Source organism: Mycobacterium sp. SMC-18, from assembly GCF_045310895.1.
In the GTDB taxonomy this organism is placed as follows: Bacteria; Actinomycetota; Actinomycetes; order Mycobacteriales; family Mycobacteriaceae; genus Mycobacterium.
The window spans coordinates 1-218060 of record NZ_JBJIAL010000006.1 but is presented as its reverse complement, the minus strand read 5'-3'; the positions used below and the strand labels follow the sequence as shown (position 1 = coordinate 218060).

Here is a 218060-nt window from a genome sequence, read left to right as displayed (position 1 = left end):
CGACAACAGAACCTGGCAGCCCAACACGCCTCAGATCACCACTGCGGCGGCTTGACAGGCTCATTGAGAGTCCTTTCTTGCTGCATTCACCATGTACGAACAGCACCTATAACGTCCAATAGCCAGTTTTCACCGTTCCCATAGACAACATCTATAGTTGGCTCCATGGCTGGACTCGAGCTCCGTCACCTGCGGTATCTCCTCGCCGTCGCCGAACACGGCAACTTTTCCCGCGCCGCCGAGGAGCTATATGTGTCGCAACCCACGCTCTCGCAGCAGATCAAACAGCTGGAAACGACGCTCGGCGTGCAACTCGTCGACCGCGGCGGCCGCACGGTCCGGCTGACGGATGCCGGCGCCGCTTTCGCCGAGCGCGCCCGAAGCGCGCTCCGCGAACTGGCCGCCGCCGAACGGGCCATCGAGGACGTCCAAGATCTCTCCCGCGGGCACCTGCGCCTGGGCATCACCCCGACGTTCATCACCTATCTCATCGGCCCGCTGACGGCCGAGCTGTACGCCCGCCATCCCGGGATCACCCTGACCGTGGTCGAGATGTCCCAGGACAGCATCGAAGCGGGCCTGCTCGCCGACGATCTCGACGTGGGCATCGCGTTCGTCGGCGCTCCCGTCCCCGGCATCGAGTTCGCCGCGCTGTTCACCGAGCACCTCGGCCTCGTGGTCGGCGGGCCGCGGGCCACCGGTCTGGCGGTCCCGCTGCCGGTCCGCGCGCTGGACGATGTCCAGCTGGCGCTGCTCAGCAGCGACTTCCTCACCCGGACCCACATCGACACCTATTTCGCGGCACACCATGTGGCCCCGCGGATCATCATCGAGGCCAACTCCGTCCAGGCCCTCACCGAGATCGTGCAGCGCACGCCGCTGGCGACGGTGCTGCCGGACGCCGTCACCCACGACCATCCGCACCTCACGCCGGTGCCACTGGACCCGCCCATTCCGACCCGGACCGTCGCGATCCTGCGCCGTGACGGCGGCTACCACAGCGCGGCGGCATCCGCGTTCGTGCGGCTCACGCACGAACTCGTCGCAGATCGCGGCTATGCACCGCCGGGGTGATCGTCAGAAGAAAGCCGTGTCGCGCAAAGCAATTCACGTGCCGGCCGCACGGGGGAACTCAAACGTGAACGTTCCTCCCACTCTCAATTTATGGCACACCCCGGGGCTTGCGGCAAGACCCCGGTGGTGCCGCACAATCGTCCGGCCAGCCGGTACGACGAATGGGGGATGTCATGACGAACACGCCGAAGCCTTTTGAAGTGCATGAGTCGGGCGCGCTGCTGCACGGCACCAAAGCCGACCTCGCGGCGGGTGATCTGCTGCAGCCCGGGTGGGAATCGAACTACGAGACCGGCCGCGTCTCGAACCACGTCTACGTCACGCGGACACTGGACGCCGCGGCCTGGGGGGCCGAACTCGCCGCCGGCGACGGTCGCTGCCGCATCTACATCGTCGAGCCGCTGGGCGAGCTGGAGGACGACCCCAACGTGACGGACAAGAAACTGCCGGGCAACCCGACGCACTCCTACCGCACCCGCGAGCCGGTCCGCATCGTCGGCGAACTCACCGATTGGGTCGGGCATTCACCGGAGCAGATTCAGGCGATGCGCGAGGGCCTGGCCGACCTGCAACGCCGGGGCCTTGCCGTCATCTACGACTGACGGGTGCCGCGTCTCGAGCGGTGTGTGTCTCGTACATGCGCCCAGCGACGATCAGCGCGGACACCGCGGTGATTCCGGCGGCCACCCAGATCGCGGCGCGCAGCCCCCACAGGTCGGCCGCGATTCCGCCGACGACCGCTCCGGCCGCATATCCGCTGTCGCGCCACAGGCGATAGATGCCGACGGCACGTGCCCGCCACAGCGGGTGCGCCACGTCGCCGATGGCGGCCAGCAGAGTCGGGTAGACCATGGCTGTGCCCGCGCCGAGCAGCGCCGCGGCCGCAGCCCACCACCCGAACTTGTCGACGGTGGCGATCAAAGCGAGCGCGAGCGCCTGGGCGAACATGCCCGCGGTGATCAGATGCTTGCGACCCCACCGGTCCGACAGGGCGCCCGTGAGCATCTGACCGACGCCCCACACCGCCGGATAGACAGCGACCAGCACCCCGATGCGGTCGACGGGCAGACCGTGCCGCGCAAACAGAATCGGGAACAGTCCCCAGGACAGCCCGAAGTTGAGATTGTTGACCAGGCCGGCCTGGCTGGCCGACGACAGTGCGGGCTCGGTGAAGCTGGTGCGGACGAAGATCTCCCGGTTCGACGGTCCGACATGGTCGTCGTGGTGAGCACCGGCTTCGAGGTGGGCGTGCCCGCGGGTCTCCCTGACAAACGCGACGCTCAGACCCAGTCCGATCACCGCGTAGCACAGGCCGAGGAGGAACGGCGCCGGGCGCAGTCCGTGGTCGGCGGCCAGGTGACCGGCAAGGACCGCGGTGAGCGCGACGGCGCTGTACCCGGCGGCTTCGTTGAACCCCATCGCCAGCCCGCGCTGGTAGGGGCCGACCAGGTCGATCTTCATCACGACGGTCGTCGACCACGTGAGTCCCTGGTTGATGCCGAGCAGCACGTTCGCGACGATCACCCAGCCCCACGCCGGCGCCCACATCAGTAGCAGTGGAACCGGAACCGCGAAGAGCCAGCCGAGGATCAGCACCGGCTTGCGGCCGAACCGGTCTGACCACGTCCCGGCGAAATAGTTGGTTGCCGCCTTGGTGATGCCGAAGGCCAGGACGTAGGTGAACAGAAAGGTGTAACCGGTCAGGTGGAACTGCTGCTCGGCGAGCAGCGGCAGCACCGTCTGTTCTTGGCCCACCATGCCGCCGACGAGGGCATTGACCATGACCAACAGGGAGAACTGGGCGAGGTTGGCGCGCAGGCCGAGTCGGGGACCGGTGGGCCTCATGCGCCGGTCACGAGCTTGCCGCCGGTGGCGTGCACCCAGTCATGCGGCCCGCCGTCGAGCACCGTGAGGTCACCGAGCCCGGCCGCCGCGAGCAGGCTGGCAGCACCCATGGCGCGTTCGCCGTGGCCGCACATCACGACGGTCGGCTTGTCGGGCAATTCGCCGGCCCGCGCGGCGACGTCGCCGAGCTCGATGTGAACGGCCCCAGGCAGGTGCCCGGCCAGGTACTCCGCGCGCTGGCGAATGTCGAGCACCTGACGCCCCAGGACGTCGCCCGCCGACACGAGCGGGATGCCGGTAACGTCATGGCCCGCCGACACCCAGGCATCGATTCCGCCGTCGAGTTCGCCGACGACGGTGTCGAAGCCGATCTTCGCCGCCTGCCACGCGATGTCGGCGGCGTCCTGGTCGGCATCCCGCACCACGATCACGGCGCGGTCGGCAGGGATCAGCCAGCCGAGCCAGCTCGCGAACACCGGACGCAGCGGGATCGAGACGGCACCGCGGATGTGTGCGTCGGCGAAGCGGTCGAGCGGCCGGGCGTCAACGAGCACGGCCCCGTCGGCCAGGTGCGCGCGCACGGTATCGACCGTCAGCTTGCGCAGCGCCGGGTCCGCGTCGAGCACGGGTGGACCGAGCCGGTTGATCTCTCCCAGACGCTGGAAGTAGGGCGGGTAGCTGCCGAGAGAGCCGAGAAGCTGTGAGACGAACGTGTCTTCGTCAGGCAGCTGGAGCAGCGGGTTGGTCGCCAACTCGGTGGCGATGGTGCTGGTGCGCTCGGTACCCGGCGGCGCGGAACAGAACGAGCCCGCGCCGTGCGTCGGCCAGACCCGGACGTCGCCCGGCAAGGTGGCGAGTCGGTGCAGCGAGGCGAACTGGGCGCGGGCCAGTTCTTCGGTCCGGTCCTCGGCCACCAGGTCGGTGCGGGCAGCCGACCCGACGATCAGCGATCCGCCGGTGAAGACGCCGACTTCCGCTGCGCCGTCGAGTAACAGGAAAACCATGTGTTCGTGGGTATGGCCGGGTGTCAGCATGGCGCGCAGCCGCAGCCCGCCGAGGTCGACCTCGTCGCCGTCATGCAGACCGGTATGCGCGAATTCGCGGTGCCCGGCAGCCGATGCGAGGACGCGCGCCCGCCCTTTGGTCGCGAGTTGGTGTGCGCCCGAAAGGAAGTCGGCGTGCAGGTGGGTGTCGGCGGCGAAGGCGACCGTCAGCCCGCGTTTGGCTGCGGCCTCGTGCACGGCACGCAGATCGCGGCTCACGTCGACGACGAGTGCGCGCCCATCGCCGAGGTCGACAAGATAGGCGGAGTTTCCAAGGCCCTCGTCGACGAGGGGAACCAGGTCGACGGACATGTCAGGCTTCCTTCGGGACAACGCTGTCGCTGATCACGTGCGCACTTCGGCGGTGCAGGCCCGGGATCAACATCGCGACCCGGCCTTGGTAGTCGAGGTACTGGCGGCCGAGGGCAGCCCGGAGATCGTGCTCCTCGAATTGGATCGCGATCAGGATGTAGCCCGTCGTGGCGATCGCGAAGAGCAGATGACCGGCGGTCATCGTGGGAATGGCCCAGAAGGCGACGATGAAGCCGAACATGATCGGATGCCGTACGACGCGGTACAGCAGCGTGGTGCGAAACTCCAAGTCGCGGTACGGAGTTCCGCGCCATGCGAGGTACACCTGCCGCAGCCCGAACAGGTCGAAGTGATTGATCATGAAGGTCGACAGCAGCACGATCAGCCACCCCGCCGCGAACACCGCCCACAGCACCGCGCGGCCCGGCATCCAGGTCACGTCCCACACGATGGCCGGCATGGTGCGCCACTGCCAGAACATGAGGATGAGCGCCAAGCTCGACAGCAGGACGTAGGTGCTCCGCTCAATTGCCTTGGGCACCAATCGGGTCCACCAGCGTTTGAACGCCGGTCGCGCCATCAGGCTGTGCTGTACCGCGAACACGCCGAGCAGCACCACGTTGACGACCACCGCCTCACCGGCCGAGGCGGCAATGCCGTTGTCGACGGTGCGCGGCACGACGAGGTTGCCGACGAAGCCGATCGAATAGAGGAATGCCGCGAGGAACACGACGTAACAGACGGCTCCGTACGCGATCGCAAGGTTGCGGACCATGTCTCCTCCTCAGTTGGTTGCCCGGTGCACCGAGCGCACCGCCCGACCCGCCAGCCACCATTCGGGGTAGCCATCGGAGAGTCGTTGCGCCCGAAGGCCTTTCGCCCGCAGCATCGTCACGGCCTCGTCGGCGTACACGCAGTAAGGTCCCCGGCAATATGCGACATACTCCTTGTCACGCGGGAGTTCTCCGAGCCGGCAGGACAGGTCGGCGACCGGCATGGACAGCGCGCCGTCGATGTGCCCGGCCGCATACTCGCGCTCGGGCCGCACATCGAGAACCACGACTTCGTCACCGGCCATGCGACGCGCCAATTCCTCCGGCGTGACCGGCTCGAAGCCGTCGCGGTCACCGAAGAAGTCGCCCACTACCCGGTCGACTTCAGCGAGGTGTTGCTCGGCGGCGTGCCGCAGCGCCAGGACGAGGCCGACGACTTCGGCTCCACTGATCCGGTAGTGCACGAACAACCCATCCCGGCGGGCGATGACGAGTTGCGCCTGACGCAGCTGCTGCAGGTGCCGGGACGTGTTCGCGACCGACAGCCCGGTTTCGGAGGCGATCGATTCCACGGTGCGCTCACCCTGCGCCAGCAGGTCGAGGATCTCGAGCCGGTGCGGGTTGGCGATCGCCTTGCCGATCCGGGCGAACTCGCCGTAGAGCCGGTCCTTGAACTTCCGCTTCGCGCCAGCATCACTAATCACCTATTCAAGGTAATCCTTGAATAGGTGATTAGGAAGGGTTTTCCAGACCCCTTCTCAAACCACCATACGTAAGCCTAAACTTACCGTTAGTGACTACTTACGAAACCGCCGATCCATGGGGTGCTCTCGCCGACCGCACCCGGCGGACGATCTTCAAACGATTGGCCGCCGGGCCGCTCGCGGTCGGCGAGCTCGCCGAGGGACTGCCGGTCAGCCGGCCGGCGGTGTCCCAGCACCTCAAGGTGCTGCGCTGCGCCGGCCTGGTGACCGACCGACAGGTCGGCACCCGGCGCATCTACCAAGTCGACCCCCGTGGCGTCGCGGCCCTGCGGGCCGAACTCGACGTGTTCTGGGACAAGACCTTGACGGCGTTCAAACAGCTGGCCGACGACGAAGGGAAACATTCATGACCGAGGTGGCACCGATCCGCAAGAGCGTCGTCGTCGAGGCGCCGGTCGACAGGGCGTTCGCGTTGTTCGTCGACCGCTTCGACGCCATCAAACCCCGCGATCACAACCTGCTGGCGGTCCCCGTCGCGGAGACGGTCTTCGAAACCCATGTGGGCGGCCACCTCTACGACGTGGGCACCGACGGCAGCACGTGCCGGTGGGCGCGCGTGCTGGCCTACGAGCCGCCCAAGCTCGTGGTCTTCTCGTGGGACATCGGGCCGACATGGCAGGTCGAATCCGATCCCGGCAAGACCAGCGAGGTCGAGGTGCGGTTCACCGCCGAAGCCGACGGGCGAACGCGCGTCGACCTGGAGCACCGGAACCTGGAACGCCACGGCGCCGGCTGGCGGTCGGTGGCCGACGGGGTCGACGGCGAGGCCGGCTGGCCGCTGTACCTGAACCGGTACCACGACATCGTCGCCGCGGAGGCGTGACCATGTCGTCGCAGCGTTCCATGCTGGACCTCGCGTACGAGGAGCGTCGCGACCTCGCCGCCTATCTGCGGACGCTGTCCGACGCCGACTGGCGGGCCCCTACGTTGTGCACCAAGTGGTCGGTGAAAGACGTTGTCGCACATGTCGTGAGCTACGAAGAGCTCAGCGTCTTCGGCCTGTTGCAGCGCTTCGTCCGGGGGCGGATCGTGCGCGCCAACGAGGTCGGCGTGCGGGACTTCGCGAGCTACACCCCCGCGCAGTTGATGGATTTCCTCGAGGCCCACCTGCGGCCGCAGGGGCTCACGTCCGGGTTCGGCGGGATGATCGGACTGGTCGACGGGACCGTCCATCACCAGGACATCCGCCGGGCGCTCGGCCATCCGCGCACCATCCCGGCCGAACGCCTCGAACGCATCCTCCCGGCAGTCCCGGGCAACCCGCGACTGGGCGCAGGAAAGCGAATCCGGGGGCTGCGGCTGCGGGCCACCGACGTCGACTGGCAGCACGGCGCGGGGCCCGAGGTGCTTGGCACGGGCGAGGCATTGCTGATGGCGATGACCGGACGCCCAGCGGCCGTCGACGAACTGGGCGGCCCGGGTCAGCCGATTCTCGCGGCGAGATTGCGGTAATCGCACAACCGCGAGAAATCAGCCGTTTGTACTGCAGACAGACGGCGCCTCATGCGGTATTCCCATTAGAGGGACATATGTCCCTCTTTCGGGCCGCGCGAGAGGACCGACCATGAACAACGCCACGTACGTCGGACGGGTCGGGGGGCTGGCAGTGGCACTCGGGGTCGGTTTCGCGATCGCGAGCACACCGGGCACGGCGTGGGCCGACGATGCCGCGAATCCGGGAGCCACCTCAGCGCCGGCACAGAACGCCGCGCCGGAGACGGCCGGCGCCACGAAGCCCGCCGCGAAGGCAGGCAAGAACAAGCGCCTGCCGGGCAAGGCGAGCAGCGAGAAGCAGCGCGCCACCAAACCCGCACCGACGGCGGAAGACAGTCCCGCGAAGACGCAGGCGACCGCGAAGACCGTCACCGGGTCCACGAAGAAGCCCACGCCGCGCGCCATCCAGGCCGACGTGGAAACCGTATCGGCCCCGGCACCGCGGGCGGTGGCCGCAACGGTCGTCGCGACATCGGCGGTGACGCCGTCGGTCACGTCCACCCCGACGCAGGCGAACGGCGCCGTCAGTGTCATGTCGGCGTCGAGCCTCGAGTCGTCGGCGAACGGTGGTCCCGTCACCCCGGACTTCTCGCCGGTGGCCGCCGTGCTGGCGGCCTGGGGCACCCGCACCCGGATCGAGGCCCAGACGAAACCCGCCGCGGTCACCTCGACGAGTCAGCCCGTGGCCGCCACCGCGGCGCAACCTGTGGTCGCCACCGCCGCGCAGCCGGTCCCCACCGCCGCGACGACGAACGTCCCGCCACCCTGGCTGAACTATTCGAAGTCGATTTCGGTGGGCACCAATCCCGGCGCGGAGGTGATGGGTGCCGACGGCCGGCTGTACATCGCCAACACCGGCAGCAACACGGTCTCGGTCATCAACACCACCACCGGAAAGCGGATCGACGCCAACCCGAGCTGGTTCTCGCAGGACATCTCGGTCGGTACCGCGCCGAGCGCACTGGCGCTGAGCCCTGACGGCACCCGGTTGTACGTCGCCAACAGCGGCAGCGGCACGGTGTCGGTCATCAACACCGTCGGCTACAAGCGCATCGACGCCAACCCGAGCACGTCGTCGAAGGACATCACGGTGGGCACCACGCCGAGCGCCTTGACGGTCGGCGCGGACGGCCGAATCTATGTGGCCAACAAGGGCAGCGGCACCGTGTCGGTCGTCGACCCCACCACCTACACCGTCACCGACACCATCGGCGTCGGCAGCCAACCGACCGCTATCGCGCTCGGCACCGGGAAGGTGTACGTCGCCGATCAGGGCAGTAATACCGTCTCGGTGATCGACACCAGCACCCTCGGCGTCACCGGCATCGCGGTCGGCACCTCACCCACCGCGCTCGCGTTGGGCACCGGCGGCAAGCTCTATGTGGCGGGCCAGAACAGCACGCTGTCCACCATCGACACCGTCACCGACACCGTGCTGCCCGGCGCGGTCGCGGTGGGTCCCGCCCCCAGCTCGGTGGCCGTCAGCGCCGACGGCAGCATCGCCTACGTCGCCAACGGCAACGACACCGTCTCGGTGATCAACACCGCCACCTCGGCCGTCGTCAGCACCGTCCGGTTCGACACCGACGCCGCCGGTGGCCACGCCGTCGCCGTCGCCCCGGGCGGCGCCGTCTACGTCACCGACGCGACCGACCGCACCGTGCGCGTACTCGTGCCGCCCTCACTCATCGCCACGTCGGTGACGAAGATCGGGAGCGTCGGCGTCTCGGGCGTCGGCTCGACCCTGTTGAGCACCGACGGCACTCGCGCGCTGGTCATCACCGGCCCCTCGCCCATCTCGACGACCAGCACCACCCGCGTCGCGGTGATCGACACCGCGACCGGCAAGCAGGTCGGTAGCACGGTGTCCATCGCCGGCAAGCCCGGCGTCCCGGCATTCAGCGCCGACGGCACGCGGGCCGTGATCACCGCCGCGGGCACCACGACGACGCAGCTGGCGGTGATCGACCTCGCGACCGGCAAGCAGACCGGAACGACCCTCACCCTGCCGGGCGCGGTCGGCGTGCAGCTGCTGTCGGCCGACGGCAGCCGTGCGCTGACCACCACCTACGGCTCGGGCACCACGCAGGTCGCGGTGATCAACACGCTCACCGGCGCCCAGACCGGCACCACTGTCTCCGTCACCGGCAGCAGTCTGGAGGCGCCCGTCCTGACCGCCGATCGCACGCGCGCCCTGATCACCACCAGCCGCCCGATCTGGGAGGCCCCGGACACCACGCGGGTGGCGGTGCTCGACACCACCACGGGCACCCAACTCGGCGCCACCGTCGAGATCGCCGGCAACGAGCTGGCCCCGCCGGTCCTCAACGCCGACGGCAGCCGGGCCGCGATCACCAATCAGACCGGGGATTTAGCCTCGGGCTACACCACGCAGGCGACGGTGATCAACGTCGCGACCGGCGCGCAGGTCGGCGCCACCGCGGACCTCGACGGTGAGGGCATCTCGTACGGCGCACCGGTGTTCAACGCCGCGGGCAACCGCGTCGTCTTCATGGCCCGCACCGAGGGCCCGGTCAACACGTTCACCACCCGGCTGGCGGTCCTGGACGCCGCCACCGGCGCCCCGGTCGGCACCGGACTGGTCGTCGCCGGCGACGGGGCCCGCGAGCTCAGCGCCGACCGGACCCGCATGGTGATCACCGCGACGTCGACCGACCCGGCCACTCAGGTGACGACCACCAAGCTCGCGACCGTCGACCTCGCCACCGGCAACCAGATCGGCGACGTCACCCTGCCCGGCACCTGGCACTCGCTGCTGATGACGCCCGACGGCAGCCGCGCCGTCACCATCGCCGGCGACAACGCCGGGACGCACGTGGCCGTGATCGATACGCTCACCGGCGCCCAGACCGGCACCACTCTCAACCTCGCGGGCGAGGAATTCGGCTCCCGTCTCATCAGCGTCGACGGCAGCCGGGCGCTGATCACCACGTCCGTCTACAACGGGGCCACGAGCGTCAACAGCGAGCGGTTGACGGTGCTCGACACGACGACCGGCGCGCAGATCGGCAACACCGTGACGCTCATCGGTTTCCTCAACGGCGGGGTGCAGTACAGCGCCGACACCGGGCGTGCGGTGGCGATGACCATCAGCAGCAATTTCAACACCACCGGCGTCCCCACGTCGCAGGTGGCGGTGATCGATACGACCACCGGCTTCCAGCTGGGCAGCACCCTCACGCTCAAGCCCGACAACGGCTACCTCGTCCTCAGTGGCGGCGGCACCCGCGCCGTCGTCAGCACCGGGAGCCAGCTCGTGGTCATCAACACCGCCAACGGCGCACAGGTGGGCAGCGCCCTCACCGGGGTGGGCAGCAATCCGCTGTTGACGGCCGACGGTAGCCGCGCGCTGACCACCGGGATCTCCTACAACGCCTGGACCCGCACGTACACGACGACGGCACGGGTGCTGAAGATCGTCTAGTGGTGGTCGTGGCCGGCGTGGTGCTCGTGGCTGCCCTCATGTCCCGCGTCGGGTGAGCCGCCCATCATGCGCAGCATCGGGATGCCGCCGGTGCGGACGAATCGCAGCACCAGGCCCGCGGCCAGCAGCAGGAAGACGATGTTGAGCCACGTGGTGTAGTTCCAGGAGATGCCGCTCTCCATCACCATGGCGTTGCGCTGCGTGGGGATGAGACCCGTTGCGCCGAACAGCAATTCGACGAGGTAGCCCGCCGCGACCATGGACACGTAGAAGGTGGCCAGCAGCGTCAGCATCATCCGGGTGCCGTAGTACTTCCGGTAGATGTTGAGGATCGGCAGGATCAGCAGGTCGGCGAAGATGAACGCGACCACGCCGCCGAAGCTGATGCCGCCGTTCCACAGCACAGCCGCCAGGGGCACGTTCCCGATGGAGCAGACGAACGACACGATCGCCACGACCGGCCCGACGATCGGTCCCCAGATCGCCGACCACGTCGGATCGTCGGCGAGAAAGAAGTTCTCCCAGAACGTATTCGGCACCCACGCGGCGATGGCACCGGCGATCAGCAGGCCGATGATCAGGTCCCGCAGGATCGCCGCCCACTCCATGACGAAGACGTGCGAGACGGACGTGAAGCCGGGTCCCGAGAACAGGCGCTTGGCGAACGAGCCCTCGCCCTGCACCGACATGTCCATGGCGGCATGCCCTTCCATCGAACCGGCGATGCCCTGGTCCGCCTGCACGCGGGCCGCGTCGATGAGGCGGCTGCGCACGAACAGGCGGAACAGCACCGCCAGAACGACGATCATGATCGGGCCACCGATGAACTCCGCGGCGGTGAACTGCCAGCCCATCAGCAGGGCCAGGATGATGCCGAGTTCGACGACGAGGTTGGTGGAGCCGATCTCGAAGGCCATCGCCGCGGTGAAGTTGGCGCCTTTGCGAAACAGCGAGCGCGCCAACGCCACTGCCGCGTACGAGCACGACGACGATGCGGCGCCGAGTCCGGCGGCCACGGCGAGGGTCTTGGGCTGGTCGTCGCCGAGGAGGCGGACGATCGTCGATTTCCGGACGACGGCCTGCACGACGGCCGACAGCGCGAACCCGAGGATCAGCGCCCAGAGAATCTCCCACGTCATCGAACCGGCCAGGGCCAGTGCGTGACCGATCGCAGCGATCGCGGCGTCCATCAGGTGACGTTAACCCGCCAGCGGCGTTCCGAATCGTCGAGCGTGGGGGTTCACGCGGGAAATCGGCCGGATCTCCACGTCATCCCCCACGCTCGACGGTGATCAGGCCGGGCTGCCGATGAACTCGATGCCGGCGTTGATCGCCGGGCGGTGCCGCAGCATGCGATAGTGCGCGAGCTTGCCGAGACCCTTGGTGGTGAGCAGCTCGGAGCCGGGCCACGCGGCGGCGAGCTTCACGCTCGACGAGTACGGGCTGTCGGGGTCGTCGGGGTCGTGGATGAGCAGCAGCGGCGGGTGGCCCGCGCGGGCCGCGAGGTTGACCATGTTGGTCTCTTCCAGCGACATGCCGATCCGGCGGACCAGGCGCTTCTGCAGGCCCGCACGGATCCGGGGGCCGAAGTTGTGGCGCGCGGCGAACAGGTCCAGGTACATCGGGTAGTCGCCCATCGGCGCGAGCAGCACCAGCCGGCCGACCTTCGCGCCGTTCACCGCGGCGGCCATGGTGGTCGCGTTGGCCCCGAGCGAGTGCGCGACGACGGCGTGCGCCGGCCCGTGGTCGCGGATGACGGCCGCGACGGCGTCGGCGCATTCGATTGCGGTGGTGCGTCCCGGCGCGAGCGCGCCCGGGTCGGACTCGTTGTGGCTGGGCAGGTCGAACGCGATGACACGATAGCCGGCGGTCACCAGCGGTTTGATGAACATGCCCAGGTGCGGCCGGCGGCCGCCCCAGCCGTGCACGAGGTACACCGGCGGCCCGTCGCCCCAGGATTCCCCGGCGATCCGGTGGCCGTCCCAGTGCGCTTCCAGCGGTGCGCCGGGCTGGACACCGGGCGGCATGCGCAGGCTCTGCTCGATGATCGGCGGGGTGCACCACAGCTCGGTGGCCCAGCGGGATCCGATGGGCGGCGCGAACCGTTCGAGCAAGGCGAACTGTTTGCGGATCTTGGGATCGACCGGCGGTTGCACACCGGAGCCCTCGACGTCGAGCACGACGTCACGGTCCGAAGACGACTCGACCATGTGTCGAATCCTAACGACCGCCCGGAATCCGGCTGCGGACGCTTTGCGGGCAACGGCCGCAGAAACACGTCAGGCCCCCTCGAAAGGGGGCCTGATCAGTGTGGCAGGTACAGGATTCGAACCTGTGTAGGCTTCCGCCGACGGATTTACAGTCCGCTCCCATTGGCCGCTCGGGCAACCTGCCGGGTTCGTCGCCTCCCGGTGACCCCGGGTTTGGCGCGAGTAGCAGAGTACAACGAAGATGTACCGAACACGAAAACGGGACCCCGACCAGGGGCGCAGATACGGAGGGCAATCCAATGGCGGATTCATCGTTCGACATCGTCAGCAAGGTCGACCGGCAGGAAGTCGACAATGCGCTGAACCAAGCCGCCAAGGAGCTGTCCACCCGCTTCGACTTCCGCGGCACGGACACCACCATCGCCTGGAAGGGTGACGAGGTCATCGAACTGGTCTCCTCGACCGAGGAACGTGTGAAGGCCGCCGTCGACGTGTTCAAGGAGAAGCTGGTCCGCCGCGACATCTCGATGAAGGCGTTCGACGCCGGCGATCCGCAGCCCAGCGGCAAGACCTACCGGGTGTCGGGGACGCTGCAGCAGGGCATCAGCAGCGAACAGGCCAGGAAGATCACCAAGATCATCCGCGACGAGGGCCCCAAGGGCGTCAAGTCGCAGATTCAGGGCGACGAGATCCGGGTGTCCAGCAAGAAGCGCGACGACCTGCAGGCCGTCATCGCCCTGCTCAAGGGCGCCGACCTGGACGTGGCGCTGCAGTTCGTCAACTACCGCTGACGCTCAGCCGTCGCTGTTCAGCTCCTTGTCCAGGTGGGTGCCGACGTTCTTGCTGTCCCCGTGATGGTTGGTCATGTTGCGGCACTCGCCGTAGAGCTTGAACGCGAGCCGGCTTTCGCCCTGGTAGTACTCGATGTTGATCGCGACGCCGTTCCGGTTGATGGTGCCGCCGTAGTTGTGCTGGGTGGGTAGCTTGTCCGACCAGCCCGCGGCCAGCATGGCCTTCTTGACCTGTTCGGCGTAGTCGTGACCGCTGACGCCGGGAGGCAGTTGCGCGCTCATCTCGATGTACCCCCGGTTCGGCGGAGCGCCGTCGTCATTGCAGGAGGCGAGATAGCCGCCGCCGGTAACGTCTTGCAGCCCAGCCACTTTCCGCAATTGCCGGCCGGCGTCGAGGACTTGCGCCATGGACTCTTCATCGGTCATCGGGTGCGCTGGACGATCACTGTGCGGAAACAAGCCACATCCTCCTAACAACAGGGCACAGGCGACAGCCGCTGTACCGACGCGATATCGACTACTTGTACTCATGGTCGTTCTTCACCGTCTCACCTGGGCGATTGGATTCGGGATCCGAATATGCCGGGGTCCCGGGGATGGGGATGTCGACGTGCGGTACCGGGACGTCGATGCCGAACGGCAGGTCGATGTGGTCGGGTGTCGAGATGGTCGGCCGGTGCCGGTCCGCGGCCAGGAGTCCGTCGGTCGCGAGGCGTTCACTGTGTCCGCTGGCGATGTCGGTCATCGCCCGCAACGACTCACTGCCCATGTCGTAGTACTTCGAGTGATCGTGGAAGCTCCAGCCGGTTTCGCCGGCCACCTCGGCCCGGAACCGGGTGGCGCCGAATCCCTCTGCCGACGGATCGGTCCCCAGACCGGCGACGGGCCCCAGCGGATTACCGAGCTCGGTGTTCAGCCATTGGGCCGCCCCCGGACCGCCCATGCCCAGTCGGGCGACGGGATCGGTCGATGCCGCCCCGACATACACCTGGCCACCGTTGACGTGGAAGTCCGCGGCACTATGCGCCAAATCTGTTCCAGGACAACCGATCAACACGACATCATTGACTTTCATACCGCTGCCCGCGCACGCATCGGCAACCGTGGTGGACCCGTACGAGTGACCCATCACCGTGACGTGCGACGAACCCTGATGCGTCGCAGCCAGCCCGTTGACGTCGGCGGCCAGTAGGTCGCCACCCTGCCTGGCCAGGGTCGGGTTCGCGATGCGCGGATCGGTGAAGCTGTCGGGCGCGTCGTAGCCCATCCACATCATCACCGCGGTGGAGCGGTTCGGGTCGGCCAGCCTCGCCTGGTCGTACACGTGAATCGCATCGTCGTGGCCGTCGGCCAGCCAGCCGTCGTGGACGCTGCTGCCGGTGCCGGGCACGATCACCGTCGTATTGTCCGCGGTGTCGGGGTTCCCGAGGCAGATGGCCGCCCGCCCCTGTCCGCCATCCGCCTCCGGTTGATAAGCCCACAGCATGACGGGACGTTCCCGCTTCGAGTCGGTGCCGGACCCGCGCTGGTGCGCGAGACCTTCACTGGTGCGCCGGGCGTTGTAGAACCGCGTGGCGTCGGTCTCCGTCAGCCCGTACCGGGCGGGGTCCTTGAGGACGTCGTCCTCTGACACGTGATTGCGGCCCGCGACGTCGCGGACCCGGTTCAGGTCGTCGTTCATCACCTGCTGATTGACGGCGTCCCGGGCACTGGCCGGGACACCGTTGAGGTTGCCCAATTCCGGCGGATGCCGGGCGATCAGCTGCTGTTGCTGCTCCGGCGTCAGTGCGTTCCACCACTTGTTGACGTCCTCGGGGTTGGTCCCCGGCGGCGGAATCTGGATGTCCTGCCCGCCGATGTTGACGGGCGCGGAGGGTTTCTGGCCTTGTACTGCCTGGTCGATCGCCGTGGCGGTGAGCGTGTCAGTGGTCTCGAAGGCCTTCAGCTGCTCCTGAATGGAGTCGGTGAAGAACTCGGCTGTTTTCTTGAGGGGCCCCAAGTCGCCGATCAGCCACTGCTGCGGGGTGACCACGCCGTCATCGCTGACCGAGAACCCCAGCATGAGGGCGGTGTCGACAAATTCGAGCAGGGTGCTGCGCAGCGAGGTGAGCTGATTGCCGCCGTCGGTGAGCGCCTTGGCCAGCTTGTCCAGCCGGGCCCGGTAAGCCTCCTGCTCATCGATCAGCTGCTGTGCCTTGGCGATTGCGGCGTCGCTCGCCTGCCCCTGCCAGTTCGCTTTCAAGTTGGCCAGCTGGCCGCGCTCCACGCCGATCACGATCTCCAGCGCGGCCGACGTGGTCCGCACGTCATCGGCGGCGTCGAGCATCGCCCCGGGCTTGGCCGCGCGTACGCGCGACACCGTCACCGTCACTACTGCCGCACCCCCTCGGCGATCGCTCCTCCGATCGTCGCACAGCGTGGGGGTACCAACCGACACAACATGCAATTCGCACCATCGACCGGACAGTCCGCCAATCCCGTCGCTCCGCTCGCCCGGGCGACATAACCTGTCGCCATGGCATCAGCGCAGCGCGTACCGACCGTCGTCGTCCTCGGTGGCGGGTCGTGGGGCACCACGGTGGCCTCGATCTGTGCGCGGCGCGGCCCGACGCTGCAGTGGGTGCGGTCGGCGGAAACCGCCGCCGATATCAACGAAAAGCATTGCAACAGCCGCTATCTGGGCGACGGGGTGGCCCTTCCCGAATCGCTGCGGGCGACCACCGACTTTTCCGAGGCCGCCAATTGCGCCGACGTCATCGTGATGGGCGTCCCGTCGCACGGCTTCCGCAACGTGCTGGGCGAGCTGGCCAAGGAATTGCGGCCGTGGGTCCCGGTGGTGTCGTTGGTCAAGGGCCTGGAGCAGGGCACCAATATGCGCATGAGCCAGATCGTCGACGAGGTGCTGCCCGGGCACCCGGCCGGAATCCTGGCCGGACCCAACATCGCCCGCGAGGTCGCCGAGGGATACGCCGCCGCCGCGGTCCTCGCGATGCCGGACCAGCACCTCGCCGCGAATCTCGCGGGCCTGTTCCGCACCCGGCGTTTTCGAACCTACACAACCGACGACGTGATCGGTGTCGAGATGGCCGGGGCGCTCAAGAACGTGTACGCCATCTCCGTCGGCATGGGCTACTCCCTGGGCATCGGCGAGAACACCCGCGCGATGGTGATGGCGCGTGCCGTGGCCGAGATGTCCAAGCTCGGCGTGGCGATGGGCGGCAATCGTGACACCTTCGCGGGCCTGGCCGGCATGGGCGACCTGATCGTCACCTGTACCAGTCAGCGCAGCCGTAACCGGCACGTCGGCGAGCAGCTGGGCCAGGGCAAGACCGTCGACGAGATCATCGCCTCGATGAACCAGGTCGCCGAGGGCGTCAAGGCTGCCAGCGTGATCATGGAGTTCGCCGAGACGCACGGGCTGAGTATGCCGATCGCCCGCGAGGTGGACCGGGTGATCAACCACGGCTGCACGGTCGAGGACGCCTACGCCGGCCTCATGCTCGAGAAGCCCGGGCACGAAGTCCACGGCGCGGGGTTCTGACCTCGACGGTCAGTTGAAGTAAGGGTTGCGGTCTTTCGGCCTGTCCAGCAACGGATTCGACTCGTTGACGATGAAGCTGCCGGACGGGCTGACCACGAAACCGGACTGGTCGAAGCTGTTGACGCACGCCGTCATGGTGCCGTCGGTACCGCACGTGATGTTGCGGTAGGTGATCCGGGAACCGCCAGGCAGCGTCTGCACCGCGCCCGGCATCTCGCCGACGTACTTCGGCCCGTTCAGGGTGTTGAACGCCGGCGCGCCGACCTGCTGGCCGACGACCACGTTGGTGCCCTCCGGGGCGCCCGGCATCGAGCCGCTACAGCCGTACTCGCCTTCGTTGCGGCGCATGATGCACGTCAGACCGCCGGGGGCCTGGAACATGTAGAACGTGCCGTCCTTGCTGGCGTAGGTCGACGGGGTGACAGGCTTGAATCCGTTGAGGTTCGGCGCGGCGGGTCCCGGTGGCGGGGGCACCGGCTCCGGCGGCGGAGCTGCCGCGGCAACACCCGGAACCAACGAGATCGCCCCAGCGGCCACGACCGCACCGATCAGGATTCTGCTCAACACCCGCTCAGCGTAGAACCCAATGACCACGCCTCGCAGCGTCAGCCGCAAATCACTTGCAGCCGAGGTCGACGTAAACCGTGGTGTTCTGACCGCGCAGCTTGCCCTCCTGGCTCGACAGCTCGCGCCCGTGCCGGACGGCGGTGACGGTGCAGTTGTCGATGGATCCGCTGCCGACGCGCGACTCGATGACCCGGAAGCCCTCGGTCTGCAGCCGGTGAATCGTCTGCGAGGCAGACTCCCCCGGCGCCGGCGGCACCACTGGCTGCGCCGCGGCCGGGGCGGCCGCCGCGACCAGCAGGGCCAGGACGATTCCGGGTCCGGCCGAGATCTTGGTGGAACTCTTCATGGTTTTTCCCTTTCCGCATCCAGCGCCGACAGCGCTGGATCAATAACTTCGACGGTAGTCGCGAAAAAGGGAGAGAAACACATTCTCAGGCCGAACCCATACGGATATCCGCATGAATCATGTCGAATTCAGGCGAAATTCAAACAGTCGACTCAGATACGTGCGGGTTGTGCGACTCACTCACCGTCACGTACTCCCCGACTTCCCGGTCCATCGGCAACCGCACCCGGAAAACCGTTCCCGCAGTGTTTGATTCGACCTCCACGCGACCACCGTGCGCTTTGACGATCGTCGACACGATCGCCAGGCCCAGCCCCGTGCTACCGAGCACGCGAGAACGCGATTTGTCGGCGACCACAAATCTGTCGAACAAATTCGGCAACAATTCTTCCGGAATTCCCGGGCCGTCATCGGCGACCGCCAATTCCACATATCCGGGACCCGGTGTCAGGCTGGTCGTGACCGAAACTCCGGCCGGCGTGTGGACACGCGCGTTGGCCAACAGGTTGCCGATCACCTGATGCAACCGGGCCGGGTCCCCGCGGACCCACACCGGCACATCGGGCAGACGCGAGCGCCAGCGGTGCGCGGGCGACGACACCGCGGCGTCGTTGACGGCATTGATCACCACGTCGCACAACTCGACGTCGTCGGTTTCGAGGTCCTGATGCTCCTCGAGACGCGAGATCAGCAGCAGGTCCTCCACCAGGCCGGACATCCGCTGCGCCTCGGCCTCGATACGGGCCAGCGCGTATTCGGTGGTCTCGGGCAGTGCAGCGCTGTCCTGGCGGGTCAGTTCGGCGTACCCGCGGATGGCGGCCAGCGGTGTCCGCAACTCGTGGCTGGCGTCGGTGAGGAACTGCCGCGTGCGACGGTGCGACGCGGCGAGCTCGGCCAGCGCGCTGTCGACGTTGTCCAGCAGCTTGTTGAGCGTGTCCCCCACGATGCCGACCTCGGTGCGCGGGTCGGTGTCCTCCGGCCGGACCCGTTCGGTGATGCGGTGGTCCTCGCTGCCGAACTGGCGGGTCGCCACCTTCGCCGCCGTCGAGGCCACGCGGCTCAGCGGCCGCAGCGCATAGTTCACCACCGCGATGGTGCCGACCGCGGTCAGCGCGATGGCCAGCAGCGTCATGACCGCGACCGCGACGGTCTTGCGCGCCACCACACTGTTGGCGTCTTCCATGGACACGCCCGAGACCAGCACGTCACCGCCACCGGCGTCCTGTCCCGCCATGCGGTACCAGCCGAGTCGCGGCAGCTTCACCGTCCGCGGCCCGAGGTTGGTCCACTGCTGCCCGCTGACGGCCTTGACGACGTCGGGCTGGACGGGCTTCGGTTCGCCGTCGGGGAACACCGCCGACTGCACGACGACGCCCTTGTGCAGTACCGCGATCAGGTTTCCGGGCGCCTGGCCACCGAAGGCCGTCAGGCCGTCTTCTCCGGCATCGATCGGGTGGGCCGGATCGCCGCGCTTGATCTCCAACCGGTCATAGGAGTGGCCGAGGGCGTCCAGCGAGCGCTCGAGTTCCGCGTCGCTCATCGCCGACACGTAGCTGTGCAGGCTGTACACCGACAGCACGCCGACCGCCAGCAGCACGACGGTGACCAGGGACGTGACGCCGAACACGAGCCGCCGGCGCAGGGTGCGCGGACGCCACCACGGCGCCCGAACCGGGGTACGGGCAGGTACTCGGGTCGGCACCCGGGTCACACGCGTCACCTCGGGCAGGTTAGTCCTCCGCGTCGGCAGGGCGCAGCATGTAGCCCACGCCACGCACTGTGTGGATCATCGGCTCGCGATCGGTGTCGATCTTCTTGCGCAGATACGAGATGTAGAGGTCGACGATGCTCGACTTGCCGCCGAATCCGTAGTTCCACACCCGGTCGAGGATCTCCGCGCGGGCGATGGCCCGCCGCGGGTTACGCATCAGGTACCGGAGCAGCTCGAACTCGGTGACGGTCAACGCGATCGGCTCGCCGGCCCGGGTCACCTCCCGGCTGGCGCCGTTGAGGACCATGTCGCCGACCTTGAGCACCTCGTCGGACGCCGGCGCGAGCTGACTGGACCGGCGCAGCAGTCCACGCAGCCGGGCCACCAGCTCTTCGAGGCTGAACGGCTTGGTCATGTAGTCGTCGGCGCCGGCGGTCAGCCCCGTGACGCGGTCCATCACGGAGTCGCGCGCGGTGAGGAAGAGCGTCGGGGTGTAGCCCTCGGCCGCACGGACCCGCTGCAGCAACTGCAGGCCGTCGGTGTCGGGCAGCATGATGTCCAGCACGACGAGATCCGGTTCCATCTCGCCGAACTTGGTCACCGCGTCGCGGCCGTTGTGCGCAACCTCGACGACCCAGCCCTCGTAGTGCAGCGCCATCTTGACCAGGTTGGTCAGCGCCGGCTCGTCGTCGACCAGCAACACCCGGATGGGGGATCCGTCGGCACGTTCCATGCGCGGCAGCTGGCCGAGCACGGCGGCCCGGGGGTGACCCTCTCGTGGTGGTACCGACATCGTTGTCATTCTTCCATTGTGTTGAGAACACAGAAAATTGTCACTGCGTTCATACCGAGTTCAAATATTAGTCCCTGGATATGACTCACGTCACTTACCTGAGCCGATGTGATGCGCGAGAATCGTTGCAATACAGTGATCTTGACTGGTCGGACCCCCAATCACGAGCATACCGACCGGATCGATTCAAGCCGGTATCCCAGGTCGCCCAATCGATCAACCCTCTGGCCCACGGAGAAGATTTGCGTTCTCTATGGGAACTCTTCCTCGCCTTGCGACCCTGTCTGGCGATAAATACTCTCGCACTTAGCAATTGACGTCGCTTATCGTCGGCGACCGTCGAACAGTTCTGAAACATGTTGTCTCGCAACATGTTTAATCGACAATGGTGTCGGCGGGTGTGCGGACCGAAACTCGCGCAGCGCATCTGCACATGTGTCCATCGGACAACAATCGGAGAACGGAAACCTAGGCATGCTAGAAACCGCCCCGCCGGCAAAGGGTCTACGCGCCATACTGCGCTACGACCTGCCTGCGTCACTTGTCGTATTCCTGGTGGCACTCCCACTGTCGCTCGGCATCGCCGTCGCGTCCAACGCGCCCATCCTGGCCGGCATCATCGCCGCCATCGTCGGCGGCATCGTCGCCGGCGCGCTCGGCGGCTCGCCGCTGCAGGTGAGCGGACCGGCCGCCGGCCTGACCGTCGTCGTCGCCGGATTGATCGCCCAATTCGGCTGGGGCGTGACGTGCGCCATCACCGTCGGCGCCGGCATCCTCCAGATTCTGTTCGGCCTGAGCCGCGTGGCCCGGGCCGCGCTGGCCATCCCGCCGGTCGTCGTCCACGCCATGCTCGCGGGCATCGGCATCACCATCGCGCTGCAGCAGCTGCACGTGCTGCTGGGTGGCAAGTCCAACAGCAGCGCCTGGGAGAACATCCACGAGCTGCCGGCACAGCTGATGAACGTCCACGGCCCCGGGTTCCTGCTCGGCATGCTGGTCATCGTCACGCTGGTGGCATGGCGCTGGGTGCCGGCGCCCGTCAACCGGATTCCCGGCCCGCTCGTCGCCATCGTCGGTGTGACGGCGCTGTCCGTCGCGCTGCCGTTCGACGTCAAGCGCATCCAGATCAACGGCTCGCTGCTGGACTCGCTGTCGTTGCCCACCCTGCCCAACGGACAGTGGGCCGCCGTCTTCGCGGGCGTCCTGACCGTCGCCCTCATCGCCAGCGTCGAGAGCCTGCTGTCGGCCGTCTCGGTCGACCGCATGCACAACGGCCCGCGCACCAACTTCGACCGTGAGCTGATCGGCCAGGGCGCGGCCAACACCATCTCCGGCGCCATCGGCGGCCTGCCCGTCACCGGAGTCATCGTGCGCAGCTCGACCAACGTCGCCGCGGGCGCCAAGACCCGGGCTTCGGCCATCCTGCACGGGTTCTGGATCCTGCTGTTCGCGGTGCCGTTCGCCGGCCTGGCCCAGCTGATCCCGACGTCGGCGCTCGCCGGCCTGCTGATCGTCATCGGCTGCCAGCTGGTCAAGAAGGTGCACATCGAAACCGCCCGTCGCACAGGCGATATCGCGGTCTACGCCATCACGGTGCTCGGCGTCGTCTTCCTCAACCTGCTCGAGGGCGTCCTGATCGGCCTCGCACTCGCGGTGGCCCTGACCGTGTGGCGCGTGATCCGCGCCAAGATCGTCACCGAGCACATCGCGGGCAACGACTGGCGCATCGTGATCGAGGGCTCCGTCAGCTTCCTGTCGCTGCCGCGCCTGACCTCGGCGCTGGCGTCGGTGCCGACCGGTTCGGACGTCACCGTCGAGCTGTCGGTGGACTTCATCGACCACGCCGCCCACGAGACCATCGATGAGTGGAAGCGCCAGCACATCGCCGGCGGCGGCTCCGTCGAGATTCACGAGCACGGCACCGCCGAGCTGCACAGCGCGGCCGCCGGTCCGCCGACCCGCACGTTCACGCCGTTCGACAAGCGTTCGGGTGTCGTCCCGTGGAAGTCGCAGCCGCAGACCTCGTCTGTGATGGAGGGTCTGGAGACCTACCACCGCCGCACCGCACCCGTGCTGCGTCCGCACATGGAGGACCTGGCCCACGCCCAGAAGCCGGAGACGCTGTTCATCACCTGCGTCGACTCGCGGGTCGTGCCCAACGTCATCACCAGCAGTGGCCCCGGTGACCTCCTGACCGTCCGCAACGTCGGCAATCTGATCCCGGAGGGACGCGCCGACGCCTCGGTCGAGGCCGCCATCGCCTTCGCCGTCGAGGTCCTGGAGGTCCGGTCGATCGTGGTGTGCGGCCACTCCAGCTGCGGTGCCATGACCGCGCTTCTGGGCGGCGACCAGGGTCACGACGAGCACCTGCACACCTGGTTGGAGCACGGTGACGCGACGTTGCGCGCCTTCGACGAGGGCCGCCACCCCGTGGCCGTCGCGGCGGCCGAGGAAGGCTTCGGCGTCGTCGACCAGCTGTCGATGGTCAACGTCGCGCTCCAGGCGCAGACGCTCGCCGCCCATCCCCTGGTCCGGGCCCGGCACCTCGCCGGCGATCTCGAGGTGATCGGGCTGTTCTATGACATCGGCACCGCGGCCGCCCTCCGGGTGACGCCGGTCAGCGTGGACCGTCTGGTCGAGGTTGCCGAGTAGTACCTGATTGATCCTGCGCCCAGGGCCGTACCCCGCGAGAGCGGCAGGCCCTGGGCGCAGTGTCATTTCCGGGTCCTGTTCAGCTCAGCCGCAGCAGCATCCGCCGGACGCCTGCGCGCCGGACGGCAGCTCGACGTCCGGCGGTTCGCCGTCGGGCCGCCAGTCGAACGGGAAGTGCTTGCTGGAGGCGCCGAGGTACTCGTGGGAGAAGTCGAAACCGACGGCGTCGGCCTTCTTGACCACGCCCCACGTCGCCACCTGTCCCGGCCCGACTTCCGCGCCCGGGGCGTTGACGGTGGTGACGCGACGGTTCGGATCGGCCGTCGGCCCCGTCAGCGCGTCGACGCGGACGTCGACCTTGCCCGGAATCTCCGCCCGCCAGTAGGCGAGGTCGTCGGCTGCGGCGAAGTTGATCGGCGCGTACTCGATGCCACGCAGCTCGCTGATCAGGCTGCCGAACTCTCCCGGCCAGCCGCCCTCGTCGCCGCGGAAAATCCGCTCGAGCGCCGCGCGCTGATCGGCGTCGGCCTTCTCGTCGATGTAGAACATCAGCTTCATGGTGGCGTCCGGGTCGCCGATCCACATGTTGCCGGCGAACTCGCCCAGGGCCACCACCCCGAGACCGCTGAGATCGGTTGTGCCGTAATGCCCTTCGTGCACCTGCCAGACGAGGGTGAACAGGCAGTCGCCGTGCGTGGGCTCCTGCGCGAAGCTGCACGGGCAGGGCAGCTTGCAGCTGCACACATCGAACCACTCGCCGCGTAGATGCCAATCGGCCTTCGGGGTTGCCGCCACCGTCATCGCTGAATCCCTTCTCGTGTGCATACCCCCTGGGGGTACCTGACGTGGACGACGTTACGCAGCGATCCGAGGGTTGGTCAAGTACCCCCTGGGGGTATCTCTTGGTGAGTTTGGTATGCGGGGTCGGTGCTGCGTTGGCTCTGCGCTGCGGGCGGGATAGTGCGAGTAGGCAAGGCCCTCGTCGCAGGATCAACCGCGGGGTCCGTTCACCCTGAAACCACGGCGCAAAAGTGCGAGTAGGCAAGGCCCTCAACGCAGAGCCAACGTGCGAAACCCAGGAACTACCGCCCGGCCATGCGCTCCAGTCGCGCGATGCGGTCCTCGATGGGCGGGTGGGTCGAGAACAGCTTGCCGATCTTCTCGCCGGCCCGGAACGGGTTGGCGATCATCAGGTGGGCCTGGTCGGCCAGCTGCGGCTCCGGCGGCAGCGGGGCCTGTTGCACGCCGGCGCTGATCTTGCGCAGCGCGCTCGCCAGCGCCAGCGGGTCACCCGTCAGCTCGGCGCCCGACTGGTCGGCCTGGTACTCGCGCGAGCGCGACACCGCCAGCCGGATGACGGTCGCGGCCAGCGGTCCTACGATCGAAAGCACCAGCAGGACAAAGGGATTGGGCCGGTCGTCGCGGTCGCCGCCGAACATGCCGATGAAGTACGCGACGTTGACCAGAGCCGTGATCACCGACGCCATGGCGCCCGCGACACAGGAGATCAGAATGTCGCGGTTGTAGACATGCGACAGCTCATGCCCCAGCACGGCGCGCAGCTCGCGCTCGGTGAGGATGTTCAGGATGCCCGTGGTGCAGCACACCGCGGCATTGCGGGGGTTGCGCCCCGTGGCGAACGCATTGGGGGCGGCGGTGTCGCTGATGTACAGCTGCGGCATGGGCTGGCGCGCCGTGGTGGCGAGCTCGCGGACGATGCGGTACATCGCCGGCGCCTGCATCTCGCTGACCGGCTGCGCATGCATGGCCCGCAGCGCCATCTTGGCGCTGTTGAAGTAGACGTAGGCGTTCATGCCGATGGCGAACAGCACCGCCAGGTACATGATGTTCTTGCCGAACAGCGACCCGATCAGCACGATGAGCGTCGAGAAGCCCGCCAGCAGCGCGAACGTCTTTGCGGTGTTCGCGTGCGGATTCCACGTCATCGGCTACCTCCTCCAGCGCAGTCAAACTCACTGAATTGAACGCTCGGCAACTGGTGCCTGGTTCCAGGGTGTCCCGTTGGGAGGTCAGCCGTGGCGGTCAGCGGTGTACTCGACCAGGTTGAGCAGCGCCAACCGGCCGGGCAGGTCCGGCAGGTTGTTCAGCTCGGCGCGAGCGTCCGCGGCGAAGCGCTGCACGGTGCGCTTGGCCTCGACCATGCCCTGCGACGCGCGCAGCAACGCCAGCGCCTCGGCGAGGTCGGCGTCGTTGTCGATGGGCTTGGCCAGCAACACCCGCAGCCGGTCGGCGTCAGGCCCGGTTTCCTTCAGCGCGTACAGCACCGGCAGGGTGTGGACACCTTCGCGCAGATCGGTACCCGGCACCTTGCCCGACTCGTCGGGATCACTGTCGATGTCGATGATGTCGTCGGAGATCTGGAAGATGGTGCCGACGATGCCGCCCAGCCGGCTCAGCCGCTCGATCTGCTCCTCATCGGAGCCGGAGAACGTCGCACCGAACCGTCCGGACGCCTCGATCAGGCACGAGGTCTTCTCGTACACGACCTTCAGGTAGTGCTCGACAGGGTCGGCGCCTTCGAGGGCGCCGCGGGTCTCGCGCATCTGGCCCGTCACCAACTGGGCGAAGGTATCGGCGATGACGCGCACCGCGTCCGGCCCCAGCCGGGACACCAGCCGCGAGGCGGTGGCGAACAGGTAGTCGCCGGCCAGGATCGCGATGTTGTTGCCCCAGCGGGCGTTGGCACTGTCCGCGCCGCGTCGCACCTGCGCCTCGTCCATGACGTCGTCGTGGTACAGCGTCGCCAGGTGCACCAGCTCGATCACGGCCCCGGCGATCGCGACATCGTTGTTGTCGGGGTCGGGCCCCAGCGACGCCGACAGCACGGTGAACAGCGGACGGAACCGCTTGCCACCGGCCTGGAACAGGTGCTGGACCGCCTCGGCCATCAGCTCGTCGGCTTTGCCCAGCTCGGTCGACATCAGGTCTTCGATGCGCGCGACCGCGTCACGAACCTGCGCGGCGAAGGCGGCGTCACCAAAGTCCACGCCCGCGACCACTGTCGCTGGTGTCTTCATGGGTCCAACATACTGGGCGGCATGGTCGTGCACGCAGATGTGGTCGTGGTCGGAGCCGGGCCGGCAGGTTCCGCCGCTGCCGCCTGGGCAGCGCGTCGGGGCCGCGACGTCCTGGTGATCGACTCCGCGCAGTTTCCCCGGGACAAGGCCTGCGGCGACGGGCTGACGCCGCGGGCCATCGCCGAACTGCGTGAGCTGGGGCTCGGCGCGTGGCTCGACGGCCGCGTCAGCCATCACGGACTGCGCCTGGCCGGCTTCGGCGCGCAGCGCGAGGTGCGCTGGCCCGGACCGTCATTCCCGGCCACCAGCAGCGCCGTGCCGCGCACCGAGCTCGACGACCGGATCCGTCAGGTCGCGGCCGACTCCGGCGCGAAGATGTTGTTGGGCGTCAAGGCCGTCGGCGTCACGCACGACGCCACCGGCCGCGTCCGCACGCTGACGCTCGACGACGGACAAGAGGTCAGCTGCACCGAACTGATCGTCGCCGACGGCGCCCGCTCGACGCTGGGCCGTGTCCTGGGACGGCAATGGCATCAGGAGACCGTGTACGGGGTCGCGATCCGCGCCTACATCGAGACGCCACGGCATGCCGAGCCGTGGATCACGTCGCACTTGGAGCTGCGCTCCCCCGAAGGGGAGGTGCTGCCCGGGTACGGCTGGATTTTCCCGCTGGGCAACGGCGACGTGAACATCGGCGTGGGTGCGCTGGCCACCGAGAAGCGTCCGGCCGACGCCGCGCTGCGCCCGCTGCTCGCCCACTACACCGACCTGCGCCGCGACGAATGGGGCTTCGAGGGTCAGCCGCGGCTGGCCAAGTCGGCGCTGCTGCCGATGGGCGGCGCCGTGTCCGGGGTCGCGGGACCGAACTGGATGCTGGTCGGTGATGCGGCGGCATGCGTCAACCCGCTCAACGGCGAGGGCATCGACTACGGCCTGGAAACCGGCCGGCTGGCTGCTGACCTGCTCGGCTCGGGCGACCTGAGCGCGGCCTGGCCCGCACTGCTGCAACAGCACTATGCCGCCGGGTTCTCCGTGGCCCGCCGACTGGCGATCCTGCTGACGCTGCCGAGGTTCCTGCCGCTGACGGGGCCTGTCGCGATGCGGTCGCAGTACCTGATGACGATCGCGGTGCGGGCCATGGGCAACCTGGTGACCGAGGAGGACACCGACATGATCGCCCGCCTCTGGCGCCGCGCCGGACGCGGCTCACGCCGGCTGGATCAGCGCAAGCCGTTCAGCTGAGCGACCGCGCGAACCCGACGATGTCGCGCACGGTGGCAGCGAAGACGTCGGGCATGGCACCGGCAAGCAGGATGTCGCCCGCGTGGCAGGTGCCGGCGACGATCCGGCCGACGACGCTGACGCCCGCGGCGGCGAGCCTGCGGTAGTAGATCAGCCCCTCGTCGCGCAGCGGGTCGAGTTCGTTCACCGAAATGACATGTGGCGGAAGGCCTTCCAGCTCAAGATCGGTGGCCTCCGCGGCCCAGCAGGTGCCGTCCTGCGCGTGCTGCTGGTCGGGGTCATAGATGGAACCCAACAGGGCCAGTTGCAGGCGGCTGATGAAGTACTGGTCGTTCTCCCGCAGCGACGGCAGCTCGTCGCAGTCCTCGAGCCACCGGTTGGAGATGTACGGACACTGCGCGTAGACGCCGGCGATCTCGCCGATCCAGCCTTCTCGCTTGGCCTTCAGCGCGACCGTCAGCGTCAGGTTCCCGCCGCCGGACTCCCCCGACACGATGAGGTGGCTGATCCCGAGCTCGTCCTGGTGCGCCGCGGTCCACCGCACGGCCGCGGCGCAGTCGCCCAGACCGGCCGGGAACGGGTGCGGGCCGAGTGCACCGCCGGAGTTACGGAACTCGACGCCGACGACGACAAGGCCTGCGACCGCGAGGTTTTCGCGCAGCCGGACGTACTGGATGTCTGCGGCACTGCAGATCGCCATGCCGCCGCCGTGCAGGTGCACGAGGCCGGGCAGCGGGCCGTCGACGTCGGTCGGCCGGCTGATGAACAGCGTGATCTCGTTGCCGTCGGTGCCGGTGATGGTGGTGGTCGAGGTGGTGACGCCCGCTGCGGCCGGGGCCTGCTCGCCGAACATCTTGAGCACGGCGCCGGTCCCCTGCTCGGCGAAGTTCGAGAACTCCACGCGCTGCGCCAGCGGAGCGTCGACGGTCAGGGGCGCTTCCGGCAGTCGGCCGTCCATGCCGAACGCGGCGAGCGCCTTGACCATGCGCGGGTCGGCGCGCGGGTCGGTGCCGATGGTGCAGTCAGGGTCAGCCAGGTGTCCGTAGGGCATGGCCCCATCATGGTGCCGAAAATGAACTTGGTCGCGACTTTGCGAAAAGTCGCGACCAAGTTCACCGTGGGCGGAAAGTTACCGGTATTCGCAGAGGTACGCGGTCTCGACTTCGACGCGGACACCGAACTTGCTGTCGGCCGGCACCGTGAATTGCGTTCCCGCGGCGAAGGTTTCCCACTCGTCGCTGCCGGGCAGCTTGACGGTCAGGGCGCCGGACACCACGTGCATGATCTCGAGGCTCGAGGTGCCGAATTCGTATTCGCCGACGGCCATGACGCCGACGGTCGCGGGGCCCTCGGCGGGCGCGAACGCGATCGATGCGACCTTGCCATCGAAGTACTCATTGACCTTGAACAACACATCTCCTCGAACTCAGGTGAGGGGTCAGGATAGCTGGCGCGACTGCCGGCGTTGACTGCGAACCCACGCACACTCGCACTCGATCTCTTACGACGTCAGTTCGCGGTCAACGTCGATCTCGCGCTCGCGGCTACTGCACCACGTACTTGTGGACCCCGAGGATCGCGTTCTCGTCGGCCGGTTCGGTGGTGCACTCGTGCAGCGCCGACCGCACTTTCTCAGTGTCCATGCCGGTGCCGATGCACACCAGTTGCGTGCCGGTGCCGCGACGCTTCTGCAGCCGCAGCGAGCCGCCCACCAACTGCAGCAGGTACCGGTGTCCGCCGCCGAAGTCGACGAAACCCTTTGCCCGGTAAAGCCCTTCGGGCCGGTCACGCAGCAGGGCCAGCAAGCGGCGGGGGTTCAGGACGTCGCCGGTGGCGTATTCGACGGACTGGTAGACGGGATGGTCGTGGTCGTGGTCGTCGTGCAGCAGCTCGTCGAACGACAGCTGGGCCTGCGGGGCGCGCTCGGGGATGTCGATGAGCAGCGTCGGGTCGATTCGCGCGAAATCGGTGGGCTGCACCGGAACTCGCGGATTCTGCGCGCGAATGCGGGCCACCACGTCATCGATGTCGGTGGCCTCGGAGGCCCGGTTCAGCACCACCAGGTCGGCGACCGGCAGCCCGTGCCCGAACTCCGGCTCGCATCCGTTGACCACCAGGATCAGGCCGGCGTAATGGAAGTCATCCGAATCGGCCGTCATGATGGTGCGCGCCACCGCGGGCGGCTCGGCGACGCCGCTGGCCTCCACCACGATCAGATCCAGGGCCGGGCGGACGGCGGCCAGCTTGCCGAGCATCTCGGCCACCTCACCGTCCTCCGCGACGCAGCAGATGCACCCGTTGGACAGTGACGCCATGGCGTCGACCTGACCCGCGACCAGCATCGCGTCGATGTTGACGGACCCGAAGTCGTTGACCAGCACGCCGATTCGCGCGCCACGGCCGCCCCGCAGCAGGTGGTTGAGCAGCGTGGTCTTGCCCGCGCCGAGGAAGCCGGCTACGGCGAGGACGGGAATCACGGATTGACGACTGAGCCCATTGGCGGTTTCACCGCCGCGTGCAGCGCGACGATCCCTCCGGTCAGGTTGCGCCAGCGCACCTGCGACCAGCCGGCCGCCTCGATCTTGCGGGCCAGGTCGTCCTGATCAGGCCAGGCCCGGATGGACTCGGCGAGGTAGACGTACGCCTCGGGGTTGGACGACACCGCGGTGGCCATCGTCGGGAGTGCCTTCATCAGGTACTCCTTGTAGGCCGTCGCGAACAGGCGGTTGGTGGGCGTGGAGAACTCGCACACCACCAGACGACCGCCGGGCCGGGTCACCCGGGCCATCTCGCGCAGGCCGGCGCTGAAGTCGACGACGTTGCGCAGCCCGAAGCTGATGGTCACCGCGTCGAAGACGCCGTCGTCGAACGGCAGCCTGGTGGCGTCACCGGCCACCTTCGGGACGTTCCGCGCCGCACCGGCGGCGAGCATGCCGACCGAGAAGTCGCAGGCCACACACCAGGCGCCCGACGTCGCGAGCTCAACGGTCGACACCGCCGTCCCGGCAGCGAGGTCCAAAACCTTGTCACCTGGGCCGATGCCCAGCGCGGCGCGCGTCTGCCGCCGCCAGAACCGGTCCTGTCCCAGGGACAGCACGGTGTTGGTGATGTCATAGCGGCGGGCCACGCCGTCGAACATCGACGCGACCTCGTGCGGATCCTTCTCCAATGACGCGCGACTCACAGATATGACGCTACCGGCTGGTCTTGTGCCCCGCGTCTGCGGCGGCCCGGGAATGGAACGGCCACCGCGGGAGCTGTAAGCCGCATGGGTGCAAAAGTCTGGTTCATCACGGGGACATCGCGCGGGTTCGGACGCGAGTGGACGGCGGCGGCGCTGGAGCGCGGCGACAAGGTGGCTGCGACGGCGCGGGACGTGTCGACGCTCGACGACCTCGTCGCCAGGTACGGCGACGCGCTGCTGCCCATCGCGCTCGACGTCACCGACCGCGACGCCGACTTCGCCGCCGTGAAGACGGCACACGAGCACTTCGGCCGGCTGGATGTCGTCGTGAACAACGCCGGCTACGGCCAGTTCGGCTTCATCGAGGAACTGTCGGAGGCCGAGGCGCGGGACCAGATCGAAACCAACGTCTTCGGCGCGCTGTGGATCACGCAGGCGGCGCTGCCGTACCTGCGGGGGCAGGGCAGCGGGCACATCATCCAGGTGTCCTCGATCGGCGGCATCAGCGCGTTCGCGGGTCTCGGCGCGTACCACGCGTCCAAGTGGGCGCTCGAGGGTTTCTCGCAGTCGCTGGCCGCCGAGGTGGAGCGGTTCGGTATTCACGTCACTTTGATCGAGCCAGGTGGTTTCGCGACCGACTGGGGCGGCGCGTCGGCGAAGCGGACCACGGAACTGCCGGAGTACGACGGACTTCGGGCAGACGTCGCGCGCTGGCGCGGCGAGCGCAATGCGGTACCGGGCAACCCGGAGGCCTCGGCGGCTGCGGTGCTCAAGATCGTCGACGCCGAAAAGCCGCCGCTGCGAGTATTTTTCGGCAGCGCACCGCTGCAGATCGCGAAGACCGACTACGAAAACCGGTTGCGCACCTGGGAAGAGTGGCAGCCGGTGTCCGAGCTGGCGCAGGGCTGAACGAAGGAACTCCGATGGCGGGATTGAAATTCGTCCGACGGGACGACGGGTTGACGTATGAGTTCACCGAAGACGGCGAGGCGCACGGGTTTCCGTCGTACAAGCGGGTCGATCTGGACATCTGGTGCCGGCGGCTGCCGCACTTCGGGTGGGTGGTGTGCACGGAGCGGAGCGCGGTGTCGAGTCGCCCGTTCGACCACGCGGGGTTCGGTTACCTGCCACCCGAGGGTACGTGGGTGAGCCGTAAAGACGACCGGTCATACGTGTACGACCTCGTCCACGTGAGCTGAACTCCCGCCGAGCGTGCATGTCTGCGCACGGCACGCCGGTCGACACGTGCAGATTCGTCACTCTCGGCAGCCACGAGCGCGACATTCATGCACACCAAATACGGCGTGTCGCAGGCAAACACGCACGCTCGCGGGAGAGTGGGGCCGCGGCGGCGCGGCTCGCGGGAGATCAGGCTGCGAGGGCGCGACGCTCGCCGAGGACGGCGGCGTAGTGGCCGAGCAGTTCGTCGCACACGGCGGGCCAGGTGCGGCCGAGCACGCTGCGGCGGGCGGCGAGCGAGTAGCGGGACCGCTCGGCCAGCAGGTGGTCGACCGCGGCCGGCAGCGACCCCTCGAAATCCGCCACCGGCAAGAGCAATCCGGTGTGCATGGGTGTCACCAGATCACGCGGGCCACCCGCATCCGGCGCGATGACCGGCAGACCTGACGCCATGGCCTCCTGCACCGCCTGACAGAACGTCTCGTGCTCCCCCGGGTGCACGAACACGTCCATGCTGGCGTATGCCGTGGCCAGTTCCCGCCCGTACAGCGCGCCGGTGAAAACCGCTGTCGGCAGCAGCTTTTCGAGCTTGGGTTGATCGATACCCTCGCCGACGACCACGAGCTGCAGATCGTCGCGGCCGGCCAGCGCGGCCAGCCGTTCGACGTGCTTCTCCGGCGCCAGCCGGCCGACGAAACCCACCACCGGCTTGCCCTCGGGCGACCACTGCGCCCGCAGCGCGGCACTGCGCGCCGACGGTGCGAAACCGGTGACGTCGACGCCGCGGCCCCACTTGTACACGCGCGGAATCCGATGGGTGACAAGGTCTTCCATCGTCGCGCTGGACGGCGCGAGGGTCCGGTCGGCGCGCGAGTGCAGGTGCCGGTTCCAGGCCCACGCGGTCTTCGTCATCATGCCGACGCCGTAGCTCTGCGCGAAACCGGCGATATCGGTCTGGAACACCGCGACGGTCGGGATGTCGAGGAAGCGCGCGGCGTGCAGGCCGCCGTAGCCCAGCAGCGCCGGCGACGCCAGGTGCACGACGTCGGGCCGAAAGTCGCGCAGTACCCGCACCATTCGCGGCCGCGGCACACCCAGCGGCAACGACGTCACCTTCGGGAACATGCGGGACGGGATGCGATGCACGGGCACATCGCCGTGAAAAGTGTCTGCGGGCTTTTCGCCCCGCGGTGTGTCCGGCGCGATCACCAGCGCCTCGTGGCCGTTCCGGTGGAGGTGCTCCAGCACCCGGAGCACCGAATTGGTGACGCCGTTGACATTCGGGAGAAAGGACTCCGCCACGATCGCAACTCGCACACCTGCAGGCTGGCAGCGCAGCCTGACCGTCAGGTGACCGTCAGGGGTACGCGACGCGAAGACACGCACAACTCGGGTACCACCGGTATCGTCTGTCGCACCGGGGTGAGAAAGGGGCCGGCATGCGTCTACCTCGGCTGATCCTCGCTTCGGCCACCGCGCTGGTCCTCCTCGCCGGGTCAACCGGCTGCGGCCGTACCGTCACCGGATCGGCACTCCGGGACCCGGATCTGCCGGGCGTCGCGCTCACCGCGGACGGCTTCGGCATCATCGCCGGCCGCCCCGACGCCCCGGCGCAGATCGAGGTGTACACCGAGCCGCAGTGCACCCACTGCGCCCACCTGCAGGACACCGACGGTCCGGAGCTGAAGAGCCTGATCGCCCTCGGCCTGCTGACCGTCACCTACCGCCCGGTGACGTTCCTGGACACCGAGTACGGCTATTCGGCCAAGGTGGCCAACGCGATGTTCCTGGCCGCCGCGCACGGCACGTCGGCGCCCGCGCTGCAGGCGTACGTCGCGACGCTGTGGGGCCACCAGAATCCGGGAGGGTCGGCGCCATCGGACGGTCAGCTCGCGGGCTGGGCCGCCGATGCCGGCGTCAGCGCCGAGGCCGTGGCCACCATCCAGTTCGGTGAACACGCCGTCGACACCGACGAAATGACGATCACCAACGAGACCCGGCTGCAGGAAATCCGCGACGGCGACGCCGGCACCCCGACGGTGTACGACCTCACCGGCAACACCGTGGTGGACATCCAGGAAGACGGGTGGCTGGCCAAGCTGACCGCCGGCCGGCAGACCTAACCCAGCCGGCGCTGCACGAGCGTCACGATCCAGAGCAGCGCACCGGCGACCAACCAGCCCACCACGGCGATCGACCCGGCCGGGATGACGGCCAGCGACGCGTTGCGGTTCTGCACCCGGACCAGGTCCGGGTTGCTGCGGTCGTACTCGACGTAGATGCGCATCCCGGTCTCCAGCTCGGACGGGTACAGCACCCCCAGCTCGGGCCGGTAGGTGACGCGGTCGGGCGTCACGAACTCGATGGTGGAGCGTCGCGGACCCGCCGAGAGCACCTCCGCGGCCGCCGTGCCCATGTTGTGCTCGATCTGCTGGTCGTTGCGCCACGCGCCGAGCACCAGCAGCACCGACTGCAGGGTCACCAGGCAGCCCATGATCACGATCCCGATCCGGATCCGGCGGATGACGCGCTGCGACCGGGTCTCCTTGCCGTCACCGAAGACCCGCAGAATCAGGTTGTCCCACAACGTGTTCAACCTGCAGCGCAGGGGTTCGGGGATCACGGCGCGGCCTTGATCGCCGCCCGTATCGATGCGTGCAGCGCCCGCAGGGTGGACCGGTCGGCCTTGACCTCCAGCACGCGCATCCCCTCGAACGGTTCGCGCAGCGCGGTGGCCAGCCCGTCGGCCTCCACCTGCCGGCACTCGACGTGGTACGCCCGGCACAGGGCCGCGACGTCGACGTCGTGCGGGGTGCCGAAGATGCGCGACGACACGTCGGAGAAGCGGGGATCGCCCTGCTCCAGCAGCTCGAAGATGCCGCCGCCGTTGTCGTTGGAGACCACGATGGTCAGCGCCTTGGGCATCGGCTCGGTGGGGCCGATCAGCAGGCCCGAGCTGTCGTGGACGAAGGTCAGGTCACCGATGAGCGCGACGGTCCGGCCCGACGTGTGGGCGAGCGCGGCGCCGATCGCCGTCGACACCGTGCCGTCGATGCCGGCGACGCCGCGGTTGGACCGCACCGAGATGCCGTGCGAATTCAGCCCGACGAGCGCGGCGTCACGCACCGGGTTGGAGGCGCCGAGCACCAGCTGGTCGCCGGACTGCAGCCCGTCGGCGACGGCGGCCGCGACGTGCAGGCCCGTGGTCAGTTCGTAGGCCGCCAGCTGGTCCCGCACCGCGTGCTCGGCGCGGGTGTTGGCCTCGGCACACTTCGCGAGCCAGGCCGGATCGGGAGTGCCCGACGTGATGGCCCGCGTGCCGGTGGCCTGCGAATTGCCGGACACGTCGGGCCAGCGCGGGCCGGTGGTCAGGGCATAGACGGGCACCGACGGGTCGGCCAGCAGCGCCGACACCGGCCGGTGCAGTGTGGGCCGGCCCAGCATGATCACCTGCTGCGGCCGGACCAGTGACAACGCCAGCGGATGCAGTGGGTTGTCGGCCGGCGGCGCGGTCGGTTCGGCGACGGTCGGCAGGTGCGCGAGGTTCTCGTGCCGGCCCGCGCCGTGGCCGGCGATGACGACGGTGTCGGGCGTCAGGTCGATCTCGAGGGGCTGGTCGAACGTGACGGGCGGGGTGTACGTCCACGGCCGGCCGTCGGGGCGCCCCTCCGGGCAATAAGAGGAGCCGTCGACCGTTCCCTCTTTGGCGTCCGGGACCAGCGGCTCCCGCAGCGGAATGTCGAACTGCACGGGTCCGGCGTTGGCCGAGCGAGAACCCTTGGCGGCCACCAGGACCCGGCACGTCGCCGACCGCCACTGCGCGTTGGCCGCGGCGACGTCGGCCGTCGGCTCGGCCAGGCCGAGGCTGATCGTGGCCCGCACCTGGTTGCCGAAGTAACCGAGCTGCTCCATGGTCTGGTTGGCGCCGGTGCCCAGCAGTTCATAGGGCCGGTTGGCGCTCAGCACGATCAGCGGCACGCGGGCGTAGTTGGCCTCGATCACCGCCGGACCGAGGTTCGCCACGGCGGTGCCCGACGTCATCGCGATGCACACAGGTGAGCCGGCCGACACCGCGAGGCCGACGGCCAGGTACCCGGCGGTGCGCTCGTCGATGCGGACATGCAGGCGCAAGCGGCCGGCGCGGTCGGCGTCTGCCAGCGCGAACGCCAGCGGCGCGTTACGCGAACCAGGGCACAGCACCACATCGCGGACGCCGCCGCGAATCAGCTCGTCGACCACGACCCGCGCCTGAATCGTCGACGGGTTCATTGCTACAGCGTGTCACACCGGGTTGGCAGCGAAGAATTCCAACATCGCGGCGTTCACCGCATCGGGACGCTCGATGAAGCCGAGGTGCCCGGCGTCGGGGATTTCCAGGTAGCGGCCCAGCGGAATCGCGTCGGCCACCTCTTTCGACAGGTGCGGCGGCAGCACGACGTCGTCGGCGAACCCGATCACCTGCACGGGCACCGCGATCTGCTGGTAGGCCGGCAGCCGGTTGGTCTCGGGCGCGACGGCCAATTGCGCGCGCAGTCCCGGAGTGGGCTTCGTCGGCCACATGGTGAACATCTCGATCCAGTCCTGGACGGCGCGGTCGTCGTTCAGGGTCTTGGGTGAAAAGTTCTCCAGCAGACGGTTTTTCGCGTCCACCTCAGGCGGCAGCTCGATGCCGGCGGCGAGCAGCGCCCGCTCGGCCTCGCGGAAGAATTTGCGGGCCCGGTCCTCGCGGCCGCGCGTGGCCATCAGCACCGCGGAGGACACCAGCTCGGGGCGGGCGACCATGAGTTCCTGCGCGATGAACGACCCCATCGACACCCCGACGACGCGCACCGGGCCGCCGACGACCTTGTTGATCAACGACGCCGTGTCCGCGACCGCCTGGTCGGTGGAAAAGCCGATGGCGTTCTCCGTGGCGCCGATACCGCGGTTGTCGAACGTGATGCAGCGGAAGCCGGCCCGCTGGAACGCCGGTACCTGGTGCAGGTGCCACGTGCGGCCCGCGCCGCCGCGGCCCGCGATGAACAGCACCGGCTCGCCATTACCGCGCTCGTCATATGCCAGATTCACCCGGCCGAGGTTACTGGACCCGGGATTTGTGCACGATTTTCCGCGGTCGGCGCGGAAAATCGTGCACAAATCCCTAGGTCAGCGGCGGGTTCGGACCTTCTTGAGGGCCTGGTCCCACAGCAGCGCCGTGGTGGCCTTGAGGGCCGTCGGCTTGAGCAGCTCGCGGGACATCAGGGCCGTCGCACTGGCCTTGGTGGCGGCCGAGGCCTTCGACATGTGCCCGGAGTCGAACGGGGGCTGCGGGTCGTATTCCATGGACAGCTGGATGGCCTTGGCCTTGTCCTCGCCGCCGATCTGCGCGGCCAGCCACAGACCGAGATCGATGCCGGCCGAGACACCCGCGCAGGTGACGATGCGGTCGGCCGACTGCACGATGCGCTCGTCGGTGACGGGTTCGACGCCGAACGTGCGCAGCAGTTGCACGGCGGCCCAGTGCGACGTCGCGCGCTTGCCCTTCAGCAGTCCGGAGGCGCCCAGGATCACCGAGCCCGAGCACACCGACGCCGTCCACGTGGTGGTCTCGTGGGCCCGCCGCAGCCACTCCAGCAGCTTCTCGTCGCGCGCGTGCTCCATGGTGCTGAACCCGCCCGGGATGAGGACGATGTCGGGCGACGGGGTCTCGTCGAACGAGTGGGTGGCGCCCACCAGCAGCACCCCGGAGTCGGCGACGATCGGGCCCGGCTCGTGCCAGACGAAGCGGACCTCGGTATCGGGCAGCCAGCGCAACGACTCGTACGGCCCGATGAAGTCGAGGGCCGTGAACCCCGGGTACAGGACGATGGCAACTTGCATTATTGCTCCCTAGCTCGCATTTTCTCTGGTCCTCGCGTGCGCGAAAGTTCTGCGGTACTGGTCGGGTGAAACCCCGACGCGCCGAATGAAACTGCGGCGCAACGTTTCCGCGCTGCCGAAGCCGCAGCGGGCGGCGATGGCGGTGACGGTGTCGTCGGTCTCGGTGAGTTGCCGGCGGGCCGCGTCGGTGCGGACGCGCTCGACGTAGGCCGCGGGCGGCTCCCCCACCTCGGCGGTGAAGGTGCGGGTGAAGTGCCGCGGGCTCATCGCGGCGGCGCGCGCCAGCTCCGGGACACTGTGCGCGCCGCCGGGTTCGGCTTCGATGCGCTCCTGCACGTCGCGGATCGGTTCGCGCTTGGCGCGCGGCATCCAGACCGGCGGCGCGAACTGCGTCTGCCCGCCGGGCCGGCGCAGGTACAGCACCAGCCAGCGAGCGACGTCCTGGGCGACGTCGGTGCCGTAGTCGTCCTCGACGAGGGCCAGCGCCAGGTCGATGCCCGCGGTGACGCCGGCCGCCGTCCACACCTGCTCGGAGCTGCGGACGAAGATCGGATCGGGATCGACGGTGATGCAGGGGAATTCACTGGCGAGCTTGTCCGCCGAGGCCCAGTGGGTCGTGGCCGAGCAGCCGTCGAGCAGGCCGGACTCCGCCGCCAGGAAGGCGCCGTTGCAGACGCTGACGATGCGGCGCGCGTGGGGTGCGGCGGTGCGAATCCAGTCGATGACGGCCGGGTTGGCCCGGGCCTCGTCGACGCCCATGCCGCCGGGCAGCACGATGGTGTCGATGGGCTCGTTGGGGTCAGGCGGCGGCTTGGCGACGAATTCGAGCCCGGTCAGCGTGGTGACGGGACCGCCGTCGGCCGCGGCCAGGACCGGCGCGTAGCCCTCGTCAGCCCGCCCCATCGCGGCCAGCTGCAGCGTGGCTCCCGTGAACACGTCGAAGGGGCCGACCACATCGAGGGCCTGCACCCCGCGGAAGCCGAGCAGCACCACAGATCGCGTCACGCTTCTATCGTGCGACGCCGAGGTCCATGGCGTCTACGCCACGGACCCCACAAATCAGGACATGCCGGCCGGCATTACGCCCGGCCGAACAGGCCGCCCACGAGCCGCTGCAGCGGACCCGGTGCCGAGCTGTCCACCGCGGGCGCGTCGGCACGCGGTGCGGCGCCGTAGCCCACTGCCACCACGGCGTCGCACAGATCAGCAGGGCTGACGTCACGGTCGGTCTCGACGGTGGCGGTCTTGGTGGCGAAGCTGACCGATGCGTGCACGCCGTCGATCTTGTTGAGTGCCTTCTGCACCCGCCGGGAACACATGCCGCACGACATTCCGGTGATGTCGAGATAGACGGCACCGGTGGTCGGTGCCCCGGGCCGGGGTTCGGTCACATCCGTCAAGGTCATTTCCTCACAATCTGATCGGCGCCGAAGACAGTGTCGAGCGGCTGCGGCGTACTGGTGCACTCCGCGATGGATTCGAAATCGATATCGACAGTGGGATATTCGGCGAGGTACTCGGCATACGTGCGGCCGCGCAACCTCGCCCCCAACCCGACCCACGCGTCGAGTACCGCCCAGCGCTGCGGATTTCGGGCGGCCCACACGCTGCGGTCCAGCCGGTCCTTCCACTCCGGGAGATCGATGGCCGGGAACCCGAGGCCGTTGAGAAACGCTGTATAGGGCAGCTTTTCACCGCGTAGCACGGTCATACCGCGACCCAGCTCCACCGCCGGTGACAGCCCGGGAAGCAGCCCGAGAATGCTGTGCGCGGCGGCCACGCCGGTGGTGACCTCTTCCGTCACCGGCACCACGGGACACGCCCCCAGCGCGGCGCAGGCATCGACCATCGCCACCAGGATGTCCGACGACCGCGCGACTTGACGAGCGTCACCGAGCACCCTGGGCAGGCGCACCACCGAGAAGTCCAGGCCGGCCGCGGCACGGGACACGGCCATCTCCGCCAACGACTTCGACGCGGCATAGGGGTACGGCGCATGACGCGGGTCGGTCACGCGCGACGCCGTCACGTCGGCGTTCACCACGAAGGTCGACAGGTGCACCAACCCGGCGCCGCGCCGCGCACACGCCTCGGCGATCGATGCCACCGCGGAAACGTTGGCCGCCCGCAGCCGGCGGTAGGGCACCAACACATTGGTGTTGCCGACGCAGTTCACCACGGTGCCGGCGCCGACGCCGGCGAGAAGGGCATCGAGTGCTGCGGGGCTCAGGCGCTCGGGTACCCGCACGATGTCGACGCCGTCCACGCGGTGCAGGCCCGCCCACGGGTCACCTTCGGGCAGTGGCGATCTCGTGGCGAACACCACATCGGGACAGTCGAGCCCGGCCCGGGCGCGGTCGAGGATCGCCCGCGCGAACCCGGTGCCCAGAATGCCCGAGGCGCCCAGAATCACGATGGTCGATGCGCCGCCACCGGGCCCGCTGGTGGCCGGAAGGCAGCCCCTCCGTGCTGCCGCCAGGTCGTCTGCGATCTCGGCCGCGGTCTCCTCGTCCATCCAGGTGTCGACGTCAGGTTTGCGGCCGACGATGTTGGTGGCGGAGTCCGCGCCGATCAGATCGAGAATCGACAGCTGCCAGTCCAGGAACCGTCGGGTCTCCGGCAGGATGCGGATCAGGTCCAGTGAACCGATGCCCTCGTCCAGCAGGGACGCGTCCGGCCCGATCGGCCGACCGAGCCGGCGACTCCACATCTCGGAGAGGACGGTTGCGCGCGGGTCCGCCTCGGTGCCGTCGCGCGGAACCTCCTTCTCCACAACCAGTTTCGCGCGGTCGACCTTCCCATTGGGCCGGCGTGGGATGCTCGGGACGCCGACAACGTGAAATGCCGGTGCCCCTTGTGCTCTCGCCAGGTCCTGAATCCTGGCGCGCGCGGCCGGGTCGTCGTTCCCGGTGCGGGTCTGTGGGGTTTGGAACCAGATACCCAGGCCATCGCCCGCCACTTCCACTGCCGCGTCGGATATCTCGGGTACCGACGACAACCGGCGCAGCAGTTCGGCGATGTCGAACCGCTTGCCGGCGATCTTGACCACGGCGTCCCGTCGTCCGGCCAGCATGGGGTAGCCCGCGGCGTCTGTCGTCACCCGGTCGCCGGTGGCGAAGGCCCGATACCGGGAGCCATCGGGCGCCTGGACCGTGCCGAAGCTCGTGCCGTCCAGCCCGAGGTAACCGGCCGACACCAGCTCCCCGACGACGACCACTTCCCCGAATCCGACGAACACCGAGCCCGGCACCAGCGGGCGGCCCAGCCTGGCCGTGGTCCGCGCCGGTTCACCCGCACCGATCGGCAGCTGCGTGACGACCACCGTCGTCTCGGTCGGGCCGTACGTCGAGACCAGGGAAATGCGCTCGGCGGCAAGCACATCCCACCACTTGTCGACCGCGGCGGGACGGACGGCCTCGCCGCCGATGATCACCTGGCGCAGCGCCGAGCCGCCCAGCGCTGCCAGTGCCGCGTCGTCCTCGCACAACAGATGCCAGACCGCGGTGGGCAGGTCGAGCACGGTGGCGAGGTGCGCCGCGACATCGCGCGTCAGCGCGGGCAGGTCACCGGCGCGCATCGCGACCGACCGGACGACCCGCGCGCCACACGACAGCGCGCCGAACACCTCCTCCACGCTGATGTCCGACGTCAGCGGAGCGCACTGCAGGATGGTGTCGGCCGGCCCCCAGCCGTAGGCATCCCGCACCGCGGCGCAGAAGATAGCCAGCGAACCATGCGTCACCGGAACAAGTTTGGGTTGCCCTGTCGAGCCCGACGTGGGCATCACATACGCGAGCCGGGAGCCCAGGCCCTGGTCGCGCATGACCTGGCCGATGCGGTCGTCCACGAGTTGTCCTGTCGTGCCGTCCACCTCGGCAACCGGTGTGGTGAGGTCGACGGCGTGCGCACGGGTGCCGCAATGCTCGGCAATGACGCTGACCCGCGACTCCACCTCGCCGGGTGTCGCGCAGACGCTGTAACCGCAGCCCGCCAGGTGGCACGCGATCAGCAGCTCCACCGCGCGCTGGGAATCGTCGTCGACGAAGACCAGCACATCGCCGGGATCGACACCGCGGCGGATGATCTCGGCGATCCACTGGTCGACGCCCGGGCTGCGGCACTGGCCGGGATCGGCGTCCAGGAACCAGGCGCGCGCACCGGCGAGTGGCGGCGCGGGTACGCCGGAGCCCGCTTCGAGACGGCCATCGGCGTCGAGCGCCGACCAGTCACCGACGGTCAACGCCATCGGCCGGTCCCAGTGCGCGTCCATCGATCGCAGTGCCGCGACGATGCGGCCGGCGACGGCGACAGGTTCAGGGTGATCGTGCCGGGTCCAGATGGCGAAGTCGATGGTGCGCCGCGCCTCGTCGTGGACGCAGGAGACCGTGATCCCTTCCACCGGGCCGATATCGGTGACCACCGGGGGTTCGGACAGGTACGGGCCGAGCTCCGGGGCGGACCGGCCGCGCATGTAGTTGATCGTCAGCGCGTCGACGGGTGCGCCGCTGGTGATCGCGAGATGCATGCGGCGGTACCGCTCTTCCCGAAACCACCGGCGCCGCAGCGCTTTGACATAGCCGCGGTCGATCGCGGTGACGACGTCCCGGACCGCGGCGAAGGGTGCGAACCGAACCGGGTGGGCGACCGAATTCACCAGACAGGTGGCGACATTCAGCTCCGGCGCACCGAAGCGGTTGTCCACCGGGTGCACCAGGAGGGCCTCGGTGCTCTGGCGCAGGCTCGCGCGTACCGCCGCCGCGGCGGCCGCGACCAGGATGTTCAGCGGCACCTGCCGGGCCTCGGCGAGCGCCACGATCTCGTCATAGGCCCGGTCGGCGACTCGGCACGATTCCCGCAGCACGCCGCGGCCTGCGGTACCGAGGCCCGCTTCGACAGTGCCCGGCGCGGAACCGCCGCGCAGTGCGTCTTCGGTCAGTTCGCGGCGCACCGCGGCAACGTGGCGTTCGGTCGCTTCCGCCACTTTCGCGCGTTCGCTGCGGTGTGCTGCGGCGAGTGCCGCCAAACCTGCTGTGGTGCTGGGCTTCTGGCCGGCGTCACCGAGATGCCGGGCCAGGTCGGCTTCGATGATTGCGGTCGCAGCGCCGTCGAGCAGGATGTGGTGGGTCTGCGCGTCCATGCCCACCACCTGGCCGTCGACGTCGGTGTGCACGACGTAACGCACCAGCGGGGTTTCGAGAATGCCGTCCGCCCATGCCTTTTCCAACGTCTCGCCGACGGGGTCGGTCTGCGCTCGCACACTGACGACGTCCGCAACCTGGAGGCGGGCAACAAGAGCCGGGTAGCCGTCGCCGGCTGCCGGCGGCTCCAGGACACACAGCTGAATGGGGTTGTCCCGCACCGTCGCTTCCAGCGCGGACAGGAACCTCGCCGGCGCCAGCGGCCGGAATCGGTAGCGCTTGCCGATCAGATACAGCGCGGGATCGGGGTCCTGCAGCACCCCGTGGTAGATGTTCTGCTGAGAGATGCTCAGCGGAATCCGTCCGTGGTCAGACGCCGCCACGGATGCCCGCCAATTCCCGGACCCAGCCTTCGATCGTCAGCTCCTGCGCCAGCCGCTTCAGCAGGTCCGATTCCCGGTCCACCCCAAGGCGTTTCATGAGCAGGACGAACCGCACCGAGTCCAGCCCGAGTTCGCGCAGATCGGTGGCGTCGCCGTCGAACAGGTCGGATTCGTCGATGTAGAGCACGTCGGCGACGGCGGCCAGGACGCGTTCGCGGAGCCCGTCAGCCATGGACCGCCGCTGCCAGTGCGGCGCGAATGACCTTGCCGGACTGCGTCCTGGGTATCTCGGTCACCAGCGTGATGGTCGACGGCCTGGCCATCGATTCCGACTCCGCCCGATAGCGCGCCGCGATGGCCCGCTTGAGCTTGCGGGCCTGACCTTCGTCGAGTTCGCCCGACGGGATCACCGCCAGACCGATCAGGGCACCGAATTCGGTATCGGGGATCTCGAAGCAGGCCGCCGCACCGACGCCGGGGACGCTCTCGGCGATGCGGTCCACCTCGTCGGGTGCGACGTTGACGCCGCCGGAGATGATCATCTCCGATGACCGGCCCTTGATGTAGAAGTACCCGTCCACACCGCGCTCGAAGATGTCGCCGGTGTTCACCCAGCCGTCGACCAGGATGTCAGCGGTGCGCTCGGGATTGTTCCAGTACCCCAGCATGTTTGCCGGTGATTTGATCCACAGGGTGCCCGACTCGGCGCCGTCGCCGTCTAGCCGGACCTCGACTCCCGGGTACGGCCGCCCCACGGCGCCCGCCTCGATCCGGGCGATCGATCCCTCCGATGTCGGCAGACACAGGGCGGTACAACCGGTTTCGCTCAGGCCGAAGACCTGGGCCGTGTGAACGCCTGCCGCTTCGACGAACTGCACATCGGCCGCGATGGCACGCGATCCGCCGTAGCCGATCATGCGCAGTGGCGGCAGCGCCGCCCCGGCCCTGACCTCCGACACCAGTCGCGTCAGCAGGGTGGGCACCAGACAGGTCGAGGCGATCTGGTTGACGTTGAGAATCTCGGCCAGCGAGGCGGAATTCTCACCGCCGGTGACACATTCACTGCCGTGCATCAGGCAGTTCAGGATCCACCACAGTCCGCCGATGTGGCTGGCGGGCAGCGGCGAGTAGGTGGCTTCGCCGGCAACCCAGCTGATCCAGGTCAGGTTCTCGCGCGCCAGGATGTCGGCGACGGCGAAGAACGTTCGGTTGGCCAGCAGCACGGCTTTCGGTTCACCAGTGGTCCCGCTGGTGAAGATCATCGCCAGCGGATCATCGGCGCCCAGTTCCGGCGGTGCGACGGCGGGCGCGGCGTCGCCGTGCCCGGCGACCTCGTTGGCGTCGACGGCGATCACCGGGATGGCGCTCAGCGTGTTTGGCAGCGCCGCCGGGTCGGCTCCCGGGGTCAGCAGCACCGCACCGGGGCCGGTGATCTCACCGAAGCGTGCGACCGTCGCGGCCGGGACAGCACGGTCCACCAGCACGGCGACGGCACCGAGCTGCGCGCAGGCCAGCACCGCGACATAGGTCTCGGGACCGTTGTCGGACATCACGAATACCCGGTGGCCGCGAGAAACCCCGCGCTCCCGCAGCTCGCCCGCCAGCCGGTTCACCACGGCGGGGAGTTGGCCGTAGGTGACGGCGCTCGTCCCGTCGCAGCGCCGCAACGCGATGGCCTGCGGGTGCTGCCGCGCCTGCGCGAGCACCCGTCCCAGTACGGTGCTCACGGGATGTTGAGGACCGCGAGTTCGAACTCGCCGAATGCCGATCCGCCGTGGTCATCGTGGAACTCGATGGCGCACGGGACTTTCAGATACCGCCAGGTCCGCTCGACGACCTCGATGCCTTCGCACGTCAGCCGCGCGGAGAACTTGCGCGCATCGATCTGCCGCTTGTAGCGCGACGCCGTCGACCGGATCAGCATGCTGGACAACTGGTTCTCGAAATAGTCGTCGAGCGACCACCCCCGGAACCCGTCGATCTCGCCGTGGCGGACGGCCGGCGCGAACGCGGAGTAGGCGAGCTGGTTGAAGCACAGCACCAGTTCGACGGCGTTGAAATGCCCGGTGCTCCGGATGTAGACCGACTCCGGGATGCTGAAGTTCCCCGTCGCGAACATCGAGTCGCCGGTGGCCCGGTACGTCGCGTCGGTGAGATACCGGCAGCCCTTGTAGGAATAGGGCTCCAGGACTCTGGCCAGCAGCTCCTCCGGAATCTGCTCGGTATCAACCCATTCGGCGACGGGCGCGGTCAACTCGGTGGCGCTCATGCCGCGAACCCCGGCGTCGCCAGGCCGTCGAGCATCGTCAGCCGATACGTCGTCAGCGTCCCTGTCGCGGTGCCGTGCTTCGCCCGGTGGATCAGGGCCCTGTTGTCCCACAGGATGATGTCGCCGACCTCGTAGTGCTGCGTATGGATGAACGGGGACGCGAAGTCGGCGTCGAGCTGGCCGGTGGCGGCGAGCAGTTCCTGCAGCACCGAGGGGTCCAGTACCTCGCCGTCGGCGTCTTCGATCTTGCTGGTGCCGGTGGAGCAGATGTAGAGGATTTCCTGGCCGGTGTGCGGGTGCCGGATCACCGTGGGCCACTTGATCGGTGGCGTGGCGCGGTTGATCTCGTCCCACACCTCACCGATCGGCTTGTAGACGTCGCTGGGCCGAATCTTGATGTGGCGCCGCGGATCATGCGTGCTGAACGTCCCGCGTACCGGCTCTTGCTGCGCCGGCGGCAGGGAATCCCACACCTTGTTGAGATCGATGAAGTACGTGCCGCGGTCGGCGCCCGGCACCGTCAGCGGCATCACCATGGAGAACGCGAACGGCTCCGGCATGAACATGTAATCGATGTGCCAGAACGCACCCGTGCGCGGCACGCCCTGCCCCTCCTCCGTGGAAGAGACGAAGATCTCCGGGTGCTCGTTGTGGTGGTACACGGGCTCGTAGTACGTGACGATCTCACCGAGAATGCGGCCGAGCTCGATGAACTGCGCGGGCGAAGGTTTGACGCCCTTGAGGACGACAAGCTTGTTCTCGTAGACGATTTCGCGGAGCTCGTCGGTGGAGATGTTGCTCAGATTGTCCGGATCGATTCCGACGACCTGGGCTCCGAGCCCGTGTCCCTGCACATTGAGCGTCATCGACGCTGCCTCCCCAAGTTTGCTGCACCGCATCGCGGGGATGTCGAAATCCGTTGCTCCGCAATGCAGAAAGTCGTTCAGTTGTTGTCTTCAATTGATGTAGTCGTCGGAGCATCGAGAAAAGTTCCGCGCCGCTTCACAATTCGCGTCAGCGCTGCGGAGACCCGTCCGCCGCGCCGGAAGCCCAGGTGCCCGGAAGCAGGGGCGCCGGCGGGTTCGCATCGGCCGGCATCCGCTCCACCATCCCGCTGGGTGCGGTGCTCGCTGTGGTCACCACACCGGTGAACCCGACCGGCCCGGCACCGTGCGCATTGGCGGAGATGACGGCCGCACTCGGCGAATTGCCGCCGGCACCAGGCAGATCGGCTTTCAGCTCGGGAAGCTCATCGCGATAGCCACGTGCCCCGCGCCGGCTTCGACGCACTCGTTTGGCCCGGTCACGGGCGCCGGCCACGGCCCGGGCGGCCGCTGCCGCGCCGACGGTGTCGGTGGTGATATCGGGCGATTCGCTGCCGGGCTCCGGTCCCGGGCCCGACCCGGCGCGCGCCAGCCCGGGCACGGCGTAGACCAGGTTGGACACCGGGGCGGCACCGCCGGCCCCGGCGGTCGTCGACGCCGGCGTGGACGGCCCGGAAGCCTGCGGCACACCGACCTGGATGCCGGGGACAACCGGGACGGCCTCAGCGCGTGGTGCAGCGGCCGCAGGCTGCCCGACAGCAGCCTCGGCAGGCACCGGTGTCATGTCCATCGCCGGTGGCAGTGGCGATTTCACCAGCGCCAGCGCCGCGAGCGCACTGAGTGCCGGCGCGAAGAACGGGGTCAGCAGCAGTCCATAGGAGGCGTAGTACGGGTACCAGAGCATGTCGTAGAGCGTCAACGCCACCAGAGCCAACACCGCGGACGTGGCGGGGTTGAAGCCCAGCTGCTCGAAGAAGCGTGTGAAGTTCTCGAGCATCTGGTCGATCTGACCGGGCGTACCCAGTTGCGAGAGGAATTGCCAGAGGTCGCGCAGCGGCTGGCTCGGCGCGGCGGACAGGTTCGACATCGGCTGCCGGGCTTCACCACCGGGCGCGACGATGGACGGCGCCGGCTGTGTGGGCGGGACCGCGGCCGTGGCCGATTCACTCACCGCCTGGTAGACGATCATGGTGTCGGCCGCCTGCACCCACATGCGCGCGTAGTCGGCTTCGTTGAGCGCGATGGGAATCGTGTTGATACCGAAGAAGTTCGTCGCCACCAGGGCGGCATTGGTCACATGGTTGGCAGCCAGTTCGACCAGTGTCGGCATGGTCGCGACAGCGGTGCCGTAGGCAGCGGCCACGGTCTCGTGCTGCGCCGCCGCGGCGGCCGAGGCCAGTGCGGACTCCTCCAACCAGGCCAGGTAGGGCACGTGCGCTGCGACGTACTGGACGGCGCTCGGCCCCTCCCAACTACTCCCCTGCACGTCGGTCAAGATGGCCGACAGCTCGGCGGCCGCCTGCCCGTACGCCACGCTCAGCTGTTGCCACTGCGCGGCGGCAGCCAGCAGCGAGCCTGGCCCCGGCCCGGCTGCCAGGAGCGCCGAATGCACTTCCGGCGGTAGCGCCAGCCAAATCGGTGCGGTCACTGTCAGCTAGTCGGGCGGAGCGTCGAGAAAGTTCCCGGCCACCGAAAACTCCTATGCCGCAGCCGGATATCGCCACACGACGGAAATGCCGTTCCTGGGGCCGGTGCCACCGACGTGATCGGCAGACGTACGGTGGGCCCATGTCAGTCCTCGACGCCCGCCATCTCGACGGGGTATCCGAAACCGCGCTCCTCACCTTGCACCAGCGCGCCACCGAGGCCGCCCGGCCCGACGGCATCATCGACGACCCGATGGCGATCACGCTGCGGGACAGCCTCGATTACGACTACCAGGATTTCGGCCGTACCCATCAGGCCACCGCCCTGCGGGCCCTGGTGTTCGACGCGGCCACCCGCGATTATCTGACCGTCCACCCGCGCGCGACCGTCGTGGCGCTGGCAGAGGGTCTGCAGACCAGCTTCTGGCGCGTGGACAACAGCGAGATGACCTGGCTGTCAGTGGATTTGGCACCGATCATCGCGCTCCGGCAGCAGCTGCTCCCGACGTCCGGCCGGCTGGGGTATCGCGCGCAGTCCGCGCTCGACCACTCGTGGATGGACGCCGTCGACGCTGCCGACGGCGTGCTGATCACCGCCGAAGGCCTCTTCCAGTATCTGACCGAGGACGTCGTCTTCGCTCTCATCGCCGCCTGCGCCGACCGTTTTCCCCACGGGCAGTTGGTCTTTGACAGCGTGCCGCGGTTCCTGAGCGCCTATTCGCAGCGCCGCGGCTTCCGGCTCAGCGCGGACTACACCGTGCCCCCGATGCCGTTCTGGTTCACCGCCGACCAGTACCCGCGGTTGCAGGCCATCCCCGGCGTCCGTGCGGTGCGTGAACTGCGCTATCCGGCCGGCCGCGGCAAGCTCGTGCCGTGGGTCACCCGGCAGTCCTACCGCCGGCCGGCGTTGGCGCGCTTCCGCGCACCGGTGACGCTCGTCGAATTCAGTTGACGGACAACGTCCCCAGCAGCGGATAGCACGCGCGGACACGCTCGATCCACCAGTCCCGGCGCGCCGGGTCGGCCGCCAGGGCCGTCAGCCGGGCCGGGTCCGGCGCCACCGGGCCGACGGGCAGGAACCCGTCGGCCGGCGGTGCCACGTCCGCGACATCGTGCACGAACAAACCGCCGGTGCCCAGGCCGCAGGCGTGGTGCAGCGTCGGCAGGCAGCCGGCCGCGAGGAGCCCGCGCGTCATCCCGACCGCGGAATCCAGCGCACTCGACACCACGATCGGGATGTCGATCTGTGCGGCCACGTCCAACAACCGAGCCACCCCGCCCAGCGGCGCGACCTTGACCACCGCGACGTCGGCCGCGCGCTCGCGGACGACACGCAGCGGGTCCGACGCCTTGCGGATGGACTCGTCGGCCGCCACCGGCACGTCGACCAGCCGCCGCAGTGCGGCCAGTTCGGGCACCGTCGCGCACGGCTGTTCCAGGTACTCGAGGGGCCCCGACGCGGTCAGCGCCCGCGCCGCGGCCGCCGCCTCCGCGACGGTCCAGCCGCCGTTGGCGTCGACCCGCACCACCGGCACCAGGGCGCGGACGGCCTCGACGCGGGCCACGTCGTCGGCCAGCGTCTGTCCCGGTTCGGCCACCTTCACCTTGGCGGTGCGGGCACCCGGGAAGCGGGCCACTACCTCGGGCACCCGCGCCGCGTCGACGGCGGGCACGGTGGCATTGATGGGGATACGGTCACGCACCGGAGCCGGCGAGGGCCGGTAGGCCGCCTCGATGCCGGACGCGAGCCAGTGCGCCGCCTCGGCCGCGCCGTACTCGACGAACGCGCCGAATTCACCCCAGCCGCACGGTCCTTCGATCAGTGCGACTTCGCGAACGTCGATGCCACGGAACCGGACCCGCATCGGCAGCGAGACGACGTAAAGGCGCTCGAGCAGTTCGTCGAGTGTGGGCATGGCGGGCGGCACCCCTCCATCGTGCCTCACACGGTGGCGCGGTCCCGACCCTCCCAGTACGGCTTGCGGAGCTCCTTCTTGAGGATCTTGCCGGTGGGGTTGCGCGGCATGTCGTCGACGAAGTCGATGGTCTTCGGACACTTGTAGGCGGCGAGGCGTTCCCGGGCAAAGGCGATGAGGTCGGCATCCGATACCCCTTCTCCCGAACCCTCGAGCGTCACAACGGCTTTCACCGACTCGCCCCACTTCTCGTCGGGCACGCCGATGATCGCGACCTCGGACACCGCCGGGTGCTCGGCGAGCACCCGCTCCACCTCGATGGAGTAGATGTTCTCGCCGCCGGAGATGATCATGTCCTTGAGCCGGTCCTCGACGAAGATGTAGCCGTCGGCGTCGACGCGGCCGATGTCGCCGGTGCGGAACCAGCCGTCGGAGGTGATCGCCTCGGCCGTGGCGTCCGGACGGTTCAGGTATTCCTTCATCAATGTCGGTGTGCGGAACCACAATTCGCCCTGTTCGCCGGCGGGCGCGTCTTCCAGGGTCTCCGGGTTGACCACACGGACCTCGGCTTGGGGAATCAGCACGCCGGCGCTGACCAGGCGCTCCTCGTTGTCGGCGCGGTGGTCCTCGGGCATCAGCCGGCTGACGACGCCGCAGACCTCGGTCAGGCCGTACACCTGGATGAACTCGGTGTCGGGCCACGCCGCCAGGGCCTGGCGCAGCAGCGGAAGCGGCATCGGTGAGGCGCCGTACGCGTACGTCTTCAGCGCGCTGAACAACTTCACCGCGTCCGGGCCGGACTCGAGCACCTTGGCCAGCACGGCCGGCACGAGGAACGTGCGGTTGGCACCGTTGAGGATGCCGCCGGCGAGCGACGCGCCGTCGGCGTCGCGCGTCATGTAGCTCGGCACCCCGTTGTGCAGCCCGTACTGCATGTACGACGAGCCACCGACGTGGAACAGCGGCATCGCCACCAGGTTCTTGTCACCGGCCTCGGCCGTCCAGCCCTCGAAGGCATTGATGGTGTGCGCGATCATGTTGGCCTGCGTGAGCGCGACGCCCTTCGGGCGGCCCGTCGTGCCGGAGGAGTACATGATGATGCAGACGTCGTCGGGCTGGACGTCGGGCGACCGATCCACCGGGGCCGCGCCGGCCAGCAGCGCCTCGTACTCGTCGCCGTCACCACCCTCGGGCGTCACGCTGACGATGTGCTCGACGGCCGTCAGCTTGTCGGTGATGGCATCGACCGCCGGCCGCAGCTCGGCGCCCACGATGAGAACCTTTGCGCCGCAGTCGTTCAGCACGAAATCCAGCTCGTCAGCGGCGAGCCGGAAATTGATGATGGCGTTGGCGGCGCCCAGCGACGCCGCGGCCAGCGTCAGCTCGACGCACGCCGGATGGTTCTTGTCCAGGAACGCCACGACGTCGCCGCGTTTGATGCCCCAGGCCTGCAGCGCACCGGCGAGGCGGCGGACCCGGTCGTTCCACTGCGACCACGTCCACGTCCGGCCGAGGTAGGTGATCGCTTCTTCGTCTGGCTTGGTCGCGGCCCAGTGGGCAACACGTTCATCGAGGAATCGGGGTGCCGACAGTTCAGTCATGTGCTGAGCCTGCCACGTCTGCCGCGCGCTCAGTCGGCTTTGGCGTGAACCTGTTGTCCTGCCAGGTAAGTCGCGAGGACTTCCAGGTCAGCGACGTCTTCCGGCGGCACCGTGTGCGGATCGGCGGACAGCACCACCAGATCGGCGTACTTGCCGACTTCCAGCGAACCGATGACGTCGTCGGAGAACAACTGCCAGGCCGCGTCGATGGTCTGCGCCCGGATCGCCTGGTCGACGGTGAGCCGTTCCTGCGGCGCCAGCACGCGGCCGCTCGGGGCGGTCCGGGTGGCCGCGACACTGATGTTGCGCAGCGGCTCCTCGGGCGTCACGGGTGGGTCGTTGTGCAGCGAGATCCGCATGCCGGTCGCGACGGCGGAGCCGGCCGGCATCCACACGTCGCCCTTCTCCGGGCCGAAGAGACCGTCGACGATGACGTCGCCCCAGTAATGGATGTGGTCGACGAACACGCTGCACGTGACGCCGAGATCGTGGGCGCGCTGCAGCTGCGCCGGCGTGATGGCGCCGACGTGCTCGAGCCGCAGCCGGTGATCGTCGCGCGGCCAGCGCTGCAGCGCTTCTTCATACACGTCGAGGATGGTGTCGACGCCGTGGTCGCCGTGCACGTGACAGGCCATCTGCCAGCCCTGCGGGAAGAAGGTGCCGACGATCTCGGCGAGCTGCTCGCGCGTGTAGTTGGCGTGGCCGCACGACCCGGGCACGACACCGATGGTGCGCGTGGCCTCGGTGTCCAGGTACGGGAACGTCAGGTCGATGTTGCCGACCCACGGGGAACCGTCGACCCAGATCTTGATGCCGGCCTGCCGGACCATGTCGTCGCCGTTGTCGGGCGACGCATCGGTGTGCAGCGCCGCGGTGGACATCTCATAGGTGCGCAGCCGCACCGTGAGCTTGTCGCGCATCTGCTCCAGGACCGGCCGGAACATCGGATCGAACGCCATCTCCGAGCACGTCGTCAGACCGGCGCGGTTCAGCCGGGCACATTCGGCGAGCAGCAACGCCGGATAGTCGGCCGGCGACAGCACGCCCGTCACCAGCGGGAAGACGGCGGCGGTCTCCAGCGCGGTGCCGTCGAGTTCGCCGTCGGCGTCGCGGCCGTACTTGGCGCCGTGCGGGTCCGGGGTGTCGCGCGTCAGACCGGCGTTCGCCGCGGCCGCCGAGTTGAAGTACGCCTTGTGTCCCGAGTTGTGCACGATCACCAGCGGGGTGTCGGGCGCCGCCGCGTTCAGCCAGGCCAGCGTCAGCTCGGGCAGCCCTTTCTGCAGCAGCGGGTCCCAGCCGTTCAGGTAGGCGCCCTCGGCGCCGCGGGCGGCGACCTCGGCGTGGATCGCGGCGACGACGTCGGCCGCGTTCGGCATCGTGACCGGCCGGATGTCGACCATGCGGCCACCGAGCACCACGGCCTCCATCAGCGGGTGGCCGTGCGCCTCGACGAAGCCCGGCAGCACGCAGCCGTCGATCTCACGTACCTCGGTGTCGGCACCGATCCACGGCTGCACGTCGGCACGCGCTCCGACGGCGACGATCCGGCCATCGGTGACGGCGAGCGCCTCGGCGGTGGGCCGGCCGGGGTCGACGGTCAGGATGTTTCCGACGATGACGAGGTCCGCAGCGCTGGCCATGAGGTGGATGCTAGACCGCAGGGCTTGACCTACGGACTAGAACACGTTCTAGTCTTAGGTCATGAGTGACGAGCTGCTGCGCCATCCCCTGCATTCCGGGCACTTGACCGTCGGCGCCCTCAAGCGCAACAAAGACAAGCCGGTCCTGTTCCTCGGCGACACCACGCTGACCGGCGGCCAGCTCGCCGACCGCATCAGCCAGTACATTCAGGCGTTCGAGGCGCTCGGCGCCGGTTCCGGCGCCAGCAGCGGCCTGCTGTCCCTCAACCGGCCCGAGGTGCTGATGATCATCGGCGCCAGCCAGACGCAGGGCTACCGCCGCACCGCACTACACCCTCTCGGTTCTCTGGACGATCACGCCTACGTCCTGACCGACGCCGGCGTCACGACCCTGATCATCGACCCGACCGACGCCTTCGTGGAACGGGCCATCGGGCTGCTCGAGAAGGTCCCGTCGCTCCAGCAGATCCTGACCATCGGGCCGGTGCCGGACGCCCTGATCGGTTCAGCCATCGACCTGGCCGCCGAAGCCGCGAAGTACGAGCCGCAGCCGCTGAAGGCCGCCGACCTGGCACCTGACCACGTCGGCGGACTGACCTACACCGGCGGCACCACCGGCAAGCCGAAGGGCGTCATCGGCACGACGCAGTCCATCAGCACCATGACGACCATCCAGCTGGCCGAATGGGAGTGGCCCGAGCACCCCCGCTTCCTGATGTGCACGCCGCTGTCGCATGCCGGCGCCGCGTTCTTCACCCCGACCATCGTCAAGGGCGGCGAGCTGGTCGTGCTCAAGAAGTTCGACCCCGCCGAGGTGCTGCGGGTCATCGAGGAGCAGAAGATCACCGCGACCATGCTCGTGCCGTCGATGATCTACGCACTGATGGACCACCCCGACTCGCACACGCGGGACCTGTCGTCGCTCGAGACCGTCTACTACGGCGCCTCCGCCATGAACCCGGTGCGCCTCGCCGAGGCCATCCGCCGGTTCGGCCCGATCTTCGCGCAGTACTACGGCCAGTCCGAGGCCCCGATGGTCATCACGTACCTGGCCAAGGGCGAGCACGACGAGAAGCGGCTGACGTCGTGCGGCCGGCCGACGCTGTTCGCGCGGACCGCGCTGCTCGGCGACGACGGCAAGCCCGTCAAGCAGGGCGAGGTCGGCGAGATCTGCGTGTCCGGGCCGCTGCTGTCGGGTGGCTACTGGAACCTGCCGGAGGCCACCGCCGACACGTTCAAAGACGGCTGGATGCACACCGGCGACCTGGCCCGCGAGGACGAGGACGGGTTCTGGTTCATCGTCGACCGGACCAAGGACATGATCGTCACCGGCGGCTTCAACGTGTTCCCGCGCGAGGTGGAAGACGTTGTCGCCGAACATCCTTCGATCGCCCAGGTCTGCGTCGTCGGCACCCCGGACGAGAAGTGGGGCGAGGCGGTGACGGCCGTCGTCGTGCTGCGTCCGGAGGCCGATCGTTCCGAGGATGCCATCGCGAAGATGACGGCCGAGATTCAGGCCGCGGTCAAGGACCGCAAGGGCTCGGTGCAGTCGCCGAAGCAGGTCGTCATCGCCGACTCCGTGCCGGTGACGGCCCTCGGCAAGCCCGACAAGAAGGCCGTCCGGGCGCAGTTCTGGGCCGGCTCGGAGCGCTCCGTGGGCTGAGGCCTTTCCGCGAGCAGACGCAAAACTGTCGTTTTCGGCCTGAAAACGACAGTTTTACGTCTGCTCGCGAGTGGATCGCAACCCGGCGAGCAGGCGGTCGAAGAGCACGGCTGCCGCGGCGGCCGCGCCGTCCGGGTCGGCTGCCACGATGCGGTCGAGCAACCGGTGATGGTCTTCGAACTCGGTCTCGACGGGCGTCTCGTTCATGACCGACACGCTCGCGGTGATGACCTCGATGAGACCGAGGTAGAGGTCGATCAACATCGCGTTGCCCGATGCCCGCACGACGGCGCAGTGGAATTCGGTGTCGGCGTGGACGAATTCGTCGTGATGCCCGGCGCGCTGTTCGTCGTCGCGGCCGTCCAGGAGCCGGCGCAGGGTGACGATGTCGTCGTCGGTCCGGTTGGTGGCGGCCAGGCGCGCGCCCTCCACTTCCAGCCCGCGGCGCACCTGCAGCACATCACGCAGCTCGTCGCTGCACAGCCGGCGCAGCGCGCCGGACACCTCACTGGTGGCGCGGACGTACGTGCCGTCGCCCTGCCGCACCTCGAACAGCCCGGCGTGCGCCAGGGCGCGCACGGCCTCGCGCACGGTGTTGCGGCCGACCCCGAGGGCTTCGACTAGATCGGTCTCGTTCGGGATGCGGTGCCCGACGGGCCATTCCCCGTCTGCGACCGAGCCCCGGAGCTGTTCGATGACCTGCTCGACCAAGCCGGTCCGGCGGGCTGTGTTCAGCGCCACGCAATCATCCTTTCAACCAATCATAGGATGTATGGCATCCTAGCAGGATGAGTGCTGCCGTGAACGGAACCCCACACGCCCGTTACGAAGATGAATTGGCACTCGAGCTCGACGGCGCCATCGAGATCACCGACATCCCGGCGAGCCCGAACACGCGCCTCGCCAGCGGCATCCTGCTGGCCCTCGCCGTCGTCGTCACCGCGCTGAACCTGCGGCCGTCGGTCACCAGCGTCGCTCCCCTGCTCGGCGAGATGCGCACCGCTCTCGGGGTGTCATCGGTCTGGGCCGGCATCCTGACCACCCTGCCCGTGCTGTGCTTCTCGGCCGCCGGCGCCACCGCGCCATTGCTGTCCAAACGACTCGGCCTGGGCCGGACCGTCACGCTCGCACTGCTGGCGCTGGCCGTCGGGCTGATCGTGCGGCCGTACGGCGACGGCGGCCTCATGCTCGGCGCCACCCTGCTCGCCTCGTCGGGCATCGCGCTGGCGAACGTGCTGATCCCGGTGGTCATCAAGAGCTCGTTCCCCGCCCGCGTCGGCCTGATGACGGGCATCTACACCAGCGCGCTGCAGGCCGGCGGCGCGTTCGGTGCCGCGGTCACCCCGGCCGTGGAACAGAGCGTCGGCGGCTGGCGTCCGTCACTGGCCATCTGGGCCGCCCTCGCGCTGGCCGCGCTACTCCTCTGGGTCCCCGCGGCCCGGCGCCACCGCACCGACTGGGCCGCCACCGCGGCCCAGGCCACCAAGCGCCGCTCGCTGTTGCGCAACCCGCTCGCGTGGACCGTGACGGTCTACATGGGCAGCCAGTCGTTCCTGGCCTACGTCATGATGGGTTGGCTCCCACAGATTTTCATCGACAACGGCATGGATAAGACCAGTGCCGGCGTAATGTCCGGGGTGATGTCCCTGATCGGCGTCCCGATCGCGCTGCTGATCTCGCCGCTGGCCGCCCGCACGACACACCAGAGCCTGTGGAACGTCGGCCTCGGTGTGCTGGGCGTGTCCGGCACCATCGGCCTGCTGATCGCGCCGATGGCGGCGCCGGTGCTGTGGAGCACGATGATCGGCATCGGGTTGAGCGCGTTCTCGCTGGCGCTGACCATCATTGCGCTGCGCGCCCGCAACGCCGAGGACACCGCACAGCTCTCCGGCATGGCGCAGGGCTTCGGCTACCTGTTCGCCAGCACCGGCCCGTTCCTGTTCGGGCTGCTGCACGACATGTCCGGCGACTGGCACGTCCCGTTCGTGTTGTTCTTCACCGTCTACGCGGTGCAGTTGACGGCCGGCTGGTTCGCCGGACGCAACCGCTACGTCTAGTACTGCGGCGGATAACCCGGATAGCCGACGGGAGCGGCGGGCGCCGCCTGCCCGCTCTTCCACCGGCACCACTGCTGCGTCGAATTCAGCGCGGCCAGCACGCCGGTGGCGAGCGCGAACACGATCGGCACCGCGGCGGACATCACCGACAGGCCCGCCATGCTCTGCATGCCGTCGTAGCTGCCGCCGAGCGTGCTGTCGAGCCGCTTGAGGATGGTGAGCGAGGCGAACAGCCCGATCACGTTCGCCAGCACCACGGCGGTGCAGCCGCCGATGACGACCCAGCGGCCCACCCCGCGCCCGAGCACCAGCAATACGCCACCGACGAGAAGGGCGATCGCCACGACCGTCTGCACGACGGCCATGCCGCTGCTCAGACCCATCAGGCTGGATTTGGTGTCACTCGCGTAGGAACTGGTCAACGCGCCGATCGTGGCGACCGCGTACCAGCTGGAGAACGCCTGGAATGCCGTCGACAGGGCGCCGAGAATGCTGAGCACCGCGGCGATGATCGCCGTCACGCCCGACGGTCCCGCCGGCCCGGGCGGTGTGGGCACGCCGTAACCCGCGGGCTGCGGGTACTGCGGCTGCGGGTACTGCGGATAGGGCACGTTCGGCGGCATACCGGGTGCGCCGTACGGGTTGGGCCCATACGGTTGACCCGGTGGTTGACCGGGTCCGAACTGCCCAGGCCCGAATTGCCCGGGGGGCCACTGATTCGACATCGAAACCCCACTTTCAGCTGGGCGAACATAGCACGCCAGCGCGGTTTCGGCGCCTCGTCTAGCCTCGGGTCATGGCCTCGGACAGCGACGCGAATCTCAAGCCACCCTGGTGGCTCAAGCCCATGAACAAGGTGATGATGGCGGTCATGCGCGTGGTGCCGATCAAGGGCCCCGTGGTGCTGACCGTGCCCGGCCGCAAGTCCGGTGAACCGCGGTCGACGCCCATCACCCCGTTCGAGGTCGACGGCCACCGCTACGTGGTGGGCGGGTTCCCGAATGCCGACTGGGTGCGCAACGCGCGCGCCGCGGCCACTGCCACCGTCACGCAGGGGCGTCATCGCGAAGAGGTCCGGCTGTTCGAGGTACCCGCCGACGAGGCCCGGCCGCTGTTGCGGCAGTTCCCGATCCTGGTGCCGACGGGCGTCGGCTTCATGAAGAACGCGGGCCTGGTGACCGGACCCAACCCCGACGAATTCGAAGCACTCGCCGGCCGGTGCGCGGTGTTCCGGTTCGACCCCGTCTAGACACCGACGAGCGTGGGGGCTGACGAGAAATCCGGTCCGGATTTCCGCGTCAACCCCCACGCTCGGTAGTCGGCTAGATGTGCGGCGCGTTCTTGATCGGGGCGTCCTGCTGGCCGACGGTCTGACACCACGCGAGTGCCGACGCGCGCGTCCCCGACACCTCGAGGGACGACGGATCGGCGCCCTTGCGGTCCTTGATCATCTTGTTGACCGCTTCGTTCTGCGTCTTCTCGTCGGCGCCGACGAAGTCCTTGCACTTGGTGTCGCCGCCCTGCACGGCCGGCGAGCATCCGACCAGCATCAGTCCGGCAATGACACTCGACACCACCACGCCTGCTGACCGCTTCATCAAGGTCCTCCTGTATTCGGGCCGCGAACGGCCGCTGATTGTGTCCGATCTAGTACCCCTGGGTGGCGCGGACCAAACACCGTCGGCTCTAAGGTCGAGGCGTGAACGCAGACAATCCGTTTGACCCGCAGCTCTGGCAGCCGGTGACCGAACTCGGTGAACTCACCGACATCACCTACCACCGCCACGTGCGCGACGGTAAGCCGCAGCCGACGGTCCGGATCGCCTTCGACCGGCCCGACGTGCGCAACGCCTTCCGGCCCCACACCGTCGACGAGCTCTACCGCGCCCTCGACCATGCCCGGATGAGCCCCGACGTCGGCGTCATCCTGCTCACCGGCAACGGACCGTCGTCCAAGGACGGCGGCTGGGCCTTCTGCTCCGGTGGCGATCAGCGCATCCGCGGCCGCAGCGGCTACCAGTACGCGTCCGGCGAGACCGCCGAGTCCGTCGACCCGGCCCGCGCCGGGCGGCTGCACATCCTCGAGGTGCAGCGGCTGATTCGGTTCATGCCCAAGCCCGTGATCTGCCTCGTCAACGGCTGGGCGGCCGGCGGCGGCCACAGCCTGCACGTGGTCTGCGACCTGACCCTGGCCAGCCGCGAACACGCGCGGTTCAAGCAGACCGACGCCGACGTCGGCAGCTTCGACGGCGGCTATGGCTCCGCGTACCTGGCGCGGCAGACCGGGCAGAAGTTCGCCCGCGAGATCTTCTTCCTGGGCCGCGCTTACGACGCCGAGACCATGCACAAGATGGGCGCCGTCAACGAGGTCGTGGACCACAAGGACCTGGAAACCGTTGCGCTGCAATGGGCGGCCGAGATCAACGGCAAGTCGCCACAGGCCATCCGGATGCTGAAGTTCGCGTTCAACCTGCTCGACGACGGCCTGGTGGGTCAGCAGATCTTCGCCGGCGAGGCCACCCGTCTGGCCTACATGACCGACGAAGCCGTCGAGGGCCGGGACGCGTTCCTGCAGAAGCGCGACCCGGACTGGAGCGAGTTCCCCCGCTACTTCTGAGGTTCGGCGGGGCCCTGTCCGTCATCTGGACGACAGCCCGCTGTGTGCTTTCCCATGAGTGCGCTGTGTATCCGCTTAGGCGCGCGCCGATGGTGGACACCTCGCGTCACACTTGGCACGTGGACGTCGGGACGCGAGCGCGAATCGGCCAGTGGGCGCTGGGGGCCGAGGGTTTCGCGCTGGGCGTCTTCGGCGGCACCGGCCTGGCGTGGTCCATGGCGAACCCGCATTTCGGCGCCGCCGGGGCGCCCCTCATGTGGCTGCGGGTCACGCCGCTGCACTGCGCGCTGCTGCTCGTGGTCGGCGTGGTGACCGTCTTCGCCGCGTTCGGCCGCGGCGCGGCGCGGTTCAACCGCGTCGCCGCCGTCGGCTGGTTCATCGTGACGGCGGTGTGCGTGGCGGCAACCTCGAGTCACAGCCCGGGACCTCTGGGTTTCGACTCGCGTGACACCGTCCTGTACGCGATCCTCACCGGCTACAACGTGACCCTGGCAGCGTGGTTCGCCTTCCCCCACCGGACCACGCCCGCAGGGCAGCCAACCCGCCGTTTCCACCGGCGTCACTCAGACGCGATCGGATCCCGCTGATCCCTGTTAGCCTCCCTCCGGTGAGCGAGCCGAGTTACTCCGACGCCGAACGCGCAGCCGTCTACCGCGTCATGTCCGAGCGTCGGGACATGCGGCACTTCACGCCGAATTCCACGGTGCCCGAAGAGGTTCTGCGCCGCATCCTGGAGGCCGCGCACATGGCGCCGAGTGTCGGGCTGATGCAGCCCTGGCGCTTCCTGCGCATCACCGACCCGGCCGTCCGGACGGCGATCAAGAAGCTCGTCGACGCCGAGCGCATCCAGACGGGCGAGGCCCTCGGGCCGCGCGAGGCGGAGTTCCTGGCGCTGAAGGTCGAAGGCATCGGCGACTGCGCCGAGCTGTTCGTGGTGGCCCTCGGTGACGATCGCGAGCGTCACATCTTCGGCCGCCGGACCATGCCCCACATGGACCTGGCGTCGGTGTCGTGCGCCATCCAGAACATGTGGCTGGCCGCCCGCGCGGAAGGCCTTGGGCTGGGCTGGGTTTCGCTGTTCGACCCGGCCGAGCTGGCCGCCCTCCTCGGCATGCCCGAGGGCGCCGAACCGATCGCGGTGCTGTGTGTCGGCCCGGTACCGGAGTTCCCGGACCGCCCCGAACTCGAGATCGTCGGCTGGACGACGGCGCGCCCGCTCGACGAACTCGTGTACACCAACGTCTGGCCTGTCACCGGAGCGAGCTGACGCCGCGGCCCTAAGCTCAGGGGGTGAGCAAGAGTCCCCTACGGCGCGTCTCCGAGAGCCTGCTGCTCGCCGGCATGCGACCGCCCCTGATCGAACGGTTGTCGGGCCACGGCGAGGTCGACCTGGCCGGCAAACGCATCGTGCTGACGGGAGCGTCGTCGGGCATCGGCGAGGCGGCCGCCGCCAAGTTCGCGCACCTCGGGGCGACCGTCGTCATCGTCGCCCGCCGGGCCGAACTACTGGACAAGGTGGCCGCCCGGATCACCCACAGCGGCGGTGACGCCATCGCGCGGCCGTGCGACCTGTCCGACATGGACGCCATCGACAAGCTGGTGGCGGACGTGGAAGCCGAGCTGGGCGGCGTCGACATCCTGATCAACAACGCCGGCCGGTCCATCCGCCGGCCGCTGGCCGAGTCCCTGGACCGCTGGCACGACCTCGAACGCACCATGACGCTGAACTACTATTCGCCGCTGCGCCTGGTGCGCGGCTTCGCCCCCGGCATGCTCGAGCGCGGCGACGGGCACATCATCAACGTGTCGACGTGGGGTGTGATGAACGAGTCGTCGCCGCTGTTCTCGGTGTACAACGCGTCCAAGTCGGCACTGACCGCGGTGAGCCGGGTCATCGAAACCGAGTGGGGCGCAAGCGGAGTGCACTCCTCGACACTGTTCTATCCGCTGGTGAAGACGCCGATGATCGCGCCGACCCGCGCCTTCGACGGTATGCCCGGCCTGTCGGCCGACGAAGCCGCCGACTGGATGGTCACCGCGGCCAAGACCCGCCCGGTGCGCATCGCGCCCCGGATCGCGGTGACGTCGCACGCGCTCAACAGTTTCGTGCCCGGCCTGGTCGACCAGATGATGAAACGCCGACGCGCGCAGTCGATCGGGTGACGCGATGGAGATCCTCGCCAGCCGCATCCTGATCCGGCCCGTCGACTACGCGAAGTCGGTGGCGTTCTACCGCGACGCCATCGGCCTGGCCATCGCCCGCGAATACGGTGCCGGCACAGTGTTTTACGCCGGGCAGTCGCTCATCGAACTCGCCGGCCACGGCCGTGACGACGACGGCCCGACGGTTCCGTTCCCGGGCGCGCTGTGGCTGCAGGTGCGCGACGTCTACCAGACCCAGGCCGAGCTCGAGGCCCGCGGGGTGGCGATCTCCCGTGCGGCGCGGCAGGAACCGTGGGGCCTGCACGAACTGCACGTCACCGATCCTGATCAGGTCACCTTGATCTTCGTCCAGGTGCCCGACACCCACCCACTACGACGCGACACCCGGAGTTAGCACTCCGGGTGTCGCGGGTGGTGAGTTCTGCGGCGCGTCAGCGAGCCGGCGTCGCCAGCGGCCAGCCGACCGAGGCCAGTCGCGCCGACACCTGGTGGATGTCGTCGGGGCTGGGCTCCTGGTTGGTGACGGCCGCGATCGCGGCGTGAATCTCGGCCTCGGTGACGGGGCTCTCGCCGTCGTTGGTGCGCAGGATGGACCGCGCCGCCTCGACGACCTCGTCCTCCGTGAGCGAACGCTTCAGCAGCGCCAGCACCGGGTAGTAATCCTTCGGCGGCACACCGTCGGGGTATCCCGCCCGCAGCCACTTCAGGACATTCTCGAACAATCCATTGGATTCAGTCATTGTCCGTCAGCTCACTTCTTCAGAAAGGGGAACAGGTCGACGCCGGTGTGGTGGATGATCGTGGACCGGGTGATCCACAGGATCGCGAGCAGGACGACAGCTCCGACCAGCACGAACAGCGCCAGACCCAGGTACTTGAGGATCGGGTTGGGGGCCGTGACCGTCCCATCGGAGTGCTCGCCGCCGGCGCCGTTGGAGTAGGCGACGAGGCCGCCCGCGAACACCGCGGGGAGTCCGGCACCGAGGATCAAGCCCACGACGAGGACCTTGAGGATGGCTTCCAAGTAATGCATCAGTGATTCCTTCTGGTTCGGTTCGCGGGAATCAGACGCCGGCGGATTCGGGCGACTTGGCGGCAGCCTCACGGACGTCGGCGGGCACCACGGAGTTGGTGGACGCGTCCCATTCAGCGTTGACGTTGTTGTGGTCGACCTTCTGCTGCTGCGCACGCCAGTACATGAAGCCCGACAGCGCGACCAGGATGACGAAGATCGTGCCGTCGCCGACCAGCGCGGAACCGGTGGCGGACTTCAGGCCGTAGGACAGCCAGTACGACAGGGCACCGACCAGCGCCGCGGCCGGCAGCGTGATCAGCCAGGCCATGGCCATCCGTCCGGCGACGGCCCAGCGGACCGAAGCGCCGGGCTTGCCGACGCCACTGCCCAGGATCGAACCCGTGGCGACGTGGGTGGTCGAGAGCGCCATGCCGGCGGCGCTGGAGCTCAGGATGATCGCGGCCGAGGACGCCTCCGCGGCCAGGCCCTGCGGGGACTCGATCTCGACGAGGCCCTTGCCCAGGGTGCGGATGACGCGCCAGCCGCCGATGTAGGTGCCCAGGCCGATGGCCAGGGCGCACGACGCGATGATCCAGAACGGCAGGCCGTCCTTCTTCACGTCGCCGGTCAGGTGGCCGGTGGTGATGAGGGCCAGGGCGATGACGCCCATGGTCTTCTGCGCGTCGTTGGTGCCGTGGGACAGCGCGACCAGCGATGCAGTGGCGATCTGGCCCCAGCGGAAGCCTTCCTCACGGCGCTTCTTGATGACGTTGCGCGTGATCCGGTAGACCAGCCAGGTGCCTACGGCGGCCACGAGGCCCGCGATGAACGGTGCCGCGACAGCCGGGATCAGCACCTTCTGGATGACACCGCTCCAGTTGATGCCCGCGGTGCCGAGCGCGGCCAGGCCGGCACCGATCAGTCCGCCGAAGAGCGCGTGCGACGAGCTGGAAGGGATGCCGAACAGCCAGGTGAGGAGGTTCCACAGGATGCCGCCGATGAGGCCGGCGAAGATGATGGTGAGTCCGGTCGACGCGTCGATGGACTTCAGGAGGTGCCCGGACTTACTGTCCTGAATCTTCAGCACCGAGGTGGTGACGGTGACGGCGACCTCGACTGACAGGAACGCGCCGACCAAGTTCAGGACGCCGGCCAGCAGCACGGCGGTCTTCGGCTTCAGCGCGCCTGTGGCGATCGAGGTCGCCATGGCATTACCGGTATCGTGAAATCCATTCGTGAAGTCAAATGCCAGTGCTGTTGCGATCAACAGCACCAGGATGACCAACTCTGCGCTCATGGCGCTCATTCTGGTGTAACGGCGCCGTTTTTGACCAGTTACAGAAGTCCTCAATCCGGACCGCGACCTGGGTGTTTGCCCGACCCGAAGAGGTGTTCATGGAGTGTTCACCTGTTAGCTTCGTCTAATTAGTCTGGCAAAGTGCTGTCGGCGATGCCGAGGGTTACGGTGGCGATATGCCCACGTCACAGGCTGGGCATAGGATTCGGTGCGCAATTTCGGGGCACACAGCGCACAGCTGGGCCGCCCCTCCCCGAGATCAGGAGGTGACGCCATGAACTCGTTTCTCACCAAGATCGTGGCGTGGCTGCAAGCCGGGTATCCCGACGGCATCCCCGCCACCGACCGGGTGCCGCTGTTGGCGCTGCTGTCCCGGCGCCTGACCAACGACGAGGTCAAGTCCGTCGCCCGCGGGCTGATGAATCGTGGTGAATTCGATGACATCGACATCGGCGTACTCATCACGCGGATCACCGACGAACTCCCCCGCGCCGAGGATGTGGAGCGGGTGCGGGCGCGGCTGGCCGCCAAGGGCTGGCCGCTCGACGATCCCCGCGACCCGATCGACGGCGAGCCCGGCGACGGAGGCGTGGCATAGCTGTTCTGCATCCGGTCGCCGTCGGATCCGGCGGCGCGGCCCTCGCCCTGATCCCGACGTTGGCGCAGGCCCTGGACGGCCGCGGCGCACTCCTGCCGGTGCCGGCCGACGATGACCGCCAGGCCGCGCTGCTGACGGAGACGCTGCGCGCCGGCGAAGCCGTCGACGACGACGTGGCCCTGGTGGTCTCGACGTCGGGTTCCACCGGAATCCCCAAGGGCGCCTTGCTTTCCGCCGCGGCATTGCACGCCAGCGCCGACGCCACGCATGACCGGCTCGGCGGGCCCGGCCGGTGGCTGCTGGCACTGCCCGCCTACCACGTCGCCGGAGTGCAGGTTCTGGTACGGAGCCTGCGGGCCGGCACCACGCCCGTCGCGCTGGACCCGGGTTTCGACGTCAGTGAACTGCCTTCTGCGGTAAGGGCTTTGGGTTCGGGACGGCGCTACACGTCACTGGTCTCGGTGCAGCTGGCCAAGATCCTGGCCGATCCCGCCGCGACCGCGGCGCTCGCCGAACTGGACGCCGTCCTGATCGGCGGCGGCCCCATGCCGCCGGGACTCGGCGAAAAGGCCGCGGCCGCAGGCATTTCCGTGGTCCGCACCTACGGGATGAGCGAGACCTGCGGCGGCTGCGTCTACGACGGACGACCGCTGAACGGCGTCCGGCTGCGCATCGACGACACCGGCCGGATTTCGTTGGGCGGTCCCACGCTGGCGTCGGGTTACCGGAATCCCGTCGACCCGTCGCCGTTCGTGGCGGGCTGGTTCGTCACCGATGACATTGGCGCCGTGGATGATTCGGGCGTGCTGCGGGTACTGGGCCGCATCGACGACGCCATCGCCACCGGCGGTCTCAAGGTGCTACCCGCGCTCGTCGAGTCGGCCCTGGCGGGCCATCCGGCCATCGCCGAATGCGCCGTGTTCGGCGTCCCCGACGAACGGCTGGGCCAGCGGGTGGCCGCGGCCGTCGTGCTCCACCCGGGCGCGGCCACACCCACCGTGGCTGACCTGCGGGAATACGTCAGCGCCACGCTGGCCACCACCGCCGCCCCACGTGAGGTGCACGTGGTCGCCGAACTCCCCCGCCGCGGGATCGGCAAGCTGGACCGGCGGGCCCTGACGCTGCAGTACCAGAAAAACGCCTGATCGGCCCGTGATGCCGGTCACAGCACCGGCGCTTGATTCGGTGACGGGCCCGGCTCTCTGGGACCCTGGAACGCGGACCGGAAGAGTTGGAGTTTCCATGCCTGCCCACAGACAGCCTGACAACCATCCTGCGGTGACCGCCCTGACCTGGTCGGGAGGCGTGCTGGCCTGGGCCGTGGCCGCCGCCGTCGCCACCCCGTCCACCGGTCTGCCACTGGCCGTCGTGCTGCCCGTGACCCTGATTTTCGGTGCGCTGGTCGTCGTGGCCATCCGCAGCACCGTCGCCAGCGCCCGCGGCACCGCCGGCCGGGCGGCCCTGGCCGTCGCGATCGGCCTGCTGGTCGGTGAACTGGCCGCGATGACGCTGTTCAGCAATGCCATCACCCAGCGTCTGGACACCGAAGCCGCGGCCCGCGCCGCGACCACGCCGGCCGTGACCACCGCGCAGGGCCAGTTGGATGCGCTGCGTGCGAGCCGCGGTGCGCTCGACGCCGCCGTCGACTCCGCCCGGCAGCGTCGTGACGACGCTCAGGTCGTGGCCCGCTGCGAATACCACCCGACGCCGTCGTGCGCCCAGCAGCCCGTCACCGGTGTGCCCGGTGACGGCCAGATCACCCAGAACACGCAGGACATCCTCGAGCACGACCAGCGCGAGCTCGATGCCGCACTGGCGGCCCGGGGCGAGCAGGCCCCGACCCTCGACGCGCGGATCGCCGGTGCCGAGCACGCGGTCACGGCCGCGCGCGACGCGGCCGGCGCCGGCGCGGACCGCGGTTTCGGCGCGCGCTGGGTCGCGATGAACGGCTACACCATCGACACGCCCGCCGCGCTGGTGGCGCGCATCGCCGTGGTCGGCGTCTGCGTCCTGCTGTACCTGCTGCCGATGCTGCTGCACGCCCGGCAGGACCGCACCCTGCGCGAGCGCCACGACGAGTCCCGCCTGCGGGCCGAACTGCGTGCCGAGACCGCCATCGCGGTCAAGCAGGCCGAGGTGCGGGCCGAAGCCGAGATTCTGAAGGCCGAACACCAGCTGGCCGCCATGAAGCTCGCGCTCGAGACCGACGCCGAGATCAACCGCGAATATCACCGCCAGCGCGTCGCTGAAGCCCTCACCGGTGAGCCGGCGCAGCCCGCGCTCGCGGCCCCCACCGCCGAGGTGCTGCGGCCCGATTCGCCGCCGCAGCCCATGTACTCCGACTGGGACGAACTCATGGCGTTCCCGGACCCGCAGCGGCGTTCGTTGAACGCCGCACCAGCGCCGGAGCCCGAACCGGCCGACGCACCGGCCGAACCGGCCGCCACCGCCGAACTCGTCCCGATCGGCGACGAGCGGGCCGAGAACCTGCCGGTGCAGGCGACCAGCCAGCCCGCAGGCGGCCTGACACTGCCGCAACTGCCCGACCTCACCAAGGTCGCGGCTCGCCTGCTGCGTCCGCTGGTGGCGCCCGTCGCGCCCGTGGTGGACCGCGTCATCGACACGTCGGTGCAGCAGCTGCGCTCGGCGCAGAAGGTCATCGAGGAGTTCGAGGAGATCACGTTCACGCTGCGCCGGACGTCGCGGACGACGGTGACCGAGAATGAGCACGAGCAGTCGTCGGGCCCGCGCGCCGCCGACCACGGCCAGGCGCTCGGGGCGGGCCAGGGCGTCCACCCGCGCGTCGAACCCCAGTGGGCGGCACCGCAGATGAACGCGACGTTCGCGCCGACGACGCCGCTGCGGGGCGCCGACCCGTACACCGCGCTCGACGGCACCGACACCACGATCATCGACGCCGCCGACGAGCGCCGTCAGCTCAAGGAAGGCCGCCGCGCCATCGAGCCGTAACCCGGGGATTTGTGCACGATTTTCGGCGCGAGGCGCGGAAAATCGTGCACAAATCCCTAGGGCAGCGAGCGGTTCAGGCGCTCGGTGGCGGCCAGGTAGTCCTCGATGAACTCGCGGACGACCTCGCGGGCGGGCTTGACCTTGTTCATCAGGCCGACGCCCTGGCCGACGAAGTAGGTCGCCAACTGCTGGGCGCCCTGATGTCCCTGGGCGGCCAGGCGGTCGATGCGCCGGATCACCGGCTCGCTCAGCATGTTCTGCAGCGGCAGCGGAAGTGGCTTGCGGCCACCGTCGTTCGGCGCCCAGGCATCCGTCCAGTCCGAAACCAGTTGGCGTGCGGGCTTTCCGGTGCGCCCCGCCGACCGCACGGTGTCGCGTGACGTGGCGGCCAGCATCTTCTGCTTGGTGGCCGGCGCGGTCTCGGCCTCCTCGGTGGTCAGCCACACCGAACCGGTCCAGGCCCCGGCGGCGCCCAGCGCGACCGCCGCGGCCATCTGCCGGCCGGTGACGATGCCGCCCGCCGCCAGCACGGGGACCGAATCATCAATCGCCTCAATCACTTCCGGCACCACGACGAGTGTGGACACCTCGCCACAGTGTCCGCCGGCCTCGGTGCCCTGCGCGACGATGATGTCGACGCCAGCCGCGACCTGCTTGACGGCGTGCTCCTTGGCGCCGACCAGCGCGGCCACCGGAATCCCCCGCTCGCGGCCCGCCTCGATCATGTAATCCGGCGGCACCCCAAGCGCATTGGCGATCAGCTTGATGGGGTGGCTCAACGCCACGTCGAGCAAGTCGTGCCCGGTGTTGCCGGACAACACCGACCCGCCGGTACGGACTCGTTCCTCCGGCTCGATGCCATGGTCGATGAGCAGCTGGCTGACGAATTCCCGGTATTCCGAAGGGATTCGGTCTGCCAACTGGCCGTCGGAGAGGTTCTCGCCCTTGCCCTCGAATTTCGCCGGCACGATGATGTCCGCGCCGTAGGGCCGGCCGCCGACGTGATCATCGATCCAGGCGAGTTCCCGGTCGAGCTGCTCGGGGGTGTACGCCGTCGCGCCCAGCACGCCGAAGCCGCCAGCGTTGGTGACGGCGGCGACCACGTCACGGCAATGGCTGAAGGCGAAGAGCGGGAAGTCGATGCCGAGCTGTTCGCAGATGCGGGAAGTCACTCCGTCAGTTTTGCCACCCCGACTTGACGGGTGTCAAGAGCCGCCCCGGTCAGGGCAGTTCAAACGGCAGCTTCACCCCGGTGTGGGCCAGGCAGTGGGTACACGTTCGTTCGGCCGGGACGGTCGCCAGGGCCTGCTGCACCAGCGCCTTGAACATCGGGGTGTTGCGCTCGAACTCCGCGAAGACGTCGACGGTGGTGACACCGGCGCCGGCCTCGATGCCCGCGTCCAGATCGGTCACCAAAGCGATTGCTGCATAACACATCTCGAGTTCACGGGCCAGCACGGCCTCCGGGTAGCCGGTCATGTTCACCAACGTGAACCCCTGGGCCGCGAACCACTGACTCTCGGCGCGGGTGGAGAACCGGGGCCCTTGGATGACCACCATGGTGCCGCCGTCGATGACGCCCGGCTGCTCGGCCGCGACGGCGCGCAGCGTCGGACAGTACGGATCGGCGAAGCCGACGTGGATGCCGCCGGCGTCGAAGTACGTGTCCTCGCGGCTGCGGGTGCGGTCCACCAGCTGGTCGGGCACGACCACGGCGCCGGGGCCGAGGTCCGCGGTCAGGCTGCCGACGGCGCACGGGGCGAAAATCCGCCGCACCCCGAGCTTGCGCAGCGCCCACATGTTGGCGCGGTACGGCACCGTGTGCGGCGAGTACTCATGTTTGAGCCCGTGCCGTGGCAGGAATGCCACCTCGTGCCCGCCGACGGCCCCGATGGTGACCGGCGCGCTCGGCGTGCCGTAGGGCGTGTCGACGGTGACGGTGCGCGCGTCGTCCCCGAAGAACGTGTAGAAACCGCTACCGCCGATGACTCCCAGCATCCGTTATTCGGCGTCGGTCTTGGGGGTATCCACGGTCTCCGGCGTCACGGCCGTGACGGGCGTCGGCGCGGGCGCCGCGTCGTCGTCCTCGATTTCCTCGGCCTCGTCTTGTTCCAGCTGCGCGCGGGCCCGCCGGGCGCCGTCGCGGATCTCGAATGCGTCGGTGGCCAGGGCGCCGATGGAGCTCGCCACGTCCTTGACGGCGGTGACGACGATGTTCATGACCTCGCCGACGGTGCCTGCGACGGCTTCGACGGATTCCTGCACGACATCTTTGCGAATCTCGTTCTTGCTGAGCCGATCCTTCATGCCGATAAGTGTAGGGGCGTGGGACGATTGCGCGCGTGGCCAGTCTTTCGCAGTGGATAGAGGGCGCCCGACCGCGGACCCTCCCGAATGCAGTCGCTCCCGTGCTGGCAGGTACCGGTGCCGCCGCCTGGGTCGGCGGTGAGGTGTGGTGGAAAGCGGCTCTGGCCCTTGTGGTTTCGATATCGCTGATCATCGGGGTCAACTACGCCAACGACTACTCCGACGGCATCCGCGGCACCGATGACGACCGGTCCGGGCCGGTCCGCCTGGTCGGCGCCAAGTTGGCCTCCCCACAGGCGGTGCTGGCGGCGGCCGTGATCAGCCTGTCCATCGGCGCCGGTGCCGGCCTGGCGCTGGCCCTGGTCAGTCAGCCGTGGCTGATCGCCGTCGGCGCGGCGTGCATCGCCGGCGCCTGGCTGTACACCGGCGGCACCAACCCGTACGGCTATCGCGGGCTCGGCGAGGTCGCGGTGTTCGTGTTCTTCGGGCTGGTCGCCGTGCTCGGCACGCAGTACACGCAGGCCCTGCGGGTCGACTGGGTGGGACTCGTGCTCGCCATCGCGGTCGGGTCGTTGTCGTCGGCGGTGTTGGTGGCCAACAACCTTCGCGACATCCCCACTGATCAGGTCTCGGGCAAGATCACGCTCGCGGTGCGGCTCGGCGACGCCCGCACCCGCCAGCTGTTCCAGGTGCTGACGCTGCTGCCGTTCGTGCTGACCGCGGTCCTGACGCTCGCGACCCCGTGGTGCCTGGTCGGCTTCGCGGCGGCACCGCTGGCGGTCCGCGCGGCCAAGCCCGTGCGCTCAGATCTCGGCGGTCGCGAGCTGATCCCCGTGCTCAAGGACACCGGGCTGACGATGCTGGTGTGGGCCGCCCTGATCACCGCGGTGCTGGTGGCGGTCAAGCCCTAGCCCGAGCGGCGTCAGTCGCCGGCGGAATCCTCGCCGTGCAACCGGGCCTGCAGCTGCTCGCGCTCGGCGCGGCGACGCTCGTCGACGGCGGCGATCCCGGCGGTGGCCCGGCGGCGCAGCGGAGCGAACAGCCAGATGCCCAGCGGCATGCCGAGAACCAGCGCGAACAGCAGCGCCACCATGGCCGGGAAATCACGGATACCCAGCAACGCGACGACACCGAAGATCGCGCCGGCAATCACCGCTACCAGCAGCAGGCGGGCGAGCGCGTAGAGAAAAACGTCGAGCAGCAAACGTGGCATGGACGGGGTGGCGGGCGCATCAGACACCGCACGAGTTTACCGACGGACGCGTATATTCGAATAAAGGAGGTTTTACGTGCAGTTCCTGCTCCTGATCACGCTGCTGGCGCTGTTGGCCTACGTGGGCTGGCGCGCCACTCGCGCCACGGCCGCGCGGCCGACCACGCGCGTCATCGGCCCGGATGACGATCCGGAATTCCTGCGCCGGCTCGGTTCGTAGCGACTCTCTACAGCGACAGCGGAAATCCGTCGGCGACGGCCACGGCCAATTCCAGCAACGCATCCCTGGTGTCCGGCCGAAGCCGGTCCAGACTGACCTCGGCACCCTCCTCCAGGTGCGGGTCGAACGGCACCACCTGCACCGCCCGGCACCGGCGGCCGAAGTGGTCGACCACCTTGCGCAGATCGACCTTGCCGGACCGCGGACGCACGGCGTTTACCACCGCGACGGCGTTGCGCACCAGTTCCTGATGACCGTGGGCGTCGAGCCAGTCGAGCGTCGCCGCGGCACTGCGGGCGCCGTCGACCGAGCCTGAGCTGATCACGACGAGCACGTCGGCGTGCGCGAGCACCGCACCCATGGCCGAATGCAGCATGCCGGTGCCACAGTCCGTCAGCACCAGCCGGTAGTACGGCTCCAGTACCGCCAGCGTGCGGGCGTAATCCTCGGAGCTGAACGCCTCCGACACCGCCGGGTCGCTCTCCGAGGCCAGCACCTCGAGCTGGCTCTCACCGCGCGAGGTGTAGTTGCGGACATCGCTGTAGCTGGAGATGCCCTCGGCATCGCGCAGAAGATGACGGACCGTCGCCGGCGTCTCCAGCGGCACCTTCTGACTGAGGGTGCCGCGGTCCGGGTTGGCATCCACCGCGATGACGCGGTCGCCGCGGATCGACGCGAACGTCGCCCCCAGCGTCGCGGTGATGGTCGTCTTCCCGACGCCGCCCTTGAGGGACAGCACCGCGATCCGGTAGCAGTCCCGCAGCGGTCGGTTGATCTGTGCGGTCAACCGGTTGCGGTGCAGGGTCTTGGGGCTGTCGCCGGGATTGAGCAGGGTTCCGGTCGCGTAGTACAGCGCCTTGCGCCAGCCGGTCGACGGTGCGCGGCTCGGGCGGCTCAGCAGCGCGACCGTGGCGGGGTCCAGGCTCCGCGGCTTCGCGGGTGTCGGCGCCAGGACAGGTGTCACCGCATGTGCGATGACGATGCGGGCCTCCGGCGCCGCGGTGGGCGTGGCGGCAGCGACGGGATCGGCCGGGTCCTTGAACCGGCCCTGGGCGCGGAATGAAGGCACGATCAGCCCCGACATCTGATGGCTCAGCCGACGCCGGCGTACGAATGCAGGCCGACGGTCACCAGGTTGATGAAGAACAGGTTGAACACCATCGCGACGAAGCCGACGACGTTGATCCACGCGGCCTTCTTGTCGCGCCAGCCCGCGGTGGATCGGGCGTGCAGGTAGGCGGCGTAGACGACCCACGCGACGAACGACACCGTCTCCTTGGGGTCCCAGCCCCAGTAGCGGCCCCAGGCCTCCTCGGCCCAGATGGCCCCGAAGATGACGCCGAACCCGAAGATCGGGAACGCGAAGATGGTGGTGCGGTAGGCGATGCGGTCCAGGGTCTGGGCATCCGGCAGGCGCTGGATCATCCGGCCGAACCCGTTGTCCTGATGTGCCAGCGGCGACATCTTGAGCAGGAACAGGATGCTGGCGACGCCGGCGACCAGGAAGACGCCGGAGCCGAGGCTGACGACCGAGACGTGGATGGGCAACCAGTACGACTGCAGCGCGGGCATCACCGGCGCGGCGTTGGTGTACAGGTACTTGACCGACACCGCCAGCAGGATCAGCTCGGGCACCAGGACGAAGACCCACAGCGCCCGGTACTGCGGCTTGCGCATCACGATCGACGCTGCGACCAGCCCACAGAAGCTGGTCAGGTTGATGAACTCGTACATGTTGCCCCACGGCACGCGCATGGTGGCCAGACCGCGCAACACGATGCAGACGAACAACATGGCGATGCCGACGTACACCAGCGCGAGCCCGACACGGCCGATGCGCTCGTCAACAGAGCGGGTGGGTGCGTCGACGATGACGCCTGGGATGGTGCTGTTCGCGCCTACGCCCGCACCGACCAGCTCTCGGGTCTCTACCTTCCGGCCACGGCTCGACGCCAGCTCGACGGCCAGCAAGACGAAAGCCAGGCACAGCACCGTCCAGGAACTGAAGAATGCCCAGTCCGAGTACCGGGCCAGGTCGATGTCGATGTGCTCTGTGTTCATCGCTTGTCCTCAATCAACCGCTCTGTGAGCTTTTCGAACTCGTCGCCCCACCCCGAGTTGTCCGTGCGGGCCAGGCCGCCGAGCTCGACGTTGACGGTACCCGGCCCGGCCGACACGATCCGAATCCAAACCCGGCGGCGGCGCACCACCAACGACACCAGCAGCCCGGCCATCATGGTCAGCGCGAACACGAGCACCCACACCTGCGCCGGGTCGTGCGACACCTGCACGTTGATGAACGGCACCGCGCCGTCGAACTTGATGACGGTGCCGTCGTCCAGCTTGGTCTGCTCGCCGGCCTTGAGGTTGACGCGCGCCTGCTTGGTGAGCCGCTTCTGGTCGATCAGCCGGGGGTCGAGCGAGAACAGCGACTGCGGGCGGCCGCTGTCGAGCCCGGTGTCGCCGCGGTAGATGTCGATGGCCACCGCGGGCGCGTTCATCGCCGGGAAGCTCGAGGACAGCAGCTTGCCGTCGAGTTCGGCGGTCGGGGCGAACAGGCCCTGGATGGCGATCTGGTGCTTGCGCCGCTCGCGGTCGTCGGGATAACTGCCGCCCGACGGGTCGATGCGCGCGACACCCGAGGACAGCAGCGTCAGCGCGTTCTCGGGCTTCCACTGCACCGTCGACGTGCGGGTCTGGCCGTTCGGGAACGTGACGGTGAACGTCGGCGCGTAGCCGTGGCCCTGCAGGTAGATGCGCTCGCCGCCGATCCGCAGCGGGTGGTTGACCTCCAGCCGGTACGGCCGCCAGGTGCCGCTGACCAGGTCGGCGCCGTCCTGGTAGTCGATGTTCGCCGCGAATGCCGTGGCCTGCCCGCTCGGCAGGTACCGGGCGTCGAAGTCGTGGACCCGCAGGCAGCTGGGGTGCAGTGAGGTGCCGTCGACGACGTTGCCGGCGCGGAACGAGTCGAACGCGGCCGGGGAGGCCGAGCAGAATCCGGGCCCGCCGTCGGCGATGACGATGACGTTGCCCTCGTAGCCGAACATCTTGCCGAACGCGATGGCCACCAGCAGGCCCAGCAGCGAGAAGTGGAAGACGATATTGCCGAACTCGCGCAGGTAGCCCTTCTCGGCCGAAATCTCGCGAGTGCCGTCGTCGAGCGTGCGAGTGGTCTGGCGCCAGCCCTTGAGCCGCTTCGCCATCCGGTCGGCGACGGCGTCCGGCTCACCCGGCACGGAGGCCTGCGCGTGCTTGGGCAGCCGCGCCAGGTTCCGCGGCGCCGGCACCGGGACGGCGCGCAGGCTGCGGATGTGCTCGATCATGCGGGGCGTCAGGCAGCCCACGAGCGAGATGAACAGCAGCACGTAGATCGAGGTGAACCAGAAGCTCGAGAACACCGAGAAGGCCTGCACCTTGTCGAGCCACGGCCCGATCGTCGGATGCTGCGCCAGGTATTCGTCGACCTTGCCGGCGTTGAGCGAACGCTGCGGCAGCAGCGCACCCGGGATGGCGCCGAGCGCCAGCAGGAACAGCAGCACCAGGGCGGTGCCCATCGACGTCAGCGTCCGCCAGGTGTTGCGGAACAGTGCGACCACCCGGGAGATCGGGCCGGAGCGGCGGGTCTGGCCGCCCGACACGGCGTCGGGTGCGGAAACGTCGGTCATATCGGGAGCCTTGCGTTGCTGACGAAGGCGTCGCGCACCCATGAGGTGAAGTCGTTCCACACCCCGGTGACCAGCGCGGTGCCGACGACGATCAGCAGCAGACCGCCGAAGATCTGGATGGCGCGGGTGTGCCGGCGCAGCCAGCCCAGGCCCTGCACGGCGCGGGCCGATCCGAAGGCCAAGAGCACGAACGGAATGCCGAGACCCAGGCAGTACGCGATCACCAGCGCGACGCCGCGGGCGACGCTGGCGCCGTCACTGGCCGAGGCCACCGCGATGACGCCGGTGAGCGTCGGGCCCAGGCACGGCGTCCAGCCCAACCCGAACACCGCGCCCAGCAAGGGCGCGCCGACGACCGTCGACACCTGGCGCGGCGTGAACCGCACCTGACGCTGCAGCGCCGGGACCAGCCCGATGAACACGAGGCCCATCAGCACCGTGACGACGCCGCCGATGCGTTGCAGCAGAAGCTGATTGGCGATGAGGGTCGTGGTCAGCCCGAGCACGGCGACCGCGCCCATGAGGAACACCGCGGTGAAGCCCGCGACGAACAATGCCGCCGCGCCGGCCACGCGCCAGCGGGCGGTACGCACTTTCGTGGTGCCCTCGGTGTCGTCCACCCCGACCACCGCGGCCAGATACGACAGGTACCCCGGCACCAGCGGCACCACGCACGGCGACGCGAACGACACCAGCCCGGCCAGCACGCTGACCCCGAGGGCCACCAAAAGCGGTCCGGCGGCCGCGGTTTCGGCGAAGGAGGTCATGCCTTGCCCTCTTTGGCGAGCCGCTCGACGACGGGCTTGAGGTCGTCGGCCAGCAGCTCCCGCAGGAACACCGCGGCCACCCGGTGCTGACGGTCCAGCACCAGCGTCGACGGGATGACCGTCGTCGGGTACTTGCCGCCGAACGCGATCATGGTGCGCATCGCCGGGTCATAGATGGACGGGAACGTCACCTTGTGGTCGACGACGAAGTCGACGGCGGCCTGCCGGTTGTTGTCCCGGACGTCGATGCCCAGGAACGCGACGCCCTGCGCCTTGGTCTGCTCGTACACCTTCTCCAGCTCGGCGATCTCCGAGCGGCACGGGCCACACCACTGCCCCCACACGTTGATCACCACGACCTGGTCGGAAAAGTCGTCCAGGGACAGGGTTTTCGACGGATCCGTGAGCGACGGTCCCCGCACCGCGCCCGGCTTGCCGCGGCTCGACGGCGGGTCGTAGAAGATGTCGGTCTTGCCGCCCGGCGCCACGAACTCGAAGGTGCCGCCCTGTGCGACGGCGTCGTCACCGGTGGAGCAGCCGACGAGCAACACGGCCGTCGTCAGGACGGCCGCCATCACTGCCCCGGCACGGGCCACCAGCGAAGTCACTGTCCGGCCAGCTCCGCATATCCCCAGCCGACCATCTGGTCGCCGTGGAAGTAGAACGACGTCACCGACGCCAGATTGCACATCCGCTTGGTCGGGAAGTGGTGCAGGTTCTTGCCGAGCATCGCGCGGCGCAGCGTCTCCACCGGCAGCTGATGGCTGACGCACACCGCCTCGTGCCCCATGCCCTTGACCCGCGCCCGGTCCACGGCGGCCGTCATGCGCGCCGCGATGTGCTTGTACGGCTCACCCCATGACGGGGTCTTCGGGTCGCGCAGGTGCCACCAGTTGCGCGGGTCGCGCAGGGCACCGTCACCCGGCGAGACGCGCTGTCCCTCAAACACATTCGTCGACTCGATGAGCTCGGGATCGGTGTCGATCGGCAGGCCGTGCCGGGCGGCGATGGGCGTCGCGGTCTCCTGCGCGCGCTCCAGCGGCGAGGCCACGACGTAGACGATGTCGCGCTCGGCCAGCCACCCGGCGACCGCCTCGGCCTGCGCCTGCCCACGCTCGGAGAGATGAAAATTGGGCTTGCGGCCGTACAGGATCTTGTCCGGGTTGTGCACCTCGCCGTGCCGCATCACGTGCACGATCGTCTTGTCGGTCATGCGGGCTCCTGAGCTTGGGCGGCGGCCTGCGCGGCGGCGGGCAGCGCGTCGGCGATCCGGTCGAACGCAGCGTCGTCGAGCGCGGCCGAGACGAACCAGGTTTCGAAGGCGCTGCACGGCGGGTAGACCCCGGCGTCCAGCAGGGCGTGGAAGAACGCCGGGTAGCGCCAGGTCTCGGTGGCCTTCGCGGTTTTGAAGTCGACGACGTCCCCGTCGCCGAAGAACACCGTCAGGAAGTTCCCGGCGCGCGAAATCCGGTGCGCGACAGAGGCTTCGGTGAGCGCGTCGGTCAGCAGTCCGGACAACCGGTCGGCGTTGACGTCGAGGGCGCGGTAGACGGCTTCGTCGGCGGCGCGCAGCGTGGCCAGGCCCGCGGCCATCGCGACCGGGTTCCCGGACAGCGTCCCGGCCTGGTACACCGGGCCGAGCGGCGCCAGCCGTTCCATCACCTCGGCGCGGCCACCGAACGCCGCGGCGGGCAGGCCGCCGCTCATCACCTTGCCGAAGGTGAACAGGTCGGCCGCGACCGGGTCGAGGCCGTACCAGCCGCCACGGCTGACGCGGAAGCCCGTCATCACCTCGTCGATGATGAGCAGCGCGCCGTGCTCGGCGGTGATCTGCCGCAGCGCGGCGTTGTAGCCCGCGGCCGGCGGGACGGTGCCCATGTTGCCGGGGCTGGCCTCGGTGATGACGCAGGCGATCTGGTCGCCCGCCGCGGCGAACGCCTCCCGCACCGCGTCGAGGTCGTTGTACGGCAGCACGATGGTGTCGGCGGCGGCCGCCCCGGTGACCCCCGGCGACGACGGCAGCCCCAGCGTCGCGACGCCGGAGCCGGCGTCGGCCAGCAGCGCGTCGCTGTGGCCGTGGTAGCAGCCGGAGAACTTGATGATCTTGGGCCGGCCGGTGAAGCCGCGGGCCAGCCGGATGGCGCTCATGGTCGCTTCGGTGCCCGAGTTGACGAAGCGGATGCGTTCGACCGGGGCGACGCGATCGATGATCTCGCGCGCCAGCTCCGTCTCGGCGGGCGTCGGGGCGCCGAACGACAATCCGTTGACGGCGGTGGTCTGCACGGCCTCGACCACGGCGGGGTGGGCGTGGCCAAGGATCATCGGGCCCCATGAGCACACCAGGTCGACGTAGCGGTTGCCGTCGGCGTCGGTCAGCCAGTAGCCGTTGGCCGAGGTGATGAAACGAGGGGTACCGCCGACCGAGCTGAAGGCACGCACTGGCGAGTTGACCCCGCCGGGGATCACGGTCGACGCGTCGGCGAACAGTTTCGCGGAGACGTCGGTAGAGCGCATGGCCACCAGTGTCCCAGCCCGGCGCGAATGGACCAACTACAGGGTGTAGGAGCTGGCTCACGCTGCGGCGGGAGATCGCGCCGATCCCGGCGGTCGCGAGGCGAGGCCCAGGTACCCAGCAGGCCCGGTCAAGTCTGCGACCGACGACCTCGATGCCGCCGAATGTGCAGTCAGCGCTTCGTTTTCACGATTCTTGCGCGCTGGTTGCACATTCGGCGACAACGGCTGACACCGGAGTGGTGCGTGGGTCTGACGCGACGGGTGTGACCCGCGGGCCAGCCCCTAGTTCTGCGGCGTCAGCTTGAACACCGGGTGGTCGGCGTCATCGGGCAGCTCGCGCCAGTACTGGTCGACGACCTTGCCGGCCAGCGGCCGGTACGCCGCGATGATCGGCGCCCGGTCCGCGACCGGAATCTCGCTGGCCAGGTAGTTCGCCTTGCCGAGCGCCACCACCGGGTTCTCCCGGACGTTCTTCACCCACGCCGACTCGCCGCGCGTGGACACCAGGTACTTCACCCCGTCCACCTCCGGCACCACGACCGGGATGCGCTGCGGCACGTGATTGGAGCTACGGGTGACCGTCAGGGTCTGGCTGCCACCGATACCGGTCAGCCGCGCGATGGGGTTGAAGACATGGACGACGAACCACGGCGGCTTGAGGTAGGCCATGGCCAGAGCCTATGGCTACACCGCGCTCAGCGCATCGTCCAGAATGTCCAGCCCGCGCTTGGCGTCGTCGATGCTGATGTTGCACGGCGGCACCAGGTGGAAGCGGTTGTAGTTCATGAACAGCAGCAGGCCGTTCTGCTTGGCCCGTGCGTTGATGGCGCCCATCTCGGGCGACGACCCGCCGTACGGCGCCAGCGGCTCCTTGGTGGCGCGGTCCTTCACCAGCTCGACGGCCCAGAACACACCGAGACCACGGACGTCGCCGATGATGTCGTGCTTCTCGGCGAGCGCCGCCAGGCCCGGTCCGAAGACGTCGGTGCCGATCAGTTCGGCGTTCTCGACGATCTTCTCGTCGTGCATCGCGGTGATGGTCGCGACCGATGCCGCGCACGCCAGCGGGTGGCCCGAGTAGGTGAGCCCGCCGCCGTACGGCTGGTCCAGGAAGCGCTCGAGGATCTTGTCGCTCACGATGACGCCGCCGAGCGGGACGTAACCGGAGTTGACGCCCTTGGCGAAGGTGATGAGGTCGGGGGTGACGCCGTAGTTGTCCAGCGCGAACCACTTACCGGTGCGGCCGAAGCCGGCCATGACCTCGTCGAGGATCATCACGATGCCGTACTGGTCGCACAGCTCGCGCACGCCCTGCAGGTAGCCGGGCGGCGGCGGCATGATGCCGACGGTGCCGGGCACCGACTCGAGGATGATCGCGGCGAACGCGGACGGGCCCTCGAACTCGATGACCGACCGCAGGTGCGCCAGGGCGCGCTCGGACTCTTCCTCCTGCGTCAGCGAATTGAACTGGCTGCGGTACAGGAAGGGCCCGAAGAAGTGCGTGGTGCCCTCGGTGCCGTAGTCGTTGCCCCAGCGGCGGACGTCGCCGGTGAGGTTGACCGTCAGCGCGGTGCCGCCGTGGTAACTGCGGTAGGTCGACAGCGTCTTGTAGCGGCCGGTGAACACGCGCGCCATGCGGATGGCGTGCTCGACGGCGTCGGCGCCGCCGTTGGTGAAGAACACCCGGTTGAAGCCCTCGGGGGCGACCTGGCAGATCAGGTCGGCGGCCGTGGCGCGGGCCTCGTTGGCATGCTGCGGCGCGATGGTGCACAGCTTGGCGGCCTGCTCGGCGATGGCGGCGACGACCTTGGGGTGCTGGTGGCCGATGTTGGTGTAGACGAGCTGGCTCGAGAAATCGAGGAGACGGTTGCCGTCACCGTCGATGAGGTAGCTGCCCTCGGCGCCGGTGAAGACCATCGGATCGAGCTTCCCCTGGGCCGACCACGAGTGGAATACGCGGCTGCGCTCCAGGTCATAGATCCGGCGGGCGTCAGCGTTGGCGGGCGCAGGCATGCATTCCTCCTCGAAGATGAATCAGCGGGTTACGGACTGGTGTGCGACACCGCGTCGTCGCCGCTACCGGTCGGTAACTTTACTCGCTCCCCTGGCCGCCCCAACCACGATGGCGCACGATGGGGACATGCAGATTCCGCAGTCGGTCGCACGCTTCAACCGTCGGGTCACCAACCCCATCCAGCGGCTGTGGGCGGGCCGCGCGCCGACGTTCGGCATCCTCGAGCACGTCGGGCGTAAGTCCGGCAAGACGTTCCGCACCCCGCTGACGGTGTTCACCACCGCCGACGGTTTCGCCATCCTGCTGACCTACGGCCCCGACCGTGACTGGCTCAAGAACATCACCAAGGCCGGCGGCGGCAAACTGACCCGGCGCGGCCAGACGTACGACGTCGTCGACCCGCGCGTGGTGAGCAAGGAGGACGCCGCCCCGCTCATCACCGGATCGCTGCGTAAGGTGTTCCCGCGCTTGCCTTTTGAGCAGGCCGTGCTGTTGCGCCGGGCCTAGTCGCCGCGCGTCTCGTCGAGCACCTGCTGCACCACGCGCATCGCGCTCAGCGCCGCGGGCGCGCCGCAATAGCCGGTGGCGTGGATGATCGCCTCGACGATCTCGTCACGGGTGAGGCCGTTGTTGAGCCCGCCCCGGACGTGGCCGGCGAGTTCTTCATGGGCCCGCAGCGCCGTCAGCATGCCGAGGTTGAGCAAGCTGCGGTCGCGGCGGCTCAGTCCCGGCCGGTTCCACACCGCGTCCCACACGTGCTCGGTGACGAAGCGCTGGATCGGTTCCGATTCGGTGCCGCTGGTGCGGGCCAGTGCGCGGTCGACGAACTCGTCGCCCATCACCTGACGGCGGGTGGCGATTCCGGCGTCGAACGCCGAAGCTGGCTCGCTGGTCATCTCTGGGCCTTTCTCTCGGGTGGCTGCGGCAGACCGTAGCGCAGCGCGACCGGAACCGAATTCGGTGAACAGAACGCGATACCGGTCGCGAGTGACCCAGCTCTCAATTAGGTTCATGCCCGATCCACCCTCACAGCCAACTGTCAGGAGCCCTCGGTGCCCGAAACCGACCGTCCCGAGAGGGTTGCCCCCACCGGGGAGCAGTTCCTCGCCATGCAGGCCAGCCCCGAGTTCCAGGAGTTGCGAACCAGGCTGCGCCGCTTCGTGTTTCCGATGACCGCGTTCTTCCTGCTGTGGTACGGCCTCTACGTCGCGCTCGGCGCCTTCGCCCATGACTTCATGGCCATCCGGGTGTTCGGCAACATCAATGTCGGGCTGCTGATCGGGCTGGGTCAGTTCCTGACGACGTAAGTGATCACCGGGCTGTACGTGCGCTTCGCCAACCGCGAGCTCGACCCGCGGGCTGCCGCCATCCGTGAAGAACTCGAGGGCGCCTGATGACCACCACCGTGCTGGCCGCCGCCACCGTCGGCAACCCCGTCGCCAACATCGGCATCTTCAGCGTGTTCGTCGTCGTCACGATGGTCGTGGTCATCAAGGCCAGCAAGCGCAATGCCACCGCCGACGAGTTCTTCACCGGCGGCCGCGGTTTCTCCGGCCCGCAGAACGGCATCGCCATCGCGGGCGACTACCTGTCGGCCGCGAGCTTCCTCGGCATCGCCGGCGCCATCGCCGTCTACGGCTATGACGGCTTCCTGTACTCCATCGGCTTCCTCGTCGCCTGGCTCGTGGCGCTACTGCTCGTCGCCGAATTACTGCGCAACACAGGCAGATTCACCATGGCCGACGTGCTGAGCTTCCGGCTCAGGCAGCGCCCGGTCCGGCTGGCCGCGGCCACGTCGACGCTGACGGTGTCGCTGTTCTACCTGCTGGCCCAGATGGCCGGGGCGGGCGGCCTGGTCGCGCTGCTGCTCGACGTGAAGAGCCGGGGCGGCCAATCGATCGTGATCGCGGTCGTCGGCGTCCTGATGATCGTCTACGTGCTGGTCGGCGGCATGAAGGGCACGACGTGGGTGCAGATCATCAAGGCCGTGCTGCTGATCACCGGTGCCGCCCTGATGACGGTCATGGTGCTCGGCAAGTTCGGGTTCAACTTCTCCGACATCCTCGGTTCGGCCCAGTCGGCCATCTCGCACGCCACCACCAAGGGCGTCTCCAGCCGCGACGTCCTGGCGCCCGGCGCGCAGTACGGCGGTTCCCTCACCTCGAAGATCAACTTCGTCTCGCTGGCACTGGCGCTGGTGCTGGGCACCGCGGGCCTGCCACACGTGCTGATGCGCTTCTACACCGTGCCGACCGCGAAAGAGGCACGGCGGTCGGTGGTTTGGGCCATCGCGCTGATCGGTGCCTTCTACCTGTTCACGCTGGTGCTCGGCTATGGCGCCGCCGCCCTGGTGGGACCGGACCGCATCCTCAAGGCCGCCGGCGGCGTGAACTCCGCGGCCCCGCTGCTGGCGTTCGAACTCGGCGGCGTGATCCTGCTCGGCGTCATCTCGGCGGTGGCATTCGCGACGATCCTCGCGGTCGTGGCAGGCCTGACCATCACCGCGTCGGCGTCCTTCGCACATGACATCTACGCCTCGGTTCTCAAGTCCCACAAGGTGACCGAGGACGAGCAGGTGCGGGTGTCCCGGATCACGGCGGTCGTGCTGGGCGTGTTCGCGATCGGGCTCGGCATCCTCGCCAACGGTCAGAACGTGGCATTCCTGGTGGCCCTGGCATTCGCTGTGGCGGCCGCGGCCAACCTGCCGACGATCCTGTACTCGCTGTACTGGAAGCGGTTCAACACCCGCGGCGCGCTGTGGAGCATGTACGGCGGCCTGATCTCGACCATCGTGCCGATCGTCTTCTCCCCCGCGGTATCGGGCAGCAAGACGGCGATGATCCCGGGTGCGGACTTCGCGTACTTCCCGCTGGCCAACCCGGGCATCGTGTCCATCCCACTGGCGTTCGTGCTCGGCATCATCGGCACGCTGACGTCGTCGGACACCGGGGATCCCGAACTGGCCGCCGAGATGGAGGTGCGGTCACTGACCGGGGTGGGCGCCGAGAAGCCCGTCGCGCACTAGCCCCGCACGGGCGAGTTCGTCCGCAACGCCGCGGGCAGGCTCGGCACGAAATGCCGTGCGGCGAAAGCCCGGATCTCCTCGGCACTGTCGAGCGCCTCGACACTGGGCAGCAGCAGCACCATCGCCGCGTAGCGCAGGATGGTGTCGGCGAGGTCGTTGACGGCCTGTTCGCCGATGCGGTCGGCGAAACCCTCGGGGAAGATGACGCGCAGCGCCGCCGCCATCCGGCCGACGGCGGCCCCGTAGTGCCGCTGCATGAGCTCGATGACGAGCGCGGGCTCGTCGATCATCATCCGGTTGAGCACGCGGTGCCGCCGGAAGCGCAGGATCGACAGCGTGAATGCCTCGACGTACAGATCCGATTGGGGCCCGGCGTTTTTCAGCTCGCGGGCGATGTCGTCGAACAGCACGACGTTCTCCCGTTCGACGACGGCGGCCACCAGCTCGTCACGGTTGGCGAACCGCCGGTAGATGGTGGTGCGGCTGACACCGGCGCGGCGCGCCACGTCATCGAGGGCGACGCGGCGGAAGCCGTGCTGCTCGAACTCGACGAGCGCGGCGTCGAGGATCGCGGCCGTCGCGTCAGCGGGCACGCGCATAGCCCTTCTGCGCAAAGCTGTTGTACCGCACCGACATCGGCAACCGGTCCCACACCCAGTTCACCGGCTTGCTGCGCCAGGCCGCGGCGAACAACTGGTAGGCGCGTTCCTGCCGGTCGGACCAGGGCAGCTCCAGCAGGTCCCGCGCCCGCGGGGGGAGGCCGCCGGTGGTGAGGAACGCCGCGACAGGGTTGAACACCACCGCGATGACGCGCCACACCGCCGGGTTGACGGCCTTGGGCGCCGGAAAGCCCTTGGTCACATAGCCGACGCCGTACCGGGCCGTCTTGTGCGGCACCGCGACCTCGTTGATCATCCGGTCCCAGTACTCCTCGAACTCGGCGTAGGTGGCCGGCATGGGCCGGTCGCTGACGCCGTAGCGGCGGTACCAGGTCTTCGACTCGAGGTAGATCTGTTCCTTCTCGGCGTCGGTCAGCCGCTTGACGAAGGTGTCCGCGAAATACAGCACCTGCTCGACGAATGTCGCGTGCGCCCAGTAGTACGTCTCCGGGTCGAGGGCGTGGTAGCGGCTGCCGTCGGGCATGTCGCCCTTGATCTCGCGGTGGAAGTCGCGGACCTGCGTGCCGGTGTTGTCGTCGTCGGTGCCGTAGACGGTGCGGAAGATCGGCGGCAGCGACCGCTTGATGCGCGCCGAGGTGTCCGCGAAGAACACCGAATGGTCCAGCACGCCCTGGCCCAGCTGGGCGAGCATGTTCTGCAGGACCGCCGGCCGCGGGCCGATCAGGTACATCCGGTTGTCGCCGAAGTACTTCCACACCAGCGAGTCCGGCCCCAGGGGCAGGGCGTCGACTTTCCCCGTCGCTCCGCTCGCCCCGGCGACGAGCTCAGACTGCTCCGCAAGTTCGGTCATGCGGAACAGTGTTACAAATTTTGCACTCTGTAACAACCCCTGCTCCCGCCATTTCCCGCGAGCGTCCGTGTCTGCGGACGACACGCCGTCACCTGCGTACAAAAACGTCCCGCTCAGACGTGCCGAGCGGGACATTCGTGTACATCAGATGCGCCGTGCCACAGCCGGCACCGTCGCGGACGTTATTTGAGCGGCAACCCCGTGATCGCGCGCGACATCACGAGCCGCTGAATCTCGCTGGTGCCCTCGAAGATCGTGAAGATCTTGGCGTCGCGGTGCCACCGCTCCACCGGGTAGTCGCGCGTGTAGCCGTTGCCGCCCAGAATCTGGATGGCCTCGTCGGTCACGTAGACCGCGGTCTCGCTGGCGACGAGCTTGGCCATCGAGCCCTCGGCGTTCTCGAACGGCATGTTGTTGCGCGCCATCCAGCCGGCGCGCCACACCAGCAGCCGCGCCGCGTCGATCCGGGACTTCATGTCGGCCAGCTTGAACGCGACGGCCTGGAAGTCCCCGATCTTGCGGCCGAACTGCTCGCGCTCCTGCGCGTATCCCAGCGCGTACTCGTACGCCGCGCGGGACACCCCGAGCGCCATGGCCCCGACGGTCGGCCGGGTCCGCTCGAACGTCTTCATCGCCACCTGACCGGCCGAGCTCTTGCCCTCGCGAGTGCGGGCCACCCGCTCCTCGAACTTCTCCCGGCCACCGACGATCAGGCGGCCCGGCAGCCGGACGTCGTCGAGCACGACCTCGGCGGTGTGCGACGCCCGGATGCCGTGCTTCTTGAACTTCTGACCCTGACTGAAACCCTTGGTGCCCGGCGGGATGATGAAGCTGGCCTGGCCGCGCGAGCCCAATTCCGGGTACACCGAGGCAACGACGATGTGCACGTTGGCGATGCCGCCGTTGGAGGCCCACGTCTTGGTGCCGTTGAGCACCCATTCATCGGTCGCCTCGTCGTACCGCGCCCGGGTGATGATCGACGAAACATCCGATCCCGCACCGGGTTCCGACGAACAGAACGCGGCCAGCTTGGGCTCGTTGATGTCGCCGTACATCTGGGGCAGCCACTCGCCCAGCTGTTCCATGGTGCCGTTGGCCGCCAGCGACGCGGCGGCCAGGCCGGTTCCCATGATCGACATCGAAATTCCGGCGTCACCCCAGAACAATTCTTCGACCGCGACGGGCATACCGAGCCCGGTCTCCTCGGCCGTCTGGGCAGCAAAGAACTCCATGGAGTACAGGCCAACCTTGGCCGCCTCCTGCAGGATCGGCCACGGCGTCTCTTCGCGCTCGTCCCACTCCTGTGCGGCCGGACGGATCACGTCAGCAGCGAACTCGTGAACCCAGTCCCGGACCTGGCAGACGTCGGCAGACAGTTCTAGCGAAAAAGACATGCGCGACACACTACTTGGCGCGCCGCCACCTCGCCGTACCCACCACGGCGAGCACCCCGGCCAGGGTCGCCAGCAACAACGACAACGAGATGAACGACGGGTCGTAGAGCACCGATGTCTTCACCGGCTCCCCGGGGATCACCGGCGCGACGTCGGCGATCGACGACGCGGCCAGCCAACTCACCACCGAGCCGACGGCCGCGAGCACCGCCGCCACCAGTGCGCCGGCCGCCACGATCTTGTCGCGGCTCATTCGTCGTCGTCCTCACCGAGTTCGCGCACACCCAACGCCTCCAGCTGGGCCCGCAGCCCGCGATGACGCCGTGCCCACGCCTGCCCGCTGCGCTCACCGGTCAGCTTGACGCCGATCCCCGTGCGGCCGCGCGGAACGCCCGTCAGCTCCCCGAACGCCCGGTACGACTGCCAGCGGGGCACGTCGGCACCTCGCGCCTCCGGGAACATCCCGACCATGTCCGCGACGCGGACGGACTCGGTGCCCTGCCGCAGGTACTCGGGCGTCAGCTCCACCGACGTGTGCAGCCGCGCCGCTTTCACCTGCAACCCGAGGAAACCGGTGACGAGGACGAGGAACACCACCGGCACGAGCGGATCCACCCGGTGCGCCGACCACAACTGCATCGCCGCGATGGAGGCGCCGGAGAACGGGCCCAGCGCCAACCACCACCAGCTGGCACCGACCTCGTGGAAGAGAACCTGCTCGGCGTCGGCGTCAGTCGGCGCGTCCGTCATGCGTTGGCCTTTCCGTCGAACCAGGTCTGCGCCTGCGGCCGGGTGATCGTGACCGCCCCGGCGATCAACGGCAGCAGCGCCACCAACGACAGCAGCTGCGCCACCCCCAGCAGCGCGAGGAGGCCGACGACGATGACGATCGCCATGGACAACGCGACCGCGGCCCGACGAAACCGGTTGTCCCCCGCGCGGGCACGGCCGGCGGAAAAGGCCATGGCGGCGCCGGCGAGGGCGGTGATGGCGCCGAAGCCCACCACCAGAGTCCGGTATGCGGAGGGCACCTCCGCGGCGGCGGTCAACATGCCGCCGACCATCAGGAGCACGGCGGCCACCAGCCAGCACCAGAAAGCGACGGTCACGGCCTGTGGTCGGACCGGCGAAGAGGGCGTGGGCTCAGTCATATCCGGGCCAGCCTAGCGGGCCACATGTGCGTTCACGTCGACCTGGGCGCCCGCGAGCGGCCCGGAAATGCACGCATTGCGCGGCGTGTCGCCGTGCAGACACGGCCGCTCGCGGAGGTTGGGGGCGGGAAAAGTCAGCGGACGAAGAAGGCGTTCGAGTCGGGGCGGTGCAGGAGGTAGACGCCGCCGCCGATCAGGACGGCGCCGCCGATGCCGCATACCGCGTAACCCAGCGCCGCGGCCGCGCCGTGGTAGTTGGCGAACAGATTGGTGGTCAGATACAGGATCGTGGCCGCGGACCCGCCGGTGAGGATGCTGCGGGCCCAGCGGTAGCCCTGCCGCAGCAGCACCAGGAACGTGGCCACCAGGACCGCGATGATGAACAACATCAGACCGGACACCGCGTACGCGTAGCCCGACACCTCCCGCTCGGGCGTCGTCAGCAGGTTGATGACGTAGCCGATCAGCGACAGCGGCAGCGCGGCCGTCCACAGCCAGAACCCGGTGACGACGTCCTGCGGCATCTCGCGCGGCTCAGGTGCGGGTCCGTCCGGCCCCTGACCGTGCCCCGGGCCCGGATAGGGCGGGTACTGCGGGTTGTAGGGGTGTTGCGGGTCGTGCGGGTTGTGTGGGTTCACCGCAGCCAGCCCGCGACGTCCGTCGCCCAGTACGTGAGGACGATGTCGGCACCGGCGCGCCGAATGCTGAGGAGCGACTCCAGAACCGAGGCCCGCAGGTCGATCCAGCCGTTGGCCGCGGCGGCGCTGATCATCGCGTACTCGCCCGAAATCTGGTACGCCGCAACGGGTACCGGTGACATCTCGGCAGCGGCGCGGACCACGTCCAGGTAGCTCATCGCCGGCTTGACCATCACCATGTCGGCACCTTCGGCGAGGTCGAGTTCGATCTCGCGCACCGCTTCGCGGGCGTTACCCGGATCCTGCTGGTAGGTACGGCGATCGCCCTGCAGGCTCGAGCCCACGGCCTCGCGGAACGGGCCGTAGAACGCCGACGCGAACTTGGCGGCGTAGGCCAGGATCGCGACGTCGATGTGCCCGGCGTGGTCCAGCCCGTCGCGGATGGCCGCCACCTGCCCGTCCATCATGCCGCTCGGGCTGACCACATGCGCACCCGAATGCGCTTGCGCGACAGCGAGTTTGATGTATTGCTCGTTGGTCGCATCGTTGTCGACCCGGCCGTGCGCGTCCAGGACGCCACAGTGCCCGTGATCGGTGAATTCGTCCAGGCAGGTGTCGGCCATCAGCACGGTCGAATCGCCGAGGTCCGAATTCAGGTCGCGCAGTGCCACATTCAGGATGCCCTCGGGGTTGACGCCCTCGGACCCGGTGCCGTCCTTGTCACTGTCGCACGGGACGCCGAACAGCATCAGCCCGCCGACACCGGCCTCGACGGCTTCCGCCGCCGCGCGGCGCGCCGAATCCCGGGTGTGCTGCACGACGCCGGGCATCGAGCTGATGGGACGCGGCTCGGCGAGCCCATCCGCGACGAACATGGGCAGCACCAGATGCCGTGGCTCCAGCGAGGTTTCGGACACCAGACGCCGCAGCGCCGGGGTGGTACGCAGACGCCGCGGCCGCTGTCGTGGGAAAGCCATACGCCGAGTTTAGCGGCGCCGGCTCTTCTTACGCGGCGGCGGCAACGCACCCTCGGCCCGGAGCCGAGCGGCGTGCTCGGCCAGCGCCTCGACCAGCGGGCCGACTGCGGCGGTCTCCGGCTGCACGTCCACGCGCAGGCCGAATTCGGCTGCGGTTTCAGCGGTTTTCGGGCCGATGCAGGCGACGATGGTCCGGGCGTGCGGTTTGCCGGCGATGCCGACCAGGTTGCGCACCGTGGAGCTCGAGGTGAAGCAGACGGCGTCGAAACCACCGGTCTTGATCATCTCGCGGGTGTGCGCCGGCGGCGGTGCCGCCCGGACGGTCCGGTAGGCCGTGACGTCCTCGATCTCCCAGCCACGCTCGCGCAGGCCCTCGGCCAGCGTCTCGGTGGCGATGTCGGCGCGCGGCAGCAGCACCCGGTTCACCGGGTCGAAAATCTCGTCGTAGTCCGGGAATTCGTCCAGCAGGCCCAGCGACGACTGCTCACCGGCAGGCACCAGCTCGGGGTTGATGCCGAACGCGCGCACCTTGTCCGCGGTGGCCTGACCGACGCACGCGATCTTCACACCGGAGAACGCGCGGGCGTCCAGACCGAACTCGTTGAACTTCTCCCACACCGCACGCACCGCGTTGGTGGAGGTGAACACGACCCACTGGAAGCGGCCGTCGACCAGACCCTTGACCGCGCGCTCCATCTGGGCGGGGCTGCGCGGCGGCTCGACCGCGATGGTCGGCACCTCGATCGGCAGGGCGCCGTGGCCCACGAGACGATCGCTCATCTCGCCGGCCTGGTCCTTGGTCCGCGGCACCAGCACGGTCCAGCCGTACAGCGAGCGGCTCTCCCACCAGTTCAGCTTGGCCCGGTGCGCCACGGTCTTGCCGATGGTCACGACCAGCGGGCCCGCCAGCGGACCGACCGGCTCGGGGCCGACCGGCTTCTCCAGCACGGCCTTGTCCAGCAGCCCGGCCAGCGTGGTCTCGATCGACCGCTGCTGGCAGGTGGTGCCGTTGGCCGTCACGACACACGGGGTGTTGTCGGTGAGGCCGTATTCGATCAGGGTGCGGGCGGCGTCCGGCAGGTGCGACACCGTCGCGTGCAGGATCAGCGGCCCGGGGGCGGCGGCCAGCGCGGCCCAGTCGACGTCACCGCGGACGTCGGCCACGGTGTGCGACGAGCCGACGGGCAGGCCCGCGTAGGTGGGCACCGCCGTCGACGACGGCAGGCCCGGCACCAGCTCGAAGTGCGCCGCGGTCTTGGCCAGGGCGTTCACCTCGGTGATGACCGAATCGACCGACAGCGGGTCGCCGGCGACCAGACGCACCACGTCGACACCGGTCTTCGCCTCGGCGAGGAGCAGCTTCGCCACCTCGGTGGGGTCGCCCAGCGCGGGGCGGACGTCGACGCCGTGCGGGAACGTCATCGAAGGCCCAGCGGGCGCGACGATCGAGCCTGCGGCAGCGTCGTCGGCCTTGGCGTCGGCAGCCGGCTCGGCGTCGGCCGGGTGCGGCCCGGACGTCGGCGGCAGGTCGGTGCCGATCAGCGCCAGCACCGCCTCGGGCACATCAGGATCGGTGAAGACCAATGCCGCATGCGCCAAAACGTTCCGCGCACGCGTCGTCAACAGGCCCGGGTCACCGGGGCCGGAACCGACAAAGGTGATGCGGCCGGGCTTGTGCTGCTTACGCACTCGGGTCGTCATCTCTCACTCCCGCTCTACAGTCCGCTGATCCAACACGTCACGCGCACCCAGGTCGAACAACTCCGCGGCCAACGAGAGCCCCAGCTCCCGTGCCCGTTCGGGGGTCCCGATCCCGGACGCCCGGATCACGTCGGATCCGTCCAGAGCCGCCACGCAACCGCGCAACGACAGCTCTTCGAAGACTCGGCCGTCCTCGTCGATGGACTCGACCACTTCAGCGATCGCACCCACCGGCGCGGAACAACCCGCCTCCAGTTCGGCCAACAGGACTCGTTCGGCAGTGATCGCGGCGCGCGTGTCGGGATCGTCGAGCTTTCCCAGCAGCGTCGCCAGCTCGGTGTCCCCCACTCGGCACTCGACCGCGAGGGCGCCCTGCGCCGGCGCTGGCAACATCTGCACCGGCTCGAGGCTCTCGGTGACGGCGTCGAGTCGTCCGATCCGGGCCAGACCCGCTCGGGCGACGACAACAGCGTCGAGATCACCACTACTTACCCTGTTCAACCTGGTATCTAGGTTGCCTCGTAGGGGGCGGATTTCCAAACCGAGACCCAGTGCTCTAAGCTGTGCCGCCCGTCGCGGGCTCGACGTGCCGATCACGGAGCCGGCCGGCAACTCGCCGAGGACCAATCCGTCACGCGCCACCAAGGCATCCCGCGGGTCTTCCCGCGGCGGCACAGCGGCGATGACGAAGCGCTCGTCGGGTGCGGTCGGCAAATCCTTGTACGAGTGCACCGCGACGTCGATGCGGCCGTCGGCCATGGCGTGCCGCAGCTCCGCGGTGAACACGCCGATGCCGATGTCCGCGACGGGCGCCTGCGACCGGTCGCCTTCGGTGCTGATGATGACCAGCTCCGCGGGCTGCCCCAGAGCTACCAGAGCGTCACGGACGGTGCCGGCCTGCGTGGTCGCCAGAAGGCTGCCCCTGGTGCCGATCCGGACAACGTTTTCGAGGGTAGTTACCAAGTGTGGTTACTCAGCCTTGTCGTGGTGGGAATGCGGCTCGCCTGCCGCCAAATCTGGTGCCACCAAGGGCAATTCGCCGGCGGACACCGCGTCGATGGCCTGCGGGTCCAGCTCGAACAGCTCGCGCAGCGCCTCGGCGTAGCTGTCACCGCCGGGCGCGCTGGCCAACTGCTTGACCCGCACCGTCGGCGCGTGCAGCAACTTGTCGACCACCCGGCGGACGGTCTTGGCGACCTCATCGCGGTGGGCGGCGTCGAGTGTCGGAACCCGGTTGTCGAGCCGCAACAACTCCGCTTCGACGACGTCGGCAGCGCGCTGACGCAAGGCCGTGACAGTCGGCGTGACCTCGGCCATCCGCTGCCCGGCCAGGTAACTGGCGACCTCCGCAGCGACCATCGAGCGGGCCGCTTCGGCATCCGAGGCCGCGGCCCGGGCCGACGGTTCGCGCTGGATCCGGTCCATGTCGATCACGTGCACGCCGGGCAGGCCGGCAATCGCGCCGTCGACGTCGCGCGGCATACCCAGGTCGCAGATGACCAGCTGGCGATGTTCGGGACGGTTCATCAGTCCGCGGTGCGCATCGGCCAACGACACCACCGGGCGTACCGCGCCGGTAAAGGCGACGACGACGTCGGCATTGCCCAGCGCGACGGCGACATCGTCGAGGGTGTGCGCCGCGGCGTCGACCCCCTGGGCCTTCAGATTCTCGACCATGCGCTCGGCCCTCGGCAGCGAGCGGTTGACCACCTCGACGCGGGCGATCCCGGCGCGCGTCAGATGCGCGGCGGCCAGGGCACCCATGGAGCCGGCGCCGATCACGGCGGCCGTCAGCCCCGTCAGCGACGTCAACTTGTTCTTGGCCATGTCGAGCGCCACCGACACCACCGAAGCGCCCGCGGCGTCGATCCCCGTCTCGGAGTGGACGCGCTTACCGACCGACAGCGCCCGCTGCGACAGCTCGTGCAGGGTGCGGCCGACCGTCTGGTGCGCCTCTGCGGAGGTGTAGGCGCGGCGCACCTGGCCCAGCACCTGCGCCTCGCCGATGACGGCCGAGTCCAGGCCGCTGGCCACCGCGAACAGATGCTCGACGGCCGCCTCGGCGTAGCGCACGTAGGCGTACTTCGTGAGGTCGTGAAGCGACATACCGGACCGCTCGGAGAGCACCGAACCGATCACCGAGAGCCCGCCGTGGAAGGCGTCGACGACGGCGTACACCTCGACCCGGTTACAGGTGGAGAGCACCATCGCCTCGGTGACCAGAGAGGACTGCAGCAGCAGCTCGATGATCTTGGCCTGTTCGGCCTCGTCGGTGCTGAGCTGCTCGAGCACAGAAACCGGCGCACTGCGGTGCGAAACCCCGAAGAGCAGGACGCTCACGGCCTCATCACCTCGTAGCACCTCCGTTGGGCAAGAAGGTTTCCCGGGCCTCTTCTGGCCGCAGGAACGCCTTCAAAGCTAGCCGCTCACCAGCCCGCCGACCAAATTTGCTATACGCACGCCGGACCCCGGGGTGCGTGGTCCGATCGGGCCGGCCCAGAGGTCGGCCCACCGCGTCAACCTGCCAAGTCGGCGCGCAGCTGCTCCTCGTCGACCTCCCAATAGCTGTGCTCAACGTCATCGAGGAGCACCACGGGCAGCCGATCGCCGAATTCCGCGCGCAGGGCGGTGTCCCCGGCCGCGGCCAGGACATCGACATCCGTGCTCGTCAGGACGAATCCGAGCTCGTCGGACAGCTCGACAAGCTGAGCCGCCGCGCGCTCGCACATGCTGCAGCCGGCGCGGGTGAGCAACGTCACGCGGTGGCTGTTCCCTGATCGATCCACGCGCAACAGTATGGCGTGACCTACTGTTGAACCGTGTCCGAATCCAGCCCCGTGACTGCCGACGAGCCCACGGGCACGCCCGTGCCCTCCGGAGCTGATGACGCCGCTGAACTCGATGCCGCCGAGCGTGATTCCGGAGCCGACGAACCGGCCGCCCCGGTGCTCCCACCGCCGCCCGATCTCACCGCGGCGGCGTTCTTCGACGTCGACAACACCCTGGTGCACGGCTCGTCGCTGGTGCACTTCGCCCGCGGCCTGGCCGCCCGCGACTACTTCAAATACTCGGACCTGGCCCGTTTCGCCTACGCGCAGGCCAAGTTTCAGGTCACCGGCAAGGAGAACAGCGACGACGTCGCCGCCGGCCGGCGCAAAGCGCTGTCCTTCATCGAGGGCCGGCAGACGGCGGAACTGGAAGCGCTCGGCGACGAGATCTACGACGAGATCATCGCCGACAAGATCTGGCAGGGCACCCGGGCGCTGGCGCAGATGCACCTCGACGCCGGCCAGCAGGTCTGGCTGGTCACCGCGACGCCCATGGAGCTGGCGCAGACCATCGCCCGCAAGCTGGGGCTGACCGGGGCGCTGGGCACCGTCGCCGAGTCGGTCGACGGCGTCTTCACCGGCCGGCTGGTCGGCGAGATCCTGCATGGGGTCGGCAAGGCGCACGCGGTCCGTCAGCTGGCCATCAGGGAGGGCCTGAACCTGCGCCGCTGCACCGCCTACTCGGACAGCTTCAACGACGTGCCGATGCTCTCGCTGGTCGGCACGGCCGTCGCGATCAACCCCGATGCCGCGCTGCGCGACGTCGCGCGCGAACGGGGCTGGGAAATCCGGGATTTCCGGACCGCCCGCAAGGCCGCCCGCATCGGCGTGCCCTCGGCGCTGGCCCTGGGCGCCGTCGGCGGGGCGCTGGCGGCCATGGCGTCGCGCAAGGGCAACTAGGGACGCGCGGCCGCCGCACCACGGGCGCAGCGCGCAGGTCAGCCACTCGAACGCTGATAGGCTCACGCGCCATGGGCATTGCGGACGACATCATCGGAACCCACTTCCGGTACCCGGATTACTTCGAGGTCGGCCGCGAGAAGGTCAAGGAATTCGCGCAGGCGGTCCAGGACGATCACCCGGCCCATTTCTCCGAGGAAGCGGCCGCCGAGTGCGGCTCGGACACCCTGATCGCGTCGCTGACGTTCATCGCCGTCGCGGGCCGGCGGGTCCAGCTCGAGCTGTTCAACCAGTTCGACGTGCCGATCAACCTGGAGCGCGTGCTGCACCGCGACCAGAAGCTGATCTTCCACCGCCCGATCAAGGTCGGCGACCGGCTGTGGTTCGACTCGTACCTGGACTCGGTGATCGAGTCGCACGGCACGGTGATCGCCGAGATTCGCGCCGAGGTCACCGACGACTCCGGTGAGCCGATCATGACGAGCATCGTCACGATGCTGGGTGAGGCCCAGAACGACGACGAAGCCGGCGAGGTCAGCGCGCAGATCGCCGCGGCCCGCGACGCCGCCATCGCGAAAATGGTTGCCGCGCAAAAGGGTTGAGCCCCTTACCGCGAGCGGCCGTGTTTGTACGGCGACACGCGGTGAACGCCGGGCAGTAGCGTGTCCCTCGCGCGCGACGAGCGGCCGCAAAATGCACGCGCAATGCGGCGTGTCTGCGTACAAACACGGCCGCTCGCGGTGAACTACAGGAACGTGCCGCGGCGGTTGGCCAGCAGCTGGTACAGCGTCTGCTGGATGGTGGCGCGCACCTGGTCGGTCAGCTCGAAGGTGATCATCGGGTCGTCGGCGGCGGACTCGTCGTAGTCGGCCGTCGAGATGGGCTCACCGAACTGGATGTACCACTTCGACGGCAGCGGCAGCAGGCCGATGGGCCCGGCGAGCGGGAACAGCGGCGTCAGCGGGAAGTACGGCAGCCCGAGCAGGCGGGCGAGCAGCTTCACGTCGCCGATCTTGGGGTAGATCTCCTCGGAGCCGACGATCGAGCACGGCACGATGGGCGCACCCGAGCGCAGCGCCGCCGAGACGAAGCCGCCGCGGCCGAACCGCTGCAGCTTGTACCGGTCCTTGAACGGCTTGCCGAGCCCCTTGTACCCCTCGGGGAACACGGCGGTCAGCTCGCCGGCCTCGAGCAGCCGGTGCGCGTCGGCGGTGCAGGCCATGGTGTGGCCGGCCTTGCGCGCCGCCTGTCCCACCACGGGCAGGTCGAAGACGAGGTCGGCGGCCAGCAGCCGCAGGTCCCGATGCTTCGGGTGTTTGTCGTGCACGGCGACCGACGTCATCAGTCCGTCGAACGGCAATACGCCCGCATGGTTTGCCACCACCAAAGCGGCGCCGTCATCGGGCAAATTCTCGATGCCGGATACCTCGACGCGGAACCACGAATTGAAAAGTGTTCGCAGCAACGGAAGAAAGACCGCATTGTTGAGATGCTGGTCGAAACCGAATTCGTCGACGCGGTAGTCGCCGGTCAGTCGCTTGCGGATGAAATCCGAAGCGGCACTTATACGTTGGGCCAGTTCGTTGGGCCCCTCGTCGGCGGCAGGGCCGGCCGCGGCAAACCGGTGCTGGTCGATCTCACGGACCACGGCAGCAATCTGCTCGGCCGATGCGCGGGTCCCGGGGTCGGTCAACAGCGAAGGATGTCGCAGCGTTGCATCCCGTTTCGACGCCCGACGTTGCGCGGCAGCGCGTGTCGAATTCGAATGGAGCGGAATGACTTTGGCTTTAGATTCGCCCGCCACGTCAATATCTCCCACCATCAAAAACTTGCGAAATCAGCGTCCCCACCGCTGCGCTGCGGCCACTGCACGACGCTCCACTGAGCCTACCCACCCCGGGTCGATAATGGGCGTCAGCGCGCGGCCTGAAACGTAATCGTCAAAAGCCTCCATGGTCGTCCACTTTGGGGTATAGCCGAGTTCCCTCGTCATCCGTGTGGTGTCCATGACCCGGCCGTAGCGCATGTAGTCGGACTGCTCGCGGTCCAGTTCGACGCCCGCGGTCGCCCGTCGCCACGCGTCGAGCACCCACATGGTGGGGCCGGCGAGCGGCAAACCGATGCGGCCGGACCGGCGTATGGCCTGGCTCATCAGGATGATGCCCGGCGCCCCGATGTTGAAGGTGCCGGCCCGTCCGACCAGGGTGGCGCGTTCCAGCGCCCCGAGGGCGTCCTGCTCGTGCAGCAGTTGCAGCCGGGCGTCGTGCCCGAACGCGGTCGGCACCAAGGGACCTGCCAGGTACCGCGACAGCGCGGTGTCCATGGCCGGACCGATCATGTTGGCCAGGCGCAGGATCGTCACCGCGATGTCGGGCCGCCGCCGCGCGAGACCGCGGGCGTAGCCCTCGATGTCGATGCTGTCCCGGGCGAAGCCCTCCCCCGGTGGGCGGCGGGCGCTGCTGTCCTCGGTGAACATCACCGGATCACGCGAGCTGGACCCGTAGATCTCCGATGTCGACTTGAGGATCACCCGACGGACCGAAGGTGCCTTCTGACAGGCCGCGAACAACTGCATCGCGCCCATGACGTTGAGCTCTTTGAGCGCGGCACGACCGGATTGCGGCACGTAGGACGCCGCCGCCGCGTGGACGACGGTGTCGACGTTGCCGTTCCGGATCACCTTGGCGATGAACGGGTTGCGGATGTCCGCGCGGACGAACTCCGCGCGGCCCATACGCCGCAACATGTCCTTGCTCGGCGTGATCGCGTCGACCGCGATCACATGCTCGATGAGCTGGTTCTGAGCGAGTCTGGCTGTCAGATATCCGCCCAGGAACCGGCACGCCCCGGTGACCAGCACCACCTTGGGGTGGTGCAGGGTCTCGGGGATGTCCGGGCCGGAATCGCTTCCGCCCGGCGCTGTGGGCCGGCTTCCGGGGCGTCCGTCGGCATCCATTTGGTCAGCCTAGTGGGCGACGCAAACGAGCGCTGAGAACTACTTACCGAGTTTTCTGCGCTGAACCCGGGTGCGACGAAGCAGCTTGCGGTGCTTCTTCTTCGACATGCGCTTACGCCGCTTCTTGATGACTGAACCCATAGACTTTGAAGTCTCCGCTACTAGACGTCGATCCGTGAAGATCGGTGTGAAACCAACCCCGCCACTTTACCCGGCCGGGTTTCCCGCCACGAAAACGCCTGCTGGATACGCCCACTCATCAGTGATTTGAGCGCGCCCCGGCCGTGCTGGCCCAGACGGCTCACGCCGAAGTCGCGGAGTCGGTGCTGCGCACCTGAGGTGCGCAGCACTCAGCCGAGCCCGCGGAGACTAACCCGCGTCGTGGTACGACGACTCGAGCAGGTCGTGCACGGCCTTGGCGTGCACCCGAAATGAGCGGCCGACACGCACCGCGGGCAACTCCCCGTTGTGCACCAGCCGGTATACCGTCATCTTGCTGACCCGCATAAGGCTCGCAACCTCGGCAACAGTCAGGAACTGCGTTCGTGGCTGATCGCCACCGTCACGCGCCGATGGCCCGTTCATAGACGTCATCGCAACCCAATCAATCAGGCACGGCCAGCTCCAGCGGCTTCCCCTCCGCTGGCACCAACGCGTGCTTACGAGAAGGAGAATAGCGTGGCCAATGTGGTTATTGCGACGGGTGTGGGGTAATCAATCTGAAATCTTAGAACTACTCAGATGTAATTCTTAGCTGCTCAGACCGTGTTTTTGCGGCTTCGACGGCATTTGCGACAGCAGACCGCAGCCCACCACGTTCGAGTTCCCGCAGACCAGCGGCGGTAGTGCCCCCCGGAGAGGTCACCGAAGCCCGCAATGCCGCGGCGCTGGTGTCCAGCGGACCGACCGTGGAACCAGACCCGGATTGGGTCATGCGATCGAGCAACATGGCCGCCGCACCGGCCATCGTCTGGGCCGCCAGCTCGGTTGCCACGGGCCGTGGGAGGCCTGCCGCGACACCCGCGTCGACGACCGCCTCGACCATCAGGAAGAAGTACGCAGGGCCCGAACCGGACACCGCGGTGACCGCGTCCATCTGCTTCTCGGGCACCGTCAGCACCGCGCCGACGGCCGAGAAGATCTCCGACACCTCGGCCAGTTGCGCGTCGGTCGCGTACCGGCCCCGTGACAGCGCGGTGATGCCCGCACCGACCAGCATGGGCGTATTCGGCATGACCCGCACCACCGGCGAGCCGGCCGGCAGCTTGGCCTCGTAGAAGGCCGTGGGGACGCCCGCGGCCACCGACACCACGACCTGCTCGACGCTGCTGCTGTCGGCGTCCGCGGCAGCGTCGGCCAGCGTCTCGACGACGCCCTCGACGGCGTCGGGCTTGACCGCCACGATCACGTAGGCCGCGTTCTCGACAGCGTCCGCGACATCGGTGACCCGGACGGAGTACGTCTCGGCGAGCTGCGCGGCGCGCGCCGGATTGGCCTCGGCGACCACCAGATCCTTGACCTGTCGCCCGGACTGCAACAGCCCCGCCAGCAGGGCTTCGCCGATATTTCCGCCACCGATGATCGCAATTCTCGCCACGGGAGACAGCATGCCAGGACGGTGCGGGGTCAGCGCAGCAGGTGCCGCCGCGCGAATTCGAGCGACTCGACGAGCAGCGCCTCACGCTCGGCGTTGTTGCGTGCCGCCGATGTGGTGACCTCCAGGATCACGTGTCCGGCGAACTCCCCGGCGGCCAGCATCTGGCAGATCTGCACCGTCGGCTGGCTGCCGCGCCCGGGCACGAGATGTTCGTCGGTGGACGCGCCGTTGCCGTCACACAGATGCAGGTGCACCAGCCCCTTGCCCATGCGCCGCGCCATGTCGACGGCATCGGTGCCGGCCGTCGCCGAATGCGACAGGTCCAGCGTGTAGTGGGCGTGATTGCCGTCCAGCGGGTCGTAGGACGGCGCGAACGCCGAGATCCCCGGTCCCGGGTTCCCGCCACGCTTACGCATCCGCTCGATCGACGGCTGGCCGGTGCCGAAGAACCGGTCGGTGCGGAACGGGAACATGTTCTCGACGGCAACCAGCACGTCGCTCGATGCCTCGAGCTCGGCGACCTGATCGGAGAAGCCTTCGGCATAGCGGCGCTGCCACCGGAACGGCGGATGCACGACGACCGTCTGCGCACCCAGCTGCTCGGCGGCCCGCACGCTGCGTTCCAGCTTCGGGATCGGATTGGAGCCCCACACGCGCTGCGAGATCAGCAGGCATGGCGCGTGGACACTGAGCACGGGGACGCCCCACCGTTGCGACATCCGCTCGATCGCGTCGATGTCCTGGCTCACCGGCTCGGCCCACACCATCAGCTCGACACCGTCGTAGCCGAGGCGGGCGGCGTACTCGAAGGCAGCCTCGGTCCGCAAGGGATAGACCGACGCGGTGGACAGACCTACCTTCATGGCGGGACGCACAGGCCTCCGGTTCAGGCTGAGTAGAGCAGTGCCAAGGGTCCGAACGTGACCAGACCGCCGACCAGAATCGCGATCAGCGTACTGGCCAGGTCGTGATCCTTCCGGATCACCCGGATGCCGGCGACCAGGCCGAGGATCACCAGCATCGACAGCATCAGCGCCACGATCTGGTTCCAGCGCCACAGCTGGTCGAAGGCGAAGAACATGCCGGCGCCGAACGCGACGGCCAGCAGGCTCTGCCCGACGACCCAGGCGCCGCGCTTGAGGCCGGACCCGGACTTCTCGTCGTCCTCGTGGTCGGCTTCGTCGTGGTCGGCTTCGCGGTCGATGGCTTCGTGGTCGACATCCTCGTCGTGGACGTCGTGGACGTCGTGGTCGGCGACCAGCTCTTCCCGACGGGTGTCCGCGTCGGCGGCGAAGCCACCGAACAGCGCGTCGTAGCGCTCGCTGCGGCCATTGCGTGACGGCTGACGCGGCGGCTCGGGAGCGGCCTCGGTCGCCACGGTGTCGTCGACGACGGGCACGGCGCCGGTGTCGAGCTTGGCGACGGGTTCGGCGTCGGTGAGCGAGAGCAGATCGTCGTCGATGTCCGCGTCGGCCGGCACGTCCTCGTCGACCGGGTCGGGGCTCATCTCCTCGGCGCCGCGGACCGGCTTGAACGACCAGCGGAAGGCGGGCTTGCGCGACGGCGCCACGAACTCCAGCGGGTCGGCCTCGGCGTCGCGACGGCGCAGGTGGTCCTCGTAGTCGTCGACCGCGGCATCGGCGGGCGCGGGCTCGACGATGTCGGTGTGCAGCATCTCGTCGTCGACGACGTAGTGGGCGCCGGTGTCGTCGGGCTCCATCTCGTCGGCCGCGGACGGGGTCTCGTCCTCGACGGCGACAGCCGCCTCCTCGACAGGGGCTTCCGGCTCCGGCTCGGCGACCGGCTCCGCCACGGACTCGGGCTCGGGCGCCGGCTCCGCCGGGGCCTCAGCCGGCTCTGCGTGCACCGTCTCCGGCCGGATGATCGGGATTTCGCCGGTCAGTTCGGCGACGGTCACCGCGTCGCTGTTCCCGCGCCGGCGGCGCCGGCGGCCACCGACGGGCGGCGCACCGATGGTGCCGTTCTTGGCCAGCAGCTCGGCGACCGAGATCGGTCGCGTCGCCGAGAAGTCGTCTGAATCTGTCATCGTGTCTCGCCTTTGGCGGGAGCCAATCCCGCGAACGTTTCCACCAAGTCGGTTCCATCGGCTTCGCTGTCGAGTTTCCGCAGAATGACACCCTCCCGCAACGCCCACGGGCAGATGTCCACCGCGTCGAGCGACAGCGCTCGCATGGTCGCCTCGGCCACCAACGCACCGGCCACGATCTGTGGCGCGCGGTCGGCACTCACCCCTTCCAACTCGGCTCTGTCGGCCGTGGTCATCCTAGAGATGAAAGATATGAGCTGTCTGAGGCCGGCGGCGGTCAATGTGCGCTTCACGCGCGGTCCGGCGCCCGACGGCGCCGCACCGGTGAGCCGGGCCAGCGACCGGAAGGTCTTCGACGTAGCGACCGCGAGCTCCGGGGTACCGGCCGCGAGCACCTTGGCGGCCGAGGCGGAGATCTCGTTGTCCAGCCAGTCGCGCAGCACCGCCACGCGCCGGCGGCCGGGCGGATCCTCCTGCAGCCATTCGCGTGTCAAACGGCCCGCACCCAGCGGCATCGACAGTGCGACATCGGGTTCTTCGTCGATGCCGCCCGACAGCTCCAGCGAGCCGCCACCGATGTCGAGGTTGATGATGCGGCCCGCGCTCCAGCCGTACCAGCGGCGCACCGCCAGGAAGGTGAGCCGCGATTCGTCGACCCCGGACAGGACCTGCAGCTGGACGCCGGTCTCGGCCCGCACCCGCGCCAGCACCGCCTCGGAGTTGGTCGCATCCCGGACCGCAGATGTGGCGAACGCCATAAACTCCGCACACCCCGAGCTGGTGGCGATCTTGGCGAACTCGTCGACGGTCGCGACGAGGCTGTCGGCGCCCTTGCGGGTCAATTTGCCGGTGTCATCGATCGCCTCGGCAAGGCGCAGTGAGGCCTTGGTCGAACTCATCGGGGTCGGGTGCCCGCCACGGCGCGCGTCGACCACCAATAGATGAACGGTGTTACTGCCCACGTCGAGGACGCCCAATCGCACGGAAACCACGGTAACGGGTCTACGGTTGCGTGCTGTGACCGCATCGCAGATCAGTCCCGGCGAGCCTTCGAAGCCTGGTTCCCACGAGGTGGGACTGGACTTTGCCCGCGAGTGGGTGGAGTTCTTCGACCCCGACAATCCGGAGCATCTGATCGCCGCGGACATGACGTGGCTGCTGTCGAATTGGACCTGCGTCTTCGGGACGCCGGCGTGCCAGGGCACCGTCGAGGGCCGGCCCGACGACGGCTGCTGCAGCCACGGCGCCTTCATGGCCGATGACGACGACGTCGCGCAGCTCGAGGAGTCGGTCAAGCTGCTGACCGACGAGGACTGGCAGTTCCGGGAGAAGGGCCTGGGCCGCAAGGGCTACCTCGAGATGGACGAATACGACGACAAGCCCAACCTGCGGACCCGCAAGTACAAGGGCGCGTGCATCTTCCTGAACCGGCCGGGTTTCGCCGGCGGCATCGGCTGCGCCCTGCACAGCAAGGCCCTCAAGCTCGGCGTCGAGCCGCTGACCATGAAGCCCGAGGTCTGCTGGCAGCTGCCGATCCGCCGCACGCAGGACTGGGTGACGCGGCCGGACGGCACCGAGATCCTGCGGACCGTCGTCACCGAATACGACCGGCGCGGCTGGGGCGAGGGCGGCCACGACCTGGTCTGGTACTGCACCGGCGACCCGGCCGCGCACGTCGGCGCCCGGCCCGTGTGGGAGTCCTACGGGCCCGAACTGACCGAACTGCTCGGCGCGAAGGTGTACGCCGAGCTGGCCGCGCTGTGCAAGCGCCGGGCCGGGCTGGGGCTCATCGCCGTGCACCCGGCCACTGCGGCGGCAGAGAAGTAACCGCGAGGACTGGCGCGGGGAGCTAGCCCTCCAGCTTGTAACCCAACCCGCGGACGGTGACGAGGTGCACCGGGTTGGCCGGGTCGGCCTCGATCTTGGACCGCAGCCGCTTCACGTGGACGTCGAGGGTCTTGGTGTCGCCGACGTAGTCGGCGCCCCAGACCCGGTCGATCAACTGGCCGCGCGTCAGCACCCGCCCGCTGTTGCGCATCAGGTACTCGAGCAGGTCGAACTCCTTGAGCGGCAGCGTGATGGCGTCGCCGTTGACGGACACGATGTGCCGCTCGACGTCCATGCGGACCGGCCCGGCCTCCAGCACGCCGTCGGCGCCGACGGTGTCGTCGGACTCACCACCGCGGCGCAGCACGGCGCGGATGCGGGCGATGAGCTCGCGGGCCGAGTACGGCTTGGTGACGTAGTCGTCGGCGCCGAGTTCCAGGCCGACGACCTTGTCGATCTCACTGTCCCGCGCGGTCACCATGATGACCGGCACGCCGGACCGCGAGCGCAGCTGCTTACAGACGTCGGTGCCGCTCATACCGGGCAGCATCAGGTCCAGGAGCACGATGTCGGCCCCGGCCCGGTCGAACTCGGCCAACGCCGACGGACCATCGGTCACGACGGTGGCCTCGAAACCTTCCTTGCGCAACAGGAACGCCAAGGGATCGGCCAGGGACTCCTCGTCCTCCACGATCAGCACACTGGTCATTGGTTCGGTCGCCCTCCTTGTGATGGCAATGAGTGGTCGTCTCCCTCGTCGACATCCACGTCGTCCGAGTCGAGATAGGCCGGAATCGACAACGTGAACGTCGACCCGGTTCCCGGCTGACTCCACAGCCGGATGGTTCCGTTGTGGTTGGCCGCAACGTGTTTGACGATGGCCAACCCCAGCCCGGTGCCGCCGGTGGCCCGGGACCGCGCCTTGTCGACGCGGAAGAATCGTTCGAAAACCCGTTCCTGGTCAGCCTTTTCGATACCGATGCCACGGTCGGTCACCGCGATCTCGACATTGTCGCCGTAGCGGCGCCGGCTGATCGATACCTGGGAACCCTTGGGCGAGTACGAGATTGCGTTGGACACCAGATTCGCGAGCGCCGTCGCCAGCAGCGTCTCACTACCCAGCACCTGGTAACCGCGGGGCGCGTCGGTGGTGATCGCGATATCGGCGTTGTCGGCGGCCACCTTGTGCCGGGAAACCACCTCGGCGACAACGGAATCCACGTCGACCGCGTCGAGGTGCGGCAGCGGCTCGGCGCCCTGCAAGCGGGACAGCTCGATCAGTTCACCGACCATGTTGGCCAGCCGGTTGGACTCGGTGACGATCTTCTCGGCGAACCGGTTGACCATGTCCTGGTCCTCCGACGACGCCAGCAGCGCCTCGGCCAGCAGGCCCATGGCACCGACCGGCGTCTTGAGCTCATGACTGACATTGGCGACGAAGTCGCGGCGACTGGCCTCCATGCGGGCCTGTTCGGACTGATCGTTGACGTAGACCACCGCGAAGCGGCCGTCCTCTTCCGTCAGCTGCCGCGCCAGACCCCGCACTGCCAGCCGGGACCGGCCGGGGTTGGCCCGTTTGGCCGGCGACAGGTCGAACTCGACGTCCTCGCCGGTGGCGAGGGTCCGCTGCGCGGCCTCCCACGCCCGGTCGTCCAGCAGCCGGTCCCGCACCAGACCGAGGTCCTTGGCCAGGCCGTTGGTGTAGACGACGTCGCGGTAGGTGTCGACGACCGCCATGCCCAGTGGGGACATGGACACGATGTGCGCGAACATCTCGGACACCGTGAGGCCGGACTGCTCGGCGGCGCGGCGCTCGCGGCGCTCGTTCAGCCGCGGCACCCACCGCATGCCGATCGCGATGCCCAGGGCCAACGCGAGCAGCGCCGTGGCGGCCACCAGAGGCAGCGCGTACGACAAGCTCACGGGCAAATCGTACGCATCAGATGAACGCCATCCCAGCAGCGAGCGGCCGGATCGGTACAAGTCACACGTACAAATCCAGGTGTTTCACTGGTGTTAACCGCTGTTCACCAGCTGTTCGCGGCGTCAGTGCTGTTTGGCGCCCTGCGCGGCGACCGCGGCGGCTCCCGCGGCGGCTGCCTCGGGGTCCAGGTATTCGCCACCGGGCACCGTCGGCTTCAGATTTTCGTCCAGTTCGTACCGCAGCGGGATGCCCGTCGGGATGTTCAGGCCGGTGATCTCGTCGTCGGACATGCCGTCCAGGTACTTCACCAGCGCGCGCAGCGAGTTGCCGTGTGCCGCGATCAGCACGGTCTTGCCGGCCTTGAGGTCGGCCGCGATGGTCTGCTCGAAGTAGGGCACGAACCGCTTGACGACGTCGGCGAGGCATTCGGTCAGCGGCGCGTCGATGCCGGCGTACCGCGGGTCGCCGTCCTGGCTGTAGGTGCTGCCCTTCTCGATCGGGGGCGGCGGGGTGTCGTAGCTGCGGCGCCACGACATGAACTGGTCCTGGCCGTACTTGGCCAGCGTCTCGGCCTTGTCGAGGCCCTGCAGCGCGCCGTAGTGCCGCTCGTTGAGGCGCCAGTCGCGGTGCACGGGAATCCAGTGCCGGTCGGCGGCGTCCAAAGCCAGGTTGGCGGTGGTGATCGCGCGGCGCAGCAGCGACGTGTACAGCACGTCCGGCAGCACACCCTGCTCGACCAGCAGCTTTCCGCCTCGGACGGCCTCGGCCCGGCCCTTGTCGGTGAGGTCGACGTCGACCCAACCGGTGAACAGGTTCTTCTCGTTCCACTGGCTCTCGCCGTGACGCAGCAGGATCAAGGTCGGCATGGCCTGCATCTTCTCACGTGCGGTTTTTTGGGGGGCGCTCTGGCTAGCCCACCGCCGAGAGTGGGCGATGTGACCGACAAATCGGCGGTACTGCGGCCATTTCGCCCACCTTCGGTGGCACGGACAGCTCAGATCGCGCAACCCGCCGCCCGGAGCCGAGTTCTGACACGGGCGACTACGGCGTCCGGCCGCCGCAACATCACGGCACTGACCCTGATCACCGTCCAGCCCAGTGACTCCAGAATCGCGATGCGCTCGATATCCCAGGCCCGCTGGCGCGCATCGGCCCAGTGCTGAACACCGTCGTACTCGACAATCACCTTCCACTGCCGCCAGCCCATGTCCACGCGGATGTGCGCGGCGCCGTACTCATCGAAGAACTCGATCTGCGTTTCGGGCGCCGGTAAGCCACCCGCGATCAGCGCTAACCGCAGCCGGGTTTCCTGAGGCGACTCAGCTCCGCCGTCAGTCAGATTCAGCGCCTTCGTCAGCTGACGGATGCCGCGCATACCCGTTCGGTTGAGCGCGAGCCTCTCTACCTCGATGATGTCCAGCTTGGTCGCGTTCAGCAGCGCATCCAGAATCGGCACAGAGCGGGCCTCGGGCAACAGCCTGCCGATGTCGAACGCCGTCCGAGCCGGCGTGGTGACGCGCATGCCGCGCCTGATGCAGATGTCGTCCGAGGCCAACTGGTACGAGTGAATCGTCAGCCCGGGCGGGCCGTGTTTCTCCTGACGCACAATGACGGCCGGCGCATCGACATCCAGCCATTTGGTGCCGTGGACCGCCGCTGCCGACACCCCTGCCAACACCGCGTCGGGCCCAGCGAACAGCCAGGCCGCGCGAGCCTTGAGCTCCGCGGTCACCGCGACGTCATTGGGCACGTAGACGTTACGGAAGATCGCACGGTTCCGAGTGAGCAGTTGATGCTTGGTGAGCTCACCCGCCCGGACCGCCGCACGGCCTAAAAATGGTTCGGTCATGATTCGAGCGTTGGCGCGACCACCGACAAGCCAGGCCACGAAACCGAGGGTTATCCACAGGCCAGTGCTACCCAAATCGCACCGAAAGTGGGCAAAATGACTGCTAAATCGCCGATCGTGCGGTCATTTCGCCCGCTTTCGGCGCTGAACCCCTACTCCGGCCGCAGGTGCTCGAACGCCTTGAGGTTCTTCAGCGACTCCCCGCGGGACAGCCGCCACTTCCACTCTTTCTCGATCGACGAGCGGAACCCCAGCTCGAGCAGGGTGTTGAAGTCGAAGTCGACGGCCTCGATGACCTGGCCCATCAGCCGGTCGATCTCGTCTGGGGTCACCGCATGCAGCGCCATCCGGCCCACCAAATAGATGTCGCCGATGTTGTCCAGCGTGTAGGCCATGCCGTACAGCCGCCGATTGCGGCGCAGCAGGTACTTGTAGACGCCCTCGAAGTTCTCGTCGGGCTTGCGGCAGACGAATGCCTCCAGGCGCACGCCGTGCTCGCCCACGCTGAGCAGCGTGTTGGTGGTCAGCCGGCGCTCACCGGGCAGCGCCACGACGATGCCGGGCCGGCCGTGCACTCCCCCGTCGTGGTGGGAGAAGTCGAGTTCGTGTGCGCGCAGGGTCTCTTCGATCAACTGGGTGACGGTGGCGGCAGTCGTCATGCGCGCACGCCCCGACGAATCAGGAACCGGCGGCTGCGGCGGGCCGCCGAATCACGCCGGGGGCGACGGCCGCGGTAGTCGGCGATGGCCCGCGTGTAACCGGCCAGCAGCGCGTCCACGGTGTGGGCCCACGAGAACGTCGCAGCGTGCTGTAAAGCGCCGTCGCGCAGGGATTCCGGACCCATTTCCAGCGTCCGCCCGATGGCGTTGGCCCAGTCGACCGGATCGTGGCCTTGCACCAGCACGCCGCTCACGCCGTCGCGCACCGCGACAGGTAGCCCGCCGACAGCGGCGGCCACCACTGGCGTCCCGCAGGCCTGCGCCTCGACCGCGACGAGGCCGAACGACTCCGAATAGCTCGGCACCGCAACGAGATCCGCGGCACGGTAGACATTGACCAGCTGGTCACGGGACTGCGGCGGCAGGAATGTCACACGGTCGGTGATACCCAGCTCGTCGGCGAGGGAAACCAGGCCGTCGGGTACGGCCAGGCCACTGCCCGACGGACCGCCGGCGACCACGACGCGCACGTCGGGCAGCTTGGCCGCCGCGCGCAACAGCACGTCGGGCGCCTTCAGCGGCTGGATGCGGCCGACGAAGGCGACCACCTGTTCGTGGGGCGAAAGCCCCAGTGCCGCACGGGCTTCGGCCTTGTCGCCGGGCGTGAAGGTCGTCAGGTCGACACCCGGATAGGCCACGTCGATGCGGGCCGGGTCCGCGTGGTGCAGCGAAACCAGTTGCTGCGCTTCGTCTTCGGTGTTGACGATGAGCCGGTCGGCGGCGTCGACCACCTGCTGCTCACCGACCGCGCGCAGCGCCGGCTCCGGGGTATCGCCTTCCGCCAGCGACAGGTTCTTCACCGCGGCCCACGTGTGCGCGGTGTGCACCAAGGGCACGGCCCAGCGGTCCGAGGCCAGCCAGCCCACCTGCCCCGACAGCCAGTAGTGCGAATGCACGATGTCGTAGTAGCCCGGCTCATGGTTGGCCTCGACGCGCAGCACACCCGCCGTGAAAGCGCACAGCTGCGTCGGCAGGTCGTACTTGTCCAGGCCTTCGAACGGGCCGGCGACGATGTTGCGCACCAGGACGCCGGGGGCCACCCGGACGACCGGGGCGTCGGTCGACGACGTGGCGCGGGTGAAGATTTCCACCTCGACGCCGCGGCGCGCCAACTCGAGGGCGCTTTGCAGGACGTAGACGTTCATGCCGCCGGCATCGCCGGTGCCCGGTTGGGCCAGCGGCGAGGTATGGACCGACAGGACGGCGACACGCACGCCCTCCATCCTTACACCGTCGCTTCGGGCGCCCGCCGTCCGGTGGTCCGAGCTGGGCATTTTGGGGACGCTCGACGCCCGCGAGCGGCCGTGGAATGCACGCCTGACACGGAGTGTCGGCGTGCAGACACGGCCGCTCGCGGGAAGTACCCCAGGCCGGGACGGTGGGCACCTAGAGCATGTTGGTGGCGGTGCGGCGGGCGACGGCCATGACGGTGATCATGGGGTTCACGCCGGAACAGGTCGGCATGGCGCTGGCGTCGGCGATCCACACGCCGGGGGTGTCGTGCAGCTCGCCGGACGGCTTGGCGACCGAGGTCTGCGGGTCGGCACCCATCCGCGCGCTGCTCATCTGGTGGGCGCTGAACACCGGGGTGCCGCCGGGGCCGATCGGCAGCTCGTTGACCTTCGCGATGAACGCCTCCAGGTCCTCGCCGCGCTGCCACGGCGCGAACGGCTGGCCCGCCGCGTAAATCTGCTGCGCGCCCGCGGCCGCGTGCATCCGGATGGACGTCTCGATGCCCTCCCGGAAATGGCGGCGGTCGAGCTCGTCGGTGAACGGGTACCAGTGCACCGCCTCCCCGTCGGCGTCGATGGTGACGCTGCCGTTGCCGCGGTCCTTGACCAGGACGACCCAGTCGGCGCGGTTCTGGTACTGCCGGGCGAGTTCCTTGTGCTGTGCGCCGGACAGCCACGGGACGGTGGCGGTGAACAGCCCGGGCAGGTGCTGCACGCACTCGATGAGGTAGCCGTGCCCGTCGTGGACTTCGGCGAATTCGTTCATCACGCCGGCCATGGCGGGGCCCGACCACGGCTCCTGGCGGTCGTCGTAGATGCCGCTGACCAGGGTTGCCGGGTGCAACCGCAGGCCGGTGCCGACCGCGGGGCCGCCGATGCCCGAACGCAACAGCAGCGCCGGGGTCTCCAGGCTGCCCGCGGCCGCGACGACCTGCGGGGCGTTGATCAGCACGCGGTGCGCGGTGCCGGTGACCGGGTCGGTGTACGTCGCCTCGACACCCGCGGCCACTCCGTCGCGCGTGACGATCCGGTGGGCCCGGGTGTCGGGCAGCAACTGGGCGCCGGCGTCGGAGGCGTCCTGCAGGAACGTCTTCATGGTGCCCTGCTTGGCGCCTGTCTGGTCACCCATGCCGCTGTAGCCGACCAGCGCCGGGTCGAAGCGTTCCGGGTCGATGTTGAGCTGCGCGACGCCGTACGAATAGTCCAGTGCCGCAGCGCCTTCCGACAGGCGTTGGTGCGGTTCGTTCTGGACGGCGACCTTGTCGCAGCAGCCGATACGCTCGAACACCGCGGCCAGGTGCTCGTCGAACGACGGGCCGGTGACATCCGTCAGCCCGTACTCCTCGGCCCACGTCTTGCGGACGGTGGCCGGCGTCAGCAGCGAGTTGGACCAGTTGACGGTGCTGCCGCCACCGACCGTCGACCCGGCGGCGATCGAGACCATGCCGTCGGCGCTCGGGAAGAAGCCGCCGCGCAGGAACAGGTTGTGATAGGCGACGGGCTCGAGCTGCACGAAGTCCGATTCGTTGCGGTAGCCGCCGGCTTCCAGGACGATGACGCGCTTGCCCGCTGCGGCCAACACCGCAGCGGCAACGCCGCCACCCGACCCGGATCCGACGATGACGACGTCCGCGTCGAGCGTCGTATCCGCGGACGGGGTGATGACCGACAGCGTCTTCGGCGTCTGCGGCGGCTGTTGCGCGGGGCCGGGGTACCCCATGCCCGCCCACAACGGGTTTCCGTTCTCGCCGCCGGGCAGGCTGTAGGAGAACAGCACCGACAGCGTGTACAGGGCCGTCATGGCCGCGGTGGTCTCGGGCGAGATGCGCGACAGGTTGCCGACGATGACCTCGCGCACATTCAGCGGCTGGTTGTTGAGGCCGACCAGCTCGGCGGTGTCCAGCAGCTGCTGCAGGCCGGCGAACTTCTCGGCGGGCAGCTTGGCGATCAGGTACTGCTCGAGCACGGCGTCGGTGCCCAGGTCACTGCCTTTGGTGGCGAAGAATCCGGTGGGGTCGTCGTCGCGCCGCACCGCGGCGACGTAGGTGTCGACGATGGACTTCAGGGTCGCGCGCTGTTTGGTGGTGAATGCGTTGGCCATGGGAGTTGCTTTCGAAAGTTGTTGGGGAGAGGGAAGTTTCAGGGCAGCTGCAGGGACTTGGTCTCGAGGAATTCCTCCAGGCCCCACTTGCCGAATTCGCGCCCGTTGCCGGACTGGCCGTAGCCGCCGAACGGGGCGTGGATGTTGAAGGCACCGTCGTTGATCTGCACCTGGCCGGACCGCAGCCGGCGGGCCACGGCGATCGCGCGCTCCCGGTCCGCCGAGTACACGCCGGCGTTGAGCCCGTAGATGCTGTCGTTGGCGAGGCGGACGGCTTCCTCCTCGTCGTCGTAGGCCTGGATGACGAGCACGGGCCCGAAGATCTCCTCGCGCACGATGGCCATGTCGGGTGTGCAGTCCGAGAACACCGTCGGCCGGACGTAGAAACCGCGGTCGAGGCCGTCGGGCGGGGTCGGGCCGCCGGCCACCAGCCGCGCACCTTCGGCGATGCCCTGCTCGATGTAGCCGATGACGCGGTCGCGCTGTACCGCGGACACCAGCGGGCCCAGTTCGGTGGCCGGGTCGAAGGGATCGCCGACGCGCAGCGCCTCGGTGCCGGCGCGCGCAATCGCTTCCACCTCAGCGACTTTCGCGCGCGGGACGATCATGCGGGTCAGCGCGATGCACGTCTGACCGGAGTTGAGGAAGCACCGGGTCAACCCTTCCCGCACGGCCTCGAGGAGGTCGGCGTCGTCGAGCACCACCAGCGCGGACTTGCCGCCGAGTTCCAGGCCGACGCGCTTGACGGTCTGTGCGGCCACCGCGCCGATGCGGCGGCCCGCGGCCGTCGACCCCGTCAGCGACACCATGTCCACCTGCTCGTGCGCGACGAGCGTCTCGCCGACGCCCGGGCCGGTGCCGGTGACCAGGTTGAAGACGCCCGGCGGCAGGCCGATCGCATCGAACACCTCGGCCAGTACGTAGGCGTTGAGCGGTGCGACCTCGCTGGGTTTGAGCACGACGGTGCAGCCCGCGGCGAGCGCCGGCGCCACCTTGGCGGCGATCTGGTGCAGCGGGTAGTTCCACGGCGTGATCGCGACGACGACGCCGATCGGCTCACGGACCACCAGCGAGTTGTAGACCTGCTCCTCGAACGGAAAGCTCAGTGCCACATCGGCGATCGACACGAACGACTGCACCGGCAGCCCCGCCTGGACCACGTTGCTGTACGCGAACGGCATGCCGACTTCTTGGCTGATCAGCGTGGCGATCTCGGTCTGGCGGCGCTGCAGTTCCTCGGCGGCCAGCTTGAGGTAGCCGGCGCGCTCGGCGACCGGCGTCGCCGCCCACCCGGGAAACGCGGCGCGCGCGGCGGCCACTGCCGCCTCGGCATCGTCGGCGTCGCCCAGCGGGATGGTCGCGATGACGTCCTCGGTGGCAGCGTTGACGACCTCGAATCGCTCGGTGCCGATCGACGGCTGCCACCGGCCGTCGATGTAGTGCGAGTCGTGTTCGATCATCGGGTTGCTCCTGTCAGGGATCGTCAAAGATTTGTCACTGCGACCTATGCCATTCCCAGGGTGCGATGTGATGCCCGCCATATTCTTGGTCTGGCGGGACAACGAATCGCGCGACGTTGTTCGCGCGGACAAATGAGGAGCGAATGGATGCGGACCGATCCGGCCGTGACGGACTGGCTGGCGCAGTTCGCCGAGGCGTCGGAGCACCGGGAGACGCTCGACCACCTGGTCACCGTCGTCGATGACGAGATCACCGAGGCGTTGCCGATGTTCACGGACCCGACACTGCGCCGCGATCTCGATGCGAGCACCCGCTCGAACTGGAAGGGTTTCCTCGCCGTCGTGACGCGCGACATCGTCGACGTGCGACCGGCACCCGAGATTTACGACCTGGCGCGAACCCTCGCCCGCCGCGGTTACGAACTGCCGGTGCTGCTGGCGGTCTACCGCATCGGGCAGCGGTCCGCGTGGCAGTTCATCACCGAGACGCGGGTCGCCGCCATCGGCGACCCGGAGCTGCGCGCCGCGGTGCTGATGCAGCTCTGGCCGCGGCTGGCGGGCTGGCTGGACACCATGGTCGAGGCGCTCATCGTCACCTTTTCCGACGAACGCGACCAGTGGCAGCGGGGCGCGCGGGCCCGGCGCGCCGAAACCGTCCGGACCATCCTCGCGGGCCAGGCCGTCGACATCGACGACGCCACCACCGCGCTGTCGTACCCACTTCGCCAGCGGCACACCGCATTTGCCGTGTGGGTCGACGAGCCGGTGGCCGACGCCGACGTGCAACGGCTACTCGACGCCACCCCGGTCACCGTCAGCGCGGCCCTCGGTGCCGACCGGCCGCTGACGATCACCAGCGGAGCCCGTACCGTGTGGTGCTGGTCGGCCACGAAAGGACCATCGAAACCCCTGTCCGACAACGATATTGCCGCACTGCCCGAGTTCGTCCACGTCGCGCTCGGCACGTGCCATCCGGGTGTCGACGGATTCCGGCGCAGCCATGCCGAAGCGCTCGCCGCCCAGGCGGTGGCGCACCGCCGCGGCGCCAGTGCGATTCGCTATGACGACGTCGAATTGGCTTGTCTGGCAGCGGGTATCGCGGGCGAAGACGGCATGGCCACATTGGTGCGACGGGAACTGGGCGCGCTCGCGGCGGCCGACGACGGGGCGGCACGCCTGCGAGACACGCTCCGGCTGTATCTGGAGCACGCCGGTGACGCCCGGGCCGTCGGCGAAATCCTGAACCTGCACCCGAACACCGTCCGCTACCGCGTACGGCAGGCCGAAGGGTTGCTCGGGCACTCCGTCGACCACCGCCGCGTCTACCTCGAACTGGCGCTGCACATCGTCAGCGCCTTCGGCGCTGTTTAGGCCGCGCGACGATCAAGCGGCGAAGAACGAGCCGCGATGAGGAGTGCGGCAAATCGGATCAGGCGGCGCGCAGGGCGCGGCGCATCGCACCGATCGGGTCGGCGTACAGCCCGCCGAGGGACACCACACCGGCGCCGGCTTCCTGCACCCGGTTGCCGAACGTGGTGACGCGAATGTCCCTGACGCCCAACACCGTTCGCTCCGCGAACGCCTGCTCGACGAGCGGCAGACCCTCGGGGTACTCGGAGAAGGCCTGGCCACCGACGACCAGATCATCGGGGTTCAGCAGGTCGCGCAGCAGCGCCACCGCACCACCGAGCACGCGGGCCCGTTCGGCCAGCAGTTCGACGGCCGCGGCGTTGCCGGACCGCGCGGCGCGCAGCACCGCGGCGATGGTCGACGACGGCCCGTCCGCCGGCACGATCCGCTGCTTGCGGGCGGCGGCCAGCACGGCCTCGTCGCTGACGGTGGACTCGAGCCGCCCGCTGCCGCCGAGCAGTTCCGACTGCGCCGGCAGGCCCGAGATGGTGCCGGGGCCGCTGGCCGGCGAGTGCACCTTGCCGCCGATCGACAGCGCGTAGCCGACGGTCTCGCGGGCGTACACGTACAGGCTGGTCATGGATTCAGACGAGGCATCGGCGTCGATCTTGCCGCGGCGCGCGCCCAGCAGCAGTTCGGCGCCGGCCATCGCATCGACGTGCGACGCCAGCGACACCGGCAGACCCAGGGTCTGGGCCAGCACCGGGCCGACGGGCGCGTCGACCCAGCCGAGGCGCGGGTGGTCGACGTGACCGGTGGCACTGTCCACCACACCACCGGCTGCGACGCCGACCCACAGCGGGCGGCGCCGGTGCCAGCGGCTCAGATAGCGCTGCGCGCTGCCGGCGAGCGATGCCAGCGCGGCGTTCTGGTCGCCGCGCGGCGTGGGCGTCTCGACCACGTCGAGGGTGCGGCCGAACAGGTCGGTCGCGACGATCGCGGTGGTGCGGGCGCCGACGTGCAGGCCCAGGGTGAGGAACGGTTCGTGGTTGACCTCGACCGGAATGCGCGGGCGGCCGATGGCGCCGGCGACGGCCAGGTCGGCCCGCTCACGCAGCATCCCGGCGTCCAGCAGGGCCGTGACCTGGCGGTTCACCGTGGCGATGCTCAGGCCGGTGGCCTGCGCGATCACGTCCCGGGCGATGGGGCCGCGCAGCCGGGCCGCGCTGAAAACCGAGCCGGCGGCGGCGTCGGCGACGCGGAGCGACGGGGCGACGATGTGGTGCCGGGCCAGGAGGGTGCGCTTGGCGTGTGCGGCAGAGCGGACGCCGGAGGGGGCAGAAACGGTGGAGACGGAAGCAGGCATTTGGGTGTCCTAGGGAAGAAGTCGGGCTGGTGGGTCCTGGGGCCACACCTGCCGACAGCTAGGACGAAGATATCCGTGTCGTGAGTCAGGCGCAGCGCGAAGCGCGACAACAACAACACGAACGCCGCACAGCGACGCCGGATGCCTGACTGATGATCACGGAAGGAACTTAGCACGCCCACTAAGGTCGGTCATATGCCAGCTGACGAACGCTCCGTACGCATCGCGGTGGTCACCGGCGCCAGTTCCGGAATCGGCGCCGCCACCGCGAAAACCCTTGCCACCCTTGGCTTTCATGTCGTCTGTGCGGCCCGACGCGCGGACCGGATCACCGCCCTCGCAGCCGAGATCGGCGGCACCGCGGTTGTGACGGACGTCACCGACCAGGATTCGGTGGACGCGCTTGCGGCCCAGGTCAAAGGCCTGGGACCGGTACACGTCCTGGTCAACAACGCCGGCGGCGCCAAGGGTCTGGCGCCGGTCGCGGAGGCCGATCTGGAGCACTGGGACTGGATGTGGCGGACCAACGTGCTGGGCACCCTTCGGGTGACGCGCGCGTTGCTGCCCGCGCTGATCGATTCGGGTGACGGACTGGTCGTCACCGTCACGTCCATCGCGGCATTGGAGACGTACGACAACGGCGCCGGGTACATCGCCGCCAAGCACGGCCAGGGCGCCCTGCACCGCACGCTGCGCGGCGAATTGTTGGGAAAACCGGTGCGGCTCACCGAGATTGCGCCCGGCGCCGTCGAGACGGAGTTCTCGCTGGTGCGGTTCGACGGTGACGCCGAGCGCGCGGGCGCGGTGTATCAGGGCATCACGCCACTGGTCGCCGAGGACGTCGCGGAGGTCATCGGTTTCGTGGCGTCACGGCCGCCGCACGTCGATCTGGACCAGATCGTCATGCGGCCGCGCGACCAGGCGCCCTACAGCCGCTTCAGCCGCCGGCCGCAGTAGTCGTCGTCGGGGCCGGCAGACTCGAAGTCGAAGTCGACGTCGCTGTCGAGGTCGTCGTCGAGGTGGACGACGACGTCGACGGGGCGGTCGACGAAGTGGTGGCCGGGCCCGTCGGCGGCGGTGTCGTCGTGGTCGTCGGCGTACCCGAATACGTCGGTGCGTCGGTCGGGGTGGCCGGCGCACTCTGCGGGATGGACGTCTCCGGCGGTGCGGCGTTGGCCGGCGGCAACGCGGACATCGACACCCAGGTGGCCCAGTCGACGGCCCAGTCCCAGATGTCGCCGTCGGCGTAGGACAGCTGGATCGACGTGCCCGTCACCTCGACCGGGTCGCCGTAGATGGCGGTCTGGAAGTACTGCTGCGCGTTGTCGGTCGACAGGTTGATACAGCCGTTGGTGACGTTGGTGTTGCCCTGTGCGCCCGAACTGGCCGGGTTGGCGTGGATGAACTCACCGTTGTTGGAGATCCGCACGGCCCAGCGTTCGTGGACGTTCGAGTAGCCGGCGGCCGGGTTGGACATCCAGAAGTCCGCGTACTTCTCGGTGACGACGTGGATGCCGCTGCGCGTCACGTTGCGCGGCTTGTCGGCCTCGCCGTAGCTACACGGGAAGTCGAACAGCACGCCGCCGTCGGTGATCACCTGGATGCGGTGGCTGGTGGCGTCGGCCTTGACCACCTGGCGCCGGCCGATGTTGATCTCCAGCGTGCTGTCCTGCGCGCCGTAGGCGTCGTCGCCGAACGGGACGCCGTACAACTTCGCCGAGACGCTGACCTTGGTGCCGGGCGGGTAGTACTCGCGCGGCCGCCAGTGCATGCGCGCGCCCTCACGCTCGTCGGGCAGCCAGGCCCAACTGCCCTCGACCGGCGGGTCGGTGACGACCTTGACGTTGCGCTCGACCGAGGCCTTGTCGCTGATCGAGGAGTCGAACTGCAGGATGATCGGCGCCGCCACGCCGACGGTCTGCCCGTCGGCGAGCTGGAACTGGCCGTTGACCTGCTTGGTCGGGTTGACGGTCGTGAACGTCGCGGACACCGGCACGGACTTGCCGTCCCGGCCGACGACGGAACCGGTGAACGTGTACGTCGCGCCGAAGCCGAGCGGCTCGGCGGCGTTGAACGACGTGCGGTCCTTGTTGAACACCGCGGCGACGACCTTGCCGTCGCCGTTGGTCAGCGTCAGCTTCTGGAACCAGCCGTCGGTGACATCGACGCCGACGCTGCTGGTCGGCACCACATCGGTGGCGCCGTTGGCGGGCCGGTAGGTGATGACGGGCGCCGCGGTCTCTTTGGCAGGGGCCGAAGAGCCAGATCCGTTCGATTTGTCGGAGCACGCGGCGAGCACGCCGGAAGTGCCGACGGCAATCGCGGTCAGCATCTGTCGCCGGTTCACACTCACAGGTTCGAATTTACCTACAGCGAACAGCCGATTAAGCACGGTTCCGGTGTGAGATCTATCCCGAAAGCGGCCTTGACGCCGTCCCGAACCGTCCTGGCCAGCGCTAATACATCGGCGCTGCCAGCAAAGCCCCGGTTGGTCAGGGCCAGCGCGTGCTTGGTCGAGAGCCGGGCCGGGGCGCCGTCACCCGGGTATCCCTTGCCGAAACCGGCCTGTTCCACGAGCCAGCCGGCCGCCAGCTTGACCCCGTTCGGCGCCGGGTAATTCGGCACGGGACCGTCGGTGGCGGCCTGGATGCGTTCGAAAACGTCCTGCGCGACGACCGGGTTGGTGAAGAACGAGCCGGCGCTCCAGGTGTCGTGGTCGGCGGCGTCGGACACCATCCCCTTGCCGCGCCGCAACGCCAGCACCGCCTCGCGGACCTTGACCGCATCGACCCGGGTACCCGGCTCGGCGCCCAGGCGGGTCGCCAGTTCGCCGTACCGCAGCGGGGCGCTGAGCCCGTCCGGGTTCAGGGTGAACTCCACCTCCAGCACGACGGCGTGGTCGGAGTTCTTCAGCACGCTGTGCCGGTAGCCGAAATCCAGCGTCTCGGGGCTCACCCAGCTGTCAGTCCCGGTCTCGCGGTCGAACAGCCGGACCCGGGTGATGACGTCGGCGACCTCGGCCCCGTAGGCGCCGACGTTCTGCACCGGTGTCGCCCCGGCCGAGCCCGGGATGCCGGACAGGCATTCCAGCCCGCCGAGCCCGTGTGCCAGCGAGGCCACGACGACGTCGTCCCACAGCGCGCCGGCCTCGGCGCGCACCACGTTGCCGTCGACGGTGATCTCGGTGTTCGCCAGCAGCACCACCGTCAAATCACGCAGATCGTCGGCCACCAGCACATTCGACCCGCCCGCCAGCACCAGCACCGGGCCCGGGTGATCCCGCAGCGCGGTGAGCGCGCCGACCACCTTGGCGGTGGTATCGCAGGTGATCAGGCGGGCTGCCACCGGTCCGACGCGGAACGAGGTCAGGGGTGCCAGCGGCACGTCGTAGTCGACCGCCGCGCCCCCGATATCCGAACTGACCACGGCCGCTAACGGTAGCGTGGCCGATTATGGCCCGCTCTTTCGACATGGTTGCCGAATACCTCGGCACCGTGGCGCAGGTGCACACCGCCTTCTGCAACAAGGACTACTGGCTGGACCGGCTGGCGGAGGGCAGCGCCGACGTCTCGGCGCTCGACTCATTCGCCGAGGACGGCCGGGGCGGCACGGACATCACCACGACGCAGACCATGCGCGCGGCCGGCCTGCCCAGCATCGTCACGCAGTTCCACTTCGGTGACCTCAGCCTGGTGCGCGAAGAGCACTGGGGCCCGCTGACCGACGGCCGGGCCATCGGGACGGTGCGCAGCCGCGTCCCCGGCGCGCCGGCGACCATCACCGGCACGGGTGTCCTGACGGCCGCCGGTGACGGTGCGCGACTGGACTTCTCGGCGAACGTCGAGGTCCGCATCCCGCTCGTCGGCGGCAAGCTCGAGTCCATGCTGGGCCAGCAGCTGCGGTATCTGATCGAGCTGGAGCAGAAATTCACCGACGACTGGATCGCCGCCCGCTGGTGAGCCGCCCATAAACTCGGGCCATGAATTCGCCCGTGGGCCAGCCACGGAGTACACCTGTCGGCCAGCCGACGCGCGGCACCACGGGTTACAACCGGCTGCGCCGCAGCGACCGCTGGCTGGTCCACTCGCCACGGGTGCGGGCGCTGCTGCGCGCCGCGCCGGACCCCGTGGTCGTCGACCTCGGGTACGGCGCGCTTCCGGTGACCACCGTGGAACTGGCCTCACGGCTGCGCACGGTCCGGGCCGATGTGCGGGTCGTCGGTCTGGAGATCCACCCGGAGCGGGTACGGCTGGCCCGTGAACTGGCCGGCGACATCGTCGAATTCGGCCTCGGCGGCTTCGAATTGGCCGGGCACACACCGGTTTTGGTGCGCGCGTTCAACGTGCTGCGGCAGTACGACGTCGCCGACGTACCCGCCGCATGGGCGGAGATGACGGGGCGGCTGGCACCGGGCGGGCTGCTGGTCGACGGCACCTGCGACGAATTGGGACGACGCTGCTGCTGGGTCCTGCTCGACGCCGACGGGCCGGTGAGCCTGACGCTGTCGTGCGACCCGTTCGCCATCGAACGGCCCTCCGATCTGGCCGAGCGCCTACCGAAAGTGCTTATCCACCACAATGTTCCGGGCCAGCCGATCCACCGGCTGCTGCAGGCCGCCGACCGCGCCTGGGCCACCTCGGCCGGGCACGGGGTGTTCGGGCCGCGCGTCCGGTGGCGCGCGATGCTCGACCTGCTGGTGGCCGAGGGCCTGCCGCTCGAGCCGCCGCGGCGCCGGCTGCGCGACGGCGTGCTGACGGTGCCGTGGTCGGCCGTCGCGCCCACATCGTGACGACGAGCGCATAGGGTTCGCCGTATGTCGTCACCCCGCAGCCGACTGCAGTCGCCGGTCGTCCTGGCCTCGGCCGCGGCGGTGATCGTCGTCGCGCTGATCATCGCGGCCGTCATGAGCAAGCCGCGGCCCGCCCCCACACCGACCGAATCTCCTGCGACGTCGTCCCCGGCCGCCGCGGCGCCACCCCCGTGCCGGCTGGACACCGTCGTGACCGCGCTGACGCCGCGCCAGAAGCTGGCCCAGCTGCTGATGGTCGGGGTCAAGAACCTGGCCGACGCCCAGGCCGTCGTCCGGGAGCAGGAGGTCGGGGGCATCTTCATCACCAGCTGGACCGACTACTCGATGCTCGGCGCGCCCCTCGCCGCGCTAGCGCAGGAACCGCGGCCGCTGCCGCTGGCGGTCAGCGTCGACGAGGAGGGCGGCCGGGTGCAGCGGCTGAAAGGGCTCATCGGCAGCCAGCCGTCAGCGCGTGAGCTGGTTGCCGCCGGCAAGACCCCGGAGCAGGTTCGGGAGATCGCCCGACTGCGCGGCCAGGCGATGAAGGAACTCGGCATCACCATCGACTTCGCACCCGTCGTCGACATCACGAACGCGGCCGACGGCACCGTCATCGGCGACCGGTCGTGGGGCAACACCGCCGACGGCGTCACCGCCTACGCCGGCGCATACGCCGACGGCCTGCGTGACGCCGACGTACTGCCGGTACTCAAGCACTTCCCCGGCCACGGCCATGCCTCCGGCGATTCACATCAGGGCGGCGTCGTCACGCCGCCGCTGGAGCAGCTCCAGACGCTGGACCTCGTCCCCTACCAGACCTTGACGACGCAGCTGCCCGTCGCCGTGATGGTCGGCCACATGCAGGTGCCGGGCCTCACCGACACCGACCCGGCCAGCCTGTCCAAGGCCGCGTACGACCTGCTGCGGACCGGCGATTACGGCGGACGCCCGTTCCAGGGCGCCGTCTTCACCGACGACCTGTCCAGCATGGGCGCCATCACGCAGCGCTACAGCGTGCCGGAGGCGGTGCTCAAGGCCCTGCAGGCCGGCGCCGACACCGCGCTGTGGATCACCACCAAAGAGGTGCCGGCCGTCCTCGACCGGCTGCAGCAGGCCGTCGACGCCGGTGAACTGTCGCGCGAGCGCGTCGACGACGCCGTGCGGCACATGGCGGTGACCAAAGATCCGTCGCTGGCCTGCACCCGCTGATTACGCTGGGGCGCATGCGCATCGCACTGGCCCAGCTCGGCACGGGCACCGACCCCGAGGCCAACCTGGCACTGGTCGCCGATCACACGGCGCGCGCCGCCGACGCCGGAGCCGAACTGGTGCTGTTCCCCGAGGCGACGATGTGCCGGTTCGGTGTCCCGCTCGCGCCCGTGGCGCAACCACTCGACGGCCCGTGGGCCGACGCGGTCCGGGACCTCGCCGAACGTGCCGGCGTCACCGTGGTGGCGGGCATGTTCTGCCCGACCGCCGACGGCCGCGTCACCAACACGCTGCTCGCCACCGGCCCGGGCGTTGACGCGCACTACCACAAAATCCACCTCTACGACGCCTTCGGCTTCGACGAATCACGCACGGTCGCAAGAGGTTTCGAGCCCATCGTGATCGACGTGCCGACCGCCGACGGCGCCGTGCCCGTCGGCCTCACGACGTGCTACGATGTCCGCTTCCCGGAGCTGCACCTGGAACTCGCCGAACGCGGAGCGAAGCTGCTGACCGTCCACGCTTCGTGGGGGTCGGGCCCGGGCAAGCTCGAGCAGTGGACGCTGCTGGCCCGCGCCCGGGCGCTCGACACCGGCTGTTTCGTCGCCGCCGTCGACCAGCCGTACCCCGGTGATGAACTCGCGAAGAAGGGCCCGACCGGCAGCGGCGGCAGTCTGGTGGCCTCCCCCACAGCGGACATCGTGGTGCAGGCGGGGCTCGAGCCGGAACTGCTGGTCACCGACGTCGACCTGGCCGCGGTCGAGCGCGCCCGCGAGACCATCGCCGTGCTGCGCAACCGCACCACGATTCCGCGTAAGGCACAATCGCAAGGGTGACTGACCCCTGGGCCCGCCCCACCAATGAGGACGCTGCACCATCCGCCGAGCCTGCGCAGCAGGCCCCGGAGGCCCCGGGTGCCCAGCCCACCGAGGTGCTGACGAACGACGCACAACCGGCACCGGCAGCCGACGTCCCGCCCGCCTACGGCGCCGATACTCCGGCACCGCCCGCCTACGGCGGCGACGTCCCGCCGACCTCCTACCCGGCGCCCCAGCAGGTGCCCGCCACCGACCCGCCCAAGAAGCGCCGCGGTGTCATGGACCTGCTGCGCGACCCGATGTCGCTGATCCTGATCATCGTCATCGCGCTCGCGCTGTCGGCGGCCGGTGTGGTCGGCGGCGAGTTCTACGCGCGCAGCCGCGGCAACAGCGTCGTCTCGCAGTCCGTCCAGTGCGTCGTCCAGGACAAGGTCGACGTCCAGTTCGGCGCGACCCCGTTCCTGTGGCAGGTCGCCAACCAGCACTACGACCACATCACGGTGACCACGGCCGGCAATCAGCTGCGGTTCGCCAAGGGCATGAAGGCCCAGATCCAGATCGACGACGTCAAGCTCGAGAAGACCGCGAAGTCGGCCGGCACCATCGGTGCGCTCGACGCGACCGTCACCTGGTCGGCCGACGGCATCAAGCAGACCATCGCCGACACCGTCCCGGTGCTCGGTGGCCTGGTCTCCGACGTCACCACCGACCCGTCGTCGGGCACCATCGTGCTGGATGCGCCGATGACCCAGATCGTGGCCAAGCCGACGCTGTCGGACGGCACCATCTCGCTCAAGGTGGAGCAGCTCACCGGCTTGGGCTTCCTGCTGCCCCGCGAGTCGATTCAGCCGGCGCTGGACTTGTTCGCCTCGCAGCTGACGAAGGATTACCCGATGGGCATCAAGCCGGAAGCCCTGCAGGTGACCGGTACCGGTGTGACCGCGAAGTTCGGCACCAAGAACGCGACGATCCCGCTGGGCCAGCAGGACAGCTGCTTCTCCGGCCTCTGATCCCCCCGCTGACCCCAGGGATTTGTGCACGATTTTCCGCGGTGACCGCGGAAAATCGTGCACAAATCCCTAGTTGAGGCCGTCGAGGACGGCGCGGGTACCGGACAGGCCGAGCCGGGTGGCGCCGGCGTCCAGCAGGGCCACGGCGTCGGCGGCTTGCCGGATGCCGCCGCTGGCCTTGATACCCAGCGCCGGGACCGTCTGCGCCATGATCTCCACGGCCTGCACCGACGCACCGCCCGCCGGGTGGAATCCGGTGGAGGTCTTCACGAAATCGGCGCCGGCATCGGCGGCCGCGCGGCAGACGTCGGCCAGCGTCGGCGCACCGGCCATGGTCAGCAGTGCCGCGGACTCGACGATCACCTTCAGCACCGCCGTCGGGGCGGCCCCGCGGACCGCGGCGATGTCGGCGAACACCGCCGAGATGTCGCCGGCGATGGCGGCGCCCACGTCGATCACCATGTCGACCTCGTCGGCACCGCGCCGGCCGTCGGATCCGACGACCGACAACGCCGCCTCGCGGGCCTTGATCTGCGAGTCATGCTTGCCCGACGGGAATCCGACGACGGTCGCGATCTTGACGCGCTCGGGTACCTCGACCGCGCCGAGCATCGACGGCGACACACAGACCGCGCACACCCCCAGATCGGCGGCCTCCCAGCACAGGCTCGCCACGTCGGCGGCGGTCGCCTCGGGCTTGAGCAGCGTGTGGTCGACCAGTGCGGCCACCTGCTGGCGGGTCCAACTCATCAGAACGGCTCCTCTGTGCCACCGGGATTGCAACGTGCTCTCACCATCTGGTTGTCGTCGACCACCGGGCGCCACGGCTCGAGATTCCAGCTGGTTTTGCCGGGCGCGCCCGCCTCGGCGAAATACCAGTGGCACATGAACTGGGCGCGCATTCCCGGGGTGTCGGCGTCAGGTGCCAGGGTCAGGACCTCGGCCCAGGCCTCGTCCCCCGACTGCGTGGCGCCCAGGCCGGAGGCGCGCCGGCCGGCCGACGTCGGGTACACCCGCAGGCTCGTCGCACCGTCCCACTGCGTCCACCGGGTGTGGTCGACGTAGGGCGGCGACGGAACGGGTTGTGGAACGGGTTCGGTGGGATCAGCGGCGGACGGCGGAGCCAGCGTCAACGCCGCGGCGGCCAGCACGCCGCACAGGATCGAACGCACCGATTACCGGGATTTCCCTTGGACCTCAAGGAGTTTGGGCTTCACATCGACGAGGTAGACACCCGTGGCGCAGGCGGCGATCGCCGCGCCCACCGGCGGGCCGATGATCCAGCCCAGGACGGCACCACCGCCCAGGATCGCCAGCCACACCGGCTTGGTCAGCTTGTCGACCGCCGTGTAGGCGTCCGGCCGCTGCATGGCGGCATGCACGAACGCATAGACGGTCGTGGCCAGCACCGCGATCTGCAATGCGAAAAGGACGTAACCCACCAGGCTTCCGAGGTACACGCCCTCAGCCTATGTGGGTTACGTCCCTGACGTCGAACCTGATTACTTCTGAGTGACCTTCTTGGCCGGAGCAGCCTTCTTGGCCGGAGCCTTGGCGGCAGCCTTGGCCGGGGCGGCCTTGGTCGCAGCAGCCTTGGCCGGGGCCTTCTTGGCGGCCGGCGCCTTCTTGGCCGGGGCAGCCTTCTTGGCCGGGGCCTCTTCCTTCTCGGGCAGCTCGACGCCGACCAGCTTGGCGGCGCGCTCACCGACGGCGCGGGTCTGGCTGGCGACGTTGCCCAGGGCGTCCTGGGTCAGCTCGGTGACCTGCTCGGTGTAGTTCTCGACGCGGCCACGGACGTCCTCGACGCGCTCGCGCACGCTCTCGATCGACGACTGGGTGCGCAGGCGCTCCAGCGCGGCCTCGCCACGCTCGACCAGCTTGTTGTAGGTGGCCTGCGCGTTCTCGGCGTAGGTCTCGGCGGCCTTGCGCAGCTCTTCGGTGCTGAACTTCTCGCGCAGCTCCTCAACCTGGCCCGGCAGTTCTTCCTGCAGTTTGGTCAGGCGGGCGCGGCCCTCTTCGACACGCGCGTTGGCATCGGTGCGGGCCTCTTCGGCACGCTCACGCAGGCTCGCGACGATCTCGTTGACGGTGGCCAGGGCGAGGTCCGCGGCGCCGACGGCGGCGAACAGGGGGGCCTTCAAGTCTTCGATGGTGGGCTGGCTGGTCTCTTTGTTCTCTGCCATGTTCGTTGTTTCCTTTCTCGGGTACTGCGTTGGTCAGTTCGCTACTTGGTGAGTGTCAGTCGTCGTTGTCTGCTCCTCACTCGCGGCTTCCAATTCAGGCTGATCAGGAAGCGATTTGGACTCGGCATCGTTCTGCTGCCGGAAGGACGTGTAGATGTCGAGCAGCACCTGCTTCTGCCGCTCGGTGATCGAGAGGTCCGCGATGATGGCGTCACGCACCTCGCCGGCAGCGCTGGGCTCCAGAATTCCGGCCCGCACGTAGAGCACCTCGGCCGAAACCCTGAGCGCCTTGGCGATCTGGTTCAGCACATCGGCCGACGGCTTGCGCAGGCCACGCTCGATCTGGCTCAGGTAGGGGTTGCTGACGCCCGCCTTCTCCGCGAGTTGGCGGACCGAGACCTGCGCAGCCTCCCGCTGGGTGCGGATGAAGCTGCCGATGTCCTGGGCTGCATTCGACATGACGGCGGCGATATCTGCATCCTGCGCCATGTCGTACCCCTGTCTTCGTCGACCGCTTTTGGTTGGCGGTCCGTACCAAAACAACGGTACGAGGGGGTGCTAACTATTGCAAGCGCTAGCAAGCGCCAGCTAGCACTGTCAGACGAAAAGCTCGGCGATGGTGTAGATGACCAGGCCCGCCAGCGATCCGACGACGGTGCCGTTGATACGGATGAACTGCAGGTCACGACCCACATGGAGCTCGATTCGCCGGCTCGCCTCGTCGGCGTCCCAGCGCTCGATGGTCTCCGTGATGATGGCTGTGATCTCCGTCCCATATTGCGCCACAAGGTGTTTTGCGCCCCTGACGAGCCAGTTGTCGACCTTGTCGCGGAGCTCCGCGTCGTCCCGCAGGGACTCCCCGATGCGCACCACCGAGTCTGCAATCCGGGTGCGCAAAACTGACGACGGGTCGTCCACCGATTCGAGGATGATGCGCTTGGCGGTGCTCCACGCCGTCTCCGCCGCGCGGGCCACCTCGTCGCGCGCCAGGATCTGCTCCTTGATCCGCTCCGCCCGCGCGATGGTGTCCTCGTCGTTCTGCAGATCGTCGGCGAAATCGAAGAGGAACTTCGTCGCCGACATCCGCAGCTCGTGCTCGGGGTTGCGGCGCACCTTGTCGGTGAAGTCCATCAGCTCGCGGTGAATCCGGTCGCCCACGAGGTGGTCGACCCAGCGCGGCGACCACGTCGGCGAATCCCGCTCGATGACCCGCTCGATGATCTCGCCGGCGTTGAGCGACCACTGGAACGCCCGGTCGGCCAGCAGTTGCAGCAGGGCCTCCTGCCGCCGCTCCGCCAGCAGGCTCTCCAGCACCCGGCCGACCGGCGGACCCCACTGCGGTTCGGCGATCCGCTTGACGATCATCCGGTCCAGCACGTGCTGGACGTCTTCGTCGCGCAGCAGTTCCACCAGTACGCGCAGCACCGTCGACGCCTCGGCGGCCACCCGCGCCGCATGCACCGGTTCCGACAGCCACTTGCCCAGCCGGCTGGCGACCTGGGCGTCGCGCAGCTTGGTCTCCACCACTTCCTGCGACATGAAGTTCTCGCGGACGAAGGTGCCGAGCCCCTCGCCGAGCTGGTCCTTCTTGCGCGGAATGATCGCGGTGTGCGGGATCGGGATGCCCAGCGGATGCCGGAACAGCGCCGTGACGGCGAACCAGTCGGCCAGCGCGCCGACCATGCCGGCCTCGGCGGCGGCCCGCACATAGCCCACCCACGGCCCGGTCCAGCTGTACGCGCCGCCGCGGGCCTGCAACCACGTGCACACCGCAAACAGCACCGTCGCACCGAGCAGGAAGCTCAGCGCGACCGCTTTCATCCGGCGCAGGTTGCGGCGTCGCTCTTCGTCGGCCGTCCGGTCCGCGCCGGCAAACGACTCCGCGAGGCTGACGTGCGGTTCGAGGGATGCCTGGTGCTTCGGATGAGCTCCAGTTCCCGGCCTGGGTCGGTGTGCCACGCTTCCATCATCCTGTATGCCAGGCATGGTCGCCCCGTATTATTAAGCGGACCTAGCGGAATGGACGTACTGCGACCGTGGCACAGCAAAACGCACCCTCGTCGGCAAAAGCCGACGGGCGTAAACGACGCTGGCACCAACACAAGGTCGATCGCCGCAACGAACTGGTAGACGGCACCCTCGAAGCCGTCCGGCGCCGTGGCAGCAACGTCAGCATGGACGAGATCGCGGCCGAGATCGGCGTGTCGAAGACCGTGCTCTACCGCTACTTCGTCGACAAGAACGATCTGACGACCGCCGTGATGATGCGGTTCGCGCAAACCACGCTGATCCCCAACATGGCGTCGGCGCTGTCGTCCAACCTCGACGGCTTCGAACTGACCCGCGAGATCATCCGGGTGTACGTCGACACCGTCGCCGCGGAGCCGGAGATCTACCCGTTCGTGTTCGCCAACAGCTCGGCGAGCAAGAGCAAGGCCATCGCCGACTCCGAGCAGATCATCGCGCGGATGCTCGCCGTCGTACTGCGCCGGCGCATGGCGCATGCCGGCATGAACACCGGCGGCGTCGAGGCCTGGGCGTTCCATACCGTCGGCGGCGTCCAGCTGGCCACCCACTCGTGGATGTCGAATCCCCGCATGACGGCCAAGGAGCTCATCGACTACCTGACCATGCTGTCGTGGAGCGCGCTGCGCGGCATCGTCGAGGTCGGCGGATCACTCGAGGTGTTCAACTCGCAGCCCCATCCATCCCCGACACTGCCGAGCCATCTGCTTCACTGATCGCGTGACCTCCGATCTGCCGTCGTTGTGGACCCACGAACCGCACAAGCACCTGGAGTTCAAACCCGGTCTGCGCGTGAGCGACATCGATCCGGACGCGACTCCCGGATTCCGCGGCAAGAAGGCCGACGCCCCCGACCTGCAGGCCGAACGCAACGCGCGGTTCGCCGAACTGCAGGAGATGCTGTACGCCAACAGCCGCTCCGGAGACACCCGCTCGATCCTGCTGGTGTTGCAGGGCATGGACACCGCCGGCAAGGGCGGCATCGTCAAACATGTTGTGGGAGCCGGTAATCCGCAGGGAATTCGCTACTCCAGCTTCGGCAAGCCCACCGCGGAAGAGCTGTCGCACCACTACCTGTGGCGAATCCGCAACGCGCTGCCCACCGCCGGGCACATCGGGGTCTTCGACCGGTCGCACTATGAGGACGTGCTGATCGTGCGGGTGCACAACCTGGTACCGCCGCCGGTGTGGGAAGCCCGGTACGACGAGATCAACGCCTTCGAGCGCGAGCTCGTCGACGCCGGGACGACGATCATCAAGGTGGCGATGTTCGTCTCGCTCGACGAGCAGAAGAAGCGGCTGGCCGAGCGCCTCGACCGGCCCGACAAGTACTGGAAGTTCAACCCGGGCGACATCGACGAGCGGCTGCTGTGGCCCAAGTACCAGGAGGCGTACCAGGCGGTGCTGGACCGCACCTCCACCGACTACGCGCCGTGGCACGTCGTGCCCTGCAACCGCAAGTGGTACTCGCGGCTGGCCATCACCGAGCTGTTGATCGAGGCGCTCGAACAACTCGAGTTGTCTTGGCCACCAGCGGATTTCGATGTCGAGGCGGAGAAGAAGCGGCTGGCGGAGGCCTAGGGCCCGGCGCGGCCAAGAGAGAGCCGAAACGAAAGCCGCCCCCGACGGCGTCGGGGGCGGCTTTTCGGAAAAGCTACTTGACCAGCGTGAACTGACCGATGTTGGTGATGCCGCGACGGAAGAAGTCGGCGCAACCGGTCAGGTACTTCATGTAGCGGTCGTAGACCTCCTGGCCCTGCAGGGCGATGGCCTCGTCCTTGGCCGCCTCCAGGTTGGCCGCCCACATGTCCAGCGTGCGCGCGTAGTGCGGGCGCAGCAGGTGGGTGCGCTCCAGCGTGAAGCCCGAGCCCGCGGCGAGCTGCTCGATGTCCTCGACGGCCGGCAGCTGCCCGCCGGGGAAGATCTCGTCGCCGATGAACTTCATGAACTTCAGGTCGCTGATGGTCAGCTTGATGCCGTTCTCGCGGAAGAACTGCTGGGTGTGCGCAAGGATCGTGTGCAGCAGCATCCGGCCGCCGTTCTCCGGCAGGATGTTGTACGCCCGCTCGAAGAAGATCGGGTAGCGCTCCTGCTTGAAGGCCTCGAACGCGCCGATCGAGACGATGCGGTCGACGGGCTCGTCGAACTCTTCCCAACCCTGCATGCGGATTTCGATGCTGCGGTTGGTGTCGATCTTGGCGAGCCGCTCGCGGGCGTACTCGGACTGCGCCTTGCTGAGTGTGATGCCGATGACGTTCACGTCGAACTGGGTGATGGCCCGCTCCAGCGCGCCGCCCCAGCCACAGCCGATGTCGAGCAGGGTCATGCCCGGCTTCAGGTCGAGCTTGCCGAGCGCCAGGTCGAACTTGGCGTTCTGCGACTCCTCGAGAGTCATGTCCTCGCGCTCGTAGTAACCGCACGTGTAACCCATGGTCGGGCCGAGCCAGAGGGCGAAGAACTCATTCGAGATGTCGTAGATCGACTGCGACTCCTCGTAATGGGGGGTCAAATCGATGTCGGCTTGTGACATGTCGGTATCTATCCTTTGCGTTTACGTTCGCCGGGACGGGCGGCGCGACCGCATGCTGCGGCCAGCTGACATACCCGTACGTGCGCGCCCTGACGGGCCCAGCGAAAAACAACCCGCACGCAAGGTTAACGAAAATTACTGTCAGGCTCCAACCCGGCGTCTGTCAGTAGGTGTAGAAGCCCTTGCCGGACTTCTTGCCCAGCTGGCCGGCCTCGACCATGCGCAGCAGCAACGGCGGGGCCGCGTACAGCGGCTCCTTGTACTCGTCGTACATGGAATCGGCGATCAGCTTCATGGTGTCCAGGCCCACCAGGTCAGCGAGCTTCAGCGGGCCCATCGGGTGCGACAGCCCGGCGACGACGGCGGTGTCGATGTCCTCGACGGTGGCGAAGCCGGACTCGGCCATCCGGATGGCGGCCAGCAGGTAGGGAACCAGCAGGAAGTTGACAACGAAGCCCGAGCGATCCGACGCCCGCACGACCTTCTTGCCCAGCACCTCGCCGGCGAAAGTCTCGACGCGCGCGGCGGCTTCGGGGGCGGTCGTCACCGAGGAGATGAGCTCGACCAGGGGCAGCACCGGCACCGGGTTGAAGAAGTGCAGACCGAGCACCCGGCTCGGGTTCTTGGTCGCGGCGGCGATGCGCATGATCGGGATGGACGACGTGTTCGACGCCAGTACCGCGTCGGGGTCGGTGATGATCTCGTCAAGCTGAGAAAAAACCTTCGTCTTGACGTTGACGTCTTCGACGATGGCCTCGATGACGAGCTGACGGTCGGCCATGTCGGCCAGGTCGTTGGTAAAGCTCAGTCGACCCAGCGCGGCGTCGCGGTCGGCCTCGGACAGCTTGCCCTTCTTGACGGCGTTGTCCAGCGACTTGGTGATCCGCTCCCGGCCGGCGGTGGTCAGCGCCTCGGTCGGCTCGAACGCCAGGACCTGTGCGCCTGCCTTGATACAGACCTCGGCGATGCCGCCGCCCATCTGCCCGGCTCCGATGACCCCGACTCGTTCGATTGCGTTGCTCACCGCTGTCCTCTCCTCGTGATTACTTCTGAAGATATGCGACAGGCCCCGCCCAGTTTCTGAGCGGGGCCTGCCGTAAAAGCCAGAGGACTCAGTGACTCAAGCCCTCGGTTCCACTTCGCAAACTCAGTGGAACTGTCCCTCTTCGGTCGAGCCCTTCAGAGCCGCGGTCGAGGTGTTCGGGTCCACGGTGGTGGCGATCTTGTCGAAGTAACCGGCGCCGACCTCACGCTGGTGCTTGGTGGCGGTGTAGCCACGGGCCTCAGACGCGAACTCGCGCTCCTGCAGGTCGACGTAGGCGGTCATGCCCTCGCGGGCGTAGCCGTAGGCCAGGTCGAACATCGAGTAGTTGAGGGCGTGGAAGCCGGCCAGCGTGATGAACTGGAACTTGAAGCCCATGGCGCCGAGCTCACGCTGGAACTTGGCGATGGTGGCGTCGTCCAGGTGCTGCTTCCAGTTGAAGGACGGGCTGCAGTTGTAGGACAGCAGCTGGTCCGGGAAGTCGGCCTTGACGGCCTCGGCGAACTTGCGGGCGACCTCGAGGTCCGGCACGCCGGTCTCCATCCAGATCATGTCGGCGTACGGGGCGTAGGCCTTGGCACGCGCGATGCAGGGCTCGATGCCCTTCTGGACGTTGTAGAAGCCCTCGGCGGTGCGCTCACCGGTGACGAACGGCTTGTCGCGGTCGTCCACGTCCGAGGTGATCAGGGTGGCGGCCTCGGCGTCGGTACGCGCGATGACGACGGTGGGGGTGTTGGCGACGTCGGCGGCCAGGCGAGCCGAGGTCAGGGTGCGGATGTGCTGCTGGGTCGGGATCAGCACCTTGCCACCGAGGTGGCCACACTTCTTCTCCGAGGCCAGCTGGTCCTCCCAGTGGGTACCGGCGGCACCCGCGGCGATCATGGCCTTCTGCAGCTCGTAGACGTTCAGGGCGCCACCGAAGCCGGCCTCACCGTCGGCGACGATCGGGACGAGCCAGTTGTCGACGCTCTTGTCGCCCTCGACGCGGGCGATCTCGTCGGCACGCAGCAGCGCGTTGTTGATGCGACGGACGACGGCCGGCACCGAGTTGGCCGGGTAGAGGCTCTGGTCCGGGTAGGTGTGGCCCGAGAGGTTCGCGTCACCGGCGACCTGCCAACCCGAGAGGTAGATGGCCTTCAGGCCGGCGCGCACCTGCTGCACGGCCATGTTGCCGGTCAGTGCACCCAGCGCGTTGATGTAGGAGTCGTCGTCCTTGGTGACGCCTTCCCACAGGATCTCGGCGCCACGGCGGGCGAGGGTGTGCTCCTCGACGACGCTGCCCTGCAGCTCCTCAACCTGGGCTGCGGTGTAGTCGCGGGTGATGCCCTTCCAGCGGGGGTTGGTGTCCCAGTCCTGCTGAATCTCAGCGGCGGTACGTGGCTTTCCGACGTTGGACATTGTGCTCCTTCGTATTGGGCAGGTAAGCCGCGTCGCCGTGGGCGCCAGGATTCAAGCTGATTGTTAACGCTTCGGCGACTTCGCTTGTGTGCTGTTAACGACGATGACACAGCACATACCCGCAGGTCCAGCGGTTACAAGTGCCAATTTTCGCCAACACTTGTAGCGAAGTTGCGAAGATTGCGAAGTTGCTGAGGTGCTTGACCGGTTCAGAAGCTACCGGACGGTAACCGATATGCGCTGGTCAGTACGCTCGTACTGTTAAATCGGCGCACTCAGAGCGCGAACAGGCAGGCGACCGCTTTGACCTCGTCACCGACCACATATGTGAGCGTTGTAACACTGCGGTCACACAGCTCGGGACCAAATTCTTCGGTCGATCCGGCCGGGTACTCGTGCGTGATGATCTCCAGCCGGTCCCCGAGTGCCACCGCGGCGTCGTGCTCGATGGTCACCCGCAGCGGCGCCTGGAGCAGCTCGGGACGGTAGGTCTGCAGGTAGTCCTCGACCACCGACCAGTAGACGGAGTTGTTCATGTGGTCGAACAGGTCGATGTCGGTGACCCGGACCGGGAAGTCCACGATTCGGAGTGCGTCGTCGCGAGCGCCGGCCTTGAGGTAGCCCTTCCAGCGCAGCCGGTCCGTGGTCGCGGTCCGCTTCAAACCCGCCAGGAAGTCGTCCGAGATGCGGGCCGGTCCCTGGGTCTCGAGGTTCATGTTGATCCAGAAGGCCTCGGACTCCATGAGTCCGCCCTTGCGGCCGTCGATCCGCACGCGCATCTCGCACCACCGGTTCGACGTGCCCGAACACCAGCGCCGCAGCCGCAGGATGTCGCCGCGCTCGATGGGACGGATCAGATCCACCATGGTGCGCCGGACAACCCAGGCGGGATGGACGTCCTCGTAGCCCATCTGGCGCAGCTGGTCCTGGCCGATGTCCTGGATGTGGCGGCAGGCGCCGTCGAACCGGAGCCGGCCGTCGCGATCGACGTCGGCCATCCGCAGCGGCCAGCTGGTGTCGAAGACGTCGGGATGCCCCTCCGGGACCGGCGCGAGCGCCTTGGCCAGGCCCGTTACGGCCTTCGCGTCAGTCTTTTCGGCGATTTCGATCGTGCTCATGGCGTCCCTTCGACGCGGGTCCCCTCGGCTGGATCACCCATTTCACCCGCGGCCCGATCCTGCCACAGGGCATTTTTGCCAATTATGCGAAGACGGTATTCACACCATTGCTAGCCTGGTTTCATGGCGAAGACTTTCGTTGGCTCACGGGTGCGTCAGCTCCGCGGCGAACGCGGCTTCAGCCAGGCCGCGCTGGCGCAGATGCTCGACATCTCCCCCAGTTATCTCAACCAGATCGAGCACGACGTCCGGCCGCTGAGCGTCGCCGTGCTGCTGCGCATCACCGAGGTGTTCGGGGTCGACGCGACGTTCTTCGCCTCGCAGGACGACACCCGTCTGGTCGCCGAGTTGCGCGAGGCGCTGATGGATCGCGACCTGGGCGTCGACGTCGACATCCCGGAGATCGCCGACCTGGTGAGCACGCATCCGACGATGGCCCGCGCGATGGTCGACCTGCACCGCCGCTACCGGTTGTCCACCGCGCAGCTGGCCGCCGCCACGGAAGACCGGTTCTCCGACGGCAGTGGCAGCGGGGCCATCACCATGCCGCACGAGGAGGTGCGCGACTACTTCTACACGCGCCAGAACTACCTTCACGAACTCGACACCGCGGCCGAGGAATTCATCCTCCGCATGCACATGCGCCGATCCGAACTGTCCCGCGAGCTGGCCGAGCGGCTGAGCCGCGTCCATCACGTGCGCATCGTGCAGCGGCTCGAACTCGGCGACAACGTGCTGCACCGGTACGACCCCGAAACCCGGACGCTGGAGATCGGCGGCCACCTGTCGTCGGGACAGTACGTGTTCAAACTGGCCGCCGAGCTCGCCTACCTGGAATTCGGCGACCTGCTGGAAAGCCTGGTGGCCGAAGGCAATTTCACCAGCGAGGAGTCGGTGAAGCTGGCCCGCATGGGGCTGGCCAACTACTTCGCGGCGGCCGCGGTGCTGCCCTATGGCCAATTCCATGCTGTCGCCGAGGAATTCCGCTACGACGTCGAGCGGCTGTCGGCGTATCACTCGGTGAGTTACGAGACCATCGCGCACCGGCTGTCGACGCTGCAGCGGCCGTCGATGCGCGGCGTACCGCTGTCGTTCGTCCGCGTCGACCGCGCCGGAAACATGTCGAAACGCCAGTCCGCCACCGGTTTTCATTTCTCGTCGTCGGGCGGCACCTGTCCCCTGTGGAACGTCTACGAGACGTTCGCCAACCCCGGCAAGATGCTGGTGCAGATCGCCCAGATGCCCGACGGCCGCAACTACATGTGGGTGGCGCGCACCGTGGAACGACGCGCCGCGCGCTACGGCCAGCCGGGCAAGACGTTCGCCATCGGGCTGGGTTGCGAACTGCGCCATGCCAATCGGCTGGTCTACTCCGAGGGACTGGACCTGTCCGGCGGCGCCGCGACGCCCATCGGCTCGGGCTGCCGGGTGTGCGAGCGGGACAACTGTCCGCAGCGGGCATTCCCTGCACTCGGCCGCGAACTGGACCTCGACGAACACCGCAGCACCGTGACGCCGTACGTGGTGAAGCGGGCGAATCAGTGACGGGCAGCATGCAAGCGCGGGCATAGGCTTGATGCGTGGCTCTCTCGAACCTGAAGGTCGATCCCGCACGTCTGCGGTCACTCGCCGGAGAATTCAGCGAGATTGCCGTCGGGTTGAAGGCGGCGCCCTCGCCCGCCGGGTCGGGCCCATCGTGGCAACCAAGCGCTGCGGCGGTGAGTGCTGTGTCTGCCGGGATTGATCATCTCGATGGTGAATGCGCGACGGCCCTGACCGAATTCGGTGCCAACCTGACCAAGGCCGCCACAGCCTACGAAGCCGCTGACGCCGCGGGCGGCGCAGGCATATCGCGGGCGATGCCGGGTCGGTAGGAGTCTTGACCGCACCGATCTCGATGCCGACGAAGTCACAGGTCCAGTCTTGGAACACCGAGTTGCTGGACGCTGCGGCAAAGGACTGGGGCCAGCGCGCCACGAAACTGAAGGACGCCTACGACAAAGCCCAGCACGGACTCGAGAACGCCGACTGGAGCGGCACCGCGGGTGAACAGGCCAAGGCACGCATGCAGGCTGATGTAGCTAAGGTCCATTCGGTTCTGGAACGGATCGAGCACGCTCAAACGACGGCTACCAAGGGTGCCCAGACGATCGGCGCCGCGAAGCGAGACGCAGTCAAGGCGATCGACGACGCCGAGGATGAAATGTTCTCGGTCAGCGAGGACCTAACGGTCACCGATCGTCTGCCGAAGATTCTCGTCGCCCCGATGCTGCTTGTGCGCGAGCTCGCACGGCACGCATATCAGGCAGCCATCCGCGGTCGGTCGATGAAATTGGCCACCGTCGACGCAGAGGTCGCCGCGGCATTGAAGCTGATCGGCACCCAATTGACCGGATTCAAGCTGGGCCCTGGCGGCGGTCCGGGGCCTGACGGTTCGGTGCCTCCGGGCGGGGTGAAGAACCTCGGCCCCATTGCCGGCACGGGGGCGCAGCCCGGCATCCCGGGCATCGGTGCCGCCGACCTCGGGGAGATCGTCGAGCTCCCGGACGGCCGGTTAGTGGCTGTCTTCGGAGACTCGTTCAAGGGCGACAAGGTCGGCGGCCCTGACAACGAGCACTACCGCTCAGTCGCCGTGCCGATCGTCGGCTGGGACAAGGACGGCAGGCCCATCTTCGGCCAGCCGCTCAACAGCCCGGGCGGCCCCGGCACCCCAGGTGTCCTGTTCCCGCCCCCACCGGAAGCATTGGCGATCGACCCGAACACCAATCCCCTGCCTGCCGGCTCATTTCAGGCCAACGGCAAGACCTACATGATGGTCAGCGGAACCTCCGGCCTGAAGCCGACAGCTGGCTCATGGCTCGTCGAGGTCTCCAACGATCCGTCCAAAGGTTGGCAACCCGTGCCCGGCTCGTGGCGTCCCTCCGCTCCTGGCTTACCCGGAAACCCGCCTACACAGGTCAGCGGCTACCAGGGCAAGGACGGAATGGTGTACATAGCGGGAGACTCGTTCGACCGCAGCCAGGGCGTCACGATGTACCGAGTCGATCCGGCGCACGCCGCGGATCGCAATGCATGGCAGCCGTGGACCGGCAACGACTGGGGAAATCCGGGACAGGTGCCCGTGGTCGTCAGCCAACAAGGCGCGCACTACGGCGAACTGAGTTTCCGAGAAATCGACGGACGCCCGGTGCTTTCCGCTTTCAACAGCACCCCCAACGTCAATCAGGTTCAAGTCCTCGTAGGCGACTCACCGACCGACATTTTCAAGGGTGGCCCGCCGATCATTGCGGCCCAGCAGAGCTCGCCTGCAGCACCGGGCTACGTCTTCCAGCCGTACGGCGGCTACATCATGCCAGGATCATCGCTCAATGACCTGAATATCCTTGTCAGTCAATGGAATACCCAGAATGGTCCGGACGGTCAGGCTCTGGGAGCGCCCTACGACACTCAGCAGGTGCAGGTCAATGCATCCAAGTAACACAAACCGGACGGGACACGATTACCGATCAGCTGATTCTGGAAGGATCTGACATGAGAGCACTCCGCAGAGCTCCTTTCATCGTCACGGTGATGACCCTGCTCAGCATCGCCTTCGAATCCAGCGCCTGGGCAGACCCACCGTCGTTTCCCGACATGAGCCACTACACCCCGGCCAACGTCACCGACTATGAAATCGACGCGTCCACGCCAGGCATCCATGCCACCCAGGTCGTCTTCCTCACACCGGACAGCATCAGGTGCTCGTTCAACCCGCCTGTGGCGGGCTGCACAGGCAACAACTTTCCTGCGGTGCCCCCAGCGGTGAACGGCGTAAACAACATTGGAACCGACCAAGGCATCTACTCGGCGTTCGACGGAATCCCGTATCCGAGCAACATCAAAACCCTCCCGCCATTTCACACTCTCACTGTCAATGGCGTGACCTGCGGCGTCGACGACAAGCGCACCACCGCGTGCAAGGACTCCCAAGGGCACGGATTCGTCTTGTCCCCCTACGGATCTGGCTGGCTGCCGCGGGTCTGAGTCGAGGGCATCTGCCATCCGTTGGAGAAGCGACTTCCATACGGCCTTCGTCGTCCAGCCGTCACGCCGCCGGACTTTCTGACTCTTCGCCCGTCAATCGCTCGATCGCCGGCGCAGGTGCGCCCGGACGCGCGAAGAACGTGCCGTAGAAGCCGTAGGCCAGCGTCGCAAGGGCCCCGATGATCAGCAGCCCGAACATGATCGGATACTGCGCCATCCACCCGGACAGGTAGCGAACGCACAGCATCACGCCGACGATGACGGCGGTACCACCGGCAATCAGCCGTAGCCGGGCATGAGGAGTGGGCCGAATCGGCTCCCGCAGAGCCGATTCCACCGTCAGGCACAATGCCGCACCGACGACCAGGTCGACACCGTAGTGGAAGCCGAAGCCCAGCGTCGCGGCCAAAGTGCCCACCAGCCAACAAGTGCCACCGACACGCAGCCACCGCGGGCCGGACCTCGAATGGATGAACACGGCCAGCGCCCACGCCGTGTGCAGCGACGGCATGCAGTTGCGCGGGGTCGACGTGTCGAACGCGAGGGGCACCGCCGGCCCGTCGACGGGCGGCAGCAGCGCCGGCCAGAAGTCGCCGACCTGAAAGCCGCCACCGGCCGCGCCGAAGGCATAGGTGGGCCCCACCAACGGGAACATCAGATAGATCAACGGGCCGACCAGGCCCAGCACCAGGAAGGTCCGCACGACGAAGTGCCGCGGCCACAGTCCACCCGTGGTCACGTTGCGCAGCTGGTAGATCGCGACGACGGTCGCGGCGGCAGACAGTTCGAGATAGACCCAATGCAGCAGGAAGTAGAGCACCGAGTGGTGCTGCACCAGCTGGCCCAGCACCCATGACGGCTGGCCGAGCGCGACGTCGGCCCGCGCGGCGAACTCGTCGAGAACGGTAGGACGCGTCAGGGACGTGATGGTCAGCCAGGCGTCTCCGGCCTTGGTGGCGAGAACGAGCAGCAGGCCGGTGGCGACGCCCTTGAGCACGGTGTCGCGCCGCGGACCGGTCCACCGCGCCAGCGCAAACACACCGAGCCCGGTCAGCACGACCAGCGCGCCGCTACCCATCGCCGCCGGAAGACCGACGTACTCCCGGCCGACGACAAAGACCACATCGAGCCCCAGTGCGGCGCCCGCGATCGGCAAACGGTATTCGCGTGGCACCGCGACCAGCGCCACCACCAACGCCGCCCACGGCACCGTGAACCCCGCCGGAGTTCCGACGTAATCGCTGATCAGGCGCTCGAGCGGACCCCGGAATCCACACAGCATGGCCGTAACCTGCAGCGCACACATGAACGTCGCGACCAGCGCAATGCCGATCGCGACCTTCGTCCGGGGCGGTACACCCTCCTTAAGGAAGGGTGAATGTTCGGTGAACACGCATAGACGATAGGCCGTCGGCCGTCGCTACCAGCAATTTGCGACCAATTTGGAACTTGGCGACGTCACGCCGGCGCTCGACCCTACGACCGCCCTGCCTGTGCCAGACTCGGGAATTGTGAACAGCATCGAGCCGGCCCGCATCGAACCCGGCGGAATCCGTGAGCTGGGCCCGCTCAACTGGGTCATCGCCAAGATCGGCGCCAAGACCATCCGGGCCCCGAGGTTTGCGCTCTTCAACGTCCTCGGCCAGCATCACCTGCTGTTCCTGACGTTCCTGCCCTACTCCGGCATGCTGCTGGGCCGCAGCAAGCTGGGGCTCAAGGACGCCGAGCTGGTGATCCTGCGCGTCGCCCATCTGCGCGGCAGCGAGTACGAGCTGCAGCAGCACCGCCGCCTGGCCCGCAGCCGCGGCGTCGACGCCGAGACGCAGGCCCGCATTTTCGAGGGGCCGGACGCCGAGGGTCTCACCGACCGGCAGCGCGTGCTGATCACCGCGACGGACGAGTTCGTCATCACGCGGTCGGTGTCCGACCAGACATGGAAGTCGCTGGCGTCGTACCTCGATCGCAAGCAGCTCATCGACTTCTGCCTGCTGGCAGCGCAATACGACGGGCTGGCGGCGACCATCGCCACCCTGCGCGTGCCGCTGGACTTCCCGGACTAGAGCGCTCGAACCTGAGCTTGTGTTCGAAATTTCAAGAGAATTTGGCGCCCAAGCTCAGGCTCGACCGCCTAGAGGTAGGTGACCCCGAGTACCGCCAGCGTCATCAACACCGGCGCGACGGGTAGGCACCAGAGGAACGCGGACTTCGCAAAAGCCTTGCGCTCCTGAAACTTTCGAGCGAAGAACACCGCAACGCCGGCCACCACGAAGACCACGGCGGACATCACCAGCACCCAGAAACTGATGCTGGTGGTGTCCATCGCGAGCGAGATCGCCAGCAGCCACAACATGTGGCCGACGACCAAACCGCCTATCGCGGCAACGACATTCGCGCGCAAAACCGACTCAGAAGTTGATCATGTGGCCGGTCAGGCCGTGGATTGCTTCCTGCAGTGCCTCCGACAGCGTCGGGTGGGTGTGCACGTTGCGGGCCAGTTCGGTGGCGGTCAGGTCCCACTTCTGGGCCAGGGTCAGCTCGGGCAGCAGCTCGGAGACGTCCGGACCGATGAGGTGACCACCGAGCAGCTCGAGGTGCTTCTTGTCGGCGATCAGCTTCACGAAGCCCGTCGGGTCCGCGAGGCCGTGCGCCTTGCCGTTGGCGGTGAACGGGAACTTGGCGACGACAATGTCAGACCCTCGCCGTAGCGCTTCTTCTCTGGCCTGCTCCTCGGTGAGGCCGAAGCTCGCGACCTGCGGCTGGCAGAAGGTGGCGCGCGGCATCATGCGGTAGTCGCCGAGCGTCAGGGTCTCGGCACCGGCGATGGTCTCGGCCGCGACGACGCCCTGGGCCTCGGCCACGTGCGCGAGCTGCAGCTTGGCGGTGACGTCACCGATGGCGTAGATGTGCGGCACGTTGGTGCGCATGTTGTCGTCGATCGCGATGGCACCGCGCTCGGTGAGCGCGACACCGGCGGTCTCCAGTCCGTAGCCGTCGACGTTGGGCCCGAAGCCGATGGCCTGCAACACCTTCTCGGCCTTGAGCTCCTGCGTGGCGCCGTCCTTGCTGACGACGACGGTCACTTCGCTGCCGGAATCCTCGATCGACTCGACCTTGGTACCGGTGAGGATCTTGACGCCCAGCTTCTTGTACTGCTTCTCGATCTCCTTGGAGACCTCGGCGTCCTCGTTGGGCAGCGCGCGCGGCAGGAACTCGACGATGGTGACGTCGACGCCGTAGTTCTTCAGCACGTACGCGAACTCCATGCCGATGGCACCCGCGCCGGCGATGATGATCGAGCCCGGCAGGTCCCGGGTCATGATCTGGGTCTCGTAGGTGACGACGTTCTCGCTCAGCGAGGTGCCGGGCACCAGCCGCACGGACGAGCCGGTGGCGATGATCGCGTTGTCGAAGGTGACGTCCTCGGTTCCGCCGGCGTTCAGCGCGACGCGCATCGAGTTGGGTCCGGTGAAGGTGCCAAAGCCCTCCAGCTCGGTGATCTTGTTCTTCTTCATCAGGAAGTGCACGCCGGCGACGCGGCCTTCGGCGACCTTGCGGCTGCGGTCGAACGCCGCGCCGAAGTCGAAGCTGGCCTCGCCGCTGATGCCGAAGGTCTTGGCTTCCTTGTGGAAGATGTGCGCCAGCTCCGCGTTGCGCAGCAGGGCCTTGGATGGGATGCATCCCACGTTGAGACAGACGCCGCCCCAGTACTTCGGTTCGACGATGGCGGTGGTCAGCCCCAGCTGGGCTGCGCGAATTGCGGCGACATATCCGCCGGGACCGGCTCCGAGAACGACGACGTCATAGTGAGTCACATGCACACCTTATAGGCGCGGCGACGTCGAGAGTCGGGAGACCGATTCAACTGCGGGAAACCGGGTATTCGGCGGGGACCTTCGTCAGAAAGGGTCGATGCCCCATGTCCAATTCCCTCATGCCGCACTTCACCGATGTGCAGGCGCATTACGACCTCTCCGACGAGTTCTTCCGGCTGTTCCTCGATCCGACGCAGACCTACAGCTGCGCGTATTTCGTGCGCGACGACATGACGCTGCAGGAAGCGCAGCTGGCGAAGATCGACCTGGCGCTGAGCAAGCTCGGTCTCCTGCCGGGCATGAAGTTGCTGGACATCGGCTGCGGCTGGGGGTCGACGATGCTGCGGGCCGTCGAACGGTACGACGTCGACGTGATCGGGCTGACGCTGTCGAGGAATCAGGCGGCCCATGTCCAGCGCACCTTCGACCGGATGGACACCGCCCGCAGCCGCGAGGTCCGGCTGCAGGGCTGGGAGCAGTTCGACGAGCCCGTCGACCGGATCGTGTCGATCGGCGCCTTCGAGCACTTCGGCCCCGACCGCTACCCGGAGTTCTTCCGGCGGACGTATGCGGCCATGCCGCCCGACGGCGTGATGCTGCTGCACACCATCTGCGGTTTCGATTTCCGGGACGCCAAGGAGCTCGGCATACCGCTGACCTTCGAATTCGCCCGGTTCGTGAAGTTCCTGATGACGGACATCTTCCCGGGCGGCCGGCTGCCGATCATCCCAGTCGTGGAGGAACTCGCGACCGCGGCCGGATACCACGTCACCAGGAAACACTCATTGCAGCCGCACTACGCCACGACCCTCGACATCTGGGCCGAGAACCTGGCGGCACACCGGGACGAGGCCATCAAGATCCAGTCGCAAGAGGTCTACGACCGCTACATGAAGTACCTGACCGGATGTGCGGAGTTGTTCCGCAACAAGCAGGCCGACGTCGTCCAGTTCACGTTGCAGAAGTAGTCACCACGAACGAAACCGCCTGCACCGCAATCTGGTGACCTACGCCAAGCCCGGACGCGCACCGGGCACCGGGCAGGCCTCCTCGGCGTGCTCGACGATCAACGTGCCGTCCCGCTCCGGCCGGACGCCCTGCGCATACTGGGCGCCGGTGACGGGCGGTTGCGCATTGAGCTCGGCGTTCTCCGCCTCGGTGAACACCCGACCGCGCGACAGGAAGCGCTTGCCTTCGGGCGCCTCCAGGCTGAACCCGCTGCCCCGGCCCGCGACCACGTCGATGATGAGCTGGGTGTGCTGCCAGGCCTCGAACTGCGGCCCGGAGATCCACACCGGGACGCCGTCGGGCCCGACGTCGAGCACCGCCAGCAGCACGTCGCGGTCGCCGACGATGAAGTCGCCGTCGGGATAACACATCGGCGACGAGCCGTCGCAGCATCCACCCGACTGGTGAAACATCAAGGGGCCGTGCTGGTTCTGCAGCTTGCGCAGCAGCTCGGCGGCTTCGGCGGTGATCAGTGCCCGAGATGGCATACGGCCACCCTACGCCGGGGAGTAAGAATGACCAGGTGAGTTCTGAATCGGTCGCCCCGGAAGATCCCGTCGCTCCGCTCGCCCCAGGAGAAGATCCCTACCTCTGGCTCGAGGACGTCACCGGTGACGACGCCCTCGCCTGGGTGCGCGCCCATAACGAGCCGACGATCGCCGAGTTCGGTGGCGAGCGCTTCGAGCAGATGCGCGCCGACGCCCTCGAGGTGATGGACACCGACGCCCGCATCCCGTACGTCCGCCGGCGCGGCGAGTTCCTCTACAACTACTGGCGCGACGCGGAGAACCCCCGCGGGCTGTGGCGGCGCACCACGCTCGACAGCTACCGCACCGACGCCCCCGAGTGGGACGTGCTGATCGACCTGGACAAGCTCGCGGCCGACGAGGACGAGAACTGGGTGTGGGCCGGCGCCGACGTCATCGAGCCCGGACTGAACCTCGCGCTGATCGCGCTGTCGCGCGGCGGGGCCGACGCCACCGTCGTACGCGAGTTCGACATGGAGACAAGGCAGTTCGTCGAAGACGGGTTCAACCTGCCGGAAGCCAAGTCCAGCGTGTCCTGGGAGACCCCCGACACGGTGTTGGTGGGCACCGATTTCGGGCCGGGCGCCATGACCGAGTCGGGGTATCCCCGGATCGTCAAGCGGTGGCACCGCGGGCAACCACTGGCCGAGGCCATGACGATCTTCGAAGGCGCGGCATCCGACGTCAGCGTCGGCGCCGGTTACGACAGCACACCGGGTTTCGAGCGGCTGCTGGTGTCGCAGTCCACCGACTTCTTCAACCGCGAACGCTACGAGGTCCGCGGCGACGAACTGGTCCGCATCGACGTCCCGACCGATGCCGCCATCTCCATTCACCGGGACTGGCTGCTGATCCGGCCGCGCGTCGAATGGACCGTCGGCGAGACGACGTACGCGGCGGGAACGCTGCTGGCCGCCCGCTATGACGACTACCTCGCCGGAAACCGCGATCTGAGTGTGGTTTTCGAGCCCGACGACCACAGCAGCATGCAGAACTTCGCATGGACCCGCGACCGGCTGTTGCTGCAGACGCTGGTCGACGTCATCGGCCACATCGAGCTGGTCACCCCCGGCACGTGGGAACGCGCGGACATCCCCGGCGTGCCGGAGCACGCCACCACGGTCATCGTCGACGTCGACGAGTATGGCGACGAAATTTTCCTGGACTCAAGCGGATTCGACAGCCCGTCGCGCCTGCTGTGGGGCCACGCCGGCGGCGCGGTCACCGAGATCAAGCGCGCGCCCGCATTCTTCGACGCGTCCGAGGTCGAGGTGTCGCAGCACTTCGCGACGTCGGCCGACGGCACGCGCATCCCGTACTTCGTTGTGGGACAACGCGGCGTCACCGAGCCACGCAAGACGCTGCTGAGCGGATACGGCGGCTTCGAGTCGTCGATGCTGCCCGGCTACGCCGGAGTGCTCGGCCGGTTGTGGCTGACGCAGGGCGGTACCTACGTCGAGGCCAACATCCGCGGCGGCGGCGAGTACGGGCCGCGCTGGCACACCCAGGCCATGCGCGAGGGCCGCCACCTGGTGTATGAGGACTTCGCCGCCGTCGCAGCCGATCTGGTGCGCCGCGGCATCACCACCGTCGAACAACTCGCCGCCGAGGGCGGCAGCAACGGCGGTCTGCTCATGGGCGTCATGCTCACGCGCTATCCGGAGTTGTTCGGCGCCTTGGTGTGCAGCGTGCCGTTGCTCGACATGAAGCGGTATCACCTGTTGCTCGCCGGCGCGTCGTGGGTGGCGGAGTACGGCGACCCGGACAACCCCGACGACTGGGAATTCATCTCGAAGTACTCGCCGTACCAGAACATCTCGGCCGACCGGAAGTACCCGGCGCTGCTGATGACCACCTCGACGCGCGACGACCGGGTGCACCCCGGCCACGCGCGGAAGATGACGGCGGCGCTCGAAGCCGCCGGCCACCGCGTCAGCTACTACGAGAACATCGAGGGTGGACACGGCGGGGCCGCGGACAATTCGCAGGCCGCGTTCAAGGCCGCGCTGGTCTACTCGTTCCTGGAGCGCACCGTCGGCTCGTGATTTGTGCACGATTTTCCGCGCCGGCCGCGGATTTTCGTGCACAAATCACTGTCAGGCGGCGGGAGCTGCGGCGGGCTTGGGCTTGCGGACGACGCGCCGGCCGAGGTTGCCCAGCAGCGTGAGGAGCACGCCCAGCACCACCAGCCCGCCGCCGATCGCGAGGGTGATGTTGAGCCACTGGTGGGCGTTGGCGATGGCCGTGTCGACCATGACGTCGGCCACCTGGCGGACGTTGCCGGTGGTGCGGTTCAGCCCGTCGTTGATGTAGCGCCGCCCCGCCTCGATGCCGGCCCAGCCCGCGGCGCCGACGATCATGGTCGAGATACCCAGGGCGGCAACCGTTTTGCCGCGCGACCGGGTCACCGCCAGTGTCAGCAGGGCGAACACGCCCGTCAGCACGCAGATGCCGACCCGAGCCCACGGTCCCCACGTCGTCGCGGCGCGGAACTGGCCCGGCCGCAACGATTGGGCCGAATCGGTGATCGGTACCTCGATCTTCGACGGGACGCGGACCCCGAACGCCGCCAAGGTTGCCTTGAACGACCGGTCCGACAACATCGGCGACAGGTCGATGGTCCACCGGCCGGACGAGTCCGAGTGGGCCATGGTGTCGGTGAACAGCCAGTCGTGCGCGTAGCCGTTCGCGGCGCCGAACTGGCCCGGGAAGGCCGAGCTGGACGTGTAGATGCCGGCGGCTTTCGACACGGTGCCGGTGCTCAGGTCGTATCCCGCGCTGGTGGCCAGCCTGTTGACCTGGATGCCCAGCTCGCTGGCCGTGGCCTTCTGCAGCTCATGGTTCTTGGCTGCCGTGGTGGCCAGGGCGACGTAGCCGCCCCGGTCGACAAGTGTGTGCTGCGCCCAGCAGACCGGCACAGCCACCGCCACAGCGACGGTGGTGACCAGCCACAACAGCAATGTCGCGACGAATCGCAAGCGCCCTCCTACGTTGGTGGGCGCTGCTCAGTCGGACAGCGCCCGTCCCACGATCAGCGGATCGGCGTGTCCGACCACCTCATGGTCCTTGTTGTCGTAATCGAACTTACCGAGAACATGCCGCATGGCGTTGATCCGGGCGCGCTTCTTGTCGTTGCTCTTCACCACGGTCCACGGCGCGACCTCGGTGTCCGTCCAGGCGAACATCTCTTCCTTGGCCGCGGTGTAGGCGTCCCACTTGTCCAGCGAGGCCAGATCCGTCGGCGAGAGTTTCCACTGCCGCACCGGGTCGACCTGACGGATCGTGAAGCGGGTGCGCTGCTCGGCCTGGGTCACCGAGAACCACAGCTTGGTGAGGCTGATGCCGTCGTTGGCCAGCATCTGCTCGAAAAGCGGTGCCTGGCGGACGAATTCCGCGTGCTGTTTGGGTGTGCAGTAACCCATCACGCGTTCGACACCGGCACGGTTGTACCAGGAGCGGTCGAACAGCACGATCTCGCCGGCGGCCGGCAGATGCGTGACGTACCGCTGGAAGTACCACTGGGTGCGTTCCTTCTCGGTCGGCTTCTCCAGTGCGACGACGCGGGCGCCGCGCGGGTTGAGGTGCTCCATGAACCGCTTGATGGTGCCGCCCTTGCCGGCGGCGTCGCGGCCTTCGAAGACGATGACGTGCCGCAGCCCGTTGGCCTGGCTCCACTTCTGCAGCTTCAGCAGCTCGATCTGCAGCAGGCGCTTCTGCTGTTCGTAATCGTGCCGGTTCATCCGCTCGTCGTACGGGTAACCCTCGCGCCAGGTGTCGACCACTTCCCCACTGGGCAGCAGCACCAGTTCGGGGTCGTCGTCGTCATCGTCGCGGACGGTGTAGGTGTCGGCGGCAGAGGCGTCCAGGATCACCGGCTGAACGTAACCGCCGAGCCGAACCTGGCGGTGACGTCACGGTGAACAACTGGTGGCGCTACTTGGCGGTGCGCTTGGACCGGATCAACGACACCTTGGTCAGGACGCTGTTCATGCGGGCCAGCGCCTTCATCGAGTTGTGGTAGTAGTTGCCGCCCGCGCCCTTGCTCGTGCGCGGCTCAACGACCGTCTCCTGGCGACAGAACTTGCGGATGCCGTCGGCCCCGCCGAACCGCGCGCCGATGCCCGACGTCTTCCAGCCACCCATCGGGGCGGTGGTGCACATCAGGTTGGCCAGCACGTCGTTGATGTTCACCGCGCCGCAGTCGAGCTGCAGCGCAACGTCTTTGGCCCGCTGCACGTCACCCGAGAAAACGGTCGCGCTCAACCCGTACGGGCTGTCGTTGGCCAGCCGGACCGCCTCGCCGACGGTGGCGACCTTCATGATCGGCAAGGTCGGGCCGAACGTCTCCTCCGTCATGCACGCCATCGTGTGGTCGACGTCGACCAGGACCGTCGGCGGGTAGAAGCTGCCCGGACCGTCGGGGCGCTTGCCGCCGGTCAGCGCGCGGGCGCCGGCCGCCACGGCCTCGTTGACGTGCCGCTCGGTGATGTCCACCTGGCCGGCGTCGATCTGCGCGCCCAGGTGATAGCCCTCGCCGGCGCCCACCTTGAGGTTCTGCACCGCCTTGACGACGGCATCGACGAACGCGTCGTAGGCCGGTTCCAGCACGTAGACGCGCTCGACGGACACGCACGTCTGCCCGGCGTTGAACATCGCGCCCCAGACCGCGGCGTTGGCGGCGAGCTCCACGTCGGCGTCCTCGAGGACGATCATCGGGTCCTTGCCGCCGAGCTCGAGGCTGACCGGCGTGAGACGACGGGCCGCGCGCTCCATGACCTTGCGGCCAGTGGCCGTCGACCCGGTGAACTGGACGAAATCCGAGTTGTCGATGACGGCCTCGGACACCTCACGGGCGCCCTGTGCCAGGGCCAGCACCTCGGGCGCCCCGGAGTCGGTCCAGCCGCGCAGCAGCAGTTCGGCGGTCAGCGGGGTGCGCTCGGACGGCTTGAGCAGCACCGAGCAGCCGGCCGCGAGCGCGCCGATGGCGTCCATCAGCGCGTTGGCCACCGGGTAGTTCCACGGCGCGATGATGCCGACCACCGGGCGCGGCCGGTAATGCACCGTGATCTTCTTGATCGACAGCATCGGCATGGGGGCCGGCCGGGTGTCGGGCGCCAGCGCCTTCTCCATGGTCTTGACCACGTACGAGATGATCAGGATGACCAGGGGGATTTCGACCTTCGCGTCGACCGTCGACTTGCCGGTCTCGCGGATCAGCAGGGCCTCGACCTCGTCGCGGTGATCGTTGAGCCACACCGCGAACCGGGCCAGCACCTTCGCCCGGCCCTGGGGCCCGCGGGCCTCCCACTCGCGCTGCGCGGCGCGCAGGCCGGCTGCGATGCGCGGCACGTCGGCCGGGTCGGTCCAGCTCACGGTTCCTGCGATGGCACCCGTGGCGGGGTCGTAAATGGTGCCGGAACCGGGCGATTGGACGTCAGACGTAGCGGTCATACCGCCATCGTAACGACCGGGTGTGACGCGGGTCGCACCCGGCTTGACGCGTGTCAAAAATGGCCCGCCCGGACACGGCTCCGGCGGATCAGCCACCGGCTTCCCGGCGCGCCGGCACCGCGAGCAGCCGTGCCGCCAGGCACACCAGGCTGGATCCGAACAGCAGCGCGCCGACCGTGTCCGTGAAGTAGTGGTAGGTGAAGGCCTGACCGAGCATGCCCAGTGGCACGAAGACACCGGCCAGCACGCGGGCCCACAGCACCGCCCCGGCGGCGACGACGATGACGCCCAGCACCGTCACCATCAGCACGGTGTGCCCACTCGGATACGCCAGCGCCCCACCCTTGTGCCGGCCGAACAGCTCCTTGAGCCCGCGCTCGATGACCACCGCCAACTGCGGCGTCAGTGCGATGACCGCGGCCAGCCGCCAGCGCTTGTGCCACAACGCGATTCCCACCGCGATCACGAGCATCGCCAGGAGCACCCGCGGATCGGTGAAGAAGAGCAGCCGGCCGGTATACGGCTCCCCGGCTCGGCCGGCGTCCTGAAAGACGTCGTCGACCGGTGTCGAGGCCTTACCGACACCCCAGCCCAACAGGGCCATCAGCACCAGTCCGACCGGCGGCCACCAGCGGACGAACTTCTCAGTTGTCATCTGTGCGCGGCGATGCCCCGCACATACGCGGCCTGCCCCAGATGCTGCGCGCAGTCGTCGACGATGCTGACGAGTCGCACGCTCGCGGTGACCGGCGGATTCCAGCGGCGGTCGACGATCCGCTCGAGCTCTTCGGGAGTCAGGCTCGCGACATATTCGAGCGAGACCTTGTGCACCGCGCGGTAGTAGCCGACCAGCAGTTCGACCGGCGGCCGCACCTTGCCGACATCCTCGGCGGTGTGGCCGTATCCGATGTCGTAACCGGGCGCGTCACTGTGCGGCAGATCGAGAGCGAACCGCTGCTCCCAGCCTTCACTCGTCCACACCTGCTCGGTGCCCGCGACATCGCACAGCTGCATGTCCTGACCCCGCGCGCTGTGCCACAGCAGCCACGCGATGCTGTTGGCCTCCGGCGTCGGCCGCCAGCACGACACCTCTTCGGTCAGACCGTCGGTGATCTCGTCGACGTGCTCGATGAGCCGAGTGAAAGAGTCGCGCAACAGTTCCCGCGCAGCAGCGGTGTCAGACATATCGCCGACGCTACCGGAGCCCGCGGCTACCCGGCCGCGCCGTGGAAGACCGCCTCGACGTTGTTGCCGTCGGGGTCGCGGACGAACGCACCGAAGTAGCCGGGGTGGTATTCGGGCCACAACCGGGGCGCGTGCAGCGACTCGGCGCCGAGTTCGACGGCCGCGTCGTGGAACGCGGTCACCGCATCGGTGTCCGCGGCCTGGAAGGCGAAATGCACCTCACGGTTCGGACCCGAGGCCTCCCCGGCGCTGGCGTCGGCGATCCAGAAATCCGGCTTGCCGTCGCGGCCGTAACCGATGGCGACCCCGAAGTCCATCTGCCGGCTGAAGCCGAGTACGCCGAGCACGGCGTCGTAGAACTGCTGGGACTTGGCCCAGTCACTGCAGTTGATACCGAAGTGGTCGATCATGCCGCGATCGTGCCACGAGGCACCGACAAAAAATCGGAGCGACGAACCCGGGGGTCCGCCGCTCCGATTCGGTCACCGACCGGTCAGTTGTCGGCCAAGGTGCGGTAGAGCGCCTTCTTGGCCTCGGCCACCGCGCCGGACAGGGTGGCGACCGCCGCCTTGAGATCGGCCTTCTGCGCGTCGTTGCCGGTGAACTTGATCGTGCGCGCCAGCCCGGCGAGCTCGAACAAATCCTTGCGCAGCTTGATGACATCGCCGAACTTCCCCGCCTCACCGAGGAAAGCCTGCACCGTCTCGCTGCTGACGCCGCGCCAGGCGAGCAACTGCTCACCGAACTCGGTCAGCGTCGCGACACCGTCCTCGACCGTGGCCACGCCACGCGCCGCGAGCAGTGAGATGACGAACTCGACCTTGTCCACCGGCGGCGTGAACGCGCCGTCGGTGATCTCCGAAACCCGCTGCGAGAGCTGCTCCGCCGTGGCCGGACCTTCCTGTAGTAGCGCGGCCGCCGCAATCGCGGCACGCTTGATACGACCCCGGAAGAAGTGATGTCCGGCCCCCGGCCCGAAGCCGCCGCCGAAACCACCGCCGAAGCCCGGGCCGCAGGCGCCGGGACCACCCGCGCCGGGACCGAAGCCCCCGAATCCGGGACCGAAGCCCCCACCGAAACCGGGGCCGAAACCAGCTGAGAACATCGCTATTCCTTTCATTTGTTCGATGCATCTTGTACCTATCACGATACATCGGTTTGGCGATGCCTAGTCGTTCTAACTTCAACTCAAAGCCAACTCACAGATCTGATGACGGCCTGAGTCGTACGTTGTTCACATGAACGCAGCGGGCGCCGCCTACGACATCGTCATTCGCAACGGACTCATCGCAGACGGCTTGGGCGGCGCGCCCTTCCGCGGCGATGTCGCAGTTCAGGGCGGGTTGATCGCGGCGGTCGGCACCGTCGAAGGGACCGGCGCCCGCGAGATCGACGCCACCGGCAGGCTCGTCACCCCCGGCTTCGTGGACCTGCACACGCACTACGACGGACAGGCCATCTGGTCCGACCGGATGACCCCGTCTTCCGCTCACGGCGTAACCACCGCTGTGATGGGCAACTGCGGCGTCGGCTTCGCGCCCTGCCGCCCCGACGATCACGACGTGCTCGTCGACGTGATGGCCGGCGTCGAGGACATCCCCGGCGTGGTGATGGTCGACGGCCTGCCGTGGACGTGGGAGACCTTCCCCGAGTTCCTCGACGCCGTTGATGCCGGACGCCGCGACATCGACGTGGCGGCATTCCTCCCGCACTCGCCGCTGCGCGTCTATGTGATGGGTCAGCGCGGCGTCGACCGCGAGCCCGCCACCCCCGAGGACCTGGCCCTGATGCGCAAGCTCGCGGCCGAGGCCGTGGAGTGCGGCGCGCTGGGCTTCGCATCGTCGCGGCTGACGCTGCACAAGACCTCGGGCGGACAGCCCATCCCCAGCCACGACGCGGCGCAGGTCGAGATCGAGGCCATCGCGCGCGGCGTCGAGGACGGCGGCGGCGGCCTGATCCAGTTCGTACCCGACCTGCTGGCCGGCGACTACGAGGTCGCACTGAAGACCGTGTTCGACGTCGCCGCCGACGTCGGCCTGCCCGTCACGTTCACGCTCGCCGTCGGCAACGCCGGGCCGGCCACGTTCGAGGACGCGCTGCGCATGGTCGAGAAGGCCAACACCGACGGCGGCAGCATCAGCGCGCAGATTTTCCCGCGGCCCATCGGCCTCGTCATCGGCCTCGAACTTTCCGGCAACCCGTTCGTGCTGTATCCGTCGTACCGCGAGATCGCGGACCTGCCGCTGGCCGAGCGCGTCGCCGAGATGCGCAAACCCGAAGTACGCCAACGCATCCTGAACGACACGGCGGCCGACGACGGTCACCCGCTGATGTTCGCGGCGCAGGCGTGGGACTACATGTTCCCCCTGGGCACTCCCCCGAATTACGAACCGGCACCGTCGGATTCGATCGCCGCCCGCGCCGCCGCCCGCGGCGTCAGCCCGCTCGAGGAGGCCTACGACCGCGTCCTCGACGACGACGGCCACGCCATGCTGCTGGTCACCCTCGCCAACTTCCGCGACGGTTCCCTCGACACCGTCGCCGAACTGATCCAGCGCGACGACGTCATCCTGGGCCTCGGCGACGGCGGCGCGCACTACGGAATGATCTGCGACGCATCATTTCCCACGTACCTGCTGACGCACTGGGTGCGCGACCGGCCCGCCGGCCGGCTGGACCTGGCACACGCCGTCAAGGAGCTGACGTCGGTACCCGCGCGCGTCGCGGGCCTGAACGACCGCGGCCGGATCGCGGTGGGCTACAAGGCCGATCTCAACGTCATCGACCAGGACGCGCTGACGCTGCACAAACCGACCATCGAGCACGACCTGCCCGCCGGCGGGCGCCGCCTGGACCAGACCGCCGACGGCTACGTCGCGACGATCGTGTCCGGCGAGATCATCGCGGAGAACGGTGTACCCACGGCGGCCCGGCCGGGGCGGCTCGTGCGCGGCCGCCAACCCGCGCCGGCGTGAGCGGCGGCGACCTATCCTGGCCTCATGAGCGTGAAGGTGGACCTGGAAAAACTGGGCGACACCCTGGCCGACTTCCCGGTCGGCTTCCTGATCACCGTCGGTGACGATTTCCGTCCGCACACGGTGGCCGTCGTCCCGGCATTCGACGGCGGCGCGGTGACGATCGAGCCCGTCGGAAATACGACCCGACGCAACGCCGGCGCCCACCCGGCCGTGACGGTGCTGTGGCCGCCGCGGGAACCCACCGGCTACTCGCTGATCGTCGACGGGACCGCCGAAGCCACCGACACGGGCCTGCGCATCGCGCCGACACGAGCAGTGCTGCACCGCAGCCCCGAAGGCGTCCACGACTGCGTCTCGCTCAAGGAGTGATCGGCCCGCCGGCACGAAATCAGGCAGCTGCGCCGGACTGATCGGCTCCGGAGTTGGAGCCGGGCGCACCGGTGGGGGCACCGTCGCCAGGCTTGCTGGTCCCACCCGGCTCCGATGCGGGCGTCGCCGGCTTGTCGGGTCGGCCCGTGGCCGTGCCGGTCTGGGTGGACTTACCCGGCCGAACCTTGTTGCCCGACTTGACCTTTCCGGCCTTCTTGTCCGGCTTGCCGGTGGTGCTGCCCTGCGTGTCCGGCTTCGTCTCCGGCGTCTTCGAGGTGTCCTGAGCCTTCGAGGTGTCGGGCGCCTTGGGCGTCTCCGGGGTGGCCGGTGCTTCCGGCGTCTTCGGCGTATCGAGCGCCTCCGGCGCTTTCGCGGCATCCGGCGTCTTGGCGGTGTCCGGAGTCTTGGTCGCATCCCCAGTCTTGGTCGCATCCGGAGTCTTCGGAGTGTCCGAGACCGTGAGCGTCACCGTGTTCGCGCTCGGCGCGTTGACCGCGGGAATGTCGCCGGCGGCCACACCGGTGACCGCGGCGGTCGGCGCCGGCCCGGTCACGACAGCGGTTTTCGCGGCCGCGGTACTCGCCAGCGCCGGTGGGACCGGCATCGGAAGACTCGCCAGCAGATTGTCGAGCCCCTGCTGGACATTCGCGACCAAGGCCGTCGCGAACTGACCGACGGGACCCGGGAGGGTCGTCAACGGATAGCTGAGATCGGCAATCAGGTTGCCGGCCAGTCCGCCCTCGGTGTCCGACCCGAGGAGACCGTAGACCAGATTGCTGAGCAGGCCGGGGATTTCCTGCGGGGTCTTGATGGCCGCCTCGATGGTCGCTGCCACGTTGTACGGCAGGAAGCCCACATAGTCGACCACATCCCACGCCGCCCACACGGGAGCCAGTGGCACGTTGTTCAGCGACGTGATGATGCGACCGGGTGTGGTGGCCCAGAAGGCGTCGGTCGCGTCGACGCCGGTCGTCGGGTCGGGCAGCCCGCCGAGGGCGGCGCCGATGACGTTGGCGATGCCGTCGGCAATGCTGTTGATCAGGCCCAGCTGGGTGGCGCTCGGGCCCAGCGGATAGGGCAGCCCGAATGCGATGTTGCCGATCGCGTTGGCCTTGAAATCCCACGGGAACGTGTAGTGCGGGTAGGACTCGGCGGGGTTGGCGTATCGGTTGACCAGCCAGCTCAACACCGAAGGGGCGTAGTCCGGACGCTGCACCGAGATGGCGATGGCGGTCAGCGCATCGAACGGCAGCGAGACGAGCGCTTCGATCGGAATGGCGACGCTTCCCGCGAGGCCGTCGACGACCCAGCCCGCGCCCGCCAGCGCATCGGTGATCAGCGACGTGGGGACGACGTTGGCCTCGATGGTCGGTACGGCGCGCTCCGCCGCGCCGATCGAGACACCGGTTGCGACCACACCGGCCGCCAGGGCCGCAGCCGCCAACTTGGTCGGCATGAGTCGAACAGAAGCAGTCATGAGAGCGACCCCCTCGAAGCGCCTAATATTGACTTCACTGTCAATTGTTAGCAGATTCCCAGCAGCTACGTGGCCGTTCAGCAACCAACCGCAACGAAGAAGCCCCGGCGTGCAGAGCACGCCGGGGCTTTTCGTAGAAGAGCTGGACCTAGAAGTCCATACCGCCCATGCCACCGGTCGGGTCGCCGGCGGGAGCCGCGGCCTTCTCCGGCTTGTCGGCGACGACGGCCTCGGTGGTGAGGAACAGCGCCGCGATGGACGCCGCGTTCTGCAGCGCCGAGCGGGTGACCTTGACCGGGTCGGCAACGCCGGCGGCCAGCAGGTCCTCGTAGACGTTGGTCGCGGCGTTCAGGCCGTGACCCGAGGGCAGGTTCGACACCTTCTCGGCGACGACGCCCGGCTCCAGACCACCGTTGAAGGCGATCTGCTTCAGCGGAGCCGACAGGGCGACACGCACGATGTTGGCACCGGTGGCCTCGTCACCCTCGAGCTTCAGCTCGTCGAGAGCCGGAGCCGACTGCAGCAGGGCCACGCCACCACCGGCGACGATGCCCTCTTCGACGGCGGCCTTCGCGTTGCGAACGGCGTCCTCGATGCGGTGCTTGCGCTCCTTGAGCTCCACCTCGGTGGCAGCGCCGGCCTTGATGACGGCAACGCCACCGGCCAGCTTGGCCAGGCGCTCCTGCAGCTTCTCGCGGTCGTAGTCGGAGTCGCTGTTCTCGATCTCGCTGCGGATCTGGGCCACGCGGCCGGCGATGGCGTCGGCGTCGCCGGCACCCTCGACGATGGTGGTCTCATCCTTGGTCACGACGACCTTGCGGGCCTTGCCCAGCAGGGTGATGTCGGCGGTCTCGAGGGACAGGCCGACCTCTTCGCTGATGACCTGGCCACCAGTGAGGATCGCCATGTCCTGCAGCATCGCCTTGCGACGGTCACCGAAGCCCGGGGCCTTGACGGCGATGGACTTGAAGGTGCCACGGATCTTGTTGACGACCAGGGTCGACAGGGCTTCGCCCTCGACGTCCTCGGCGATGATCAGCAGCGGCTTGCCCGACTGGATGACCTTCTCCAGCAGCGGCAGCAGGTCCTTGACGGTCGAGATCTTCGAGCTGACCAGCAGGATGAACGGGTCCTCGAGGACCGCTTCCTGACGCTCGGCGTCGGTCACGAAGTAACCCGAGATGTAGCCCTTGTCGAAGCGCATACCCTCGGTGAGCTCCAGCTGCAGGCCGAAGGTGTTGCTCTCCTCGACGGTGATGACACCCTCGTTGCCGACCTTGTCCATGGCCTCGGCGATCAGGTCGCCGATGGACTGGTCACCGGCCGAGATCCCGGCGGTGGCAGCGATCTGCTCCTTGGTCTCGACCTCCTTGGCGGAAGCCAGCAGGCCCTTGGTGACAGCCTCGACGGCCTTCTCGATGCCGCGCTTCAGGCCGAGCGGGTTGGCGCCGGCAGCGACGTTGCGCAGGCCTTCGCGAACCAGGGCCTGGGCCAGCACGGTGGCGGTGGTGGTGCCGTCGCCAGCGACGTCGTCCGTCTTCTTGGCAACTTCCTTGACCAGCTCAGCGCCGATCTTCTCGTACGGGTCCTCCAGCTCGATCTCCTTGGCGATGGACACACCATCGTTGGTGATCGTGGGGGCGCCCCACTTCTTCTCCAGGACGACGTTGCGACCCTTGGGGCCCAGCGTCACCTTCACGGCGTCGGCGAGGCTGTTCAGGCCCCGCTCGAGGCCACGGCGGGCCTCTTCGTCATACGCAATTGTCTTGGCCATTGCGAAGTAATTCCTCCGGTTGGGAATTGCACGTCTTTGGTCAGGCGCAGCGCCCGCGACGGACGGCCTGGGCTGTGCTCGCAGATGCGGCCCCGGCCTCACTGTCCCGACCTAGCACTCACCTATCGAGAGTGCCAACGTCTTTTTAGCACTCTGGCAGGGCGAGTGCAAGGTTGTTCACCATCCGCGCAGGCACCGCTTCGCGGCCGGAAATCAGGACGCCGACCGGTACTGCGCCACCTGCGCCGCGTAATCGTCGAGCAGGCGCAGCGATTCGTCCTTGCCGACCGACGGCAGGAACAACCCGAGCTGGCCGAAGCCGAGGTCTTCGGCGGTACGCCAGTAGTCCGGTTTCAGGGGCGCACCGAACATCGCGAGTGGCACGTCGTAGTCCGCGCCCGAGCGCAACTGCGCCGTTCGTTCCGCCAGTACGTCCCTGGGAAAAGGATTCGAAATCCAGCCCGCACGATGACGCAGCACCCGCTTGACGGTGGCATCGGAGTTGCCGCCGACATAGATGGGTGGATGCGGTTTCCGGACCGGCTTGGGCCTGCAGTACGACGCATCGAAGTTGACGAATTTGCCGTGATATTCGGCGGGCTCGGCGGTCCACAGCGCCGTGATGGCTTCGATGCTCTCGTCCAGCCGGGCGCCACGAGTTTTCGGATCGGTGCCGTGGTCCCGCATCTCCTCCAGATTCCAGCCGGCACCGACGCCGAAGATGAACCGGCCACCGGAGATGAGATCGATGCTGGCGGCCTCTTTGGCCGTGTGGATCGGATCCCGCTGGATGAGCAGGGCGATGCCGGTGAACAGCTCGATGGTCGACGTCACCGCCGCCGCGGCGGCAAGCGTCACGAACGGGTCGAGCGTGTTGTAGTACCAGGGCGGCAGCTCTCCACCGTTCGGATACGGCGTCTCACGGCTCGCGGGAATGTGACTGTGCTCGGCGACGATGAGCGACGCGAAGCCGCGCTCTTCGATCGCGCGGGCCAGCGAAACCGGATCAATACTGTCGTCATCGACGAAGGTCGAGATCCCGAACTTCATACGGGCGACGCTACTGACGAGGCCGGAGTCCGTCCATCATCAATTCGACGACGCGGTCGGCGGCGTCCGCGCTGTACCGCTGCGCGGCGTTCGCCGCGACGAGCAGCGTCTTCACATCCGAGGCCGTGACGTCCGCCCGAACGGCGCCGGCGCCCTGGGCGGCGGCCAGCAGTTCACCCAGCAGCGCCAGGAATTCCTCTTCGACATCGGGCACCAGGGCGTGGACGTCGATGCCGAGGCCGGCGAGTGCGTCGACCAGGCCCTGATCGGTTTCGCCCCACCGAACCATCGACCGCAGGAAGTCGAACAGCGCGTCGCCCGGCGCGTCCGACGCCAGGCACGCCCGGCCGGCCCCCATGACCGTTTCCAGCCGATCCTCGATCACCGCGCGGTAGAGATCGTCCTTGGTCGGGAAGTGCCGGTAGACGGTGCCGGCGCCGACGCCGGCCCGCCGGGCGATCTCGTCGATGGGCACGGAAAGGCCCTCGTCGGCGAAGGTTTGATAGGCGACTTCCAGCACGCGAGCGCGGTTCCGGGCCGCGTCGGCCCGCAGTGGCCTCTTCGGTTTGCAGATCATCTTGCTCCCGGGAACAAATTAAACGGGGCGACCGTTCCGGATGGGTGAAGCATCCGGGGCGCTCGCCCCGGATAAGGCCCAGGCTACCGAGGAACCGTCATGACCAAGTGGACCACCGCCAACATCCCCGACCAGACCGGACGCACCGCCGTCATCACCGGCGCGAACACCGGCCTCGGCTACGAGACCGCAGCGGCGCTCGCCGCCAAGAACGCACACGTCGTGCTCGCCGTCCGCAATCTCGACAAGGGCAAGGACGCCGTCGACCGCATCCGGCAGGCCACGCCCGATGCCGACGTCGCCCTTCAGGAACTCGACCTCAGCTCGTTGCAGTCGGTTCGCGAAACCGCCGAACAGCTGAAGTCCGAATACCCGGCGATCGACCTGCTGATCAACAACGCCGGCGTGATGTGGACGCCGAAGCAGACCACCGCCGACGGGTTCGAGATGCAGTTCGGCACCAACCATCTGGGACACTTCGCATTGACCGGACTCCTGCTCGACCAGCTGCTGACGGTGCCCGGCTCACGCGTCGTGACGGTCAGCAGCCTGGGCCACCGGATTCGCGCCGCCATCCACTTCGACGACCTGCAATGGGAACGCCGCTACAACCGGGTGGAGGCCTACGGGCAGTCCAAGCTCGCCAACCTGCTGTTCACGTATGAACTGCAGCGCCGGCTGACGGGCGCCGAGACCGTCGCCCTCGCGGCACACCCGGGCGGGTCGAACACCGAACTGGCGCGGCACGTGCCGGTGCCGCCCGCCGTCCTGGCACCCGTCGTCGACCGGCTGTTCCAAAGTGCCGCGATGGGCGCCCTGCCCACCCTGCGCGCCGCCACCGACCCCGCCGCGTTCGGCGGCCAGTACTACGGACCCGACGGACGGTTCCAGCAGACCGGGCACCCGAAGGTCGTCGGCTCGAGCGACCAGTCCCATGACACCGAGCTGCAGCAACGGCTGTGGGCGGTGTCCGAGGAACTGACCGGCGTCACGTTCCCGGTGTGAGCAAAAAGAAGTCCTGTGGGTTGTGCGACAGGAGGTTTCGCACAACCCACAGGACTGTCTCGGCTTCGAAGCGCCTCAGTAGCCGATGTTCAGCAGCCCGTTGCGCCCGTCGCCGACGGTGACGACGCCGCCGCTCCCGTTACCGATGTTGACGATGCCGGTGTTCAGGTTGCCCATGTTGGCGACGCCGGTGTTGCCATTGCCGAGGTTCAGGATGCCCTTGTTTCCGAAACCGAAGTTGAGGACGCCGGTGTTATTGGAGCCGCCGTTGAGCACACCGTCGTTGCTGCCGGGTCCGAGGTTGATGCCGGAGTCGGCGGACGCCGCGCCGGCGCCGAGCAGCGCGATGGCACCGGCACTGGCCACTGCCGCTCCCACGAGGACGGTTGAACGGATCATCGACATGACTTCTCCTTCGCTAGCCCGAATATGGATAGATAGAGAGTAGACAGCAGCCGGGCGAATGCGAAGCAATTTGGCAAATATCGCTACTCGATTACGCGTATGCGAGAGCGCGACCTGTCGCAGGTTCACAAGATATGTCGCAATGCAGCGGCCGAGCGTCGAAAATGTGCCAAAGTGATTAATTACCAGCGATATTCACACACGTCACAGGTCACCTATATTTACCGGGTGAATTGATTTTCAACAGAATCATCGTCGGTTCCAGCCCACGATCGCCGCAAATACAACGAGTATGGCAAATTACCGCCCGAGCAACGTATTTACGTCATTGAGAAATTGCGTAACGTCGCCGTCGCGCATCTTCATTTGCTGACAGTGTCACGGACGGGCCTTCATCCACACCGATCCGATGGACCCTTCACCAATCCTGAAACACGCCACCGCGACAGCCCGGATACACCCGGCCGGCACCGCCACTCAGGGCCCGCACCTGCCCGAAGATGCCAAATCGGTTGTGCACTACAGAAATGAACGTGTTCTAACATATTTAAGACGCTTACGCCGCCCGGCGACCCGGCCGTCGGAGCGCAGACCCGTAACCCCAGGGCCCGAATATTTTCAAAATATGCACGGCAGCCGACTTTCCGCAGGTGAGAACGCCTTTTCCGAAACGGTGCCGGTACCGGCGGTCCGCGATATGAACGGCCGCTCACTTTCCTCAAGATGTTCACAGCTTGCGATTACGGGTGTTAGTCTCCCCACGTTTATTGACGGGGGTGGTGTTTCTCACACCCGACGCACGAGGAGGATCGTGGGCAAGCACAGGGCAGTGGGGACGAACAGCTGGTGGAGTGCGGCCGGGCCGCTCGCGGCTGCGGGCTTGACCAGTGCGGCATTCGCCAGCGCCGGTGTGATGCTGCTATTGGGACCCGATTCTCCGACTATGCAGTCGGTGACCGCGGACATCCGGCTCGTCAACACCGAGAGCTCCACCGGCGACAGCGGCTCCAAGTCGGGCAACTCCGGCGCCACCAAGACCACGGACAGCAAGACCAAGAACCCGAGCAAGCCCAAGCCGACGAAGCCGTCCACGAAGCCGACGCCGTCGACCGAGCCCGGTGACACCTCTTCGCCCGGTTCCACGAGCGGCACCCCGCGCACCCCGCGTCAACAGGCGCAGGACCGGATGCGCCAGTACGCCGACGAAGCCAGAAAGGCGCTCAACGATCTGGCGAAGGGCCCCAAGGTAAAGCCCACCCCGGGCAACAAGCCCAAGCACGCCAGCACCCCTGACGGCACCTCGAGCGCCTCCACCGGCGGCTCCACCACGGGCACCCCGGGTACCCGCCCCGCACGCGGTCCGCGGTCGACTGCCGGTGTGGTCACCGGCGGAACCAAAGCCACCGAACCGGGCACCAAGCCGACGGCACCGCACACCACGACCACCCCGGCCGGCGCCACGACCCCGTCGGCTCCGAGTGACCCGTCCACTTCGTCCGGCACGGCAACCCCGGCAACCGGGGCGGTCGTCACCGCCCCCACCAGCAGGCCGTTCAACCCGATCACCGGCCTCCTGTCCGCCGTCGGCCTGGGCACCATGCTGGCTCCCGACGCACCCACCCATCCCGACCAGATGCCCGGCGTCTGGGCCGTGATGGCCTGGGTGCGTCGCCAGGTGGAGTACGGCGTCGTCGCCAACAAGCGCCTGCACCCGGCCGCCTCGGCTGCCGTGTCCGCCACGGCCCCGCCGACCGCGGCCAAGCCGCTGAGCGCGGTCAACCCGCTCGCGGCGGCCAACCCCACGGCTGCGCCCGCACCTGAGGCCGCGGTCAACCCCCTGGCTGCCGTCAACCCGCTGGCCGCGATCGGCCCGCTGGCGCTGCCCACGTTCGTCGACCCGACGGTGATCGTCGCCAACTGGATTTACCAGAACGTGCACTTCGGCGTGCAGGCCTGGATCAACAGCCCCATCGGCTTCGTGGTCGACACCGGCATCAATCTGTTGGCCGGCCAGTACCTGATCGGCAACGGCGCCAACGGCAACGTGATCAACCCCAACGGCGGCAACGGCGGTCTGTGGTTCGGTGACGGTGGCAAGGGTTACTCGAGCGGCCTTCCCGGCGTCACCGGCGGTAATGGCGGCAACGCCCGCGGCTTCGGCAACGGCGGCGCGGGCGGTGCCGGCTACTCGGGCTTCGGCATCTTCACGCCGACGGCCGGCGGTAACGGTGGCAACGCCGGCGGGATCGGTCATGGCGGCGCCGGCGGTAAGGGCGGCGACGGTGCCAACGGCGCCGACGGCCTTGCCGCGCTGGGCCAGAACGGCGGCAACGGTCAGACCGGCGCCAACGGCGGCATCGGCGGCAATGGCGGCCACATCTTCGGCATCGGCGGACGCGGTGGCGCCGGCGGCAAGGCCGGCAATGGCGGTAACGGTGGCTCGGGCGTCCTCGGTGGTGGAGCCCTCGGCGGCGGCGGAAACGGCGGCAACGGCGGAAACGGTGGCGTCGGCGGCAAGGGCGGCCAGAAGGTCGGGTTGATCGGTACGGTCGGCGCCGGCGGCACGGGCGGCGCGGCCGGATACGGCGGCAACGGCGGCAACGGCTCCGACGGCAGTTCCTCGTTGATCCCGGACGGCGGCAAGGGCGGCGACGGCGGCAACGCCGGTACCGCAGGCGCCGGCGGCTTCAACGGCAGCGGCAAGAAGCAGGCCGCGACCGGCAACGCCAGCGCGACCGGCGGCAACGGCGGTAAGGGCGGCAACGGATTCGACACCATCACCGCGATCGGCGTCGCGGGCAATGGCGGCGCCGGCGGCAACGGCGGCTCGGGTGGTACGGCGGGCAACGGCGGTAACGGCGGAGCGGGCGGCACTGGCGGCAACGGCGCCAATGGCCTTGCCGCTCTTGGGGAGAACGGCCCCAACGGCGGCCACGGCGGCGTCGGCGGCAACGGTGGCGCGGGCGGTACCCAGTCCGGCAACGGCGGCAAGGGCGGTGCCGGTGGCGACGCAGGCAACGGCGGCAGCGGCGGCTCGGGTGTCCTCGGTGGCGGAGCCCTCGGCGGCGGCGGCAACGGCGGCAGCGGTGGCAACGGCGGCGGTGGCGGCAAGGGCGGCGCGGCAGCTCATGGCACCGTCGGGGCCGGCGGCACCGGCGGCGCAGCCGGAAACGGCGGCAACGGTGGCAACGGCTCCGACGGCAGCTCGTCACTGATCCCCGATGGCGGCAAGGGCGGTAACGGTGGCAACGCCGGCACCTCGGGCGCCGGCGGCTTCAACGGCGCGGGCGTCAACCAGGCCGCGAATGGCGTGGGCGGCAACGGCGGAAACGGCGGCAAGGGCGGCAACGGGTTCAACACCATCACCGCGATCGGCGTGGCCGGTAACGGTGGCGCCGGCGGCAACGGCGGTTCCGGCGGATCCAACGGCAACGGCGGTAACGGCGGCGCTGGTGGTATCGGCGGTAGCGGCGCCGACGGTCTTGCCGCACTTGGCGAGAACGGCCCCAACGGTGGTCACGGCGGTGCCGGTGGCATCGGTGGCGCCGGCGGCACCAACGCCGGTAACGGCGGCACCGGCGGAACCGGCGGTGCGGGTGGCAATGCCGGCAGCGGCGGCTCGGGCGTCCTCGGTGGCGGAGCCCTCGGCGGCGGCGGCAAGGGCGGCAATGGCGGTAACGGCGGCGTCGGTGGCAAGGGCGGCGCGGCCGCCCACGGCACCGTCGGCAACGGCGGCAAGGGCGGCGCAGCCGGAAACGGCAGCGACGGCGGCAATGGCTCCGACGGCAGTTCCTCGCTGATCCCCGACGGCGGCAAGGGCGGTGATGGCGGCAATGCCGGCACCTCGGGCGCCGGCGGCTTCAACGGCGCGGGCGTCAACCAGGCCGCCAGTGGGGCGGGCGGCAACGGTGGCAACGGCGGTAAGGGCGGCAACGGGTTCAACACCATCACTGCAGTCGGCGTGGCCGGTAACGGCGGCGCCGGCGGTAACGGTGGTTCCGGCGGATCCAACGGCAACGGTGGCAACGGCGGCGCCGGTGGTACCGGTGGCAACGGCGCCAATGGCCTTGCCGCACTTGGTGAGAACGGCCCCAACGGTGGTCACGGCGGTGCCGGTGGCATCGGTGGCGCCGGCGGCACCAACGCCGGTAACGGCGGCACCGGCGGTGTCGGCGGCAAGGGCGGTAATGGCGGCAGCGGCGGCTCGGGCGTGCTCGGCGGCAACACCGGTGGTTCCGGTGGTGTGGGCGGTAACGGCGGCGCCGGCGGCAAGGGCGGCGCGGCCGCCCACGGCACCGTCGGCAACGGCGGCAAGGGCGGCGCAGCCGGAAACGGCGGCACCGGTGGCGCCGGGTCGGACGGCATTTCGTCGATCCAGCGCAACGGCGGCACGGGCGGTGCCGGTGGCGCCGCGGGCAACGCCGGGGCCGGCGGCTTCAACGGCGCCGGCGTCAACCAGGCCGCCAACGGTGTGGGCGGTAACGGCGGGGACGGCGGCAAGGGCGGCAACGGCTTCGACGCCCTCACGATCCTGGGCACCGCGGGCCGTGGTGGCGACGGCGGCGCCGGCGGCGCGGGCGGTCTGACCGGCAACGGCGGCGCGGGTGGCGCCGGCGGTACCGGTGGCAACGGCGCCGACGGGACCATCGGGGCCTCGCTGGGAGCCACCGGCCTGTCCGGCACCAGCGGTGGTGCCGGCGGTAACGGTGGCGTCGGCGGCGCGGGCGGCACGGTCTCGGGCGTCGGCGGTGCGGGCGGTGTCGGCGGCACCGGTGGCACCGGCGGAAACGGCGGCGTCGGCGGCCTTCCGGCTTTCGGCTCCAACAACGCGGCCGGTATCAGCGGCGGCGGAGGCTTCGGAGGCACGGGTGGCGCAGGCGGCGCCGGTGGCAACGGCGGTGCCGGCGGATTCTCCGCGAACGGCATCGACGGAGCCGGCGGCAATGGTGGCGTCGGCGGCAACGGCGGTATCGGCGGCGACGGCCAGGACGGCGCGAACGGCATTCCGTTCATCAACGGCAACGCCGGTGCCACCGGCGGCGTCGGTGGCCACGGCGGCGCCGCAGGCGCCGGCGGTAATGGCGGCTCCTCTGGCGACAACGTCGGTGGTGTCGGTGGTAACGGTGGCATCGGCGGTGCCGGTGGCACCGGTGGCGACGGCGGCAATGGCTACAACGACAACATCACCCAGTGGGGCAACGGTGGCAACGGCGGAGCCGGCGGCACCGGTGGTACCAGTGGCAATGGCGGTAACGGCGGCACCGGTTCGATAACCGGCGCCGGCGGCAACGGTCCCGCCGGTGGCGCGGGCGGCGCGGGCGGTTCGGGCGGCGCCAACGGCGGCCACGGCACGCACGACGGCACCGACGGCGCCACGGGCGCCGGCGGCGCCAGTGGTTCCGGCGGCACCGGCAACCCGGCCGGCGGCTCCGGAGTCCTGATCTAGCCACGAATGACGAATGCGGTGTGGCGCCGGTCGGCGCCACACCGCATTCGTCTGTTCAGGACGGCCCGTGCCGTCACCGCCGCAGGTCCAACAACTCCTCCTGGAACCCGCCGAACCGTCGGCCCGGTTCGACGAGATGCACTTCGAGAATCCAATGACATTGCCGCCCTTGGGAATCCAGTCGCCGCATCGGCAGGTCCGAGCCGGGCGCCACATAGGAGTCGATCTCGTGGCCACGGATCTTCTCGTGTGGAAACTCCCCGACGAGGTGTCCAGCGATCGCGCCACCGAACTCCCAGCCGGCAGCGCGACTCAACCCGACGACGTGGTCGAACAGCTGCGCGCCGGTGATGTCCGGGGTCGACTCGAAGTGCGCCCGTGCCGCTTCCCACACCTTCGGTAAGTCGTTGCGCAAGGCCAACTTTCGCGGATCGTCGCCGAGCACGAAGGTACGGCCGAAGTCGGCTTCCCACTCTTCGAAGAGCGGGCCGAGGTCGACGAACACGATGTCGTCGTCGGTGATCACCCGGTCGGGCGGATTGTCCCGCGCGGTCGCGAGCGTGTTCTCGCCGCCATGGACGATCCGCTTGTGCCAGTGCCGGGTGACGCCGAGGATTTCGGCCGCCAGATCACGGATCTCGTCGGTCACCTGACGCTCGCCGACGCCCGGCCGGATCAGCCCGCGTTCTTCGATGGCGACGAACAGTTCCGACGCCTTGTCCTGAGCATCCAGAAGCCGCGCGGCCCGCATGCCCTCGTCAAACTTCTCCACCGCACCGATGCTAGGCGGGCCGCACGAACTCCCACCCGGCCGCCCGCATATCGGCGATGGCCCCGGCGTAGCCGGCCGCGGTACCCGAGCCCGGGTGGTTCATGTGGGAGATGACGATGGAACCGGGCTGCGCTCCAACGACATTCGCGCGCACCCGGGCCGCGGGCAAGGTGGCGCCGCAATCACCGTTGACGCTGAACCCGAGCGGCTGCAGCCCGAGGTCGCGCACGATCTCCACGGCCACGTCGTCGTAGTGCGCGGTGCCGGGCCGGAACCAGGTGGGTGCCCGGCCGGTCAGTGCGGTGAGCTTCAGCTGGTTGCCCCACACCTCGTCGACGACCTCGGCGGCCGACCGCGTGCCGGCGATGCCGTAGGCGGCGCGGCCGGTCACCGACAGCGGCACGTGACGGGTGCCGTGGTTGCCGATCTCGAACAACGGGTTGGCGGCCAGCTGCGCGGCGCGGTCGGGATGCTGGTCGATCCACCGGGAATTGAAGAAGAGCACCGCGGGCACGTTGTTGCGCTGCAACGTGTCGAGCAGCGCGTCGTCGACTCCGCCGCGGCAGGCGTCGAACGTCAGCGCGAGCTGGCGCCCGCGGGCCGGCATCGACGTGACGATCCCGGGCAGCGCCATCCCCCATTGCGTCGGTACCCGGCGCGCGTACTGGCCGGCGACGGCGCTCGGATCCTGCGCGGCGACGCTCGGCGCGGCCAGCGCCAGCGAACCGGCAGCTGCGGCCCCAGCAGCCAGGAAGACGCGTCTGGTTATCACCGCACGGACGCTAGGCCGGGACTCTGAACAACGCGTGTCCGCAGCCTGTGAGTTCGCCCCGAACCGCGTGAACGACGGGCCGTCCTATGGTGAGAGTCGAGGAGCCGGACGCTCGATGGCCACCAGGAGTCGATCATGTCGTTGGTAGTACCGCCTTATCCCCCGGCCCGGTACACATCCGCTCAGCCAGAAGTCAGTGCCACGCTGCGGCGCGGTGACGAGCCGCCCGATTACGACTCACACGGCGTGATCCAGTACCACTACCTCGCGAACCAGAAGAAGACCGCGGGCGACTACGGCCTGTACCGCGTCGACATCGCGCCGCGCGGCGGTGGCCCGGGCCCGCATTTCCACCGCGCCATGTCCGAGGCGTTCTTCGTGCTGTCCGGCACCATGACGCTGTACGACGGCACCGACTGGGTGCGGGCCGGCCCCAACGACTTCCTCTATGTCCCGCCGGGTGGCATCCACGGTTTCCGCAACGAGGCCGACGAGCCCGCATCGGTTCTGATGCTGTTCGCCCCGGGTGCACCCCGCGAGGCCTATTTCGAGGGGTTCGGCCAACTCGCCGACATGACGGACGACGAACGTCGCGAGTGGTTCATCAAGCACGACAACTTCTTCGTGGAATAACGCCCGGCGGCCGGGCCTCGGACCGGCGTTCTCTCGAGCCGTGCACATTGAGTCATTTGTCTCTACCGGCCAGTAACACAAACATCCCATGATGTGCGTTGCCGTCAATATTTGTTCGATCCGTGATCGAACCGACGGAAAAGTCAGGTAGACGCTGCCGCCACCATCCGGCCGCAGCGAATGAGAGGAAACCCATCTTGCACGCCGCCGTTCGATCGTCCGTCCTTTCCGGAGCCACCCTGCTGACAGCGGGAGCCATCGCAGTCACTCCCGTCCAACCACTGGCCCACATGCCGTCGCTCCCGTCGATCAGTCACGCGGTGTCGACTGCCGCCGTCAACCTGACCAGCAGTCCGTTCGACCTGTACGGCCAGGTTCTGAAGACCGCCGCCGGCAACCTGCAGGCCGACGTCAAGTCCTACCTGGACCTGGGGCTTTTCCCGATCCTGCGTCAGATTCTGACCAACCAGGTCGGCACCATGACCGGTCTGGTCAACGCGCTCGGCGAGAGCGGCAAGGCCGTGGTCACGGCGCTGACCAAAGAGGTGCCCGGCTACCTCGGGGCCGCGTTCAGCGACCTCGGCAAGGCCAACGTCGAGGGCGCGCTCAACAACCTCCAGCTGGCGATCGTGCTGCCCATCTTCGCCGCGATCAACCCGATCGGGCCCCTGCCGAAGGCCCTCGGCAACCTGATTTCGCAGCCGCTGCAGAGCGTCATCAACATCGCCAACGATCTGCCGAACATCATGCTCGAGCTCGGCGTCGGCCTCATCGGACCGGTCGCCAGCACCCTGGGCGCCATGGGGACCGCCACGCAGAACGTCATCAACGCGATGAAGGCCGGCGACCTCGGCAAGCTGGCGACCGCCGTCATCCAGGCGCCCGCCACCGTCATCGACGGCCTGCTCAACGGTGGCTACGGCCCCAACCTCGGTGCGCTGCTGGGACTCAACATCCCCGGCTTCAACATCTACGGCGGCGGCCTGTTCGGCGGCGGGGCAACCGTCCCCGGCGGCACCACGATCGCCGGTACGGTGCAGGCCATCGTCGCCGTCGTGAAGTCGATCCTCAACGACATCACCCCCGCCAAGCCGGCTGCGGCTGCCGCAACGACCACCACCACCAAGGCCGTCTCCGATATCGCCGCCGTGCCCTCCACCACCGCCACGACGGTGACACTGAGCACCGCCTCAGCGACGAAGGCCGGCGCGACCGACACCGCGAGCACCGACAAGGTCAAGGCGACCGGCTCGACGAGCGAGTCGACCGGTTCGGCAACCGAGGGCACGACCAAGGCCGGTGAGACCAAGGCCGGCGAGACCACCGGTTCGACGAGCGACGGCACGTCCACCGGCACCGACGGCAAGACCACGGACTCGACGTCGGCCGGTGGCACCAAGACCGGTGACAGCAAGACCGGCGACACCAAGACGGGTTCCAGCTCCAGCAGCTCGGGCTCGTCCTCGTCCTCCTCGTCGTCGTCCTCGGCCAACGATGGCACCAAGACGACCACCCCCGGCCGCAAGGGCCATCAGGGCAAGGCGGGCTCCGACTCCGGTTCGAGCGCCGGTGCCGGCGCGGGTTCGTCGTCGACCTCTTCGGGTTCGGCGTCCGGATCGGACTCGGGTGCCAAGGGCGGCAGCACCAAAGGTGGCAGTGACAAGGGCTCGCACACCGGCTCGAAGAGCAAGTCGAAGTCGCACAGCGCGGCCTGACACGTGAGACCGGTCGGCGGCGGCGGATTTTCCGTCGCCGCCGACTTTCCGTTTGCGGACCTCAGGGACGGTCGCTCGTCCAGCCGGCTGGGCGCGCCACATCATGAATCTGATGGCGGCTGGTGACACCGAGCTTGGGGAACGACCGATACAGGTGGTTGGACACCGTTCGCACCGACAGGTTCAAGATGCTCGCGATCTGCGGGTTGGTGTACCCCTCGCTGACGAGGTAGACGACGTTGTGTTCCTGCGAGCTCAATGTGCCGGTCTGCACCGACGACGAATGCGGTCGCACCCCGGCCGCCCGCAGCTCACGGGTGCACAGGTCGACCCACGGCGCCGCGCCGAGGTCCTGCATGACGGTCAGGGCCCCGGCCAATTGGTGCTGGCAGTCCCGGCGCCGTCGGTGCCGGCGCAGCCATCCGGCGTAACTGATGCGCAGCCGCGCCCGCTCGAACGGCCACCGGTTGCCTGCCGGATCGGCGAGCGCCTCGACATAGCGCGCCCCGGCGGTCTCTGGATTGAGGACGGCGTCCGCGTGCGCGACCAGTTGCGTCAACCGCGGTGACACGGATCTGGGTAGATGACTCACGATCCGGGTCAGTTGTTCGCGGGCCCGATCGATGCGGCCCGTCAGCACAGCGGCCTCGGCGTAATCCGCCAACGCCAGATACGACGCATACGCGTGCAGCGGCAATCCGGACTCGTCGAACAGCTCCGCCAGTTCGGCGTGGGCGGTCGTGTCCTGGTTCTCGGCCAGGGCGATCGAACCCGCGATGTGGTGCATCCACGCCGCCAGCGCGGGCCGGTCCCGGAAATCTGCCAACGCCGCGGCCGACTTGAGGTGCGCACGGCCGGTGGCGATCTGCCCGCGCCGGGTCGCCACGGTGGCGATCACCAGATCCGCGATCCGCGCGACGACCGGAACGCCGGCGACGGCCGCCGAGGAACTCATGGTGGTTGCCGCGTCGACGGCCTCGTCCCAGCGGCCCGATTCGACGAAGGCCCAGGACAGGGCGGTCGAGGCCAAGCCACCGAAGCGCGGCGCCAGCGCTCCGGTGTGCGCGCCGCGCAGGCAGCGCACCGCCAGGTCAGGTTCGCCGGCGAGCCAGGCCGCCGCCCCGACCGCGGTGAGCCCGACGGCGTCGCCGACCCGGCCGGACAGCGCGACGATCTCCGGCGACATCAGATGGGCCCGGTGCGGATCGGTGGCGGTACGGATCCAGAGCCGGTCGGCGAGTGCGGGTACGTTCCGGGGTGCCGCGGTGTCCTCCAACTGCCGCAGCAGGCGGGTGACACCACATCGCCCCGCGGCGTCGTCGGCGATGAAGGTGACTGTCGCGGCCACCCGCAACGACTCCCAGGCGACCGCCGGAGCGACGTCGATCGCCAGGCCGGCCGACTCGAGCAGCAGGTCCAGCACCCGCTGGTTGTCGGCATCCCAGCAGCGCGCCGATCCCAACTCGGTGTGGGCGCACACCCGGGAGATGACGTCATCGACGCCGTCGAGCGCACACCGGCTCAGCGCCGCGGCCCAGTGCGGGTCGCCGGCGTTGCGGGCCAGGGGCGCGGCGCGCACCAGATGCCGGGCATGCTCGCCGATATCGGTGGTCAGCATCGCCGCGCGCTGCATGGTCACGGCGGCGGCCAGGTAGCCATCCCGGCGCAGCACCTCGTCGCAGGTGTCGGCCAGCTGCGCGGCCAGCGCATCGTCGGGTTTGAGCGCCGCTTGCGCGCGATGCCAGACCTGCCGGTGCGGTAGCGCGGCCAGGGCAGCGGCGAGCCTGAGATGTGCCGCCGAGCGGGCTGCCGCCGGGGCCCGGTGATACGCCGCGGACCGGAGCAGCGGATCCAGGAACCGCACGCCTCCGGGCTCGACCCGGACGATCCCGGCGATCTCGGCCGGCGCGAGGACCTGGGGGTCCGCCAGCGCCGCGGGCATCAGATGCCGCAGATCCTGATCGGAGGCCGCCGCGAGCACGAGCAGCGCGGCCCGCGTCGTCCCGGGCAGCAGCGCAAGGCGGCGGCTGTAGATGCCGAGGCTCGCGGCGGGCAGCGCCAGGGGCTCGGCGGCGGGACCCACCGTGAGGTCAGCGGCCGCGGCGGTCTCGGCGAAGGCGATGACGGCCGCGGGGTTGCCCGCGGCGGCCGTCAGCACCTGCTCGCGGCGCAAGCCGCGCGGTACCGATGGCTGCCGGTCGAGCAGCACGGCAGCGTCACCGCGCTCGAGCGGCAAAAGTTCGATCTCGACGGCGCGGCCGTCCCCGCTGAGGATCTTCCCGGCCGTGGCCGGGATCGCCAGCACGACGGTCAACGACCGCCCTGCGCTGCGACGGGCCGCGAATATCATCGCCGTGCGCGACGGGGCGTCGAGCCACTGCCCGTCGTCGATACAGACCAGGACCGACTGCCGCTTCTCCACCGCGTCCAGGAGGCCGAGCAGCGCCATGGCGACCCGGACGGTCTCGAGTTGCTCCCCGCTGGGCGACCGCAGCGCCTCGTCGATGACGCGCTGGTACTGCCGCGCCTCGTCGCCCCAGCAGCCCAGGGCGTGCACGAGCTGGTGGACGCCGGCGAACGGGGTATCGGCTTCACCCGGCGTTCCGGCGATCGACAGCACCCGGAACCCGAGCTCACAGGCGTGCCGGCAGGCGACGTCGAGCAGTGCGGTCTTGCCGGAGCCGGCGGCACCGGACACCACCACGGTGCGCCCGCGCGGGGTGTCGCTGATCGCGGCGATCAACCGCGAAAGTTGTTCGCCGCGACCGACGAGTTCCGGGGGCGGCGCGGCCAACCGTTCCGGACAGGGCTCAGCGACCACACCACCTCCTGTGATCCACGTCCCACCCGATGCCGAACGTTAGGCAGGCCTCACCTTACTGTCAACTAATTAGTTAGTTAGCAAACGCCGACCCGGCAGCTAAAATCTCCGAAATGGGCCACCCGCGAGACTCCGACGCCACTCGGGCGCGGCTGCTCTGCGCGGCGACGACGGAATTCGCCCAGTACGGCATCGCCGGGGCCCGGGTTGATCGCATCGCCGCCAACGCGGGCGCCAACAAGGCGCAGATTTACCATTACTTCGGCAGCAAAGATCAGTTGTTCGACGCGGTCTGGGCCGCGATGACGCAGCGGTTCTTCGCCGACAGTCCGGTGGTCGCCGACGACCTGCCCGGCTACGCCGCCCATCTGATCGACGTCTATGCCGGCCAACCCGAGGTCGGCCGGCTGATCGCCTGGCACCGGTTGGAACGGGCCGACGATTCGGCGGCGGGCTTCCCCGGCGACACCATGCACGAGCAGATTGCGTCCATCGCCACCGCGCAGGCCGAGGGCAAGCTCACCGGCGAGCTTCCCGCTCCGGTGCTGTTCACCCTCGTTCTCACCATCGCGTCGATGTGGCACAACCTCAGCCCCACGCTGCTGGGCGTGATCGGCATCGACGATCACGCCCAGCGCAAGGCAATCGTCTGCGACGCGGTGACGCGCCTGATCACCACCGCGGCCGGCGACACCGCCGGGCCGAGCGCCAGGACACGCCGGGCAAATGTGCATCCGCCAAACCCGTTGCCCTAGACTGCCCTTCGACCAAGGAGGAGTCTTCGGGTGCGGGCTTATGCAGCGCCCAGCACCCAGGCTTTGCGGGGCTGGCAACGTCGGGCTTTGGTGCGGTATCTGACCGCCAAGCCGCGTGATTTTCTTGCTGTCGCGACCCCGGGTGCAGGCAAGACGACCTTCGCCCTGCGGATCGCCGGTGAGTTGCTGACAGAGCGCACCGTCGACCAGGTCGTGGTCGTCGTCCCGACCGAGCACCTCAAGACCCAGTGGGCGGAAGCCGCGGCGCGCGTCGGCATGGCGCTGGACCCCAAGTTCAGCAACTCGACGGGGCAGACGTCGTCGGACTACCACGGCATCGTCGTCACCTATGCCCAGGTCGCCAGTCACCCGACCCGACACCGGGTGCGCACCGAGAACCACAAGACGCTGGTGATCTTCGACGAGGTCCACCACGGCGGCGACGCGAAGAGTTGGGGCGAGGCCATCCGCGAGGCCTACGACGATGCGACGCGGCGCCTCTGCCTGACCGGGACCCCGTTCCGGTCCGACGACAGCCCGATCCCGTTCGTGCAGTACGAGCCCGACGGCAGCGGCCATCAGCAGTCGGTGGCCGACCACACCTACGGCTACTCCGACGCGCTCGCCGACGGCGTGGTGCGCCCGGTGGTGTTCATGGCGTACTCGGGTGAGGCCCGCTGGCGCGACAGTGCCGGCGAGGAGCACGCGGCCCGCCTCGGCGAACCGCTCACCGCCGAGCAGACCGCCCGGGCCTGGCGTACCGCGCTGAACCCCGAGGGTGAATGGATGCCCGCGGTGATCGCGGCGGCCAACAAGCGGCTGGGGCAGTTGCGCCAGAGCATCCCGGACGCCGGCGGCATGATCATCGCGACCGACCAGACGACGGCCCGCGCCTACGCCAAACTGCTGCACACCATCACGGGCGAGGAAGCGACGGTCATCCTGTCGGATGACCCGACGGCGTCGGCTCGCATCTCACAGTTCTCCGAGGGCACCAGCCGCTGGCTCGTCGCGGTCCGCATGGTGTCCGAGGGTGTCGACGTGCCGCGGCTCGCGGTCGGTGTCTACGCGACGAGTGCGTCGACCCCGTTGTTCTTCGCGCAGGCCATCGGCCGGTTCGTGCGCCTGCGACGCAAGGGCGAGACGGCCAGCATCTTCCTGCCGTCGGTGCCCAACCTGCTGGAGCTGGCCAGCGAGCTGGAGCGCGAGCGCAACCACGTGCTCGGCAAGCCGCACCGCGTGTCCGACGGCCTCGACGACGAACTGCTCGAGCAGGCGCAGAAGAAGGAAGACGAGAAGTCGGAGCTGGAGAACGGCTTCGAGATGCTCGGGTCGGACGCCGAGCTGGATCAGGTGATCTTCGACGGCTCGTCGTTCGGTACCGCGACCGAGGCCGGCAGCGACGAGGAAGCCGACTACCTGGGCATTCCCGGCCTGCTGGATCACACCCAGATGCGCGACCTGCTTAGCAGGCGCCAGGACGAGCAGCTGCAGAAGCGCAGCGCCAAGGCCGCTGCCACGGGCGCACCGCCCCCACCCATGACCACGCACGGTCAGCTCCGCGAGCTGCGCAAGGAACTGAACCTGCTGGTGGCGGCGTTCCACCACCGCACCGGCAAGCCGCACGGCTGGATCCACAACGAGTTGCGGCGCCGCCACCCCGGTCCCCCGGTGGCGGCCGCGACGCGCGAGCAGCTGCAGGACCGCATCGCCGCGATCCGCAACATGCAGCGGGAGCTGACGGCCTAGAGCCGTCAGAGCCCGAGCAGCACCGGCAGGTCGGCGACGGAGTCCACCACGTAGTTCGGCTGCATCGCGAATTCGTCTGCGGCCCAACGGTTCAGCGTGTCCTGGCGGAACTTTCCGGTCCGCACCAGCACGCCCGTCATCCCGACGACCTGGGCCGCGAGGACGTCGTTGTTGAGGTCGTCGCCGACCATGTACATCTCTTCGGGTTCGACGCCGAGCCGCGCGGCCGCGGCCAGGAACCCGGCGGGCGCGGGCTTGCCGACTGCGGTGCCCTGATGACCAGTGGTCTGTTCCAGTCCGGCCAGATACAGCCCGGTGTCCACCCGTAACCCGTCGGCGGTGTTCCACGCGTTGCTGCGGTGCATGGCGACGACGGGGACGCCGCGGGCCATCCAGTCGTAGACCCAACTGAGGGTCAGATGCGTGTATTCGGACCCCGCGCCACCGAGGAGCACCACATCGGGCGTGTCGGGCTGCTGCGGGCCAGCGAAGTCGGAGGCGTACACCAGATCGACACCGGGCATGTCCGCACCGATCTGGCCGCTGTTCACCAGGAAACATCGGGCACCGGGGTAGCGGTCGCGCACGTAGTCGGCGGTCAGCACCGCGGCGGTGACGACCTCGTCGGCCGCGACCTCAATGCCTGCCGCACAAAGCAATTCGGCGATCTGCTGACGGGTCTTGGTGGTGGTGTTGGTCAGGAACGACCGGGCGATCTGGCGCTCCTCGAGCGCGCGCAGGGTCTCGGCCGCACCGTCGATGGGACGCCACGAGGTCACCAGGACACCATCGATGTCGAAGAGCACCCCGCCGATTGCCATGGTGCCGACAGTAAACGCCCGCCGCTCCCGCGCAACTCAGGCGGTCCGCTCGGTAGTGTCTTCGGCCATGACCACCAAATGGACCGCCAATGATGTGCCGGACCAGACCGGGCGGGTGGCGATCGTCACCGGCTCCAACACCGGGCTGGGATACGAGACGGCGCGGGTGTTGGCGGGCAAGGGCGCTCGCGTGGTGATGGCGGTGCGCGACACCGGCAAAGGCGACGACGCCGCCGCCCGGCTGCGGGCGAGCACCCCGAACGCCGACGTCGTCGTGCAGAAGCTGGACCTGGGTTCGCTGACCTCGGTCCGCGCGGCGGCCGACGACCTGCGGGCGGCCTATCCGCGGATCGACCTGCTGATCAACAACGCCGGCGTGATGTACCCGCCCAAGCAGATCACCGCCGACGGCTTCGAATTGCAGTTCGGCACCAATCACCTCGGCGCGTTCGCGCTCACCGGACTGCTCATCGAGAACCTGCTGTCCGTCCCGGGTTCGCGCGTGGTGACCCTCGGCAGCATCGCGCACCGCATCCTCGGGAAGATCGACTTCGCCGACCTGCAGTGGGAGAAGCGCCGCTACAACCGGGTCGCGGCGTACGGGCAGTCGAAGCTGGCGAACCTGATGTTCGCCTACGAGCTGCAACGCCGGCTCGTGGCCACGAACGCCGAAACCATCTCGGTCGCGGCCCATCCCGGCATCTCGAACACCGAGTTGATGCGCCACATCCCCGGCTCCGGCCTGCCCGGCTTCAACCAGATCAGCGGGCTGGTCGCCAACAGCCCCGAGGTCGGCGCGCTGGCCACCTTGCGGGCCGCCGTCGACCCTGATGCGCGCGGCGGCGAGTACTACGGGCCTTCCGGTCTCCTCCAGCTGGTCGGCCACCCGGTGCTGGTGCAGTCGACCGCCCAGTCGCACGACGCCGGCATCCAGCGGCGGTTATGGGCGGTGTCCGAAGAGCTCACCGGCGTCACCTTCGCGATCTAGCGTCATGCGGACCGTCGAGGAACATCAGCAGGTTGTCGCCGGACTGATCAGCGCCCGGCCCGCCGTTGCCGTGCCGCTGGCCGACGCGCTGGGGCTGGCCCTTGCCGAGGACGTGGTGGCGCCGCTGTCGCTGCCCGGTTTCGACAACTCGGCGATGGACGGTTACGCCGTCCTGGCCGCCGACGTGGCCACCGCCACTGCCGACAATCCAGTGAAACTGCCTGTCGCCGAAGATACTCCGGCCGGTCGCACCGACCTGCTGACTCTGGCGCCCGGCACCGCACACCGGATCATGACCGGCGCCATGCTGCCGGCGGGCGCCACCGCGGTGGTCCAGGTCGAGGCCACGGACGGGGCGACCGACGTCGTGTCGATCTACTCGGAGGTCCCGGAAGGCCGGAGCATCCGGCGGGCCGGCGAGGACGTCACCGCCGGGATGACGGTGCTGTCCGCCGGCGAGGTGCTCTCCCCCGCGGCCCTGGGCCTGGCCGCCGCCCTGGGCCTGGCCGAGCTGAAAGTGATTCCGCGGCAACGGGTCCTGGTGCTGTCCACCGGAACGGAGCTGGTCACACCGGGCACACCGCTGCAGCCGGGACAGATCTACGAGTCCAACGCCGTGATGCTGGCCGCCGCGCTACGTGAGGCCGGCGCCGACGTCACGACCGCGCCGGCGACGTCCGACGACGTGGCGCTGTTCCGGGAGACGCTGGCCGGGCATGCCAAGAACGTCGACCTGATCGTCACCACGGGCGGCGTCAGCGCCGGCGCCTACGAGGTGGTGAAAGACGCCCTTTCCGGCGATGTCGAGTTCGTCAAGGTCGCGATGCAGCCCGGCATGCCCCAGGGCGCCGGGACCGTCGGCGGCACGCCCATCGTCACGTTGCCGGGCAACCCCGTCTCGGCGCTGGTGTCGTTCGAGGTCTTCATCCGGCCGCCGCTGCGGGCCGCGATGGGCCTGCCGTCGCAGCGGCCGCGCCGCTCGGCGACCCTCACCGAGAAGCTGACCTCCCCCGCCGGGAAACGCCAGTTCCGCCGCGGCGTGCTCGGCACCGATGAGCAGGTGAGCAGCTACGGCCCGCCGGCGTCGCACCACCTCCGGTGGCTGGCGACGGCAAACTGCCTGCTGGACATCGGCGAGGACGTGGTCGAATTAGCGGCTGGATCGCCCGTGCCCGTCTGGGATCTCAGTTAGAGCCCCGCAAACCGTAGAATCGAGTCCCCATGGCCAGACCTGCGCGCCCCCCAGCTGACACTCCAGAGTCCGAACTGTCACGTTTCGTCGACCTGGTCCGTTCCACCGTTCCCCCGATGCACCCGGCCGGGCTGCCGTTCGTCGGCGGCGCCCTCGGTGTCGCCGCGATCGGCCACCGCAAGCGCTGGGTCCGGGCGGCCGGTCTGGCCGCGGCCGCCGCGTGCGCCGGGTTCTTCCGGCATCCGCCGCGGACGCCACCGAGCCGGCCCGGCGTCGTCGTCGCGCCGGCCGACGGCCTGGTGACGCTCATCGACGAGGCCGTCCCGCCCGCCGAGCTGAACCTGTCCGACGAGCCACTGCCGCGCGTCAGCATCTTCCTGTCGCTGTTCGACGCGCACGTCCAGCGCGCGCCGGTGGCCGGCGAGGTGATCACCGTCAAGCACAAGCCGGGCCAGTTCCTGTCCGCCGACAAGGCCGAGGCCAGTGAGGACAACGAGCGCAACAGCCTCTGGCTCCGCACCGCCGACGGCCACGACGTCGTCGCGGTGCAGCTCGCCGGTCTGCTGGCCCGCCGCATCGTGTGCAGCACCCACCCGGGTGCGCACCTGGCGCTGGGCGAGACGTACGGCCTGATCCGGTTCGGCTCCCGCCTGGACACCTACCTGCCGAAGGGTTCGGTGATCGGCGTCGAGATCGGGCAGCGCGCCATCGGCGGCGAGACGGTGCTGGCAGACCTGCCGAGCGGGTCGCCGGCATGAAACCCCGGATCAAGACTCCGCAGGTGAGCCTGCGGAAGCTGGTCCCCAGCGCCCTGACGGTCGCTGCGATCTGCCTGGGTCTGTCGGCGGTGAAGTACGCCCTCGACCACCGGCCCACCGAGGCCATGGCACTGCTGGCCGGTGCCGCGATCCTCGACGCGCTCGACGGCCGCGCCGCCCGCATGCTGAACGCGACGTCCAAGATGGGCGCCGAGATCGACTCGCTGGCCGACGCCGTGAACTTCGGTGTGGCGCCGGCGTTCATCGTGTACGCGACGCTGCTGGAGCACAACACCTCGCCGCTGGCGTGGATCGTGGTGCTGCTGTACGCGGTGTGCATCGTGCTGCGCCTGGCCCGCTTCAACGCCATGCTCGACGTGGAGGGCCCGGCGTTCGAGAAGGAGTTCTTCACCGGCATGCCGGCCCCGGCCGGCGCGATCGGCGCCATCGGCCCGCTGGCGGCCAAGATGCAGTTCCCGGGCCCGTGGTGGGATTCGCACTGGGGTCAGGTGTTCATCTGCGTGTGGCTGATCGGTGTTTCGCTGCTGGTGGTCAGCACCGTGCCGATGCGCAAGGTGCACACCTTCGCCATTCCGCCGAACATGGCGTTGCCACTGCTGGCGCTGCTGGCCATCCTGGTGGCCGCCTCGGTGATGTACGGCTACATCGTGATCCTGGTGATCATCGTCGCCTACGTGTTGCACATCCCGTTCGCCATCCGCACCAAGGCCTGGCTGCGTGCGCACCCCGAAGTCTGGGACGACAAACCGCGGGAACAGCGGCAGGCCCGCCGCGCCATCCGCCGTGCGCAGCCGCGGCGCACCGACCGCGGCCAGCGCCGGTCCACGGCCCGACTGCGGTTGCGTAGGCCGGGTCCGCGTCGATGACGCAGGGCGTGCGGGACGCGGCGTCACCTGAACCCCCACCGGGCCAATTGCGGCTCACCGCACGGCTCAACACCTCGGCACTCGACGCCCGTCGCGGCGTGGTGATGCTGCACCCGGAAGCGATTGCCGCCCTGGGTATCCGCGAGTGGGACGCGGTGTCGCTGACCGGCACGCGCACCACCTGTGCGGTGGTCGGTGTCGCCGCCGCAGGCACTCCCCCGGGCACCGCCCTGCTCGACGACGTGACGCTGTCCAATGCCGGCATCCGGGCCGACGCGCCGGTGCTGGTGTCACCCGCGACGGTGTACGGCGCCCGCTCGGTGACCGTCAGCGGTTCGCGACTGGCCAGCAGTTCGATATCGCCGGCGACGTTGCGAATGGCATTGCTGGGCAAGGTGATGACGGTCGGCGACACGGTGTCGCTGCTGCCGCGCGATCTCGGCCCGGGCACCTCGACGTCCGCGGCCACCGCTGCGCTGGCCACCCAGGTCGGCATCACCTGGACCTCGGAACTGCTCACCGTGACGGGCGTCGACCCCGCCGGCCCGGTCAGCGTGCAGCCGAATTCGGTGGTCACCTGGAGCGACGCGACCGTCGTCACGGCCACCGTGGCCGCGCAGCCGGTGATCTCACCGGCCGAAACCGGTGCCGCCCAAACTCTTTCGATCGATGATCTCAAGGGCATGACCGCCCAGGTGACCCGCCTGACCGAGTGGCTCAAGCTGGCGCTGGACGAGCCGCAGTTGCTCGAAACATTGGGCGCCACCGCCAATCTGGGGGTCCTGGTGTCCGGGCCCGCTGGCGTCGGGAAGGCCGCCATGGTGCGGACGGTGTGCGCGTCGCGTCGCCTGGTCGAGCTCGACGGCCCGGAGGTCGGGGCGCTACGCGCGGAGGACCGGCTCGCCGGTGTCGCCGCTGCCGTGAGTTCGGTGCGCGACGGCGGTGGCGTCCTGCTCATCACCGACGTCGACGCGCTGTTGCCCGCCGTCGCCGAACCCGTGGCCACGTTGATCCTGACCGAGCTCCGCAAGGCCGTCGCCAGCCGCGGTGTGGCATTCATCGCGACGTCGGCCGTGCCCGACGGCGTGGACGCCCGCCTTCGCGCCCCCGATCTCTGCGACCGTGAGCTGGGGCTGACCCTGCCCGACGCGGCCACCCGCAAGGCCCTGCTGGAGGTGCTGCTGCGGTCGGTGCCCGCCAAGGACCTGAACCTGGACGAGATCGCCGAACGCACACCGGGATTCGTCGTCGCCGATCTGGCGGCCCTGGTGCGTGAGGCCGCGCTGCGGGCGGCCGCCCGAGCCAGCGCCGACGGCGCCGAACCCGCCCTGACGCAGGATGACCTGACCGGCGCGCTATCCGTGATCCGGCCGCTGTCGCGGTCGGCGACCGAGGAGGTCGCGGTCGGGTCGGTGACCCTCGACGACGTCGGCGACATGGTCGCGACCAAACAGGCGCTGACCGAAGCGGTGCTGTGGCCGCTGCAGCACCCGGACACCTTCGAGCGGCTGGGCGTGGAACCGCCCCGCGGGGTGCTGCTGTACGGGCCGCCCGGCTGCGGCAAGACATTCCTGGTGCGGGCGCTGGCCAGCTCCGGCCGGTTGTCGGTGCATGCCGTCAAGGGCGCCGAGTTGATGGACAAATGGGTCGGTTCGTCGGAGCGCGCGGTGCGCGAATTGTTCCAGCGCGCACGCGATTCGGCGCCGTCGCTGGTGTTCCTCGACGAGATGGATGCACTGGCCCCGCGCCGCGGCCAGAGCTTCGATTCCGGCGTCACCGACCGCGTGGTGGCCGCGTTGCTCACCGAGCTGGACGGCATCAACCCGCTGCGCGACGTCGTGGTGGTGGGCGCCACCAACCGGCCGGATCTGATCGACCCCGCGCTGTTGCGGCCGGGCCGGCTGGAGAAGCTGGTCTTCGTCGAGCCGCCCGACGCCGAGGCCCGTCGCGAAATCCTGCGTACCGCAGGCAAATCCATTCCTCTGGCGCCCGACGTCGACCTCGGCGAGCTGGCCGGAGACCTCGACGGTTACAGCGCTGCGGACTGCGTCGCCCTGCTGCGCGAGGCCGCGCTGACCGCGATGCGCCGGTCGATCGACGCCGCCGATGTCACCGCGGCCGACGTGGCCAAGGCCCGCGAGACGGTGCGGCCGTCGCTGGATCCGGTTCAGGTGCAATCACTTCGGGAGTTCGCCGAGGGCCGCTAGGACCCTGCCAGACCCACGACGGCGCGCATCGCGGCCCGGACGCGGCGTTCCAGCTCACCGGGGTCGGTGCTGTCGAACTTGCCGTCCAGGAACAGGAATGCCAGGCCGTGCACGAGCGCCCAGACGGCGTCGCTCAACGCGTCGGCGTCGGCGTCCGGAAAAACGCGGGCGATGTTCGCGCGGAGGTAGTTCGAGATCGCCGCGACGGCGTCGGCCCGCTCGGGGCTGCCGGCATCGCCCTGCTCGCTGAACATCGCCCGGAAGAGCGCGGGACGCCGCAGCGCGAATCGGACGTAGGCGATGGCGACGTCGGCGATCTCGTCGGCCGTCGAGGGGGTCTGGCTGACGGCCACGAGGTCCTGCGCCAGTTCGCGATAGCCGACGGCCGCGACGGCCGACATCAGCGCGTCGCGGTCCTGGTAGTGCCGGTACGGGGCGGCCGCGGTGACCCCGGCGTGCCGGGCGACGGCGCGCATCGACAGCGCCGCGGCGCCTTCCTCTTCCAGCAGCGCCAGCGCCGACTGCACCAGGGCGGTCCGCAGATCGCCGTGGTGGTACGTCACTTTCGCCGTCATCCTGCGTCCCGTCTCACAAATGTTGACACTGTTTACATTGCCCCATATAAATGTGAGCAGCGTTCACATCGTACGACCCGAAGGCAACCGACCACCGATGAACCAGCCCGTCCCCCACCACCACGTCGCGATCGTGGTCACCGGCCCAGGCGCGCTCGCGGCGGCGGTCCGGCTGCACCAGGCGGCGGTCGACGACGTCGTGCTGGTCGACCACGCCACCGACGAGGTGCTGGCACTGCACTGGCGGGCCGACCGGCAGCACTGGCACATCACGACCGCGAGCGGCGAGCAGACGGCGACCCACGTCGTCGTCGACACCGACGCTCTGGCCGACCGGCTGGTCGGCACCGCGGGCGTCTCCATGGCCGAGACCTGGGACGGCGAGCCCGTCGCCTATCTGGGAACATCCGTCCACGGCTTCCCGAACTGCTACCTGGTGCACGGCCCGGACATCGGCCTGCGCCACAACTCGGTCGAACAGATGCGAGAGTCGCAGGCGGAGTACCTCGCCGCGGCAGTGACCTACGCCCGCGACTTCGGCTTCGCCGCGGTCGAACCGACACCGGCGGCCCAACAGAACTACGGCGACTTCCGGCCGCGGCGCACTGCCGATTTCCGCCGGCGCACCAACCGCTTCACCCCGAGGGATCATCTGGTCCAGCGACCGGTGCGCGAGCTGGTCGCCGTCAGCGCGGCGGGTCGCCTCGCCACCGAAAGCTGTTGACGTACTTGCCCATATCCGCGGCCAGCTCCAGGCTGACCCCGGTCGGCGGCCCCGAGCCCGGACCGAATTCGCTGAACGGTCCGGCCGCGGCGGCGATCAACGCGAGGTCGTCCTTGACGGCCACCATGACCAGGATGCGGGTGCGTGAGGCCACGACGTTCTGTCCGTCCGGCCAGTCGTCGGCAGCGACGCCGTAACCCGGGTGGTACCCCACCAACGTGTTGGGTATCTCGTAGGCCACCCGCGAGTCGGGAAACTTGTCCAACAGCAACGTCATGGTGATGTCCCTGGCGTCGCGGCCCCGCGCCGGTTCGCCCCACAGCCGCATGATCCCGCCGGTGCCACCGGTGTATTGGGCCGTCACACCGGTGTCGTCCATGGTCACCGAATAGGCGGTACCCGGCGCCGGGTAGGAGACGCTGAAGGCACCGTCGGGGGCGGTGAAGCGCGGGTTGATCACCACGGGCTTCCCCATCGGCGGGTGACCGCAATTGGGTGGGCACTGATACCGCGCCACGGGTTGCGTCGTCGCAGCGGCGACGCCAACCAGCCCGAGCGCCAGCACCACCACCACCGCGGTCCAGACCGCGACCAGCCGCGGCGCGGACAGTGCGCGCGCGGCGTGGGGTGCATCGCCGCCAGATTCTTCGTGCCGCAACGTCAGCCGCAGGACCAGACGGAGCAGCAGCACCCCCAGCACGGCGAACGCGATGTGCCAGGCCAGCTTCGCCCACTGCGAGATGTCGGCCGAATCCTCGTCACCGAGCCACATGTGCGCCAGCACCGGCACGACCGCGATCAGCAGTACCCGCCACCAGATCCGGCTGCCGCGGGGCCGGAACCACAGTGCGGCACCGAGCATGCCGGCGGCGGCCGCCGCGGTGATGGGCATGGTGATGCCACGGATCACGGCGTCGATGAGAAAATCCGCCAACGGCTGGTCGTGGTCGACGAGTCCCGAATCCAGCTGGGCGAACATCCGGACCGCTGTGGTCGCGGCGGTCAGGCCCAAGGCGCCGCTCGCGCCGATGACATAGCCGTACAACGCTTTTCGGTCACCGGGACTGAAGAGCCGGAGAAGCAGTGCGGGCGCGATGACCAACAGCGCCTCCACCGCCGAGAGGCCGGCCTCGACAGTCCGCAGATGCACTGCGGCAACGCCACTTTCGAGCGGGACACCGTAGGCACGCGCGACGACGGCGCCGGACCCGAGGGCGAAGGCCACGCCGAACGCGATGCCGAGGCCCGCACTCACGAGCAGCCGGGCCTGCGCCGCGCCCTGGTAGTCCAACTGTCGGATGTACAGCGCGAACAGCAGCGGAATCCCCACGGCCACAAGCGAGATGAACAAACCGGGAAGCCGCAGTGCCGCGGCGCCGGCGAGCCATGCGACGAAGACGGCCACACCGATCTGGAACGCCCGGTGGCTGCGTGCCGGGAGCTGCGGGAACAGCGTGCTCACCAGTCCGATGCCGCTCATCCGGTTGTCCCCTGCGCCACCAGCAGGCTGCGCGCCAGCTTGTCGACATCGGGCGTGCCAAGACCGGTGACGGAGTCGAAGCCGGGGCCGGCCATCGCGACCGCGTTACCGCCCACGGTGACATCGTGGAACGCCGGAAGGCGGCCGGCCCGCTCCAGGCGGTACAGCAACGGGTTCAGGTCGCCGAGCAGTCGTCCGCCATGATCGAGCAGGTACTGGTCGATCACCGCGGCCATCCCGGCCCAGATCGGCGCGGACATGGACGTGCCACCGGCCAGCACCGTTTCACCGCCGAAGACCATGCGGGCTCCGGTGAAGAAGTCCGCGACCGCCGAGATGTCCGGGACCAGCCGCTTGTTGCGGCCGCGGTCCGACGGCACACCCCGTTGCCATGCCGGGCGGTCGAACAGGGCCGACGCCCCGCCGCCACTGCCGTGCGTCAGCGGCACGTCGAACCAGGCCAACTCACCCAGCCACTGGCCGTGCTCGTCGGTGGACAGCGTGGTGCCGCCGACGGCCGTCATCTCGGGCACCGACGCCACCGAGTCCAGGCCGATGTCGTCGATGCTCGGCGGTGCCGACCAGTCCTGCCCGCCTTTGCATTCCAGGCCCGCCAGGTCACCACTGGCGTCGAATGCGGTGGTGCCGCTCCGGTGCGCCCGCGCCAGGGCCGAGCGCACCGGCGCCAGATCGGCAGCGGTGAGCATCTTGTCGCAGCCCCAGCCGATCGACAGGCTCCACTCGGCGCCGGGGAAGCGCCGGTCGGCGTCGGCCATCATCTCGCCGATCTTGCGGTAGGCACCGTCGCCGGACACCGTCGGCCGGGCATTGACGTAGACGGTTCGGGCATCGGGCGCGATGGCGTGCGCCATCTGGAGATCCATCGTGGTTTCGCCGGTGCGCTCGGATGGCATGTCCCCCACCACGATGGGGGTGAAGCGCGGCAGCTGGTTCAGGTCGGCGAACATGTCGAGATCGGATTGATCGAAGCCGTCGAAACCGAAGATGACGATGGTCCGTCCCTTGCCCGTGTAGCCCTGATCGGACAGCGGAAAGACGTTGTAGGCGCGGCGCAGATCCTGGGCCGTGAGACCACCGGCGGGCACGTCACGCGGCATGATCAGCGGCCGCGACTCCCGGAACGGCGTGTAGCCGAGGAGCCTGCCGAATCCGCTCAGTTCGGGCACCAGCGACTGCGGCGGCTCAGGCTGACTGGTCGCGGCGTAGAAGGTCTGCCCGCGGCGCCCGCGGTAGTCGCGGACCTCGACGCGCAACGCCCGCGCCATGGCACGGGCGTCGCCTTCGACGGTGGCCCAGTCGTCGCCGGGCCGCCAGTGCACCGAAAGCCCTGCGGCTCTTGCCCATTGGATCAGCCCGTCGGGCCGCGTGGCACGTGTCAGCGCAGCGGTGAGTTCGACGTGCGCTGCTGCCGAGGGGCCGAGATCGACCGACGCCGAGAGCAGGTGGGCCAGTGGACCGGACAGGGACAGCCGTCCGCCCCGCTCAGCAGGCGGGCCGGCGGACGCCAGCGCCGTCAACCCCGCGGCTACCAGTACTGCGCCGATGCGCCGTACGGCGCATCGGCGACCTACTGGGATGGAGCTCCCGTCTTAGTGCGGAGCGGTGACGACGTTGCCCGGCAGCGCCGTCTGCGGTCCCGGAGCCTTCACCGTCGGGGAGAACGAGTTGCCACCCTTGGTGGGCCCGCCCTTCTCGCTCGGCGTCACCGGCGACGAGGAGGCGGGTGCCGACGTCGTGGTGGTGGTGCTCGTGGTGGTGGTCGGCTCTTCCTTGGCCTTCTCGCCGCAGGAAGACAGCAGGCCCATGGCGAGTCCGGCGGTCACGGCGAGGCCGGCCACCATCTTCTTGCGGGTCGAGTGCCGAACGGTGGTCATACCGATTCTCCTTAGTCCATTCCGTTCGCCCCGACGGCCGAAGCCACGAAGAAACGGGCATCGCGATCGTAATCTGATTCGCTTCTCACAGCATACCGACAAGCGATTTCCATTGCTGGGATATCTAGCCCGATATCGGGACATCGCACCATGCCAGCAAACAATGAGGCAGGCATGAGAATTCGGGCCGATAGCGCAACTACTGAGGCCGATGAGGCGGCAGTGGCTGTCAACCCTAAACGTTTCCTCAAAGTAGTACTTGGCGTACCAGTGACCAATACGGTCGGAATGGTTCGGACTTCAATGGCGAAGTCGTTTCACTGTCGAATACATAGGGGAAGTTTCACGTGAAAAACGAATTGCTGTTCCGCCGCACCGCCGCCGCCATCGGCATCGCCGCAGTCACCGGCGCCGCCGTCGTGGCCTGCTCGCAGACCAAGGACATCGGCTCCACCGCGTCGTCGGCCGCCAGCTCCGGCGCGAGTGCGGCATCATCCGCTGCCAGCTCGGGAGCCAGCGCGGCATCGTCCGCGGCCAGCTCCGCGTCGAGCGCCGCGTCATCGGCGATGGCCGGTCCACCCTCGTCCATCAACGCACCCGGCGTCGGCGAGGTACAACTCGACGGCCCCATCGCCGACGCGTACCACAAGGCCGGCGGCGAGGCCGCCCTCGGCCTACCGACCGCTCAGCCCCAGAAGGTCGGCGACGGTACGGTGCAGGCCTTCGCCAAAGGCACCATCTTCAGCTCGCCCGCGACCGGAGCCCATCTGGTACAGGGCGAAATTCTGCGCGAGTACACCGAAAAGGGCGGTGCGGGAGGCGAATTGGGCTTCCCCACCACCGATGAAGCGCAGACCGCAGGCGGCCCGGACGTGCCCAAAGGCGGCTGGATCAGCGAGTTCCAGAAGGGCACCATCACCTGGCTGAACCAGGGTGACGGCACCTTCAAGGCCACCATCACCCCCAAGCAGTAGTCACTGCTCTTCGGCGAGCGCGGCGAGCCGGGCCAGCGAGGCCTGCAGCCAGTCTGCGGAGGTCTGCCTGGCCCGGTTCAGCCGCTTCTCGTCGGTCAGTGCGGTCCAGTCGTAGGTATGGGTGACGCGGGTGTGCCCGTCGTCGATGGGCTCGAGTTCCCAGCGCCACAGGTGCCCCGGCTGCGGCAGTCCGGGTTCGGACGGCTTCCACGCGATGCGCCGTCCCTCGTCGAATTCGACGACGTGGTTCTCCCGGACGGCGCCGACGGTCAGCCCCATGACGAACACGTCACCCACGCCGCGGACGCGTTGGCCGGCGGCCGCCTCCGCCAGGTTGTCGTTGCCGTCCCACCGCGGCTGCTGTGCGGGGTCGGCGATCAGCTCGAAGATCCGCGCCGCCGGGGCGGCGATGTCACGGCTGGCGCTGACTACCCGAGTTTCGTTGTCCACGAGTCATATTCAACCCTATGTCGGCAGTCGCCGGTTGATCACCAGCGCGGAGATCACCGCACACGTCAGGGCAAACACGCCGAGGCGCAGCCATGCCGTCCCACCGGGTCCGCGGATGATCTCGTAGCCGATCTGCTGCTGAATGGCGTCGTAGCTCTTGTTCAGGTCCTCGATCTTGGCCGCCGTGTACATCTGCCCGCCGGACAGCTCGGCGACCCGCTTCATCGTGGTGTCGTTGACGGGGACGTTGACGCTCTGATTGTCGACCTTGATCTTGCCGCCCTTGGTCCCGAACGCGATGGTCGAGATCGGGGTGTCCGACTCTTTGGACGTCCGCGCCGCGGTGTACGCGCCGTGCGGGCTGTCCGGGTTGCCCGGCCGGTTCTCGGCGCCGTCGGACAGCAACACGATGCGTTTCGGCGGCTTGTCGGTGTTGCCACTGCCACCCAGCACGTCCGACAGGGTCGAGATCGCGCGCAGGGCCGCGAAGATGCCGTCGCCGGTCGCGGTGCCGTCGTCGACGGTGAGGTGGTCCAGCGCGGTGATGGTCGCGTTGTGGTCGGGGGTCGGCGACACCAGCAGGTTGGTGTTCCCGGAGAACGTGACCAGACCGAGGTTCACGCCGGGGGTCAGCTTCTTCGCGAACTGTTTGGCGGCGTCTTTCGCGGCGGCCAGCCGGCTCGGCGAGACGTCGTCGGCCTCCATGGACCGGGAGACGTCCATCACCAGCATGATCACCGCGCGGTTGCGCGGGGTCTTGATCTCGTGGGTGGGCGCGGCCAGAGCGACGGTCAGGGACAGCAGCGCGGCCACCGAGAACACCATCGGCAGGTGCCGCCAGCGCGTCGGCTGCAGGGGCACGACGTCGGTGCGCGGCTGGTCGCCGGCATAGCTGCGAAGCCGGGCACTGCGGTTGCGCTGTGCCGCGAGATAGGCGGCGACCAACGCGATGGGTAACAGTGCGGTCAGGAGCGACCAGGGGTGGGCGAAGCCCGACAATGACACCGATCCGATTCCCGGAAGACTCATCGGCGCCCCGTCGCGTTCGTCACCATAAGTGAAAAGTGTAGGAGTCGGTGCATCGTGCACCCGGTAGCGGGGCTGTGGCCTGCGACAACCGTCAGACCACGGCAGTCACAGCCGCCCCGTAAGCTGGCCGCGGACCGTCCCCGACACCCGCCGGAGGCCCATGCTCACCGTTCTGTACGTTCACGCGATCGCCACTGTGCTCGCTCCACTGTTGGTACGACGCTGGGGACGGCGGGCTTTCTATCCGCTCGCGCTGGCGCCCGCCGGCTCCCTGGTCTGGCTGGCTTCGAACTGGCCCGGCACCGGCGAGCAGACGGTGCACATCGACTGGGTGCCGCAGCTGTCCATGGACATCACGCTGCGGCTGGATTCGCTGTCGGCGATCATGTCGGTGCTGGTGCTGGGCGTCGGCACGCTCGTGCTCCTGTACTGCGCCGAGTACTTCCACCACGCGGACGGGCACACCGAGAACCGGCTGCCCAGCTTCGCCGCCGAACTCGTGGCGTTCTCGGGCGCCATGTTCGGACTGGTCTGCAGCGACAACACGCTGCTGCTGTATCTGTTCTGGGAGCTGACGACCATCCTGTCGTTCCTGCTCGTCGGCCACTACGCCGAACGCGTCGCCAGCCGGCGCGCGGCCACCCAGGCACTGCTGGTCACCACGTTCGGCGGCCTGGCGATGCTGACGGGCATCATCATGCTGGGCACGCTCTCCGGCACCTACCGGCTGTCGGACCTCGTCGCCAACGCGCCGACGGGCACCACGTCGTCGGTGGCCGTCGTGCTGGTGCTGATCGGTGCGCTGTCCAAGTCGGCCATCGTCCCGATGCATTTCTGGCTGCCGGGCGCCATGGCAGCGCCGACGCCCGTGAGCGCCTATCTGCACGCGGCGGCCATGGTGAAAGCGGGCGTGTACCTCATCGCCCGCATGACGCCCGGTTTCGCCGACCATCAGCCGTGGCGGCCGACGGTCGTGACGCTGGGTCTGGTCACGCTGCTGCTGGCGGGTTGGCGCGCCGTCCGCGAGTACGACCTCAAGCTGATCCTGGCCTTCGGCACGGTGAGCCAGCTCGGGTTGATCACGGTGATGGTCGGCGCCGGCGGTGGCGATCTGATGCTCGCCGGCCTCGCCATGCTGTGCGCGCATGCCATGTTCAAGGCCGCACTGTTCATGGTCGTCGGGATCATCGACCACGCCACCGGCACCCGTGACATCCGGAAGCTGGCCTGGCTCGGCCAACGCAGTCCCGTGCTGCTGGGCATCGCCGTCGCCGCGGCCGCCAGCATGGCCGGGCTGCCGCCCTTCCTCGGCTTCGTCGCGAAGGAAGCCGATTTCGAAACCCTGTGGCACAGCCCGACGTTGGGGGCCTCCGCCCCGTTGGTGCTGGCGACGGTGGCGTTCGGGTCGGTCTTCACCATGATCTACAGCCTGCGGTTCCTGTACGGGGCGTTCGCGCGTAAAGGCAAGGACGAGCCCACGATTCGCGTCGCCGAGATGCACCGGCCCACCGTCGGTTTCCTGGTGCCACCGGGCTTCCTGGCCGTCGCCGGCCTCGGCTTCGGGTTGCTGCCGAACGCGCTGGACCACGCCATCGCCGACTACACCGCGACCATGCCGGGCAGTACCGGGTACCACCTGGCGCTGTGGCACGGCGTCAACATGCCGCTGCTGCTGTCGGCCGTGATCGTCGCTGCCGGCGCGGCGGCGTTCGCTCTGCGGCATCGACTGGAGCGCATCCGGGTGCCCTATCTACCGCTGGGCAACGCCGATCGGATGTACGACGCGGCCATCCGTGGCGCGGACCGCTTCGCCGTGCGGTTGACGGCGTTCACCCAGCGCGGTTCGATCCCGACGACGCAGGCGATGATCCTGTCCACCCTGACCGTGCTGCCCATCGCGGTGCTGTTGCTGGGCCCGCGGGACCAGCCCGACCTGAAATTGTGGAATTCGCCGCTGCAGGTGGTCGTCGGCCTCATCGTGCTGGCGGCGGCAGTCAGCGCGACGGTGATGCGCAACCGTCTGGCGGCCGTGCTGGTCGTCGGCGTCACCGGTTACGGCTGCGGCACGCTCTACATCTTCTACGGGGCACCGGACCTGGCGTTGACCCAATTCCTGGTCGAGACACTGACTTTGGTGGTCTTCCTGCTGGTGCTGCGCACCCTGCCCGCCGAATCCGACGCCGCCCACATGAAGCGGCACCGGCTCCCCCGCGCGCTGCTGGCCACCGCTGTCGGCGCGTCGGTGACGGCGCTGGCGGTCTACGCCATGGCCGCCCGCCACACCCGGCCGCTGGCCGAACTGCTGCCCGACGCCGCGTACTACCGCGGGCACGGCGCCAACACCGTCAACGTGCTACTCGTGGACATCCGGGCCTGGGACACCCTCGGCGAAATCTCGGTGCTGCTGGTCGCCGCGACGGGCGTGGCTTCAATGGTGTTCCGGCACAGGCGTTTCGGTTCGGCGCCCCGGGTACCGAAGGATTACCGGCCGACACCCGACATCACCTGGCTGCGCGGCAGCGACCTGCGCGATCCGCGGCACCGGTCCCTGGTGCTCGAAGTCGCGACCCGCATGATCTTCCCGCTCATCATGGTGCTGTCGGTGTACTTCTTCTTCGCCGGGCACAACACGCCCGGCGGCGGTTTCGCCGGCGGCCTGACGGCCGGTCTGGCGCTGGTGCTTCGGTACCTCGCCGGCGGCCGTTACGAATTGGGCGAGACGCTGCCGCTGGACGCCGGGAAGATTCTGGGCGCCGGCCTGGCCCTGTCCGCCGGGACGGCGACAGCCTCGCTGCTGCTCGGTGCGCCGGTGCTGTCCAGCGCGGTCGTGAAATTCACGCTGCCCCTGCTGGGTTCGGTGAAGGTGGTGACGGCGCTGTTCTTCGACCTCGGCGTGTACCTCATCGTCGTGGGCCTGGTGCTGGACATCCTGCGCAGCCTGGGAGCGAAAGTCGACGAAGAGTTGTACGCACCACGTGAGGCGGCCGCCCGATGACGACCTATCTCGTCCCGCTCGTGCTCATCGGCGGTCTCACCGGCACCGGTGTGTACCTGCTGCTGGAGCGCAACCTGACCCGAATGCTGTTGGGCCTGTTGCTGATCGGCAACGCGGTGAACCTGCTGATCCTGGTGATGGGTGGCGACTCCGGTAATCCGCCGGTGCGCGGCCGCACCAGCCACGGTCGGACGGGGATCGCCGATCCGCTGGCGCAGGGCATGGTGCTGACTTCCATCGTCATCACGATGGGCGTCGCCGCGTTCGTGCTGGCGCTCATCTATCGGGCCTACCGCCTGACCACGGTCGAAGAGGTGGGCAACGACCCCGAGGACAGCCGCGTGGTGCAGCTGTCGTCCACCGACACCCCGGCGGTCGAGGAGGACCGCGGCAAGCCCGCCGTCGTCACCGACGCCGACGCACCCGCGGAACTCGACGCGCTGCCCGCCGACCCGGTGGAGCAGGCGTGACGGCGGGTGCGGTGCTGGCGCCGCTGCCCGTGCTGATCCCGATCCTCGGTGCCGCCACGACGTTGTTCGCGGGGCGCCGGCCGCGGCTGCAGCAGATCATCGCGGTCGTGGCGCTCGCTGCGGTGACGGCGGTCTGCGCGGCGCTGGTCTACGTCGTCGACCACAGCGGCACCGTCGCCGTCCACGTCGGCGGCTGGGGTCAGACCGAGCCCGGGATGGGACCGCTCGGCATTGTCCTTGTCGTCGACCGGCTTTCGGCCCTGATGCTGGTGGTGTCCTCGATCGTGCTGCTGGCGGTCGTCTGGTACGCCATCGGGCAGGGGATCCGCGACGGCGGTGACGAACAGCCGGTGTCGATCTTCCTGCCGACCTACCTGGTGCTGTCGGCGGGCGTGTGCATCGCGTTCCTCGCGGGTGATCTGTTCAACCTGTTCGTCGGCTTCGAGGTGCTGCTGGCCGCGAGCTTCGTGCTGCTGACCGTCGGTGCCAGCGAGGAGCGGGTCCGCGCCGGCATCGGCTACGTCATGGTGTCGATGGTGTCGTCGGTGATCTTCCTGATCGGCATCGCCCTGATCTACGCGGCCACCGGCACGCTGAACCTGGCCGAGCTGGCGAACCGGCTCGACGGCATCACGCCGGGCACCCGCGCGGCGCTGTTCGCGGTGCTGCTGGTGGCGTTCGGCATCAAGGCGGCGGTGTTCCCGCTGTCGGCATGGCTGCCCGACTCCTACCCCACCGCCCCGGCGCCGGTCACCGCGGTGTTCGCCGGCCTGCTGACCAAAGTCGGTGTGTACGCGATCATCCGGGCCCACACCCTGCTGTTCCCGGGTGGCGCACTGGACGGCGTGCTCATGGTCGCGGCGCTGCTGACCATGTTGATCGGCATCTTCGGCGCCATGGCCCAGAGCGACATCAAGCGGCTGCTGTCCTTCACCCTGGTCAGCCATATCGGTTACCTGGTGTTCGGCATCGCGGTGTCCAACCGGATCGGCATGGCCGGCGCCATCTACTACGTGGCCCACCACATCGTCGTGCAGACCACGCTCTTCCTCGTGGTGGGACTGATCGAGCGGCAGGCCGGGGCATCCACGCTGCAGCGCCTCGGCGGACTCGCGGCAGCCAGCCCGCTGCTGGCGTTCGTGTTCATCGTCCCGGCCCTGAATCTCGGTGGCATTCCGCCGTTCTCGGGTTTCATCGGCAAGGTGGCGTTGCTGCAGGCGGGAGCGACGAGCGCGTCGGTCCTGGCGTGGGCGCTGGTCGCCGGTTCGGTCGTCACCAGCCTGCTGACGCTGTACGTGATGGCGCGTGTGTGGACCCTCGCGTTCTGGCGCGCCCGCGCCGACGCGCCGGAGGGCATGCTGTCCACGGCGGCCCCGGCCGGCCTGTTGGAACCGGTGGCGAATGTGGCGGTCGACGACCGGCCGGATGTCGGCCGGATGCCCGTCAGCATGCTGGCTCCGACCGCGGTTCTCATCGCGGTGGGGCTCGCCCTGACGGTGTTCGCAGGGCCCATCTTCGGGTTCGCGGAACGCGCCGCCGACCAGGTCACCGACCGCGGCCAGTACATTTCGGCGGTGTTGACGCCATGAGGCAGTGGTTACCGCGCGTGGGCATCCTGGTCTGGCTGATGGCCGTGTGGATTCTGTTGTGGGGCAACATCTCCGTTGCCAACATCCTCGGCGGGCTCGCCGTCGGCGTGCTGATCACGGTGCTGCTGCCGTTGCCACAGGTTCCGGTGGCGGGCCGGCTCCATCCACTGTCACTGGCGTGGCTCGTGCTCAAGGTCGCCTACTACCTGGTGCAGTCCTCGATACAACTCGCGTGGCTCGCGGTGAGACCCGGACCCCCACCGCTGACCGCGGTGCTCCGGGCGCGGCTCGCCCTCAAATCGGATCTGGTGCTGGCAGTGGCGGTCAACGTCATCAACCTCATCCCCGGTTCGATCGTGCTGGAGGTCGATCAGGCGCGCCGGATGATCTACGTCCACGTCCTCGACGTCGGCTCCGAGCGCGCGGTGCAGCAGTTCCACCGCCAGATCGCCGAGGTGGAACGGTTGATGATCGCCTCGTTCGAACGTGAATCCCATTGGCAGCCTTTGGAAGCGGACCCCGCATGAACACCATCTGGACCATCGCCGCCGTACTGCTGATCGCGGCCGCGGCCATCACGGTGTTCCGGCTGCTGGCCGGCCCCGGCACCCTGGACCGCCTGGTCGCGCTGGACACGTTCGTCGCCGTCACCATGTGCGGCATCGGCACGTGGGCGGCATACAGCCTCGACACCACGGCGACCTACAGCTTGACGGCGCTGGCCCTGATCACCTTCGTCGGCTCGGTCAGCGTGGCCCGGTTCCGTGTCCGCGACACCGATCAGGAGCCGCCGCAATGAACGTATTCGACGTGGTCACAGGCGCTTTGGTCCTCGCGGGATCGGTGCTGGCACTGACGGCGGCCATCGGCGTGGTGCGTTTCCCCGACACGCTGTCACGGCTGCAGGCCGCCAGTAAGCCCCAGGTGCTGGGACTGCTGCTGGTGCTGACCGGGGCCGGGCTGCGCCTGCGCGGGCACGCCGACGTCGGCATGCTGATCCTGGCCGGATTGTTCACCCTGATCACCGCTCCGGTGGTGGCCAACCGCGTCGGCCAGCTCGCCTATCGTGAACAGAGTTTCCGCGACGACCTTCTGATCCGCGACGAATTGGACGACCATGGCGCGAACTGACGACGATTCCTGGGACATCACCGAAAGCGTGGGCGCCACCGCGTTGGGGGTGGCGATGGCCCGGGCCGCCGAATCCGCTTCGGAGAAACCACTGTTCGACGACCCCTACGCGCAGCTCTTCATCGACGCGGCCACCGCGGCCGGCTGGTCTTCGTCGTTCTCCGGCGGCGCTGCCGGTTCGGCGCAGGCGCAACGGATGCGCATGGTGTGGGCATATGCCGCAGCACGCACCAAATGGTTCGACGAGTTCTTCGCGTCGACCAGCGCCGACGGCATCCGCCAGGTGGTCATCCTGGCCGCGGGGCTGGACGCACGGGCCTGGCGACTCCCCTGGCCGGACGGCACCGTGGTTTTCGAGATCGACCAGCCGAAAGTGTTGGCGTTCAAGGAGGAAACCCTGGCCGCCCATGACATTCAGTCGGTCGCCCGGCACGTCGGCGTACCCATCGACCTCCGCCAGGACTGGCCGGAAGCCTTGCAGCGAAGTGGTTTCGACCCCGCCCAGCCGACGGCCTGGCTCGCCGAGGGGCTGCTGCCCTACCTGCCCGCCGAGGCCCAGGGTCTGTTGTTCGACCGCATCCACGAACTCAGCGCGCCCGGTAGCCGCGCCGCCGTCGAGGGCTTCGGCGCCAACTACTTCAGCGAAGAGAACCAGCGCATCCGCAAAGCCCGCATGGATGCGATCCGCGAGGAAGCCGCCAAGGCCGGTCAGCAGGTGACCGACGTCGCCGAGCTCTTCTACCCGGAGCCGCGCGAGGACGTCGCCGAGTGGCTGACGCGCCACGGCTGGCAGGCCCGCGTCGAGACCTCCGTCGAGGTCACCACCAGGTACAAGCCGGAAATCGCCGCCGAGGTGCCGGACATCGGCAGCGAGTTCGTGGACGCCAAGCTCAGTTGAACTTGATCTTCACCTGCTCGCCGCTGACGTCGGCGGTGGTGCCGGTGACGTACGAGGTCACCGTGCCGCGCTTGGTCCCGCCGTTGCGGCCCTGGCCGCTCACGTCGTAGTGGACCTCGCCGGAAATACGTACCTCCATGCGGTATTCGTCCAGATCACCGACCTTGACGGCGCTCATGTCGGGCGGGCTCCACGTCACGGTGCCGTCGACCAGATCGCGATCATTCAGCTTCACCGGGCAGGGCGCCGGCGGCACCAGTGAGCGCGACGACGAGCAGCTGCCGTACGCCGCATCCAGCAGCTTGGTGATGGTCTTGGTGCCGGAGTCGTTGAGCGCGAACTTCGGCTGCAGGTAGGCGCTCGCCGAATACCCTTCGATGGCGTCGAGCAGCAGCGGCTTGCTGTTGGTGACCGTCACGTACGGGCTCGTGCTGCCGAGTTCCAGGAAGCCGGGGAACACATAGATCGCCGATTCCTCGCCGATCTCCTTGCCGAACACCGTCATCGTCTTGTCCGCGGCGTTGTTGGAACTACTCAGCGACGACAGATCGACCTTGACGGCGGCGTGGGCCAGCTGCCATTTGCCGCCTTCCTTCTTGACGTGGATCGTCGCGTCGGAATTCTTGTCACCGAACTTGGCCGCCACATGGACGTCGGCGCGGCCGATGGACTCCATGGTCTTGTCTTCGTTCAGGATGCGGATGTCACTGATCGGCCATTCGGCGGTCTGCTTCTTCAGCACGTCGCTGGAGAGGAACTCCTTCGATGCCGGCTGGTCGTTGCTGAAGGACAGCGCCATGTCGGCATTGCCGTTCGACAGCGCCTCCAGGTAGCCCTTGACGACCTCGCTGGCGGAGCTCGAGCCGCTGCTGTCTCCCGAACCGAACGAGTCGTAGACGTAGTAGATGCCACCACCCAGTACGACGAGCACCACCACGATGGCCGCGATGATCAGCGGCACCTTGTTCTTCTTCGGCGGGGTGACGAACGGCTGGGCGCCGTAGCCACCTGCGGGTGCACCCGGGGCACCTGGCCAGCCCATGGGGGCGGTACCGGGAGCGCTCGGCGGCTGGCCCCAGCCGCCGGTCTGCGGCGCGGCCGGCTGGCCCCACGCCGGTGTCTGCGGCGGGCCTGCCGGCTGCTGACCGGCCGGCGGCTGACTCAACGGCGGCGGCGTCTGCGGCGGCCATCCGGGGGCGGCCGGTGGCGTGGTCTGGTGAATCGCCGTCTCTTCTTCGTCGGACGACCTGCCCGCGCCGCCACCTGGGTTGGGACCGTTGTAACCGCTCCCCTGCCAACCCGTCATCGTGAACCCTCCCCGTAACACAACAAGCTGTGTCAAGGATAAGCGGTGCCGCACCCCCCTGCCTGCACGGAACGGCCGCCGCTACTCCTCGGACAGCTGGAATTCCACCATCGCGGTGAGACTCTCGACCGCTTCTTCGAGCGCGTCCAGCCGGGCCGCGGCATTCGGCGCGGCCAGCACGGAGTACTTGTCGGCCTGGCCGATCGGCAGTAGTGCGGCCAGCGCGTAGAGGCGTTGTCCCACATCGGGTTTGACGGTCCTGGCCAGGATCGAGGCCCGGTCCCGCAGGCGTGCGCCCTGCGCCGACGCGATGCGTTCGAACAGCGCGATGATCCGGTCCTCGACCGCCACGATGGACGCCTCCGGGACCACCGGCCCGGGCTCGTCGGGCCACCGCTCGATTTCGGCCCGCGGATACGGATCGTCGTTGTGCCACTGCACTATTCGGATGCGGTCGGTCACGCTGCAGCTCAGCATGTACCGGCCGACGCCCTGCGGCTGGCACCGGTCGATCTGGGCGAGCGCCCCGACCGAGCACCGGGCGTCGCCGCCGCCGACTTCACGGCCGGCCGAGATCAGCACCACGCCGAACACCTGCTCCGGGGCGGCCATGCAGTCCCGCACCAGTTCGCCGTACCGCGGCTCGAAGATCCGCAGCGGCAGTTCGTCGCCGGGCAGCAGCGCGGACTCCAGCGGGAACATCGGCGTGATGGGCACGGCTACAACACCAGCTCCGACACCAACGCGTCCACGACTTCCAGCAGATCCCCGTCGGTTTCCTCGGCGACCCGGCGCTGGCGTTGATACGAGCCGCCCAGGGTGTAGATGTCGACGACCCGGGCCAACTCGTCGGCGCAATTCAGTGATGCCGCAACCGGTTCCAACCGGTTCAGCAGCTCGTCCAGATCTTCGGTGACCAACCGCTCGTTGCTGTCGGCATCCAGGATGATCTCGGCGTCCAGTCCGTACCGCGCTGCGCGCCACTTGTTTTCCTGCACATGCCAGGGCGGCATGGTCGGCAGCTGCTCGCCGGCGTCGAGCCGGCGGTCCAGATCGACGATCAGGCAGTGCGTCAGCGCGACCAGCGCACCGAGTTCGGCGATGTTGGACACGCCGTCGAAAATCCGGACCTCGATCGTGCCCAGATGCGGCGACGGCCGGATGTCCCAACGGATTTCGTTCATGTGGTCGATGATGCCGGTCTTGCGCTGGTCGTAGACGAAGCGCTCGAAGTGAGACCACTTCTGAAAGTGGAATGGCAGGCCCGCGGTCGGCAGCTGCTGGAACATCATGGCCCGGTTGCTGGCGTAGCCGGTGTCCTCACCGTCCCAGTACGGCGACGACGCCGACAGCGCCAGCAGATGCGGGTACTGGTTGAGCAACGACGTGATGATCGGCATCACCTTGTGCGCCGAGGAAATCCCGACGTGGACGTGCACGCCCCAGATCAGCATCTGCCGGCCCCACCACTGGGTCCGTTTGATCAGTTCGGCGTAGCGCTGCCCTTCGGTGAGCTGCTGGCTCTCCCACTCGGCGAACGGGTGAGTGCCCGCGCAGAACAGCTCCATGCCGCGGTCGCGCACGATCCGGCGTACCGGGCCGAGCGTCGACCGCAGATCGTCCATGGCCTGGCCGGCGGTGTCGCACACACCGGTGACCACCTCAACGGTGTTGCGCAGCAATTCCTTGTGCACATGCGGCGTCTCGCCGATCTCGGCGATGACCGCGGCGGCCTCGTTGCTCAGGTCGCGTGTGCGGGCATCGACGAGGGCGAACTCCCATTCGACGCCGAGGGTCGGCCGTGGCGACCCGGCGAAATCGATTCGCGGTGGGGTGTGGCTGTCCGCGCTACCCGGCAGCGATGACACCGCACGCCACGCGCTTACCGGAGTCACCGGTGTTCATCGAAGCCTCGTCCGCCCCCGGTGCGGCGCCCTGGATCTGCTGGTACCGGTCAGCCGGGATGTTGCCGAAGTTGTCGGCCTTCTCGTGGATGATCAGCGCGGTCTTGTTGCCGGCGAGCAGCTGCTCGGCGGTGAAGGCGTCGGTGGTGGTCACCAGCGAGCCGGTGCCGTCGCCCTTGACCTGCAGCGAGGCGAGATCACCGCTCATCGGGTAGCCGGTGTGGCCCGGAGCCTGGAAGTGTCCGCCGGCGGACAGGAAGTCGCCGGGGGCGCCACCGGTCGGCGCCACCGAGTTCGGCTCGCACTTGCCGGCCGAGTGGATGTGCAGGCCGTGGAATCCGGGCGTCAGCACGCCGCCGGAGGTGGTCTTGACCGTCAGCGTGGCGAACCCACCGTTGAACAGGAACTCGGCGGTCGCGACCGTGGTGCCCTCGGGGGTCTTCAGCTCGGTGACCAGCTTCTCGCCGATCGGGGCGGCCTGCGGGGCCGCCTTCTCGCCGGCCTTTTCACCGTGGCCCTGCGGGGCGTGCTCGACGCCGGTCCAGATCGCCGGCGTGGTGCCAGGAGTGGTTGCGGGGACCTGTCCGGGAGGCGCACACGCAGCGACGACGGGTGCAATGACCGCAGCGGCGGCGAGGAAGCGAATCGGGGCTGAGATCGGCATGCCCGAGAGCCTAACCGGTCACCAGAACGATGACGCCCGGTCCCTTGTCATTGAGCGCTGGGATGCGTGGTTCGACGGGTGCGTCGAGGATTTTGCCGACCGCTTCGGCGGCTTCCTTCTCCCCTGCGGCGTCACCGAAATACACGGTCGTGGCGGGCGGCGGGGCGTCCACGCTGAGGTTGTCGGTCTCGGTGACGTTCCACTGCTGCTCGTGCAGCTTGTTGGCGACGGTCTGCGCGGCGCCGGCAACCTCAGAGATGTTGAACACCTTGACGTCGGCCTTGGCGGGCGCGGGCGTCGTCGACGTCGTGGTGGCGGTGGCGGACGTCGCACTGGCGGAGCTGCTGGACGAGCTCGAGTCGGAGCTGCTGTCTGAACTCAGCGACTGGAACGCCACCAGCAGGAACACGACACCGAGGAACAACAGCACCATGACCATGGCGCGCAGGGGCAGTCCGGAAGACTCTCGCTGATTCATTGCTCCCCACCTTATCGAGGCGGACCCTCAGGGCAGAAAAGCTAGGTTATTTCGAAACCGAGACGACGCGCAGCCTTGGCCTTCTGTCGGCTGGCGCGCTGCCGGCGCAGTCGCTTGACCAGCATCGGGTCCGCGGCCAGCGCCTCTGGCCGGTCGACCAGGGCGTTGAGCACCTGGTAGTACCGGGTCGCCGACATCGAGAACAGTTCCTTGATGGCGTCCTCTTTGGAACCCGCGAATTTCCACCACTGACGTTCGAAACCAAGAATGTCGTGTTCGCGACGGGTCAACCCGTCAGCGAGCTCAGAGTCGTCCCCGGATCGCTCAGTACGCGCCATAGCGCCGTCCATTTCGCCCCTGGACCCTTTCTCTGATCTCGGTATATGCCAGCCTGTTTCGTGCGTCACAACGGATCTGGGACGCTGCAAGTGGTTCGGCGAACATTCAACCACGGCCGACGGTATTGAGCCGTGATCGTTACCCGCGAGTCGGATCATTAAGATTGCTCGTCATGGCTGTCCGTCCAATCTGCATCGTCGGTGACCCTGTTCTGCACACCGCGACCACTCCGGTGGCCGTCGGCGCCGACGGCTCCCTCCCTTCCGATCTCGCCGCGCTGATCGATGACATGTACGAAACGATGGACAAGGCCAACGGCGTGGGCCTGGCCGCCAATCAGATCGGTGTCGGGCTTCGGCTGTTCGTCTACGACTGCGCCGACGACCGCGGCCAGACCGCGCGGCGCCGCGGCGTCGTGATCAACCCGGTGCTGGAGACCTCGGAGATCCCCGAGACCATGCCCGACCCGGACTACGACGACGAGGGCTGCCTGTCGGTTCCCGGCGAATCGTTCCCGACCGGCCGCGCCTCGTGGGCCAAGGTCACCGGTCTGGACGCCGACGGCAAGCCCGTCGAGCTGGAGGGCACCGGTCTGTTCGCCCGGATGCTGCAGCACGAGACCGGTCACCTCGATGGCTTCCTGTACCTCGACTGCCTGATCGGCCGCAACGCGCGGGCCGCCAAGCGGATGGTCAAGTCGAACAAGTGGGGCGTGCCGGGGCTGAGCTGGATGCCGGGCGAGGTCGACGACCCGTTCGGGCACTGATGCCTTCGGTCGGTAGCCGCGTCTCGTTACGCTACCGGTTGCCCGAGGCCGGCCCCGAATCCCAGGCCTTCACCGACGTCGTCGGGCACCTCGAGGCGCTCACCCCGGTCGTGGTGGTGCGCACCAAATCGGGTGAGCGCGTCGAGATCGGCCCGGCCGCGGTGATGTCGGTGCGCGAGCTGTCGCACGCCCCGGTGCGCAATTCAGAGATACGTGCGGTCGAGCACGCGGCCGCCCTGGCCTGGCCGGGTACCGAACGGCACTGGGCCGGCGGCTGGTTGCTGCGCGCCGGCGGGACGGACAAGCGCACCAACTCGGCTGTGCCGCTGCTCTTTTCGTCGGACTTGACGACCCTGCCGACAATTGCCGACTGGTACGCCGAACACGGACTGCAACCGTGGGTGGCGCTGCCGGAGCGGCTGCTGCCGGTCCGTTCCGAAGGCGTCGAGCCGAATCGCGTGCTCACCATGGAACTGTCGGGCACCACCCATGCCGAATTGCCCTCGCATCCGGATGCCCGATGGTTGGAGATTCACGCACAGGACGTGCCCGTCGAGCTGCTCAGCACCGTCGTCGACGGAGACGTGGCATTCGCCACGGTGGCCGACGCGGCGGTCGGGCGGGTCGCCGTGACCACGGCGCCCGGCGGCAGGGTGTGGGCCGGGCTGTCGGACGTCGCGGTGCTCGAGCCGCAACGCCGGCGTGGACTCGGCCGGGCCGTCTGTGCCGAGCTGGTGGCCGGGGCCGCCGGCCGCGGCGCGACGCACGCCTACGTCCGGGTTCCCGACGACAACGCGCCGGCGATCGCGCTGGCCGAGTCGATGGGTTTCCGGCTGCATCACCGGTCGCGGTACGTGCTCCTGTAACGCCGCGGCCACGGTTTCCCGCGCGACATCGTCGGCGCCCGGGAAACCGTGGCCTCGGCAGGTACCAGCTAGTGCGCGTCGGCTCCACTGTGGGCCGAACCACCCTGAGCTGCAGTGGATTTCGCCGGTGCCGACTTCTTCACAGGCTTCGGCTTCTCGGCCTTCTCCGACTTCTGCTTGCCCGGCTTCTTCGACTCGGACTTCTTGGTCTCCGACTTGGTGGTCTCGGACTTCGTTGTGTCGGACTTGGTCTCGGACGTCTTCGTCTCCGACTTGGTGGTATCCGGGTTGGTGTCATCCGACTTCTGATTGTCGGCCTTCGTCGGCGTCGCCGGGGTCGCCGGGGTCGCCGGAGTGGCCGGGGTAGCCGGAGTGGCCGGGGTCTCGGACGTGGCGGGGGTAGCCGGAGTTGCCGGGGTCGCCGGAGTTGCGGGCGTCGCCGGGGTCGCCGGGGTCGCCGGGGTCTCCGCCTTGGCCGGAGCAGCAGGCTTCGCGGGCGCCTCCGGAGCCTCCGCTGCGGTGGCCTTCACCTGCGTCACCGCCAACGTGGACTGCGGGATCGAGGTGATCGAGTTGTCCGTCGCCGCCTTGGTCACCGACACCTGCGTGGCAGCAGCCGGATCGGCGGTGGTCTTGGGCGCCAGCGGATTACCCGTGCCGCTCCAGCCGATGGCCTTGGCGAGGATGCGGCCGAGCGACACCATGGCGCCGATGGGCCCGATGCCCAGACCGTCGATCTGCAGGTCCGTCCCGATGATGTCGGCATAGACGGTCTGTCCGAGTGAGTTCAGGATCGAGCCACCGAGGCCCATCTGGTCCCAGCCCGTCGATCCGGCGGTGAACAGTCCGCCGAACTGGATGTTGAGCGCCTTGACGACGGCATTGTCGCTGAGGGGAATGGTCTTGTTGATCAGCTTGGCCACGAGGTCCAAGTTGAGGTTGGCGCCGTTGAGGACGCCGTCCACCATGGCAGCCGGGATGTTGATGACGGTCTGCAGCGCTTTCGCCGCGTCGCCTTGCGACAGGGACGCACCGATGCTGGTGAGACTGTTCGCCAGCGCCACCGCCGGGCTGATCGCCGGTCCTGCCAGGCCGATCAGGACCCCGCTCAGAGGCGATGCCAGGAAGTTGAACACTTCCTGCACGACCCGGTTGGCCATGGCGTTCGAGGCCGTCGGAAGCAGCTTCGGAATCACCTGAAGCAGGATGAAGTGGAAGCCATCGTTCGAGTCGACGGACTGCGAGTTGTTGCCGGGGTCGGTGCCCAGCAACGTCGCGGCGGTGATCGCCGACTGCACGTTGTGCCCGATCTCGCCCAAAACCGTGCCGATGTTGCCGGGATTCTGCAGGATGGCCCCGACATGGTCGATCTGGTTCGCCAGGAACTGCTGCAGCAGCACCGCCGGCGCCTCGGAGAAGGCCTCGCCGATGCGCCCGGCATTCGCCGCGGCGGTCTTGAACGCGTCCTGCCACGGCTGCAGCGGGTTGTACGCCGCAGTCAGTTGCACGGCGGCGGTGCTGACCGACGGCAGCGCCGGAAGCTTGACGGAGGCGGGTGCCGACGTGAGCAGTGGGCCGGCCACGATGGCCGCCGTGGTCGCTGCGCAGATACCCGCCTTGGTATGGCGACGGACCGCTGAATCCATGAGAAAGACTCCTCTTGACGAGTTGATTGGGCTGATTTGGGCAGGACAAAAGAGCTCGGTTGATCGGACGGAAGGTCCGACGGGAATCAGTGGGCCTCCCCCGAGCAGGGAGGCCCACTGACTGCGACTACTTGCTGCTGACTACTTGCTCGAGGCGGCCGAAGCGTGCGAGCCGTCGGCGCCGTTGGCCGAACCACCTTGGCCAGCAGCGGGTTTCGCCGGCTTCTTCGCAGGCTTCGGCTTCTCCGACTTCTGCTTGCTCGGCTTCTTCGCATCGGACTTCTTGGTCTCGGACTTGGTGGTGTCCGACTTCGTGTCCGACTTGGTCGAGTCCGCCTTCTGGTCATCCGACTTCTGGTTGTCGGACTTCGCCGGAGAGGCAGGCGTCGCCGGGGTGGCGGGCGTGGCCGGAGTTGCCGGGTTCGCGGGCGTCTCCGAAGTTGCCGGGGTCGCCGGAGTGGCGGGGGTCGCCGGGGTCGCGGGCGTGGCCGGAGTTGCCGGGGTCGCCGGCGTCTCCGACTTGGCCGGCGCGGCAGGCTTCTCGACCGTCTGCGGAGCCTGGGCCGCGGTGGCCTTCACCGGAGTCACCGCCAACGCAGGCTGCGGGATCGAGGTGATCGAGTTGTCGGTGGCCGCCTTGGTCACCGATACCTGGGTGGCGGCAGCCGGATCAGCAGCAGCCTTGGGGGCCAACGGATTACCGGTACCGCTCCAACCGATGGCCTTGGCCAGCAGGTGGCTGAGGTTCACCAGCGCACCGATCGGTCCGATGCCCTGGCCGGCGATGGTCAACGGGTCGTTCGGGGCAAGCGACGTGACGGCGGTGAGGCCGAGGGAGTTCAGGATCGAGCCACCGATGCCGGTCATGTCCATGCCCGTCACACCAGCGGTGAACAGCCCACCGAACTGGATGTTGAGCTTCTGCAGCTCGTTGCCGGCCGGCATGGTCTTGGTGATCAGCGGCGCCAGCACATCCAGGTTCAGGTTGGCTCCGTTGAGGAAGCCGTTCACCATGGCCGCGGGGATGTTGATGGCGGCTTGGGCTGCGGTCATCGCGTCACCCGCGGCGAGCGAGGTCGCGATCTTGGTGATGCTGTTGACGAGCGCCACGACGGGGCTGATGCCGGGACCCACCAAACCCATCAGCACGCCGCTGAGCGGTGATGCCAGCACGTTGACCACCTGCGTGACGATCGCGGATGCCTGCGGGTTGCCCGCCGTCGGGAGCATGTTGGGGAGCATCTGCGCGACCAGGCCGTGCCACACGTCGTTCGAGCCGGCGATGGTCCAGTCCTCCGGCTTGGTCCCCAGCAGCGTGGCTGCGGTGATCGCCGACTTCACGTTCTGCCCGACATCCTGGATCACCGCGCCGATGTTGCCGGGATTTTGCAGGATGGCCCCGACATGGCTGATCTGGTTCGCCAGGAACTGCTGCAACAACACGGCCGGCGCCTCGGAGAAGGCCTCACCGATGCGCCCCGCGTTGGCCGATGCGGTGTTGAACGCGTCGAGCCATGGCTGCAGCGGGTTGTATGCCGCGGTCAGCTGCACCGCGGCGGTGCTGACCGACGGCAGCGCCGGCAGATGCGCGGCGGCGGGCACTGACGGCAACAGCGGGCTGACCACGATGGCCGCCGTGGTCGCTGCGCAGATACCCGCCTTGGTATGGCGACGAACCGCAACATTCATGAAGTGACTCCTCGGGGGTCGGCTTGCTTACTGGCCGGTAATTTACCGACGAGTAACCGAGTTAATCCAGAGTTTTTGACGAAGTCGTAACGAATCGATAGCGACGGCATGCGGCTCACAGGCCACACCAAGCTGGTTTGCGTATTAGCCGGTAAAGCGCCGTTCATAGCCCCGCTAACCTTCCGGGCAAATGGCCAGTCGGCAAACCCATTTACACCGCCGGGCGAGCCTCCGACGCAACCCTGGAAGACCAGGCGGACCAGCCAGATATATTCCGATTAGTCATACTCAGGCGCGATTTTCGCGTCGTGACCGAGACCACATCGGATCACGATCGTGACCGGTATCTCGCATGGGCGAAGCCGCCTCTGTGAACTCGGACGGGACGCCCCGTGCCCAGTCCGGGGCAAATCAGGCGCCCGCCTCGTGGGCGCGCCAACGCAATTGCTGCGGCCGCCCCGACAGCAGCCCGCCGCGGCCCCGGCAGGTGTCCACATGGTGAGACAACATATGGGACCGGCCGTCCCGGGCAATGCCGGCAACCGTCCCTGCGGGCGCTGCGGGGCACGACCGCCGATGCCGGCCGACGCTTCGCCAAGTATCTTGGACCGGCGGTGGAACGCACCGAAGTGTCAGGCTGGTCAGGGGTTGCGGGTGCAAGAGAATGCGGCGCTGTCGGCCGCCGAGTTGCTCGAACTCAACCGTGACGTTCAGGGCTCGCGCGCGGTCCGGCTGCTGGCGACAAACAACCTCGGCGTCTACGCCACATTGATGGAGCGGCACCTCAGTGACGGCATGATCGCCGAGACGGATCTGGTGGTCCGGCTGGAACGCGACCTGGCGACGCTCGGCGAGACCGACGACCAGCTCGGACAGTCCGGCCTGGCCCTGATCAAGTCGTGGGCCAGCCAGGGCTGGGTGCACCGGGTGACCGAGACGCGCGCCGGCGCGGAACGCAACGTCTGTTATCTGACGCAGGACGCCCGTCGCGCCCTCGACTTCGTGCGCGGCATGCGCCGCGGCGACAGCATCGCCACCGGCGGCTCGATCGCCGGCATCGCGTCCCGCATGCGCCAGATCGCCACCCGCGCCGGCAACGACCCTGACCGCATCCGGGCCGGCATCGAAGCCGAGATCGCCGCGCTGCACCGCGAGCTCGACGAGCTGGAGGCCGGCCTGCGCCCCGAGCCCGACGTCACCGACATGTACGACGAAGCCCGCGCCATCGCGCTGCAGATGGAACGGCTGATCACCGACATCGGCCTCTACGGCACGATGATCGAGCAGGCCACGCAGGCGCTGGACGATCCGATCGACACCAACATCGAGTACCGCGACCGGCAGCGCCAGATGTACGCCGATTACCAGGCGGCCTGGGATTCGGCGGGCCGCGATTCGCATCGGGCGTTCCTGCGGATGATCAACGACCCCGACCAGCGCGCCGAATTCGAGAACGACATCGCCACTGTGGCGTCGGCGCTGCCCGAGCTGGACCCGGCGCTGCGCAAGGTGATGGCCGGGTTCTTCGAGTTGATCGGCCACCAGATCGACGAGGTCGAACGCATCCAGCAGCGCTGCGCGCAGCGGGTCAAGCGGTTCACCGCGTTCGGCACCATGGAGTCCAGCCGGGGTGTGGCCCGCCAGCTCAACGAGGCCATCGGCGCCGCCCGGACACTGCTGAAGTCGTCCCTCACCGACTCCCGGCTGGACATCGAGGTCCCCCTGGCCCGGCACGCGATCAGCTCGATCGGCGCGCTGAGTTTCAAGATCGGCGACCTGTCGGCACCCAAGCCCGCCGAAGCGGCGCAGGGCGACGTCGACCTGTCCACCTTCGCGGCACTGACCACCCAGGTCGATGCGCCCGCGATGTCCGAGATGCTCAACGCCGCGGTCGCGCGACGGCCGGTGTCACTCGCCGAGGCCGTCTCCTTGCTCGATTCGGCATACCTGGGCCACGTCATCGTGTTGTGGTCCTGGGCCCTCAAACAGCCTGGCGGGCAGGGCGACCCGAGCGACGACACCATGTCGGTGCGCTTCCGGTCGCTCGACGGCCGGGACCGCGAGATCGAGGTGCCCTATCTGATGTTCACCGAGCCTGTTGCCGTGGCGGGAGCCCTTCATGACTGACTCACCCATCGATTTCGCCTCGCTGCCCGAGGTCGACAGCACCAGCCGGGCGGTGCAGCAGCGTCGTCCACGCTTCGACGGCGACGTCAGCGCCATGCCGGACCGGGCCTGCTGGGCATTGCAGCACCTGCTGACCCGCCGCTACATCAGCAGCGAGTCCGACCGTGACATCTACAGCTGGATCCTGGAGTACCGCAACGAATTGTCGGTGCGGCTGTCCGAACTCGACCTGCAGTTGCGCATCTCCGAGGGCGTCGACATCGCGTTCATCGAGCAGGCCCGTTACGAGTCGGCCAAGGGCATCAAGCTGCTGCGCCGCGAGCCGCTGGGCACCTACGACTCGATTCTGGCTCTGCACCTGGCGCAGCTGATGCGCGCCGGCGGCGACCAGAGCTTCCTCATCACCCGTGACGAGATGCATGGCATGTTCAGCGGAGTGCTGAACGAAACCGACCGTGACGCAGTCACTTTCACCGCCCGGATCGATGCCGCCATCGCCCGCCTCACCGGTCTCGACATCCTGCGCCGTAGCCGCGACGACGAGGACAGCTACACCGTGAGCCCCGTCATCACGGCCGTGATGACGGCCTCGGTGATCACCGAGCTGCAGCAGCAGTTCGAACAACTCACCGGTGGAGGTACTGAAGCCGATGTCTGAGCAGTTCCACCTGTCCCGGCTCCAGATCATCAACTGGGGCGTGTTCGACGGTTATCACAGCATCCCGTTCAGCGCCGGCGGCTCACTGGTCGCGGGCGGCTCCGGCAGCGGTAAATCGTCACTGCTGGACGCGATTTCGCTCGGCTTCCTACCGTTCAACCGGCGCAACTTCAACGCATCCGGCGACAACACCGCGGCCGGCTCGAGCGCGGGCCGCCGCACCGTCGACAAGTACGTCCGCGGCGCCTGGGGCCAGCGCAGCGAAGCCGGCACGAGCCAGGTGATGTACCTGCGCGGCGAAGGCACCACCTGGTCCGCCGTCGCGGTGACCTACACCAGCAACACGGGCCGCACCATCACGGGCCTGGTGCTCAAATGGCTGACCGGAGAATCGCGTTCGGATTCGTCGAGCCGGTTCGTCATCGGCGACGGCGACCTGGACATCGAGGACGTCTGCAACCGGTGGGCCGCGGGCCGGTTCGATGCCGGCGTGTTCAAGGGTGACGGCTGGCGGTTCACGACCAAGGTCGAGTCGCAGTACCTGGCGCAGCTGTATGCCTCGATCGGTATCCGCGCGTCGGACGCCGCACAGCAGCTGCTCGGCAAGGCCAAGTCCCTGAAAAGCGTTGGTGGGCTTGAGCAGTTCGTCCGCGAGTTCATGCTGGACGAACCGGACAGCCTGGCCCGGCTGCCTGAGGCGCTCAAGCAGATCGATCCGCTGGTCGAGGCCCGGGAACTGCTCGCGGTGGCTCAGCGCAAGCGCAAGATCCTCGGTGACATCGAGGCCATCCAGGTGCGTTACGCCTCCGAGTCGACCGACCTCGGCATCATCGACCTGGTCGACCTGCCGATGGTGCGGGCCTATACCGATCATGTGCGGCTCCGGCACTGCCCCGCGGAGATCGAGACGCTCGATGCGACCATCGACCAGCTGGAGAACGAGAACGCCGACCTGACGCGGCAGCTGAATCTGGCCAAGGCCGAAGGTGATTCGCTCAACGCCCAGATCAACGGCGCATCGGCGAACGTCGGCCCGCTGCAGGCCCAGGTCAATGCCGCCGAAGCGCAGGCCGACGACGTGGCCCGGCGGCGCGCGGCCTACGAGGAGATGGTCGCGGCCCTCGGCGTCGAAGTGCCCGATACGGCCGACGAATTCTGGAACCTGCGCGAGGAACTCACCCGGCAGGCCACCGAGATGCTGGGCAAGCTCGAGTGGGGGCGCGATGCGTCCACCGACGCGGAGTACGCACAGAAGTCGGCGCGGATCCTGCGCGACAACGCGGCCAAGGAACTCAAGCGCGTCGAGCACGTGGGCTCGGCGCTTCCCGAGTCCGCCGTGACGATGCGCGACCACATCTGCGCGGGCGTCGGTATCGACCCCGCCGAACTGCCCTATGTCGCCGAACTTTTCGACTTGCCGCCCGAGCACTCCCGCTGGCGGCTCGCGGTCGAGAAGGTGCTGCGCGGGGTGGGCCTGCGGCTACTGGTGCCGGATCAGCACTACGCCAAGGTGCTGCGGTTCGTCAACGAGACCAACATGCGCGGGCGGCTGGCGCTGCACCATGTTCGGGCCGGCGCCTCGGGACGCGAGGCCGAGCCGAACACGTTGGCGGGCAAGCTGTTCCTGGTCAAGCCGAAGCATCCCTGCGCCGCCGAGGCCGCCGATGTGATCGCCGCGGCCGGTGACCACATCTGTGTGGACACCCCCGACGTGTTCGTGCGCTTCCGCCGCGCCGTCACGGACACGGGTCTCTACAAGGACTCCGATCGGCTGGCCATCAAGGACGACCGGCGTCCGATCAAGCCGTCCGAGTACATCTATCAGGGTGACATCGGCGCCAAACTGGAGGCGCTCCACGCCGAACTCACCGAGGCCGAGGAGGCCTTCAACACCGCCCGGCGGGCCGCGGATGAGATTGCCGCGCAACGGCAACGCTGGCGCGACCGCGCGGCGGCATGCAAGGCCGTCTACGAGCAGTTCCCGCAGTGGAGCCAGATCGACACCGACACCGCCGAGGGCCACGCCGATCGGCTGCGCGAGCAGTACGAGCTGCTGCTGGCCGACCATCCCGACATCGAGGCACTGTCGGCGCGTGCCGAGGAGTGCTGGGTCGACATCCAGACCCTGATGACCCGGCGCGGTGCGATCCAGACGCGGCGCGACGATCTCGACGCCCGCCGGACCAAGCTGATGGATCTGCAGGATCGGCTCTCCCCCGCCGCGGTGTCGGAGCAGGCCACAGATCTGTTGCGCCGCTATGCCGCTGAGGTCCCGGTGCCGCTGGAACTGCTCAACCCCGAGCCGCACCGCGAGGCGCTGTTCGCGGCCATCCGCCGCGAACGCGACCAGCTCACCGAGAGCCGCCGGCGCTCCTACGAGGAGCTGTCGCGCATCGTCGCGACGTTCGACGCCTCGTTCCCGGATGCGATTCCGAACGACTCGGACGATTTCGACGAGCGCATCTACGACTACGTCGCGGTCTGCCGTCACATCGACGAGCGCGAGTTGCCCGACGCCTACGACCGCATGATGCGACTGATCACCGAGCAGGCGCCCGACGCGATCCTGACGCTGCACCGCGTCGCCGAGCAGGAGACCCGGCGGATCAGCGAGCAGATCGAGCGCGTCAACACCGGTCTGGGGGCGGTGGAATTCAACCGCGGCACCCGGCTGACGCTGCGCGCCAACCCGCGCAGCATGGCGGCGGTGTCCGAGCTGACCGACATCGTCAAGGCCATCTCCCGGCGCATCGCCGAGGTCGGCCTGGGCGACAAGAAGGCGATCCTCGAGCAGTACGCCGACATCCTGCGGTTGCGAAACCGCCTGGCGGGCAACAACCCCGAGGACCGCGCCTGGACCCGCGATGCGCTCGACGTGCGGAACCGGTTCACATTCGACTGCGCCGAGTGGGACGTCGCCAGCGGCGAACTGATCCGCACGCACAGCAACGCCGGTGACAACTCCGGTGGCGAGCAGGAGAAGCTGATGGCCTTCTGCCTGGCCGGAGCGCTCAGCTTCAACCTGGCCAATCCCGAAAGCGGCGACAACAAGCCGGTTTTCGCGCAGCTGATGCTCGATGAGGCGTTCTCCAAGTCCGACCCGCAGTTCGCCTCGCAGGCGTTGCAGGCGTTCCGGAAGTTCGGCTTCCAACTGGTGATCGTCGCGACTGTGCAGAACGCCACCACCATTCAGCCCTACATCGACGGCGTGGTGATGGTGTCCAAGTCCGAGGCCACCGGCCGCAATGCCCGACCGGTCGCGAACGTCGCCACCAAGACCATCACCGACTTCACCGCCCTACGTCGGGAACTGAAAGTCCCCGAGCCTGTCTGATCGGAGCGTCATGCGTATCGCCACCTGGAACGTCAACTCCATCCGCACCCGGGTCGACCGGGTCACGGACTGGCTGTCCCGCGCGGACGTGGACGTGCTCGCCATGCAGGAGACCAAGTGCAAGGACGAGCAGTTCCCGACGATGCCGTTCGCGGCACTCGGTTATGAAGTCGCGCACGTCGGGCACAGCCAGTGGAACGGCGTGGCGATCGCGTCCCGCGTCGGAATCGAGGACGTGCAGGTCGGCTTCGACGGCCAACCGCAGTGGCAGGACGCCGACGAGGCGCGTGCCATCGGCGCCACCTGCGGCGGGGTCCGGTTGTGGAGTCTGTACGTGCCCAATGGCCGGACGCTGGAAGACCCGCACCTGCCCTACAAGCTGAAATGGCTTTCCGCCCTGCGGGATACCGCGACCGGCTGGCTGGCCGACGATCCGTCGTTGCCGTTGGCCCTGATGGGCGACTGGAACATCGCGCCGACCGATGAGGACGTCTGGGACATGGCGGTGTTCGCGAACTCGACGCACGTCTCCGAGCCGGAGCGCGCGGCGTTCCGCGCCATCAACGACGCCGGCTTCGCGGACGTGGTCCGCCCGTTCACCCCGGGTCCGGGCGTCTACACCTACTGGGACTACACGCAGCTGCGGTTCCCCAAGAAGCAGGGCATGCGCATCGACTTCGTGCTGGGCTCACCGGAATTCGCGGCGCGCGTCACGCACGGCGAGATCGTTCGCGAGGAACGAAAAGGCAAGCAGCCCAGTGATCACGCGCCGGTGCTGGTGGAGTTGGCGCCGTGAGCGCGGTCATTCACGCCACCGAGCCGGCCAGCCTGCGCGCGCGCATCATTCACTTCTTCGCGTCATTGCTGTTGGCCCGCATCCTGATTCGCGCGCTGACCACGGCGGAGTACGAGGCGACGTCACAGCGGATCGTGCGGGTGGGACGCAACGTCAACAAGTCGGCCAGCCTGCAGCGTCGTCGGCCACCGCGCGGCTTCCGATTGGTCGCCGAGAACTGGAGCGGCCTGCCGGTCGAATGGGTGTCGCCGTCCGACCTCGACCCGCCCATCACCGACGGGGTCATCTTGTATTTCCACGGCGGCGGGTTCGTCCTCGGCGATCTGAACACCCATCTACGCGCCGTCGCGGCGCTCTCGCGCGTCACGCGATTGCCGTTGGTACACATCGAATATCGGCAGTACCCCGAGGTCGACCTGGAGACGACCATCCAGGACTGCCTGAGCGCTTACCGCCACCTGCTGAGTCTGGGCGTCGATCCGGCCAAGGTGGTCCTCGCCGGTGACTCGGCCGGCGGATTCCTGGCGTTCGCGACCGCGCAGCAGGCCCCGAAGCACGGGCTCCCGAGTCCCGCAGGGGTGGTCGGCATTTCGCCTCTACTGGAATTGGACAACGCCGCACGCACTGCGCATTCGACCGCGGCGACGGACGTCTTCGGGATCGCCGCCGGCTTCCCGGTCATCACCGAACGCATCTGTCCCGCCGGCAATCTCGAAGAATTGGAGCCGGTTTCCGGTCCGATGGATTCGATGCCGCCGTCGCTGATCGTCGCCTCCGAGACGGAGTCACTGCTGTGCGACGCCGAGCGGATGCAGGACAAACTGCACGAGGCCGGGCGCAAGTGCGAGGTCGCGGCGTGGCCCAGTCAGGTCCACGCGTTCCCGGCCATATTCCCCGGGCTGCCGGAGAGCCGCCGGGCCTACGCGCGCATGGCCGGTTTCATCGCCGACTGCCTGTCCGGCACAGCCCCGGCAAAGTCCGCCTAATTCAGGTACTGCTCCACCGACTCGACAAGCGCCGCCTCCACACGGCGTAGCGGCACGTCCGACTTGGTCGCCTGCGCCATGACGATGGCGCCCTCCACCGCGGCGACCGTCAGCGTCGCCTGGCGAGCGGCGTCATCGGCTGACAACCCCGCGGTTTCGAGCCCGGCGGCAATTCGACGCTCCCAGTCCAGGAAGACCTCACCGGCGGTGTCGGCGGCCGCCGGCGCCTCGCTGCGGCCGAGTGCAGCAGCGACGATCGGGCAGCCCACTTCGAAGTCGCCGCCGGCCAGGTTCGCAATCCACATCTCGATGAACGCCCGGACCGCCCCTACCGGCCCTCGTTCTCCGATCAGTCGGTCGATGCCGTCGGCCAGCGTGTTGCCGGCCGTCACGGTCGCATCGGCGACGAGTTCCGCCTTGCCGCCCGGGAAATTCAGGTAGAGCGAACGGCGCGCGGCACCACTGCGTTCGAGTAACTGGCTGAGCCCCGTCGCCGCGACGCCTTGGCGCCGAATCAGATCGATGGCTGTGACGACGAGCCGATCGCGGGCACTCATGTGACGTAACTCCCTGTCTTTCAGCATTTTTTGTACACCAGTCGGTCTACTACCGTCTGCCTCCAATAGTAGACCGAACGGTGTAGTTCTGGTCTCGAATCGGAGGGGATCCGGGTGGGACACAACAGCAGGTTTTTCGCCGCCACCAGCCGTTTCTGTGCCAAATGGGCATGGCTCGTCATCGGCTTCTGGGTAGCGCTCGCCGGAATCCTCAACGTCGCCATCCCCCAGCTCGAGCAGACCGTCTCCGAGCATTCCGCGCCGTTCATGCCGGCGAACATCAAGGCCGCGCAGACGCTGCGCGAGATGTCGGACGCCTTCGGTGTCCCGCGGTCCTCGGCCGTCGGCAGCGTCGTGCTGGTCGACGAGAAGGGCATCAATGCGGCCGACGAAGCCCTCTACCGCGACATCGTCGCCACCTTGCAGCGCGACACCACCAACGTCGCCTACGTGCTCGACACCTACGACAATCCGCAACTGCGCGACATCGCGCTGAGCCCCGACCACAAGGCGATCAACCTCGTCCTGGCCGGCACCGGCGACGTCGGGTCCACCAAGGCGCACAAGAACACCATCGCGATCCGCGACCAGCTGCACGCCCTGCCCACACCGCCCGGAGTCGGGGTTTACCTCACCGGGCCGTCACCAACATTGGCCGATCTTTTCAGCGCCATGGACTTTTCGCTGCTGATCATCACCGCGGTGTCTGTCCTGCTGATCACCTTGGTGCTGCTGATGGTCTATCGGTCGCTGGCCACTGCCATGGTGCCGTTGCTGACCATCGGCATCGCACTCGGCGTGGCCCGCCCGATCGTGTCCCTGCTGGGTATGGCTGGGGTACTTACCGTTTCGAACTTCACCATCTCGCTGATGACCGCGATGCTGCTCGGCGCCGCCACCGACTACGCGATCTTCATCCTGGCCGGCTATCACGAAGCCCGGCGTAGCCAGGTGCCCGTCATCGACGCGATAGCGCAAGCCGGACAGCGGGTTTCGGGCATCCTGATCGCCTCGATGCTGACCATCGCGGCGGCCGCCACAGCCATGGGATTCACCGAACTCGGCATGTTCAAGGCCACCGGCCCACCGATCGCCATCGCGATCGTCGTCGGACTGGCCGTCTCGATGTCCCTGCCCTACGCCCTGCTGTCGCTCCTCGGCAAGCGCGGACTGGCCGAACCGCGCCCCCTCAACGACCGCCGGTGGCGCCGCATCGGATCCACCATGATCCGCCGGTCGGGCGTGCTGGTGGCCGCTTCGCTGGTGCTGTTGCTCAGCGCCGCAATGGTTCTGACCACGTTCCGGGTGAACTTCGACGAGAACGCCATGCAGCTCGACGACACCGAGAGCTCCCTCGGCTACGAAAAGACCTACGCCCACTGGGGCGTCAACGAGGCGGCGCCGGAATACCTGATCGTCTCGGCCGACCATGACATGCGGAACACCGACGATCTGGCCGCGCTCGACCGTGTCGCGGGCCGCCTCGCCGGGATGCCCGAGATCGCCTATGTCCGCTCCATGACGCGGCCGGCCGGAAAGCAGTTGCCGCAGACCACCATCGGCTACCAGGCCGGGATCGTGGCCGACCGGCTCGGCGATGCCAAGAACCAGGTCAACAAGGCGGTTCCCGACATTCACCGGCTGGACTCCGGTGCGGCCCAGCTGCGCGACGGCGCTGCCTCCGCGGTGACCCAGATTCCCCAATTGGTTTCCGGTATCAGGCAGGTGACCGGGCTGGCCCATCAGGTACTCGACGGGTACCAGGCCGCCGGCGCCGGGCTGTCCACGCTCACCGACGGCACGGTGGACGTCCGTTCGGCGTTGGCCGATCTCAGTTCCTCCACCGGCTTGCTCGACGCGGCATTGCAGGCCATCGACGGCAACGCGCAGGTCGCCGATGCCGGCCGGCTGGTGAGTTCGGCGCTCGGCTCCGCGCTGGATCCGCAACCCGGCCCCGACTGCCTGATGAACCCCGTGTGCAGCCGGGCCCGCGCGGACATCGCCGACCTCGACGCCATCTCCAACGGCGCGGTCAGCCGCGCGCTGCTGCAGGCCCAGCGGCTCTCTGCCGTCCCGCAAGTGACCGTCGAGAAGGTGCGGGCCGCCGAGCCCGCCATCCGAAATGCGTTGGCCACGTTGCAGAAAATGGTGTCGAATCTGCCCGGTGGTTCGCCGACCCAGGCCCGCACCCAGTTGGCCGAACTCGTGCGCGGCGCCGATCAGCTCAGCGCCGGGATGACCCGGCTGGCCGTCGGGCTCGACCAGGTCAAGGGCGGCGTGGACCAGGTGGTCACCATGTCAGGGCGCCTCACCGACGGGCTCGGCCAGGCGACGGACTACCTGACGACCTTGAGCACTCACACCGGCGACGGGCCGGCATCGGGCTTCTACCTTCCGCCGCAGGGCTTTTCCGACCCGGCCTTCCGGGCCGCACAGGACCTGCTGTTCGCCCCCGACGGCAAGACGGCGCGGATGCTTGTCATCTGGAAGATCAACCCGTACAGCGCCCAGGCCCTCGACGCCTCCCGCGCGCTGGCGCCGGCGGCGACCGAGGCCGCAGCCGGAACCTCTTTGCAGACAGCACGTTTCGCCAGCACCGGCTTGGCGTCGCTGTCGGCAGACATGCGTGACCAGGTGTGGCATGACTTCGCCGTCTACGGCATCGTCGCGATCCTCGGTGTGCTGCTGGTGTTGATCGCGCTGCTGCGCAGCATCGCCGCGCCGGTGTTCATGGTCGCGGTCGTGACGTTGTCGTTCGCCGCCGCTTCCGGATTCAGCGTCCTGGTGTGGCAGCACATCCTCGGCGTCGACATCGACTGGTCGGTGTTCCCGGTGTCCTTCATGGCGCTCATCGCCGTGGGCGCGGACTACAGCATGCTCTTCGCCGCCCGCATCCGCGAAGAGTCGGGTGACGGCATGATCCGCGGCATCATGCGCAGCTTCGGCAGCACCGGCAGCGTCATCACCACCGCCGGCATCGTCTTCGCGCTCACCATGTTCGCGCTGATGACCGGGCGCGTGATCAACCTGCTGCAGATCGGATTCACCATCGGCATCGGCCTGCTGATCGACATCACCCTGGTGCGCACCGTGCTGGTGCCCGCCGCGATGGCCATGATCGGCAACCGCATCTGGTGGCCGAGTAAGCCGAGCGCGCACCCGTAGGGAATCGTCGACGATTAGATCGGCTCGGTGGTTCTGGCCGAGCCCATCCCGACTCGGGCCGCCCGGGGTCACCGGTCGGCGCTGCGATCCTTGACGGTTAGGTGTGCTCGGTAGTTCGGGCCGACCCGCCCCGACTCGGCCCCACGGTTCGCGCGTGATCCTCGGTGGTTAGGTGTGCTCGATGGTTCTGGCCGTGCCCATCCCGACTGGGCTGCCGGGGTCTCCGGTCCGCGCTGCGATCCTCGACGGTTAGGTGGGCTAATCGGCGCCTGCCCCCTGGCGGTCGCGGTCCCGGATTCTTCGGTGGGCCGTCCACCGGCGGTCCGCTCCAAGGCCTCGATAACTAGCTGACCCAACCGTCGACGATCCCTGCCCGCGCTGCCTGCCCGTGCCAATCCTGCTGCGGCCCTTCTGTTTAGGTGCCCTAACCGTCGTCGATGGGTCGCGTCCGCGACGGCCGATTCGTGTCGGTGGGCGGGTATACATTCGAACGTATGAGCGAATTAGATGGTGATCCCCACGCCGCGGCCGCGGCGGTCGACGCGATCACCCTGGCCACCCGGCAAGAGAACGCCGCCGGCGCCCGCCGCCTGGGGGCGATCGGTGACCTGTGGGCGCTGCGGGCCCCCGACGACGACATCGAGAAACGGTATTGGGCGATCGACGGCTATGCCGGGCTGGTCGTCGAGGTCGCCGCCGCGTTGGGGATATCGCGTAAGCGGGCCCAAGCCCAGGTGGACCGGGCGGTGACGCTCCGCACCCGCCTGCCCAAAGTGGCGGCCGTCTACGCCAACGGCCTGATCGATGCGGTGATGGTCGCCATGATCGTCGCCCGCACCGACCTGATCATCGACGACGACGTCGCCGGGCAGGTCGATGCCGACCTGGCCGCCAAGATCGTGGCCTGGGGTCGGTTGTCGAAACCGAAAATGGAACAGCGCATCGACGCCATCATCGCCGCGTCCGACCAGGCCGGGGTCCACGCCCCCAGGCCCCCGTCGCAGGCCCGCTACCTCGACATCCGCGCCTGCGGCCCCGGCGCGGCCAGCATCTGCGGCACGGTAGACGCGGCGACCGCCGCCGTGCTCGACGCCGCCATCGACGACCTCGCCAAGAGCGTGTGCCGCAACGATCCGCGCTCCCATGATCAGCGCCGCGCCGCCGCCATCGACGCCCTGGCCCGCGGGCAGCGCCTGGCCTGCCAATGCGACAACCCGGACTGCCCCGCCGCCGCGGCCGCCATGGGGGAACTGCCGGCGCAGACCGTCGGCACCCGCGCGGTCATCCACGTCATCGCCACACCGGAGGCAGTGAACGGGCAGGCCCCAGGATTCCTGCCCGGGTACGGGCAGATCCCCGCCGAGCAGATCGCCCGCCTCGCCGACGGCGCGACCATCCGCGAGGTCGAGATCCCGCCGGATGCGGCCGAGCCCCGCTACCGTCCGTCGGCCAAGCTGGCGGAGTTCGTCCGCTGCCGAGACCTGACCTGCCGATTCCCCGGCTGCGACCGGCCCGCGCAAGCCTGCGACCTCGACCACACCGTCCCCTACCCGGCCGGGCCGACGCACCCGTCAGACCTCAAATGCCTGTGCCGATTCCACCACCTACTCAAAACATTCCACGGCTGGACCGACCACCAATACCCCGACGGCACCGTCGTCTGGGTCGCCCCCACCGGACACACCTACATCACCAAACCCGAAGGCGCCCACTGGTACCCACAACTGGCCACACCCACCGGAACACCCACAATCACCGAACAACCACCACGAACCCCCGGCCGCGGCCACTGCATGCCCAAACGCAAACGCACCCGCGCCCAAGAACGCCAACAACTCATCAACCAAGCACGCATGATCAACGAAGAAACCATCGCCAGCGAAGAATGGCACCGATACCGCGAACTCGAAATGGCCCGCGCCGCAGAGGAATGGGATGAACCCGCACCCTTCTGAGCACGGAAGGCGGCAGCCCACAACGGGTTTCACCGTCATCAGCTACGCCGAGTGCTACGGGCACCCCAGGAACTGGCAGGTCGCGTTGGTGTTCTCGCCCGCGACGGTGCGGTAGTGGGGGTGGCCGCCGTACCAGCCGTCTTCGGCGGTCATGCCGACGACCTGGGGCGGCATTCCGCGGTGTACCAAGTTGTATCGATGGCAGGTCGTCCAGTCCCAGTCGACCTCGGTGAAGCCTCCGGGGACCGGCTGGCCCGGACACCAGGTGCCCGAGGAGGGTTCTGCCTGGGCAGTGCCGGCACTCAACCCGAAAGCGGCCAGACTCATCCCGCCGGACAACAGTGCCGCCGCGGCCAGTCGTGCGATTCGTCGCGTCATGTGAACTCTGAACCATCCCGCGTTTGATGCGCACCTCCTTCCTTGGGAAGGTGCATGTCATGCCGAGCAAGTACGACCCGGAGAC

210 protein-coding genes, 1 tRNA gene and 2 pseudogenes are annotated in these 218060 nt (G+C 68.5%); 80 read left to right on the top strand and 133 right to left on the bottom strand.

Annotation, left to right across the window (positions count from 1 at the left end):
- The first annotated feature begins 165 nt into the window (after positions 1-165).
- A complete protein-coding gene (gene cynR / locus ACJH6J_RS08160) occupies positions 166-1074 on the top strand; it encodes a transcriptional regulator CynR (protein ID WP_406803794.1) in 909 nt (302 codons plus the stop codon).
- A gap of 173 nt (positions 1075-1247) precedes the next feature.
- Positions 1248-1676: an NAD(+)--rifampin ADP-ribosyltransferase gene (arr, locus tag ACJH6J_RS08155; RefSeq protein ID WP_406803793.1), complete on the top strand. Its 429-nt coding sequence runs from the start codon at positions 1248-1250 to the stop codon at positions 1674-1676.
- On the opposite strand, the gene ACJH6J_RS08150 is transcribed toward arr, so the two are convergent.
- The 4 genes from ACJH6J_RS08150 to ACJH6J_RS08135 are packed head-to-tail and all read right to left on the bottom strand — an operon-like array spanning position 1663 to position 5751.
- Complete coding sequence (locus tag ACJH6J_RS08150; protein ID WP_406803792.1) at positions 1663-2919, bottom strand: MFS transporter; 1257 nt, start codon at positions 2917-2919, stop codon at positions 1663-1665. The genes arr and ACJH6J_RS08150 overlap by 14 nt on opposite strands.
- Positions 2916-4274, bottom strand: a complete 1359-nt coding sequence (locus ACJH6J_RS08145; protein WP_318985724.1) for an MBL fold metallo-hydrolase — start codon at positions 4272-4274, stop codon at positions 2916-2918. Before ACJH6J_RS08145 ends, ACJH6J_RS08150 begins: the two co-directional genes overlap by 4 nt.
- Before the next feature lies 1 nt (position 4275).
- Positions 4276-5049: a methanethiol S-methyltransferase gene (gene mddA / locus ACJH6J_RS08140; RefSeq protein WP_318985723.1), complete on the bottom strand. Its 774-nt coding sequence runs from the start codon at positions 5047-5049 to the stop codon at positions 4276-4278.
- Positions 5050-5058: 9 nt separating this feature from the next.
- The gene (locus ACJH6J_RS08135; protein ID WP_406803791.1) at positions 5059-5751 is read right to left on the bottom strand and encodes an ArsR/SmtB family transcription factor; all 693 of its coding nucleotides are present in this window, start codon (positions 5749-5751) and stop codon (positions 5059-5061) included.
- A gap of 89 nt (positions 5752-5840) precedes the next feature.
- Here ACJH6J_RS08135 and ACJH6J_RS08130 point away from each other — a divergent pair, with 89 nt between their 5' ends.
- From ACJH6J_RS08130 to ACJH6J_RS08115, 4 genes are all read left to right on the top strand, one after another.
- Complete coding sequence (locus ACJH6J_RS08130; protein ID WP_212806982.1) at positions 5841-6161, top strand: helix-turn-helix transcriptional regulator; 321 nt, start codon at positions 5841-5843, stop codon at positions 6159-6161.
- Positions 6158-6634, top strand: a complete 477-nt coding sequence (locus tag ACJH6J_RS08125) for an SRPBCC family protein (RefSeq protein ID WP_406803790.1) — start codon at positions 6158-6160, stop codon at positions 6632-6634. Before ACJH6J_RS08130 ends, ACJH6J_RS08125 begins: the two co-directional genes overlap by 4 nt.
- 2 nt (positions 6635-6636) lie before the next feature.
- Entirely contained in the window at positions 6637-7263 is a 627-nt protein-coding gene (locus ACJH6J_RS08120; protein ID WP_406803789.1) for a maleylpyruvate isomerase family mycothiol-dependent enzyme, read from the top strand.
- A 112-nt stretch (positions 7264-7375) separates the two neighbouring features.
- The gene (locus ACJH6J_RS08115; RefSeq protein WP_406803788.1) at positions 7376-10750 is read left to right on the top strand and encodes an SMP-30/gluconolactonase/LRE family protein; all 3375 of its coding nucleotides are present in this window, start codon (positions 7376-7378) and stop codon (positions 10748-10750) included.
- Here ACJH6J_RS08115 and ACJH6J_RS08110 read toward each other — a convergent pair.
- The 3 genes from ACJH6J_RS08110 to ACJH6J_RS08100 all read right to left on the bottom strand — a co-directional run bounded on the left by ACJH6J_RS08110 (position 10747) and on the right by ACJH6J_RS08100 (position 13144).
- The gene (locus tag ACJH6J_RS08110; protein ID WP_406803787.1) at positions 10747-11940 is read right to left on the bottom strand and encodes a permease; all 1194 of its coding nucleotides are present in this window, start codon (positions 11938-11940) and stop codon (positions 10747-10749) included. The two genes, ACJH6J_RS08115 and ACJH6J_RS08110, sit on opposite strands and share 4 nt — an antisense overlap.
- 102 nt (positions 11941-12042) lie before the next feature.
- Positions 12043-12960, bottom strand: coding sequence for an alpha/beta fold hydrolase (locus ACJH6J_RS08105; protein ID WP_406803786.1), 918 nt, complete (start codon positions 12958-12960; stop codon positions 12043-12045).
- 101 nt (positions 12961-13061) lie between these two features.
- Positions 13062-13144 (bottom strand) — tRNA-Tyr (locus ACJH6J_RS08100).
- Positions 13145-13259: 115 nt separating this feature from the next.
- Here ACJH6J_RS08100 and ACJH6J_RS08095 point away from each other — a divergent pair.
- Positions 13260-13751: a YajQ family cyclic di-GMP-binding protein gene (locus ACJH6J_RS08095; RefSeq protein ID WP_406803785.1), complete on the top strand. Its 492-nt coding sequence runs from the start codon at positions 13260-13262 to the stop codon at positions 13749-13751.
- Positions 13752-13754: 3 nt separating this feature from the next.
- On the opposite strand, the gene ACJH6J_RS08090 is transcribed toward ACJH6J_RS08095, so the two are convergent.
- Both ACJH6J_RS08090 and ACJH6J_RS08085 read right to left on the bottom strand, forming a co-directional pair.
- Positions 13755-14177 (bottom strand): hypothetical protein, encoded by a 423-nt coding sequence (locus ACJH6J_RS08090; protein ID WP_212806987.1) that lies wholly within the window; start codon positions 14175-14177, stop codon positions 13755-13757.
- 91 nt (positions 14178-14268) lie between these two features.
- Positions 14269-16122 (bottom strand): alpha/beta hydrolase, encoded by a 1854-nt coding sequence (locus tag ACJH6J_RS08085; RefSeq protein ID WP_406803784.1) that lies wholly within the window; start codon positions 16120-16122, stop codon positions 14269-14271.
- A 144-nt stretch (positions 16123-16266) separates the two neighbouring features.
- Here ACJH6J_RS08085 and ACJH6J_RS08080 point away from each other — a divergent pair, with 144 nt between their 5' ends.
- Positions 16267-17292 carry an NAD(P)H-dependent glycerol-3-phosphate dehydrogenase gene (locus tag ACJH6J_RS08080; protein ID WP_061003366.1) on the top strand — a complete coding sequence of 342 codons (1026 nt, stop codon included), beginning with the start codon at positions 16267-16269 and terminating at the stop codon, positions 17290-17292.
- Positions 17293-17301: 9 nt separating this feature from the next.
- On the opposite strand, the gene ACJH6J_RS08075 is transcribed toward ACJH6J_RS08080, so the two are convergent.
- The 4 genes from ACJH6J_RS08075 to ACJH6J_RS08060 all read right to left on the bottom strand — a co-directional run bounded on the left by ACJH6J_RS08075 (position 17302) and on the right by ACJH6J_RS08060 (position 20718).
- Positions 17302-17859: a hypothetical protein gene (locus ACJH6J_RS08075; RefSeq protein WP_234785478.1), complete on the bottom strand. Its 558-nt coding sequence runs from the start codon at positions 17857-17859 to the stop codon at positions 17302-17304.
- 49 nt (positions 17860-17908) lie between these two features.
- Complete coding sequence (locus ACJH6J_RS08070) at positions 17909-18205, bottom strand: hypothetical protein (protein WP_061003364.1); 297 nt, start codon at positions 18203-18205, stop codon at positions 17909-17911.
- Positions 18206-18344: 139 nt separating this feature from the next.
- Entirely contained in the window at positions 18345-19916 is a 1572-nt protein-coding gene (locus tag ACJH6J_RS08065; protein WP_406801560.1) for a sensor histidine kinase, read from the bottom strand.
- Positions 19917-19935: 19 nt separating this feature from the next.
- On the bottom strand, positions 19936-20718 hold the full coding sequence (locus tag ACJH6J_RS08060) for a response regulator transcription factor (RefSeq protein WP_064858471.1): 783 nt from the start codon (positions 20716-20718) through the stop codon (positions 19936-19938).
- Between the two features lie 465 nt (positions 20719-21183).
- On the opposite strand from ACJH6J_RS08060, the gene ACJH6J_RS08055 reads away from it, so the two are divergent.
- On the top strand, positions 21184-23361 hold the full coding sequence (locus ACJH6J_RS08055; protein WP_406803783.1) for a SulP family inorganic anion transporter: 2178 nt from the start codon (positions 21184-21186) through the stop codon (positions 23359-23361).
- Between the two features lie 84 nt (positions 23362-23445).
- Here ACJH6J_RS08055 and ACJH6J_RS08050 read toward each other — a convergent pair whose 3' ends face one another.
- The 3 genes from ACJH6J_RS08050 to grcC1 form a co-directional block, all read right to left on the bottom strand.
- Positions 23446-24156: a DUF1326 domain-containing protein gene (locus ACJH6J_RS08050; protein ID WP_406803798.1), complete on the bottom strand. Its 711-nt coding sequence runs from the start codon at positions 24154-24156 to the stop codon at positions 23446-23448.
- 287 nt (positions 24157-24443) lie between these two features.
- The gene (gene htpX / locus ACJH6J_RS08045) at positions 24444-25307 is read right to left on the bottom strand and encodes a zinc metalloprotease HtpX (RefSeq protein WP_061003354.1); all 864 of its coding nucleotides are present in this window, start codon (positions 25305-25307) and stop codon (positions 24444-24446) included.
- An 84-nt stretch (positions 25308-25391) separates the two neighbouring features.
- Positions 25392-26399: a nonaprenyl/(2E,6E)-farnesyl/geranylgeranyl diphosphat synthase gene (gene grcC1, locus ACJH6J_RS08040; protein WP_293019729.1), complete on the bottom strand. Its 1008-nt coding sequence runs from the start codon at positions 26397-26399 to the stop codon at positions 25392-25394.
- A gap of 21 nt (positions 26400-26420) precedes the next feature.
- Here grcC1 and menJ point away from each other — a divergent pair, with 21 nt between their 5' ends.
- Positions 26421-27641, top strand: a complete 1221-nt coding sequence (gene menJ, locus ACJH6J_RS08035) for a menaquinone reductase (protein ID WP_406803782.1) — start codon at positions 26421-26423, stop codon at positions 27639-27641.
- On the opposite strand, the gene ACJH6J_RS08030 is transcribed toward menJ, so the two are convergent.
- The 4 genes from ACJH6J_RS08030 to ACJH6J_RS08015 form a co-directional block, all read right to left on the bottom strand.
- Positions 27634-28692, bottom strand: coding sequence for an alpha/beta hydrolase (locus tag ACJH6J_RS08030; protein WP_406803781.1), 1059 nt, complete (start codon positions 28690-28692; stop codon positions 27634-27636). The genes menJ and ACJH6J_RS08030 overlap by 8 nt on opposite strands.
- A 78-nt stretch (positions 28693-28770) precedes the next feature.
- Positions 28771-29052 (bottom strand): pyrimidine/purine nucleoside phosphorylase, encoded by a 282-nt coding sequence (locus ACJH6J_RS08025; protein ID WP_029105179.1) that lies wholly within the window; start codon positions 29050-29052, stop codon positions 28771-28773.
- 133 nt (positions 29053-29185) lie between these two features.
- Positions 29186-30115, bottom strand: coding sequence for a GTP-binding protein (locus ACJH6J_RS08020; RefSeq protein ID WP_133425474.1), 930 nt, complete (start codon positions 30113-30115; stop codon positions 29186-29188).
- Complete coding sequence (locus ACJH6J_RS08015) at positions 30115-30825, bottom strand: demethylmenaquinone methyltransferase (RefSeq protein WP_133425386.1); 711 nt, start codon at positions 30823-30825, stop codon at positions 30115-30117. Before ACJH6J_RS08015 ends, ACJH6J_RS08020 begins: the two co-directional genes overlap by 1 nt.
- Positions 30826-30909: 84 nt before the next feature.
- On the opposite strand from ACJH6J_RS08015, the gene ACJH6J_RS08010 reads away from it, so the two are divergent.
- Together ACJH6J_RS08010 and ACJH6J_RS08005 are read left to right on the top strand one after the other, a co-directional pair.
- Positions 30910-31734 carry an SDR family oxidoreductase gene (locus ACJH6J_RS08010; protein ID WP_406803780.1) on the top strand — a complete coding sequence of 275 codons (825 nt, stop codon included), beginning with the start codon at positions 30910-30912 and terminating at the stop codon, positions 31732-31734.
- Positions 31735-31748: 14 nt separating this feature from the next.
- Positions 31749-32024, top strand: coding sequence for a hypothetical protein (locus ACJH6J_RS08005; protein ID WP_406803779.1), 276 nt, complete (start codon positions 31749-31751; stop codon positions 32022-32024).
- Between the two features lie 169 nt (positions 32025-32193).
- Here the strand turns inward: ACJH6J_RS08005 and ACJH6J_RS08000 are convergent, their stop codons facing one another.
- Positions 32194-33321, bottom strand: a complete 1128-nt coding sequence (locus tag ACJH6J_RS08000) for a glycosyltransferase family 4 protein (RefSeq protein WP_406774351.1) — start codon at positions 33319-33321, stop codon at positions 32194-32196.
- A 122-nt stretch (positions 33322-33443) separates the two neighbouring features.
- Between ACJH6J_RS08000 and ACJH6J_RS07995 the strand changes: the two genes are divergently transcribed.
- Positions 33444-34127 (top strand): DsbA family protein, encoded by a 684-nt coding sequence (locus ACJH6J_RS07995; RefSeq protein WP_406774350.1) that lies wholly within the window; start codon positions 33444-33446, stop codon positions 34125-34127.
- On the opposite strand, the gene ACJH6J_RS07990 is transcribed toward ACJH6J_RS07995, so the two are convergent.
- From ACJH6J_RS07990 to ACJH6J_RS07935, 12 genes are all read right to left on the bottom strand, one after another.
- On the bottom strand, positions 34124-34627 hold the full coding sequence (locus ACJH6J_RS07990) for a DUF3592 domain-containing protein (protein ID WP_212807004.1): 504 nt from the start codon (positions 34625-34627) through the stop codon (positions 34124-34126). The two genes, ACJH6J_RS07995 and ACJH6J_RS07990, sit on opposite strands and share 4 nt — an antisense overlap.
- The gene (gene menD / locus ACJH6J_RS07985) at positions 34624-36273 is read right to left on the bottom strand and encodes a 2-succinyl-5-enolpyruvyl-6-hydroxy-3-cyclohexene-1-carboxylic-acid synthase (RefSeq protein ID WP_212807005.1); all 1650 of its coding nucleotides are present in this window, start codon (positions 36271-36273) and stop codon (positions 34624-34626) included. Before menD ends, ACJH6J_RS07990 begins: the two co-directional genes overlap by 4 nt.
- A gap of 12 nt (positions 36274-36285) precedes the next feature.
- Entirely contained in the window at positions 36286-37071 is a 786-nt protein-coding gene (locus tag ACJH6J_RS07980; protein WP_212807006.1) for an alpha/beta fold hydrolase, read from the bottom strand.
- Between the two features lie 78 nt (positions 37072-37149).
- Positions 37150-37863: a DJ-1/PfpI family protein gene (locus ACJH6J_RS07975; protein WP_406801505.1), complete on the bottom strand. Its 714-nt coding sequence runs from the start codon at positions 37861-37863 to the stop codon at positions 37150-37152.
- A 9-nt stretch (positions 37864-37872) separates the two neighbouring features.
- Positions 37873-38868, bottom strand: coding sequence for a GlxA family transcriptional regulator (locus ACJH6J_RS07970; protein WP_318985703.1), 996 nt, complete (start codon positions 38866-38868; stop codon positions 37873-37875).
- 74 nt (positions 38869-38942) lie between these two features.
- Positions 38943-39269, bottom strand: a complete 327-nt coding sequence (locus ACJH6J_RS07965; RefSeq protein ID WP_318985702.1) for a heavy metal-associated domain-containing protein — start codon at positions 39267-39269, stop codon at positions 38943-38945.
- Entirely contained in the window at positions 39266-43384 is a 4119-nt protein-coding gene (locus ACJH6J_RS07960; protein ID WP_406801506.1) for an AMP-binding protein, read from the bottom strand. Before ACJH6J_RS07960 ends, ACJH6J_RS07965 begins: the two co-directional genes overlap by 4 nt.
- Positions 43371-43616 carry an acyl carrier protein gene (locus tag ACJH6J_RS07955; protein ID WP_212807010.1) on the bottom strand — a complete coding sequence of 82 codons (246 nt, stop codon included), beginning with the start codon at positions 43614-43616 and terminating at the stop codon, positions 43371-43373. The genes ACJH6J_RS07960 and ACJH6J_RS07955 overlap by 14 nt, the downstream gene beginning before the upstream one ends.
- The gene (gene fadD10 / locus ACJH6J_RS07950) at positions 43609-45111 is read right to left on the bottom strand and encodes a fatty acid--CoA ligase FadD10 (RefSeq protein WP_318985700.1); all 1503 of its coding nucleotides are present in this window, start codon (positions 45109-45111) and stop codon (positions 43609-43611) included. Before fadD10 ends, ACJH6J_RS07955 begins: the two co-directional genes overlap by 8 nt.
- Positions 45108-45653, bottom strand: coding sequence for an FcoT family thioesterase (locus ACJH6J_RS07945; RefSeq protein ID WP_212807012.1), 546 nt, complete (start codon positions 45651-45653; stop codon positions 45108-45110). The genes fadD10 and ACJH6J_RS07945 overlap by 4 nt, the downstream gene beginning before the upstream one ends.
- Complete coding sequence (locus ACJH6J_RS07940) at positions 45650-46519, bottom strand: TauD/TfdA family dioxygenase (protein WP_212807013.1); 870 nt, start codon at positions 46517-46519, stop codon at positions 45650-45652. The genes ACJH6J_RS07945 and ACJH6J_RS07940 overlap by 4 nt, the downstream gene beginning before the upstream one ends.
- Positions 46520-46667: 148 nt before the next feature.
- Positions 46668-48125, bottom strand: a complete 1458-nt coding sequence (locus ACJH6J_RS07935; protein ID WP_212807014.1) for a PPE family protein — start codon at positions 48123-48125, stop codon at positions 46668-46670.
- A 140-nt stretch (positions 48126-48265) separates the two neighbouring features.
- Here ACJH6J_RS07935 and ACJH6J_RS07930 point away from each other — a divergent pair, with 140 nt between their 5' ends.
- Positions 48266-49075: a class I SAM-dependent methyltransferase gene (locus ACJH6J_RS07930; protein ID WP_212807015.1), complete on the top strand. Its 810-nt coding sequence runs from the start codon at positions 48266-48268 to the stop codon at positions 49073-49075.
- Here ACJH6J_RS07930 and ACJH6J_RS07925 read toward each other — a convergent pair.
- The 3 genes from ACJH6J_RS07925 to ACJH6J_RS07915 are packed head-to-tail and all read right to left on the bottom strand — an operon-like array spanning position 49068 to position 53280.
- A complete protein-coding gene (locus tag ACJH6J_RS07925) occupies positions 49068-50039 on the bottom strand; it encodes an o-succinylbenzoate synthase (protein WP_371824485.1) in 972 nt (323 codons plus the stop codon). The genes ACJH6J_RS07930 and ACJH6J_RS07925 overlap by 8 nt on opposite strands.
- 26 nt (positions 50040-50065) lie before the next feature.
- Positions 50066-51640, bottom strand: coding sequence for a long-chain-fatty-acid--CoA ligase (locus ACJH6J_RS07920; protein ID WP_212807017.1), 1575 nt, complete (start codon positions 51638-51640; stop codon positions 50066-50068).
- Positions 51641-51669: 29 nt separating this feature from the next.
- Positions 51670-53280, bottom strand: coding sequence for an amidohydrolase (locus ACJH6J_RS07915; RefSeq protein WP_212807018.1), 1611 nt, complete (start codon positions 53278-53280; stop codon positions 51670-51672).
- 61 nt (positions 53281-53341) lie between these two features.
- Here ACJH6J_RS07915 and fadD8 point away from each other — a divergent pair, with 61 nt between their 5' ends.
- On the top strand, positions 53342-54943 hold the full coding sequence (gene fadD8 / locus ACJH6J_RS07910; protein WP_212807019.1) for a fatty-acid--CoA ligase FadD8: 1602 nt from the start codon (positions 53342-53344) through the stop codon (positions 54941-54943).
- A gap of 54 nt (positions 54944-54997) precedes the next feature.
- On the opposite strand, the gene ACJH6J_RS07905 is transcribed toward fadD8, so the two are convergent.
- Positions 54998-55684, bottom strand: a complete 687-nt coding sequence (locus tag ACJH6J_RS07905; protein WP_212807020.1) for a FadR/GntR family transcriptional regulator — start codon at positions 55682-55684, stop codon at positions 54998-55000.
- A gap of 47 nt (positions 55685-55731) precedes the next feature.
- Here ACJH6J_RS07905 and ACJH6J_RS07900 point away from each other — a divergent pair, with 47 nt between their 5' ends.
- Positions 55732-57000 carry an MFS transporter gene (locus ACJH6J_RS07900; RefSeq protein ID WP_212807021.1) on the top strand — a complete coding sequence of 423 codons (1269 nt, stop codon included), beginning with the start codon at positions 55732-55734 and terminating at the stop codon, positions 56998-57000.
- Here the strand turns inward: ACJH6J_RS07900 and ACJH6J_RS07895 are convergent.
- Positions 56997-57611, bottom strand: a complete 615-nt coding sequence (locus ACJH6J_RS07895; protein WP_212807022.1) for a hypothetical protein — start codon at positions 57609-57611, stop codon at positions 56997-56999. The two genes, ACJH6J_RS07900 and ACJH6J_RS07895, sit on opposite strands and share 4 nt — an antisense overlap.
- A 185-nt stretch (positions 57612-57796) precedes the next feature.
- Here ACJH6J_RS07895 and ACJH6J_RS07890 point away from each other — a divergent pair, with 185 nt between their 5' ends.
- On the top strand, positions 57797-58249 hold the full coding sequence (locus tag ACJH6J_RS07890; protein WP_212807023.1) for a nitroreductase family deazaflavin-dependent oxidoreductase: 453 nt from the start codon (positions 57797-57799) through the stop codon (positions 58247-58249).
- A 73-nt stretch (positions 58250-58322) separates the two neighbouring features.
- Here the strand turns inward: ACJH6J_RS07890 and ACJH6J_RS07885 are convergent, their stop codons facing one another.
- A complete protein-coding gene (locus ACJH6J_RS07885; RefSeq protein WP_029105169.1) occupies positions 58323-58598 on the bottom strand; it encodes a hypothetical protein in 276 nt (91 codons plus the stop codon).
- 101 nt (positions 58599-58699) lie between these two features.
- On the opposite strand from ACJH6J_RS07885, the gene ACJH6J_RS07880 reads away from it, so the two are divergent.
- The 5 genes from ACJH6J_RS07880 to ACJH6J_RS07860 all read left to right on the top strand — a co-directional run bounded on the left by ACJH6J_RS07880 (position 58700) and on the right by ACJH6J_RS07860 (position 62174).
- Entirely contained in the window at positions 58700-59617 is a 918-nt protein-coding gene (locus ACJH6J_RS07880) for a 1,4-dihydroxy-2-naphthoyl-CoA synthase (RefSeq protein ID WP_212807024.1), read from the top strand.
- Between the two features lie 119 nt (positions 59618-59736).
- Complete coding sequence (locus ACJH6J_RS07875) at positions 59737-60204, top strand: DUF4383 domain-containing protein (protein ID WP_212807025.1); 468 nt, start codon at positions 59737-59739, stop codon at positions 60202-60204.
- Between the two features lie 20 nt (positions 60205-60224).
- A complete protein-coding gene (bluB, locus tag ACJH6J_RS07870) occupies positions 60225-60884 on the top strand; it encodes a 5,6-dimethylbenzimidazole synthase (protein WP_212807026.1) in 660 nt (219 codons plus the stop codon).
- A gap of 23 nt (positions 60885-60907) precedes the next feature.
- On the top strand, positions 60908-61780 hold the full coding sequence (locus ACJH6J_RS07865; RefSeq protein WP_212807027.1) for an SDR family oxidoreductase: 873 nt from the start codon (positions 60908-60910) through the stop codon (positions 61778-61780).
- Between the two features lie 4 nt (positions 61781-61784).
- On the top strand, positions 61785-62174 hold the full coding sequence (locus tag ACJH6J_RS07860; protein WP_212807028.1) for a VOC family protein: 390 nt from the start codon (positions 61785-61787) through the stop codon (positions 62172-62174).
- Positions 62175-62211: 37 nt separating this feature from the next.
- Here ACJH6J_RS07860 and ACJH6J_RS07855 read toward each other — a convergent pair whose 3' ends face one another.
- The 3 genes from ACJH6J_RS07855 to ACJH6J_RS07845 are packed head-to-tail and all read right to left on the bottom strand — an operon-like array spanning position 62212 to position 64092.
- On the bottom strand, positions 62212-62520 hold the full coding sequence (locus ACJH6J_RS07855; protein ID WP_061004071.1) for a DUF3349 domain-containing protein: 309 nt from the start codon (positions 62518-62520) through the stop codon (positions 62212-62214).
- A gap of 11 nt (positions 62521-62531) precedes the next feature.
- Positions 62532-62813 (bottom strand): hypothetical protein, encoded by a 282-nt coding sequence (locus tag ACJH6J_RS07850; protein ID WP_212807029.1) that lies wholly within the window; start codon positions 62811-62813, stop codon positions 62532-62534.
- Between the two features lie 31 nt (positions 62814-62844).
- Positions 62845-64092, bottom strand: coding sequence for an inorganic phosphate transporter (locus tag ACJH6J_RS07845; protein WP_212807030.1), 1248 nt, complete (start codon positions 64090-64092; stop codon positions 62845-62847).
- A gap of 274 nt (positions 64093-64366) precedes the next feature.
- Here ACJH6J_RS07845 and ACJH6J_RS07840 point away from each other — a divergent pair, with 274 nt between their 5' ends.
- The 3 genes from ACJH6J_RS07840 to ACJH6J_RS07830 all read left to right on the top strand — a co-directional run bounded on the left by ACJH6J_RS07840 (position 64367) and on the right by ACJH6J_RS07830 (position 67660).
- Positions 64367-64690 carry a DUF3349 domain-containing protein gene (locus ACJH6J_RS07840; protein ID WP_212807031.1) on the top strand — a complete coding sequence of 108 codons (324 nt, stop codon included), beginning with the start codon at positions 64367-64369 and terminating at the stop codon, positions 64688-64690.
- A 50-nt stretch (positions 64691-64740) separates the two neighbouring features.
- Positions 64741-65835 (top strand): o-succinylbenzoate--CoA ligase, encoded by a 1095-nt coding sequence (gene menE / locus ACJH6J_RS07835; protein ID WP_406803797.1) that lies wholly within the window; start codon positions 64741-64743, stop codon positions 65833-65835.
- Positions 65836-65968: 133 nt separating this feature from the next.
- On the top strand, positions 65969-67660 hold the full coding sequence (locus ACJH6J_RS07830) for a DUF4407 domain-containing protein (RefSeq protein ID WP_406784790.1): 1692 nt from the start codon (positions 65969-65971) through the stop codon (positions 67658-67660).
- A gap of 56 nt (positions 67661-67716) precedes the next feature.
- On the opposite strand, the gene ACJH6J_RS07825 is transcribed toward ACJH6J_RS07830, so the two are convergent.
- Genes ACJH6J_RS07825 through ACJH6J_RS07815 form a run of 3 tightly spaced genes read right to left on the bottom strand, consistent with a single transcriptional unit; the run spans position 67717 to position 69967 of the window.
- Positions 67717-68832, bottom strand: a complete 1116-nt coding sequence (locus ACJH6J_RS07825) for an NAD(P)H-dependent flavin oxidoreductase (protein ID WP_406774339.1) — start codon at positions 68830-68832, stop codon at positions 67717-67719.
- A gap of 49 nt (positions 68833-68881) precedes the next feature.
- Positions 68882-69658, bottom strand: a complete 777-nt coding sequence (locus ACJH6J_RS07820; RefSeq protein ID WP_406774338.1) for an S-methyl-5'-thioadenosine phosphorylase — start codon at positions 69656-69658, stop codon at positions 68882-68884.
- Between the two features lie 3 nt (positions 69659-69661).
- Entirely contained in the window at positions 69662-69967 is a 306-nt protein-coding gene (locus tag ACJH6J_RS07815) for a hypothetical protein (RefSeq protein ID WP_406784789.1), read from the bottom strand.
- 35 nt (positions 69968-70002) lie between these two features.
- Here ACJH6J_RS07815 and ACJH6J_RS07810 point away from each other — a divergent pair, with 35 nt between their 5' ends.
- On the top strand, positions 70003-70878 hold the full coding sequence (locus ACJH6J_RS07810) for a 1,4-dihydroxy-2-naphthoate polyprenyltransferase (RefSeq protein ID WP_406784788.1): 876 nt from the start codon (positions 70003-70005) through the stop codon (positions 70876-70878).
- A gap of 11 nt (positions 70879-70889) precedes the next feature.
- Here the strand turns inward: ACJH6J_RS07810 and ACJH6J_RS07805 are convergent, their stop codons facing one another.
- Positions 70890-71180: a DUF4229 domain-containing protein gene (locus tag ACJH6J_RS07805; protein WP_020101231.1), complete on the bottom strand. Its 291-nt coding sequence runs from the start codon at positions 71178-71180 to the stop codon at positions 70890-70892.
- Between the two features lie 76 nt (positions 71181-71256).
- On the opposite strand from ACJH6J_RS07805, the gene ACJH6J_RS07800 reads away from it, so the two are divergent.
- Positions 71257-71400, top strand: a complete 144-nt coding sequence (locus tag ACJH6J_RS07800; RefSeq protein ID WP_020101230.1) for a hypothetical protein — start codon at positions 71257-71259, stop codon at positions 71398-71400.
- A 7-nt stretch (positions 71401-71407) separates the two neighbouring features.
- On the opposite strand, the gene ACJH6J_RS07795 is transcribed toward ACJH6J_RS07800, so the two are convergent.
- The 9 genes from ACJH6J_RS07795 to ACJH6J_RS07755 form a co-directional block, all read right to left on the bottom strand.
- Entirely contained in the window at positions 71408-72484 is a 1077-nt protein-coding gene (locus ACJH6J_RS07795; protein ID WP_406774337.1) for an AAA family ATPase, read from the bottom strand.
- 8 nt (positions 72485-72492) lie between these two features.
- Positions 72493-73461 carry a c-type cytochrome biogenesis protein CcsB gene (ccsB, locus tag ACJH6J_RS07790; protein ID WP_212807038.1) on the bottom strand — a complete coding sequence of 323 codons (969 nt, stop codon included), beginning with the start codon at positions 73459-73461 and terminating at the stop codon, positions 72493-72495.
- On the bottom strand, positions 73458-74954 hold the full coding sequence (locus ACJH6J_RS07785) for a cytochrome c biogenesis protein ResB (protein ID WP_406803796.1): 1497 nt from the start codon (positions 74952-74954) through the stop codon (positions 73458-73460). Before ACJH6J_RS07785 ends, ccsB begins: the two co-directional genes overlap by 4 nt.
- Positions 74955-75061: 107 nt before the next feature.
- Positions 75062-75832 carry a cytochrome c biogenesis CcdA family protein gene (locus ACJH6J_RS07780; RefSeq protein WP_406784787.1) on the bottom strand — a complete coding sequence of 257 codons (771 nt, stop codon included), beginning with the start codon at positions 75830-75832 and terminating at the stop codon, positions 75062-75064.
- Positions 75829-76407 (bottom strand): TlpA disulfide reductase family protein, encoded by a 579-nt coding sequence (locus tag ACJH6J_RS07775; protein ID WP_406784817.1) that lies wholly within the window; start codon positions 76405-76407, stop codon positions 75829-75831. Before ACJH6J_RS07775 ends, ACJH6J_RS07780 begins: the two co-directional genes overlap by 4 nt.
- Positions 76408-76436: 29 nt before the next feature.
- A complete protein-coding gene (locus ACJH6J_RS07770) occupies positions 76437-77045 on the bottom strand; it encodes a histidine phosphatase family protein (protein ID WP_406774334.1) in 609 nt (202 codons plus the stop codon).
- On the bottom strand, positions 77042-78346 hold the full coding sequence (gene hemL / locus ACJH6J_RS07765; RefSeq protein ID WP_406774333.1) for a glutamate-1-semialdehyde 2,1-aminomutase: 1305 nt from the start codon (positions 78344-78346) through the stop codon (positions 77042-77044). Before hemL ends, ACJH6J_RS07770 begins: the two co-directional genes overlap by 4 nt.
- A gap of 282 nt (positions 78347-78628) precedes the next feature.
- Positions 78629-79015 (bottom strand): nitroreductase family deazaflavin-dependent oxidoreductase, encoded by a 387-nt coding sequence (locus ACJH6J_RS07760; protein ID WP_212807043.1) that lies wholly within the window; start codon positions 79013-79015, stop codon positions 78629-78631.
- A gap of 15 nt (positions 79016-79030) precedes the next feature.
- Positions 79031-80359, bottom strand: coding sequence for an aspartate aminotransferase family protein (locus ACJH6J_RS07755; protein ID WP_406774332.1), 1329 nt, complete (start codon positions 80357-80359; stop codon positions 79031-79033).
- A gap of 127 nt (positions 80360-80486) precedes the next feature.
- Between ACJH6J_RS07755 and ACJH6J_RS07750 the strand changes: the two genes are divergently transcribed.
- Positions 80487-80867 (top strand): nitroreductase family deazaflavin-dependent oxidoreductase, encoded by a 381-nt coding sequence (locus ACJH6J_RS07750; RefSeq protein ID WP_064979305.1) that lies wholly within the window; start codon positions 80487-80489, stop codon positions 80865-80867.
- Here the strand turns inward: ACJH6J_RS07750 and ACJH6J_RS07745 are convergent.
- Positions 80864-81256 carry a carboxymuconolactone decarboxylase family protein gene (locus tag ACJH6J_RS07745; protein WP_212807045.1) on the bottom strand — a complete coding sequence of 131 codons (393 nt, stop codon included), beginning with the start codon at positions 81254-81256 and terminating at the stop codon, positions 80864-80866. The genes ACJH6J_RS07750 and ACJH6J_RS07745 overlap by 4 nt on opposite strands.
- A gap of 156 nt (positions 81257-81412) precedes the next feature.
- Here ACJH6J_RS07745 and ACJH6J_RS07740 point away from each other — a divergent pair.
- Both ACJH6J_RS07740 and ACJH6J_RS07735 read left to right on the top strand, forming a co-directional pair.
- Positions 81413-81754: pseudogene (locus ACJH6J_RS07740) on the top strand (DUF485 domain-containing protein).
- A complete protein-coding gene (locus ACJH6J_RS07735; RefSeq protein ID WP_406774331.1) occupies positions 81754-83385 on the top strand; it encodes a cation acetate symporter in 1632 nt (543 codons plus the stop codon). Before ACJH6J_RS07740 ends, ACJH6J_RS07735 begins: the two are co-directional and overlap by 1 nt.
- Here the strand turns inward: ACJH6J_RS07735 and ACJH6J_RS07730 are convergent.
- From ACJH6J_RS07730 to ACJH6J_RS07675, 12 genes are all read right to left on the bottom strand, one after another.
- Positions 83382-83984: a TetR/AcrR family transcriptional regulator gene (locus ACJH6J_RS07730; RefSeq protein ID WP_406774330.1), complete on the bottom strand. Its 603-nt coding sequence runs from the start codon at positions 83982-83984 to the stop codon at positions 83382-83384. The two genes, ACJH6J_RS07735 and ACJH6J_RS07730, sit on opposite strands and share 4 nt — an antisense overlap.
- Positions 83968-84855: an oxygenase MpaB family protein gene (locus tag ACJH6J_RS07725; protein WP_346417163.1), complete on the bottom strand. Its 888-nt coding sequence runs from the start codon at positions 84853-84855 to the stop codon at positions 83968-83970. The genes ACJH6J_RS07730 and ACJH6J_RS07725 overlap by 17 nt, the downstream gene beginning before the upstream one ends.
- Positions 84856-85037: 182 nt before the next feature.
- Entirely contained in the window at positions 85038-86249 is a 1212-nt protein-coding gene (locus tag ACJH6J_RS07720; RefSeq protein WP_406774329.1) for an acyl-CoA dehydrogenase family protein, read from the bottom strand.
- A gap of 10 nt (positions 86250-86259) precedes the next feature.
- The gene (locus ACJH6J_RS07715) at positions 86260-86502 is read right to left on the bottom strand and encodes a hypothetical protein (protein ID WP_212807051.1); all 243 of its coding nucleotides are present in this window, start codon (positions 86500-86502) and stop codon (positions 86260-86262) included.
- Entirely contained in the window at positions 86499-86999 is a 501-nt protein-coding gene (locus tag ACJH6J_RS07710) for a DUF3093 domain-containing protein (protein WP_406774328.1), read from the bottom strand. Before ACJH6J_RS07710 ends, ACJH6J_RS07715 begins: the two co-directional genes overlap by 4 nt.
- Entirely contained in the window at positions 86996-87400 is a 405-nt protein-coding gene (locus ACJH6J_RS07705) for a hypothetical protein (protein WP_406774327.1), read from the bottom strand. The genes ACJH6J_RS07710 and ACJH6J_RS07705 overlap by 4 nt, the downstream gene beginning before the upstream one ends.
- A 134-nt stretch (positions 87401-87534) precedes the next feature.
- A complete protein-coding gene (locus ACJH6J_RS07700) occupies positions 87535-88038 on the bottom strand; it encodes a hypothetical protein (protein ID WP_406803778.1) in 504 nt (167 codons plus the stop codon).
- Positions 88035-89015 carry a porphobilinogen synthase gene (gene hemB / locus ACJH6J_RS07695; RefSeq protein ID WP_138250621.1) on the bottom strand — a complete coding sequence of 327 codons (981 nt, stop codon included), beginning with the start codon at positions 89013-89015 and terminating at the stop codon, positions 88035-88037. Before hemB ends, ACJH6J_RS07700 begins: the two co-directional genes overlap by 4 nt.
- A 9-nt stretch (positions 89016-89024) precedes the next feature.
- Complete coding sequence (locus ACJH6J_RS07690) at positions 89025-90716, bottom strand: uroporphyrinogen-III synthase (RefSeq protein ID WP_406803777.1); 1692 nt, start codon at positions 90714-90716, stop codon at positions 89025-89027.
- A gap of 3 nt (positions 90717-90719) precedes the next feature.
- A complete protein-coding gene (gene hemC, locus ACJH6J_RS07685; RefSeq protein WP_406803776.1) occupies positions 90720-91679 on the bottom strand; it encodes a hydroxymethylbilane synthase in 960 nt (319 codons plus the stop codon).
- A gap of 6 nt (positions 91680-91685) precedes the next feature.
- Positions 91686-93056, bottom strand: coding sequence for a glutamyl-tRNA reductase (locus tag ACJH6J_RS07680; RefSeq protein ID WP_406803775.1), 1371 nt, complete (start codon positions 93054-93056; stop codon positions 91686-91688).
- 176 nt (positions 93057-93232) lie between these two features.
- A complete protein-coding gene (locus ACJH6J_RS07675) occupies positions 93233-93502 on the bottom strand; it encodes a glutaredoxin family protein (RefSeq protein ID WP_036420486.1) in 270 nt (89 codons plus the stop codon).
- Between the two features lie 33 nt (positions 93503-93535).
- Here ACJH6J_RS07675 and ACJH6J_RS07670 point away from each other — a divergent pair, with 33 nt between their 5' ends.
- Together ACJH6J_RS07670 and ACJH6J_RS07665 are read left to right on the top strand one after the other, a co-directional pair.
- Complete coding sequence (locus ACJH6J_RS07670; RefSeq protein WP_212807057.1) at positions 93536-94444, top strand: HAD family phosphatase; 909 nt, start codon at positions 93536-93538, stop codon at positions 94442-94444.
- A gap of 71 nt (positions 94445-94515) precedes the next feature.
- The gene (locus ACJH6J_RS07665) at positions 94516-95046 is read left to right on the top strand and encodes a MaoC family dehydratase N-terminal domain-containing protein (protein ID WP_212807058.1); all 531 of its coding nucleotides are present in this window, start codon (positions 94516-94518) and stop codon (positions 95044-95046) included.
- A gap of 143 nt (positions 95047-95189) precedes the next feature.
- Here the strand turns inward: ACJH6J_RS07665 and ACJH6J_RS07660 are convergent, their stop codons facing one another.
- From ACJH6J_RS07660 to ACJH6J_RS07625, 8 genes are all read right to left on the bottom strand, one after another.
- Positions 95190-96266, bottom strand: coding sequence for a lysophospholipid acyltransferase family protein (locus tag ACJH6J_RS07660; protein WP_406774324.1), 1077 nt, complete (start codon positions 96264-96266; stop codon positions 95190-95192).
- A 15-nt stretch (positions 96267-96281) separates the two neighbouring features.
- Positions 96282-97400, bottom strand: a complete 1119-nt coding sequence (locus tag ACJH6J_RS07655) for an SDR family oxidoreductase (RefSeq protein WP_212807059.1) — start codon at positions 97398-97400, stop codon at positions 96282-96284.
- 39 nt (positions 97401-97439) lie between these two features.
- On the bottom strand, positions 97440-97541 hold the full coding sequence (locus tag ACJH6J_RS07650; RefSeq protein WP_003402602.1) for a 30S ribosomal protein bS22: 102 nt from the start codon (positions 97539-97541) through the stop codon (positions 97440-97442).
- Between the two features lie 228 nt (positions 97542-97769).
- Complete coding sequence (locus ACJH6J_RS07645; protein WP_029105159.1) at positions 97770-97994, bottom strand: cell division/environmental response transcriptional regulator; 225 nt, start codon at positions 97992-97994, stop codon at positions 97770-97772.
- Positions 97995-98133: 139 nt separating this feature from the next.
- On the bottom strand, positions 98134-98997 hold the full coding sequence (gene proC, locus ACJH6J_RS07640; protein WP_406801564.1) for a pyrroline-5-carboxylate reductase: 864 nt from the start codon (positions 98995-98997) through the stop codon (positions 98134-98136).
- 29 nt (positions 98998-99026) lie between these two features.
- Entirely contained in the window at positions 99027-99872 is an 846-nt protein-coding gene (locus tag ACJH6J_RS07635; RefSeq protein ID WP_406803774.1) for a sugar phosphate isomerase/epimerase family protein, read from the bottom strand.
- Between the two features lie 11 nt (positions 99873-99883).
- Positions 99884-101044 (bottom strand): FUSC family protein, encoded by a 1161-nt coding sequence (locus ACJH6J_RS07630; RefSeq protein WP_406803773.1) that lies wholly within the window; start codon positions 101042-101044, stop codon positions 99884-99886.
- Positions 101041-102027, bottom strand: a complete 987-nt coding sequence (locus ACJH6J_RS07625) for a Ppx/GppA phosphatase family protein (RefSeq protein WP_064858693.1) — start codon at positions 102025-102027, stop codon at positions 101041-101043. The genes ACJH6J_RS07630 and ACJH6J_RS07625 overlap by 4 nt, the downstream gene beginning before the upstream one ends.
- Positions 102028-102052: 25 nt before the next feature.
- Between ACJH6J_RS07625 and ACJH6J_RS07620 the strand changes: the two genes are divergently transcribed.
- On the top strand, positions 102053-102871 hold the full coding sequence (locus tag ACJH6J_RS07620; protein WP_406803772.1) for a hypothetical protein: 819 nt from the start codon (positions 102053-102055) through the stop codon (positions 102869-102871).
- Between the two features lie 22 nt (positions 102872-102893).
- Here ACJH6J_RS07620 and regX read toward each other — a convergent pair whose 3' ends face one another.
- From regX to ACJH6J_RS07580, 8 genes are all read right to left on the bottom strand, one after another.
- Entirely contained in the window at positions 102894-103580 is a 687-nt protein-coding gene (regX, locus tag ACJH6J_RS07615) for a response regulator transcription factor (RefSeq protein ID WP_212814598.1), read from the bottom strand.
- Positions 103577-104794 (bottom strand): cell wall metabolism sensor histidine kinase WalK, encoded by a 1218-nt coding sequence (locus ACJH6J_RS07610; RefSeq protein ID WP_212807064.1) that lies wholly within the window; start codon positions 104792-104794, stop codon positions 103577-103579. The genes regX and ACJH6J_RS07610 overlap by 4 nt, the downstream gene beginning before the upstream one ends.
- A 123-nt stretch (positions 104795-104917) precedes the next feature.
- On the bottom strand, positions 104918-105670 hold the full coding sequence (locus tag ACJH6J_RS07605; RefSeq protein WP_346415937.1) for a phosphoglyceromutase: 753 nt from the start codon (positions 105668-105670) through the stop codon (positions 104918-104920).
- A gap of 119 nt (positions 105671-105789) precedes the next feature.
- Entirely contained in the window at positions 105790-106644 is an 855-nt protein-coding gene (locus ACJH6J_RS07600; RefSeq protein ID WP_212807063.1) for a DUF559 domain-containing protein, read from the bottom strand.
- A 152-nt stretch (positions 106645-106796) separates the two neighbouring features.
- On the bottom strand, positions 106797-107303 hold the full coding sequence (locus ACJH6J_RS07595; protein ID WP_318986614.1) for a YbjN domain-containing protein: 507 nt from the start codon (positions 107301-107303) through the stop codon (positions 106797-106799).
- Positions 107300-108586, bottom strand: a complete 1287-nt coding sequence (mshA, locus tag ACJH6J_RS07590; RefSeq protein ID WP_318986615.1) for a D-inositol-3-phosphate glycosyltransferase — start codon at positions 108584-108586, stop codon at positions 107300-107302. The genes ACJH6J_RS07595 and mshA overlap by 4 nt, the downstream gene beginning before the upstream one ends.
- A 163-nt stretch (positions 108587-108749) precedes the next feature.
- Positions 108750-110696 (bottom strand): GMC family oxidoreductase, encoded by a 1947-nt coding sequence (locus ACJH6J_RS07585; protein WP_212814600.1) that lies wholly within the window; start codon positions 110694-110696, stop codon positions 108750-108752.
- Positions 110697-110734: 38 nt separating this feature from the next.
- Positions 110735-112156: an aldehyde dehydrogenase family protein gene (locus ACJH6J_RS07580; protein WP_406801526.1), complete on the bottom strand. Its 1422-nt coding sequence runs from the start codon at positions 112154-112156 to the stop codon at positions 110735-110737.
- Positions 112157-112303: 147 nt separating this feature from the next.
- On the opposite strand from ACJH6J_RS07580, the gene ACJH6J_RS07575 reads away from it, so the two are divergent.
- Positions 112304-113527, top strand: coding sequence for a PucR family transcriptional regulator (locus ACJH6J_RS07575; protein WP_406803771.1), 1224 nt, complete (start codon positions 112304-112306; stop codon positions 113525-113527).
- 58 nt (positions 113528-113585) lie between these two features.
- Here ACJH6J_RS07575 and ACJH6J_RS07570 read toward each other — a convergent pair whose 3' ends face one another.
- Positions 113586-114872 carry an ROK family transcriptional regulator gene (locus ACJH6J_RS07570; RefSeq protein WP_212807066.1) on the bottom strand — a complete coding sequence of 429 codons (1287 nt, stop codon included), beginning with the start codon at positions 114870-114872 and terminating at the stop codon, positions 113586-113588.
- Positions 114873-115067: 195 nt separating this feature from the next.
- Between ACJH6J_RS07570 and ACJH6J_RS07565 the strand changes: the two genes are divergently transcribed.
- Positions 115068-115829 (top strand): SDR family oxidoreductase, encoded by a 762-nt coding sequence (locus tag ACJH6J_RS07565; protein ID WP_212807067.1) that lies wholly within the window; start codon positions 115068-115070, stop codon positions 115827-115829.
- 88 nt (positions 115830-115917) lie between these two features.
- Here the strand turns inward: ACJH6J_RS07565 and ACJH6J_RS07560 are convergent.
- Both ACJH6J_RS07560 and ACJH6J_RS07555 read right to left on the bottom strand, forming a co-directional pair.
- Positions 115918-117204 (bottom strand): annotated as a pseudogene (locus ACJH6J_RS07560) (Ig-like domain-containing protein); the annotation flags it as partial.
- A gap of 35 nt (positions 117205-117239) precedes the next feature.
- Complete coding sequence (locus tag ACJH6J_RS07555) at positions 117240-118298, bottom strand: UDP-N-acetylmuramate dehydrogenase (protein WP_212807068.1); 1059 nt, start codon at positions 118296-118298, stop codon at positions 117240-117242.
- A 26-nt stretch (positions 118299-118324) separates the two neighbouring features.
- On the opposite strand from ACJH6J_RS07555, the gene ACJH6J_RS07550 reads away from it, so the two are divergent.
- Genes ACJH6J_RS07550 through ACJH6J_RS07530 form a run of 5 tightly spaced genes read left to right on the top strand, consistent with a single transcriptional unit; the run spans position 118325 to position 122698 of the window.
- A complete protein-coding gene (locus ACJH6J_RS07550) occupies positions 118325-118831 on the top strand; it encodes a DUF2505 domain-containing protein (RefSeq protein WP_212807069.1) in 507 nt (168 codons plus the stop codon).
- 20 nt (positions 118832-118851) lie between these two features.
- Positions 118852-119661 (top strand): class I SAM-dependent methyltransferase, encoded by an 810-nt coding sequence (locus ACJH6J_RS07545; protein WP_212807070.1) that lies wholly within the window; start codon positions 118852-118854, stop codon positions 119659-119661.
- 24 nt (positions 119662-119685) lie between these two features.
- Positions 119686-120870 (top strand): glycoside hydrolase family 3 N-terminal domain-containing protein, encoded by a 1185-nt coding sequence (locus ACJH6J_RS07540; protein ID WP_212807071.1) that lies wholly within the window; start codon positions 119686-119688, stop codon positions 120868-120870.
- A gap of 14 nt (positions 120871-120884) precedes the next feature.
- Entirely contained in the window at positions 120885-121706 is an 822-nt protein-coding gene (locus tag ACJH6J_RS07535; RefSeq protein ID WP_212807072.1) for a carbon-nitrogen hydrolase family protein, read from the top strand.
- Entirely contained in the window at positions 121703-122698 is a 996-nt protein-coding gene (locus tag ACJH6J_RS07530; protein ID WP_212807073.1) for a DUF2993 domain-containing protein, read from the top strand. The genes ACJH6J_RS07535 and ACJH6J_RS07530 overlap by 4 nt, the downstream gene beginning before the upstream one ends.
- A 69-nt stretch (positions 122699-122767) precedes the next feature.
- Here the strand turns inward: ACJH6J_RS07530 and deoC are convergent, their stop codons facing one another.
- From deoC to ACJH6J_RS07500, 6 genes are all read right to left on the bottom strand, one after another.
- Positions 122768-123448 (bottom strand): deoxyribose-phosphate aldolase, encoded by a 681-nt coding sequence (deoC, locus tag ACJH6J_RS07525; RefSeq protein WP_212807074.1) that lies wholly within the window; start codon positions 123446-123448, stop codon positions 122768-122770.
- The gene (locus ACJH6J_RS07520; protein WP_371824583.1) at positions 123448-123849 is read right to left on the bottom strand and encodes a DUF2599 domain-containing protein; all 402 of its coding nucleotides are present in this window, start codon (positions 123847-123849) and stop codon (positions 123448-123450) included. Before ACJH6J_RS07520 ends, deoC begins: the two co-directional genes overlap by 1 nt.
- Positions 123850-123873: 24 nt before the next feature.
- Positions 123874-124158, bottom strand: a complete 285-nt coding sequence (locus tag ACJH6J_RS07515; RefSeq protein WP_020101171.1) for a DUF2516 family protein — start codon at positions 124156-124158, stop codon at positions 123874-123876.
- Between the two features lie 42 nt (positions 124159-124200).
- Positions 124201-124881 (bottom strand): heparin-binding hemagglutinin, encoded by a 681-nt coding sequence (locus ACJH6J_RS07510; RefSeq protein ID WP_212807076.1) that lies wholly within the window; start codon positions 124879-124881, stop codon positions 124201-124203.
- A gap of 33 nt (positions 124882-124914) precedes the next feature.
- Complete coding sequence (locus ACJH6J_RS07505; RefSeq protein WP_135356103.1) at positions 124915-125370, bottom strand: helix-turn-helix domain-containing protein; 456 nt, start codon at positions 125368-125370, stop codon at positions 124915-124917.
- Positions 125371-125478: 108 nt separating this feature from the next.
- Positions 125479-126867, bottom strand: a complete 1389-nt coding sequence (locus tag ACJH6J_RS07500; RefSeq protein ID WP_406801527.1) for a DUF445 domain-containing protein — start codon at positions 126865-126867, stop codon at positions 125479-125481.
- Positions 126868-126917: 50 nt separating this feature from the next.
- On the opposite strand from ACJH6J_RS07500, the gene ACJH6J_RS07495 reads away from it, so the two are divergent.
- Entirely contained in the window at positions 126918-127622 is a 705-nt protein-coding gene (locus tag ACJH6J_RS07495) for a TetR/AcrR family transcriptional regulator (RefSeq protein ID WP_212807078.1), read from the top strand.
- Between the two features lie 4 nt (positions 127623-127626).
- A complete protein-coding gene (locus ACJH6J_RS07490) occupies positions 127627-128487 on the top strand; it encodes a polyphosphate kinase 2 family protein (protein WP_226519672.1) in 861 nt (286 codons plus the stop codon).
- Positions 128488-128560: 73 nt separating this feature from the next.
- Here ACJH6J_RS07490 and ACJH6J_RS07485 read toward each other — a convergent pair whose 3' ends face one another.
- The 4 genes from ACJH6J_RS07485 to ACJH6J_RS07470 form a co-directional block, all read right to left on the bottom strand.
- Entirely contained in the window at positions 128561-129436 is an 876-nt protein-coding gene (locus tag ACJH6J_RS07485; RefSeq protein ID WP_020101165.1) for a cyclopropane mycolic acid synthase family methyltransferase, read from the bottom strand.
- A 163-nt stretch (positions 129437-129599) separates the two neighbouring features.
- Positions 129600-130460 carry a 3-hydroxybutyryl-CoA dehydrogenase gene (locus ACJH6J_RS07480; protein ID WP_212807079.1) on the bottom strand — a complete coding sequence of 287 codons (861 nt, stop codon included), beginning with the start codon at positions 130458-130460 and terminating at the stop codon, positions 129600-129602.
- 123 nt (positions 130461-130583) lie between these two features.
- On the bottom strand, positions 130584-131876 hold the full coding sequence (aceA, locus tag ACJH6J_RS07475) for an isocitrate lyase (protein WP_212807080.1): 1293 nt from the start codon (positions 131874-131876) through the stop codon (positions 130584-130586).
- Between the two features lie 275 nt (positions 131877-132151).
- On the bottom strand, positions 132152-132994 hold the full coding sequence (locus ACJH6J_RS07470; RefSeq protein WP_406803770.1) for an acyl-ACP thioesterase domain-containing protein: 843 nt from the start codon (positions 132992-132994) through the stop codon (positions 132152-132154).
- 123 nt (positions 132995-133117) lie between these two features.
- Between ACJH6J_RS07470 and ramB the strand changes: the two genes are divergently transcribed.
- The 4 genes from ramB to ACJH6J_RS07450 are packed head-to-tail and all read left to right on the top strand — an operon-like array spanning position 133118 to position 137017.
- Positions 133118-134539, top strand: a complete 1422-nt coding sequence (ramB, locus tag ACJH6J_RS07465; RefSeq protein WP_212807082.1) for an acetate metabolism transcriptional regulator RamB — start codon at positions 133118-133120, stop codon at positions 134537-134539.
- Between the two features lie 35 nt (positions 134540-134574).
- Positions 134575-134868, top strand: coding sequence for a type VII secretion target (locus ACJH6J_RS07460; protein ID WP_406803769.1), 294 nt, complete (start codon positions 134575-134577; stop codon positions 134866-134868).
- Positions 134869-134873: 5 nt separating this feature from the next.
- Positions 134874-136472 (top strand): DUF4185 domain-containing protein, encoded by a 1599-nt coding sequence (locus ACJH6J_RS07455; RefSeq protein WP_406803768.1) that lies wholly within the window; start codon positions 134874-134876, stop codon positions 136470-136472.
- Between the two features lie 53 nt (positions 136473-136525).
- Positions 136526-137017 (top strand): hypothetical protein, encoded by a 492-nt coding sequence (locus ACJH6J_RS07450; RefSeq protein ID WP_212814998.1) that lies wholly within the window; start codon positions 136526-136528, stop codon positions 137015-137017.
- Between the two features lie 61 nt (positions 137018-137078).
- Here the strand turns inward: ACJH6J_RS07450 and ACJH6J_RS07445 are convergent, their stop codons facing one another.
- Positions 137079-138410, bottom strand: coding sequence for a DUF5933 domain-containing protein (locus tag ACJH6J_RS07445; protein ID WP_406803767.1), 1332 nt, complete (start codon positions 138408-138410; stop codon positions 137079-137081).
- Between the two features lie 118 nt (positions 138411-138528).
- On the opposite strand from ACJH6J_RS07445, the gene ACJH6J_RS07440 reads away from it, so the two are divergent.
- Entirely contained in the window at positions 138529-139077 is a 549-nt protein-coding gene (locus ACJH6J_RS07440; protein ID WP_212807084.1) for a carboxymuconolactone decarboxylase family protein, read from the top strand.
- 68 nt (positions 139078-139145) lie between these two features.
- Here ACJH6J_RS07440 and ACJH6J_RS07435 read toward each other — a convergent pair whose 3' ends face one another.
- Together ACJH6J_RS07435 and lpdA are read right to left on the bottom strand one after the other, a co-directional pair.
- The gene (locus ACJH6J_RS07435) at positions 139146-139367 is read right to left on the bottom strand and encodes a hypothetical protein (RefSeq protein WP_371824487.1); all 222 of its coding nucleotides are present in this window, start codon (positions 139365-139367) and stop codon (positions 139146-139148) included.
- 55 nt (positions 139368-139422) lie between these two features.
- Positions 139423-140829 carry a dihydrolipoyl dehydrogenase gene (gene lpdA / locus ACJH6J_RS07430; protein WP_406803766.1) on the bottom strand — a complete coding sequence of 469 codons (1407 nt, stop codon included), beginning with the start codon at positions 140827-140829 and terminating at the stop codon, positions 139423-139425.
- Between the two features lie 104 nt (positions 140830-140933).
- Between lpdA and ACJH6J_RS07425 the strand changes: the two genes are divergently transcribed.
- Positions 140934-141797 carry a cyclopropane mycolic acid synthase family methyltransferase gene (locus tag ACJH6J_RS07425; RefSeq protein WP_406803765.1) on the top strand — a complete coding sequence of 288 codons (864 nt, stop codon included), beginning with the start codon at positions 140934-140936 and terminating at the stop codon, positions 141795-141797.
- Positions 141798-141836: 39 nt separating this feature from the next.
- Here ACJH6J_RS07425 and ACJH6J_RS07420 read toward each other — a convergent pair whose 3' ends face one another.
- Positions 141837-142325 (bottom strand): DUF779 domain-containing protein, encoded by a 489-nt coding sequence (locus ACJH6J_RS07420; protein WP_406803764.1) that lies wholly within the window; start codon positions 142323-142325, stop codon positions 141837-141839.
- A gap of 35 nt (positions 142326-142360) precedes the next feature.
- On the opposite strand from ACJH6J_RS07420, the gene ACJH6J_RS07415 reads away from it, so the two are divergent.
- A complete protein-coding gene (locus ACJH6J_RS07415; protein WP_406803763.1) occupies positions 142361-144409 on the top strand; it encodes a prolyl oligopeptidase family protein in 2049 nt (682 codons plus the stop codon).
- A gap of 51 nt (positions 144410-144460) precedes the next feature.
- On the opposite strand, the gene ACJH6J_RS07410 is transcribed toward ACJH6J_RS07415, so the two are convergent.
- The 7 genes from ACJH6J_RS07410 to ACJH6J_RS07380 form a co-directional block, all read right to left on the bottom strand.
- A complete protein-coding gene (locus tag ACJH6J_RS07410) occupies positions 144461-145342 on the bottom strand; it encodes a hypothetical protein (protein ID WP_061000323.1) in 882 nt (293 codons plus the stop codon).
- 27 nt (positions 145343-145369) lie between these two features.
- A complete protein-coding gene (ppk2, locus tag ACJH6J_RS07405) occupies positions 145370-146236 on the bottom strand; it encodes a polyphosphate kinase 2 (RefSeq protein WP_174557738.1) in 867 nt (288 codons plus the stop codon).
- Positions 146237-146297: 61 nt separating this feature from the next.
- Positions 146298-147815 (bottom strand): aldehyde dehydrogenase family protein, encoded by a 1518-nt coding sequence (locus ACJH6J_RS07400; protein WP_064858668.1) that lies wholly within the window; start codon positions 147813-147815, stop codon positions 146298-146300.
- Between the two features lie 88 nt (positions 147816-147903).
- Positions 147904-148470: a hypothetical protein gene (locus ACJH6J_RS07395; RefSeq protein ID WP_061000326.1), complete on the bottom strand. Its 567-nt coding sequence runs from the start codon at positions 148468-148470 to the stop codon at positions 147904-147906.
- Positions 148467-149000, bottom strand: coding sequence for a mycothiol transferase (locus tag ACJH6J_RS07390; protein WP_061000328.1), 534 nt, complete (start codon positions 148998-149000; stop codon positions 148467-148469). The genes ACJH6J_RS07395 and ACJH6J_RS07390 overlap by 4 nt, the downstream gene beginning before the upstream one ends.
- Positions 149001-149026: 26 nt before the next feature.
- A complete protein-coding gene (locus ACJH6J_RS07385) occupies positions 149027-149410 on the bottom strand; it encodes a VOC family protein (RefSeq protein ID WP_061000329.1) in 384 nt (127 codons plus the stop codon).
- An 83-nt stretch (positions 149411-149493) separates the two neighbouring features.
- Positions 149494-150105: a hypothetical protein gene (locus ACJH6J_RS07380; RefSeq protein WP_133425432.1), complete on the bottom strand. Its 612-nt coding sequence runs from the start codon at positions 150103-150105 to the stop codon at positions 149494-149496.
- A gap of 133 nt (positions 150106-150238) precedes the next feature.
- On the opposite strand from ACJH6J_RS07380, the gene ACJH6J_RS07375 reads away from it, so the two are divergent.
- Both ACJH6J_RS07375 and ACJH6J_RS07370 read left to right on the top strand, forming a co-directional pair.
- A complete protein-coding gene (locus ACJH6J_RS07375; protein WP_406803762.1) occupies positions 150239-151975 on the top strand; it encodes an amidohydrolase family protein in 1737 nt (578 codons plus the stop codon).
- Between the two features lie 24 nt (positions 151976-151999).
- The gene (locus ACJH6J_RS07370) at positions 152000-152347 is read left to right on the top strand and encodes a pyridoxamine 5'-phosphate oxidase family protein (RefSeq protein ID WP_133425434.1); all 348 of its coding nucleotides are present in this window, start codon (positions 152000-152002) and stop codon (positions 152345-152347) included.
- A gap of 19 nt (positions 152348-152366) precedes the next feature.
- Here the strand turns inward: ACJH6J_RS07370 and ACJH6J_RS07365 are convergent, their stop codons facing one another.
- The 4 genes from ACJH6J_RS07365 to ACJH6J_RS07350 all read right to left on the bottom strand — a co-directional run bounded on the left by ACJH6J_RS07365 (position 152367) and on the right by ACJH6J_RS07350 (position 157222).
- Positions 152367-153824, bottom strand: coding sequence for a hypothetical protein (locus ACJH6J_RS07365; protein WP_406803761.1), 1458 nt, complete (start codon positions 153822-153824; stop codon positions 152367-152369).
- Positions 153825-153972: 148 nt separating this feature from the next.
- Positions 153973-155598, bottom strand: a complete 1626-nt coding sequence (groL, locus tag ACJH6J_RS07360; RefSeq protein ID WP_061000336.1) for a chaperonin GroEL — start codon at positions 155596-155598, stop codon at positions 153973-153975.
- A gap of 213 nt (positions 155599-155811) precedes the next feature.
- Positions 155812-156648 (bottom strand): LLM class F420-dependent oxidoreductase, encoded by an 837-nt coding sequence (locus ACJH6J_RS07355; RefSeq protein WP_406803760.1) that lies wholly within the window; start codon positions 156646-156648, stop codon positions 155812-155814.
- 10 nt (positions 156649-156658) lie between these two features.
- Entirely contained in the window at positions 156659-157222 is a 564-nt protein-coding gene (locus tag ACJH6J_RS07350; protein WP_318986666.1) for a helix-turn-helix domain-containing protein, read from the bottom strand.
- A 102-nt stretch (positions 157223-157324) separates the two neighbouring features.
- On the opposite strand from ACJH6J_RS07350, the gene ACJH6J_RS07345 reads away from it, so the two are divergent.
- The gene (locus ACJH6J_RS07345; RefSeq protein WP_318986622.1) at positions 157325-158230 is read left to right on the top strand and encodes an SDR family NAD(P)-dependent oxidoreductase; all 906 of its coding nucleotides are present in this window, start codon (positions 157325-157327) and stop codon (positions 158228-158230) included.
- A gap of 75 nt (positions 158231-158305) precedes the next feature.
- On the opposite strand, the gene ACJH6J_RS07340 is transcribed toward ACJH6J_RS07345, so the two are convergent.
- The gene (locus ACJH6J_RS07340; protein ID WP_406774302.1) at positions 158306-158635 is read right to left on the bottom strand and encodes a pentapeptide repeat-containing protein; all 330 of its coding nucleotides are present in this window, start codon (positions 158633-158635) and stop codon (positions 158306-158308) included.
- 952 nt (positions 158636-159587) lie between these two features.
- On the opposite strand from ACJH6J_RS07340, the gene ACJH6J_RS07335 reads away from it, so the two are divergent.
- Entirely contained in the window at positions 159588-164081 is a 4494-nt protein-coding gene (locus ACJH6J_RS07335; RefSeq protein WP_406803759.1) for a PGRS repeat-containing protein, read from the top strand.
- A gap of 73 nt (positions 164082-164154) precedes the next feature.
- Here the strand turns inward: ACJH6J_RS07335 and ACJH6J_RS07330 are convergent, their stop codons facing one another.
- On the bottom strand, positions 164155-164832 hold the full coding sequence (locus ACJH6J_RS07330; protein ID WP_406803795.1) for a M24 family metallopeptidase: 678 nt from the start codon (positions 164830-164832) through the stop codon (positions 164155-164157).
- A gap of 31 nt (positions 164833-164863) precedes the next feature.
- Positions 164864-165625 carry a polysaccharide deacetylase family protein gene (locus ACJH6J_RS07325; RefSeq protein WP_406803758.1) on the bottom strand — a complete coding sequence of 254 codons (762 nt, stop codon included), beginning with the start codon at positions 165623-165625 and terminating at the stop codon, positions 164864-164866.
- Between the two features lie 135 nt (positions 165626-165760).
- Between ACJH6J_RS07325 and ACJH6J_RS07320 the strand changes: the two genes are divergently transcribed.
- Together ACJH6J_RS07320 and ACJH6J_RS07315 are read left to right on the top strand one after the other, a co-directional pair.
- Entirely contained in the window at positions 165761-166258 is a 498-nt protein-coding gene (locus tag ACJH6J_RS07320; RefSeq protein ID WP_406801536.1) for a cupin domain-containing protein, read from the top strand.
- Between the two features lie 290 nt (positions 166259-166548).
- Complete coding sequence (locus ACJH6J_RS07315) at positions 166549-167973, top strand: hypothetical protein (protein ID WP_406803757.1); 1425 nt, start codon at positions 166549-166551, stop codon at positions 167971-167973.
- 61 nt (positions 167974-168034) lie between these two features.
- Here the strand turns inward: ACJH6J_RS07315 and ACJH6J_RS07310 are convergent, their stop codons facing one another.
- Positions 168035-170794 carry an AAA family ATPase gene (locus ACJH6J_RS07310; RefSeq protein WP_406803756.1) on the bottom strand — a complete coding sequence of 920 codons (2760 nt, stop codon included), beginning with the start codon at positions 170792-170794 and terminating at the stop codon, positions 168035-168037.
- 113 nt (positions 170795-170907) lie between these two features.
- On the opposite strand from ACJH6J_RS07310, the gene ACJH6J_RS07305 reads away from it, so the two are divergent.
- Together ACJH6J_RS07305 and ACJH6J_RS07300 are read left to right on the top strand one after the other, a co-directional pair.
- On the top strand, positions 170908-171549 hold the full coding sequence (locus ACJH6J_RS07305; protein WP_133425441.1) for a TetR family transcriptional regulator: 642 nt from the start codon (positions 170908-170910) through the stop codon (positions 171547-171549).
- 30 nt (positions 171550-171579) lie between these two features.
- The gene (locus ACJH6J_RS07300) at positions 171580-173298 is read left to right on the top strand and encodes a DEAD/DEAH box helicase (RefSeq protein ID WP_061010274.1); all 1719 of its coding nucleotides are present in this window, start codon (positions 171580-171582) and stop codon (positions 173296-173298) included.
- Between the two features lie 5 nt (positions 173299-173303).
- Here ACJH6J_RS07300 and ACJH6J_RS07295 read toward each other — a convergent pair whose 3' ends face one another.
- Positions 173304-174119 carry an HAD-IIA family hydrolase gene (locus ACJH6J_RS07295; RefSeq protein WP_133425442.1) on the bottom strand — a complete coding sequence of 272 codons (816 nt, stop codon included), beginning with the start codon at positions 174117-174119 and terminating at the stop codon, positions 173304-173306.
- A 67-nt stretch (positions 174120-174186) separates the two neighbouring features.
- Here ACJH6J_RS07295 and ACJH6J_RS07290 point away from each other — a divergent pair, with 67 nt between their 5' ends.
- The 5 genes from ACJH6J_RS07290 to ACJH6J_RS07270 are packed head-to-tail and all read left to right on the top strand — an operon-like array spanning position 174187 to position 180151.
- Positions 174187-175107, top strand: a complete 921-nt coding sequence (locus ACJH6J_RS07290) for an SDR family NAD(P)-dependent oxidoreductase (protein ID WP_064858681.1) — start codon at positions 174187-174189, stop codon at positions 175105-175107.
- Between the two features lie 4 nt (positions 175108-175111).
- Positions 175112-176299 carry a gephyrin-like molybdotransferase Glp gene (glp, locus tag ACJH6J_RS07285; protein ID WP_406803755.1) on the top strand — a complete coding sequence of 396 codons (1188 nt, stop codon included), beginning with the start codon at positions 175112-175114 and terminating at the stop codon, positions 176297-176299.
- Between the two features lie 29 nt (positions 176300-176328).
- Positions 176329-177057, top strand: a complete 729-nt coding sequence (locus tag ACJH6J_RS07280; RefSeq protein WP_073694729.1) for a phosphatidylserine decarboxylase — start codon at positions 176329-176331, stop codon at positions 177055-177057.
- Positions 177054-177944 (top strand): CDP-diacylglycerol--serine O-phosphatidyltransferase, encoded by an 891-nt coding sequence (pssA, locus tag ACJH6J_RS07275; RefSeq protein WP_318986634.1) that lies wholly within the window; start codon positions 177054-177056, stop codon positions 177942-177944. The genes ACJH6J_RS07280 and pssA overlap by 4 nt, the downstream gene beginning before the upstream one ends.
- Positions 177941-180151 carry an AAA family ATPase gene (locus ACJH6J_RS07270; RefSeq protein ID WP_406803754.1) on the top strand — a complete coding sequence of 737 codons (2211 nt, stop codon included), beginning with the start codon at positions 177941-177943 and terminating at the stop codon, positions 180149-180151. Before pssA ends, ACJH6J_RS07270 begins: the two co-directional genes overlap by 4 nt.
- Here ACJH6J_RS07270 and ACJH6J_RS07265 read toward each other — a convergent pair.
- Positions 180148-180726, bottom strand: coding sequence for a TetR/AcrR family transcriptional regulator (locus ACJH6J_RS07265; protein ID WP_406803753.1), 579 nt, complete (start codon positions 180724-180726; stop codon positions 180148-180150). The genes ACJH6J_RS07270 and ACJH6J_RS07265 overlap by 4 nt on opposite strands.
- Positions 180727-180823: 97 nt before the next feature.
- Between ACJH6J_RS07265 and ACJH6J_RS07260 the strand changes: the two genes are divergently transcribed.
- Positions 180824-181450: a hypothetical protein gene (locus ACJH6J_RS07260; RefSeq protein ID WP_406803752.1), complete on the top strand. Its 627-nt coding sequence runs from the start codon at positions 180824-180826 to the stop codon at positions 181448-181450.
- Here the strand turns inward: ACJH6J_RS07260 and ACJH6J_RS07255 are convergent.
- The 3 genes from ACJH6J_RS07255 to ACJH6J_RS07245 form a co-directional block, all read right to left on the bottom strand.
- Positions 181413-182930 carry a zinc ribbon domain-containing protein gene (locus ACJH6J_RS07255; protein ID WP_406803751.1) on the bottom strand — a complete coding sequence of 506 codons (1518 nt, stop codon included), beginning with the start codon at positions 182928-182930 and terminating at the stop codon, positions 181413-181415. The two genes, ACJH6J_RS07260 and ACJH6J_RS07255, sit on opposite strands and share 38 nt — an antisense overlap.
- Positions 182927-184468 carry a S53 family peptidase gene (locus ACJH6J_RS07250; protein ID WP_318986639.1) on the bottom strand — a complete coding sequence of 514 codons (1542 nt, stop codon included), beginning with the start codon at positions 184466-184468 and terminating at the stop codon, positions 182927-182929. The genes ACJH6J_RS07255 and ACJH6J_RS07250 overlap by 4 nt, the downstream gene beginning before the upstream one ends.
- A 72-nt stretch (positions 184469-184540) precedes the next feature.
- Positions 184541-184825: a hypothetical protein gene (locus ACJH6J_RS07245; RefSeq protein WP_167526427.1), complete on the bottom strand. Its 285-nt coding sequence runs from the start codon at positions 184823-184825 to the stop codon at positions 184541-184543.
- 347 nt (positions 184826-185172) lie between these two features.
- On the opposite strand from ACJH6J_RS07245, the gene ACJH6J_RS07240 reads away from it, so the two are divergent.
- Positions 185173-185799: an LGFP repeat-containing protein gene (locus ACJH6J_RS07240; RefSeq protein WP_406774292.1), complete on the top strand. Its 627-nt coding sequence runs from the start codon at positions 185173-185175 to the stop codon at positions 185797-185799.
- Here the strand turns inward: ACJH6J_RS07240 and ACJH6J_RS07235 are convergent, their stop codons facing one another.
- Together ACJH6J_RS07235 and ACJH6J_RS07230 are read right to left on the bottom strand one after the other, a co-directional pair.
- A complete protein-coding gene (locus ACJH6J_RS07235) occupies positions 185800-186249 on the bottom strand; it encodes an SRPBCC family protein (RefSeq protein WP_318986640.1) in 450 nt (149 codons plus the stop codon).
- Between the two features lie 15 nt (positions 186250-186264).
- Entirely contained in the window at positions 186265-187278 is a 1014-nt protein-coding gene (locus ACJH6J_RS07230; RefSeq protein ID WP_318986641.1) for a VWA domain-containing protein, read from the bottom strand.
- A 160-nt stretch (positions 187279-187438) separates the two neighbouring features.
- Here ACJH6J_RS07230 and ACJH6J_RS07225 point away from each other — a divergent pair, with 160 nt between their 5' ends.
- The 7 genes from ACJH6J_RS07225 to ACJH6J_RS07195 are packed head-to-tail and all read left to right on the top strand — an operon-like array spanning position 187439 to position 194361.
- Entirely contained in the window at positions 187439-190273 is a 2835-nt protein-coding gene (locus tag ACJH6J_RS07225) for a Na+/H+ antiporter subunit A (RefSeq protein ID WP_406803750.1), read from the top strand.
- Complete coding sequence (locus ACJH6J_RS07220) at positions 190270-190743, top strand: Na(+)/H(+) antiporter subunit C (RefSeq protein ID WP_318986643.1); 474 nt, start codon at positions 190270-190272, stop codon at positions 190741-190743. Before ACJH6J_RS07225 ends, ACJH6J_RS07220 begins: the two co-directional genes overlap by 4 nt.
- Positions 190740-192332, top strand: a complete 1593-nt coding sequence (locus ACJH6J_RS07215; protein WP_406803749.1) for a Na+/H+ antiporter subunit D — start codon at positions 190740-190742, stop codon at positions 192330-192332. Before ACJH6J_RS07220 ends, ACJH6J_RS07215 begins: the two co-directional genes overlap by 4 nt.
- Positions 192329-192859, top strand: a complete 531-nt coding sequence (locus ACJH6J_RS07210; protein ID WP_406803748.1) for a Na+/H+ antiporter subunit E — start codon at positions 192329-192331, stop codon at positions 192857-192859. Before ACJH6J_RS07215 ends, ACJH6J_RS07210 begins: the two co-directional genes overlap by 4 nt.
- Positions 192856-193131 (top strand): monovalent cation/H+ antiporter complex subunit F, encoded by a 276-nt coding sequence (locus ACJH6J_RS07205; protein WP_061001362.1) that lies wholly within the window; start codon positions 192856-192858, stop codon positions 193129-193131. Before ACJH6J_RS07210 ends, ACJH6J_RS07205 begins: the two co-directional genes overlap by 4 nt.
- Entirely contained in the window at positions 193128-193463 is a 336-nt protein-coding gene (gene mnhG, locus ACJH6J_RS07200) for a monovalent cation/H(+) antiporter subunit G (protein WP_135356082.1), read from the top strand. The genes ACJH6J_RS07205 and mnhG overlap by 4 nt, the downstream gene beginning before the upstream one ends.
- On the top strand, positions 193450-194361 hold the full coding sequence (locus tag ACJH6J_RS07195) for a class I SAM-dependent methyltransferase (RefSeq protein WP_061001364.1): 912 nt from the start codon (positions 193450-193452) through the stop codon (positions 194359-194361). The genes mnhG and ACJH6J_RS07195 overlap by 14 nt, the downstream gene beginning before the upstream one ends.
- On the opposite strand, the gene ACJH6J_RS07190 is transcribed toward ACJH6J_RS07195, so the two are convergent.
- From ACJH6J_RS07190 to ACJH6J_RS07165, 6 genes are all read right to left on the bottom strand, one after another.
- On the bottom strand, positions 194354-195667 hold the full coding sequence (locus ACJH6J_RS07190) for a DUF4878 domain-containing protein (protein WP_061001365.1): 1314 nt from the start codon (positions 195665-195667) through the stop codon (positions 194354-194356). The two genes, ACJH6J_RS07195 and ACJH6J_RS07190, sit on opposite strands and share 8 nt — an antisense overlap.
- Positions 195668-195748: 81 nt before the next feature.
- The gene (locus tag ACJH6J_RS07185; RefSeq protein WP_061001366.1) at positions 195749-196384 is read right to left on the bottom strand and encodes an LON peptidase substrate-binding domain-containing protein; all 636 of its coding nucleotides are present in this window, start codon (positions 196382-196384) and stop codon (positions 195749-195751) included.
- Between the two features lie 2 nt (positions 196385-196386).
- Complete coding sequence (locus ACJH6J_RS07180) at positions 196387-197535, bottom strand: glutamate--cysteine ligase (protein WP_061001367.1); 1149 nt, start codon at positions 197533-197535, stop codon at positions 196387-196389.
- Positions 197516-198235 carry a superoxide dismutase[Cu-Zn] gene (sodC, locus tag ACJH6J_RS07175; protein ID WP_064860084.1) on the bottom strand — a complete coding sequence of 240 codons (720 nt, stop codon included), beginning with the start codon at positions 198233-198235 and terminating at the stop codon, positions 197516-197518. Before sodC ends, ACJH6J_RS07180 begins: the two co-directional genes overlap by 20 nt.
- Positions 198236-198245: 10 nt before the next feature.
- Positions 198246-198713 (bottom strand): LytR C-terminal domain-containing protein, encoded by a 468-nt coding sequence (locus ACJH6J_RS07170; RefSeq protein ID WP_061001369.1) that lies wholly within the window; start codon positions 198711-198713, stop codon positions 198246-198248.
- A 41-nt stretch (positions 198714-198754) separates the two neighbouring features.
- Positions 198755-199063: a DUF3263 domain-containing protein gene (locus ACJH6J_RS07165; protein WP_029105136.1), complete on the bottom strand. Its 309-nt coding sequence runs from the start codon at positions 199061-199063 to the stop codon at positions 198755-198757.
- A 161-nt stretch (positions 199064-199224) separates the two neighbouring features.
- On the opposite strand from ACJH6J_RS07165, the gene ACJH6J_RS07160 reads away from it, so the two are divergent.
- Both ACJH6J_RS07160 and ACJH6J_RS07155 read left to right on the top strand, forming a co-directional pair.
- Positions 199225-199818, top strand: coding sequence for a peptide deformylase (locus ACJH6J_RS07160; protein WP_061001370.1), 594 nt, complete (start codon positions 199225-199227; stop codon positions 199816-199818).
- Positions 199818-200684: a GNAT family N-acetyltransferase gene (locus ACJH6J_RS07155; protein ID WP_061001371.1), complete on the top strand. Its 867-nt coding sequence runs from the start codon at positions 199818-199820 to the stop codon at positions 200682-200684. The genes ACJH6J_RS07160 and ACJH6J_RS07155 overlap by 1 nt, the downstream gene beginning before the upstream one ends.
- A 68-nt stretch (positions 200685-200752) precedes the next feature.
- On the opposite strand, the gene gjpA (ACJH6J_RS07150) is transcribed toward ACJH6J_RS07155, so the two are convergent.
- Together gjpA (ACJH6J_RS07150) and gjpA (ACJH6J_RS07145) are read right to left on the bottom strand one after the other, a co-directional pair.
- Positions 200753-202330: an outer membrane porin GjpA gene (gjpA, locus tag ACJH6J_RS07150; protein WP_168175997.1), complete on the bottom strand. Its 1578-nt coding sequence runs from the start codon at positions 202328-202330 to the stop codon at positions 200753-200755.
- A gap of 141 nt (positions 202331-202471) precedes the next feature.
- Positions 202472-204019, bottom strand: coding sequence for an outer membrane porin GjpA (gjpA, locus tag ACJH6J_RS07145; protein WP_061010394.1), 1548 nt, complete (start codon positions 204017-204019; stop codon positions 202472-202474).
- Positions 204020-204673: 654 nt separating this feature from the next.
- On the opposite strand from gjpA (ACJH6J_RS07145), the gene ACJH6J_RS07140 reads away from it, so the two are divergent.
- The 5 genes from ACJH6J_RS07140 to ACJH6J_RS07120 are packed head-to-tail and all read left to right on the top strand — an operon-like array spanning position 204674 to position 211920.
- On the top strand, positions 204674-206146 hold the full coding sequence (locus ACJH6J_RS07140; RefSeq protein WP_204158306.1) for a DUF3375 domain-containing protein: 1473 nt from the start codon (positions 204674-204676) through the stop codon (positions 206144-206146).
- Positions 206139-206804 (top strand): DUF4194 domain-containing protein, encoded by a 666-nt coding sequence (locus ACJH6J_RS07135; protein WP_061001375.1) that lies wholly within the window; start codon positions 206139-206141, stop codon positions 206802-206804. Before ACJH6J_RS07140 ends, ACJH6J_RS07135 begins: the two co-directional genes overlap by 8 nt.
- Positions 206797-210138, top strand: a complete 3342-nt coding sequence (locus ACJH6J_RS07130) for an ATP-binding protein (protein ID WP_406803747.1) — start codon at positions 206797-206799, stop codon at positions 210136-210138. The genes ACJH6J_RS07135 and ACJH6J_RS07130 overlap by 8 nt, the downstream gene beginning before the upstream one ends.
- A gap of 10 nt (positions 210139-210148) precedes the next feature.
- Positions 210149-210934, top strand: a complete 786-nt coding sequence (locus ACJH6J_RS07125; protein WP_061001377.1) for an exodeoxyribonuclease III — start codon at positions 210149-210151, stop codon at positions 210932-210934.
- On the top strand, positions 210931-211920 hold the full coding sequence (locus tag ACJH6J_RS07120; RefSeq protein ID WP_406803746.1) for an alpha/beta hydrolase: 990 nt from the start codon (positions 210931-210933) through the stop codon (positions 211918-211920). Before ACJH6J_RS07125 ends, ACJH6J_RS07120 begins: the two co-directional genes overlap by 4 nt.
- On the opposite strand, the gene ACJH6J_RS07115 is transcribed toward ACJH6J_RS07120, so the two are convergent.
- A complete protein-coding gene (locus tag ACJH6J_RS07115; protein ID WP_406803745.1) occupies positions 211917-212477 on the bottom strand; it encodes a TetR/AcrR family transcriptional regulator in 561 nt (186 codons plus the stop codon). The two genes, ACJH6J_RS07120 and ACJH6J_RS07115, sit on opposite strands and share 4 nt — an antisense overlap.
- 114 nt (positions 212478-212591) lie before the next feature.
- Here ACJH6J_RS07115 and ACJH6J_RS07110 point away from each other — a divergent pair, with 114 nt between their 5' ends.
- Both ACJH6J_RS07110 and ACJH6J_RS07105 read left to right on the top strand, forming a co-directional pair.
- The gene (locus tag ACJH6J_RS07110) at positions 212592-215642 is read left to right on the top strand and encodes an MMPL family transporter (protein WP_406803744.1); all 3051 of its coding nucleotides are present in this window, start codon (positions 212592-212594) and stop codon (positions 215640-215642) included.
- Between the two features lie 494 nt (positions 215643-216136).
- Entirely contained in the window at positions 216137-217597 is a 1461-nt protein-coding gene (locus ACJH6J_RS07105; protein WP_406803743.1) for a DUF222 domain-containing protein, read from the top strand.
- Between the two features lie 54 nt (positions 217598-217651).
- Here ACJH6J_RS07105 and ACJH6J_RS07100 read toward each other — a convergent pair whose 3' ends face one another.
- Entirely contained in the window at positions 217652-217975 is a 324-nt protein-coding gene (locus ACJH6J_RS07100) for a hypothetical protein (protein ID WP_061004478.1), read from the bottom strand.
- Between the last annotated feature and the right edge of the window lie 85 nt (positions 217976-218060).

Bases quoted from the DNA above. Each gene is read 5' to 3' on its own strand.
- ACJH6J_RS07705 (WP_406774327.1), bottom strand. From the start codon at position 87,400: ATGACTGAGCCCACGCCCTCTTCGCCGGTCCGACCACAGGCCGTGACC.
- ACJH6J_RS07260 (WP_406803752.1), top strand. From the start codon at position 180,824: ATGAACCAGCCCGTCCCCCACCACCACGTCGCGATCGTGGTCACCGGC.
- ACJH6J_RS07665 (WP_212807058.1), top strand. From the start codon at position 94,516: ATGGGCATTGCGGACGACATCATCGGAACCCACTTCCGGTACCCGGAT.
- ACJH6J_RS07575 (WP_406803771.1), top strand. From the start codon at position 112,304: ATGCGGACCGATCCGGCCGTGACGGACTGGCTGGCGCAGTTCGCCGAG.
- ACJH6J_RS07395 (WP_061000326.1), bottom strand. From the start codon at position 148,470: ATGACAACTGAGAAGTTCGTCCGCTGGTGGCCGCCGGTCGGACTGGTG.
- ACJH6J_RS07845 (WP_212807030.1), bottom strand. From the start codon at position 64,092: ATGAGCGCAGAGTTGGTCATCCTGGTGCTGTTGATCGCAACAGCACTG.
- ACJH6J_RS07135 (WP_061001375.1), top strand. From the start codon at position 206,139: ATGACTGACTCACCCATCGATTTCGCCTCGCTGCCCGAGGTCGACAGC.
- ACJH6J_RS07510 (WP_212807076.1), bottom strand. From the start codon at position 124,881: ATGGCAGAGAACAAAGAGACCAGCCAGCCCACCATCGAAGACTTGAAG.
- ACJH6J_RS07745 (WP_212807045.1), bottom strand. From the start codon at position 81,256: ATGACCAGCGAGCCAGCTTCGGCGTTCGACGCCGGAATCGCCACCCGC.
- menJ (WP_406803782.1), top strand. From the start codon at position 26,421: ATGGTCGTGCACGCAGATGTGGTCGTGGTCGGAGCCGGGCCGGCAGGT.
- ACJH6J_RS07435 (WP_371824487.1), bottom strand. From the start codon at position 139,367: ATGTTGTGGCTGCTGGCGATCTCGCTCGCGATGGACACCACCAGCATC.
- aceA (WP_212807080.1), bottom strand. From the start codon at position 131,876: ATGTCCAACGTCGGAAAGCCACGTACCGCCGCTGAGATTCAGCAGGAC.
- ACJH6J_RS07690 (WP_406803777.1), bottom strand. From the start codon at position 90,716: ATGACGACCCGAGTGCGTAAGCAGCACAAGCCCGGCCGCATCACCTTT.
- ACJH6J_RS07195 (WP_061001364.1), top strand. From the start codon at position 193,450: ATGGCGCGAACTGACGACGATTCCTGGGACATCACCGAAAGCGTGGGC.
- htpX (WP_061003354.1), bottom strand. From the start codon at position 25,307: ATGACGTGGAATCCGCACGCGAACACCGCAAAGACGTTCGCGCTGCTG.
- hemL (WP_406774333.1), bottom strand. From the start codon at position 78,346: ATGCGCTCTACCGACGTCTCCGCGAAACTGTTCGCCGACGCGTCGACC.
- ACJH6J_RS07785 (WP_406803796.1), bottom strand. From the start codon at position 74,954: ATGGGCACCGCCCTGGTGCTGCTGTTCCTGCTGGCGCTCGGCGCCATC.
- ACJH6J_RS07755 (WP_406774332.1), bottom strand. From the start codon at position 80,359: ATGCCTGCGCCCGCCAACGCTGACGCCCGCCGGATCTATGACCTGGAG.
- ACJH6J_RS07280 (WP_073694729.1), top strand. From the start codon at position 176,329: ATGGCCAGACCTGCGCGCCCCCCAGCTGACACTCCAGAGTCCGAACTG.
- ACJH6J_RS07400 (WP_064858668.1), bottom strand. From the start codon at position 147,815: ATGACCGCTACGTCTGACGTCCAATCGCCCGGTTCCGGCACCATTTAC.
- regX (WP_212814598.1), bottom strand. From the start codon at position 103,580: ATGACCAGTGTGCTGATCGTGGAGGACGAGGAGTCCCTGGCCGATCCC.
- ACJH6J_RS07155 (WP_061001371.1), top strand. From the start codon at position 199,818: ATGCCTTCGGTCGGTAGCCGCGTCTCGTTACGCTACCGGTTGCCCGAG.
- ACJH6J_RS07815 (WP_406784789.1), bottom strand. From the start codon at position 69,967: ATGAAGGATCGGCTCAGCAAGAACGAGATTCGCAAAGATGTCGTGCAG.
- ACJH6J_RS07770 (WP_406774334.1), bottom strand. From the start codon at position 77,045: ATGACCGACAAGACGATCGTGCACGTGATGCGGCACGGCGAGGTGCAC.
- mddA (WP_318985723.1), bottom strand. From the start codon at position 5,049: ATGGTCCGCAACCTTGCGATCGCGTACGGAGCCGTCTGTTACGTCGTG.
- ACJH6J_RS07245 (WP_167526427.1), bottom strand. From the start codon at position 184,825: ATGACCACCGTTCGGCACTCGACCCGCAAGAAGATGGTGGCCGGCCTC.
- ACJH6J_RS07165 (WP_029105136.1), bottom strand. From the start codon at position 199,063: ATGGACGGCGCTATGGCGCGTACTGAGCGATCCGGGGACGACTCTGAG.
- ACJH6J_RS07735 (WP_406774331.1), top strand. From the start codon at position 81,754: ATGACCACCACCGTGCTGGCCGCCGCCACCGTCGGCAACCCCGTCGCC.
- ACJH6J_RS07730 (WP_406774330.1), bottom strand. From the start codon at position 83,984: ATGCGCGTGCCCGCTGACGCGACGGCCGCGATCCTCGACGCCGCGCTC.
- ACJH6J_RS07655 (WP_212807059.1), bottom strand. From the start codon at position 97,400: ATGGATGCCGACGGACGCCCCGGAAGCCGGCCCACAGCGCCGGGCGGA.
- ACJH6J_RS07900 (WP_212807021.1), top strand. From the start codon at position 55,732: ATGAGTGCTGCCGTGAACGGAACCCCACACGCCCGTTACGAAGATGAA.
- deoC (WP_212807074.1), bottom strand. From the start codon at position 123,448: ATGAGTTGGACCCGCCAGCAGGTGGCCGCACTGGTCGACCACACGCTG.
- ACJH6J_RS08080 (WP_061003366.1), top strand. From the start codon at position 16,267: ATGGCATCAGCGCAGCGCGTACCGACCGTCGTCGTCCTCGGTGGCGGG.
- ACJH6J_RS07380 (WP_133425432.1), bottom strand. From the start codon at position 150,105: ATGTTCTCAGCTGGTTTCGGCCCCGGTTTCGGTGGGGGCTTCGGTCCC.
- ACJH6J_RS07125 (WP_061001377.1), top strand. From the start codon at position 210,149: ATGCGTATCGCCACCTGGAACGTCAACTCCATCCGCACCCGGGTCGAC.
- ACJH6J_RS08070 (WP_061003364.1), bottom strand. From the start codon at position 18,205: ATGAAGAGTTCCACCAAGATCTCGGCCGGACCCGGAATCGTCCTGGCC.
- ACJH6J_RS07255 (WP_406803751.1), bottom strand. From the start codon at position 182,930: ATGAGCGGCATCGGACTGGTGAGCACGCTGTTCCCGCAGCTCCCGGCA.
- ACJH6J_RS07995 (WP_406774350.1), top strand. From the start codon at position 33,444: ATGCGTCTACCTCGGCTGATCCTCGCTTCGGCCACCGCGCTGGTCCTC.
- ACJH6J_RS07925 (WP_371824485.1), bottom strand. From the start codon at position 50,039: ATGCCCACACTCGACGAACTGCTCGAGCGCCTTTACGTCGTCTCGCTG.
- ACJH6J_RS07205 (WP_061001362.1), top strand. From the start codon at position 192,856: ATGAACACCATCTGGACCATCGCCGCCGTACTGCTGATCGCGGCCGCG.
- ACJH6J_RS07355 (WP_406803760.1), bottom strand. From the start codon at position 156,648: ATGAAGTTCGGGATCTCGACCTTCGTCGATGACGACAGTATTGATCCG.
- ACJH6J_RS07545 (WP_212807070.1), top strand. From the start codon at position 118,852: ATGAATTCGCCCGTGGGCCAGCCACGGAGTACACCTGTCGGCCAGCCG.
- ACJH6J_RS07330 (WP_406803795.1), bottom strand. From the start codon at position 164,832: ATGCGGGCCGCGCGGCTTCTGGATGCTCAGGACAAGGCGTCGGAACTG.
- ACJH6J_RS07660 (WP_406774324.1), bottom strand. From the start codon at position 96,266: ATGGTGGGAGATATTGACGTGGCGGGCGAATCTAAAGCCAAAGTCATT.
- ACJH6J_RS07290 (WP_064858681.1), top strand. From the start codon at position 174,187: ATGACCACCAAATGGACCGCCAATGATGTGCCGGACCAGACCGGGCGG.
- ACJH6J_RS07225 (WP_406803750.1), top strand. From the start codon at position 187,439: ATGCTCACCGTTCTGTACGTTCACGCGATCGCCACTGTGCTCGCTCCA.
- ACJH6J_RS07535 (WP_212807072.1), top strand. From the start codon at position 120,885: ATGCGCATCGCACTGGCCCAGCTCGGCACGGGCACCGACCCCGAGGCC.
- mshA (WP_318986615.1), bottom strand. From the start codon at position 108,586: ATGGAGGGCGTGCGTGTCGCCGTCCTGTCGGTCCATACCTCGCCGCTG.
- ACJH6J_RS07585 (WP_212814600.1), bottom strand. From the start codon at position 110,696: ATGGCCAACGCATTCACCACCAAACAGCGCGCGACCCTGAAGTCCATC.
- ACJH6J_RS07365 (WP_406803761.1), bottom strand. From the start codon at position 153,824: ATGACTGCTTCTGTTCGACTCATGCCGACCAAGTTGGCGGCTGCGGCC.
- ACJH6J_RS07505 (WP_135356103.1), bottom strand. From the start codon at position 125,370: ATGGCGCAGGATGCAGATATCGCCGCCGTCATGTCGAATGCAGCCCAG.
- ACJH6J_RS07295 (WP_133425442.1), bottom strand. From the start codon at position 174,119: ATGGCAATCGGCGGGGTGCTCTTCGACATCGATGGTGTCCTGGTGACC.
- ACJH6J_RS07795 (WP_406774337.1), bottom strand. From the start codon at position 72,484: ATGTCGGGGCTGATCGTGCCTTCATTCCGCGCCCAGGGCCGGTTCAAG.
- ACJH6J_RS08120 (WP_406803789.1), top strand. From the start codon at position 6,637: ATGTCGTCGCAGCGTTCCATGCTGGACCTCGCGTACGAGGAGCGTCGC.
- ACJH6J_RS07305 (WP_133425441.1), top strand. From the start codon at position 170,908: ATGGGCCACCCGCGAGACTCCGACGCCACTCGGGCGCGGCTGCTCTGC.
- ACJH6J_RS07580 (WP_406801526.1), bottom strand. From the start codon at position 112,156: ATGATCGAACACGACTCGCACTACATCGACGGCCGGTGGCAGCCGTCG.
- cynR (WP_406803794.1), top strand. From the start codon at position 166: ATGGCTGGACTCGAGCTCCGTCACCTGCGGTATCTCCTCGCCGTCGCC.
- fadD8 (WP_212807019.1), top strand. From the start codon at position 53,342: ATGAGTGACGAGCTGCTGCGCCATCCCCTGCATTCCGGGCACTTGACC.
- glp (WP_406803755.1), top strand. From the start codon at position 175,112: ATGCGGACCGTCGAGGAACATCAGCAGGTTGTCGCCGGACTGATCAGC.
- ACJH6J_RS07630 (WP_406803773.1), bottom strand. From the start codon at position 101,044: ATGACAGATTCAGACGACTTCTCGGCGACGCGACCGATCTCGGTCGCC.
- ACJH6J_RS07115 (WP_406803745.1), bottom strand. From the start codon at position 212,477: ATGAGTGCCCGCGATCGGCTCGTCGTCACAGCCATCGATCTGATTCGG.
- ACJH6J_RS07715 (WP_212807051.1), bottom strand. From the start codon at position 86,502: ATGAGCCGCGACAAGATCGTGGCGGCCGGCGCACTGGTGGCGGCGGTG.
- ACJH6J_RS07385 (WP_061000329.1), bottom strand. From the start codon at position 149,410: ATGATCGACCACTTCGGTATCAACTGCAGTGACTGGGCCAAGTCCCAG.
- ACJH6J_RS07160 (WP_061001370.1), top strand. From the start codon at position 199,225: ATGGCTGTCCGTCCAATCTGCATCGTCGGTGACCCTGTTCTGCACACC.
- ACJH6J_RS08060 (WP_064858471.1), bottom strand. From the start codon at position 20,718: ATGACAACGATGTCGGTACCACCACGAGAGGGTCACCCCCGGGCCGCC.
- ACJH6J_RS07750 (WP_064979305.1), top strand. From the start codon at position 80,487: ATGCAGATTCCGCAGTCGGTCGCACGCTTCAACCGTCGGGTCACCAAC.
- ramB (WP_212807082.1), top strand. From the start codon at position 133,118: ATGGCGAAGACTTTCGTTGGCTCACGGGTGCGTCAGCTCCGCGGCGAA.
- ACJH6J_RS07720 (WP_406774329.1), bottom strand. From the start codon at position 86,249: ATGTCTTTTTCGCTAGAACTGTCTGCCGACGTCTGCCAGGTCCGGGAC.
- ACJH6J_RS08145 (WP_318985724.1), bottom strand. From the start codon at position 4,274: ATGTCCGTCGACCTGGTTCCCCTCGTCGACGAGGGCCTTGGAAACTCC.
- ACJH6J_RS07320 (WP_406801536.1), top strand. From the start codon at position 165,761: ATGTCGTTGGTAGTACCGCCTTATCCCCCGGCCCGGTACACATCCGCT.
- grcC1 (WP_293019729.1), bottom strand. From the start codon at position 26,399: ATGAAGACACCAGCGACAGTGGTCGCGGGCGTGGACTTTGGTGACGCC.
- ACJH6J_RS07760 (WP_212807043.1), bottom strand. From the start codon at position 79,015: ATGGCCTACCTCAAGCCGCCGTGGTTCGTCGTCCATGTCTTCAACCCC.
- arr (WP_406803793.1), top strand. From the start codon at position 1,248: ATGACGAACACGCCGAAGCCTTTTGAAGTGCATGAGTCGGGCGCGCTG.
- ACJH6J_RS08150 (WP_406803792.1), bottom strand. From the start codon at position 2,919: ATGAGGCCCACCGGTCCCCGACTCGGCCTGCGCGCCAACCTCGCCCAG.
- ACJH6J_RS07850 (WP_212807029.1), bottom strand. From the start codon at position 62,813: ATGCATTACTTGGAAGCCATCCTCAAGGTCCTCGTCGTGGGCTTGATC.
- ACJH6J_RS07100 (WP_061004478.1), bottom strand. From the start codon at position 217,975: ATGACGCGACGAATCGCACGACTGGCCGCGGCGGCACTGTTGTCCGGC.
- ACJH6J_RS07450 (WP_212814998.1), top strand. From the start codon at position 136,526: ATGAGAGCACTCCGCAGAGCTCCTTTCATCGTCACGGTGATGACCCTG.
- ACJH6J_RS07230 (WP_318986641.1), bottom strand. From the start codon at position 187,278: ATGAGTCTTCCGGGAATCGGATCGGTGTCATTGTCGGGCTTCGCCCAC.
- ACJH6J_RS07920 (WP_212807017.1), bottom strand. From the start codon at position 51,640: ATGACTGAACTGTCGGCACCCCGATTCCTCGATGAACGTGTTGCCCAC.
- ACJH6J_RS07375 (WP_406803762.1), top strand. From the start codon at position 150,239: ATGAACGCAGCGGGCGCCGCCTACGACATCGTCATTCGCAACGGACTC.
- ACJH6J_RS07780 (WP_406784787.1), bottom strand. From the start codon at position 75,832: ATGACCTCCTTCGCCGAAACCGCGGCCGCCGGACCGCTTTTGGTGGCC.
- ACJH6J_RS07710 (WP_406774328.1), bottom strand. From the start codon at position 86,999: ATGACGGACGCGCCGACTGACGCCGACGCCGAGCAGGTTCTCTTCCAC.
- ACJH6J_RS07130 (WP_406803747.1), top strand. From the start codon at position 206,797: ATGTCTGAGCAGTTCCACCTGTCCCGGCTCCAGATCATCAACTGGGGC.
- ACJH6J_RS07890 (WP_212807023.1), top strand. From the start codon at position 57,797: ATGGCCTCGGACAGCGACGCGAATCTCAAGCCACCCTGGTGGCTCAAG.
- gjpA (WP_061010394.1), bottom strand. From the start codon at position 204,019: ATGAATGTTGCGGTTCGTCGCCATACCAAGGCGGGTATCTGCGCAGCG.
- ACJH6J_RS07860 (WP_212807028.1), top strand. From the start codon at position 61,785: ATGGAGATCCTCGCCAGCCGCATCCTGATCCGGCCCGTCGACTACGCG.
- ACJH6J_RS07105 (WP_406803743.1), top strand. From the start codon at position 216,137: ATGAGCGAATTAGATGGTGATCCCCACGCCGCGGCCGCGGCGGTCGAC.
- ACJH6J_RS07915 (WP_212807018.1), bottom strand. From the start codon at position 53,280: ATGGCCAGCGCTGCGGACCTCGTCATCGTCGGAAACATCCTGACCGTC.
- ACJH6J_RS07565 (WP_212807067.1), top strand. From the start codon at position 115,068: ATGCCAGCTGACGAACGCTCCGTACGCATCGCGGTGGTCACCGGCGCC.
- ACJH6J_RS07930 (WP_212807015.1), top strand. From the start codon at position 48,266: ATGTCAGTCCTCGACGCCCGCCATCTCGACGGGGTATCCGAAACCGCG.
- ACJH6J_RS07805 (WP_020101231.1), bottom strand. From the start codon at position 71,180: ATGCCACGTTTGCTGCTCGACGTTTTTCTCTACGCGCTCGCCCGCCTG.
- ACJH6J_RS07975 (WP_406801505.1), bottom strand. From the start codon at position 37,863: ATGCAAGTTGCCATCGTCCTGTACCCGGGGTTCACGGCCCTCGACTTC.
- ACJH6J_RS07420 (WP_406803764.1), bottom strand. From the start codon at position 142,325: ATGCCATCTCGGGCACTGATCACCGCCGAAGCCGCCGAGCTGCTGCGC.
- ACJH6J_RS08010 (WP_406803780.1), top strand. From the start codon at position 30,910: ATGGGTGCAAAAGTCTGGTTCATCACGGGGACATCGCGCGGGTTCGGA.
- ACJH6J_RS08055 (WP_406803783.1), top strand. From the start codon at position 21,184: ATGCTAGAAACCGCCCCGCCGGCAAAGGGTCTACGCGCCATACTGCGC.
- ACJH6J_RS07265 (WP_406803753.1), bottom strand. From the start codon at position 180,726: ATGACGGCGAAAGTGACGTACCACCACGGCGATCTGCGGACCGCCCTG.
- ACJH6J_RS07340 (WP_406774302.1), bottom strand. From the start codon at position 158,635: ATGTCGATGATCCGTTCAACCGTCCTCGTGGGAGCGGCAGTGGCCAGT.
- ACJH6J_RS07855 (WP_061004071.1), bottom strand. From the start codon at position 62,520: ATGACTGAATCCAATGGATTGTTCGAGAATGTCCTGAAGTGGCTGCGG.
- ACJH6J_RS07425 (WP_406803765.1), top strand. From the start codon at position 140,934: ATGTCCAATTCCCTCATGCCGCACTTCACCGATGTGCAGGCGCATTAC.
- ACJH6J_RS07595 (WP_318986614.1), bottom strand. From the start codon at position 107,303: ATGACGACTGCCGCCACCGTCACCCAGTTGATCGAAGAGACCCTGCGC.
- ACJH6J_RS07315 (WP_406803757.1), top strand. From the start codon at position 166,549: ATGCCGTCGCTCCCGTCGATCAGTCACGCGGTGTCGACTGCCGCCGTC.
- ACJH6J_RS07210 (WP_406803748.1), top strand. From the start codon at position 192,329: ATGAGGCAGTGGTTACCGCGCGTGGGCATCCTGGTCTGGCTGATGGCC.
- ACJH6J_RS07170 (WP_061001369.1), bottom strand. From the start codon at position 198,713: ATGAATCAGCGAGAGTCTTCCGGACTGCCCCTGCGCGCCATGGTCATG.
- ACJH6J_RS07725 (WP_346417163.1), bottom strand. From the start codon at position 84,855: ATGACCGAACTTGCGGAGCAGTCTGAGCTCGTCGCCGGGGCGAGCGGA.
- ACJH6J_RS07220 (WP_318986643.1), top strand. From the start codon at position 190,270: ATGACGACCTATCTCGTCCCGCTCGTGCTCATCGGCGGTCTCACCGGC.
- ACJH6J_RS07345 (WP_318986622.1), top strand. From the start codon at position 157,325: ATGACCAAGTGGACCACCGCCAACATCCCCGACCAGACCGGACGCACC.
- ACJH6J_RS07650 (WP_003402602.1), bottom strand. From the start codon at position 97,541: ATGGGTTCAGTCATCAAGAAGCGGCGTAAGCGCATGTCGAAGAAGAAG.
- ACJH6J_RS08110 (WP_406803787.1), bottom strand. From the start codon at position 11,940: ATGGACGCCGCGATCGCTGCGATCGGTCACGCACTGGCCCTGGCCGGT.
- ACJH6J_RS07370 (WP_133425434.1), top strand. From the start codon at position 152,000: ATGAGCGTGAAGGTGGACCTGGAAAAACTGGGCGACACCCTGGCCGAC.
- hemB (WP_138250621.1), bottom strand. From the start codon at position 89,015: ATGGCTTTCCCACGACAGCGGCCGCGGCGTCTGCGTACCACCCCGGCG.
- ACJH6J_RS07570 (WP_212807066.1), bottom strand. From the start codon at position 114,872: ATGCCTGCTTCCGTCTCCACCGTTTCTGCCCCCTCCGGCGTCCGCTCT.
- ACJH6J_RS07645 (WP_029105159.1), bottom strand. From the start codon at position 97,994: ATGACGTCTATGAACGGGCCATCGGCGCGTGACGGTGGCGATCAGCCA.
- ACJH6J_RS08030 (WP_406803781.1), bottom strand. From the start codon at position 28,692: ATGCCCTACGGACACCTGGCTGACCCTGACTGCACCATCGGCACCGAC.
- ACJH6J_RS07600 (WP_212807063.1), bottom strand. From the start codon at position 106,644: ATGACCGAACCATTTTTAGGCCGTGCGGCGGTCCGGGCGGGTGAGCTC.
- ACJH6J_RS07945 (WP_212807012.1), bottom strand. From the start codon at position 45,653: ATGAGCGCCACCGAGTTGACCGCGCCCGTCGCCGAATGGGTTGATACC.
- ACJH6J_RS07940 (WP_212807013.1), bottom strand. From the start codon at position 46,519: ATGACGCTCAATGTGCAGGGACACGGGCTCGGAGCCCAGGTCGTCGGA.
- menD (WP_212807005.1), bottom strand. From the start codon at position 36,273: ATGAACCCGTCGACGATTCAGGCGCGGGTCGTGGTCGACGAGCTGATT.
- ACJH6J_RS07500 (WP_406801527.1), bottom strand. From the start codon at position 126,867: ATGCCTGGCATACAGGATGATGGAAGCGTGGCACACCGACCCAGGCCG.
- ACJH6J_RS07885 (WP_029105169.1), bottom strand. From the start codon at position 58,598: ATGAAGCGGTCAGCAGGCGTGGTGGTGTCGAGTGTCATTGCCGGACTG.
- ACJH6J_RS08090 (WP_212806987.1), bottom strand. From the start codon at position 14,177: ATGACCGATGAAGAGTCCATGGCGCAAGTCCTCGACGCCGGCCGGCAA.
- pssA (WP_318986634.1), top strand. From the start codon at position 177,054: ATGAAACCCCGGATCAAGACTCCGCAGGTGAGCCTGCGGAAGCTGGTC.
- ACJH6J_RS08005 (WP_406803779.1), top strand. From the start codon at position 31,749: ATGGCGGGATTGAAATTCGTCCGACGGGACGACGGGTTGACGTATGAG.
- ACJH6J_RS07840 (WP_212807031.1), top strand. From the start codon at position 64,367: ATGAACTCGTTTCTCACCAAGATCGTGGCGTGGCTGCAAGCCGGGTAT.
- ACJH6J_RS07775 (WP_406784817.1), bottom strand. From the start codon at position 76,407: ATGGCGGCCGTCCTGACGACGGCCGTGTTGCTCGTCGGCTGCTCCACC.
- sodC (WP_064860084.1), bottom strand. From the start codon at position 198,235: ATGCCGATCTCAGCCCCGATTCGCTTCCTCGCCGCCGCTGCGGTCATT.
- ACJH6J_RS07965 (WP_318985702.1), bottom strand. From the start codon at position 39,269: ATGACCTTGACGGATGTGACCGAACCCCGGCCCGGGGCACCGACCACC.
- ACJH6J_RS07270 (WP_406803754.1), top strand. From the start codon at position 177,941: ATGACGCAGGGCGTGCGGGACGCGGCGTCACCTGAACCCCCACCGGGC.
- ACJH6J_RS07190 (WP_061001365.1), bottom strand. From the start codon at position 195,667: ATGACGGGTTGGCAGGGGAGCGGTTACAACGGTCCCAACCCAGGTGGC.
- ACJH6J_RS08095 (WP_406803785.1), top strand. From the start codon at position 13,260: ATGGCGGATTCATCGTTCGACATCGTCAGCAAGGTCGACCGGCAGGAA.
- ACJH6J_RS07470 (WP_406803770.1), bottom strand. From the start codon at position 132,994: ATGAGCACGATCGAAATCGCCGAAAAGACTGACGCGAAGGCCGTAACG.
- ACJH6J_RS08125 (WP_406803790.1), top strand. From the start codon at position 6,158: ATGACCGAGGTGGCACCGATCCGCAAGAGCGTCGTCGTCGAGGCGCCG.
- ACJH6J_RS08115 (WP_406803788.1), top strand. From the start codon at position 7,376: ATGAACAACGCCACGTACGTCGGACGGGTCGGGGGGCTGGCAGTGGCA.
- ACJH6J_RS07550 (WP_212807069.1), top strand. From the start codon at position 118,325: ATGGCCCGCTCTTTCGACATGGTTGCCGAATACCTCGGCACCGTGGCG.
- groL (WP_061000336.1), bottom strand. From the start codon at position 155,598: ATGGCCAAGACAATTGCGTATGACGAAGAGGCCCGCCGTGGCCTCGAG.
- ACJH6J_RS07605 (WP_346415937.1), bottom strand. From the start codon at position 105,670: ATGCAGGCCATGCCGACCTTGATCCTGCTGCGTCACGGCGAGAGCCAG.
- ACJH6J_RS07485 (WP_020101165.1), bottom strand. From the start codon at position 129,436: ATGTCACAAGCCGACATCGATTTGACCCCCCATTACGAGGAGTCGCAG.
- ACJH6J_RS07540 (WP_212807071.1), top strand. From the start codon at position 119,686: ATGTCGTCACCCCGCAGCCGACTGCAGTCGCCGGTCGTCCTGGCCTCG.
- ACJH6J_RS07390 (WP_061000328.1), bottom strand. From the start codon at position 149,000: ATGTCTGACACCGCTGCTGCGCGGGAACTGTTGCGCGACTCTTTCACT.
- ACJH6J_RS07820 (WP_406774338.1), bottom strand. From the start codon at position 69,658: ATGCTGGGAGTCATCGGCGGTAGCGGTTTCTACACGTTCTTCGGGGAC.
- ACJH6J_RS07955 (WP_212807010.1), bottom strand. From the start codon at position 43,616: ATGGCTGACGGGCTCCGCGAACGCGTCCTGGCCGCCGTCGCCGACGTG.
- gjpA (WP_168175997.1), bottom strand. From the start codon at position 202,330: ATGGATTCAGCGGTCCGTCGCCATACCAAGGCGGGTATCTGCGCAGCG.
- ACJH6J_RS08105 (WP_406803786.1), bottom strand. From the start codon at position 12,960: ATGGTCGAGTCGTCTTCGGACCGTGACGTCGTGCTCGACGTCGAGGGC.
- mnhG (WP_135356082.1), top strand. From the start codon at position 193,128: ATGAACGTATTCGACGTGGTCACAGGCGCTTTGGTCCTCGCGGGATCG.
- ccsB (WP_212807038.1), bottom strand. From the start codon at position 73,461: ATGAACACAGAGCACATCGACATCGACCTGGCCCGGTACTCGGACTGG.